This window comes from Pigmentiphaga sp. NML080357 (assembly GCF_002188465.1).
Classification (GTDB): Bacteria; Pseudomonadota; Gammaproteobacteria; order Burkholderiales; family Burkholderiaceae_B; genus Pigmentiphaga.
Genome location: NZ_NINW01000049.1, coordinates 446,621 through 666,732, shown reverse-complemented (window position 1 = coordinate 666,732; position 220,112 = coordinate 446,621). Strand labels below are relative to the sequence as shown.

Genomic DNA, 220,112 nt, shown 5'->3' with positions numbered 1-220,112 from the left:
GACGACGGTAGGTCAGCGTGACAGGCGGAGGAGGGCGTGATGTGAGGTGGGGGCTAACTAGCACGACTGGACATGGACCAGAGGTGATCTTAAGAACAGTGAAAAACATGCGTGACGGTGTGACGACGCAGGGGGGGGCAAATAGAGCGTCATCTTATGCGACTACCCTTACGCCCGGCCCGCGCATCGGACAAGACCTTCACCGTTTGGCACGCAGGTCAATGAACTCCAAGACAGTCGTCTTATTGAATTGGATATAGAACCTCGCGTTTCTCCGCCAGCGATCGTCACTGATCACCGCCGGAGTCCTTGGTCGGTGGGGCGGGGCGAGCCCCTATCGGGGCGCATTCGGAGCCGCCGGCGAGGGCGGGCTGGGCGGGGAAGCAAGGGCGCAGCTGTTTGAGCGCGGCAGTAGGGACAGTCCTGTGGACTGTCCCCGCGCGAGTTCTGCGCCCGCCCCGCCCAGCCCGCCCTCGCCGGGAAGTCCCGCGCAGCGGGACCGGCTCCGCTGCGCCCCGATAGGGGCTCGCCCCGCCCCACCGACCAAGGACGGGTTAAGAACTGCCCGCACCCACCCGAGATCGCTAACGTCTGCGCCCTTCCAGCCAGGCCAGCGTCTCCTCGGTACGACGCGACGGCACGTACTCGGCGCCGACGAACCCGTCGTAAGGCAATCGCTCGATCTCCGCGAACACATTCGCGAAATGGATCTCGCCGGTTCCAGGCTCATGGCGCCCCGGGTTATCGGCAAACTGAATGTGCCCGATGCGCGCCCAATGCGTGCGCAAGCTGCGGATCAGATCACCCTCCATGATCTGCATGTGATAAAGGTCATACTGGATGCGCAGATTCGCATGCCCGGCGCGATCGATCACGTCGAGCGCGGACTGCGTGCCGTCGATCAGATAGCCGGGCCGGTCCACCGTATTGACCGCCTCGGTGACCACGCCCACGCCGGCGTCGGCCATGACCTCGGCGGCGTAGGCCAGGTTGGCCGCCAGCGTGTCCAGGCAGCGCTCGCGCCCGTGCCCGGCCGCCGGACATCCCGCGAGCACATTGACGTGGCGGGGCCGCAGCACCCGCGCCACCGCCGCCGCCTCGTCCACCGCATCGCGAAAAGCCGCCTCCCGGCCCGGCACGCCCGCCAGTCCCTGGCCGCCCCCCATCAAGTCTCCGGCCGGGACATTGAACAGGACCAGTTCGACGCCCGCCTCGCGCAGCGCATCGTGCCAGCGTTCGGCAGGATGGCCATAGGGAAACTGGATCTCGACGGCGTCGAATCCGGCGCGCCGGGCGGCCGCCGGCCGCTCGAGTTCAGGCACTTCGAGAAACAGCATGGACAGGTTGGCCGAGAATCGGATCATGGGCGAAGCGGCGTCCGGACGAGAACGTGGAAAGGGAACAGGCGGTCAGGACTCCTCCGGAAAACCGCGCAGGAAGAATTTGCGCGCGCGGCCCAGGAGGAAATTCAGCACCAGCCCCAGCAACGATATCGCAATCAGCGCGACGAACATGTCGACGGTGATGAAGCTGCGCGAGGCGATGACGAGCTGGTGGCCGAGTCCGTCGGTGGAGGTGATCATTTCCGCCAGGAACACCACCACGCAGGAAATGACCAGACCGATGCGGCAACCGGTCAGGATGGAGGGCATGGCGGCGGGCAGCACGATGGAGGTCACGATGCGCGAGCGCGGCGTCCCCGCGGCCAGGGCCGACCAGACCAGCTTGGGCTCGACGGTGCTGGCGCCATGCAGCGTCGCCAGCAGGATGGGAAACGTGGCGTCGGCCACGACCAGGGCCACCTTGGAAGCATGATCGAAGCCCAGCAGCAGGATGAACGCCGGATACAGCGCGACCTTGGGCAAGGGGCCCAGCACGCGGACCAGCGGCACGATGACCGCGGCGCCGAACCGCGACCGCGCGGCGGCGAGCCCGAGCCCGATGCCGAGCACCAGCGCGATGAAAAAACCCACGAACAGCCGGAACAGGGTCACGCCGGCGTCGGCAAGGAACGCGGGCGAGGCCATCTGCTCGAGGAAGCGCAGCGCGACGGCGTACAGGCTGGGAAGCTGGCTTTCCGAGACCCGTCCCGACATGGCCAGACCCTGCCAGGCCGCCAGGATGAGGACGATGGGAATGGCGCCGATGATCGCGGGAATGCGGCGGGACTTGTTCATAGGGCGGCCACCGTGGCGTCGGCGTCTTTATCGGCCCATTTCGTCAGGCGCGCGCGTACCGCCTCGAAGCACACGTCGAGCAGGATGCCCAGCGCGCCGATGACGATGATCATGGCGTAGACGGTCTCGTACTGCGCCATGTCCATGGCGTTGAAGAGGATGTTGCCGGCGCCCGTCTGGCGCGAGATCATTTCGCTGGTGATCATGGTGATCAGGCCCATGACGATGCCGGTGCGGCAGCCGGTCAGTATCTCGGGCAAGGCCGCCGGCAGCACGATCCTGAACATGCGCTGCGCGCCGTTCATGCCCATGGCGGCGGCCGACCACAGCATTTTTTCTTCCACCGCGCGGGCGCCCTGGTAGCTGTGGTACAGCAGGGGCAGGCTCACGCCGAGGAACACCACCAGGATCTTGGACGCATCGCCCACGCCCAGCCACAGCATAATCAGCGGCATCAGCGCGGCCTTGGGGATGGGATAGACCACCATCAGCAGCGGATTCATCAGCGCTTCGGCCACCGGCGAGCGGCCCATCAGCAGTCCGATGGGCGCCGCCACGACAAGCGCCAGCGCGAACCCGATCACCATGCGCCGCAGCGAATCCAGGATGTCGAATGCCGCCTGCGGATCGGCGAAGATGCGCGGCAACTCGCACAGCGCGGCGAAGGCCGTGGGCAGTCCGGGATTGCCGTACAGCCGCGCGGCGATTTCCCAGACCGCCAGCAGCGCGGCGCACACCAGCAGCGCCGACATGCCGGGGGCGCGCAGCAGCGGCCTCACGACGCGGCCTCCGGCTCGGGCTGCGTGTCTATCATGGCTTCGATGTCGATGACGTACTGCTGGTACTTGGGATTGAGCAGCAATTCGGAGCGGATGCGAGGCCTCGGCAGGTCGATCTCGATGATTTCCTTGATCCGCCCTGGCGACTTGGTCAGCACGACGACGCGGTCGGACAGGTAGACGGCCTCTTCCACGCTGTGCGTGACGAACAGCACGCTTTTCCTGTCGCGCTCCCAGATCCTGAGCAGGTCGTTCTGCAGCCGGTTGCGGGTATGCGCGTCGAGCGCGCCGAACGGCTCGTCCATCAGCAGCACCGCCGGATCGTAGGCCAGCGTGCGCGCGATGGCCACGCGCTGCTTCATGCCGCCCGAAAGCTGCTTGGCGTAGAAATCCTCGTAGCCGGACAGGCCCACCATGGACAGCAGTTCGCGGGCGCGCGCCTCCGCCGCGGGGCGGGCCACGCCCTGCTGGCGCAGGCCGTAGCTGACGTTGCCCAGCACCGTCTTCCACGGATAGAGCGCGAACTCCTGGAACACCGGTCCGCGGTCCGGCCCCGGCCCGGCTACCGGCCGGCCGTCGATCTCGACCGTGCCCGAGCTCTGCCTGACGAAGCCGCCGACGATATACAACAGCGTGGATTTGCCGCAGCCCGAGGGCCCGAGGATGGAGATGAACTCGCCGTCGCCGAGATCGAGCGAGACATCGGACAGCGCGACGTGCCGCTCGCCCTTGCCAACGGCGAAGACCTGGGAGACCTGCTTGATGGAAATCATGGAACCCTTCCGGAGCGAGCCCCGCCCGGCGGGGCTCCTGCATCGACCGCTACTTGATGGGAGCGTGGATGTCGCCGTTCTTGAACGCGGCCACGTCCACTTTCTTCGACATCAGTCCCGCCGCCGTGAAGCTGTCGAGCAGGCTCTGGATGGCGGGGAAATTGGGCGCCATGCCGGGATCGCGCGCGAAATCGTTGGCCTTGAGCAAGTAGGTGTCGAGCACGGGAACCGGCGCCTTGGTCACTTCCGAGACGATCTTCAGCGTCTCGGCGCGGTTGGCCAATACCTTGCCCATCGCCGTCGTCAGGTCACGCACGTAGGCTTTCACCACTTCGGGATGCTGATCGACGAAATCCTTGCGGCAGGCTTCCAGGATATGCACGAAGTTGGGCTGCTGGTCGGCCACCGAGAACAGCTTGCGCAATCCGCCCTTGGCCTCGGCGCGCGCGGCGAACGGCTGGTTCAGCACACCCACGTCCACCCGGCCCGAGCGGATGGCGTCCTCCGACGGCGCGAATCCGGTCTCGATCAGCTTGACGTCGGTCTTGGGATCGATGCCGTTCTTCTCCAGCATCTGCACCAGCGGTGCATAAACGCCCGCGCCGATTACCGACACGCCGATGCGCTTGCCTTTGAGGTCCTTGACACTCTTGATCGGCGAATCTTCCTTGACCGCCCAGTACACCGAGAAACTGTTTGGCGTCTCGAAGACGTGCTGAGCAACGACGGAGGTCTGCACCTTCGCCTCGATCAGCCCCTGGCCGATGGACAGGGGCGTTTGCGTGCCGCAATCCACCGCCTTGGCGGCGAACCCTTGCATGACCGGCGAAGTGCCCTGGAACTGCACCCATTCGATCTTGTACTTGGAGCCGATCTGCGGGAACTCGGCCGGCCGCTTCATCATCCAGTACTTGGCTTCCTCGGCGGGAATCAACCAGCCCACGCGGATCACCTGCTGGGCGGCGGCGGGAATGGACCATGCGGCAATGACGCCAGCCAAGGCCAGCGCGGCGGTTTTCTTCATGACGAACTCCCAGGCGGGTTGACGATAGGGTTTCAGGCAGACGCCTTTTCGCTCAGCTTGTAGATTTCCAGCGCTTCTGACTCGGGCCCGCGGGTAGCGGTGACCAGGCGGAACATCTGCGAGGCCACGGCGGTCATCGGCACCGGCGTGCCGGTCTGGCGCGCCAGTTCGACGACGCTGTCCAGGTCCTTGAGCATGGTGTAGGTGTGGCCGATGGGCGGATGGTGGATGCCCTGCGCCATGCGCGGCAGGAACAACTGCAGCGGCTTGGAATCGGCGAAGCCCCCGGCCAGGGCCTGGGGCAACAGCAGCGGATCGATGCCGGAATTGGCCGCGAGGCGCGTGGCTTCGGCCAGGATGGCCATGGTGCCGCCGACGATGATCTGGTTGCACAGCTTGGTGGTCTGGCCGGCGCCCAGCGGGCCCATGAGCGTGAAACGCTGCGCCATCTGCAGCACGTACGGCCGGACGCGTTCGAAATCGTCCTGGCTGCCCCCGGCCATGATGGCCAGCGAGCCTTCCTCCGCCCCCTTGGTGCCGCCGGAAACCGGGGCGTCCATCCAGCGCATGCCGTTGGCAGCGGCCAGCCGGGCGGCGATGTCGCGCGTGGCCTCGGGCGTGATCGAAGAGAAGTCCACCACGATCCGGCCCTCGCCGGGCGCCGACGCGAGGCCGCCCTCGCCGAACACCACTTCTTCCACCGCCGCGGCATCGGTCAGGCACATGAAAACGATGTCCGCGCCGCGCGCGACCTCGGCCGGGCTCGCCGCCACGCTGGCGCCTGCCGCGCGCGCCGGCGCGGTCTTGGCCGGCGATCGGTTCCAGACGCAGAGCGCATGGCCCGCGGCCCGCAGCCGCAACGACATGGGCAGTCCCATCAGCCCCATGCCCAGATATCCCAGTCTTGCCGTGCTCATCTCGCTTCCTCTTTACGTTGATGCCGCAGTCCGCCCATCGTCAAACCCGGGCGATGGACCGCGCGTACACATGCTTCGCCTTGCGGCACCCCTTCATTCCGCAAACCTGGCGGGCTCCGGCCATTGCGCTCCGCCGGCGTGCGTGACCGCGCCGGTGTCGGCCTGTCCGACCGTCTTGGCGTACTTGGAGAGCAGTCCCGCCTTGTGATTGGGCGGTGGCGGCTGCCAGGCGGCGCGCCGGCGAGCGAGCTCGGCCTCGTCCACGAGCAGCTCCAGCGTGCGGGCGTCGCCGTCGATGCGGATGCGGTCGCCGTCGCGCACCAGTGCGAGCGGTCCGCCGGCGGCCGCCTCGGGCGCGATGTGGCCCACGCAGATGCCGCGGGTGGCGCCGGAGAAACGGCCGTCAGTCAGCAGCGCGACCTTCTCGCCCATCTGCTGGCCGTAGATCATCGCCGTCACCCCGAGCATCTCGCGCATGCCGGGACCGCCCACCGGACCCTCGTAGCGGATGATGAGCACGTCGCCCTCGGCGTAGCGGCGCTGGCTGACGGCCTGGGCACAGGCGTCCTCGCCGTCGAATACCCGCGCCGGGCCTTCATGCACACGCTTGGCCAGGCCCGCGACCTTCAGCAGCGCGCCGCTGGGCGCGAGATTGCCCTTGAGCACGGCCAGGCCGCCGTCGACCAGGATGGGCCGGTCGGCGCTGCGCACGACCCTGTCGTCGGGATCGGGCGCCGCGCCGTGCTCTTCGGCCAGCGTACGGCCGGTCACGGTGATGCACGAGCCGTCGATATGGCCGCTGCGCACCAGCTCGCGTATGAGTACCGACACGCCGCCGATGTCGTAGACATCCTTGGCCACGTACTTGCCCCCTGGCCGCAGGTCGCCGATGAGCGGCGTGCGGGCGAAGACCTCGGCCACGTCGTCCACGGTAAAGGGGATGCCGGCTTCGTTGGCGATGGCGGGAATGTGCAGCGCGGCGTTGGTCGACCCGCCGGTGGCCGCCACCAGCGCGCAGGCGTTTTCCAGCGCCTTGCGCGTGACGATGTCGCGCGGCAGGGGGCCGCCCTTCTCGATGATGTCCATCACGATCTGCCCGGCGCGGCGCGCGATGTCGAGCCGCTCGGAATAGACGCCCGGTACCATGGCCGAGTTGGGCACGGTCAGCCCCAGCGCCTCGGCCACCATGGCCATGGTGTTGGCGGTGAACTGGCCGGCGCAAGCGCCGATGGTCGGCTTGCAGGCGCGCTCGAGCAGCATGACCTTTTCTTCGCTCATCTTGCCGGTCTGCGCGGCGCCCACGGCCTCGTAGGCGTCGAGCACCGTCACGTCGCGCCCTTCGAAGCGGCCGGGCAAGGCGCTGCCGCCGTAGACGAACACGCCGGGAACGTTGCAGCGGACCAGCCCCATCATCGCGCCGGGCAAGGTTTTGTCGCAGCCGCCGAAGGCGATCAGGCCGTCGTGCGCATGGCCGTGCACCACCGCCTCGATGGAGTCGGCGATGAGCTCGCGGCTGACGAGCGAGAACTTCATCCCCTCGTGGTTCATGCCGATGCCGTCGGACACCGAGATGGTGGCGAACTCGCGCGGCGTGCCGCCGGCGGCCACCACGCCGAGGCGGGCGGCATCGACCTGCGGGGCATGCGTCATGTTGCACGGACTCAGGTCGCCCCGCATGCTGACGATGCCGACCATGGGCTTGGCGATATCTGCGTCGTCCAGCCCGGTGGCGCGCATGAAGGCGCGATGTGGCGTCCGGTCCAACCCATCGCGGGTGATGTCGGATCGCAGGCGCTTGGTACTCATGGTCGTGGACTCCCGGTTCGGCGGCACGGCCGGCGGCGGCCGCGCAAGGGTGGGGCGGGCCGGCGCATTACCGGCTCATGGCGTCGGGCACGGCGCTGAGCCGGTCGAACACCCAGCTCACGTCCGTTTCGATGTACTTGCGAGCCTGTGCATAGTCCCCCGCCCGCAACGCGGCGACGGCGGATTCGTGCAGATGGTCCGCGGCGATGGTGTCGGTATGCAGGAACTCCCGCGTGGCGCGCAGGTATGCCCCCGATTGCAGCCACAGGCTGTCGATCATGGCGAGCATCACCGGCGACTGGGCCGCCTGGTAGATGGTGTAGTGGAAGATGCGGTTCTTCTCGAGGCTGTCGGCCAGCCCTTCGCGCGAGCGGCGCGCCACCGTGATCTCGGCCGCGAGGCGTTCGAGTTCGTCGAGCTGCGCCGGCGTCAGGCGCGGCCCCGCCCATTCGGTCACGGTGCCCTCGATCAGCACGCGGGCGCGCCGGATGTCCTCCAGGCGCCCCGGCGTGATCAGGGGCACGCGCACGGTGCCGCTGCGCATGGGCTCCAGCCCCTGCTGCGCCACCAGTTGGCGCAGCGCCTCGCGCACCGGCATGGTGCTCGTTTCCAGCGCATTGGCGAGATCCTGGATGCCCAGGAGCTGGCCGGCCGGATATTCGCCGTGCATCAGCTTGTTGCGCAGGGCCTGGTAGACCGCGTCGGACACCGAGGACCGCACGACGGGTTTGATTTCGCCCAGGGCAGGGAGCATGGCGGCCATCCTAGACGCAGTAGAAATCGATCATGGTGGGAATGACGTCGTTCATCAGCACGATCTTCTTGGCGGCGATGCGCCAGCCCTCGCCTTTCGGCCGCAGCAGGTGCTCGTAGCGGCCGAAGAAGGTGTGCTGGTCGCGGTGCTTGACGTTGTAGACATGGCAGGTCCAGGCCGACTCGACCCGCACCCGTCCTTCGCCGGCCGCCGTCGCCACGCATCCCGTCACGGCGTGACAGGTACGGGGCAAGGGAGTGGACGCGACCGACAGCCCGGACCGCACCCGCCAGACCCGGTCTTCCAGGCCCGCGCGCGCGGCGCAATACATCAACGACAACTCGCTGTCCGGCGATACCGACAGGCGATGTTCGTCGGTCCAGGCCGGCAGCCAGAAACTCGCGTCCTCGGCATACAGCGCCAGCCAGTCGTCCCAGCGCTGCGCGTCCAGGTGGGCGGCCTCCTGGAACACGACGGCCTGCGCGTCGGCCTGCACTTCCAGCGCCAGCCGGCTCATGCGAGTTTCCTCGACCAGTTGCGATAGAGCGCGTGGAACACGGTTTCGTCGCTCATTTCGAACGGCCCCGAGATCGACGTGTCGGGCGCGATGTCCAGTTCCGCCGCATGGGTGTCGGCCCCCTTCACCACCCGCCCCATGCCGCGCGCATAGCCTTGCTGCCATTCGATCTCGCCACTTTCGAAGCCGCGCTGGCAGTCCTCGAAGGTGACCGTGTCGTCGGGCGTTGCCAGGCCGCTGGGATTGAAGAAATCCTCGTACTGGCGCAGGCGCTGGCGCCGCTGCTCGGCATCCTCGCCGACCGGGGCCAGGCAATAAGAGGTGATCTCGGTCAGGTCCACCGCCAGCGGGCGGATCACGCGCATCTGCAGGGCCGCGTTGGAGGCCAGCTGCAGGTTGGGGAAGACGTTGCACTGGCGCGTGCGCAGCATCCATTCGGCGCGCGTATCGCCCACGCGCGCGCGCAGTTCGGGCAGGCGGGCATACAGGGGATGGTTCTCCACCGGCGAGGTGGTCCACACCAGCGCGTGTCCATTGGGAAAGCCGAAGGACCCCATCATTTCCTCGCGCTTCTTGCCGCCTGCCTGCCAGATCGCCGCCTCGACGTCGGTGCGCCCGGCCATGCCGGAGCGCCGGTCCAGCAGCCGCAGGTAGGACGGATGCGTGGACGTGAAGTGATAGGCGTCGGTGGAATTCTCCAGTTGCAGCTTCCAGTTGGCGCGATAGGTATAGGTGACCGCTCCCGGCACGATCTCCAGGCCGGCTTCGCTCTGGTCGACCGCCATGTCGATGAAGCGCCGGATGTCGCCCAGATGTTCGTCGAGCGGCGGCACCTCGGCCGTCAGGCTGGCGAACAGGAAACCGCGATATTCCGCGAAACGGGCGACCGGCTGGAGGTCGTGGCTGTCGTCGTCGAAGGCGGCGGGATAGTCGCCCTGCGCCTTGCCCTTGACGCCCAGGTTGCGCCCGTCGCTGCCGTAGGCCCAGCCGTGGTAGTGGCAGACATGGGTGCGGCGATTGCCGCGCCGGTGGTGGCAGACCAGGGCGCCCTTGTGGCGACAGGAATTGTGGAAGCAGCGCAGCGCGCCGTCGTGGCCGCGCATGACGACCAGCGGCTGCCGGCCGATGCCGGTCGTCAGGTAATCCTGGGGTTCGGGCACCTGGGAGGCGTGGGCGACGAACACCCAGCCGCCGTGGAAGAAGCGGTCCATTTCCCGGGCGAAGACATCCTCGCGGCGGAAGACGTCGCGATGAACGCGGAATATGCCGTCGCCGGGCCGGTCGTCGATGAGGTGGGCGATGTCTGCCGGCATGGTTCCCCCGAGGTGCGCGCCAGATTCCAATATTAGATATTCGATATTTGATCAAATCCTAGCAAGCGAATGACCCTCGCGGCCAGGAGGGTTTACCCGCGAGGCCGGGATCCGGGCGGCGCCGGTCCGTGCTCGTCGTTCCCATCCGCCTCAAGCAAAGCGCAGCGCCAGGATGGGCGGCAGATGGGTCGAGATGCAGGTCCACTCGTCGCCGCCGTCCTCGGTCAGCCACAGGCCGCCGGTGGTGGAGCCCATCGCCAGGCGATTGCCGCTCGCATCCACGTCCAGGCCGTGGCGATAGACCAGGTCGTAGGCCGGCCCCTCCGGCAAGCCGCGGCTCAGGGCCTGGAAGGTCGCCCCGCCGTCGCGCGTGCGGGTGACGACGAAGCGGCCTTCCACCGGCACGCGGCAGGCATCCTTGATCGCCGGCACGAACCACGCGGTATGCGGGTCCGCCGGATGCACCGCGACCGCGAAGCCGAAGCTCGACGGTTGCGCCTCCCGGGCTTCCCAGGCCATGCCGCCGTCGACCGACCGGAAAATGCCGTTATGGTGCTGGACCCACAAGGCATCGGGCGCATCGCGGCACGACACCATGCGATGCGGATCCTGGATGACCGGGTCTTCGGCGCGCTCGGGCGGCATGTAGTCGGCCCGCATGCCGGCGGTGGTACAGGCCCAGTTGGCGCCGCCATCGCGCGTCTGCCAGACGCCGCCGCACGACACGGCCAGCGTCACGTGGCCGCTATCGCGCGGATCGACGCAGACCGAATGGATGCCGGCCGCGTCGTAGCCGCCACCGAACCATTCGGCGCGCTCGGGCCGGTCCCAGAGCGACCGCACCAGCGTCCAGCTATCGCCGCAGTCGTCCGACCGAAACAGCCCCCCGGGAATGGTGCCCGCCCACAGCGCGCCGGGCTGGTCGGCGCCGCCGGCCTCCAGGGCCCAGATCTGCTGCAAGGTCCACGCAACCGATGCCTTGTCTTCCGGCGCGCCGCCGCCGGCGTCCGGCTGCGGCGGATAGACGGGCACGGCGCACTCCTGCCAGTCCTGGCCCGGACGGCGACGGTGCAGCTTGACGCCGAAGTGCCCGAGGTTGAGCGCGGCATAGCAGTTGCCGTCGCGCGCATCGGCCAGTACGAGATTGACCGGCTCCCCCAGGAAGGCCGTCTCGTCATTCCGCCATCGGCCGCCCGCGCCGCGCCGAAATCCGAACAAGCCCTTGCGGGTCGCAACCAGCAGATGATCGCTCATGATGTCCTCTCCTCGCCCGCCGGGCCGGTCAGCCGCCGGACAGCGCCTGCACCACGTAGACCTCGCTGCCGGCAGGCACCATATCGGTCAAGCCGGCGCGGTCGCGCACGGCCACGCCGTCGACGAATATGGCCAGATGGGCGCGCAAACGCCGCTGGTCGTCGAGGATGTAGCCGCGCAGCCTGGGCTCGACCGCGAACGCCGCATCGAGCGCCTCGCGCACGGTGCCTGCGGCGATATCCTGCGCAGCCACGGCGACGTGGCGCTGTATGGCGGGAGCGAAGACAATACGCGGCATGGGCGCTTCCAGGCAGCCTTGCACCGGACGGTGCCATCCGCCACGATACCGCGGGCCCGGCGCCGCCCGGCTTCGCGCTTACCCGCAGAAACATTCAAGGACACCGCATGCCCCTCGCCCCGCCTCCCGGCTATCCGCGCTGTTTCATCGCCCTGGGGCCGGATGCCGCCACGCGCGCGGAATTGGCGGACCGCGCCGCGCGCCTGCCCGGCACGCCTCTGCGGCCCGCCGATCTGCATCTCACCCTGGCCTTCCTCGGCGGATTGGACGCCAGCCAGGCCGACCGGCTGGCCGAAGCGCTGCGCCCGCTCGCTGCCGCCGTGCCGCCGCTCGACAGTCTCGCGTTCGAGCTCTGGCCGCAGCCCGCGCACCCGCGCGTAGCGGTTCAGGCCTACGCGCTTTCCGACAGGCTTCGCGCCCTGGTGGCCCAGATCCAGGCCATCTTGCGAACCATGGATCTGCCGGTCGAAGCCCGGCCCTTCCGGCCGCACGTCACGCTGGCGCGTTTCGCGCACGATCGCGCGGTGCCGCCGATCCCGGCCATGCCGCAGGCGCCGCCGGCGGCGTTCGACAGCCTGGGCCTGTATTGTTCGGCAGCGCGGGAAACCGGGTTGCGCTACCGGGCCCTGTATCGCTGGAGCCTGCCACGGTGACGATGCGCCGCGATCCTCATGCAGGATCCCGCCTGGGCAGGCTCCACGCGAACCACCTGCGCTCGACCCGCTCGATCGCCTGGTAAAGCAGCAGGCTCAGCACGACGAGGATGGCCAACGCCACGAAAGACTGCGGCATTTTCATCATCGACGTGGAGAACAGAATCAGGTAGCCCAGGCCGCTCTCGGCGGTGACGAACTCGCCCACCACCGCGCCGATGACGGCCAGCGTGATGCAAACCTTGAGCGCGCTGAAAATGTAGGGCACCGCGAACGGCATGCGGATGAACCAGAGTTCGCGGTTGCGGCTGGCACGCAGCGAGCGCGAGAGCTCCAGGATTTCGGCTGGCGTCGACCGCAACCCCGCCACCAGCGAAATCACCAGCGGAAAGAAGGTGATCAGGCAGGTAATGACCACGCGCGGCAGCACGCCCGCCCCCAGCGCGACGACGATGATGGGCGCCACCGCGACGATGGGCGTCGAATGGATGACCACCAGTATCGGCACCAGCGTGCGCGACAGCAGCGGCGAATGGGTAATCATGACCGCGACCGGGAAGCTGACGGCAATGGCGGCGATGAAGCCGGCGATCACCACTTCCACCGTGCTGCGGAAATGGCCGAACAATTGCGGCACGGTAAACGTTCCGGCGGCACGCACGATCTCCGACGGCGCGGGAAACACATAGGCCGGCACCGCGAACAAGCGGCAGGCAAGCTCCCAGGCCACGAGCAGCCCGACGGCCGTCAACAGCGGGGCATGGCGATGGGCGTAGGCAAGCAGCGAGTGCATCGTCTAGGACTCCGTCCTGCGGGTGAACACCTGTTCCCGGATCTCATTGGCCATGCGGTTGAAGCGCGAGTCGGTCAGCGTGTCGAGCGAACGCGGCCGGGCGAAGGGCACGTCGATCACGTCTCGCACGCGCCCCGGCCGGGCCTGCATCACGACGATGCGATCGGCCAGAAGCAATGCCTCGGGGATCGAATGCGTCACGAACACGACCGTCTTGGGCGTATCGCGCAGGATGCGCAACAGTTCCAGGCTCATCTCGTCGCGCGTGAGCGCGTCGAGCGCCGAAAACGGCTCGTCCATCAAAAGGATGTCGGGGTCGTGCAGCAGCGAACGGGCAATGCCCACCCGTTGCTGCATGCCTCCCGACAGTTCATCGGGCCGCTTGTCGATGAAATCGGCCAGCCCCACCATGCCCACCAGCTCGCGGGCGCGCGCCAGCGTCGCCGGATCCACCCGGCCCGTCTTGAGCTTGACGGGAAACGCCACGTTGTCGAGCACGCTCATCCACGGCAATAGCGTCGGGCGCTGGAAAACGATGCCGATTTCGTCGCGCGGCTCGGTCACGGGCTGGCGATAGATGCGCACGCTGCCCGCGCTGGCGGGCAGCAGTCCGGCCATCAGCCGCAACAGCGTCGACTTGCCGCAGCCCGATGGCCCGATCAGCGCGACGAACTCGTGCCGGGCAATGCCGAGGTCTATGCCGCTCAAGGCCTCCGTACTGCTGCGATCGCTGGCGATGAACGTCTTGCCGACGCCGGCCAGTTCGATGACGGGCGGCTCCATGTTCAACGATCCGGGAGCGCGCCGCGATAAACCAGTTTCTCGGGATCCACCTTGTCGGCCGGGTAGTGCTCGGACGCCGCCACCCACTCCCAGCTTTTCTTCAGAAGGCCCGGCTCGAGCGCGCCGATGCCGTCGCGCCGGCTGACGGCATTGTCGATCAACGGCATGGAAGCCGTGAACTGGGCCGTGGCGATCGCCGGATCCACTTCGGCCGACGCCTTCTGCACCGCCTTGCCGGCCGCGGCCGGGTCCTTGAGCGAAAACAGCACGGCCTTGTGGAAGGCGCGCAGGAAGCGCTTGAGCACCTCGGGCCGCTGCTCGATCAGCTTGTTGGACGCGACCAGGACCGTCCCATAGGTTTGCAGGCCGAAGGACGACCACGGCAACACCTCGACCTCCTTGCCGCGCGGGCGCAGCAGGGAGTTGGCCAGCGGCGACTGGGTGCGGAAGCTGGAAATGGCCTCGACCTTGCCGGACGCCAGCATCGGCATGAGCACATTGGCGTCCACCAGTTGCAGCTTGATCTGGTCGATGGCGATGCCATTGCGTTCGAGCACGACGGGCATGAGCACGCGCGAAGCCGACAGCGCGGTGGCGGCTACCGGCTTTCCCTTCAGGTCCTGCAGCGTCTTGATGCCGCCGCCCTTGACGACGAAGAAGGAATCGGGCGCCTCGGTGTAGAGCGAGTACACGACGCGCATGGGCATGGCGTCCTTGGCGGCGGCGCTCAGCACCGCCGCCAATCCCGAACTGGCGATGTCGGCGGCGCCGGTGGCGACCTTGGTAAGCGCATCGGACGACCCGCGCCCGGACTGCACGGTCACCTCCAGCCCCTCGGCCGCGAAGAATCCTTCATGCACGCCGACGTAGAACGGCGCCTTGTCGCCCGAAGGCAGCCAGTCGATCTGCGCGACCACCTTGTCGGCCGCGGCGGCCGGTCCGGCCAGCATGACCGCCACCCCCCATGCCGACAGCCCCCGCAGCGTCAGCCGCGCCACGTGCGCACAAGCGCCCTTCCATCCTGCCGCGCGTCCCGCGCCGGCCGTTCCTGCCCGCATAGCCCTGCCCCTCGAAATGGTTGACTGCCGAAAAATCCTCGCCCGCTCGCCCATCCGCCCGGTCAAGGGCCCAGCGGACGTTCGCCGGTAATGCTGACCCGCCACATCAGCCGGCGATAGCGCTCCTTGTCGTAGGGCGTGGCGCGATGGAGCGTGCATCGGTTGTCCCAGATGACGAGGTCGCGCGGCTGCCAGGCATGGCGATAGAGGAAGCGCTCCGCCGTGCACCAGGCAAGCAATTCCTGTACCAACGACAGACCGTCCTCGCCGCCCAGGCCTTCTATGGATTTGACCGTCTGGCCGCCCGGATAGAGCGACAACGAGCCGTCGACCGGATGGCGGCGCACCAGCGGCTGCGATACGTCGGGCACCCGCGCCCGCTGCTCGTCGGTCGGAACCGGCACCTTGCCGGCGAACGCGGGGTTGCTGGCGCGATCGGTGATCATCTTCATGTACGAATGCTCGACACGCAGAGGCTTGAGCTCGCCGCGCCGCGCCTCGGAGAGGCTTTCGTAGGCCAGCCGGGTATTGGCGAACTCCGTCGCCGCGCCTTCGGGCGGCACCTCCAGGCCATACAGAAAGGTGTAAGCCGTCGGTTTGGCGAAATAGGCCTGGTCCGTATGCCAGCCGTAGCCATCGGTCGACGAACCGATCGGCCGGCCGTTTTCGACGATGTTCGAGAGGATGTAGATGAAGGGATTGCCCGGCATGCAGAACTGGTCCAACACGCTCGGCTCCAGGGGGCCGAGCCTGGCGGCGGCGGCCTGGATCGCCGCGGGCGATAGCTGCTGGTCGCGAAAAATGATTACGCCGTGGCGGGCCAGCTGCCGGGGTAGATCGGCATAGAACGCCTCGTCCGCGCTGGCCAGGTCCACCCCTTGCGCGACCGCTCCCAGCGGCGCGCCGGCAACCGGCTCGTAATGCCATGCAATGGTGTTCACTTCGCAAGCTCCCAGGATGGGCCGACGTATCGGCGAACCACCATCCTAGGAAGGCAAGCGCAATCTGAAAATCAGCAAATTCAGTGCGATGCGTTCGCTTTTTCAGCACACCCGGACGCATGCGCGCAAGGCCCGGCACCTCCAGTCGCCGCCCCTACGCGAGCGCGTGCATGTGCTCCGCCAGGTAGTGCACGAAACGCGAAGTCGGCACCGATAAGGTGCGGCCGCGACGCGCCAGCAACACCAGCCGGCCCTTGGCCAGGGGCGGGTCGGCCAGCGCGATGGCAACCAGTTCGCCGCGCTCCACCTCGGCCGCGACGCCAACCGCCAGCTGAAAAAAAACGCCGCCGGACTGGCGCGCGAACTGCCCCATCAACTCGAAGCTGTCCGTTTGCAGCGCGGGGTTGACCACGTGGCCCGATTGGCGCGCCAGGCTTTCGATCAGGTTGCGCCCGCCCGCCAGCGCGGAGTTGGTGAGCGCCAGCGGATGGGCCAGGCAATCGCTCAAGTGCAGCGTCTTGCGGCGCGCGAGCGGATGATCGGGCGCCATGACGGCATGCAGCGGCGTCCTGACCTCGACCAGCCGGGTCAGCAAGGCGTTGGGAGGCGGATTGAACAACAGGCCGAGTTCGACCGTATCGTCCTGCAGTTCGTCGAAGGTACGCGCCGTCGTCCCCATATTGACCGTGAACGATACGCCGGGATATTCATCGCGGAAGGCGGAGATGGCCCGCGACAGCAGCTCCCGGGTGGCGGTCTCGTGCGACGTGATGCGGATGTGGCCGCGCCGCAATCCACGCAGGTTGTCGAACTGGAAGCGCAACAATTCGAATTCGCGCTCCTGCTTGCGGATGTGGGCCAGCAGCAGCTCGCCCGCGGCCGTGGCCCGCATTCCGCGCGGCAGGCGCTCGAACAGCTCGACGCCCAGCTCCTGTTCCAGATCCAGCAATTGCCGGTTCAGCGCCGACGCGGCGACGTGGACCTGCTCGGCCGCCTTGCGCAGCGATCCGGCGCGCGCAATGGCATCGACATAGACAAAAACGCGGGGTAGCACGGCGAGCGTCCTTCGATCGGGGGCGGCGCGCAGTGCGCCGGGATGCCTCCGACTTTACCGTGGCGCGCCGCCCGCGGCGAGCCGTCAGGCCTGCGCGCTCGGCAGCGGCGAACTTTCCGACAATCGGATCATTTCCACCGCCAGCGCGGCGATCCGCTCGTCCCGGCGCGCCCGCGCGGACGGAACGTTCCAGAGGTCCTCGACTTCGTGCGGATCCGCTTCGAGATCGTAGAACTCGCAGACGGCCGGATCGTCGGACAGGGTGAGACGATAACGGCCGTCGAACAGGGTCCGGACCTTGAACCGCCGGGGACGGCCGAACGCGTACTGCAAGGGTTCGCTCTCGACCACGATGCCGGCGCGCGGCGGCGCGTCCGCTGCGCCCCGCAGCAGCGGCAACAGGTTGGCGCCCTGGATGCCGTTGAACGGCGCGACGCCGGCGCGCGCCAGCAGGGTCTGCGCCAGGTCGACGGTGCCGGCGACGGCATCGAGGCTGGCGCCCCGCCGCGATGCCGGCAATTGCGGATCGTGCCAGACGAACGGCACCTGCGTCACGCTGCGATAGTGCATCACGCCCTTGAGCGCGATGCCGTGGTCGCCCATCATCTCGCCGTGGTCGGAGGTGAACACCACTACGGTATCGTCGCGCATACCCAGCTCGTCCAGCTTGGCCAGGACCCGGCCCACCATGTCGTCGACCAGGCTGATCGAGCCATAGGTCAGCGCGGTCACCTCGCGGCATTCGCGCTCGTTCAGCGCGAAGGGGATATAGGCCTCGCGCGATGCGCCGCCGCGCGTGCGCTCGTGCACCGCGCGCAGCAGCGCGGGCATGTTCTGCTGGTGGAAGGACGGCGGCAGCGGAATGCCGGCCGGATCGTACATGTCCCAGTATTTGCCGGGGGGCGTGAACGGGTGGTGCGGATCGGGAAACGAGCACTGGACGAAGAAGGGCCGGTCGCCGCCCTCGCGCGCATGCCGCGCCAGCCACTCGCAGGTCTGTTCGGCAACGTAGGTGGACGGATACAGCTCCACCGGCATGCGGGTACGCCACGCCTGCGGCGAGTCGTAGCGGGCGTCGGGAATGGCGTTCTCGCGGCCGCGCAGGCTGTCGGGATCGGGATGGCGTTCGGCCAGCCAGCGCGCGTAGTCGCCCTGGACGCGGTCGCCGTGCAGCGTGCACAGGCGCACGTCGTCGAAGCCGTAGAACGGCGTTTGCACCCGGAACGACGGATCGGCCTTCCAATAAGGGGTCCACTCGTTGTCGTATTCGCGTCCGCGCCGATGGTGCTTGCGCGCGTCTTTCATCGCATCGGCGGGCGGCGCGCCGCCGTTCAGGTTTTCCCAGCTTCGTATGGGCGGATTGTTGTAGCCGAAGTTCTGCAGGTGCGACTTGCCGATCAGCGCGGTCGCATAGCCCGCGTCGCGCAGCAGCTCGACGAAAGTCGTATCCTCGCGCGAGAGCGGAATGCCGTTGTGCAGCACGCCATGCAGCGAGGGCATGCGCCCCGTCATCAGCGTGGCGCGGTTGGACATGCAAGTAGGGCTGGCCACGTAGAACTGGCTGGCGCGCACGCCCTGGCGCGCCAGGCCATCGATGTGCGGCGTGCGGAGAATGGGGTTGCCATAGCAACCCAGGTGATCGGCCCGCTGCTGATCGGTCATGATCAGCAAGATGTTCGGGCGCCTGGCGGCGGACTGGTTCATGCGGTCAATCGGCGGAGATGTTGAACTCTTTGACGATCTTGCCGTAATTGTCGTATTCGGCCTTGGCCATCCGGGCCAGGTCGTCCGGCGAACCGCCCAGCGGTACTTCCCACTGCTGCTTGAGCTTGGCGGCGGTATCCGGCAGGCGCAGCACGGCATTGAACTCGCGGTTCAGCTTTTCCACGACGGCCTGCGGCGTGCCCTTGGGCGCGAACACCCCGTACCAGGCCCCGGTGGCGGTATTCGGATAGCCCTGCTCGGCCAGCGTCGGCAGCTCGGGCATCAGCGGCGAGCGCTCTTTCTCGGCCATGCCCAGGGCCACCAGGCGTCCGGCGGCGATGTGCTGCGCCACGACGCCGATGCTGGCATAGGTGATCTTCACGTGGCCGCCCAGCACGTCGGCGATCGCCGGCGCCACGCCCTTGTACGGGACGTGCAGCATGTCTACGCCGGCCGATTTCTTGAACAGCTCGCCGGCGATGTGCATGGGCGAGCCGCTGCCCGGCGTGGCATAGGCAAGGCCCGGCTGCTTCTTGAGCAGCGCCACCAGCTCCTTGGCGTTGTGGACGCCCAGCGAGGGATGGGCCACCAGCATCATGGCGCCCTTGGACGGCGCGACGACGGGCACGAAGTCTTCCAGCACGTCGAGCTTGACGTTGGCGCTCTTGGGCAGCACGTGCGGCGCGATCAGGAACGTATTGGGCGCGAACAGCAGCGTATAGCCGTCGGCCGGCGCGCGCGCCACCGCGGAGGCGCCCATCATGCCGCTCACGCCGGGACGGTTCTCGACGATGATCGGCTGGCCCATGCGGGCAGCCAGCTTTTCCCCCAGCATGCGGGCGCCGATGTCCGGGCCACCGCCGGCCGGGTAGCCGACGATGATGGTGATGGGCTTGGCCGGGAAATCGTTCGCCTGCGCGTGCGCGGTGGGGGCAGCCAGCGGCAGACAGCCCAGGGCCAGGGCGAGAGTGCGAAGCAAAGCGGTCATGGAGGCACCTATGAAAATGCGATGCGGGGAAAACGCCGGCCGGGACGATCCGTCCCCGCCGGAAAACCGCGCCGTATGGCACCGCGGCGGATCCCAGGACGGGACCCGCGAGCGCGGGAAAGCGCAGATTCTTCCCTGAAAACCGGCTCGCCTCCACCCCAATAACGCCTTATTAGGCCGCAATTCGTCTCGCCAGCGGCCGATGCCGATAAAATCGGGTGGCGGGCGCGGCCGATGGGAGGAAAGACGTGGATGTGTTGAGCGAAGTCCTGTCGGGATGCCGGGCCGATAGCGCCACGACGGGCCGCTTCACGCTGCATGCGCCCTGGTCGCTGGAGTCCACCGGCCTGCGCGGCGCCATGTTCCGCATCGCCAGGGGCGCACCCTATTGGATACACCTGGAAGGCATGGCGCCGGTGCAGGTCGAGCCCGGCGACCTCGTGCTGCTTCCCCGCGGCGGCAGGCACACCATCTCGTCCTCTCCCGGCATTCCGCCGACGCCGTTCGCGGAAGTGCTGGCCGCGCACGGCATGCGCGAGCGGGGCGAGAAGCCCCTGGTCTTCACCCTTGGCGATGCCGGCGTGCCCACGGAACTGTTCACCACCATCGTCGACTACGGACCGGTGGGGCAGAATTCGGTCCTGCGCTTCCTGCCCGGCCTCATCCACCTGCGCGAGGACGACGTGCTTCTGGCGTCCTGCCTGGCGCCGACCATGGAATTGTTCATCGAGGAAAGCCTGAACCGGCAGCCGGGCTGGAAGCTCTCGGCCGCGCGCATGGGCGACCTACTAATGGTGCACGTGCTGCGGGCCTACCTGCTGCGGCACCGCGACACCGAGCCCAACTGGCTGCGCGGTTTGTCGGATCCCAAGATCGCCCACGCCATCATGCTGATGCACCGCTGGCCAGAAAGGCCGTGGACCGTGCCGGTGCTCGCCGACGAAGTCTGCATGTCGCGGTCCCGCTTCAGCGCGCGCTTTCGCGAACTGGTCGGCGTATCGCCCATCTCGTACCTCACGGCGCGGCGCATGGAGCGGGCCGCGGAACGGCTCAAGCTCGGCCCGGTGCGCCTGGCCGACGTCGCCGAATTGGTGGGTTACGGCTCGGAGAAGATCTTCGCCCGCGCCTTCCGCCGCTGGGCGGGCGTGCCGCCCAGCGAATACGGCCGGCGCGCGGGATAGGCGCGGCGCCTCAGGGTTCCTGCTGCCGCACGATCAGCACGTCGCAGGGCGTGTGCTGGATCAATTGCTCGGCCACGCTGCCGATGGCGGTCCGCAGGATGCCGGTGCGGCCATGCGTGCCCACCACCAGCAGTTCGGTGGGATGGCGGGCGACGTAATCGGGCAGCACGTCTTCCGGCAGGCCGTGCTCGATCTTCCACTCGATATCGGGCCGGTTCAGCAGCATGGCGTTCTGCTTCATGAACGCGGCGACTTCGTTCTCGGCCGCCTGCCGCGCCTGCTCGACAGCGGCCGCCTCGGGCCGGGTCTTGGACGTGGTGAAGGCGTGATAGAGCAACGGACGGGCTTCGGGAAACAGCGCCAGCGCCGTCGTCAAGGCCTGCCGCGACCCTTCGGAGAAATCCACCGCGGCCAGGAGGTCTCGATAGGAATGATGGGGCCGCTCGCGCACGACGAGTATGGGCAAGCTGACTTCGCGGGCGAGTTTTTCCACTGTCGTGCCAAGCAGGAGGCGCCCCAGCGTCTCGTCGCGCGCCACCCCCGTGACGATCAGGTCGCACAGGTGCGCGGCGGCGGTCTTCCGGATCACTTCGACCGCGTGCCCCGGTTCCAGCACCAGCTCCACCGGGATGTCGATGTCGCCCAGGCTGGCGCGGAAGCGGCGCTCGGCGGCCTTGCGGTCGACCACCTGGCTGCGCCGGGCGGTCAGCACGTCGCCCAGCGAGTTCTCGATGACGCATACCGCCACCAGTTTCGCGCCATGCTCCCTGGCCAGCCGTACGGCGCGGTCCTGGGCCCGGTCGCAGCGGGCGCTCAGGTCGGTGGCGAGCAGAATGCAGCGCAAGGTCTCGGTGGTTACACTTTCCATGCTGATCTCCCTGGTGTGGCGGATGCGTGGCGTGAAGCCGCCGGGTGGGCGGCGATGGTCTTCGAGGCGGTGCGGGGGAACGGCGGGTGGCGCGGCGCTCTCCCTGGCCTACGATACCAATGGACGGTGTCCCTGCCAATCACATAGGCAGGCGGGCCTTCTGTTGCTCGACCGTGGTGGCCAGGGGCGGATCGTCGAGCGCTACCGTACCGACTGGGAGCCAGGGCGGATGCCCCGGCTCCCGCGCCCAATATCGCGACGGCGCTGCTGCTCGGCGAGGCCGAATCACCAGGCGGAAGGAACCGACTCAAAACCGGTGGTTGATCCCGATCGCGAAAGCCCGGTTGCCGGCCAGCGCATTGCCCACATCGTTGGCGTTCCATACCTTGTAGAAGCCGGTGGGCGACGTATTGGGCGCCTTGTTGTCGATGTAGGTGTAGGACGTGTACAGGCTGGTGCGCTTGGACAGGTCGTATACGTAGCCGATGGCGTACAGGCGCGCGTCATGGTTGTCGGCGGTGCGGTCGTTCTTGTTGATGAACGAGACGATGACGCGGCCGCGGGCGCCGGCGGGAATGCGCGCGCCCAGCAACAGGTCCTCGGATTTGTAGTTGACCGTGCCGGGCACGATGGCTCCGCGGTTGATGACGTAGTTGACGAAGGCGGTGGCCACGCCGAAGTCATACTTGGCGCCGATGAAGGTCATCTTGGCGTCTTCGCCCGGGGCGACGGCGTCGTTGGCCTTCGCGTAGGCGATCTTCATGCCGAACGGGCCCTTGGTGTAGCCCACCGAGGCGCCCAGTTGCGAGTTCGTGCTGCTGGAACCGGCGACTTCGCCCGGGGCATATGACAGCTCGCCATTGAAACCCGAGGCGTGGCCCAGGTAGTACTTGGCGACATTGTTGGCGCGATTGCTGCCGCCCTGGCCGCCGGCCGAGATCAGGCTGGCCGAGGTGCCGGTCATGCCGGTCGAGAAGGGATCGAACTCGACCTGCGCCATGGCCACGGTCGTGTACTGGCGGCCCAGCGTGAGGCGGCCCAGGCTGCCTTCGAGCCCGACCCAGGCCTGGCGGCCGAACAGCGTGCCGCCCTGGGCCGAGCTGCCGTTGTCGACGTTGACGCCGCCTTCCAGCATGAAGATGGCCTTGTTGCCCCCGCCCAGGTCTTCGCTGCCCATCAGGCCGAAGCGCGAGCCGGACATGATGCCGGAGTTGAGCTTGTTGTTGGTGCCGGCGGCATTGCCGCTGTCGTGCAAGAAGCCCATGTCTACGATCCCGAACAAGGTGACGTTGGAGGTCTGGGCGAACAGGGGCGCGCTGGCGCAGGTCGCCAGGAGAGCAGGCAGAAGTCGGGTGCGAAGCTTCATGACATTTCCTTCTATGAGCACAGGGCTGGAAGAGAGGCGTTGCCGGCCAGGCGTGGGTGGCGGCCGGCAAACCGTGGGTGGCGAGCCGCGGAAGCCCGCGTCCCGCCGTGGATCACATGGCGCGGTCAGGCTCCGTAGCCGAACATCCTGGGCAGCCACAGCGACAGTCCCGGGAACAGCACCAGCAGCAGCAGGACGCCGACCAACAGGAAGCAGAACGGCCATATCGCGCGGTTGATCTGTCCGATGGGAACGCCCGATAGCGCCGACAGCACGAACAGGATCAATCCGTAGGGCGGCGAGATGATCGCGATCATGAAGTTCAGCGTCGCGACCACGCCGAAATGCACCAGGTCGATTCCCAAGGCATGGACCGCGGGCAGCAGCACCGGCACCAGCACCAGCAGCATGACGGCGCCGTCGAGCACCGTGCCCAGCACCAGGAACATGAGGTTGACCAGCAGCAGGAACATCACGGGCGACAGGTCCAGGCCCATGACGTAGCCCGCCAGCGACTGGCTCAGCCCTTCCGAGGTGAAGGCGTAGTTGACGATGAAGGAGCTGAAGATCAGCAGCATCACCGCCGCCGACTGGCGCATGGATTGCACGAATACGGCGGCCAGGCCGCGCAGGCCGACGTTGCGGTAGACCAGCACGCCCAGCACCATGGCCCAGAAGGCCGCGACCGTGGCGGACTCGGTGGGCGTGAAAATGCCGGTCCAGATGCCCCCCAGCAGGATGACCGGCAGCGTCATGGGCACCGCGGTGCGCGCCAGCACGCCGGGCAGTTCGGACAGCGGCACCGCGCGGCCGCGCGGCAGGTCGTGGCGGCGCGCCATCCACACGATCATGGCCATCAGCGCGACGGTCATGATCAGCGCCGGCACGATGCCCGCCATGAACAGCGCGCCGATCGAGGCGCCGCTGATCAGCGCATAGATCACCATCGGGATCGACGGCGGCACCATGGGGGCGAGGCAGGACGCGGCCGCGGTGATCGCCACCGACAGGCCGCCGGGATAATTCCCGACCTTGCGCATCATGCGCGTGGCGACCATCCCGGCGCCGGCGGCCTCGCTCACCGCGCTGCCCGACAGGCTGGACATGACCAGGTTCATCAGGATGGTGACGTGGCCCATGCCGCCGCGAAAGCGGCCCACCAGGGCGTCGGCCGCGCCCCAAAGCCGCTCGCTGATGGTGGCGGCGTTCATCACGTTGCCGGCCAGGATGAACATGGGCACAGCGATCAATACGGTCATCTCGAACGACGAATTCAGGGTCTGGTCGACGATGATGCCGAGGTCCTGCCCGCTCACCCACAGGTAGAGCACGCCGGAACAGAACATGATTAGCACGACCGGGAAGCGCAGCACGGCGCCCAGGACGACGACGGCGCACAGCGCCAGGAATGCGGTGCTCATGGAACGATCAGCCGAGGATGTTGGAGTTTTCTTCAGGCGCGTCGTCAGCAACGCGCTCGCGCCAGTCCGGCCGCAACAGCTGCCAGAACTGGATGACGGCACGCACGATGACGGCCACCCAATAGACGACGAAGCAGCTGAACACCGCATCGAGGCGCCAATCGAGCACCGAGGTACGCTCGCGCCACAGGAAGGCGACGTAGTCGTAGATGGTGGGCAGGGAGGCGAGGAAGGTCACGCCGATGGCCAGTGACGCCAGCAACCCTATGCCTCGCCGGCCGCGCGGTCCGCACAAGTCGTAGACCACGTCGAACCGCACCTGCTCGCGATCGGACAGCAGCAGGCCGTCGGTCAACAGCACGACCCACAGCAGCAGCACCATCGCCAGCTCGTCCGTCCAGACCAGCGGCATGGAGAACACGTAGCGCATCACGATGCCCAGGAGCGAAATCCCGAAGATCGCCACGAAGGCCAGCGTACACAGCGCTTCCATGCCTCGCTGCAGGCGAACGAACCCTTTCCGGTACATGGCTGCCTACCTCACCGCTTCGATTTTTTCCTTCAGTCCCTTGGGCCACTTGGCGGCAATGCCCGCCTGCGCGTACTCCTTGTCGACGCTCGCGCGGAAAGCAGCCAGGTCCGGCGTCTGTATCGTCAGGCCCTTGCTCTTGAAGAAATCCACGATCTCGGCTTCTTCCTTGATGCGGCCCTGATCGTTGTAGTCGGCGGCCTGGCGGGCGGCCTGGCGTACGGCCTGCTGGCCGGCGGCGTCGATCTGGTCCCACTTCTTCTTGGCCATGGTCAGGAACACCGGCTGCACCAGGTGGCTGGTCAGCACGATGGTCTTGGTGACTTCCTGGAAGTTGTTCGCCTTGGTGATGGGCAGCGGATTTTCCTGGCCATCGATGGCGCCGGTCTTCAAGGCCAGGTAGACCTCGGACACCGCCATGGGAGTGGGCGTGACGCCCAGGCCCTTGCCGAGCGCGACCCAGCCGGGGCCGCCCGGCACGCGCAGCTTGATGCCGGACAGGTCGGCCGGCGTCTTCACGGCGCGGCCGTCGCGCAGGTTGACCTGGCGCGTGCCCAGGTACATGGGCTCGATGATCTGCAGCTCCATCTTCCTGGCCACCTCGGCGAAGTAGGCCTTGCCGATGTCGCTGTCGAACACCTTGCGGGCATGCGCGTAGTCACGGAAGAGGTAGCCCGACGAGAACACCGAGAACTCGGGAATCTGCTGTTCGACCTCGAACGTGGTCATCGTGCTCATCTCGAGGTTGCCGCGCTGCAGGGCGGGTACCTCCGTTCCCTGGCGAAACAGCGAGCTGCCGGTGTAGACCTCGACCGCGAACTTGCCCGGGGCCAGTTTCTCGAGCTGTTCCTTGAACACGCGCAGGCCGCCCGAGAGCCAGTCGGTGTCGGCCGCCGCCGACGACACGCGCAGCTTGATGGGATCGGCGGCCAGCGCGAGCGCCGGCGCCAGCGCCGCCGCAAGGCCCAGCGCGCCGGCGATCTTGGTGAAGGTCCTCTTGTCCATGGTCATGATTCCTCTGGAGTTGGGTAAAAGGGGGCCTCGCCCCTTCGACGGGGCGCGGGACGCCTGAATGCGAGGTCGGCGCGGCCGACGGCAGCCGTACTAGGGCATGTGTTCGAAGAAGTGCCGCACGGAATCGGCCAGCGCATGGCTGGGTGCCCAACCCAGTTCGCGGCGCGCGGCGGAGATGTCCGAAGGCGTATGGCGTACGTGCGGAAAGCCAGCGAATCCGCCCTTGGGCGTGACCGCCAGGCGCACGCGCAGCCCGGGGTACGCCGCGCGGACCGCATCGACGAAGTCATCGAAGCGATGCAGCGCGCCGCTGCCTATGGTGTAGACGCCCTGTGCCGGCTCGCGCGCATCGAGCGCGGCGACGTTGGCCCGGGCGCAATCGCGGGCATCGACGAATTCATCGCCACCCTCCCAGACCAGCAACGGATCGTCGATCACCGCCTCGCGGCCGGCACGGGCCGCTTCGAGCAAGGTGGCCAGCAGCTTGCCGGGCACCGAGGTGCCCGGACCGGACCATCCGCCCAGCACGGCGGCATAGCGCAACGCGACCACGTCCAGCGCATAGAGATCGCGGTACAGCAGGCCGAAGTATTCGGCGGCGACCTTGGTGCCCGCATAGATCGACCCCGGCCGATGAGCGAGCATGCGCATGGGGTAGTCCTCGGGAAAGGCCGGACCGGCGAAATCGCCGAACGCCGGATAGTGGACGGTGGTGGAACTGGCCAGCACGACGCGCTTGAACGCCAGGCGACGGGCAAGCTCGAGGATGTTGGCGGTCCCCATCACGTTGACGCGGATACCGTCCAGCGGCGAACGACGGATGGCATTGGACAGCAGGGCGGCGGTATGCACGACGCGGTCGATGCCTTCCTGCTCGGCCACGCGCGCCAGATGATCCAGGTCGGTCACGTCGCCGGTTACGACCGAGGCCCGCGGGTCGTCCACGATGGAGGCAATCGCGCCGGGAATGGGGCAGGCGTCGTAGAGCACGACCCGTTCGCCCCGCTCCGTCAGCAGACGGGCGGTATGGCAGCCGATCAGTCCCGCGCCGGTAATCAGGATGGCCATGGAATTCGCCGTTGGATATTGCTTATGCGGCGAATTCTATCCATCGAATTTTTTGCAGTAAATATAAATTCCTTGTGAATTTACATTTCAAAGGGAAATCCCTTAAGATCCAGGGAGTATGACGAAGGCTTGATTCCTCGCGGTGTCCGCGTGTTTCGCTAGCGAATCGAACCACCGGACGCTGGCTCATGGATAAAAGAAATTTATAATTTCTGCCGTACCGATCGGCGCGACGAAGCGGCGCGCCCCTCTTCAGATAAGCTTGCAGGAACCATGGCTCAGGCACCCAAGCGTACGATCTCGGAAGTCGCCCACGAGCGCATGCGCGCGGACATCATTTCCGGCGAACTGGCTCCGGGAGAAAAACTCAAGCTGGCCGATCTCCAGAAGCGCTACGATCTGGGCCTGAGTCCCATCCGCGAGGCCTTGCTGCAGCTGTCGGGCGAAGGCCTGGTCAGCAACGAAGGCCAGCGCGGCTTCCGGGTGGCGCCGCTGTCACGGGCGGACCTGGACGACCTCATGTCGGCGCGCATCGCCATCGAAAGCATGCTGTTCGAGGACGCCATCGCCCATGGCGACGACAACTGGGGCGCCGCCGTCACCTCCGCCTGGTACAAGCTTTCCAAGGCGCCCTTGCCCAACAGTCCGTCCGAACACGACGGCGCCGACTACTGGGAAGCCACGCACCGCGAATTCCACCGGGCGCTGCTGTCGGCCGCCAAGTCCAAATGGCTGCTGCGGATCAATGAGCAACTGGTCAACCATTCCGAGCGCTATCGGCGCATCCGTCTGGTCCACCCATCGTCGCAGCGCCAATTGGCCCAGGACGTGATCAGCGAGCACGAGGCCATCATGAAGGCCGCGCTCTCGGGCCAGGCCTCCAAGGCCGTGGCGCTACTCAAGCTGCACCTGATGCGCACGACCGAGGTCCTGGCCGAGCGTTTCGCCTCCGATCATTGACCGCCGTGCGGGCGTGAAATCCGGGAACCACTCCCGTTCCTGATTTTCAACTCGGCGGCAACGCCGCTTCCTATGATGCCCTGACTAGAACAGCACATAGGAGGCAATCATGAAACTGCCGTCGACCAGCCGGCGCGACACGCTGCGCATGCTGGGCGTTGCCGCCGCATCCGGGGCGCTGCCCGGCACCGCCGCCCGGGCAGCCGGCGGCCAGGACTTTCCCGCCCGCGCGCTGCGCCTCGTCGTCCCCTTCACGCCGGGCGGCGGCACGGATGTCGTCGGACGCTCCCTGGCCGCCGCCATGGCCGAGGCGCTGGGCCAATCCATCGTGGTCGACAACCGGCCCGGAGGCGGCACCGTCATCGGCTCGAACATCGTGGCCAAGGCCAAGCCCGACGGCTACACGCTGCTGCTGACGACTACGGCCCTGGCCATCAACGACACGCTGGTCAAGGACCTGCCCTACGACACCGACCGCGACTTCACCGACGTCGGCCTGATCTGCGTCGGACCGAACGTGCTGGTCACGCATCCGAAGAGCCGGTTCAAGACCCTCGATGCCGTCATCCGCTACGCCAAGGCCAATCCGGGCAAGCTGACCTACGGCTCCTCCGGCAACGGTTCGGCCGTCCATCTGGCGGCGGAACTATTCAAGATGAAGGCCGGCGTCGACCTGACTCACATCCCCTACAAAGGCGCTGCCCAGGCCTACACCGACCTGGCCGGCGGCCGCCTGGACTTCGTCTTCGCCACCGCGGGAGGCGTCGCGAAGTACGTGGAAGAAGGAACGCTGCAGGCCGTCGCGCTCACCTCGCGCGAGCGCACGCCCGCCTATCCGGGCATCCCCGCTATCGCGGAACTCGTGCCCGGCTATTCGGCGGAAGTCTGGTACGCGATCCTTGCCCCCGCGGGCACTCCGCCCGACATCGTCGCCGTGCTGAACGCCGCCTTGAACAAGGCCGCCAACGACCCCGGCTACAAGGCGCGGGTCGCCGCCGACGGCATGAAGGTCGCGGCCGGCTCGCCACAGGAAATGCGTGCCTTCCGCCAAGCCGAGCAGGCACGCTGGCGCCAGGTTATCCATGACGGCGGGATCACCACCACTTGATGCAAGGACAGCATATGACGACGAACGGCCAACGGTTGGCTGGCAAGACGGCCATCATCGTGGGCGCGGGCCAGCGCCCGGGCACGACGAGGGGCAACGGACGCGCCACCGCGGAGCGCTTCGCACAGGAAGGCGCGACGCTCCTGCTGGTGGACATCAACGGGGAATGGGCCGAGGACACGCTCGAAGCGGTCCGCCGGCTGGGCGCCACGGCGGAAGTGGCGATAGCCGACATCACCGACGAGAATGACTGCCGCCAGGTGGTGCGATCGTGCGTGGAAAGATGGGGACGCCTGGACATCCTGCACAACAACGTGGGCTTCTCCAAGGGCGACGCCAGGACCGCCGAGCTGTCGCTCGAATCCTGGCAGCGCATCATGGACGCCAACCTGACCGGCATGTTCCTGATGTGCAAGCACGCGCTGCCGCAGATGGTGGGCCAGCGGTCCGGCTGCATCATCAACGTGTCGTCGACGTCCTCGCTGTCCGGCCGGCCCACGGTCACCTACAAGACCAGCAAGGGCGCGGTCAACACGCTGACCCAGCACATCGCGTACGAAAACGCCAAGCACGGCGTGCGCGCCAACGCGATCCTGCCGGGCCTGATCGACACGCCCATGGCGATCGAACGGCGCGCCGAGGAAACCGGGGTGCCGCGCGACATGATCCGCCGCGAACGCGATGCGCTGGTGCCGATGGGCTACATGGGTGAAGCCGCCGACGTTGCGAACGCCGCGCTTTTCCTGGCGTCGGACGAAGCGCGATATGTGACGGGCGTCCTCCTTCCCGTCGATGGCGGCCTGCTGCTCAAGCGCGGCTGAAGCGCACCCGCTTGCGGCCGGGCGCTGGATCATCAGGCCGGCGCGTACTTGAAGAGCTCCCGCGCGCCTTCCGGCAAGGCCGCGGGATCACCGCACGCCATCCAGATCTGGCGGCCCGCCCATTCATCCTCGAGCGCGACGACCTCGACCCCCGTCCTCTCGGCATAGGCCCGCGCCAGACCCTCGGCCATCAGGGCCAGGCCCAGGCCCTCGCGTACGAGCATGCAGCGCGCCTCGGGATTGGAAACCTGCGCGCTGACATTGATGGGCTTGGGCAGGTTTTCCCCGATCAGCCGTTGAAAATTGGCAAGATCATGGCGCGGGAAGTAACCGACGTAATTGTGATCCAGTGTGTCGAAGAATCTTACCGGGCCGCGCCGTGCGAGCGGATGCCCCATCGGGACGACCAGGGCGACGCGTTCACGGCGGTACTCCACGCAGTGCAAGCCCGGCGGCGGAAACGGCGCGTGATAGATGCCGACTTCGGCTTCCCCCTGGGCGACCAGCGCGGGAATCACGACGCTGGACGCTTCCACGATGTCGACGCGATGATCCGGGCACGCGCGGCGCAGCATGCTGATGACGCGCGGCAGATACTGCAGCACGACCGACCGGCACGCGGCGATCCTGATATGCGACTCTCCGTCGTCGCGAAAGCTCGCCAGCGTACGCTCCAGTTGCCGGGCTGCCGCCAGCAGCGAGGTCGCATGGCGATACAGCGCCTCGCCCGCCGCCGTGGGCTCGACGCCCCGTCCGGTCCGGCGCAGCAGGGATACGCCATGCTCGCGCTCGAGTTCCGCTAGGCGTTTGCTCACCGCCGAAGCGACGACATTCAGCCTCTCGGCACAGCGGCTCAGGCTTTTCTCCTCGACGCAGGCGACGAAGGTTCTCAGGCTCTGCAGATCCATGTCCTATTCCTTTCCGGGTATGCCCTCGCGCCATCATGATCCGGAAGCCGCCGACCGCAGCCCCAGTCTTCCGGCCAGGCGCGCCAGGTTGGCCCGATCCACTCCCAGCTCGCGCGCGGCAGCCGACCAATTGTTCCCATGGCGGCGCAGTGCCGCAACGATCAGGCTGCGCTGGTAGTCGTCGACCGCCAGCTTCAACGGCTGAGCCGAAACGCCTGCGCTGTTGGCCGCCGTATGATCAAGCGCGGGAGCGGGCGGCCCCGCTTCGCGCTCCTCCAGCCCGAGGTCGGCTGCCGTCAGTGTCAGGATGGCGGGACGCTTGGCCTGCCGCGACAACGCCTTCAATGCGCTGCGGCCGATCAAGTGCTCCAGTTCCCGCACATTGCCCGGCCAGTCGTAGGCCAAGAGCGCCGCCTGCGCATCGGCGGCCAGGCGCAGGTTGCGCAAACCCAGGCGCGAGCGGTTTTCCTCCAGGAACGCGCCGCTGAGCAGCAGCACGTCCCGCCCGCGCTCGCGCAAGGGCGGCACGCGCAAGGGGTACACGCTCAGCCGGTGATAGAGATCGGCACGAAAGCGCCCCTTGCGGACTTCCTCGGCAAGGTCCCGGTTGGTGGCCGCGATCAGCCGCACGTCGACATGGTGCTCGCGATCGGAGCCGACGCGCTGCAGCTGGCCGCTTTGCAGGACGCGCAACAGCTTGGCCTGCACCGTCAACGGCAGTTCGCCCACCTCGTCCAGCAGCAGCGTGCCGCCGTCGGCCAGTTCGAACTTGCCTCGGCGATCTCCCACGGCGCCCGAGAACGCACCTTTGACGTGGCCGAACAACTCGCTTTCCACCAGGGCTTCGGGCAAGGCGGCGCAATTGAGGCTGACCAGCGGGCGCGCGGCGCGCGGCGAAGCCGCATGCAGGGCCTGCGCCACCAGTTCCTTTCCGACGCCGGTCTCGCCCGTCACCAGCACGGTCAGGTCGCTGGCACCCACGGTACGCACTTCGTCCAGGAGCCGGCGGATGACGGCGCTCTGTCCGAGCAGCGGGCGCGGCGAGGTTTCGGCGGCGGCACGGTAGATTTCCGCGCGCTGGTGTTCGTCGCTGGCGCGCGAGGCCAGTTGCTGCAGACGGTCGGCCACGCTGACCGTGGCCGCGGCCAGGCTGGCGAAAGTCTGCAGGATGTCCAGGTCATGTTCGGAGAACCGCCCGGCCTCCAGCGCGTCCAGCGTCAACAGTCCCCACGGATGCTCGCCCACCCGCAGCACGCAACCCAGGCAATCGTGCACTTCCAGCTGTTCGCCTTCCATGCCTTCGACGAGGCCGTCATAGGGGTCGGGCAGGCGGCTTCCGGCCGGAAAGCGAGTCGGGCCGCCAGACTGGAGCAGCAGCTGGAAACGAGGGTGCTCGTCCACCTTGAAGCGGCGGCCCAGCGTGTCGCCGCTCAGGCCATCCACGGCAAGCGGCACCAGCCATTCGCCATCGAGCCGCAACAGCGCTGTTGCATCGCAAGGCACCAGGGCGCGAACGGCCTTGAGCAAGCGCCGGTAGCGTTCCCCTTCGGCCAGGTCGCGCGCCAGGTCGTCGACCAGCGGAACGAGCGCGTGCAGCAAGGCGTTTGCAGTCATTTTGACTATATACGAGTCATAAAAACACATGTCCAGTATATGTCATTATGACTTACTTTCGCCGCATATGGCGCAGTGCCGCGAGATTGCGCCTGGCATGCATCTTGAAAGAGAGAAGACGAAGGCTGCTTCTTCCCATGCAGCCGCTCTCCCAGGAGATCCCATGCTGTCCGCTCAACACCGAGCCATCGTCAAGGCGACCGTCCCGCTGCTGGAAACCGGCGGCGAAGCGCTGACCACCCATTTCTACCGGCTCATGCTGGCCGAGTATCCCCAGGTGCGGCCGCTGTTCAACCAGGCGCACCAGGCCAGCGGCGACCAGCCCCGCGCGCTGGCCAACGGCGTGCTGGCCTATGCCCGCCACATCGACGACCTTACGCCGCTGGGCGGCCTGGTCGGCCGCATCGTGAACAAGCACGTCGGGCTGCAGATCCTGCCCGAACACTATCCCATCGTCGGTTCGTGCCTGTTGCGCGCCATCCGCGAAGTGCTGGGCCCCGAGGTCGCGACCGACGAAGTGCTGCAGGCCTGGGGCGCGGCCTACCAGCAACTGGCTTCGCTGCTGATCGAGGCCGAGGAGCAGTGCTACGCCACCCAGGAGAAGGCGCCGGGCGGCTGGCGCGGCGCGCGGACCTTCCGGGTGGCCCGCAAGGAACCCGAAAGCGCGGAGATCACGTCTTTCTATCTCGTACCCGCCGACGGCGGCCCGGTATTGGATTTCCAGCCCGGCCAGTACATCGGCCTGACGCTGCTCGTCGACGGCGCCGAGGTTCGCCGCAACTACTCGCTATCCGCTCCTCCCAACGGACGCGAGTACCGCATCAGCGTCAAGCGCCAAGGCGACGGCGTGGTCTCCAACCACCTGCACGACAAGGTCAACGAAGGCGACACCCTCGCGCTCTTCCCGCCCTCGGGCAATTTCACGCTGCAGGCAAGCAGCAAGCCGCTGGTGCTGATCAGCGGCGGCGTCGGCATCACGCCCACCCTGGCCATGCTGCAAGCGGCCCTGGGCACATCGCGCGCGATCCACTTCATCCACTGCGCGCGCAACCGCGCCGTGCATGCTTTCCGCGACTACGTGGACGCGGCGGCGGCCAAGTTCCCGCAGCTCAAGCGCTTCTACTGCTATGACGAACCTGGCGAGGCGGCGCAGCGGCCCGACGCGGTGGGATACCTGACCAAGGAGCAATTGGCGCAATGGCTGCCGCAGGACCGGGACGTGGACGTGTACTTCCTCGGCCCTCGGCCCTTCATGCGCAACGTGAAGCGCTACCTGAAGGAACTGGGCGTGCCCGAGGCGCAGACGCGGTATGAGTTCTTCGGGCCGGAGGCGGCGGTATAGCCGGATCCGGCGCCGGGATCAGGCAAAGAGGCGGGCCATGTCGAGTCCGCGGATGATGCGCGCCGTCGCCTCCACCAGGGGCGGCAGCGGGCCGCTCGTCAGCGTGGCCAGGGTCAGGTTGTTCATGATGGTGGGATCGACGATGGTCGAGAACGTCAGGTAGTCCTGGCCCTGCATGTCGCTGAGCGCCGAGCGCGGAATGATGGTGAACATGCTTTCCTCGGTCATGGTCTCGAGGATGGTATGGACCACGTCCACCTCCGCCACGACGTTCAGCGTCACGTTGAGCTCGCGGCAGGTCCGGTCCACCAGCGCGCGTATGGTGTTGGGCGCGCTGGGCAGCACCAGCGGATAGCTGCCGAGATCGCTGGCGCGTACGTGCGGCGGCGGCGCCGGCCGGCAGGCTTTGCCATACGCCAGGACGAGGTCCTCGCGATAGATGGACTCATACCGCAGCAGCGAGGAAGGAGGCGGATCGTACAGGATCGCCAGGTCGACCCTTTCCTTGACCAGCCATTCGTTCATTTCCGAGCTCAAGCCTTCGGCCAGCGTCAACGCCGCCTCGGGATGCTGACGGCGGAACGCCTGCACGATGTGCGGCGCCATCCGGCGCGCCACGCGGTGCGGCATCCCCAGCCGCACCTTGTCCTGCGAATGCGAGCGAAAGGCATGCATGTCCTTTCTCGCGCGCGCCGCCAGGGCGTCGATGGCCTTGGCGTGTTCCAGGAAGCGCAGGCCCGCCTCGGTCGGCTCCACGCCCCGGCCGGTCCGCCGGAGCAGATGATGGCGCAGCTCGGCTTCGAGCAGCTGGATCTGCCGGCTGAGCGAAGGCTGCGACACGCCCAGCACTTCTCCCGCCCGGGAGAAGCTGTGCATTTCGCAGACCACGATGAAATAGCGGATTTGCCGAAGGTCCATGAATGCAATGGTATACGTTTTTTCTATATCAGAAGTCAGCGCGGACGCATTGCTTGCCCGACAGGGCTTGCGCATGATGCCGGATTCCCGACAGTTCCGACTTCGCCATGCCCGATTGCGCACCTCCACTGGCCGAGATCACGCCCCCGGCCCAAGCCCTGCCGGCGAACGCCTGCGACACGCATTTCCACGTCTTCGGACCGGCTGCCGTATTTCCCTACGCCGACGACCGGCCCTATACGCCGCCCGATGCGCCGTTCGAGCAATTGCTCGGCTTGCACCGGACGCTGGGTTTCCAACGCGGCGTCATCGTGCATCCGGGTTGCCACGGCACCGACCTGTCGGTCACGCTGGACGCGCTGGATCGCGGCGCGGGCCAGTATCGCGCGGTGGCGCTGCTCGATCCCGATGCAGACGAAGCGCGCATCGCCGAACTCGATCGCCGCGGCGTGCGCGGGGTGCGTTTCAATTTCGTGTCCCACCTGGCCAACGCGGGATGGGATGAATTGGCGCGCACCGTGCCGCGCATCGCTCCCTTCGGCTGGCACGTATGCATCCATTCGGACCAGGCATCGCTGGCAGGCCTGCTGCCCAAGCTGAAGACCTTGCCCGTACCCTTCGTGATCGATCACATGGGACGCGTGGCGGCAGCCGAGGGCACAGGAGGCGCGGCATTCCAGTCGCTGCTGGCGCTGCGCGACCACCCAGGCGCGTGGATCAAGATTTCGGGGCTGGACCGCACGTCCAGCACCGGCGTGCGTCCCTTCGGCGATGCCGAACCGCTGATGGCCGCGCTGCTGGAAGCCATGCCCGGGCGCCTGCTGTGGGGCACGGACTGGCCGCACCCCAATGTGCACGGCGACATGCCCGACGACGGCGAACTGCTCAATACGTTCCTGCGGTTGTGTCCCGATCCCGGGTTGCGCCGGCAGGTCCTCGTGGACAATCCGCACCGGCTGTATCGATTCGCGGAGTAAGACGCCGCGCGTCCGCCCTTGCGACGAAGACCGAGCAAGACATGCAAACGCTGTTAATCCGATTCCCGGAAGAAACGCTGGACTACGCCCGGCTGCGCGAGCTGCCCGGTGCCCCGCATGCCGGGTTGTGCCTTTATCACGCGGCCGACCATGCGGAGAGCTACGCCCTGCTGCCGGCGCCGCAGGACCTGGCGAGCCTGGCCGCCGTGCTGCGCAGGCAGCATCCCCGCGCGCAGGCCGTCGCGATGACCCTCGCCGGCTGCCTGCCCGGGCAGGCAGCCGGCATGCCGGCCCCCTGGCTCTACATGGTGGAGACGGACGTCACCCCCCAAGCCGAGGAGGACTTCGACCGCTGGTACGACCAGGAACATCTGCCCGGCCTCGCCGCCGTTCCCGGCACCGTGCGCGCGCGGCGCTATGTCGCCGCCGACGCATCGCCGCGCTACATCGCCTGCTACGACCTCGCCAGCCGCGAGACCTTCGGCTCTCCCGCATGGCTGGCGGTGCGGGCGACGGCATGGAGCGACCGCGTACGCCCTCATTTCATCAATACCAAGCGGACCATGTTCCGCGCCGTCCCAGACAACCAGGAGACTTGAGCATGCCCAGACTGAATCCGCCCGACGTCGAGCAGATGAACGAACACCAGCGCCGCGTCTATGACGCCATCGCCTCGGGGCCGCGCGGCAAGGTGCGCGGGCCGCTGGCGATCTGGCTGCACCGGCCCGGCCTGGCCGAGCATGCGCAGGCCCTGGGCCAGTATTGCCGCTACGACTCCAGCCTGCCGCCCCGGCTCTCCGAGCTGGCCATCCTGACCATGGCCGCGCTGTGGCGCGCCCCCTTCGAGTGGTGGGCGCACCATCCCATCGCGCTGAAGGCCGGACTCGATGCCGCCGTGGCGGAGCAGATCCGTACCGGCGCCTCGCCCGACTTCAGCCGGCAGGACGAATCGGTGGTCTATCGCTTCGTGCGGGAGCTGGTGGAAACGCGCCAGGTCTCGGATGCGCTGTACCGGGAAGCCATGGAGGTGCTGGGCACCGACGGTGTCGTGGACCTGGTCGGCATGGCCGGCTACTACACGCTGATCTCGATGACGCTGAGCGTCTTCGAGATCCCGCCTCCCGACGGCAGCACCGTCGAGTTCGGGCGCTGATGCGATTTCCCCCATCAAGAGACACGAGAGACAAATCATGACAGGCCGATTGGAAGGCAAGGTAGCCATCGTCACGGGCGCGGGCAGCGTCGGCACCGGCTGGGGCAACGGACGCGCCATCGCCTACCGCTTCGCACAGGAAGGCGCGCGCGTGTTCGCGGTGGACCGCGACCCCGCGGCCATGGAAGAAACCGTCGCGCGCGTGCGTGAAATCGGGGGCGAGATCGCCATCTGGCGCGCCGACGTCACCTCGTCCGACGAGGTCCGCGACATGGTGCGCGCCTGCGTGGATACCTGGGGCGGCGTGGACATCCTGGTCAACAACGTGGGCGGCTCGCGCAAGGGCGGCCCGGTGGACCTGGACGAGGAAACCTGGGACGCGCAGATCGACTTCAACCTCAAGAGCGTCTACCTCTGCTGCCGCCACGTGCTGCCGCTGATGGAGGAACAGGGCGGCGGCGCCATCGTCAACATCGCCTCGACCTCGGGCATACGCTGGACCGGCTCGGCCCAGGTCGGCTACTCCAGCGCCAAGGCCGGCGTCATCCAGCTGTCGCGCGTCGTGGCGCTGGAATATGCGAAGAAGAATATCCGCTGCAACACCGTCATCCCCGGACAGATGCACACGCCCATGGTGGAGGTCCGCCTGGCAGGGCAGCGCACCGGCGGCGACGTCGAGAAACTGCTCGCGCAGCGCCAGTCGCGCATCCCTCTGCCCTTCATGGGCGATGGACTGGACACCGCCAACGCCGCGCTGTTCCTCGCCTCGAACGAGGCCCGGTTCATCACCGCCACGGAGATCGTGGTCGATGGAGGCATGAGTGCACGCTGCGACTGACACCCCTGTGCGCTACCCCGATCCGGCCGTCATCGCGCTGGACCCGCGCTTCGAGAAACTCGTGCTGCCGCTGGCGGCCGTCGAGCGCCTGGCCACGGGATGCCGCTGGGCCGAGGGGCCGGTATGGTTCGGCGATGGCCGCTACCTATTGTGGAGCGACGTGCCCAACGACCGCATCATGCGCTGGGACGAGATCACCGGCCAGGCGCACGTGTGGCGGCCGGTGTCCGGCCATGCGAACGGCAATACGCGCGACCGCCAGGGCCGCCTCGTCACCTGCGAACACCAGGGGCGGCGCGTGACCCGCACCGAACATGACGGCCGCATCACCGTGCTGGCCGACCGCTACCGGGGCAAGCGGCTGAACTCGCCCAACGACGTCGTGGTGAAGTCCGACGGTTCCATCTGGTTCACCGATCCGCCCTTCGGCATCATCGGCTACTACCAGGGGGAAAAAGCCGAGCAGGAACTGCCCGCCGCCATCTACCGCATCGACCCCCACAGCGGCGACGTCGCGCTCGTCTGCGATACGGTCGACGGCCCCAATGGCCTGGCCTTTTCTCCTGACGAGAAACGCCTGTACGTCATCGAATCGCGTTCGCGGCCGCGCAACGTCCTGGCGTTCGACCTCTCGGACGATGGCCGGAGCCTGGGCGCGCAACGCGTGCTGTTCGACGCCGCCGACGGCACGCCCGACGGCTTTCGCGTGGACGTCCACGGCAACCTCTGGTGCGGCTGGGGCATGGGCACGCCCGAGCTCGATGGCGTACGCGTATTTTCCCCCCAGGGAGAACTCCTGGGCCGCATCGCGCTGCCCGAGCGCTGCGCCAACCTGTGTTTTGGAGGCAAGCACCGCAATCGCCTGTTCATGGCGTCCTGCACTTCGCTTTACTCGCTATTCGTCAACACCCAGGGCGCACCCGGCGGTTGAACGCCCGCGCCTCGAATGTCCATAACGATTAAGGAGAACACCATGTTCCACCTGAACTCTCCCCGCATCCTCGGCCCGCTCGCAGCGGCCCTGCTCGGCATGGCCGCCTTCGGCGCCCACGCCCAATCCGTCACCAGCCTCGTCGTCGCCTTCCCGCCCGGCGGACCGGCCGATTCGCTGGCGCGCGTGGTCGCCACGCAACTGGAAAAGGAACTCAAGCAGACCGTCGTCGTCGAGAACAAGCCCGGCGGCAACGGCGCCATCGCTGCGAACCAGGTGGCGCGCTCGCGCCCCGACGGCCACACCCTCTTCCTCAGCTCGGTGGGCGCGATCTCGATCAACCCGGCGCTCTACCCCAAGCTGATCTACGATCCCGCCAAGGATTTCGCGCCGGTCTCGCTGCTGGTTTCCACGCCCGAAGTGCTGATCGTCGGTCCCGATCATCCCAGCAAGACCGCCAAGGATTTCGTTGCCCGAGCCAAAACGCAGAAAGGCGTCACGATGGCCTCATCCGGCGTGGGCAGCATGCCGCACATGGCGATCGTGCAGCTGAAGCTGTCGACCAAGGCCAACATCCTGCACGTGCCCTACAAGGGTGCCGCGCCGGCCATTACCGACACCATAGGCGGGCAGGTGGACGGCTTCATCGGCGACATCTCCGGCCTGATGTCCAACATCAAGGCGGGCAAGGCCAAGGCGCTCGCCATCGCCGCGCCCAAGCGCTCGCCCCTGCTGCCCGACGTGCCGACCTTCGACGAGCTGGGCGTGCCCAACGTCTATGCCAACAACTGGTACGGCCTGTTCGCGCCCAAGAACACGCCGGCGGACAAGGTCGAGGCGCTGAATGCGGCGGTGCGCAAGGCGCTGGCCTCGCCCGAGCTGAAGGCCTACGCGGAATCCAGCGGCGTGGAATTGTCGCCGACCACGCCCAAGGAATTCGAGGAACTGGCCCGCAAGGACACGAAGAAGTGGGGCGACCTGATCCGCTCGGAAGGGATCAAGGCGGACGAGTAAGGCAGGCGCTTGCAGGGAAACCCTGGCCCACGTATCGTTGCGCTGCATCGGGCAAGGAGACGTGGGATGGACATGCAGGCGACATGGCGCATGCTGATATGGGGCGGCTGCCTGGCGGCCGGCTGCGCGGCGGCCGCCGAACCGCAAGCCTTTGAAACGGAACTGGGGCCGGGCGCGCAGGCCGTGCGCGTCGTCGGCCAGCCCGGCGATTCCCCCGACGCGCTGCGCGCCCGCCTCGACCGCCGCCTGGAGGAAGTGTGCCGGGGGCGGATCTACGCCGTGGCCTACCAGGAAGGGCAGAGCGTGCGGCAATGGTACGCGGCCGGCGGGTCAACCATGATGGCCGCGCCCGACACCGTCGTTCCCTACGCCGACGCCCAGGTCGTGTGCGAAGAGCGGCACGATTGACCGGCTGACGAAGCGGCGCCCATGTCCAAGGACCGCCCTACCCCCTTCGCGCCTCCCAGGAAACAGATCGCGGCAGCCAGCAATTCGCTCCTGTGGATCTTCGAGCCGCTGGAACGGGATGCCGGCTATTCGAGCAAGCGCATGTTCGGCTGCATCGCCGCCTACCTGGACGACCTGCTTTGCCTCGTGGTGGCGGACCGGGGCGACCCCTGGAACGGCCTGCTGGTGTGCACCTCGAAAGACCGCCACGCCATGCTCGTGGAGGAGTCGCCGGCGCTGCGGCCCCATCCCGTGCTGGGAAAATGGCTGTACGTACCGCAGGACGACGGCGATTTCGAGACGGTCGCTGCCAGGATGGCGGAACTGGCGCTGCGGCGCGACCCGCGCCTGGGCGTCGCGCCGCAGCCGCGAGCCAGGCGGGGCGTACCGGGTTAACCGTTCTTGCAAGCGCGCGCTACCGCCCGCCGGCGTCGCTCGGGTCGCGCGGCAGGCAGGCGAGCACCAGCAGCGAGCATGCCCCGGCACAGACGAAGGCATAGCCGTAGCCCCCGCCGGCCGAGACGAACACCGCGAACAGCGTGGGCGCCACCATATTGGTCAGGTTGACCAGGATGCTGGATCCCGCTGCGGTTTCCGAGATCAGGTGGGGCGGCGACCGGCGCGCCACTTCCGCGATCTGCACGCCGTTCCAGCTCGCCGCCGAACATCCCGCGACGAACGCTAGCAAAAGGGCCGCCCAGAGCGGCCACTCGGGGCTGGTGAATCCCAGCAGCGCCGTCGTCGCCGCCGAAAGAAGGGCCGCGATCGACAGCACCGCCGTGGCTGACCGCAGATAGTCGGACAACCACCCCAGCGCTACGCGGCCGATCACGCCGCCTGCCTGCATCACGGCAAACACCATCCCGGCCCGCCCGAGGGAATAACCCAGGCCGTCGACCAGGTAGACCACGGTGAACGTGAACCAGCAGCTCTGGGATACCGCGAACAGGCTGCCCACGATGGAGATCTTCAGCAGGCCGCGGTTGTGCATCAGCGATGCCAAGGGCACGCCCAGCGTACGCAGCGACCGCCAGGTCGGCACCGGGAAGGCGCGGCCCGTTTTCGCGGGTATCTCGTCCAGGCCGGCGCTGAGCCGCCAAGTCAGCGCGATGGGCAACAGCACGATCGCCGCGCACGCCAGGAGGGCCATGCGCCAGCCCCCCAGCGCGACCATCGCCGGCACCAGCAATCCCGCCATCACGCCGCCCAAGGGAACCCCGGCCTGCTTGATCGAGAACATCAGGTTGCGCTTGCCGGGCGGGGAAAATCGCTGCAGCACCTCGCTGCCGGCCGGATTGGCGGCGCCGTTGCTCAAGCCCATGGCAAAACATGCGGCCAGCGCGACGCCGAGGCTGGGATACAGCAACAACGCCAGGCAAACGGCCCCCAGCGACAGCGTCAGCTGCAAGGTCCTCATCCCGCCTATTTGCTTGAGCAACGCAGAGCCCGCGATCAGTATGGCCAGCCCCCCCATCGAATTGCTGGCGGTCAGGTAGCCGATGGAGCTGCCGCTCCAGCCGAACTCCGCGGACATGGCCGGCGCGACGATGGGAATGAGCCGGGTCAGGAATGACGAATTGGTCTGCAGAATGCAAATGGCCACTACGGGCATCAGCCAGGCCGGCGGGGTGCGTGTCATCGGGTCTCGTGCGGCGGTCTTGTGGATCGGCGGCAGGAAGGGCCGGCCGCGTCTCGTTTTCCCGCATGATACCCCCCGGGCTACCACGGCAGCGCAGGAATGCCCAGCGGACGATTGGCGCCGGCATCGGCCAGACAGACGTCCGGCTCCAAGCTTTCCACGCTTAGGAAAGCTCCAAAAAAGCCGTGGCCCGATGCGGGCGCGCTCCTTATATTTGTCCACCCGTAGCGCTGCTCGAGGAGCGCCGGCTGCCCGGCGCTTCTCTCCCTTTCAGGCTTGCCCCGCGATGTTCCTCGACCTAGACACCGTCACCGACTATCGAAGAAGTTTGTTCAACGCCATCGTCGCTCCCCGCCCCATAGGCTGGATAAGCACGCTTGACGAGTCGGGCCATGCCAACCTGGCGCCTTTCTCGCACTTCAACCTGGTGTCCACCGCGCCCCCGGTCCTGATGTTCTCGTGCAATGCAGCGGGCGACCGTCCCGAGAAGGACACGTTGGCCAACGTTCGCGCCACCCGGGAATTCGTGGCCAATCTGGTCACTTGGGACCTGCGGGATGCCATGAACCAGACTTCGCTGAACCTGCCGGCGGGAGTCGACGAATTCGACGTTGCCGGGCTGGAGAAACTCCCGAGCGTCAAGGTCGCCCCTCCCCGCGTGGCAGCTTCGCCTGCCCACCTGGAATGCCGCCTGCTGCAGATCGTCGAGATCGAGCCGACCCGGAACGGAGAGACCCGGAGTTCCGTCGTGTTCGGCAGCGTTATCGGCGTTCATCTGCAGGACGAGTACGTCGATGCGCAAGGGCGTTTCGACGTCGCCCGGACGCTGCCGCTGACGCGCCTCGGGGGCTCGCAGTATGCGACGGTCGGCTCATTGACCGAATTGCCCCGCCCCAGCCCCCCCATCGCTTGATTTCCCTGATCGCATACCATGAACGCTACCCCACTCACGGCGCACCACGCGGAACTCATCGAGTTTCCCGAGGCCATGTCAGCCGGCGAACGCCATGTCGGCCGCGCACAGAACTTCAGCGTCGATTGGATCGGCCATACGCAGCCTCATGTCGCAGACAGCGCGCACGAATTACTGCTGCTGCTTCCGGGCGCCGGCGCGCGCATTGAACACGGCACAAGCACGACGGCGGCACCCGGGCGGTCATTCTGCATCATTCCGGCAGGCCGGTGCACGATTACGCTCGAGGCGCCGGCACTCGGGATACTGATCGCCAGCAGCCGCAACGACCTCGGTTCTTCGGATTACCTCAACGAACGGACCCGCGATTCCCGCATCGTCGCTTCGACGCCGGCGTTCCGCCGGCGCAGCGGCGAGGGCAAACCGCTGGTCACGGCCATCGACGACATCGCCGCGCCGGCCGATAACGCACGCCTCAAGATGTATCAAACCGACACGCTGAGCATCAACTGGGTCGAGTACGACGGGCCGCGCGACCGCGCAAAGCTGAGTCCGCACAGTCACGACGATTTCGAGCAAGGATCGCTGGCGATCGAAGGCCGCTTCATGCATCACTTGCGCACGCCATGGGGCAGCAATGCCGACCTGTGGCGGGACGATGAACACCTCGCGGCCGCACCCCGTTCATTGCTGGTCATTCCGCCAGGCCTCATCCACACGACCGAAGGGGTAGGCGCGGGCTATCACCTGTTGATCGACATATTCTCTCCGCCCCGACGCGATTTCATCGCCAAAGGCTGGATCGCCAACGCAGCGGATTATGAGGATCCCACCCGGCCGGCCGCTTCCTGAAGCCGGCCAGCGACAACCACAACAACCCGCGAGACAGTCATGACCCACCCCTTCCACGCTGGCACATTCATACGCCTGGCAGCCGCGCTCGGTACGCTGGCAGCGATGTCCGCAGCGCATGCCCAAGGCACATCATCGGCGCCTCCCCTCACGATGATCATCGGCTATCCGCCCGGCGCGATCGTCGACACGGTCGCGCGCCAGCTTGCCAGCGATCTCGGCCCCCTCCTCGGCCGCACCATCGTGCCTGAAAACAAAGGCGGAGCGGCCGGCGCCGTCGCCGCGGCACAGATTGCCAAGGCGCGGCCGGATGGACAGACCATCCTCTTCACGGCCTACACCTCTCTGCAGATTGCCGCGGCGCTCGACAGGAGCCTGTCGTTCGATCCAGTGAACGACCTGCTTCCCGTCGCCTCCGTCGGCCGACCCACGACGCTGCTGCTGGTGCCCCATGATTTCCCGGCCAAGTCTTTCGATGAATTCCTCGAGGTGGTGAGGAGCCAGCCGGGAAAGATCAACTTCGGAACCAGCGGCATCGGCTCGCCCAACCACTTCGCCCTGGAACATCTCAACGCCGCGTTCGGCCTCAGGATGACGGCCGTACCCTACAAGGGCGCCGCGCAGATGTTGACGGACATGCTCGGCGGCCGCGTTCAGGCTATCTTCAGCTCGACCTCGCTGGCTGCCGGCCATTTGCAAAGCGGCGCCGTACGCGCCCTGGCGATCGGATCGCCCGATCCCAGCCCCGACTTTCCCAATCTGCCGGTCATCGCGCAGCGGGGTGCGCCGGGATTCAATGCGGCGGGCGCACTCGGCGTGTTCGCGCCGCCAGGCACGCCGCCGGAGGTTGCGCAACGACTCAACACGGCAGTCCAAGCCGCGCTCAAGGGCGAAGCCACGCGGCAGAAGCTGCGCAAGGAGGGCATCGTGCTGGAACCCCTCGACGCCGCTGCGTTTGCCGCCAAGTATCGCCGGGAAGCGGAGAACATCGCCGCCTTCATCCGCGAGCGCGGACTCAAGATCAATTGATTCGAACGCGGGAGAACGCCAGCATGCCCCACTTGTGGATCGAGTATTCCGCCAACGTCGAATCAAGCCTGGACGTCGACGAGTTCGTCCGGCACATGCACCAGGAGGCGGCGGCGGATGGGGTGTTCCCTCTGGCGGGCCTGCGCACCCGCGCCGTCCCGGTCGCGAACTACGTCATCGCCGACGGCCACCCCGACAATGCCTTCGTCCACCTCACGCTTCGCGTCCTGCCGGGCCGGGACCCAGGCACGCAAAAAGCCTCGACAGACCGGATATTCGCGGCGGCCTTGGAGCGGCTCAAGCCCTTGAGCGACAGACTGCCCATGGCCGTCTCCATGCATGTCGAGACGATCGAACCGGACCTGGGTTACCGGCTGAGCACCTATCGGACCCATATGGCCGCCCGCGCGCGGGACCGCCTGGCAGGCGAGGCATAGCCAGGCACCGCCGGCACGGCCCGCGAACGGCGCACTTATACTGTTTCGCATGGTTTCCACACCCAGGACTATCGCGGCTACACCCGCCCCCGGACGTCCGGCCTCGCCCATCCGGACCGGCATCCGGAGCGTCGAACGCGCGATCGAGCTGCTCCAGGCGCTCAATCGTCAACCCGTGTCGACGATAGACGACCTCTACCGCCGCACCGCCATCCCCAAGGCCACGATCGCTCGCCTGCTTCGCACATTCGAGGCCAAGGGCCTGGTCGGACAATCCTCGCGCTTCGGCGCCTACTACCTTGCCGCGGGCGTCGCGTCGCTCAATTGCGGGTATGTTCACGGTCCGCGGGTCATCGAAGTCGCCGCGCCGTTCTGCGACGAGCTCACGCGTGAAATCAAATGGCCCACCACGCTGGCGCTGTTCGATGTCGACGCGATGGTGGTTCGCTACAGCACGATCCCGCAGTCCCCGCTGTCGCTCCTGCATTCGTCGATCAACCTCCGGCGCAGCATGGTGGGGCGCGCGCTGGGACGCGCCTACCTTGCGTTCTGCTCGGCCGAGGAGCAGGAGCTCATCCTGGGCGTCGTCCGCCAAAGCGGCCGCGATGAAGACCGCCTGGCGCACGACCCGGCAAACCTGAAGCGCATTCTCGAGACCACGCGCGCCCGCGGCTACGCCCTCAGAGACCTGGAATTCAGCAAGCAATCCTGCACCATGGCCATCCCTGTCCGGCAGGGCGACGCCACCGTGGCCACGCTGGGATTGACCTGGTTCTCGTCGGTACTGACTCCCGAGCAGGCCGTCGAGCGATATCTGGCCAAGCTGCAGGCAACAGCGGACCGGATTTCGGCGACACTGGGCGGCTCTGAATGCAAAACCCCCGTCAACACTGAGTTTCCGGGGGTTTCTGGATCCGTGTAGTCACAGACTGCCGCGGGTATTGGTGCCGGTGAAAGGAATCGAACCCTCGACCTTCTCATTACAAGTGAGCTGCTCTACCAACTGAGCTACACCGGCAGAAGGCCGGATTGTAATGGAAATCGACGACCGCTACGCCGGCGCCGTGGCCGCCAAACGTGCCGGATCGCTGGACCAGGCGCTCCATGAGCCTGCGTACAACGATACCTTGACTCCCAGGTCCTGCACGGCGGCGATCCAGTACGAGGCCGCCACGCCCGATCCGCAGTAGGCCACTACCGGCCGCTCGTCATCGTCGAAGAGGCCGAGCTTGCGCGCAAGAGCCTGGCGCTGGTCGAGAGGCAACAGCCGGCCGTTCGCGTCCTGCCAGATTCCGGCGGGGCTGCTGACCGCCCCCGGCAAATGAGAAGGCTGCCCGCCGTCCCCGGTATAGGCCGAGACGGCCCGCGCGTCGAACAGGCGATAGGCCTGCGGATTCCCCGCGATGGCCTCGGTATCGATCGCGGTCAACCGGGGCGCGGTGGCTTGCGGGCCCGGCGCTGCAGCTTCGCCACCCCGGGCGATCCACGCGTTGAGGCCCCCGTCGAGAATGCGCACGCCCGGCAGCCCGGCCCAGGTCAATACCCACCAGGCCCTCGCCGCTGCGGAGCCCGTACCGGCGTCATAAACGACGATGCAGCCTCCACGATCCAACGCGGCCGCCGACGACCAACGCCGAACCACCTCGCGCGCGGGGAGCGGTAGACGTCCGCGAGCGGGATCGCCGGGTTCGGCGTAGTGCGTTGGCAACGCGGTTTCGATGGACCCGGGAATCAATGCTGGCGGAGGCGGGCCGGCGTCCAGGGCCACGTACACCGGCGACACTCCGCCCTCGGCCAAGCCTGCCGCCAGCGTTTCGGCCGAGATGAACGGCGTAGCCGTGTCGGAACCAGAGTGGACGATGCTCATGGATGACTCTCCTTGCAAGGGAGAGCCAGCATAGCGATCGACGCACCGACGGCTAACGAATGTTTTCGAGGTTCTTTATGCGCCGATGGATGGGAACGGAAAGAAGCACGGCGAAGCGACAGCTCCGCCGGCTCGTGAAAGGACTTACTTGATGACCGTGAGCTTCGGCCGGCCGCGGTCCGGGCCGCCCGAAGGAGCGGGATCGGTATCGTCGGGGCCCCCTTCCGGATCCGAGGACGGCGCTTCGCTCGCCGGCACCGCGGAAAGCTGCGGGCGGCTGGCGGAGGCGTTTTCCTGCGTCTCGGCCTCCGGAGCATCCTCGACCACCGGGCTGTCGGGTTGCGCGCCGCTTCCCGCGGAGGCGGGAGGCCCGGCTTCGAAGGCCATGCCATGCCCGGTTTCGCGCGCATAGATGGCCGTTACCGCATCGACGGGCACGGAAATCTGCCGCGCCACGCCGCTGAAGCGCGCCTGGAATTCGATGAACTCGTTGCCCAGCTGCAGCTTGTGCGTGGCCAGGCGGCCGACGTTCAGCACGATCTCGCCGTTCTTGACATGCTCGCGCGGCACGACGACCCGTTCGTCGACGGTGACCGCGATGTGGGGCGTGTAGCCGTTGTCGGTGCACCACTCGTGCAGCGCACGGATCAGGTAAGGCTTGGTGGAGATTTCGCTCATGGTTACACCCCTGGCACGGCGCGGCGCGGCCTCCGCGCGGCAGCGGCGGCAAGCCGGTCCGCCGCGGGTTGCCGCCTGATGGTCCGGCCGCCTCGCATCAGCGACGCATGACCTTTTCGGACGGCGTCAGCGCTTCGATATAGGCCGGACGCGAGAAAATACGCTCGGCGTACTTCTGCAGCGGCGCGGCATTCTTCGGCAACTCGATGCCATAGTGGTCGAGTCTCCACAGCAGCGGCGCGATGGCCACGTCGAGCATCGAGAACTCTTCACCAAGCATAAACTTGTTTTTCAGGAATATCGGCGCCAGCTGCGAGAGCCGGTCACGGATCTGCTGGCGGGCCTGCTCGAGGCCTTTCTCGTCGGCGCGGCTCTCGCGGGCCTCCAGCGTGCTGACGTGGACGAAGAGTTCCTTCTCGAAATTGAACAGGAACAGGCGGGCCCGGGCGCGCATCACCGGATCGGCCGGCATCAGCTGCGGATGCGGGAAGCGCTCGTCGATGTACTCGTTGATGATGTTCGACTCGTACAGCACCAGATCGCGCTCGACCAGGATGGGAACCTGGCCGTAGGGATTCATGACGGCGATGTCCTCGGGCTTGTTGTAGAGGTCGACGTCGCGGATTTCGAAATCCATGCCCTTTTCGAACAGCACGAACCGGCAGCGTTGGGAGAACGGACACGTGGTTCCGGAGTAAAGCACCATCATGGCGGGGTCTCCAGAGAGAGATGTAAAAACGTTAAAGGGCCAGCCATCCAAACGGATGCTGGCCCCGGGAAGGTAGTTCGAGAACTACTTGACGTCCTTCCAGTACACGGCGTTCAAACGCCAGGCGATGACCGTGAAGAAAGCCAGGAAAATCAGCACCCACACCCCCAGACGCACGCGATGCTGCTTCACGGGCTCGGCCATCCACGACATGAACGCCACCAGGTCGGCCACGTCGTTGTCGTAGGCCGCCGCCCTGGCGGGGTCCTTGGCCGTGAAACGTGTTTCCATCGTTTCGTGGCCATGGTAGTTCTCCACCGGCTCGTGCTTGACGGTGGCGACGCCGTTCACGTCGTAGGTAGTCGTCACGCGCTCCCAGCCGTGCTCGCCCTCGCCCTTGTGCATGGCAACGGTGGTGAGCTCGCGCGGGCCCTGGCGCTCCCAGAGGACGTGGGGCATGCCCACGTTCGGAAACACCAGGTTGTTCCAGCCGGTAGGCCGGGAGTCGTCGCGGTAGAACGTACGCAGGTAGGTGTAGAGGTAATCGGCGCCGGACGGACCCGCGTTGACGGATTTCGCCCTGGCTATGACCGACAGATCGGGGGGTGCGGCGCCGAACCATTCCTTCGCCTCTTTGGCGCTCATGGCAACGGTCATCATGTCGCCGACTTTACCGCCCGTAAACAGCAGGTTGTCCTTGATCTGTTCGTCGGTCAGGCCGATGTCCCGGAGGCGATTGTACCGCATGGACGAGGCGGAATGACAGTTGAGGCAATAGTTGACGAACAGTTTGGCCCCGTTTTGCAGGGAAGGCAGGTCGTTCAGGCGCACGGGCGCCGTCTCCAGGTGGTACCCGCCTTCGGCGGCCTGCACCCCCGTGCAGGCCAGCATCAACATCAGTACACCGAGCAGCTTCTTCATCTTGATATCCGTTAGTCTGTCGGGCCGGCGGAGCACCGCCGGCGCCGTTGGGCATCCTCAGTGGGCAGAAAAGGTGACTCGTTCAGGCACCGGCTTGAACGTGCCAAGCCGGCTCCAGAACGGCATCAGCAGGAAGAAGCCGAGGTAGAGGATCGTGCCGATCTGCGAAATGATGTTGAAGACTTCGCTGGGCGGCTGCGTGCCCAGGTAGCCCAGCACCAGGAAATTGACGATGAATACGCCATAGATCCACTTGTGCCAGCCCGGACGGTAGCGGATGGACTTGACCGGGGAGTGGTCCAGCCAGGGCAGGAAGAACAGGATGACGACCGCGCCGCCCATGGTGAGCACGCCCCAGAACTTGGCGTCCCAGACCCGCAGCAGCACGGCGATGGCCACCAGCACCACGGCCACGGCGACCTTGGCGGTCGTGCCCAGGCGGCTCTTGAACAGGAACCAGAGCGCGGCCACCACGGCGAAGAACGCCAGGACCCAGGTGAAGTCGTCGGTGCAGGCACGCAGCATCGAATAGAACGGCGTGAAGTACCAGACGGGCGCGATGTGCGGCGGGGTCTTGAGCGGATCGGCCGGGATGAAGTTGTTGTACTCGAGGAAGTACCCGCCCATTTCCGGCGCGAAGAAGACGATCGCGCTGAAGATCATCAGGAAGATGGCCACGCCGAACAGGTCGTGCACGGAGTAGTAGGGGTGGAACGGGATGCCGTCGAGCGGAATGCCGTTGGCGTCCTTTTTCTCCTTGATCTCGACGCCGTCGGGATTGTTGGAGCCCACTTCGTGCAGCGCGATGATGTGCGCGACCACCAGGCCCAGCAGTACCAGCGGCACGGCGATGACGTGGAACGAGAAGAAGCGGTTCAGCGTGGCGTCGGACACGACGTAGTCGCCGCGGATCAGGATCGCCAGGTCGGGGCCGATGAAGGGAATGGCCGAGAACAGGTTGACGATCACCTGGGCGCCCCAGTAGGACATCTGCCCCCACGGCAGCAGGTAGCCCATGAAGGCCTCGGCCATCAGGCACAGGAAGATGGCGACGCCGAAGATCCAGACCAGCTCGCGGGGCTTGCGGTAGGAGCCGTAGAACAGCCCGCGCAGCATGTGCAGGTAGACCACCACGAAGAACATGGAGGCGCCGGTGGAGTGCATGTAGCGGACCAGCCAGCCCCACGGCACTTCGCGCATGATGTATTCGACCGACTGGAACGCGCGTTCGGCGTCGGGCTTGTAGTGCATGACCAGGAAAATCCCGGTCACGATCTGGATGACCAGCACCAGGAGCGCCAGCGAACCGAAGAAATACCAGAAGTTGAAGTTCTTCGGCGCGTAGTACTCGGACAGGTGCGCTTTCCAGGTCGAGGTGAGCGGAAAGCGGGCGTCGATCCAGCCCAGGAGGCCGGTAGTCTCGACATTCTTCTCGCCAGCCATGGCTGCTGCTCCTTTTGCTCGGCGGGTTCGACGCTGCGTGTCCCGCAACGCCGACGTGTTTCGATGGCTTCGTTTAACTGGACGCGGCGTATCGCCTGCGTCGCTGCGATGACTGACGCTCAGGCCTTGTTGTTCTTGTCGACACCGACCATGATCTTGGTGTCCGACACGAACTCGTAGGGAGGTATCGTCAGGTTGTCCGGCGACGGCTTGTTCTTGTACACCCGGCCGGCCATGTCGAAGGTCGAGCCGTGGCAGGGGCACAGAAAGCCGCCGTGCCAATCGGCCGGCAGGTTGGGCTGGGCGCCGGTGGCGAACCGGGCGGTGGGCGAGCAGCCGAGATGCGGACAGATGCCGACGGCGACGAAGTACTCGGGCTTGATCGAGCGGTACTCGTTACGCGCGTACTCGGGCGTGATTTCGTTGGGATTGCGCTCGGAGTTGGGATCGGCGAGCTGGCCGTCGACTTCCTTCAGCGTGGCGAGCTGCTCGGGCGTGCGACGTATGATCCATACCGGCTTGCCCCGCCATTCGACGGTGCGCATTTCGCCCGGCTGCATGTCTCCTACCTCGACCTCCACCGGGGCTCCCGCCGCCTTCGCCCGTTCAGACGGGGCGAACGTGCTGACGAAAGGGACGGCCACGCCTACAGCCGCGACTCCCCCTACGGCACAGGTGGTTCCGACCCAAAATCGGCGGTCGGCGTCTACCACTTTGTCCTGACTCATTGATTGACCCTCAAGATTACTTCTTCTCTTTTAAGCACTTGAAAGCAGATTGGCGCTCTTGGCGTACCGGCGCCTTATAGTAACCTTCGAGTATAACGCAATGCCTACGGGGCCTGACAGACTTCGTAGCACATTCGGGGCCGCGCGCCACGGCCGAGTTCCCGTGGAAGAAAAAAATAAGAGATACTTGCCCGCGAGAATAACCAGGCAGGGAGGTACCCAATGAGCGTCATGAAAGAATTTCGCGAATTCGCGATGCGGGGCAATGTCATCGATCTGGCCGTCGGCGTGATCATCGGCGGCGCGTTCGGCAAGATCGTCGATTCCGTGGTGAAAGACATCATCATGCCGCTGGTCAATTTCATCCTTGGCGGCAGCGTCGACTTCAGCAACAAGTTCATCGTCCTGCGGGCGCCGGCCGACTACACCGGCCCGCAGACCTACGACGCGCTCAGCAAGGCCGGCGCCACCCTGCTCGGCTGGGGCAATTTCCTGACCATTCTGATCAACTTCATCCTGCTGGCCTTCGTCATTTTCTGGATGATCAAGCTCATGAACCGCGCCAAGGCAAGGTTCGAGCGCGAAGCCCCGCCCCCCGCCCCCGCCGCGCCGCCGGAAGAAGTGGCGCTGCTGCGGGAAATCCGCGACCTGTTGAAGCGGTAGATCCGGGGAAGCCCACCCCCTACACCGGGTTGTCGATGTCGACAAAATCGACCCGGATGCCGAAGCGGTCGGCGATGGCTTGGCCCAGGGCCTGGACGCCGTAGCGTTCGGTGGCATGGTGGCCGGCGGCGAGGAAGGCGGTGCCGGTTTCGCGGGCGAGGTGGACGGTCGGTTCGGAGATCTCGCCGGTGATGTAGGTCTGGGCGCCGGCGTCGATGGCGTCCTGCAGCATGCCCTGGGCGGCTCCGGTGCACCAGGCCACGCGGCCCGCCGGGCGGGAGGGGTCGCCGATCAGCAGGGGTTCGCGTTGCAGCCGCTCGGCGATCCGGGCGGCAAGTTCGCCCACGGTGGCCAGGCCAGGCGCCTGGCCGAGCCATATCAGGCTATCGTGGCCGGCGGTCTGGACCGTGCCCTCCACCAGGTGGGGCGCCAGGCCCAGCACCTCGGCCAGTTGCGCGTTGTTGCCCCACCGGGGATGGGCGTCCAAGGGAAGATGGTAGGCGAACAGATTGAGATCGTGCCCCAGCACCAGCGACAGCCGGGTACGCCGGGTGCCGCGCACGCGAGGGTCCTCGTTCTTCCAGAACCAGCCGTGATGGACCAGCAGGCCGTCCGCCCCCACCGCGATGGCGTGGCGGATGGCGGCCTCGGAGGCGGTCACGGCGGCGATAATATGTCGCACCACCGGGCGGCCCTCGACCTGCAAGCCGTTCGGACAGTAGTCGCGGAACCTGTCGACCTGCAGCTCAGCCGCCAGCCACGATGCAAGCTCCTCGGCGGCCACGCCGCCGGCGCCCTGGTTTGGTGCACCGGTTTGCCTTGAGGCCTGCCCGCCTGCGATCATTGTCAACCTCCTACGCTAGGGAAAAGTATTTTGCACATGCGCCGACTATGGCTGATCTTTGCCCAGACCACCACTGTCTGTCTGGCCATTTTATTCATCGTCGCGACCTTGCGCCCCGAGTGGCTGCCCCGCCGCGGCGGTCCGGGCAGCAATAACGCCATCGTCGTGCCGTTCTTCGAGGCCACGCCCAGCCCCGCCGGCGAAGGCGGCGCGGTCGCGTCCTATGCCGCCGCCACCCACAAGGCCGCTCCCGCGGTGGTGAACATCTTCACCAGCAAGGATACGCCCCAGCAGCCGGCCTACCCCTTCTCCGACGATCCGGTGTTCCGCCACTTCTTCGGCGAACCCGACATGAACCCGGAGCCGGTCTCCAGCCTCGGATCGGGCGTCATCGTCAGCCCCGAGGGCTACATCCTGACCAACAACCACGTGATCGAGGCCGCCGACGAGATCGAGGTCGCGCTGGCCGACGGCCGCAAGGGCAAGGCGACGCTGGTTGGCGCCGATCCCGAGACCGACCTCGCCGTGCTCAAGCTGGCGATGCCCAACCTGCCCTCGGTGACCTTCGGCCGCGCCGAAGACCTCCAGGTCGGCGACGTGGTGCTCGCCATCGGCAACCCGTTCGGCGTGGGCCAGACCACCACCATGGGGATCGTCTCGGCCCTGGGGCGCACGCACCTGGGCATCAACACCTTCGAGAACTTCATCCAGACCGACGCCGCCATCAACCCCGGCAATTCCGGCGGCGCGCTGATCGACGCCCAGGGCAACCTGGTCGGCATCAATACCGCCATCTATTCCCGCTCGGGCGGCTCGCTCGGCATCGGTTTCGCCATACCGGTGAGCACCGCGCGGCAGGTCATGGAGCAGCTCATCACCACCGGCACCGTCACCCGCGGCTATATCGGCGTGGAGCCCCAGGACCTCACGGCCGAACTGGCCGACGCCTTCAAGCTCTCGCGCAAGGAAGGCGTCATCATCGCCGGCGTGGTGCGGGGCGGGCCGGCGGCCAAGGCGGGCATACGCACGGGCGACATCGTGATCTCGGTGGACGACAAGCCCATCACGGACACGACCACCATGCTGAATGCCATCGCACAGTTGCCTCCCGGGGACAAGGTGAACATCAAGATCGTGCGCGGGGGCCAGGAGATGGATACCTCGGTCACCGTGGGGACCCGCCCCCGGCCGCGGCGCGAGGCGCAGCAGCCGTAGGCCTACCGCTTCCCCAGCCCCAGGTAGCTTTCCACCACCCGCGGGTCGTCCGCCAGCTCGTGGGCCGGCCCGGACAAGATTACCTGCCCGGTCTCCAGGACGTAGGCATAGTCGGCGGTCTGCAGAGCGGCCCGCGCGTTCTGCTCGACCAGCAGGATTGCCACGCCGCGCCGCCGCAGCTCGGCGATGATGAGGAAGATTTCCTTGACGATGCGCGGGGCCAGGCCCAGCGACGGCTCGTCCAGCAGCAGCAGCCGCGGCTTGGCCATGAGGGCCCGCCCCAGCGCCAGCATCTGCCGCTCGCCGCCCGAGAGCGTGGCGGCCAGCTGGCGGCGGCGTTCCTTCAACCGCGGGAACAGCGCGTAGACCTCTTCCATGGAAGCGGCCTGGTCGCGGTGGCCGGTGCGATAGCGCTGGAAGGCGCCGAGCAGCAGGTTGTCCTCGACGCTCATCTCGCCGAACAGCTCGCGCTTTTCGGGCACGAGGTTCAGGCCGGCGGCGACCATGTGCTCGATGTCGACCCGCCGCTGGAGCCGGCCGTCCACGCTGACGGTGCCGCGCGCGGGCAGCAGGCCCATGATGGCCGACAGCAAGGTGGTCTTGCCGGCGCCGTTGGGTCCGATCACCGTCACGATGGTGCCTGCCGGCACCGTCAAGTCTATGCCATGGAGCGCCTCGACCTTGCCGTAGGAGACGGACAGGCCCGAGACCTCGAGCAATGGCGCGGCCGCTGCCGCCGGACCCGTCATTCCACACCTCCCAGATAGGCTTCGAGCACGCGCGGGTCGCGCTGCACTTCCTCGGGCAAGCCCTCGGCGATTTTTTCGCCGAATTCCATCACGACCACGCGGTCGGCCAGGCCCATGACGAAATCCATGTCGTGTTCGACCAGCAGGATGGCCATGCCCTCGGCGCGCAGGGCGCGCAGGGTTTCGGACAAGGCCTGCTTCTCGAGATAGCGCAGGCCGGCGGCCGGCTCGTCCAGCAGCAGCAGGCAGGGATCGGCACAGAGCGCGCGGGCGATCTCCAGCATGCGCTGCTTGCCCAGCGGCAGCGAACCCGCCGGCAGGTGCAGCGCGTCGCCCAGGCCCACGCGGCGCGCCTGGCGGGCCGCCTCGGCCAGCAGCCGGGACTCCTCCCGGCGCTCCAGGTGCAGGCTGCCGAGCACCAGGCCGGACAACAGGCCCTTGCGCTCGCGCAAATGAGCCCCGAGGGCGATGTTCTCGAGCACGGTCATCTGCGGCAACAGCCGCACGTGCTGGAAGGTACGGCCCAGGCCGAGCGCCGCGATCGTCCGGGAGGGTCGGCCGGTGACGTCCTGGCCACGGAAGATCACCCGTCCCGAGGTGGGATCGTCCACGCCGGACAAGAGGTTGAACATCGTGCTCTTGCCGGCGCCGTTGGGGCCGATCAGGGCCAGCACCTCGCCCGCCGGCACGGAAAAACTGATGTTGTTGTTGGCCACCAGGCCGCCGAACTGCTTGGTCAGGCCCTGGGCCTCGAGCACGATTTCGCCGTGCGCCGGCTGCACGCGGCGCGCCAGCGGCGGCGCCTCATCATCGATGGCGCGCTCGGCATGCGCCAGCGGCAGGAACCGCCGGGCCAGCCGCACGATGACGGGCCAGAGGCCGTCCGGAGCGCGCTGCAGCGCCACTACGAGCAGGATGCCGAAGACGATGCTTTCGAAATTGCCCGAGGCTCCCACCAGGGCGGGCAGCAGGTCCTGCAGCCATTGCTTGAGCATGGTGACCAGGCCCGCACCGACCAGCGCGCCCCAGACCTGCCCCGCGCCGCCGATGACCGCCATGAACAGATACTCGATGCCGATATGCAGCCCGAACGGCGTGGGGTTCACGAAGCGTTGCATATGGGCGTAGAGCCAGCCCGAGACGCAGGCCAGCAGGGCGGCGATCATGAAGATGGCGATGCGCGAGCGCGCGGTGTCCACCCCCATCGATTCGGCCATCACCATGCCCCCCTTGAGGGCCCGGATGGCGCGCCCTTCGCGCGAATCGAGCAGGTTGCTGACCACCAGCATGGCCAGCAGCAGCACGGCCCAGATCAGCCAGAACAGGTGCCGGCCCTTGGACAGGTCGAGCCCGAATATCGAGATCGGCGGCAGGCCCGACAGCCCGGTGTGGCCGCCGAGGAAGTCCAGCGTCCCGAAAAGAAAATACAGGCTCAGGCCCCAGGCGATGGTGCCCAGCGGCAGGTAGTGCCCCGACAGGCGCAGCGCGATGGCGCCCAATACCCAGGCGGCGACGCCCGTCACGACGAGGCCTGCGGCCAGGCCGAGCCAGGGCGAGCCCCCCAGCCAGGCGAAGGCGGGCGGCAGCGTGGCAATGGACAGCCAGGCGCTGGTGTAGGCGCCCAGCCCCACGAAAGCCGCCTGGCCGAACGAAGTCAGGCCGCCCACCCCGGTGAGCAGGACCAGCCCCAGGGCGACCAGGGCGTACAAGCCTATGTAGTTGAGCAGCGTGACGGTGAATTCCGACATGCCGAACACGGCCGCGACCAGCAGGACGATGCCGGCGCCGACGAACCAGATGGGACGCAGCCGCATCATTCTTCCTCCACGTGACGGGAGGCAAGCGAACGCCAGATCAGCACGGGGATGATCAGCGTGAACACGATGACCTCCTTGTACGCGCTGGCGGCGAACGACGAGAAGGCTTCGAGCAGGCCGACCAGGACGGCGCCCGCCGCCGCAAGGGGATAGCTCGCCAGGCCGGCGATGATGGCGGCCACGAACCCCTTCAGGCCGATCAGGAAGCCGGTGTCATAGTAGATGGTGGTGATGGGCGCGATGAGGATGCCTGAGAACGCGCCGATCAGCGCGCACAGCGTAAAGCTCAGCTTGCCGGCCAGGCTGGTCGGTATGCCCATCAGCCGGGCGCCTACCCGGTTGACGGCGGTGGCGCGCAGGGCCTTGCCGTACAGGGTGCGGCCGAACACCACGGTCAGCGCGAAGATGAGCACGATGGAGCAGCCCACCACCCACAGGGTCTGGGCCGAAATGGGTATGCCGCCCAGTTCGAAGCTGCCCTCGGAGAAAGGGGGCGTGCGCGACCCTTCGGCGCCGAAGAACAGCAAACCCAGGCCCACCATGGCGACGTGCACCGCGACCGAGACGATCAGCAGCACCAGTACGCTGCTCTCGGCCACCGGCTGGAAAGCCAGGCGCCATACCATCGGCCCCATGGGCACCACGGCCAGCAGCGCGAAGACGATCTGGACCGCCAGCGGGAAGTCCTGGAAGTCGACGAACCGTGCCACCGCGAAGATGACGGCCGGATAGAGCAGATTCCAGCCCGCCGCCCGCGGAATGTGGCGCCAGTCCCCTTGGCGCCAGGCGCTCCAGAGCTCCACCACCATGACCGCGCAACCGCCGATGACCAGCAGCCATACCGTGCCCGGCAGCTTGCCGGCCTGCAGCGCGGCCAGCGTCAGCGCCCCCCAGGCGACGAATTCGCCCTGGGGGATGAAGACCACGCGCGTGACCGTGAAGGCCAGGACCAGCGCCATGCCCAGCAGGGCATAGATGGCGCCGTTGACGACGCCGTCCTGGATGAGGAAAAGGGCGATCTGCAAATCCATGTCGACTCCGGCAGGGCCGGAGGTCCGCCCTGTTCCGTCTGGAGATTATTTAATGAGCTTCCAGGCACCGTTTTCGACGGTCACCATCACGCGCGACCGGTTGTCCAGGCCGACGTGGTCCGTGGCGCTCATGTTGAACACCCCATGCGCGCCGGCCACATTCTTGACGTTTTCCAGCGCGTCGCGCAAGGCTGCGCGGAACTCCGGCGTGCCCGGCTGCGCCTTCTTGAGCGCGACCGGCACCGCGGCCTCGATCAGCTTGCCGGCGTCCCAGGCATGAGCGCCGAAAGTGGACACCGAGCCCTTGCCGTAGGCGGCCTCGTACTTCTGGACGTACTCCGTGGCCGAAGCCTTGACCGGGTTGTCCGCAGGCAGCTGGGCGGATACCAGCACCGGGCCGGCCGGCAGGAAAGTGCCTTCGATGTCCTTGCCGCCCACGCGCAGGAAATCGTTGTTGGCCACGCCGTGGGTCTGGTAGTACTTGCCGCGGTAGCCGCGTTCCTTCAGCGTTTTCTGGGGCAGTGCGGCGGGCGTGCCGGCGGCGCCGATCAGCACGGCATCGGGCTTGGCCGCGATCATCTTCAGCACCTGGCCGGTGACGGAGGTGTCGGTGCGGTTGTAGCGCTCGTTGGTCAGCACCTTGATGCCCGCGGCCTGCGCCACCTTGGAGAACTCCTGGTACCAGCCCTCGCCATAGGCGTCGGCAAACCCGATAAAGGCGACCGTCTTGACCTTCTGGCCCTGCATGTGCTCGACGATGGCTTTGGCCATCTCGGCGTCGTTCTGCGGGGTCTTGAACGCCCAGCGCTTCTTGGCGTCCTGCGGCTCCACGATGATGGCCGAGGCCGCCATGGAAATGACCGGCGTGCCGGTCTCGGCGGCGACATCGACCATGGCCAGCGAGTTGGGCGTGATGGTGGATCCGACCATCACGTCGACCTTGTCCTCGGTCACGAAGCGGCGCGCGTTCTTGACAGCGGTCGTGGTGTCGCTGGCATCGTCCAGAACGATGTAGTTGACCTTCTGGCCCGCGATGGTCTTGGGCATCAGGGCGAACGTGTTCTTCTCGGGTATGCCCAGCGACGCGGCCGGGCCGGTGGCCGACACGTTGACGCCCACGGTGATGTCGGCCTGAGCGGCCACGGCGAAGACGGCAAGGCCCATGGCCACGCCCAGTTTGCTCAAGGAAAACATGAAGGTCCCCACTTGTTGTTCGTTCTGGAATGGAATCCCCTGCCCCCGGCCGGGTGCGGCACAAGGGGCGGCCGGGCTCAGACTTTCTCGATGGCGGTCGAATCCGATTCGCGCTTCTTGATGAACCGGGCCGCCAGCAGGCCCAGCTCGTAGAGCACGCATAAAGGTACCGCCAACAGGAACTGGCTGACAACATCCGGCGGCGTGACCACCGCGGCCAGCACGAAAGCCCCCACCACCACGTACCCGCGCGCCGCCGACAGCTTGGCGACGGTGGTCACGCCGGTCTTGACCAGCAGCACCACGGCCACCGGCACCTCGAACGTCAGCCCGAACGCCAGGAACATCGTCATGACGAAGTTCAGGTAGGCCTCGATGTCCGGGGCGGGCGTGATGGATTGCGGCGCGAAGGTGGCGATGAAATGGAAGACGGTCTTGAAGACAACGAAATAGCAGAAAGCCATGCCCGCCAGGAACAGCACGGTGCTGGACACGATGAGCGGCAGCGCCAGCCGCTTCTCGTGCTGGTAGAGGCCCGGCGCGACGAAGGCCCAGGCCTGGTACAGCACGAAAGGCAGCGCGATCACGAAGGACGCCAGCAGCGTCACCTTGACCGGCACCATGAACGGCGTGATGACGCCGGTGGCGATCATGCGGGTGCCGGGGGGCAGCGTGGCCAGCATGGGCTGTGCCAGCACGTCGTAGATGGCCGAGGCGCCAGGATAGAGGAACAGCACGATGAACACGGCGACCACGGCGATGATGGCCCTGAGCAGCCGGTCGCGCAGCTCCACCAGGTGCGAGATGAAGCTGTCCTCTTGCGATGCGTCTTTTTCAGTCACGTTCTTTCGCGTACCGTCGATGCCTCGGCCGGCTGGCCGGCGGCAGGTTGATTGACAGCCGGCGGCAGCAGGTCGGCCGGGAACAGCGAACCCTGGGCCGGGTCATGATCGGGCAAGGCGTCTTGCGCGGGTGCCGGCTCGCCGGCGGCCGCGCCAGGCTCGGCCGGCGGGGTGGCCGCGGCAGTCGCTGCAGCCGCCGGGCCGGCTGCTGTCGGGGCCGGGCGCGGCGCCTGCGGCTCGGGCGCGGGCTGGCCGTGGCCGGCATCGGTACCGATCGCGGCCGTATCCGCGGCAGCATCCGCCGAAGGCTCCGGCAGCGACTCCGACGCGGCGGCCTTGACTTCGCGCGCGGCTTCCTCGACGGTTTGCTGGACTTCGTTGAACCCTTTGTTCAGGTCGTCGACGTTGGTCCTGACGGTGGTCTCGAGCGAGCGCGCGGCGTCTTCCATTTCCTTGCGCAGGTTGCGCAATTCCTCGAGCTCCATTTCGCGCCGGATGTCGCTCTTGACGTCGCTGACGTAGCGCTGGGCCCGGCCCAGCAGGTGGCCGACGGTACGGGCCACCTTGGGCAGCCGCTCGGGGCCGATGACGATCAGCGCCACCACCCCGATGGTGAGAAGTTCGGTAAAACTGACGTCGAACATTCAGCGCCTGTGGGGGGAAGCCCACCCCGGGCGGTCTTCGACCGCGCCCCTCGAGGGGCGGCACTGGCGGACCGGCAAAGCCGGATCCGCAGTGCCCTCGGATGGGCAGGTTGTTGTCATGGCGCGGAGCGCCTTCGTGTTAGTCATGGATCTGGAGGGAGGCCCTATCAGGTCCGTTCTTTTTCTTTGGCTTCCACGTCGATCGTGTCGGCGGAAACGCGCTTGGGATCGGCGGAGGTGCTTTCCGAGTTCGAAGCCGCGGCGTCGCCGCCTTCCTTCATGCCTTCCTTGAATCCCTTCACGGCGCCGCCGAGATCCTGCCCGAGATTCTTCAGCTTCTTGGTGCCGAAGATCAGGACCACGATCACGAGAACAACCAGCCAGTGCCAAATGCTAAAGCTACCCATTACATGCTCCACGCCTTGCGGCGGATAATCGTCCAGTCAAATACGGGCGGAAACCGCCGGCTCAGTTGCGCTTCCAGGGGCGAGGGCCGCCTATCACGTGATAGTGCAGGTGCGGCACCTCCTGCCCGCCGTCCGCGCCGTTGTTGGCGACCAGACGGAACCCCCCTTCGGGCCCGGGGCGGCAGCCCTGTTCGAGCGCCAGGCGGGGGATCAGAACTTGCATTCTACCCAACAGCGGTACGTCGCTTGCGGCCACCTCCTGCAGCGAGGCGACGTGCCGCTTGGGAATGACCAGAAAGTGCACGGGCGCGATGGGGTTGATGTCGTGGAAGGCGAAGATCTCGTCGTCTTCGTAGACCTTGCGCGAGGGGATCTCCCCCCGCGCGATCTTGCAGAAAATACAGTTGTCGCTCATCTCATTGGTTCGTGGCGTTGCCGCTTCTCGCGGCCTTTTCATCCAAACCCGACAAGCCCTCGCGCCGCGCGAGCTCGGCGACGACCTGTTCGGGACGCAAACCGTAATACTCCAGCATGACGAGGCAATGAAACCAGAGATCGGCGGTCTCGTAAATGATCTTTTCGGGCACGCCATCCTTGGCCGCCATCACCGTCTCGGTGGCCTCCTCGCCGATCTTCTTCAGGATGCCGTCAGGTCCCTTGCTGAGCAGGCGGGCCACATAGGACGAATCGGGCGAACCGCCCCGGTCGGGCCGGCGGCTGGCGATCGTGTCGGCCAGCCGCGCCAGGAAATCGTTCATTTGTAGATGCTCTCCGGATCCTTGAGGACCGGGTCGGTCTCGACCCACCGCGCGCCGCCCTCGCCTTCGGTTTCCAGGCGGCGGTAGAAACAGCGCTCGCGCCCGGTATGGCAGGCGATGCCGCCGACCTGCTCGACCCGCAGCAAGACCACGTCGCCATCGCAATCGAGCCGGATCTCGCGCACACGCTGCACGTGTCCGGACTCCTCGCCCTTGCGCCACAGGCGGTTGCGCGAACGCGACCAATAGGTGGCATTGCCGGTGCGCAGGGTCTCGCGCAGCGACTCGCGGTTCAGGAACGCGAACATGATGACCTTGTCGGTCGTCACGTCCTGCGCAATGCCGGGCACCAGGCCATGTTCGTCGTAGACGATGGCGTCGAGCCAGGCTTCCTGGTCCGCGGAAAGGGTATCGGTCGTGGCCGCCATCAGTCGTCCAGCCTCATGCGTATGCCGCGCCCGGCCATGAAGCGCTTGGCCTCCTGCACCGTGTGCTGCCCATAGTGGAAGATGCTGGCGGCCAGCACCGCGTCGGCATGGCCTTCGGTGATGCCGTCCGCGAGGTCCTGGAGCGAACCGACGCCGCCGGAGGCGATCACGGGAATCGACACCGCGTCGGAGACCGCGCGCGTCAACGCAAGGTCGAAGCCCGACCGCGTCCCGTCCCGATCCATGCTGGTGAGCAGGATCTCGCCGGCGCCGTACTCGGCCATCTTGCGTGCCCATTGCACGGCATCCAGCCCGGTGGCGTTGCGCCCGCCATGGGTGAACACCTCCCAGCGCGGCGCCTCGCCCTCGGCCGAGACGCGCTTGGCGTCGATGGCGACGACGATGCATTGCGCCCCATAGCGCCCGGACGCCTCGCGCACCAGCTCGGGATTGGTCACCGCCGAGGTATTGATGCCCACCTTGTCGGCTCCGGCGTTCAGGAGCCGGCGCACGTCCGCCACCTGCCGCACCCCGCCGCCCACGGTGAGCGGAATGAACACCTGCGACGCCACCTGCTCGATCACCGAAAGAATGATGTCGCGCTGGTCGCTCGAAGCGGTAATGTCCAGGAACGTGATCTCGTCCGCGCCCTGCTCGTCATAGCGGCGCGCAATCTCCACCGGATCCCCGGCATCGACCAGATTCACGAAATTGATCCCCTTGACGACCCGCCCGGCGGTCACGTCCAAGCAAGGAATGATACGTCGCGTCAACATCACAGAATTCCAAAAATACTCGTCACCTGGAGCGAAAAACACCCCAGGTCAGCCCTATACGATACGCCGATTCCCCCCACGCCGCCGAGAAGCAACGCCCCACAAAATCGCCGCTCCCCCGCCAGCCCAGTGGTACCCCAGGGCACCGCGGATCCGGCTTTGCCGGTCCGCCAGTGCCGCCCCCCTGGGGGGGCGCCCGTCAGGGCGCAGGGGGGGGGCTCAATTCATCTGCCCGGGCCTGCGCCGCCTGGAAATCCAGCGTGCCCTCGTAGATGCTGCGGCCCAGGATGGCGCCTTCCACGCCTTCGTCCTCCACCGCGCAGAGCTTCTCGATGTCGGTCAGGTTGGCGATGCCTCCCGAGGCAATGACGGGAATGCGGACGTGCTGGGCCAGCTTGACCGTGGCCTCGACGTTGACGCCCGACAGCATGCCGTCGCGGCCGATGTCGGTGTAGATGATGGACGAGCAGCCGTAGTCCTCGAATTTCTTGGCCAGGTCGGTCACGTCGTGGCCGGTCAGCTTGCTCCAGCCATCGGTGGCCACCTTGCCGTCCTTGGCGTCGAGCCCGACGATGATCTGTCCGGGAAAGGCACTGCAGGCGTCGTGCAGGAATCCCGGGTTCTTGACCGCGGCGGTACCGATGATGACGTAGGAAATGCCGTTGTCCAGGTAGCGCTCGATGGTGTCGAGGTCGCGGATGCCGCCGCCGATCTGGACGGGGATTTCGTCGCCCAGGGCCTCGACGATGGCCTTGATGGACGCCTCGTTCTTGGGCTTGCCGGCCACGGCGCCGTTCAGATCGACCAGGTGCAGCCGGCGCGCTCCCTGGTCCAGCCAATGGGTGGCCATGGCGGCGGGTTCTTCGGAGAACACGGTGGCATCGTCGAGATCGCCCTGGCGCAGGCGGACACAACGACCGTCTTTGAGATCAATCGCGGGAATGAGAAGCATGGCGAATCAGGGTGTCGTTCGTATCGGGAAGCACTGACTGGGCGACTAGGCGAAAAAGAGCAGCCGTACCTCGGCGGGCGGGGTTCATGGGTTCCATCCCACGAAATTCTGGTAAATGCGCAAGCCCGCGCCGGCGCTTTTCTCGGGGTGGAACTGGGTTGCAAAGATGTTATCTCTCGCTACCGCGCAGGTAAAGGCGAGGCCGTAATCGGATTGCCCGGCAATTACCCCTAGATCGGCAGGCGCCACGTAGTAGCTGTGGACGAAGTAGAAATAGGTCCCGTCGGCCACGCCGTCCCAGAGGGGATGGGATAGCGTCTGGCGCACGCGGTTCCAGCCCATGTGCGGCACCTTCAGGCGTTCCGGCCCCTCGAAGGGAGGGCCGGCGAAGCGGACCACCTCGCCCTCGAATATGCCCAGGCCGTCCGCAGGGCCCTCTTCGCTGCGCTGGAACAGCATTTGCTCGCCCACGCACACGCCCAGCAGCGGCTTGGTCCGGGAGGCTTCGACCACGGCCTCTCGCAGGCCGGTTTCCTCCAGGTACCGCATGCAATCGGGCATCGCGCCCTGGCCCGGAAACACCACCCGGTCGGCGGCCCGCACCCCGGCCGCATCGCTGCAGATGCGCACCTCGGCCTCGGGAGCGACGTGTTCGAGCGCCCGGGCAACCGAGCGCAGGTTGCCCATGCCGTAGTCGACGACGGCAATGCGGGTCATAGCACCCCCTTGGTCGACGGCACGGCGCCGCCGGCGCGCGGATCGACCTCGAGCGCCATGCGCAGGGCCCGGCCGAAGGCCTTGAACACCGTCTCGCACTGGTGATGGGCATTGACGCCGCGCAGGTTGTCGACGTGCAAGGTCACCAGGGCGTGGTTGACGAAACCCTGGAAGAATTCGCGCGTCAGGTCGACGTCGAACTGGCCGATCATCGCGCGCGTGAACGGCACGTGGAACTCCAGGCCGGGGCGGCCCGAGAAATCCACCACCACGCGCGAAAGCGCCTCGTCCAGCGGCACGTAGGCGTGGCCATAGCGGCGGATGCCGGCCTTGTTGCCGACCGCCTTGGCCACCGCCTGGCCGAGCGTAATACCGACGTCCTCCACCGTATGGTGGGCGTCGATGTGCAGGTCGCCCTCGGCCACGATGTCGATGTCGATCAGGCCGTGGCGCACGATCTGGTCGAGCATGTGGTCCAGGAACGGCACGCCGGTCTGCAGGTTCTGCTTGCCGGTGCCGTCGAGGTTGACGACCGCGCGGATGCGCGTTTCGTTGGTATTGCGGGTGATCTCGGCGGTGCGCATGATCGTTTCCGGGTAGTCTCGTTGAAGGGGCGGCGTCGGTTTCATGGCGAGCCGGCAGGCTGCCCTTGGGCGGCCGGACCATCGTCCAGGCGGTATTCGGCGCTGCGCGCATGCGCCTGCAGCCCCTCGCCGTAGGCCAGGGTGGCGGCAACGCGTCCCAGGGTCTGCGCGCCGGCGCCCGATACCTTGATCAGGCTGGACCGTTTCTGGAAATCGTACACGCCCAGCGGCGAAGAGAACCGCGCGGTGCGCGAGGTCGGCAGCACGTGGTTGGGTCCCGCGCAATAGTCGCCCAGCGATTCGGAACTGTGCGGCCCCATGAAGATGGCGCCGGCGTGCCGGATCAGGTCGGCCCAGCGCTCGGGCTCGGCGGTCGAGATCTCCAGGTGTTCCGGGGCGATGTCGTTGGCGATGGCGCACGCCTCGGCCAGGTCCCGCACGAGGATCAGCGCGCCGCGGTTGGCCAGGCTGGTGCGGATGATGTCGGCGCGCGGCATGGTCGGCAGCAGCCGGGCGATGGCGGCCTCCACGGCGTCGACATAGGCAGCGTCGGGACACAGCAGGATGGCCTGGGCCAGTTCGTCGTGCTCGGCCTGGGAGAACAGGTCCATGGCGATCCAGTCGGCCGGCGTCTTGCCGTCGCAGATGACGAGAATCTCGCTGGGACCCGCGATCATGTCGATGCCCACGGTGCCGTACACGCGCCGCTTGGCGGCCGCGACGTAGGCATTGCCCGGGCCGACTATCTTGTCCACCGGCGCGATGGACGGCGTGCCGTAGGCCAGCGCGCCCACGGCCTGGGCGCCGCCGATGGCGATCGCGCGGTCCACGCCGGCGATGGCGGCGGCCGCGAGCACCATGGGATTGCGCACGCCGTCGGGCGTGGGCGTGACCATGACGACTTCCCCGACGCCGGCCACCTTGGCCGGGATGGCGTTCATCAGCAGCGACGACGGATAGGCCGCCTTGCCGCCGGGCACGTAGAGCCCCACGCGGTCCAGCGGCGTGACCTTCTGCCCCAGTACGGTGCCGTCGGCCTCGGTGTAGGTCCAGGTCTCGGCGCGCTGGCGCTCGTGGTAGGCGCGGATGCGGTCGGCGGCCGCCTCCAGCGCCAGGCGCTGGTCGCGCGGCAGCGCGTCGAGGGCCGCGGCCCAGTCGGCGCGCGGGATGTCCAGCTCCTGGATGGACGAGGCCTGCACCCGATCGAAGCGATGGGTATATTCGAGCACGGCGCCGTCGCCGCGCGTGCGCACGTCCAGCAGGATATCGGCCACCGCCCGTTCGATGGAAGCGTCTTCGGACGCTTCGAAGGCCAGCAGCGATTGCAGGCGGGCTCGGAAGTCGTCGCTACGGGTGTCGAGTCGGTTGATGAGGGACATAACTAGCTCTGCAAAGTCGGTTTCCGGAGGGCAGCCCGGCCCCGCGCCGGGAGGCGCGGCGGCAATGGACAACGCAGCCTCTGCATGGCGCGGGGGGGCAGGCCGCGCTTCGAGCGTCTCGCGCGGCGCTTGGTCAGGCCGGCATGGCCAGGCTGGCGCGCGCGAAGGCGTCGATCAGAGGCTGCAACCGGTGTCGCCGCGTTTTCAGGGCCGCCTGGTTCACCACCAGGCGCGACGATATGTCCATGATATCTTCGACCGCGACCAGGTTGTTGGCGCGCAGCGTGCCGCCGGTGGACACCAGGTCGACGATCACGTCGGCCAGCCCGACCAGCGGCGCGAGCTCCATCGAGCCGTAGAGCTTGATGAGATCCACGTGCACGCCCTTGGCGGCGAAATGCTCGCGCGCGGCCTGCACGTATTTGGTAGCCACGCGCAGGCGGGCGCCCTGGCGCACGGCGCTCGCGTAGTCGAACCCGTCGGGCACCGCCACGCACAGCCGGCACTTGCCGATGCGCAGGTCCACGGGCTGGTACAGCACGCCAGGATGCTGGGCGGTGTGCTCGATCAGCACGTCCTTGCCGGCCACACCCAGGTCGGCGGCCCCATACTGGACATAGGTCGGCACGTCCGAGGCGCGCACGATGATGATGCGTACGCCCGGATCGCTGGTGGGCAGGATGAGCTTGCGCGACTTCTCCGGATCCTCGGCCACCGTGATGCCGGCCTCGGCCAGCAGCGGCATGGTCTCGGTGAAGATGCGGCCCTTGGACAGCGCCAGCGTGATCGGCGCACCGGGGTCGGCCGGGGCGAAGGCGCTCATCGCGCTACCTCCTGATACGAGGCCGGGGCTCGGCGTACCGTCATGCCTGCCCTCCACCGCCGCTCACGCGGCGGATGTCGGCGCCCAGGCGCAGGAGCTTGCGCTCCATGTGCTCGTAGCCGCGATCCAGGTGGTAGATGCGGTCGATGACGGTCTGGCCGTCGGCGACCAGGCCTGCGATGACCAGGCTGGCCGAGGCCCGCAGATCGGTCGCCATGACGATGGCCCCGGACAGGCGAGCCACGCCCTTGACCACGGCCGTGTGGCCGTCGATCTCGATGTCCGCGCCCAGGCGCCGCAGCTCCTGGACGTGCATGTAGCGGTTCTCGAAGATCGTCTCGGTAATGACCGCCGTCCCTTCGGCGATGGCGTTCAAGGCCATCAGCTGGGCCTGCATGTCGGTGGCGAAACCGGGATACTCGAGCGTGCGAAAGCCCACGGCGCGCGGGCGGCCGCGCATGCCGGCCTGGACCCAGTCGGTACCGCATTCGATGGCCACGCCGGCCTCCGCAAGCTTGTCGAGCGTGGCGCCCATGCTGGCCGGATCGGCGTTGCGCAGCACGATTTCACCGCCCACCGCCCCCACCGCGCACAGGAAGGTGCCGGCCTCGATGCGATCGGGCATGACGCGGTGGGTCGTGCCGTGCAGCCGGGCGACGCCCTCGACCACGATGCGGTCCGTGCCGTGGCCGCTGATGCGCGCGCCCATCTTGATGAGCATTTCCGCCAGATCGACGATCTCGGGCTCGCGCGCCGCGTTCTCCAGCACCGTCAGCCCTTCGGCCAGCACCGCGGCCATGAGCAGGTTCTCGGTCCCGGTCACGGTAACCATGTCGGTGCGTATGGCGGCGCCTTTCAGGCGCTTCGCGCGCGCAACCACGAAACCGTGCTCGATGCTGATGTCGGCGCCCATGGCCGCCAGCCCCTTGATGTGCTGGTCGATGGGCCGCTGGCCGATGGCGCAGCCCCCGGGCAAGCTGACCCGCGCCTCGCCGAATCGGGCCAGCAGCGGTCCCAGCACCAGGATGGAGGCCCGCATGGTCTTGACCAGCTCGTACGGCGCTTCCAACGAATCGACCTGACTCGCCTCGAGCGTGACGCGATCGCCCGGTTCGTCCTCGCTGCCGTGGCGTTCGGCCTTGACGCCAAGGCGGCGCAAGAGGCGCAGCGTGGTGCCGATGTCGTTGAGCTGCGGCACGTTCTCGAGCGTCACCGCATCGGCGGTCAGCAGCGAAGCGCACAGGCAGGGCAGCGCGGCGTTCTTCGCCCCCGACACCTCGACTTCCCCACGCAGGGGACGACCGCCGGTGATCTGCAGCTTATCCATCAATTGCCCGCCTTGAATTCTTGTGGAGTGAGAGTGCGCATCGACAATGCGTGGATTTCCTCGCGCATGCGCTCGCCCAATGCGGCATAGACCAATTGGTGCCGCGCGATGGGACGCTTGCCGGCGAATTCGGAACTGACGATGAGCGCCTCGAAATGCTGGCCGTCGCCCTGCACATCGACATGCTCGCAAGACAGTCCGTCGAGAATGTACTGCCGGACCTGCTCGGGAGTGGGAAGCATGGTACTCATCTTAGTTGTCCGAAACACTGCGCGCGACGCGCAGCCGATGAAAGTACACGGCCCGAGTCAGCGCGTAGGGGGATACTCTCATCTCAATAGCGAAGTTTGTAGCCGGTGGACAACAGCCGCAGCGCGAACGAAGCCACCAGCACGAAAGTCCCGGCGACAACCGCCAGGCTATGCCAGGGGGAAACGTCCGCGACGCCGAAAAACCCATAACGGAAGCCGTCTATGGTGTAGAAGATGGGGTTCCAGTGCGACACGGCCTGCCAGAACGGCGGCAGCGAATGCACGGAATAGAATACCCCGGACAAGAAGGTGGCAGGCACGATCAGGAAATTCTGGAAGGCCGCCATCTGGTCGAACTTCTCGGCCCAGATGCCCGCGATCAGCCCGAGCACCCCCATGATGCCGCTGCCGAGCACGGCGAACACCAGCATCCACAGCGGTTCGGCAAAGCGCGGCTCGGCGAAGAACAGCGATACGGCGTAGATGCCCAGGCCGACGAACAGCGCCCGCACGATCGCGGCCAGCACGTAGGCCCAGAAGAATTCCCAATGGGTCAACGGCGGCAGCAGCATGAACACCAGGTTGCCGGTGACGCGGCTCTGCATCAGCGACGACGACGAATTGGCGAAGGCGTTCTGCAGCATGCTCATCATCATGAGCCCGGGGATCAGGAACGCCGTATATGGCACCGTTTCGTACACCGTGACCCGCCCTTCCAGCACGTGGGCAAAGATCAGCAGGTACAGCACGGCCGTGACCACAGGCGCGGCGACGGTCTGGAAACCGACTTTCCAGAACCGGAGCATTTCCTTGTAGAACAGGGTCAGGAAACCGGATCCCGCATTCAGGTTGGGCTGCAGGCCAATGAAGCCGGCAGGCCTGGCGCCCTGCTCGGCCTCGGTCCGACGATCGGTAGGCTGGACCGCGCTCATCGCATCGCCCTCATGCCGCCTTCTCCAGCGCCGCGGGCGCCGAGGCGCCGTGCATGATGTCGAGGAAGGCGTCTTCCAGATCGGCGGGCAGGACCTCGATGCCCTCGATCACGCCACCGGCCGTGCGCACCTGGGCCAGCAGCGTCTCCAGCTCGGTGCTGTTGTCCAGGCGGAGCACGGCGCGATTGCCCTGGCGCTGGACCAGGCGTTCGTCCAGCGCCCGGTTCTTGCCCTCGGGCCACCCCGAAGCGCCCATGTGCAGCACCAGGCGCGAACCGCCGACCTTGGCCAGCAGCGCCCGGGTGGTGTCCAGCGCCACGATGCGCCCGGCCTTGAGCATGGCGATGCGGCCGCACAGCTCCTCGGCTTCTTCGAGGTAATGCGTAGTCAGCAATATGGTGTGCCCCATCCGGTTCAGCCGCGAGATGAACTGCCACAGCGTACGCCGCAAGTCGACGTCCACCCCCGCGGTGGGTTCGTCCAGCACGATCACCGGCGGCCGATGCACCAGGGCCTGGGCGACCAGCACCCGCCGCTTCATGCCGCCCGACAGCGCGCGCATGTTCTCGTCGGCCTTGGAGGTCAGGCCCAGGTTCTCGAGGATCTCGTCGATCCAGTCATCGTTGTTGCGCAGCCCGAAATAGCCGGACTGGATGCGCAGCGTCTCGCGCACGGTGAAGAACGGATCGAACACCAGTTCCTGCGGCACCACGCCCAGCGCGCGGCGCGCGGCCCGGAACTGCGTGGCGACGTCGTAGCCGCAGATCGACACCTGCCCGGTCGTGGCCTTGGACAGGCCCGCCAGGATGGCGATCAGCGACGTCTTGCCGGCCCCGTTGGGCCCTAGCAGGCCGAAGAACTCGCCAGGTGCGATCTCGAGGCTGACGTCGTTCAGCGCCTGAAACCCTTCCCCGGCCGCGCCAGCACCCACGCGCCGCCACAAGCTCGTCTGCTTGGGATAGACCTTGGAAACATGTTCGATACGAACGGCGGATGACATGGCTTGAATAGAAAAACGCTTCCGCGCCCACAAAACGGCCTGCAACCGGCTCGCACGCGCAGGGGAGGCTCAAAAAGCGCAATCCCGGCAGATGCCGGGCGAATCCCCCATTATAAGCCAATGGGAGGGAAGCCTACCCCTTGCGGCCTTCGGCCGCTCCCCTCAAGGGGAAGGAAAGCCCCCCACGAGACCCGGCGCAGGGCCGCCCCAAGGCGGGTCCCGACCCCCTCGGGGGGCTGCCGCTTAGCGGCTGGGGTCTATACCATTCGGGGCGCGCGTCAGCGCGTAGGGGGGACTTCTACCGCTCGAACTGGCGGTTGCGCTCCGCCAGCGACTTGATCAGGCCGTCGATGCCGTTCTGGCTGATCTGCTGCGAAAACTGGTTGCGGTAGTTCTCGATCAGCCAGACGCCCAGCACGTTGACGTCATAGATCTTCCAGCCCTGGCTTTCCTTTTCCATCCGGTAGTCCACGGGGATGGGATCGCCGGCCGGCTGCTTGATGACGGTCTTCACGACCACGTCGGTGGCATCGGCCGGGTAGTGCGAGGGGCGCAACTCCACGGCCGTCTGCTGTTTCACCGACGATACCGCTCCGCTGTAGGTCCGCACCAGCGTGGTGCGGAACTCCTTGACCAACGCCTTTTGCTGGTCGGGCGTGGCCTGGCGCCAGTAGCGGCCGGCAGCCAGGCGCGTCGTCTTTTCGAAATCGACGTACGGAAGGATCTTTTCATCCACCAGCTGCAGCAGCCGCTGGGGATTGCCGGACTGCACCGACGGATCGGACTTGATCGCGGCCAGGACCTCGCCCGTTACTTTCTGGACCAGCGCCTCCGGCGAACCGGGGTTCTGCGCATGGGCGCGGGCGCCCGCCAGGGCGAGCGCCAGGCCCAGGAACAGCGCGGCCAGCCACGCAAACCCCCGCGGCGCGGCCGCGGTCATCGTCACATGCTTGAAAACCATGGGAAATCCTTGTCCTTATTGTTGCGGCTTGCCCGATGCGGGAGCGGGCGCCGCAGGCTCGTCATCATCGTCGTAATTGGGCAGCGAATAATCCGGCAGATCGCCATCCTCCGATTTTACGCCGCGGATCAGGCTTGCCCGGCGCTGCAGGTAGGCGTCGCGCGTGAAGCTATAGGGATCGAGCGCAACCTGGTCGAGCAGGTTGCCCACTTCCAGCAGGTTGGCGCGCGCATTGACGACCCGCAGCCCGTACACCGTGTTGCGCACCGGGATGTTGTCGATGTTGCGGACGGCCACCGGATCGGCGACGAAATCGACCGCCGTGCCGCCGGCGTCGCGGACGGTGCTGGGGCCCAGGAACGGCAGCACCAGGTACGGCCCCGAGCCGACGCCCCAGACGCCCAGGGTCTGGCCGAAATCGGCCTTGTTGCGCGGCAGCCCGTTCTGCGTGGCGAGGTCGAAGCAGCCGAACACGCCCATGGTGGTGTTCAGCAATACCCGGAAGGTGGTGTTGATGCCATCGGGTGCGCGATTCTGCAGGAAGCTGTTGATAGCGGACATCACGTCGCCCACGTTGGCGAACATGTTGCGCACGCAGCTGCGAACCGGCGACGGCACCACGTCCACATAGCCCTGCGCCACCGGCTTGAGCACGGCCCGGTCGACCGTGTCGTTGAACTTGTACACGCTGCGGTTGAACCCTTCCAGCGGGTCCCGCGGATCGGCCGGCCGGCCTTCGGGTGCGGTGGCACAGCCGGCGAGGCCGGCCGCCAGCACGATTGCCAGGAATTTCTTATTCATATTCATTCGCTTGTCGTCATTTCGGGGCGGACTCGCCACCCGATCCGGAGTTGCTCCCCTCGGCCGCCTTGCTGTAGAGGAACTGGCTGATCAGATTCTCGAGCACGACCGCACTCTGGGTATAACGGATCTTGTCGCCGGCGACGAAGTTCTTGTCGTCGCCGCCGGGCTCGATGCCGATGTACTGCTCGCCCAACAGCCCCGAGGTCAGGATCTTGGCGGACGAATCGGTGGGAAACACGTAGCGGGCATCCAGGTCCAGGGTCACCACGCCCTGGAACATCTTGTCGTCGAACGTAATGCTCGAGACGCGGCCCACGACGACGCCGGCGCTCTTGACCGGCGCCCGCGGCTTGAGCCCTCCGATGTTGTCGAAGTTGGCCGTCACCGAATAGGTCTTGCCGACCGCCAGCACGTTCAGCAGGTTGCCTGCCTTGAGCGCCAGGAACACCAAGGCGAGCGCGCCCAGCAGCACGAAGATTCCCACCCAGAGATCGACTTTCTCTCGCGACATTTCGTATTCCTCCGGACTCCCCGCCCGCGCGGCGCGTCCTTGCCAGTTCTTCACCGCGGGCGCCCACGAGCGGGCGCCGCGTCATTCAATTGCCGAACATCCAGGCCGTGAGCAGGAAGTCCAGGCCCAGCACGGCCAGCGACCCCGCCACGACGGTGCGCGTGGTCGCGCGCGATACGCCTTCCGGCGTCGCCGTGGCGTGGTAGCCCTGGTAGAGCGCGATCAGCGTCACCGCCACGCCGAAGACGAGGCTCTTGAGCACGCCGTTGCCCACGTCTTCCCAGACGTCGACTCCGTTCTGCATCTGCGACCAGAAGGCCCCTTCGTCCACGCCGATGAGCTGCACGCCCACGCCCCAGCCGCCCAGTATGCCGACTGCCGAGAATACGGCGGCCAGCAGCGGCATGGCGATGATGCCGCCCCAGAAGCGCGGAACCAGGACTCGCCGAACCGGATCGACGGCCATGACTTCCATGGCCGACAGCTGCTCGCCGGCCTTCATCAGCCCGATCTCCGCGGTCAGCGACGTGCCGGCGCGCCCCGCGAACAGGAGCGCGGTCACGACCGGGCCGAGCTCTCGCACCAGGCTGAGCGCGACCAGCAGGCCCAGCGCCTGCTCCGAGCCGTAGCGATTGAGCGTGTAGTACCCCTGGAGCCCCAGCACGAAGCCGACGAACAGCCCCGATACGGCGATAATCACCAGCGAATAATTGCCGATGAAGTGGACTTGCTGCACCACCAGCCGCGGCCGCCGCAACGCCGTGCCGCTCTTGAGCAGGAGCTGCGCGAAGAACCGGGCAAAGGCGCCCAGGCCGGCGATCGAGGTGCGCGTGCCGGCGCCCAGGCCGATCAGGAAACGGGTGAGCGCGGCCATCAGCGTGCCCTCCGCTGGCGTTCGAGCCAGGCGCGATAGGCCGGCGTTTCGGGATACTCGAAGGCCACCGGGCCGTCGGGCTCGCCATGGAGGAATTGATGCACGAACGGATCCTTGGAGGCGGACAGTTCGGCCGGCGTCCCGCTGGCCACGAGCGACCCCCGCCCCAGCAGGTAGACCTGATCGGTAATGTGGAACGACTCCTGCACGTCGTGCGTGATCAGGACCGAGGCGCATCCCAGCCGATCGGTCATGGTGCGTATCAATTGCGCCGTCACCCCCATGGAAATGGGATCCAGGCCGGCAAAGGGCTCGTCATAGAGGATGAGTTCGGGTTCCAGCACCACGGCGCGGGCCAGCGCGACACGCCGCGCCATGCCCCCGGAGATCTCGGACGTACGCAGGAACGCGGCGGCCTTCAGCCCGACCGCGTCCAGCTTGGACAGCACGCGCTCGAGGATCTCCGGCTCGGTCATCGACGTGTGCTCGCGCAGCGGAAAGGCCACGTTCTCGTAGACGTCCAGGTCGGTGAACAGCGCGCCCTGCTGGAACAACACGCCCATGCGCTTGCGCAGCGCGAACAGACGATCGCCCGACAGCGCGGAGAGATCCTCGCCCAGCGTCACCACTCGTCCCGCCTGGGGGGAAAGCTGCCCCGTCGCGGCACGCAGCAGGGTAGTCTTTCCCGACCCCGAGCCGCCCATGATCGCGACCACCTGCCCGCGCCGGACCTGCATGTCGATGTTCTGCAGGATCGTACGGTCGCCATAGCCTACCGACAGACGGTCGAAGGCCAGTGCGACGTCGGAGGATTGAGAAGATCGTGCCGAATCGGGCATGTAAGCGGAAGAATTGAAAAGATGGGCGTTGCTTGACGAAAGTATCAGCGAATTCGAGGGAAATCAGCGGGGGATTCTAACAGCAGCCCGTCTCGATACCGGGGTTACCCTAGCCTGGCAACGGGTATTGTCGGGGAAACGTAGCACTGCCCTTCCAGGGAAAGGACGCTCGCGCGTGCCGGCAGCCGGCCCGGACGGCCGTCGGCGCAGCCCTCGCGCGGGAGTGCAGATTATGAACCACGGCGTCCCGCGCGGGTTTACGTTTTTACAACAGTCCGGCCGCTCCTTGTATCGGCTGGAAACCAGCGCCGGACACAGGCGTGGCGCGCGGGAGAAGTCTGCCGGAGCGCTGTTAAGAAGTTTTTAAGCGACGCTTGCGCCCCACGGGCGCCTCGGCGCGCGTCCGGCCCGGGGGCGGCGGACCGGACGCGGCGCCCTCCGCTCAGCGCGGCAGCTCGGTCGAGCCCATCAGGAAACTGTCCACGGAAGCGGCGCACTGCCGGCCTTCGCGGATCGCCCACACCACCAGCGACTGCCCGCGCCGCATGTCGCCGGCGGCGAAGACCTTGTCCACGCTGGTACGGTAGTCCTCGGTATTGGCCCGGGCGTTGCCGCGCGCGTCGCGCTCGACGCCGAACGCATCCAGGACTTGTTGCACGGGCGACACGAACCCCATTGCAAACAGCACCAGGTCGGCCGGGATCTCGAACTCGGAGCCCTCGACCTCGGCCATCTTCATCTGGCCGTTGTCACCGCGCACCCATTCGACCCGGCACGCCACCAGCGAGGTCACCTTGCCGTTCTTGCCCTTGAAGGTCTTGGTGGACACCGCCCAGTCGCGCTCCACTCCTTCCTCGTGCGAGGACGACGTACGCAGCTTGAGCGGCCAGTACGGCCAGGTCAGCTCCTTGTTCTCGGTGGCGGGGGGCTGCGGCATCACCTCGAACTGGGTCACCGACGCGGCGCCATGGCGATTGCTCGTGCCGACGCAGTCCGAGCCGGTGTCGCCGCCGCCGATCACGACCACGTGCTTGCCCGTGGCGACGATCTGGTCCTTGACCTTGTCGCCGGCCACCACCTTGTTCTGCTGGCGCAGGAAATCCATCGCGAAATGCACGCCTTGCAGCTCGCGGCCCGGCACCGGCAGGTCGCGCGGGGTTTCCGCCCCGCCGGAGATGACGATGGCGTCGAACTCGGCCTGCAATTCCTCGGGCGTCTTGACGGTGGCGGAGATGCCCAGCGCCTTGGCGTCCTCGGCGCGGCCGACGAAGGTCGACGGACGGAACACCACGCCCTCCTGCTCCATCTGGGCCATGCGGCGGTCGATCTGCCACTTCTCCAGCTTGAAATCGGGAATGCCGTAGCGCAGCAGCCCGCCGACGCGGTCGCTCTTCTCGAACACCGTCACGTCGTGGCCGGCGCGCGCCAGCTGCTGGGCGCAAGCCAGGCCGGCGGGGCCGGAACCGACCACGGCCACCTTCTTGCCGGTCTTGGCCTTGGGCGGCAGGGGCGTGACCCAGCCGTGCTCCCAGCCATGATCGATGATGGCATGCTCGATCGACTTGATGCCGACGGCGTCATTATTGATGTTGAGCGTGCACGCGGCTTCGCAGGGCGCGGGGCAGATGCGGCCCGTGAACTCGGGGAAGTTGTTGGTGGAGTGCAGCACCGCCAGGGCCTGCTTCCAGTTCTGGCGATAGACCAGGTCGTTCCAGTCCGGAATGATGTTGTTGACCGGACAGCCGTTGGTGCAGAACGGAATGCCGCAGTCCATGCAGCGCGCGCCCTGCTGCTTCGCCTGCTCGGTGTTCAGGTGGAGGACGAACTCCTTCCAGTGCTTGACGCGCACCTCCGGCGCTTCGGCCGCTTCCTGCAGACGCTGGTATTCCAGAAATCCGGTGACCTTACCCATGACTCTTTCCTGACAATTCTGTTTGATGCCGGGCACGGCATCGACGCCTTGCGCCCGGCTTCCGATTCGTTACTGTTCGCCTTGCCGCCGCGAGGCCGGACCGCACGCGCCCTCGCGCCCGGTCCGCCACGGCCGCGATGCGGCCTTACGCAGCCAGCTTCTCCGGATTCTGGGCGTCCCACAGTTCGCCCAGCGCGCGCCGGTATTCGGTCGGCATGACCTTGACGAACTTGGCGCGGGAAGCCTCCCAGCTGTCCATGATGTCGCGCGCGCGAAAGCTGCCGGTATAGCGGAAGTGGTTTTCCACGAGGCGGCGCAGGATGGCTTCGTCGGTGTCGCGCTCGCCGCCGCGCATCATGCTGTGCCACAGGCGGCGCGAACCTTCCTTCTCCTGCAGGGCGGCGGGCACCACGGATTCCAGCTCCACCATGGCGAGGTTGGCCCGCTGGCGGAACGTGCCGTCCGGATCGTAGACATAGGCCACGCCGCCCGACATGCCCGCGGCGAAGTTGCGGCCGGTCTCGCCCAGCACGACGACGGTGCCGCCGGTCATGTATTCGCAGCCGTGGTCGCCCACGCCTTCCACCACCGCCGCGGCGCCCGAGTTGCGCACCGCGAAGCGCTCGCCGGCCACGCCGTTGAAGTAGGCCTCGCCCGAAAGCGCGCCGTACAGCACCGTGTTGCCGACGATGATGTGCTCGGGGCCATGCCCGCGGAAGTCGTTGGGCGAACGGACGATGATGCGACCGCCGGAGAGCCCCTTGCCGACGTAGTCGTTGCCGTCGCCCACGAGGTCCAGCGTGACGCCGTGCGCGAGGAAGGCGCCGAAGCTCTGGCCCGCCGTGCCGTTGCACTGGATGTGGATGGTGTCGTCGGGCAGCCCTTCGTAGCCGTACTTGCGGGCCACCATGCCCGACAGCATCGCGCCTATGGTGCGATTGACGTTGCGCACGGTCGTGATGAACGACACTTTCTCGCCGCGGTCCAGGGCGGGCCTGGCGCGTTCGATCAGCTGGTGGTCGAGCGCCTTGGCCAAGCCATGGTCCTGGTCTTCCACGTGGCGGCGCGCCACGTCGGCGGCCGCCGCCGGCTGGTAGAACACGCGGCTGAAGTCCAGCCCGCGCGCCTTCCAGTGCTCGATGCCGGCGCGCATGTCGAGCAGGTCGGACCGGCCGATGAGGTCGTCGAACTTGCGGATGCCCAGCTGGGCCATGAGTTCGCGCACTTCCTCGGCGATGAAGAAGAAGAAGTTCACAACGTGCTCGGGCTTGCCCTGGAACTTGGCGCGCAGCACCGGATCCTGCGTGGCCACGCCCACCGGGCAGGTGTTCAGGTGGCACTTGCGCATCATGATGCAGCCTTCGACCACCAGCGGGGCCGTGGCGAAGCCGAACTCGTCGGCGCCGAGCAACGCGCCGATCACGACGTCGCGGCCCGTCTTCATCTGGCCGTCGGCCTGCACGCGGATGCGGCCGCGCAGGTGATTCAGCACCAGCGTCTGCTGCGTTTCGGCCAGGCCCAGCTCCCACGGCGTGCCGGCGTGCTTGATGGACGACACGGGCGAGGCGCCGGTGCCGCCGTCATGGCCGGCGATCACCACGTGATCGGATTTGGCCTTGGCCACGCCCGCCGCCACCGTGCCCACGCCGACTTCGGACACCAGCTTGACCGAGATCGAAGCCTGCGGGTTGACGTTCTTCAGGTCATGGATGAGCTGGGCCAGGTCCTCGATGGAATAGATGTCGTGGTGCGGCGGGGGCGAGATCAGGCCGACGCCCGGCACCGAGAAACGCAGCTTGGCGATGTACTCGGACACCTTGTGGCCCGGCAGCTGGCCGCCTTCGCCCGGTTTGGCGCCCTGCGCCATCTTGATCTGGATCTGGTCGGCGCTCGCCAGGTATTCGGCCGAGACGCCGAAGCGGCCCGAGGCAACCTGCTTGATGCGCGAGCGCAGCGAATCGCCGGCCTTGAGCGGCACGTCGGCCACCACGCGGTCGGCGCCCAGGACCGAAGCGAGCGTATCGCCGTCCTTGATGCCGGCCTTGCCGTGCTGCAGCTCGGCGCGATAGCGCAGTTCGTCCTCGCCGCCCTCGCCCGTGTTGGACTTGCCGCCGATGCGGTTCATCGCGATCGCCAGCACCGAATGGGCCTCGGTCGAGATCGAGCCCAGCGACATGGCGCCGGTGGCGAAGCGCTTGACGATCTCCTTGGCCGGCTCGACTTCGTCCAGCGGGATGGCGTTGGCCGGATCGAACTTGAACTCGAACAGCCCTCGCAGCGTCATGTGGCGCTTGCTCTGGTCGTTGATGATCTGCGCGTATTCCTTGTAGGTGCGGTAGTTGTCCGCACGGGTGGAATGCTGCAGCTTGGCGATCGCGTCCGGCGTCCACATGTGCTCTTCGCCGCGGATGCGGAAGGCGTACTCGCCGCCCTCGTCCAGCGCGTTCTCGAGCAGCGGGTCGTCGCCGAAGGCGGCCTTGTGCATGCGCAGGGATTCCTCGGCCACCTCGAAGATGCCGATGCCCTCGATATTGCTGGCCGTGCCGGGGAAGTACTGCTCCACCAGGGCGCGGTTCAGGCCGACTGCCTCGAAGATCTGCGCGCCGGTGTAGGACATGTAGGTCGAGATGCCCATCTTGGACATGACCTTCTGCAAGCCCTTGCCGATGGCCTTCACGTAGTTGTAGATGGCCTTGTCGGCCGGCACCTTGGCGTCGTGCTCGTGTTCGTGCACCAGGGCTTCCATGGCCAGGTAGGGATGCACGGCCTCGGCGCCGTAGCCGCCGAGCAGGGCGAAGTGGTGCACTTCGCGCGCCGAGCCGGTTTCCACCACCAGGCCGGTGCTGGTGCGCAGGCCGGCGCGGATCAGGTGCTGGTGCACGGCCGAGGTCGCCAGCAACGCGGGAATGGGCACGCGCGTGGCGTCGACCAGGCGGTCGGACACGATCAGAATGTTGTAGCCGCTCTTGACGGCGTCCACGGCCTGGGCGCACAGCGCCGCCACCCGCGCCTGGATGCCTTCCTTGCCCCAGCCGGCCGGGTACGTGATGTCGAGCTCGAAACTCTTGAACTTGCCGTTGGTGACGCGCTCGATGTGGCGGATCTGCGCCATGTCGGCGAAATCCAGCACCGGCTGCGCCACTTCCAGCCGCAGCGGCGGGTTGACGTTGTTGATGTCGAGCACGTTGGGCTTGGGCCCGATGAACGACACCAGCGACATCACCAGGTTTTCGCGGATGGGGTCGATGGGCGGGTTGGTGACCTGCGCGAACAATTGCCGGAAATAGTTATAGAGGCTCTTGTTCTTGTTCGACAGCACCGCCAGCGGCGCATCGTTGCCCATGGAACCGGTGGTTTCCTCGCCCAGCACGGCCATGGGGCGCAGGATGAACTTGTAGTCTTCCTGGGTCCAGCCGAAGGCCTGCTGGCGGTCGAGCATGGGCACCGACGAGCGCCCTTCCTCGATCTCTTCCTTGATGGGTTCGGCCAGCGTGTCCAGCTTGATGCGGATGCGCTCGATCCACTGGCGGTAGGGCTTGCTGTTGGCGAGCTGGTCCTTGAGCTCCTTGTCGTCGATGATGCGGCCCTGCTCCAGGTCGATCAGGAACATCTTGCCCGGCTGCAGGCGCCACTTCTTGACGATCTTGCTCTGCGGGACGGGCAGCACGCCCGACTCCGAGGCCATGATGACGAGGTCGTCGTCGGTGACGATGTAGCGCGCCGGACGCAGGCCGTTGCGGTCGAGCGTGGCGCCGATCTGGCGGCCGTCGGTGAAGGCGATCGCGGCCGGGCCGTCCCACGGCTCCATCATGGCGGCGTGGTATTCGTAGAAGGCGCGGCGCGCCTCGTCCATTTCGGCGTGCTGTTCCCAGGCCTCGGGAATCATCATCATCATCGCGTGCGAGATGGAATAGCCCGACATCACCAGCAGCTCGAGGCAGTTGTCGAACGTGGCGGTATCGGACTGCCCTTCGTAGACGATGGGATAGAGCTTCTTGAGGTCGTCGCCCAGGACGGGCGACTGCATCACGCCTTCGCGCGCACGCAGCCAGTTGAAATTGCCCTTGACCGTGTTGATCTCGCCGTTGTGGGCGATCAGGCGGTACGGGTGGGCCAGCGGCCAGGCCGGAAAGGTATTGGTGGAGAAGCGCTGGTGCACCAGCGCCAGCGCGGTCACGGCCCGCGAGTCGGCCAGGTCGCGGTAGTAGCGGCCCACCTGGTCGGCCAGCAGCAGGCCCTTGTAGACCACGGTGCGGCTGGAAATGGACGGCACGAAATATTCCTTGCCGTGCTTGAGGTGCATCTTCTGGATGGCGTGCGAAGCCATCTTGCGGATCACGTACAGCTTGCGCTCGAGCGCATCGGGCACCATGACGTCGCCGCCGCGGCCGATGAAGAGCTGGCGGATGACCGGCTCGACCTGCTTGACGTTGGGCGACATCGGCATGTCCTTGTCGATGGGCACGTCGCGCCAGCCCAGCACCACCTGCCCCTCGGCGCGCACGGCGCGCTCGAGCTCGGCCTCACAGGCGAGGCGGGAGGCGATTTCCTGCGGCAGGAACACCATGGCGACGCCGTACTCGCCCGGGGCGGGCAGTTCGACGCCTTGAGCGGCCATTTCCTCGCGGTACAGCGCATCGGGAATCTGGATCAGGATGCCGGCCCCGTCGCCCATCAGCGGATCGGCCCCTACCGCGCCGCGGTGGTCGATGTTCTCGAGGATCTTCAGGCCCTGCTGGATGATCGAGTGGCTCTTCTTGCCCTTGATGTGCGCAACGAAGCCCACGCCACAGGCGTCGTGTTCATTGGCCGGGTCGTACAGCCCCTGGGCCTGGGGCGCCTTGCGCGGCGTCGGCAGCCCGATGCGGGAAGCGTCGATGACGGCGGTCTGCGGCGCCGGGGCCGAAAGGTGTTCCTGACTGGATTGAGGCATGGTGCGCTCCGCTGGGGGATTCGTTCGGCGAGGACGAACCCGGGTACTGGGACATCGAGGGCGGGCAGCGCAGTCATGCGCGCCACCGGCCGACACTCGCACCGCGGCGCACGCACGCATGGCGCGCCGCGGGAAAGCGACGATACTGCGGCGCATCAGGCGGCGCAAGAAAAATAAAACGGGGAACGTCCCCAATTATTATTCGGGGCTGAAAACCTGGAAATTAAATAAGGGACGCACCATTGTCGTGCATTTTGGCGGCTATTCGGCCGCGGCCGGCGTCTTGCGCGGCCGGCCGCGCTTGGCGGCGGCAGGTCGGCGGCTGCTGGTCGCTTCCAGGCCCTGCACGAAAGCCGGCCCGCCCAGCGCCCATTGGCCATGCAATGCCTGTTCGATGCGTGCCGACGTGGCCGCGGGCAGCCCTTCCAGCACCATCGCGCGATAATTGGCCTGGCGATCGAACGGCGTATTGCCGCAAGCCCAGTAGTCGGCGTGGTCCTGCAGCGAGCCGCCCGGCGCCGCACCCATGTGGGCGGCGGCCGACGACCAGCGCCAGAGTTCGGCATCCGCCGCCAACCCCTGGCGCAGCGGCGCCGTCTCCAGCCAGATCAGGCTGGGCAGGACCCATGCGCCGGGCTCCACCAGCGTGGAGCGGAACCTGCCCGCGAACACCCGGCCGATATGCAGACGCGCGGCCAGCCGGCGGCCCAGCGACTGGACCAGGCTGGAAATGCCATTGGGCCCCGCCGGGGTAGCCAGCAGCAGCAACTGGTCGAAAGTAAGCGTCCATCCGTGGACGGCGACTCCGTACTGCTTTGCGTCGGCTACCGCCCAGGATGCGACCTGGTCCAGCATGGCGCCGCCCTCGCCGCCCGCCGACAAGGGAACGGTGAACCGGGCCTGGGCGAGATGCGGAAGGTCCGGGGCGTACAAGCGGGGAAGACGAGCCATGATTAATTAGGGACGCACCAATGCCGAAGGTACGGAAGTTGCTGATTTCCGCGAACGATACGCCGATTTCATGGTCTATGCAGCATGAGACCCTGATTGCGTCGCTCCGCCCCGCCCGCCGGCACGATAGAAGTATTTGCGGACGCGGGTGCGCTTCCTTGCTGCACTGCACAGCCATCAGCTTGTTCTATCGACGTCATCAAAAAGACCGATTAGCACTCTTTGCCCCGGAGTGCTAACCTTCTTGCATGGAGGTAAGCCGTTTATGAAACGTTCGTCGAATCAGTCCAACGCCCTAGTTCCCGCCACAAGCGGCCCCGGCGCGCTGGCACTTGCCATTGCCAACCCTGGCGCGCTTGGCACGATCGAAGCCTATATCGGCGCCGTCAACCGCCTGCCCGTGCTCACCGCCGAGCAGGAACACGAGCTGGCCCAGCGCTATCAAGAAAAGCAGGACCTGAACGCCGCCCGCGAGCTGGTGTTGTCGCACCTGCGCCTGGTGGTCGCCATCGCCCGGCAGTACCTGGGCTACGGCCTGCCGCATGCGGACCTGATCCAGGAAGGCAACGTCGGCCTGATGAAGGCCGTCAAGCGCTTCGACCCCAACCGCGGCGTAAGGCTGGTTTCGTTCGCCATCCACTGGGTGAAGGCCGAAATCCACGAATACATCCTGAAGAACTGGCGCCTGGTCAAGGTGGCCACCACCAAGGCCCAGCGCAAGCTGTTCTTCAACCTGCGCAGCCTCAAACCGGACAGCCATGCGCTCACGCCCGAGCAGGTGGAGGAAATCGCCGCCAGCCTGAACGTGCGTCCGCAAGACGTGACGGAAATGGAAGTCCGGCTCTCGGGCCAGGACATGGCCCTCGAAGGACGCACCGACGACGGCGAGACCGAGTTTGCGCCCATCGCCTATCTATCGGACGAAGGCCAGCACGAGCCGAGCTCCATCCTGGAAGAACGCCGTCGCGACGAACTCCATGGCCACGGGCTGCAACACGCCCTGGAAAGCCTGGACGACCGCTCGCGCCGCATCATCGAGGCGCGCTGGCTGAAGGACGAAGGTGGCGCCACGCTGCAGGAACTGGCCGACGAATTCGGCGTCTCCGCGGAACGCATCCGCCAGATCGAGGCGCGCGCCATGACCAAGATGCGTGGCGCACTGGCCGAGTACGCCTGATCCCCAGCGTTGCGCTCTACCGTCGCAGGGCGGTTTCCGGGAAAATCTCCCGGAAACCGCCTTTTGTTTTCGGGCACCTGGCAATCGTCACGTTTCGTTACGCATCTGGCGGAAATTTACGTGAAACCACGGGTAGCGCGTGAACTTCTGGAGCTTAATGGAACCTAACCATCAGGTGGGACGCGCGTGGGTGCAACGCCTTGCGCGTCGGAACGTCGGGCTTCCCCCCGCTTCGACGTTTCTTCCGGCGCAGTTTGCCGGTACCAGCCGATACGTCCGCCTCTGCTTTTCTCCTCCCTCCCCCCCACTTGAGGCGGATATGTTGACGGGACACCTCACGGTGTCCCGTTTTTTTATGGGAGAAAGCCCACCCCCTCCGCGCTTCGCGCGTCCCCCTCAAGGGGGCGGCACTGGCGGACCGGCAAAGCCGGATCCGCTGTGCCCTGGGGTACAACCAGGCTGGCGAGGGGCGGCGTCTTTTTGCCACATTGGCAGCAAGCCGAAGGGACCGGCGGAGTCGGATGCCCCTTGAGGGGCGGGGCCACAGGCCCCGTGGGGTGGACTTCCCTTCCGGTCCGCTAGGGCCGCCCCCTTGAGGGGGAGCGGCCGAAGGCCGCAAGGGGGTGGACTTCCCCCCCTACAGCAGCTGCCGGATGTCGCTGGTCAGGGCTTCGGCGCCGGTGTTGTGGCGGGCGAAGAGGCGCAGGTGGCCTTCGGGGTCGTAGATGTAGACGCCGGCGGTATGGTCCACGGTGTAGGAACCGGGTTCCTTGCCGGGCACCTTGGCATAGAACACCTTGAACGACTTGGCCACGCGGGCGGTCGCGTCGGCATCGCCGCGCAAGCCGAGGAAGCTGGGATCGAACTGGGTGACGTACTCACGCAGGATTTCCGGCGTATCCCGCTCGGGGTCGACCGTGACGAACACCACCTGCAGCCGCTCGCCGTCCTGGCCGAGCTGGTTCTTCACCTGCTTGAACTCGGCCAGGGCCGTCGGGCAAACGTCGGGGCACTGCACGAAGCCGAAGAACACCACCAGCACCTTGCCCTTGAAGTCCTGCAGGGTCCGGGGGTTGCCGTTGAAGTCGGTCAACGACAGATCCGTTCCGAGATCCGATCCGCTCACGTCGGTGCTGTTGAACGACGGCTTCTTTCCGCAGGCGGCGAGCAAGGCCGCTGCGATCGCGGCGGCCCCGCTGCGCAGGACGAAACGGCGGGAAACGCGAAAATCGGCAGTCATGAATATCCTCGGCAGGCAGATAAAGCGACGGTTACTGGCGTACTGCTGGGGAGCGGTGCCCTATAGCCAATGGTCGACCAGCAGCGCGGCAAACAAGAGCGCCAGGTACAAAATCGAGAACCGGAACAGCCGGCGGGCCAGGTCGTCTCTGTACTGGCGGTAGAGCTTCCAGGCATAGCCCACGAACACCGCGCCCAGCGCCACGGCGCTCACCAGGTAGACCAGGCCGCTCATGCGGATGACGTACGGCAGCACCGAGGTGGCGAACAGCGCCACCGAATACAGCAGGATATGCAGGCGCGTGATCTTCTGCCCATGCGTGACCGGCAGCATGGGCAATCCGGCGTTCTCGTAGTCCTTGGTGCGGTACAGCGCCAGCGCCCAGAAATGCGGCGGAGTCCAGATGAAGATGATCAACACCAGCAGCCAGGCTTCGGCCGGTACGCTGTTGGCCACCGCCGCCCACCCCAGCGCGGGCGGCATCGCGCCGGACAGCCCGCCAATGACGATGTTCTGCGGCGTGCGCGGCTTGAGGATCACGGTGTAGATGACGGCATAGCCGACGAACGTGGCGAAGGTCAGCCACATGGTGAGCGGATTGACCAGGGTGTAGAGCACCAGCATGCCGAGCCCGCCGACCACGCCCGACATCGCGATGATCTGCAGGGCGCCGATGTCGCCCCGCGCGCTGGGCCGATGGGCGGTGCGCGCCATGCGGGCGTCGATCTGTTCTTCGATCAGGCAGTTGATGGCGAAAGCCGCGGCCGCGAGCAGCCAGATGCCGATCGTCGCCGCCACCACGGTGCGCCACGGCGGCACCGCGGGCGTGGCGAGGAACATGCCGATCACCGCACAGAATACGGCCAGCTGGCTTACCCGGGGCTTGGTGAGCACCCAATATTGCCGAAGACGCAAACCGACGGTAGACACGCTAATGCTATCCATGAGGAACCCGGAACATCAAAAAGCGCGCGCACGGTAATCGGGCGCGCGTCGGACCCGCGACAGCCTGACCAGCAGCGTCACGCACAGAACGGTCAGGACGGCGGCTCCGCCGTTATGCAGCACGGCAATCACTATAGGCCATTGCAGGAAAATGCTGGTCAACCCCGTAAGAAGCTGCACGCCCAGCATGGCCAGCAGCGCGTGCGACGGCCCCCTGAGGCCATCGTAGCGGCGCAGCTTGAGCGCCAGCCAACCCAGATAGACCAGCACCACGAACGCGAAGTTGCGATGCGTCCAGTGGATCGCGGTCAGCGCGCTCTGCGAGATGATCTCGCCCGAAGGCAGCTCGCCCAGCGCACGCAGGATCGAGTAGCCGCCGTGGAAATCCATCTCCGGCACCCACTGCCCGTGGCAGGTCGGAAAATCCATGCAGGCCAGGGCCGCGTAATTGGTGCTGACCCAGCCGCCCAGCGCCAGCTGGGTATAGAGCAGCGCCAGGCCGAAGGCGGCGTACCCCCACCATCTGCCGGCTTCCCCCGGAATGTCGGGCAGCACCGTCTGCCTGGCCGATAGCCAGGTCAGCAGCGCCAGCAGGCTGATGCCTCCCAGCAGATGCGCCGTGACGACGGCCGGCATGAGCAAGTGGGTGACCGTCCATGCCCCGAAGGCGCCTTGCAGGCAGACGGCGGGCAGGATCACCGTTGCCAGCCAGGGCGACTGCGCGAGCGCCTTGCGATGGCGCCATGCCATCACCACGATCGCGATGATCAGGATGCCCAGCAAGGTGCCCGCGTAGCGGTGGACCATTTCTATCCAGGCCTTCGATAGTGTAACCGGTCCCTCGGGCATGGCCGCCGCGGCGGCGTGGATGTCATGCAGGGCGCCGATGGGCGAGGCCTTGCCGTAGCAGCCCGGCCAGTCGGGGCAGCCGAGCCCCGAATCGGTGAGCCGCACGAAGGCGCCGAACATGATGAGGTCGAAGGTCAGGAACATGGTGACCGCTACGAGCTTGGCATAGCGGGCCCGTATGCGGGCGGTCCGGTCCGCGGACGGCTGTACCGTTTCCATCTCGCCTACCCTATGCGCGACGCATGCAGCAGCTTGCCGATGTCCTGGCGCAATTGCGTGGGATCGGGATTCTCGGGAAAGCGCAGCATCTGGTTGTTGCGCGGATCGATCAGCCAGATGTGCTGCCGCAGCGCCTGCGCGGTGGGGGTCACTCCTTCGGGCAGGGCCAGAAAACGCGCCACCTGCTCGGCATTCGCCCGCACCATGTGCGTGCCTTCATAGGCACGGATCACGATCGTGGGTACCGGCTCGTCGTCGAGGATCAGCCACACGCGTTCGATGCGCGTCACGTTCTTGCCCGTGCTGGCGTGGGTCTGGCGCATGATGTAGAGCTTCTTGGCGCAGTCTTCGCCGCAGTCGCCGCCATCGGCGGCAAGCATCACCCATTTGCCGGTCAGGCTGCGCAGGTCGAACGGCGTACCGTCCAGGTCGGTCAATTGCAGCTGCGAGGCTTCCGGAACCGGGCGCTGGGGCTCGACGAGGTCGCCGTAGTTGGTGCCGGCTCCCTCGGGGCGCCAGTCGAGGAAATAGACGAGGGCCGCCGCGACGACGGGTGCCGCGCATACCGCCAGCACCGCGTACAGCGAGAACAGGGAGCGCTTCGGAGGAGCGGACCGCCGGGCGTCAGCGTGTCGAGCGGAGGGTTCGGACAAGGAGGACTCCAAATGCGATGGCGGCGATGGCCGCGAAGGAAAACCACTGCAGCGCGTATCCGCGATGCGTATCGATATTCGTGGGCGGGCCCGCCCAATCACGGACCAGCCCGTCCCCGGCCGCTTCGGTCTGCTCGAGCACGGCCGGCAACAGCGCGAGCCCTGCCGCTTGTGCGTAAGGCTCCAGCTCCAGGTTCTGCACACGAGGCGGCTCGCCGGCCTCGCCCGGCCATTCCGGCGACAGGCGCTCCGGATGGCCACCCAATGCGCCCAGGTCGAGCAGGCGCGGAATGTGCGGAACCAGCACGCCGCGCACCGTAACCGGCCCGGACGGCGTCTCGACGGCTACCGGCCCGTCCGGCATGGGGCGAGGCAGCCAGCCGCGCAAGACCGCGACCGCCCCGGCCGGACCGCCCTGGTCGAGTGCCAGCGGCGTCACCACCCAGAACCCCGGGCGACCGCCGGACATGCGGTTCTCCAGCAATACCGTGCGATCGGCCAGCCAATGTCCCGAAGCCTGCGCCGGCCGCCACGGCACCAGTTCGTCCCCCGTCAGCGACGGTGCCAGCCTTAGCGGCGGCAGCTGGCGCCCCGCCTCGACCTGTGCCAGGACCGCGCGCTTTTCCGCCGCCCGGTCCAACTGCCAGCGGCCGAGCGACACGGTCGCCGCGACCGTCGCCGCCAGCAGCACCAGCGCCAGCCAGGACTTGCGGCGGCCGAGCCGGCGCGCCACCGCGGGAGATGCACCCAAGGCCGCCTCCGTCAATTCCCCGCGCCTGCGATAATGCCAGGCAGGAGGAGAAATACGATGCGCTTCGTGGTCGCCATAGCCTTCATCGGCATTCTTTACAGTCTGGGTTCGGCACTCGTTTTCCTGATGAAGGACACCGGCAAGAGCAAACGCATGGTCTATGCGCTTACCGCGCGCATCGGCCTGTCCGTCCTGCTGTTCCTGTTCGTGCTGTTCGCCCACTGGATGGGCTGGATACAGGCCAGCGGCTTCAAGTGACCGGCGCGCCCCGGCGCGTGCCCTGGGAAACCCCGCCGCGACGGACCGGCCGGGCCGGATCCGCCTGCCTACCCCGGAAATCGGGCGAGCTGGCGGGTTTCGTGGGGTTGCACCGGAACACGGCTAGATCGGAACGGGCAGCCTGCCAGCCGAGAAGGGGTCCGCGGCCACTGCGCCACCCCTTATTTTGCCCCACCCCCTCGGGCCGCGGGTACGGCAAAACGTCGCACCCCGCGCCGACCACGGGCGGGGGCGACGCGAGGAAACGCCTGTCAGAACCAGTAGACGAACAGGTACAGGCCCAGCCACACCACGTCGACGAAGTGCCAGTACCAGGCGGCGCCTTCGAAACCGAAATGATGGGTAGGCGTGAAGTCGCCCCGGAGCAGGCGGCGCAGCATCACGGCCAGCATGATGGCGCCCATCGTGACGTGGAAACCGTGGAAACCCGTCAGCATGTAGAAAGTCGAGCCGAAGGCGCCCGAGGTGAGCTTCAGGTTCAGCTCGGTGTACGCGTGGAAATATTCATAGGCCTGACAGCCCATGAAGATCGCGCCCAGCAGGATGGTGATGAAGAGCCAGAGCGCGGCGCGGGCACGGTTGTTGGCCAGCAGCGCGTGGTGCGAGATGGTGAGCGTCACGCCCGAGGTCAGCAGCAGGGCCGTGTTGATGGTGGGGATCCAGAAGGGTCCCATCGCCGTGAAGGGCTCGATGGTGCCGGCCGGACCCGTGTTCGGCCAGACGCCGGTGAAGTCGGGCCACAGCACCATCCTGTTGTCGAGATCGGACAGCCACGGCGTGGTGTACACGCGGGCATAGAACAGGGCGCCGAAGAACGCCGCGAAGAACATGACCTCGGAGAAGATGAACCAGCTCATGCTCCAGCGGTACGAGACATCGACGCGCTTGCTGTAGAGCCCGCCGGTGGACTCGGCAATGGCATCGCCGAACCAGCGGTAGAGCACGAACAGGAAGCCGAGCACGCCCGCCAGCACGAACCATGGCCCGACGCCCACGCCGTTGACCCACAGGGCCATGCCCAGGAGGAAGAACAGCAACGCCAGGCTTGCCGTGGCGGGATGCATGGACGGGGCCGGCACGAAATAGTACGGCGCCTCCTTGCCGGGAACCGAGTGACTTGCACTCATCTCAACTCTCCTTCGCGAATTCCACAAAACCGCACATGATTTGGAAAACGGCCTCCCGGCCATCCTTGTTCTTCTAGCTGACGACCGCCCTGACGATCAGCAGCAGCACCACCACGAACACCACCGCCATCAGGATGCCGGCGATGATGACATAGATAGGATTGAGCTTGGCGGCATCGTTGCGGTAGTCCGCACCGCGCCTCAAGCCCGTGAACGACCACAGCACCGCGCCCAGGGTCTGGAAGAAGTTGAGCTTGCGGCCGGCCGCCGACTTCAGGTCGTCGCTCAACTCTTGTCCTCCGGCCGCGCGCCTGCCGCGGGCTGCGCGCCGGCCGACCGGCCGCCCACCTCGAAGAAGGTGTAGGACAGCGTGATCGTATGCACGTCCTTCGGCAGCTTGGGGTCCACCACGAAAACCACGGGAAACTGGCGCGTCTCGCGCGCCTTCAGGTCCTGCTGCGAAAAGCAGAAGCACTCGAGCTTCTTGAAGTACTGGCCGGCCAGCATGGGGGCGTAGCTCGGGATGGCCTGCCCGGCCATCTCGCGATCCTGCTGGTTGGCGATTTCGTAGACGATGGTGGCCAGTTCGCCCGGATTGACGTCCATCGAACCCTGCACGGGGCGGAACCGCCACGGCCCATGGATGTTCGCGTCGAACACGATCCTGACCGTCCGGCTGGTATCCACTTGCGTACTGCGCGCGAAGCGGGCCGCGTCCTCGTCCACCTTCGTCAGCACGTTGATGCCCGTGATCTCGCAGATGGCGCGATACATCGGCACCAGCGCGTACCCGAAGCCGAACATCAGCGCGATGATGACGGCCAGCTTGCCGAGCATCCGGCGGTTGTCCACTCCCTGATCCGACTTTTCCATAAGCACCTGCTCTCTACCTAGCGCCCTCCACGCCTCCATGCATGTCGCCGCAGGCGCGTGGGAGGTGACCTACCCCATCCAGACCTTGCGCAGGATCACCGCCAGGAAGAAAACGGCAACCAGAAGTGCCAGCGCAAGGCCCGTGCGCCGGTTGCGCCGGCGCTGCTCGGGAGTCACCATTTACTTGACCATGGGCGGCGTTTCGAACGAGTGGTACGGAGCCGGCGAAGGCAGCGTCCATTCCAGGCCGCCGTCCTCGGCACCCCACGGATTGGCGGGCGCCGGCTCGCCGTGGCCGCGATACGCCTTCAACACCACGTACAGGAACAACAGCTGCGACAGGCCGAACCAGAAGGCGCCGATGGTGGCGATCTGGTGGAAGTCGGTGAATTGCGCGGCATAGTCGGCATAGCGGCGGGGCATGCCGGCCAGGCCCAGGAAGTGCATCGGGAAGAAGGTGACGTTGAACGAGATCAGCGACGACCAGAAATGGATCTTGCCCAGCTTTTCGTCGTACATGACGCCCGTCCACTTGGGCAGCCAGTAGTAGGTGCCACCGAACAGCGCGAACAGCGAACCCGCCACCAGCACGTAATGGAAGTGCGCCACCACGTAGTAGGTATCCTGCACCTGGATGTCGATCGGCGCCACGGCGAGGATCAGGCCGGTGAAACCACCCATGGTGAACACGAAGATGAAGCCGATGGCGAACAGCATCGGGGTTTCGAAGGTCATCGCGCCGCGCCACATGGTCGCCAGCCAGTTGAAGATCTTCACGCCGGTGGGCACGGCGATCAGCATGGTGGCGTACATGAAGAACAGCTGGCCGGTGACGGGCATGCCGGTCGTGAACATGTGGTGGGCCCACACGATGAACGACAGGATGGCGATCGACGCGGTGGCATACACCATCGAGGCATAGCCGAACAGGCGCTTGCGGGCGAACACCGGCACGATCGACGACACGATGCCGAAGGCCGGCAGGATCATGATGTAGACCTCGGGATGCCCGAAGAACCAGAAGATGTGCTGGTACATGACGGGATCGCCGCCGCCGGCCGCGTTGAAGAACGAGGTGCCGAAGTGGCGGTCGGTCAGCACCATGGTGATGGCGCCGGCCAGCACGGGCATCACGGCGATCAGCAGGTAGGCGGTGATGAGCCAGGTCCAGCAGAACAGCGGCATCTTCATCAGCGTCATGCCGGGCGCGCGCATGTTCAGGATCGTGACGATGATGTTGATCGCGCCCATGATGGACGAAGCGCCCATGATGTGGACCGCGAAGATCGCGAAGTCCATGCCGGGGCCCATCTGGACCGACAGCGGCGCATAGAGCGTCCAGCCTGCGGCGGTGGCGCCGCCCGGCACGAAGAACGACACGGTCAGCAGGATGGCGGCGACGGGCAGCAGCCAGAAGCTGAAGTTGTTCATCCGCGCGAAGGCCATGTCGGAGGCGCCGATCTGCAGCGGGATCATCCAGTTCGCGAAGCCGACGAAGGCCGGCATGATCGCGCCGAACACCATGATCAGGCCGTGCATGGTGGTGAACTGGTTGAACAGCTCGGGCCGGAAGAACTGGATGCCCGGCTCGAACAGCTCGGTACGCAGCAGCAGCGCGAGCAGCCCCCCCTCCAGCAGCATCGTGAAGGAGAAGATCAGGTACATCGTACCGATGTCTTTGTGGTTCGTGGCGAACAGCCAGCGCCGCCAGCCAGTCGGATGGCCGTGGGCGTGGTCGTCATGATCGTGCCCGTGGGCGTGATCGATCGCGGTGCTGCTCATGATGGCTCCTTGCTGCTCCGTACTGCCGTCTTCGCTATCGTGACGAAGGCATCAATATGTGAAAACTGAACCGGTACTGCATGGCCGACCCAAGCGGCCGCTCGGCCCTAGCGGGCGGATTTCACGTCGGCCGGCTGCACGACGGGATCCTGGCCCTTGCCCGCATTGCTCCAGGCATGGCGGGTGTAGGTGATGACAGCGGCGATCTCCACGTCGGACAGGTGCGCGAACGAGGCCATGGCGGTGCCTGGGCGGCCCTTGAGCACGGTCTCGATCTGCTTGTCCTTGGGGCCCAGTACGGTCGGGTCGGCGTCCAGCGCGGGGAAGGTGCCCGGCACGCCCTTGCCGTTGGCCTGATGACAGGCCACGCAATTGGACGCGAACACCTTTTCGCCGCGGGTCTTGAGCTCGTCGGCCGTCCAGGTCTTGTTGGGATCGTCGGCGAGCGCGGCCATCTTGGCCTTCTGTTCTTCGACCCACTTACTATAGTCTTCTTCGGACACCACCTTCACCACGATGGGCATGAAGGCGTGGTCCTTGCCACAAAGCTCGGCGCACTGGCCGCGGAATTCGCCGATTTTCTCGGCCCGGAACCAGGTATCGCGCACGAAACCGGGGATGGCGTCCTGCTTCACGCCGAAGGCCGGCACCATCCAGGCATGGATGACGTCATTGGCGGTAGTGATGACGCGGACCTTCTTGTTGACCGGCACGACCAGGGGATTGTCGACCTCGATCAGGTAGTTGTCGCCCTTGGGCTCGGCGCCGGTGCGCTGGGCCATGGGGGTGGACAGGTTGGACAGGAAGGAAATGCCCTCGCCCTCGCCGTTGAGGTAGTCGTAACCCCATTTCCACTGGTAGCCGGTTGCCTTGACGGTGAGGTCGGCGTTGGAGGTGTCCTTCATCGCGACCACGGTCTTGGTGGCCGGCAGCGCCATGCCGATGACGATCAGGAACGGGATGACGGTCCAGGCGACTTCGACGCCTATGCTCTCGTGGAAGGAGGCGGGTTTGACGCCCCGGGACTTGCGGTGTGCCCAGATGGAATAGAACATCACCGCGAACACGCCGATGAAGATGACCAGGCAAATGCCCAGCATCATCCAGTGCAGCCATTCGATCTGCGCCGCGATGCTGGTGACCGGCTCGTGCAGATTGAGCTGATTGACTTTCGGGCCGCCGACACTGTCATTGACGGCAAGTGCAGCGCTGCTGGCCAACATGTTGACCACCATCGCCCCCAACGACCCACCCAACCACTTCTTCATGTCCGACCTCGAAGAACAGCGTTTAGTGTTATTCAGGCGGCCGAAACCGTGCGCAGCTTGCGCGGGCCCCCTCCGCCACAAAACTCCTCAACCATGCGCATTGGAAAATAATTATGTTGCGAGCGCATAGAATCGCAGGATTATACGGGTTGCCAGACGACCCCAGCAACCCGAGGTGCTTTGAGCAGGCTCAACGCATGCCGCCGCGGCCGATCGAGGAGACCGGAATGCGCGTCTCGCCGGGCGCGGCGCGGTACGACGCGGCGCGCCATGCATGGCCGTACGCGACCTCGGCGGTAAGCCGGATCAGGCCGTCCGGGCCGCGCCCGGCCTCGAGCGCGTCGGCGAGCCTGCGCCGCCACGCGGGCGTGGCGAGCCCTCGCCTGCGGCCGCGCGCGGGATTGCCGCCCAGCCGGCGCACGTCGTCGAGCAGGCTGTCCACGTGCCGATAGGTGAACGTGAGCGTCTCCTGGTCCATGACCGGGTCGGCGAATCCGCTTTCGATCAGCAGATCGCCGAAATCGTGCATGTCCACGAAGCTCGGCGTGGCCGTATCCAACCCGGCCCGCGCCACCGCGTCGCGCAATTCGCGGAACGTCCCCGGCCCGAGGCAGCTGAACATCGCCAGGCCTCCCGTGCGCAGGACGCGGCGCCATTCGGCCAGCACCGCATGAGGCTCGGGATGCCAGTGCAGCGCCATGTTGGACCAGACGAGATCCTGCGATTCCGGCGCCAGGCCGGTCGCGCCCATGTCGGCCTCGATGAACGCCGGCAGCCCCGATGCGGCGCGCCCCGCCAGCTTCAGCGCCGATTGCCGCAGGCGCGCGCCCAGGGACGGCAGGTGGCGCCGGCGAGCATGCTCCAGCACCGCCCCGCTCAGGTCCAGGCCGGTATAGGCCGCCCCGGGATAGCGCTCGTGCAGGCGGGCGTATGCCGCCCCGGCCCCGCAGCCCGCGTCCAGGATGGCCTTGGGAGCCAGGCGTATGTAGTCGAGCCGCTCGAACATGCGGACGCCGATCTCGCCGTAGAGGAACTGCCCCGCCTCCAGGTCGCCGCGGCGCCCGAACTGGCGCGCCACGTGTTCGCGCACCAGCGGCAGCGACGGCAGGCGTTCCGGATGGGAGTTTTCTGTCATTGGGTACCGCGCAAATATCCGAAGAATCCTTAAACTGCCACACGGCCGCCCCGCCGCGGCACGGCGGAAACGGCCCGCGGACCCACCCCGGCGCCGGGCCGCCGCCCCGGCCCGATGGCGCCCACGGGCGCGCAGCCAGCCTCCATGATGCCACTGCCAGGTTTTTCATGCCCACGCTCCCCCGCCTGCCCTTGCCGCGGTGGCGCTTCGCCGCCGCCATGCTTCGGGCGCTCGTTCCGTCCGATTGCCCGCTGTGCGCCGCCCGCAGCCGCGGCGGCCTGCTCTGCGCGGCGTGCGAAGAGTCCGTCTGCTGGGCTGCGCGCACGCCGGCCTCGCTCGGCCTGCCCTGGCGCTGCGGCCGCTGCGCCCTGCCGCTGCCGGAACACGACACGGCGTGCCCCGATTGCGCGGAGCGCGCGACCGCCTTCGAACGGACCATCATCGCCTTCGACTACGCCCCGCCGGCCGACGCCTTGATCCTGCAATTGAAGAACGGCCTGCGCTATGGACGGGCGGACCTGCTCGGGAACCTGCTGGCCGAAGCCGTGCGCCACCACGTCCTGCCCCTGGCTCCGGCGACCGTATTGGTTCCCATTCCGGCCTCCACCGCGTCGCTGCGGCGCCGCGGCTTCAATCCTGCGGCGGAAATCGCCCGGGCGCTGGGCAGGGACCTGGAACTGCCAGTACGGCGCGACCTCCTGCGGCGCGACCGGGAACAGGCCAAGCAAAGCAGCCTGGGGCGGCTGGGCAGGCGCCAGGCCGCGCAAAACCTGTATGCTTCTTCTCCCCGCGCGCGCGGGTTGCACATCGGCCTGGTCGACGACGTCATGACCACCGGCAGCACCATGCACGCGGCGGCAGCCGCGCTCCGCGCCGCCGGGGCGGCATCGGTCGTGGCGCTGGCTGCCGCGCGCACCCCCGGGCAATTCCCAGCCGCCCCGCCGCGGCGGCCACGGGCAGAATGGCGCGGCTGACGCGAACAAACGATTTCGATCGATTTCAAACCCCGGGTCCTTGTCAACACTTTGAGGTGCAACTGGAATACCTTAGAGGGCGCCGCGATGCGGGCTTTTTTCCGCGCGGCGAGATTCAGCAAGCCTTTTCCGGAACTCCATGGCCGACATCCCCCCCCAGCCCGAGCGGGCACCTTCTTCCTCCATGTCGAACGGCAAGAAAAAACGGCGCTGGCTCTGGCTGGCGATCGCCGTGATCCTGGCCGGTGCCGGATACTGGTGGTGGCACGCGAGCCATCGGCCCGCGCCGGCCGCAGGCGGCGGTCCGGGCGCACGGGGCCCGGCCGGACCCGGCGCCGCCGCCTTCCAGATGCCGACGCCGGTCCGGGTCGTGGCGGCGCGCGCCGAGGACATGAAGGTCTACATCAAGGCGCTCGGCACGGTCACTTCCTATAACACGGTCACCGTGCGCAGCAAGGTCGACGGCGAACTGCTGAAAGTGCTCTTCCAGGAAGGCCAGCTCGTCAAGGCCGGCGACCTGCTGGTGCAGATCGATCCCCGCCCCTACCAGGTGGCGCTGGCGCAGGCCCAGGGCACCCTGGAGCAGAACCGCGCCCAACTGGACAACGCCCGCCGCGACCTCGAACGCTACCAGACGCTCTACGCGCAGGACTCCATCGCGCGCCAGCAGGTCGACACCCAGACGGCCCTGGTGCGCCAGTACGAAGGGACGCTCAAGACCAACCAGGCGGCGGTGGACAACGCCCGGCTGCAGCTCGACTACACTCGCGTCACCGCGCCCATTTCGGGCCGGCTGGGCCTGCGCCAGGTCGATCAGGGCAACCTGGTCCGCAGCAGCGACACCAACGGACTGGTGATCATCACCCAGACCCAGCCCATTTCCGTGCTGTTCACCATCGCCGAGGGCGACCTGCCCGACGTCCTGACACCGTTGCGGGCCGGCAAGACCTTGACCGTGCAGGCCTACGACCGGGCCGACATCCGTCACATCGCCGACGGCGTGCTGACCACGGTCGACAACCAGATCGACACCACCACCGGCACCGTCAAGCTCAAGGCCCGCTTCGACAACAAGGACGAAAGCCTCTTTCCCAACCAGTTCGTCAACGTGCGGCTGCACGTGCGCACGCTGGCCGGCGCCACCGTCATTCCTACCGGCGCCGTGCAGCGCGGCACGCCCGGCACGTTCGTTTATGTGGTCAAGGAAGACAACACGGTCGCGCTGCGCGTGCTCAAGCTCGGTCCGGCGGATGGCGAACGGGTCGCCGTGCTCGATGGCCTCAAGCCCGGTGACCGGGTCGTGGTGGAAGGCGTCGACCGCCTGCGCGACGGCGCCCAGGTGCAGGTCGTGACCGGCACGGAAACGGTGCCCGAGGCCGCCGGCGGCCAGTTGCAACGCGGCGCCAACCAGGGCGCCCGCCGCCGCGCGACGGGACGCGCCGCGCCATGAATCCGTCGCGGATATTCATCCTGCGGCCCATCGCCACCTCGCTGGCGATGTTGGCGATCCTGCTGTCGGGTCTGATCGCCTACAGGATGCTGCCGGTGTCGGCGCTGCCCGAGGTGGACTACCCGACGATCCAGGTGGTCACGCAATATCCCGGCGCCAGTCCCGACGTCATGACTTCGCTGGTGACCGCGCCGCTCGAGCGCCAGTTCGGGCAGATGCCGGGACTCAACCAGATGTCGTCCATCAGCTCCGGCGGCGCCTCGGTCATCACGCTCAAGTTCAACCTCGACCTGCCGCTGGACGTGGCCGAACAGGAAGTGCAGGCGGCGATCAATGCCGGGTCGAACCTGCTGCCCGGCGACCTGCCCACCCCGCCCATCTACAACAAGGTCAACCCGGCTGACACGCCGGTCCTGACGCTTGCCATCAGTTCCCCCACCCTGCCGCTCTACCAGGTGCGCGACCTGATCGATACGCGCATGGCGCAGAAGATTTCGCAGGTCTCGGGCGTGGGCCTGGTAAGCATCGCCGGCGGCCAGCGGCCGGCCGTGCGCATCCGCGCCAATCCGCAGGCCCTGGCGGCCTACGGGCTTAACCTGAGCAATATCCGCACCGCCATCACCGGCGCCAACGTCAACCAGCCCAAGGGCAACTTCGACGGACCCACGCGGGCGACCACGCTCGACGCCAACGACCAGCTCAAGACCGTCGAGCAATACCGCGACCTCATCATCGCCTATACCAACAACGCGCCGGTGCGCCTGTCGGACGTGGCCGAGACCGTGCAGGACGCCGAGAACATCCGCCAGGCGGCCTGGGCCAACGGCAAGCCCGCGATCCTGCTCAACGTGCAGCGCCAGCCGGGCGCCAACGTGATCCAGGTGGTGGACAACATCCGCCGGCTGCTGCCCGACCTGCAGGCAGCACTGCCCAGCACGCTGGACGTCACGGTGCTCTCCGACCGGACCGAATCCATACGTTCCTCGGTCAAGGACGTGCAGTTCGAACTGATGCTGGCGGTCGCGCTGGTGGTGATGGTGACCTTCGTCTTCCTGCGCAACCTCACGGCCACCATCATTCCCAGCGTGGTCGTGCCGCTGTCGCTGATCGGCACCTTCGGCATCATGTACCTGGCCGGGTTCAGCATCAACAACCTGACGCTGATGGCGCTGACCATCGCCACCGGCTTCGTGGTGGACGACGCCATCGTCATGATCGAGAACATCGCCCGCTACCTCGAGCAGGGCGAGACGCCTGCGCAGGCGGCGCTCAAGGGCGCCGCGCAGATCGGCTTCACCCTGATTTCGCTCACCTTCTCGCTGATCGCCGTGCTCATCCCGCTGCTGTTCATGGGCGACGTGATCGGCCGGCTGTTCCGCGAATTCGCGATCACGCTGGCGGTGGCCATCCTGATCTCGCTGGTGGTGTCGCTGAGCCTGACGCCCATGATGTGTTCGAAATACCTGCGCCACATCCCGGACGAGGAACAAGGATGGTTCTACCGCAAGAGCGGCCAATGGTTCGACCGCATCATCGCCGGCTATGACCGCATGCTGCAGCGGGTGCTTGCCCACCAGCCGCTGACCCTGCTGGTGGCGCTGGGCACCCTGCTGCTGACCGTGCTGCTGTACGTGGCGATTCCCAAGGGCTTCTTTCCGCAGCAAGACACCGGCGTCATCCAGGCCATCAGCGAAAGCTCGCCGTCGGTGTCCTTTGCCGCCATGGCACGGCGCCAGCAGGCCGCGGCCGACATCATCCTGCGTGACCCGGACGTCGCCAGCCTGTCTTCCTTCATCGGCGTGGACGGCACCAACGCCACCCTCAACAGCGGGCGGCTGCAGATCAACCTGAAGCCCCACGGCGAACGCGGCGCCTCGGCGGCGCAGGTCATCGCCCGCCTGCAGCCCGAGCTCGACAAGCTCGAGGACATTCGGCTCTACATGCAGCCGGTACAAGACCTGACCATCGAGGACAGCGTCAGCCGCACCCAGTACCAATTCACGCTGCAGGACCCCGACCTGGAGAACCTGGGCATATGGACGCGCAAGCTGGTCGAGCGGCTGCAGTCGCTGCCGCAGCTGGCCGACGTGAACCACGACCTGCAGGACCGCGGACTGCAGACCTACGTCGAGATCGACCGCAACGCCGCCTCCCGGCTCGGCGTGACCGCGGCCGACATCAACAACGCCCTGTACGACGCGCTGGGCCAGCGGCTGATATCGACCATCTTCACCCAGGCCAACCAGTACCGGGTCGTGCTGGAAGTGGCCCCGCAGTTCCGGCAGAGCCCGGCCTCGCTGTCGCAGATCTACGTCCGCACCACCGACGGCAAGCAGGTGCCGCTGACCAACATCGTGCGCGTGTCCGAACGGACGACGCCCCTGTCCATCAGCCATCTGGGTCAGTTCCCGTCCGCCACGGTATCGTTCAACCTGGCGCCCGGCGCCTCGCTCAGCAGCGCCGTGGACGCGATCCTGCAGGCCGAGCGCGACATCGGCATGCCGCTGGGCATACAGACCAGCTTCCAGGGCGCGGCCCAGGCCTTCCAGGCCTCGCTCAACAGCACGCTGCTGCTGATCCTGGCCGCCATCGCGACGATGTATATCGTGCTGGGCGTGCTCTACGAGAGCTACATCCATCCCATCACCATCCTGTCCACGCTGCCCTCGGCCGGCGTGGGCGCGCTGCTGGCGCTGATGCTCGCCGGCAGCGACCTCGACATGATCGGGATCATCGGCATCATCCTCCTGATCGGCATCGTCAAGAAGAATGCCATCATGATGATCGACTTCGCGCTCGAAGCCGAGCGCAAGCAGGGCATGGCGCCGCGCGACGCCATCCACCAGGCGGCGCTGCTGCGCTTCCGGCCCATCCTGATGACCACCTGCGCCGCCCTGTTCGGCGCCGTGCCGCTGATGCTCAGCACGGGTAGCGGCGCCGAGCTGCGCCAGCCGCTCGGCATCGTCATGGTGGGCGGGCTGCTGGTCAGCCAGCTGCTCACGCTGTTCACCACCCCGGTCATCTACCTGATGTTCGACCGCCTGGGGCACGCGATGAATCGAAGGCGCGGCCGCCGCGCGGTCTCGGCAGGCCAGGCGGGCGGTGCGCCATGAATATTTCGGCGCCGTTCATCATGCGGCCGGTGGCCACCGTGCTGCTGTCGATCGCGGTGGTGCTTGCCGGCGCGCTGGCCTTCGTCAAGCTGCCGGTGGCGCCGCTGCCGCAGGTCGATTTCCCCACCATATCGGTGCGGGCCAGCCTGCCGGGGGCGAGCCCCGAAACCATGGCCTCGAGCGTCGCCACGCCGCTGGAGCGCTCGCTGGGCAGCATCGCCGGCATCAGCGAGATGACCTCGCGCAGCACGCAGGGCTCGACCAGCATCACGCTGCAGTTCGACCTGAGCCGCGACATCGACGGCGCCGCGCGCGACGTGCAGGGGGCCATCAATGCCGCCCGCAACATGCTGCCTTCTTCCCTGCGCAGCAACCCGACCTACACCAAGCGCAACCCGGCGTCGGCGCCGATCATGGTGCTGGCGCTCACCTCCGCGACGCTAGACCAGGGACAGCTCTACGACGTCGGCTCCACCATCCTCGCCCAGCGCATCGCGCAGATCAAGGGTGTTAGCGACGTGCAGGTGGGCGGCAGTTCGCTGCCGGCGGTGCGGGTGGAACTGAACCCCACGGCTCTCAACCAGTACGGCATCGCGCTCGACGAGGTGCGCACCGCGCTGAACAACGCCAACGCGCGCGGCCCCAAGGGCATGCTGGAGAACGACGAGACCAGCTGGCTGGTCGCCACCAACGACCAGCTGCGCAAGGCCCGGGAATACCGCGGGCTGGTCGTGGCCTACCGCAACGGCTCGCCCGTGCTGTTGAGCGACGTGGCGCGGGTCGAGGACTCGGTGGAAGACCTGTTCAACATGGGGTTCCTCAACAACAGCCCGGCCATCCTGCTGGTGGTGGGACGGCAGGCCGACGCCAACATCATCGAGACGGTGGACCGCATCCACGAGGCCCTGCCGCAGATGCGCGCCCTGCTGCCCGGCGACGTCGCCCTGACCGTGGCCCAGGACCGCACGCCCAGCATCCGCGCCTCGCTAGCCGAGGCCGAGCACACGCTCATCATCGCGGTCATCCTGGTCATCCTGGTCGTGCTGCTGTTCCTGCGCAACGTGCGCGCCGCGCTGATACCCAGCGTGGCGGTGCCGGTCTCGCTCATCGCCACCTTCGCCGTCATGTACCTGTGCGGCTACTCGCTCAATACCATGTCGCTGATGGCGCTGATCGTGGCCACCGGCTTCGTCGTCGACGACGCGATCGTGGTGCTGGAGAACATCGCCCGTCACCTGGAGACCGGCATGTCGCCGCTGCGCGCGGCGCTGCTCGGCTCGCGCGAGGTGGGCTTCACCGTGTTGTCGATGAGCCTGTCGCTGGTGGCGGTCTTCATTCCCATCCTGCTGATGGGCGACATCGTGGGCCGCCTGTTCCGCGAATTCTCGGTCACCCTGTCGGCGGCCATCCTGATCTCGCTGATCGTGTCGGTCACGCTCACGCCCATGATGTGCGCGCGCATGCTGCGGCCCGCGCGCGAAGAGCGGCCCCCGGGCCGGGTGGCGCGCGCGCTGGAATCGCTCCTGTCCGGCATGACGCGCGGCTACGGCAAGGCGCTGCAGTGGGTACTGCGGCATTCGCTGCTGACGCTGGTCGTGCTGCTGGTGGTCATCGGGCTGAACGTGTACCTGTACGTGAAGGTCCCGAAGGGCTTCTTCCCGCAGCAGGACACCGGGCAATTGATGGGTTTCATCCGCGCCGACCAGGGCACCTCGTTCCAGGCCATGCGGCCCAAGCTGGAATATTTCCGCAAGGTGGTGCTGGCCGACCCGGCGGTCGAGAGCATGGTGGGCTACAGCGGCGGACGCGGCGGCAGCAACACCAGTTTCATGATGATCCAGCTCAAGCCGCTGGCCGAACGCAAGGTTTCGGTGGACGAGGTCATGAACCGCCTGCGCGGCAAGCTGGGCAACGTGCCGGGCGCACGCATGTTCCTGATGCCCAACCAGGACATCCGCATCGGCGCGCGCATGTCAAATTCCGGCTACCAATATTCCTTGATGGCGTCCGAGCTGTCGGTGCTGCGGACCTGGATGCCGCGCGTCACGCGCGCGCTGGCGGCGCTGCCCGAGCTGACCGACATCGACGTCGACGTCGAGGACAAGGGGCGGCAGATCTCGCTGGAGATCGACCGCGAGACGGCCACGCGCCTGGGTGTGAACATGTCCATGATCGCGGCGGTGCTGAACAACTCCTTCAGCCAGCGGCAGGTCTCGGTCATCTACAACCCGCTCAACCAGTACCGGGTGGTGATGGAGGTCGACCAGCGCTTCGCCCAGGATGCCGGGGCGCTGGAAAAGGTCAACGTCATCACCGCGGACGGCAGCCGGGTGCCGCTGTCGGCCTTCGCGAAGTGGCGCATGACCAATGCGCCGCTGAGCGTCTCGCACGAGAGCCAGTTCGCCGCCGACACCATTTCGTTCAACCTCGCGCCCGGCGTGTCGCTGGAACAGGCCACGCGCGCGATCAACGACGCGGTGGCGCGCATCAGCCTGCCCACCACCGAGATCCAGGCCGGCTTCGCGGGCAGCGCCAAGGCGCTGCAGTCGGCGCTCAGCGCGCAGCCATGGCTGATCCTGGCGGCGCTCGTCACCATGTATCTGGTGCTGGGCATGCTCTACGAGAGCTACATCCATCCGCTCACCATCCTCTCGACCCTGCCGTCGGCGGGGCTGGGAGCGCTGCTGGCGCTGATGATGCTCGGGCGCGAGTTCACGCTCATCGCGCTGATCGGCGTCTTCCTGCTGATCGGCATCGTCAAGAAAAACGCGATCATGATGGTGGACTTCGCGCTCGATGCCGAGCGGCGGCGCGGGCTGAGCTCGCGCGAGGCCATCCACGAGGCCTGCCTGATGCGGTTCCGCCCCATCCTGATGACCACGATGGCCGCCATCCTGGGCGCCGTGCCGCTGGTCATCAGCACCGGCGCCGGCGCCGAGCTGCGCCAGCCGCTGGGCATCACCATCGTCGGCGGGCTCGTCGTCAGCCAGTTGCTGACGCTGTTCACCACGCCCGTGGTCTATCTGTACCTCGACCGCCTGCACCTGCGGGCGCAACGGCGCTGGGGCCGTCCGCGATCCGCGGGCCTGGCGCTACCCGGAGACAATCTATGAGCAAGACGTGGCCCGCGCGGGCGGGCACGCCCTCCAAACCCCTGCCGTCCCGCCGCCGTACGTTCGCCGCCGGCGCGCGCGTGGCGGCCGGCATCGCCCTGATCACCATGCTGGGGGCTTGCGCCATGGGGCCCGACTACGTGCGGCCGACCGTCGCCAGCGGCGTCCAGTTCAAGGAAGCGGCCGGCTGGAAAGCCGCCGAGCCGCGCGACGACGCGCACCGCGGACCATGGTGGGAGGTCTTCGGCGACCCCGAGCTGTCGCGCCTCATGGTCCAGGTGGCGACCGCCAACCAGACCGTCGCCCAGGCCGAGGCCCAATACCGGCAAGCCATGGCGGTGCTGCAGGCCACGCGCGCCGGCCAGTTCCCCAGTGTCAGCGCCAACGCCTCGGCCACCCGCAGCGGCACCGGCACGAGCAGCAGCACCACCACCAACAGCAGCGGCGTCGTGATCAGCCAGGGCGGCTCGCAAAGCATACGCAACCAGTTCAGCATGAATGCCACCGCCAGCTGGGAGGCCGATCTTTGGGGGCGGATCCGGCGCAGCGTCGAGGCCGACACCGCCAGCGCGCAGGCCAGCGCGGCCAACCTGGCCAATGCCCACCTGAGCGCGCAGGCCGAACTGGCGCGCAGCTATTTTCAATTGCGCATCATGGACGAGCAGCAACGGCTGCTCGAGGCCACGATCAAAGTCTATGAACGTTCGCTGCGCCTGAACGAGAACCGCTATGCGGTAGGCGTCGCGGCCAAGGCCGAGATCGCCCAGGCCCGCACGCAGCTGGAATCCACGCGCGCCCAGGCCGTCGACCTGCGCTGGCAGCGCGCCCAGCTGGAGCACGCCATTGCGATCCTGGTGGGGCAGCCGCCCTCCGCGTTCAGCCTCGCCCCGGCCGACTTCCGCGCCGTGCTGCCCGCCATTCCGGTGGGCTTGCCGTCGGAACTGCTGGAACGCCGGCCCGACATCGCCGCCGCGGAGCGCCAGGTACAGGCGGCCAATGCCCGCATCGGCGTCGCCCAGGCGGCCTATTTCCCCTCGCTGACCCTGTCCGCCTCGCTCGGCTATCGCAGTTCGCAATTCTCCGACTGGCTGACCGCGCCGGCCCGCTTCTGGTCGCTCGGCCCCGCGCTCGCCGCCCCCCTGTTCGATGCCGGCCTGCGGCGCGCACAGACCCGGCAAGCCGAAGCCACCTACGACCAGCAGGTCGCGGCCTACCGGCAGACCGTGCTGTCGGCGCTGGCTGAAGTGGAGAACTACCTGTCCCAGTTGCGCGTCATGGAGGAAGAGCAGGTCGTGCAACAGCGCGCCCTCGACGCGGCGCGCGAGTCGCTGCGGCTGACCACCAACCAGTTCGAATCCGGCCTGATCGACTACCTGAGCGTGGTGTCGGTGCAGACGGCGGCGCTCAGCAACGAGCGCACCGCGTTGTCGCTGCTGGGCAACCGGCTCGCGGCGAGCGTAAACCTCATCGCCGCGCTGGGAGGAGGCTGGCATGCGGACGCGCTTGCCTCGTCGCGCAACGAAACGTCCACGGGATCGACCACGCAATGAAAAACGACGCCTGCTCCATCGAACGCTGCGGTCCCGCCGACATCGACGAATGGGCGCGGATGCGCGACGCCCTGTGGCCAGGGGACACGCTTGCGTCGCATCGGGAAGAGCTCGAGGCGATGCTGGCCGGGGCGGGCACGGAAGTGGCGTGGATCGCCCGCGATGACCAGGGCCGCGCCGTGGGTTTTGCCGAAGCCTCGCTGCGGCACGACTACGTGAACGGTTGCACGTCTACGCCCGTCGGCTTTCTCGAAGGCATCTACGTGGTCCCTGACCGGCGGCGCCAAGGCATAGCGCGGCGGCTATGCGGGGCGGCCGAGGACTGGGCGCGGTCCATGGGTTGCATGGAATTCGCTTCCGATGCGGCGGCCGACGCGATCGCCTCGCACCGCATGCACCAGGCCCTGGGGTTCGAGGAAACCGAGCGGGTGGTGTATTTCCGCAAGCCGCTGGAAAGCCAGGCATAGCCCGCGCCCCGGACTCCTAGCCTCCCCGCGCCGCCGCCTCCAGGCCCGCAACGTCCAGCTTCACCATCTTGAGCATGGCCTCGGACACTCGCTTGGCCGCGGCCGGATCGCCGCTCTGCATCAGCTCGCCCAGGCGCTTGGGCACGATCTGCCAGCACAGTCCCCATCAATCGCGCAGCCAGCCGCACCGCTCGATCGAACCGCCTTCCTTCAGCGCATCCCAAAGGCGGTCGACCTCGGCCTGGTCCTCGCACTCGACGTGGATCGAGAAAGAGTGATTGAACGGATCCAGCGGCCCGGCCTCGATCGCCATGTAGCGCTGGTCACCCAGCTTGAACGAGGCAAGGTGCACGCTGCCGGCCGGCCCGCTCGGGGTATCCGCGGGAATCGGCGTCGTCCACTCGATCGACGAGCCGGGGATCAGCGATGTATAGAAGCGGATCGCCGCGTCCATGTCGGCGGCGAACCAGAGGTGCTGAGTAACCTTGGCCATCGGCTTCCCCTATACGTCCAGGAGGGGAACGAAGCCGCCGATGATCATCCGCTTGCCGTCGAAGGGCATGGTCTCGCCCATGGCCTGCATGCGCGGATCGGTCATCATTTTCTGCACGGCGGCGTCGCGCACCTCTTTCGACGGGTACTCGAACCAGCTGAACACCACGACCTCGTCGTCCTTGGCCTGGACGGCGCGGCGAAAATCGGTGAGCTTGCCCTCCGGCACGTCGTCCCCCCAGCATTCGACCATGCGCGTGACGCCGAACTCCTTGAACAGCGGCGCCGCGTCGGCGGCGTGCTTGCGGTAGAGCTCCTTGTTGGCGGCGGGCACGGCTGCGACAAACCCTTCTACGTACTTCATCGTCGGTCTCCTTGCGGACTGAATGGGCGGGATGAACGCCATCCCTGGTAGCGATCATGCATCGCCAATTTGACATTTACGTTGATATCAACATAATAAACGGACCATGTCAAAGAAAATTCCGTTCGCCGCCACGCTCGAGGTACGCGATGCCTGCCTGTGCCTTCACGTGCAGCGCGCCGCACGGGCGCTGGGCAAGCGCTTCGACGAGGCCCTGCGGCCCGTGGGCTTGACCAATGGGCAGTTTTCGCTGCTGATGTCGCTCAATCGTCCGGAGCCGCCGCCCATGGCGCCCGTGGCCCGGTTGCTGGCCATGGACAGGACGACGCTCACCGCGGCCTTGAAGCCGCTCGAGCGCGAAGGGCTGGTGCGCGTGGAAGTGGATCCCGCGGACCGGCGCAGCCGTCTGCTGGTCCTGACCGACAAGGGGCACGCGGCGCTGGCTCGGGCGCTGCCGATCTGGCGCGCCACCCACAGGGCGATCGAATCCGCGCTGGACGGGCTCTCGGCGGACGAATTGCGCGCAGGGCTGGCCGCGCTGTCCTGAAAGACCTGCGGCGTGCGGGGCCAGACGGCGCCGCTGAACCGTACGCCTCCCCCGGTACAAACCCGTCTACAGGAAGCCGATCCACCGGCCCGCCAGGATGGCCGACAGCCAGACCAGCATGGACCCGGCGGCCTGGGCGCGGACGGTCAGGGGCACCCGCGGCTCTCCGAGGGCCCGGCGCCACGCGCGGCTCCGGTGCAGGACCGCGGCATTCAGGATGCCGAGCGCAAGCAGACCGAGCTTGGCCAGAAACGCGGGGTTGGCCGCATATTCGGCCGGCCGCACCGAGAACAGCCAGAATCCCGTGAGCATCGCCAGGACCAGCCCGGCGGCGGCCATGCGGGACAGGAACGGCCCGGCCGACGCCAGCGGCAGGGCCGGGAACACCCCCAGCAAGCGCAAGTCGAGGGCCACGATGGCGCCCAGCAGCACGCCTATGGAGGCAATATGCGCGGCGTTGACGAACAGGTAGGCCGTGCCTGAGTGCCGCAGCACGGCGGCGTGAGGCAGGCTCTCCAGCCATTCGAGCATGCGGGTCAGCGCCGGATGCGTTCGGGATAGATGTCGTAGGTCTTGCCGCCCACCGAGATCTGCACCGCCTTCATGCGCTTCTCGGCGCGGTCTTGCGAACGGTTGCCGGTGGCGACGACGGCGTCGCCGGGCTTGGCCGACCCTTCCACGAAGCCCGCGCGCTGCGTTTGGGACGGGTTGCCCAGCTCGACCCGCCAAAGGCCGTCATCGGCGGTCTGCACGTCCAGCCAGGGATGCGGCGGAGCGATCTGCACCTGCTTGACGACCCCGCGCAGCTGCATTTGCTCGGCCTCGGCCCAGGACCAGCCGTGATGGGCCCAGGCGGTGGCTGTGCCTGCCGCGATGGCCAGCGCGGCGACGAGGATTGCCGTTGATCGTAGGGACATGCGCGCCTCCTGCGGGAGATGAGACGACCACTATAGCGGCAAGCCATGACGCGAGATAGCGTCCACCTTTGCGTAACATATCGCTCGTTGCGCAACCCCAGGCCCTTTCATGGCAAGCAAGCCCTCCCCCGCCTCGACGACCGGCACGCCGGCAACCAAGACCGCATCCCGCCGCAGCAAGGTGCAGTCGGCCGGCACCGGCATGACGGTGCTCAAGACCCTGGCCGCCATGGGCGGGGCCGCCTCGCTCACCGCGCTGGCGGGACGGCTGGGCGAGAGTCCCGCCAAGGTCCACCGCTACCTCGCCAGCCTGGTGGAGGCCGACTTCGTCATCCAGGACCCGGTCACCTCGCGGTATCTGCTCGGCCCCGAATCGCTGGCCATCGGCCTGGCCGCCATGCGCCAATCGGATGCGCTGACCCTGGCTTCGACCGAACTGGCGCGGCTGAACGAGTCGCACAACCTGTCGTGCTTCGTCTCCGTACTGGGCAATTGCGGCCCGACCATCGTGCGCTGGAGCGAACCGGCGCAGCCGGTCGCCGTCAACGTGCGCGTGGGATCGGTCATGCCGGTGCTGTGGTCGGCCACCGGCCGCGCCTTCGGCGCCTTCTGCCGCTCGGCCGTGCTGGACGCGCTGATCGCGAGGGAGCTGGACGGCGCGACGGCGGACCAGCGCCGCCAGGTGGCGGACCGGCCGGCGGCGGACCGCCTGTTCGAGCAGATCCGGAACCAGGGCTGCGCACCCGTGCGCGACCTGATGCTCAACGGCATCAGTGCCGTCGCGGCGCCCGTTTTCAACGCCGACGGCAGCGTCACCGTGGTCATGACCGCGCTCGGGCCTTCCGGCGCCTTCGACCCCGCGCCCGAAGGCGAGATCGCCGGGGCCGTGCGTGGGGCGGCAGGAGCCGTCAGCAGGCGCCTGGGCTACGGCCTCTAGCGTCTGCCCCCCGGCGGCGGGGAACGCTGCCCGCGACGGTACCTCGACGAACGACGAGGCTAGGTGTTATCGTCAGTTCTGTTTTTACGCATTGCGTACAATAATTACGCAAATGATTCCATCCTCGGGATCCGGCAACAGGAGACGACCATGGCTGCGACCCCGCCCCGCGCCGCAGGCTGCCCCATCCACCAGTCCGCGCCAGCCGGCACAGGCCCGACCGGCTGCCCCATCAGCGCGCGCGCCGCCGAGTTCGATCCCTTCGGCGACGGTTATCAGCAAGACCCGCCCGAATACGTCCGCTGGGCGCGCGAGCAGGAACCGATTTTCTACAGTCCGAAGCTGGGGTACTGGGTGGTCACGCGCTATGACGCGATCAAGGCCATCTTCCGCGACAACCTCACCTTCAGCCCCTCGATCGCGCTGGAGAAGATCACCCCCACCGGCCCCGAGGCCAACGCCGTGCTCGAGCAGTACGGCTATGCGATGAACCGCACGCTGGTCAACGAGGACGAGCCCGCGCACATGCCGCGCCGGCGCATCCTCATGGAGCCCTTCACGCCCGAGCATCTCAGGCACCACGAACCCATGGTGCGGCGGCTGGCGCGCGAATACGTGGACCGCTTCATCGACGACGGCCGCGCCGACCTGGTCGACCAGATGCTGTGGGAAGTGCCGCTGACCGTGGCGCTGCATTTCCTCGGCGTGCCCGAGGAAGACATGGACACGCTGCGGCGCTACTCGATCGCCCATACGGTGAACACCTGGGGCCGCCCCAAGCCGGAGGAACAAGTGGCCGTGGCCCATGCCGTGGGCAACTTCTGGCAATATGCCGGCAAAGTGCTGGAAAAGATGCGCCAGGATCCGGACCAGCCCGGCTGGATGCGCTACGGCATACGCAAGCAGAAAGAGCACCCGGAGGTCGTGACCGACTCCTACCTGCATTCGATGATGATGGCCGGCATCGTCGCCGCTCACGAAACCACGGCCAACGCGACCGCCAACGCGATCAAGCTGCTGCTGCAGCATCCGGACGCCTGGCGCGAGATCTGCGAGGACCCCAGTCTCATCCCCAATGCGGTCGAGGAATGCCTGCGCCACAACGGCTCGGTGGCCGCCTGGCGCCGGCTGGTCACCCGCGATACGCAGATCGAGGGCGTGGACGTTCCCGCAGGCTCCAAGCTGCTCATCGTCACCTCGTCGGCCAACCATGACGACCGCCACTTCGCCGACGCCGATTTCTTCGACATCCGGCGCGAGAACTCCAGTGACCACCTGACCTTCGGCTACGGTTCGCACCAGTGCATGGGCAAGAACCTGGCGCGGATGGAAATGCAGATCTTCCTGGAAGAGCTCACGCGCCGACTGCCCCACATGCGCCTGGCCGAACAGCGCTTCACCTACGTGCCCAATACCTCGTTCCGGGGGCCGGAGCACCTGTGGGTGGAATGGGATCCGGCGCAGAACCCCGAGCGCCGCAATCCCGCCCTCCTGCGGACGCAGGTTCCGGTGCGCATCGGCGAGCCCTCGCGCCATGCCATCGCCCGCCCCGTCGTGGTGGAAAGCGTCACCCGCGTGGCCGACGGCATCCTGAAGCTGCGCCTGGTCTCGCCCGACGGCCGCGCGCTGCCGCGGTGGACGCCCGGCTCGCACATCGACGTGGAATGCGGCGACCCGGACCGGTCGCGCCAGTACTCGCTGTGCGGAGACCCGGCCGACACGGGAGCGCTGGAAATCGCCGTCCTGCACGAGCCCGAGGGACGCGGCGGCTCTTCCTGGATCCACGGCCAAGTGCGAGCCGGCGACAGGCTGCGGATACGCGGGCCGCGCAACCACTTCCGCATGGACGAAGCGGCGAAGAAGCTCATCTTCATCGCCGGCGGCATCGGCATCACGCCCATCAGCGCCATGGCCCGCCGGGCCCGGGAGCTGGGCCTGGACTACGAGCTGCACTACAGCGGCCGCCGGCGCGCCGGCATGGCCTTCCTGGACGAACTGGCCGCGCTGCATGGCGAGCGGCTGCACGTGTATGTCTCCGAGGAGGGCCGGCGCAACGACCTGGCCGCCTTGCTCGGCCAGCCGCGCGAAGGCTGGCAGGTCTGCGCCTGCGGCCCCAAGCGCATGCTGGAGGCGCTCGAGGCGCACTGCGCCGCCTGGCCCGACGATGCGCTGCGCATCGAACACTTCGAATCGAACCTGGCCCAGCTCGACCCGGCCCGGGAACACGCATTCGAAGTGGAACTGAAGGATTCCGGCATCACCGTGGCGGTGCCGGCGGACCGCACTGTGCTGGCATCGCTGCGCGCCGCCAACATCGACGTGCCCAGCGACTGCGAGGAAGGGCTGTGCGGCTCGTGCGAAGTGCGCGTGCTGGCCGGCGAGATCGATCACCGTGACATGGTGCTCACCAAGGCGGAGCGGGAAGCGAACGACCGGATGATGACGTGCTGTTCGCGCGCCTGCGGAGGGAAGCTGGTGTTGGAACTGTAGCGGCGGACCTGCCGCAGAAACTCGTCATTGCGGGATGCGGTACCATCGCCCCATTGTTTCGGTTACATCCCGCACCGTGTTCCACGTCGTCCTCGTCCATCCGGAAATCCCTCCCAATACCGGCAACGCCATCCGGCTCGCCGCCAATACCGGCGTGCAGTTGCACCTGGTGCGCCCGCTGGGATTCGAGCTCGAGGATGCCAAGCTGCGGCGGGCGGGCCTGGACTACCACGAATGGGCGTCGGTCAAGGTGCACGACGACCTCGGCGCCGCGATCGCGGCAACCGGCGCGGCGGCGGACCGGGTGTTCGCCTTCACCACGCGGGGATCCAGGTTGTTCGGAACGGCGACGTTCCAGGCGGGCGACGTATTCGTGTTCGGCAGCGAGACCGCGGGATTGCCGCCCGCGATCCGGGACGCGTTCCCGCCGGACCAGCGGCTGCGGCTGCCCATGCGGCCGGGGCAGCGCAGCCTGAATCTGTCCAACTCCGTCGCGGTAGTCGTGTTCGAGGCCTGGCGCCAGGCGGGATATGCGGGCGGACTCTAGGCGCTGTTCGCGACTAAGATACGAACGACCGGGCGCGCTCGCCCGCATCGCTTTTCAGGCGGCCACGCCGCCTCATGAAAAAGAGGAATGTAATGGCTATTCTGACCACCCATGTCGGCAGTCTTCCCCGCGGCGATGAACTGGCGCAACTGCTGCTCGCGCGCGACCACGGCCAGGAGGTCGATGCCGATCGCTTCGAGCAGACCGTGCAGGCCGCGATCGACGACGCGGTACGCAGGCAAGTGGAAGCCGGCGTCGACATCATGAGCGACGGCGAGCTCGGCAAGGTGGGCTATGCCACCTACATCACCGAGCGGCTGGAAGGCTTCGGCGGCCACATCGACCGCATGCCCGCCAAGGACCTGGCCGACTTTCCCGAGCTCAGGAAGAAGCTGGCCGCGATCATGGGCGCGCAGGAATTCGTGCGGGCCGCCTGCATCGGCCCGGTAAAGCTGCGGACGATGGAGCCCTGCCATGCCGACATCCGCCGCTTCAAGTCGGCCGTCGAACGGTACGGCCAAGGCCGCCGCGGATTCATGAATGCGGCGTCTCCCGGCCTGGTGACGGCATTCCAGCCGAACAAGCACTACCCCACGCACGAGGCCTACCTGGCCGACCTGGTCGAGGCGATGCGGCCCGAGTACGAAGCCATCGTCGCCGCGGGCTTCGACCTCCAGCTCGACTGCCCGGACCTCGCCATGGCGGCCCACACCGGCTACCAGAACCTGAGCGAGGCGGAGTTCCTCGAGCGCGCCAGGCAGAATGTCGAAGCCCTCAATGCGGCGACCCGCGGCATTCCCGCCGAAAAGCTGCGCATGCACATCTGCTGGGGCAATTACGAAGGGCCGCATCATTGCGACATCGCGCTCGAGAAGGTCATCGACATCGTCCTGGCCGCCCGGCCGGCGACCATCCTGTTCGAGGCCGCCAATCCGCGCCACGAGCATGAATGGGAAATCTGGCGCGCCGCCAAGCCAAAGGACAAGATCCTGGCCCCGGGGCTGATCGACAGTTGCTCCAACTACGTCGAGCATCCCGAGCTGATCCGGCAGCGGATCGAACGCTACGTGGACTTCATGGGCGAAGACCGCGTGCTGGCGAGCACCGACTGCGGCTTCGGGACCTTCGCCAACTACGGCAAGATCGATCCGGCAGTGACCTGGATGAAGCTCTCGGCGCTGCGGGAAGGCGCCGATCGGGCCGCCCGGCGGCCGCAGGCCTGAGGCGCAACAGGGGACGCGGGGCGGACACGTTTGGTGGACCGCCCGCTTCTGCTACCACTCCACGGCGACGTACTTCGTCTCCATGTATTCCTGCATCCCCTCCCGGCTTCCTTCCCTGCCCAGCCCGCTCTGCTTCACCCCGCCGAACGGCGCGGCGGGATCCGATACCAGCCCGCGGTTGAGCGCCACCATGCCGAACTCCAGCCGCTCCGCCAGCTTCAGGCCCTTGGCGAGATCCCGGGTGTAGAGATACGCCGCCAGCCCGTACTCCGTGCCGTTGGCAAGCGCCACCATCTCGTCCTCGGACGCGACGCGCACGATGGGCGCGACCGGGCCGAAGATTTCCTCGCGCAGGACGCGGCTGTCGACCGGGACTTCTCCCAACACCGTGGGCGGGTAGAAATAACCGGGACCGGGGATCTTCTCTCCTCCGCACAGGATGCAGGCGCCGCGCGCCACGGCATCGCGGACCAGCTCGTCGACCTTGTCTCGCGTGGCGGCGTCGACCAGACTGCCGACCTGGCTGGCCTCGTCCAGGCCGTGGCCGATCGTCAGGGCCCGCATGCGCTCGACGAAGGCCCGCACGAACGCATCGTAGATCCCGGCGCCGACATAGAAGCGATTGGCGGCGGTGCACGCTTCGCCCATGTTGCGCATCTTGGCGACCATGGCGCCTTCGACGGCAGCGTCCACGTCGGCATCGTCCAGGACCAGGAAAGGCGCATTGCCGCCGAGCTCCATCGGCGTCTTCAGAACCTGGTCGGCGGCCGATTTGAGCAGGACCCGGCCGACTTCGGTGGAACCGGTGAAGGATACGAGCCGTACCCGGGGATCGTGCAGCCAATGATCGACCAGCGGCCCCGAGCGCGATGAAGGCACGATGTTGACCGCGCCGCCGGGCACGCCAGCCTCGGTCAGGATGTCGGCCAAGGCCAGCATGCTGAGCGGGGTCAGCGAAGCCGGCTTGACCAGGACCGTGCATCCGGCCGCGAGCGCGGGCGCGATCTTGCGAGCTCCCATGGCGCAGGGGAAGTTCCACGGCGTCACCAGCACGACCACGCCTATGGGCTGGTGCTGGACCAGAATGCGATAGCCGCCGCCCGGCGCATGGCTGACCGATCCCAGGTTGCGGCAGGCTTCCTCGGAATACCAGCGGAAGAACTCCGCGGCGTACCGGACTTCGGCCCGGCTGTCGGTCAGCGGCTTGCCGTTCTCCAGCGTGATGATGCGCGCCAGGGGCTCGAGGCGTTCGATCATCAGGGCATGGACCTTCCTCAGCACTTCGGCCCGGGTGCGGGGCGGCGTGGCGCTCCACGCCGGCAAGGCCGCGGCGGCGGCGTCGGCGGCCGCCCGCGCATCAGGCAGATCGCCATCGGCGACATGGGCAACCAGCTCTCCGGTAGCCGGATCGGAGACGGGAAACGAGCGGGGATGGGCCGGCTGCGACCAGCGTCCGGCGATGTACAGATCGGCGGCCAATGGGGAAGATGTCATCGGACGTTCTCCGGCTATGCGGGGTGGCGGCCGACGAAGAAATCGCCGTTGGGCGCATCGGTAGGCGTGATGCCGGACTTGACCAGCGCCTGCCGCAGGCTGTTCATGGTGTTCTCGTTGATGCGCATGGTCGGCTGGCGCACGGGACCGCCGTTGAAGCCGTTGAGCCACCCCTCGAACTTCCACAGCATGCGGTTCAGGAACTGGGTCTGCGAGGAATACGCGTTGGCCGCGGCGCGAGCCTTGCGGGCCGGAGTCAGTTGCCAGTAGAGCCGTGTGGCCTCGTCGTAGTTCTTTTCCAGGATCAGGTTGAAGATGCGCGGGATCATGCCGCCGTAGTATTCCGTGTCGCTGGTACCGATGAACTGGATGGGCACCAGCTGGGCCAGCGCCAGCGCGTACTGCTCGAGCGGCATGGTGACGACCACCTCCTTGCTGAACAGGCGGTAGGCCTCGACCCATCCCATGATGCTGGGCATGCCGCCCTCGGCCTTCAGCGCCGCGAGGGCCCGCGCGGCGGCAGCGATCAGCACGTCCATCCGAATCCCGCCACACTTGTTGCTCCCGCCGTCCGGCGTCCCGAGCCTAATCTAGCACACGCCTATCAACCGCACGCCGCGCTCGGAATTCAACGAACGCCGGCGGACTTCATGGAGAAACGACGATGCGACACGCGACAGCAACCCGGGAAGAATGGCTGGCCGCGCGGCTCGAGCTGCTCGAGGCGGAGAAAGCGTTGACACGGCGCAGCGACGAGGTGGCGCGGCAGCGCCAGGCGCTGCCCTGGGTCCGGGTCGGCAAGGACTACCGCTTCGAGACCGACGCCGGCGCCGCCAGCCTGGCGGACCTGTTCGAGGGACGCTCCCAGCTTCTGGTCTATCACTTCATGTTCGGACCCGACTATACGGCGGGGTGCCCCTCCTGCTCGGCGATCGCCGATGGCTTCGACGGCGCCGCCGTTCACCTGGCCAACCATGACGTCACGCTCGCGGCGGTCTCTCGCGCCCCGCTGGCCAAGCTGCAGGCCTACAAGCAACGCATGGGCTGGCGCTTTCCCTGGGCCTCGTCCCAGGGCGGCGACTTCAACTTCGATTTCAACGTGTCCTATACCGAAGCCCAGCAACAGGAACATGGCATCGAGTACAACTATCAGCGCGAACCCGTGTTCGCCTGGCGTCCGGAACAGGACGAGGGCGGCGACAAGGCGGAAGCCCGGTTCGCGGCCATGTGCGGCACCGATACGGCCACGTACCATCGCGACCGCCCCGGCATGAGCGCTTTCGTGATAGAGGACGGCGTCATCTACCACACCTACTCCACGTATGCGCGCGGACTGGATGGCCTCTGGCCCATGTACCAATGGCTGGATCGTGCGCCCAAGGGCCGCAACGAGACCGGCGTCTGGTGGCGCCGCCACGATGAATACGGCCGGCGCTGACCGGTTCTCCTCCAAGGTCGCGCTGCGAGGATCCGGCGTGCTCGAGGAACGCGCCGCCCGACGGCTCTTCTACGGCGTCTCGGTCCTTCTCGCGACGGGCGGGGCAGCCGCCGGCGGCGCGATGTCGCCGGCGGCTGCCATGAATATTTTCTGCGGCGGAGCGGGACCGATGGCGTGGCTCCCCATGCCGGGCCGCACCTGGGCCGGCACGACGGCCGCATTCCTTGGCATGTGGATGGCCATGATGATGGCGATGATGCTGCCTTCGCTGGCTCCGGCGCTGTGGCGGTACCGGTTGGCGGCAGGCGCGTCGGGCGCCGGGGCCCCGGGCCGCTTGGCCGTGGCGGCCGAGCTGGGCTACTTTTCCGTCTGGACGGTCGCCGGCGCAGCGGTGTTCGCGTCCGGCGCCGCGCTGGCTTCGGGCGGCATGTGGCTGGCCGGCACGAGTGCCGCATCGATAGCGACCGGCGCGGTCGTCCTCGCCGCCGGCCTGTTCCAGCTCACGCCGGTCAAGGCACGCCACCTCGCGGGTTGCCGCGATACGCCGGCATGCGGCCACGGCGTTCCGCCGGATGCCCGGGACGCATGGCGCTTCGGCCTTCGCCTCGGCCTGCATTGTTGCGTCTCGTGCGCCGGGCTGACCGCCTGCCTGCTCGCCGCCGGAATGATGGATCCGGCCGCCATGGCCATCGTGACGGCGGCCATTGCCGCGGAGCGCCTCGCCCCGCACGGCGAACGCGTCGCACGCGCCATCGGCATCCTGGCCATGCTCCTCGGACTCGCCCTGCTCGCCCACGCCCAGGGATCGTAGACCCGGCCCCGGAGCGCCGCGGAGCCGGCGCGGCCAGAGGCCGCTCGGGGTGCCCTCCCTAGTCCAGCGTCAGGTTCAACCGCTTGATCACGGCACCCAGTGTCTGCTGTTCCTTCTTGATCAGCGCGGTCAGCTCGGCCGGCGTGGATGGCGCGGCCGTGAAGTACTGGACGTTCAGCTGCTTCTGCACTTCATCGCTCTTGATGATCTGCACCAGTTCCTTGTTCAGCCGGTCGATGATGGGCTGCGGCGTGCCGGCGGGCATCAGGATGGCTTGCCAGGAAATCACCTCGAAGTCCGGCACGCCCTGCTCGGCCATGGTCGGCAGGTCGGGCAGCGCGGGGCTGCGCCTGGCGCTGGTCACGGCCAGGGCCTTGAGCTTGCCGTCGCGCACCTGGGGCATGGCGATGGCGGGCACCATGAAGCCGGCCTGCAGCTGGCCGCCCAGCATCGCGGTCACCACTTGCGGGAAGCCGGCGTAGGGCACGTGCAGGATGTCGAGCCCCTCCTTGCCCTTGAGCAGCTCCATCGCCAGGTGGCCCGAGCTGCCGGCGCCGACGGAACCGTAGTTGAGCTTGCCGGGCTCTTTCTTGACCAGCGCGTTGAAGGCGCCGACCGAGTCCACGTTCAGCGACGGCGGCACGACCAGCACGTTGGGACTGGTGGCCACCAGCGTGACGGGCGCGAGGTCCTTGAGCGGATCGTAGTTGAGCTTGGTGTAGAGCGCGGGCGCCGTCGCCAGGGGCCCGTTGATGGTGAACAGCATGGTATAGCCGTCGGGTGCCGAATGGGCTACGGTGCCGGTGCCGATGTTGCCGCCCGCGCCAGGCTTGTTGTCGATGACGATGGCCTGGCCCAGCTGCTTGCTCAAGGGCTGCGAGATCACCCGCGCGATGATGTCGGGCGAGGAGCCGGCCGGGAACGGCACGACGAGCTTGATGGGACGGCTGGGCCAGTCGCCGTGCTGGGCGGCGGCAGGCGTGGCGGCGGCGAGGCCGGCGGCCGCGGCCACGGCGGTGCCGAGCAGGCGGCGGCGCAGGGCCGACGCGGGGGATGCGGAAAAGCGCATGGATATCTCCGTTATTGGTGTTGGTCCGGCGGGCGGCACTGCTTCAGACCGCCTCGCTGTTCTTGACCCATCGGTCCACGTTTACCGGCTGCGCGCTGGCGAGGCGATCCAGCAGGCGGCCGATATCGGTATCGACGATCAGCGCCTCGAGATGCACGGCGCGCACGAAACCCTGCTCGTGGGCGTGGCGCGCGAAGGCAAGCAAGGCGTCGTAGTAGCCGTTGGCGTTGAGCAACCCCACCGGCTTGGTGTGATAGCCGATCTGTTGCCAGGTCAGCACCTCGAAAAGCTCGTCCAGTGTGCCGAAGCCGCCCGGCAAGGCGACGAAGGCGTCCGAAAGCTCGACCATGCGCGCCTTGCGAGCGTGCATGGTGGGCACGACGAACATATCGGTCAGGCCCTTGTGCCCGACCTCTTTTTCCCACAGGCGCTCGGGAATGACGCCCGTCACGAGGCCGCCCGCTTCGAGCGCGGCATTGGCCACGTGGCCCATCAGGCCGACGCTGCCGCCGCCGTACACCAGGCGCATCCCGCGCTCGGCCACCGCGCGCCCGAAATCGCGCGCCAGCTCGGCGTAGAAGGGATCGTTCCCCGGACTCGCGCCGCAATACACACAAACCGCATCCATCTAGACTCCTTAAGAACCCCCGCCGCCCCCGGAACCGGACGCTCCCGACCCAGGATGCCGCGGATCCGGCTCCGCCGGTCCGCCAGCATCGCCCCCCGGGGGGCGCGCGGCAGCGCGTAGGGGGGGGCTCACCCCGGGGGCTTCAACCTTCGGGTCCCGGGCGAGCAGGCGCGACACGGCGTCCGCCGGCGGCACGCGCTCGAACAGCACCGCGCATACGGCCTCGGTAATGGGCATCTCGATGCCGCAGCGGCGCGCGAGATCGCGCACGGCCGGCGCGCAGCGCACGCCTTCGGCCACCTGCGTCATGTCGCCGAGGATCTCGTCCAGGGCCCGGCCTCGCCCGATCTCCAGGCCGACGTGGCGGTTGCGGGAGAGGTCGCCGGTAGCGGTCAGGATCAGGTCGCCCAGGCCGGTCAAGCCGGAGAAGGTATCGGCCTGCGCGCCCAGAGCCACGCCCAGGCGCGTCATTTCCGCCAGGCCGCGGGTGATGAGCGCGGCGCGGGCGTTGGCACCCATGCCCAGGCCGTCGCCGATGCCGCAGGCGATGGCCATGATGTTCTTGACCGCGCCGCCCACTTCCACGCCGATCACGTCCTCGCTGCCGTAGACCCGGATGGCGCCGCCGTGGAGCGCTTCGGTCACCCGGTCGCGCAACTCCGCGCTGGCGCTGGCAATGGTCAACGCCACCGGCAGGCCGCGTGCGACTTCGCGGGCGAAGGAAGGACCGGACAGGACGCCGGTCGAAATGGCGGCTGCGCCGGCGAAGGCGTCGTCGGCGATGGCGTGCGGCAGGCGGCCGGTCCGGGCGTCCAGCCCCTTGCAGGTCCAGACCACGGCGAGGTCTCGCATGCCGTGGCGGGCCACGCCGACCGCGACCTCGCGGCACGCCTGTTCCATGCCCGCCACGGGCACGCCGAGAATCAGCAAAGGCCGGACGGCGCCCTGGAGATGGCCGAATACCTCGGCGATGTCGGCCGCGGTGCGCAAGTCCGCCGGCAGCGCGATCCCGGGCAGGTAGTCGGCATTCTCATGGGTATCGGCGATGCGGCGCGCCAGTTCGCTCCGGCGCGCCCACAGCATGGTGGGATGGCTGCGGGCGCAGGCGGCGGCCAGCGCCGTCCCCCAGCTGCCCGCCCCCAGGACGGCGACCCGCAATCCCGGAGCCGTCGTATCCGCCATGATCGAGCCGGCCGGTCAGTGCTTGGTGCCGACGCCGGGCGGCAGGATCAGGCCGCTGTCCTTGCCGGCCTCGGCCACTTGCTGCTCGGCGGCCGCCTGGGCGACGCGCTGTTCGTAGATCGCCTGGAAGTTGACTTCGGCCAGGTGCAGCGGCGCCATCGAGGCGCGGGTGATGGCATCGGCGATGTTGCTGCGCAGGTAGGGATAGATGATGCCCGGGCAAGCGATGCCGAGGATGGGATCGAGCTGTTCCAGCGGGATGTTGGCCAGCTCGAAGATGCCGGCCTGCTTGCCTTCGACCAGGTACAGGACCTTGTCGCCGATCTTGGTGGTGACGGTGGCGGTGACGGTCACCTCGAACACGGTCTCGGCCAGCGCCTGGGCGCCGACGTCGATGGCCACTTCCACGCCCGGCTGCTCGGTTTCCAGGAAGATCTGCGGCGCGTTCGGCAGCTCCAGCGAGAGGTCCTTCAGGTAGACGCGCTGGATGTTGAAAACGGGGGCTTGCTGCTCTTGATTGTCGGACATGGGGAAGGAATTCAGAAAACGAAAAGCCTGCTGGCTGGACCCGGCTCCCGGTGCGCGCGGAGCCGAAACGTGTACACCAATGAAAACACGCCGGGGCGTTCCCGGCCACTACGAAATCAATGCCCCGGCGCGGCCTCGCCGTTGAGCAGGGGCACCAGGCCGCCCGCGCGGTCGAGCGCGGCCAGGTCGTCGAAGCCGCCCACGTGGGTGTCGCCGATGTAGATCTGCGGCACGGTGCGCCGCCCGGTCCGTTCGATCATCTCGCCGCGGCGCTCGGGCTCGGCGTCGATTCGCACCTTCTCGATCTGCTCCACGCCGCGCTGCTTGAGCAGCATTTCGGCGCGCATGCAGTAGGGGCAATACCCCGTCGAATACATCAATACCTTTTGCATGACGCTATCCTTTGGCGACCGGCATCCCGGCCTGGACCCAGCCGGTCAGTCCGCCGGCCAGGCTGCTCACGTCGGCGAACCCCTGGGCCTTGAACTGGGCCACGGCCTTGGCCGCGTCGCGGCCGTTGGCACCCACCAGGATGAGCGGTTTGTTCTTGGGCAGGCTCCCGGCCTTCTGCGGGAGCTCGGCGATGGGCACGCTGCGCGATTGCGCGATGTGCCCGGCCGCGAACTCGGCTGCCGGACGGACGTCGACGAACACGGCGTGCCGCTGATTGACCGCGGCGGTGGCCTCGGCCGCGCTGATCGATCCGCCGGTCTTGCCGCCCCGGACGGATTGCCACAGCAGCATGCCGCCCGAAACGAGCGCCAATGCGATCAAGAGAATGTTGTCGACGATGAATTTCACGAACGGATCCTGGAAAGAAGGCGGGCGTTACGCACGCTTACGAAATCGCAAACGGCGGGAAAAGCTGCATGGCCCGCCGGATTTTCGCCGCCGGAGCGGGCCGAATCCGGGCCTGCGGCCAAGATAATGCCGCAGGATTATAAAATGTCGGGATAGGCTGGCGTTTTTCAAGCCGGGCGGTGCCCACCCCACCGGTTTTCGGCGGGCAGCCGAATTGTATTCAACCTTTACGCGCAGCGCGCCTGCGCCCTCCAAACATGGTCAAACTCGTACTGATGCGTCATGGCGAAAGCCAATGGAACCTGGAAAACCGCTTCACCGGCTGGACCGACGTCGATCTGACGGAAAAGGGCCGCGAAGAAGCCCGCAAGGCCGGCGAACTGCTCAAGCAGGAAGGGTACGACTTCGACCTGGCCTACACCTCGGTGCTGCGCCGCGCCATCCGCACGCTCTGGATCGCCCTGGACGCCCTCGACCGCATGTACCTGCCCATCGAGCACAGCTGGCGCCTGAACGAACGCCACTACGGCGCGCTGCAGGGGTTGAACAAGGCCGAGACCGCGGCCAAGTTCGGCGAAGAACAGGTGCTGATATGGCGCCGGGCCTACGCCATCGCGCCGGACCCCCTGTCGCCGGACGACGAGCGCCACGCCCGCTTCGACGCCCGCTACAGCCAGCTCGACCCGTCCGAGCTGCCGGCCACGGAATGCCTGAAGGACACCGTCGCGCGGGTCGTTCCCTATTGGAACGAAACCATCGCTCCCTCGCTCAAAGCCGGCAAGCGCGTGCTGATCGCGGCCCATGGCAATAGCCTGCGCGCGCTGATCAAGCACCTGGACAACATTTCCGACGACGACATCGTGGGCCTGAACATCCCCACCGCCCAACCGCTGGTCTACGAACTGGACGACGACCTGAAGCCGATCCGGCACTACTACCTGGGCAACGCGGAGGAAATCGCCGCCGCCATGGCCGCCGTGGCGGCCCAAGGAAAGGCCCAGGCCAAGTGAAGCGACTCGCGGCGGCCCTGCTGATCGCCCTGCCCGTGGCTTCGGGCTGGCCGCCCGCCGCGGTCGCCGCGGACGCGGGCAAGACGGCCGATCCGGCCGCGGTTGCGCGCGAGCGCGAGGCCCTGCGCAAGCGCCTGGAGGCGCTCAAGAAGGACATCGCCGAGGGCGAGGAAGAGCACGCCGACGCCGCCGACGCGCTGAAAGAATCCGAACAGACCATCTCCAAGGTCAACCGCCGCCTGGTCGAGCTGGGCAACGCGCAGCGCCGGGCCAACGCCGAGCTCGAGCGCCAGAAACAGGCCATTGCCGAAAAGGAAAAGCACCTGTCGCAGCGGCAGGCGCACCTGGCCGACCTGCTGCGCCGCCAGTACGCGGTAGGCGGGCTCACGCCGTGGGGCGCCCTGCTGTCGGGCGACGACCCCCAGCGCCTGAACCGCAATCTCGCCTATCTGGGCTACATCGCCCAGGCGCGCGCCAAGACCGTGACCGAACTGCAGGCCGAGCTGGAAGAGCTGGCCCGGTTGCGGGCCCAGGCGGACGCCAAGCGCGGCGAACTCGAACAGCTGGCCGCCGAGGAAAACAACCAGCGACAGGAACTGCTCAAGCAGTCCGAGGAACGCCGCAAGGTGCTGGCCGACATATCCTCCAAGCTCAAGACCCAGCGCCGCCAGGCCGCCAACCTGGAGCGCGACGAAAAGCGCCTGTCCCGCGTCATCGACAACCTGACGCGCATGCTGGCCCGGCAGGCCGAGGAAGCCCGGCGCAAGGCCGAACAGGCGCGCCGCGCGGAACAGGCCCGCCGCGCCGCCGAACAGGCCGCCCGCGAGGCCGGCAAGCCTCCCCCGCCGCGTACCGAGCCGCCGCCGGAACAGGCGGTGGCGCGCAACAGCCTGGTACCCGATCCCTCCCTCACCGGCCAGTTCGAGAAACTGCGCGGTCGCCTGCGCCTGCCGGTGCCGGGCGACGTGGTGGGCCGCTTCGGCGCCTCGCGCGGCGAAGGCGGGACCTGGAAAGGCGTCTTCATCCGCGCCCCCGAAGGCACCGACGTACGCGCGGTGGCGGCCGGCAAGGTAGTCTTCGCCGACTGGCTGCGCGGATTCGGCAACCTGCTCATCATCGACCACGGCAGCCAGTACCTGTCGATATACGGCAACAACCAGGCGGTGCTGCGCCACGTCGGAGACGACGTCAAGAGCGGCGACATCGTCGCCAACGTAGGCGCCACGGGGGGCCAGTCCGAATCGGGCCTATACTTTGAGTTGCGGCACCGAGGCGCGCCGTTCGACCCGCTCAAATGGGCCTCGTTGCGCTGATCCACCCGACCCGGATATCCTGATCGCCAAGCGCGCACGCACCACATTCACCATTTCGACAATCGACGAGAACCCGAGAGGCCCCCTGGGTGTCAAACCTTTCACATCCCAGCCCCGGGCCCGGAGGAATACATGGGCAGCAAGAGTAAAGTTCGCAGTATCGGCCTGGTCAGCCTCGGCGTCGTTGCCGGCGTGCTGGTCAGCCTGGGCATCACGGCGGTCGCGCAGCGGGAAACCCGCGGCCCCTTGCCGCTCGAAGAGATCCGCCAGTTCTCGAATGTCTTCGCCACCATCAAGAACAACTACGTCGAGCCGGTCGAGGACAAGAAGCTGATCGACGGCGCCATCGCCGGCATGCTGTCCGACCTGGATCCGCACTCGGCCTACCTGGATGCCGACGCCTACCGCGAAATGCAGACGGCCACCCAGGGCGAGTTCGGCGGCCTGGGCATCGAGGTCGGCACCGAGGACGGCTTCGTCAAGGTCATCTCGCCCATCGAGGACACCCCCGCGGCGCGCGCCGGCGTCAAGGCCGGCGACTTGATCGTCAAGATCGACGACAAGTCCACCAAGGGCCTGCTGCTGAACGACGCCGTCAAGCTGATGCGCGGCAAGCCCAAGACCTCGATCACGCTGACCCTGGTGCGCAAGAACGAGGCCCAACCCATCGTCGTCACCATCCAGCGCGACATCATCAAGGTCCAGAGCGTACGCAGCAAGATGCTGGACGGCAATACGGCCTACGTCCGCATCGCCCAGTTCCAGGAACAGACCGGCGCCGATCTCGCCACGCACCTGGAGCGCCTGGGCAAGAACGGCGCGCCCAAGTCGCTGGTGCTGGACCTGCGCAACGATCCGGGCGGCCTGCTGCACAGCGCGATCGCGGTCTCGGCCGCCTTCCTGCCGCAGAACACCCTAGTGGTATCCACCGACGGCCGCACGCCGGACGCCAAGCGCAAGTACCAGACCATTCCGGCCGACTACCTGCGCAGCAGCGACGACTACGTCAAGCGCCTGCCGGGCTGGACCAAGACCGTGCCCATGGTGGTGCTGGTCAACGCCGGCTCGGCCTCGGCCTCGGAAATCGTGGCCGGCGCCCTGCAGGACCAGAAGCGGGCCAAGGTGCTGGGCGCCCAGACCTTCGGCAAGGGCTCGGTGCAGGTCATCCTGCCGATCTCGCGCGATTCGGCCATCAAGCTGACCACCTCGCGCTACTACACGCCGAGCGGACGCTCGATCCAGGCCAAGGGCATCGTGCCGGACTTCCCCGTCACGGATACGCCCGAAGGCGATCTGTTCGAGCGGCCCCGCGAGGCCGACCTGGCCAAGCACCTGCTCAATGACAAGGATCCGAACGGCGAGATCAAGTCCGGCCCGCAGGATCCGGCCAAGGCCGCCGAACGCAAGACGATCAAGCCCATCGAGTTCGGCAGCGCGGACGACTTCCAGCTGACCCAGGCGCTGAACCTGCTGGCCGGCAAGCCGGTGCAGCTGGCCAAGGCCGAAGAAGTGGCCAAGGATGCCGCCGAACTGGCCGAGCGCAACAAGACGCCCGCCGAGAAAGCCAAGGAAGCGACCAAGGACGAAAAGCCGGCCGCCCCCCTGCCGGCACCGCCCGAGAAACCCGTTCCCGCGCCGGCCAAGTGAACGACGAGCAGTTACTGCGCTATTCGCGGCATGTGCTGCTCGACGAAATCGGCATCGAAGGGCAGCAGCGCCTCCTCGAGGCGCGTGCCCTGATCGTGGGCGCGGGCGGCCTGGGGTCGCCCGCGGCGTTCTATCTGGCTTCGGCCGGCCTGGGCAGCCTGGTGCTGGCCGACGACGACACGGTGGACCTCACCAACCTGCAGCGGCAGATCCTGCACACCACCGAACGGGTGGGCCGCTACAAGGCGGAATCCGGCAAGGAAACCCTGAATGCCATCAACCCCGAGGTTGCCGTCCACGCCTTGACGCAGCGGCTGGCGGACGACGGGCTCGATGCCCAGGTCGCGGCGGCCGACATCGTGCTCGACTGCACCGACAACTTCGCTACCCGCCACGCCATCAACCGCGCCTGCGTCCGGCACCGCAAGCCGCTGGTATCCGGCGCCGCCATCCGCTTCGACGGGCAGGTCGGCGTGTTCGACCTGCGGCGGCACGACGCCCCGTGCTACCACTGCCTGTTCCCGGACGGCGAGGACGTGGAAGAGGTCAATTGCGCGACGATGGGCGTCTTCGCGCCGCTGGTGGGCATCATCGGCGCCACCCAGGCCGCCGAAGCCATCAAGGTAGTGACCGGCGTGGGCACCAGCCTGTCGGGGCGCCTGCTGATGCTGGATGCCCTGTCGATGAAGTGGCACGAGGTACGGGTGGGCCGGGATCCGGGGTGCCCGGTGTGCGGCGGCTAAGGCGCGCGAAAAAGGGCGGCTACGCCGGCGACTGCGCCACGCCCGGCACCCCGCGCCGGATGTTCCGCGAAAACGACTCCGCGTCGGACGTCTCGAGCGCCCGTTCCGTATAGCGGCCGCCGCGGCGATACGCGGCCACGTCGGGCGCCCCTTGCAACGCGCCCAGCTCGAACAGGTACTCCGGCAGATAGCCCGACATGAGCAGCCGGTAGTCCAACGGCAGGCCGGGCACGATCCGCTGCGCCATCTGGAACACCAGCGTGGTGCAGTTGGCGGTCAAGGTGTTGTAGAAGCGCGGCCGGCGCACCAGCCCGTTGGCGGTGTCCACGTAGGCCAGGAACAGCGAGCACGCCGCTTCGCGAGGCATGTGGATACGGTACAGGTAGCCGTCCTCGCCCCGCACATTGGTGCGCACGCGCAGGCTGTCCTCTTCGGCGGAAGCGATCACGCTCAATTCATAGTTCCGGAAGAACCCGCCGATCTCGGAGAACGCATCCCCCTGCTTGCGCCGGATTTCCACCGAGAAAACGACATACTGCCCGTCGGTGAACCCGAACGACACCATGGCGTGCGCGATCGCCGGCCGCCCCCAATAGGACAGGACGAGATCGACCGAACACAGCCGGGAAAGATAGTAGGTGCGGGTTTCCCACCGGGCGTCGAAGTCGGTGGCGCTCCGCCAATCGAAGTTGCGCACGTTGTGCAACGTGACCCGGTCGCCCTCCACGTTGCCATGGGTCTGCCTGGCAACCTCGGGTATCCATGGCCGGTCGTTCGAGGGACGGATGCGTGACCACCATGCGAGCAAGGCCAGCGCCGCCGCGCCGAATATCGCCGGGCCGACGAAAGAACCGAACGCCATGCTGGCCAGGGCGGCCGCGGTCACGGCGAGCCAGGCCGCCAGCGCAGCAACGCGCACCCTCCCCTGCACCGCCGTGCAATAACCGAGGGCCAGGGCACCCCACGCGCCGAACAGGATCACGGCGGCGGCCAGAAGCATCATGCCCATGGACGGATCACCGACGCGTCATTTGGAAGGAACGGGACAGCTCAGATCGCCCTCTTTGCACTTCAGGTATCCATGCAAGGCCTCGGTGCGGGCCCGGGTCTGCTGGTCGAGGCACATGGCCTGCACCATCGGGTAGGCGGACCCGCCCTCGGCCATGGAACTCGAGAACGCGCATTCCGCATCGCGATAGGCCACCCATGCCCGCTGTGCGGCGACGAGACGCTGCGTGAGCTCCTTGTCGTCCTTCAACCGGCCGAGAATGGTCTTGTAGGCCTTGTTCAGTTCCGCGTCGGATTTCTTGTAGGCGCGGCTGGCGCATTCGCTCATCCCCGCCTGGCTGGTTTGGCCGTCGCAATCGGATTGCGCGCCGACCGGCGCTGCAAGCGCCATCAACAGCGCGAATGATGCCCATCTACGCATCGGTGTTTTCTCCCTGAAAATGGTACGGATACGCGTCGGTTTTCCCGGACGCTGCTGCCGCACGGCACAGCGGATCCGGCTCCGGCAAAAAGGAAAGGAAAAAGAACGCCGTTCCTCGCCAGCCGGGTGGTACCCCAGGGCACAGCGGATCCGGCTCCGCCGGTCCGTAAGTAGAGCCCCCTGGGGGGCGCGCGTAAGCGCGTAGGGGGGGTCACCATACGTGGCGCGCGTAAGCGCGTAGGGGGCATTTCAAGACCGCGCACGCTGTGAAGCAGCCTCCCTGTCCTGGCGACGCCAACCTTCACGCAGCTTGGCGATCTGGCGCACGGCGGCCTGCGACATCTTCCACCAGCCGAAGGGCCGGGGATCGGCGAGCATGCTCATCGCCCGCGCGTAGTCGAGCGTCAGGCCGGGCGTCCACGCCATGGTCACCGCGCGCTTGCGGATCTGCGCCGCGACCCATAGCTCCGGCGTCAGCAGCAGCCGTACCAGGACCTTCCACCCCGCCCCGGGGCCATGCAGGCGTCCGACCACGCCGTCCAACGCCGCCTCCAGCGCATTGGAAACCGTGCTCGAACAGTTGCGATAAGTCAGGTTGTACGTAGTGTTCTTGCGGTACTCGTCCCAGAACGCGGCCAGCTTCGCCGCATCGTAATTGCGGATGCGGACCTGGACGTTGGACGGCCGCCAGGCCTTGGACTCGGTCCCGTAGTCGGGCTGGAACAGGCCGGGAACGTTGTTTTCCGCCGTGGCCCGCAGCATGGTGCCGAACTCGTCCGGCGAATGATCGATCTCCACGCCCGGATACAGGCTGATGTAGATGCCCTCGGGCGATTCGAGCGCGGCATGGCCGGTCGACACCACGCCATTGACGTCCACCGCAGCGATGTACCGGTTGACGACGGGGTAGTTCCGGGTTTCGGCCTTGGCGGATCCCGAAGGCGTCCAGACGTGGATGGTGAGCGCCCGTTCGGACTCCGTGGGCGGGCCATCCCATACGGTCCGGCCGCCGGCGACCTCGGGGCCGGTGGGCATGAAGCTGAGGTGCTGCTCGGACTGGAAGGCGGGATTGGTTGCCAGGTGCTTGACCCGCAGCGCCAGCGTCAGCAGCTTCAACCCGGCAAAGGCCAGGAAGAGTCCGAGGCAATACGGCAAGGTCCCCACGTAATTGGTCGGATAGGGCTGGAAGAAGAAAATCGCAAGCAGGATCTCCACGATGCCCCACGCGAAAACGTACTTCCACCGCTCGTAGCGGACGACGTAGCCGGCGATGCACTGCATGAGCCCGTCGATCAGGAAGAGCGCCCCGAATATCATCGACAGGACGAAATTGCCGTGATGATGGCCCGCCAGGATCAACGCTCCGGCAACCAGCACGAAGATCCCTTTCGCATAGCGCAGCACTTTCTGCCCGCCAACGCCGGTCTTCGCCGTCGCCAGCGTGGCCAGCCCCTCGAGGATGAAAAGCACGGCGAAGAAATTGAGCGGGAAATAGTGGGCGCCGTCCAGCGCATCGATGAACACCACCACGCCCGCGATCAGGAAGACTGCCCCGGCAATCGCCAGCGCCCGCCAGCGCTTGCGCAGATAGTCGACGCCGAGCAGGATCAGGATCAGTTGAGCCATGGCGCGGCCCCCTCGCCGAGTGTGCGCAGCTTTCCGCAGTTCATCTTGCCCCCCATGCTCGCATGCAAACGCTGTCTTAGCGCAACGGGAGGAATTACTCCAGTTTTTGGCCCTTCACGCAATATGCCGTTACATTATGTCAACGCCCACGGCGTTCCCATTCACGCGGAGTCCTCCATGAAGATCAAGCACATCGCGCTGGTCGTTCCCGATCTCGAAGCCGCCGCCACGTTCTACGAGACTGCCTTCGACATGAAGCGCGTGGGCCGCGACGACCTCGAGATGGGCTCCGGCATCTATTTGTCGGACGGCAGCACCAACCTGGCGCTGCTGCAGTACAAGGAAGGCCATCCCCTTGCGCCATCCAGCGGCCACGCGGGCGTGCACCATTTCGGATTCCAGGTCGATGACCTCGACGAAGCGGAGCGCCGGATCGAAGCCGCGGGCGGCAAGTTCTTTTTCTCGCTTGGCAACGACCCCGAGAAAAAGAACTTCGAGAAGAAATTCAAGGATCCGTTCGGCGTGGTGTTCGATATCTCGAAGAACGGATGGGAAGGCACGAACGGCGATTGATCCGGGATGTTCAGGCCAGCATGATCTGTATCTGCACGTCGATGAACTCCGACGGCGATTTCTTCCACCCGCTCTTGGCGTAGCGCTGCCACCGTCCCAGGATGAAATGCAGGATCAGGCTGGCGCGCGCATGGATGTCGTCGGTGGGAGGCAGCTCGTTCAATGCCAGCGCGTTGCGCAGGCATTGCCGCAACGAGGCTTCGATGCGGTCCAGGAACTGGTTCATGCGCTCCTGCAGCCGTTCGTCCTCGGACACCAGGGCATCGCCGATCAGGACCCGCGTCATGCCCTTGTTGCGCTCGGCGAAGGTGAGCAGCATCAGGATGGCCTTGCGCGCCTGGATGAGGCCGCTGGTCTCCGATTCCGAGATGACGTTGAACAAGCCGAACACCGAGTTCTCGATGAACTCGATGAGGCCCTCGAACATCTGGGCCTTGCTGGCGAAATGCCGGTAAAGCGCCGCTTCGGAAACCTGCAAGCGCGCGGCCAATGCCGCGGTGGTGATGCGTTCGCCTTTGGGATGCTCGAGCATCTCGGCCAGCATCTGGAGGATCTGAGTCTTGCGCTCGCCCGACTTGCTAGAGGCCATGTCGCGGTGGGTTTCCGTGCAAAGAAGGAGAAAAGATCGCCCGCTTTGCAGGACCGCCTTCGGCGGAAGGCGGCTAACTGCGCCGCAGGGCGCGACGCTGTAACAACAAGTGACTGACCGAGTTTACTTGAAGGTCGATAAAAAGCGGGCGTCCGCGATGTGTCTTTGCGAAGGGCGTGCCCGGGTGCCGGACGTAGACGGTGCGCATGCCTGCTTTCCGCGCCCCGCGCAGGTTGGCGGACGTGTCCTCCACCAACACCGAGTTGTGAGCGCTTACTCCCTCCATTGCCATGACATGACGGAGCAAGGCCGGCGAAGGCTTGACCCGGAATTCGCCGTGGAAGTACATGTCCTCCACCGCCCAGAGGCTGTCGAAACAGTGCAGAATGCCCAGATGGGTCAGGATCGTCCGCGCATAGTTGTGTGGCGCATTCGTCAACAGGATCTTGCGCCCCGGCAGGCGTGACAAACGGTTACGCAAATCCTTGTCGGCCCGCACCAGCGGGCGGATGTCGAAACTGTGGCTGCGATGCAGGAAATCCGCCGCCGATACCCCGTGGTGCTTGACCATCCCGATCAGCGTCGCCCCATAGCGCTGCCAGTAACGCTTGCGCAGCGTGTGGGCTTCTTCCAGCGACACGTTCAGCGTCTCCATGACCGCCTGGGTCATGGACAGATCGATATGCGAGAAGATGGCGTGGGATGCGTCGTGGAGGGTATTGTCCAGGTCGAAAAACCAGACCGGCTCGCCCCGTCCCGCCGCCCTCAACGGCCGCCGCGTCGCCCGCACCCGGCTGAGCGGCCTGCGGATCTGCCGCCGCGCCGTGGCCAGCGACGGCACCCCTGTCACCGCCGCCGCAATCTCGCTGACGACCAGCTCCCCCTTACGCCCTTCCGGGCGCCCCCCACGGGACGGCGCGAGCGGACTGGCGGAGCCGGAGCCGCCGCGTCCTGGATCGAAAGGCGGCGTCTCGGGCTGGGAATTGTCGTGACTCATGTAAAAAGTATTCTTTGCAAATATCGCGCGTGGCTGTGGCGAACGGCACTTCACCTTGCGACAGGCCGCGGGCTTGATCCCCGGGGCACAGTGGCTCCGGCTTTGCCGGTCCGGCTGTGCCGCCCCTGGGTGCGCGCGAAGCGCGCAGGGGTATATCAGTGCGATTTGATCATCGTGCCCACGCCTTGCGCGGTCAGGATTTCCAGCAGCAGGCAGTGCTCGACGCGGCCGTCGACGATGTGCACGGAATTGACGCCGCTCTTGGCGGCCTCCAGCGCCGAGGAGATCTTGGGCAGCATCCCCCCCGAAATGGTGCCGTCGGCGAACAGTTCGTCGATCTTGGCCGCGGTCAGTCCCGTCAGCAGGTTGCCGTTCTTGTCCAGCACGCCCGGCGTGTTGGTCATCATGATCAGCTTTTCGGCGTGCATGACCTCGGCGACCTTTCCGGCCACGAGGTCGGCGTTGATGTTGTAGGCCATGCCGTCCTCGCCGAAGCCGATGGGCGAGATGACCGGGATGAACTGATCGTCCTGCAAGGCCTTCACCACCGACGGATCGATGGAGGCGATCTCGCCCACGAAGCCCAGGTCCAGCTGCGCGCCGGGATTGTTCTTGTCCGGCATCAGCATCTTGCGAGCGCGGATCAGCCCGCCGTCCTTGCCGGTCAGGCCCACGGCCTTGCCGCCGAACTCATTGATCATCATGACGATGTCCTGCTGGACCTGGCCGCCCAGCACCCACTCCACCACTTCCATGGTCTCGGCGTCGGTCACGCGCATGCCCTGGACGAAGGTGCCCTGCTTGCCCACGCGCTTGAGCGCATCGTCGATCTGCGGACCGCCGCCATGGACCACGATGGGATTCAGGCCCACCAGCTTGAGCAGCACCACGTCGTGGGCGAAGCTGCGTTGCAGGCGCTCCTCGGTCATGGCGTTGCCGCCGTACTTGACCACGATGGTCTTGCCATGGAAGCGGCGGATATAAGGCAGGGCTTCGGCCAGCACGCTGGCCTTGACGCGCGGCGTGAGGGTGGCCAGGGGCCCCTGTTCGGAAGACGAGGAATCGGCTTGGTTGATGTCGGTCATGGCGGCGCGCCCGGGCGAAGGATGGACAAACAGCCCCAATTGTAGCCACTGCGCGCGCAGGGATTCCGTCCACAGGATATCCCACCCTTATCCCGCGCTTATCCCGGCCTTGTCCCCAGGCTTGCCCACCGGTCATGCACCGCTTCTTCACAGGGTTCCGCACCGCTTTTCCACAGGCGCGAGGGCGGTTGTCCACCCACTGTCCCCTGGCAGTGCACAGCTTTCCCACAGCCTGCCCACAGCCATCTCCACAGCTTTTCCACATGGCTGTCCACGGGCTTTCCACCGGATTTCCACACACTTTCCCACAAGGTTTTCCACCGGCTTGACTTGAACCTGTGCGCGGCACCCCCATTTACTTTGCCATGATGTCAAGGTTTAGAATCTTGCCAGGCCATCCGCGAACTGAACCGGGGGCCGGCGCCGCGCACCCATGCCGGCGCGCGCGACACACACCGATGGACGAGCAGGCACGAAGACCGTCATGCAAACGCTGAATATTGGACAAGCCGCCGAGGCATCCGGCGTATCGGCCAAAATGATCCGCCACTACGAGGCCATCGGCCTGATCCCGGCGGCGCACCGCACCGAGGCCGGCTATCGCCTGTACGGCGAGAGCGACATCCATACGCTGCAGTTCATTCGCAATGCGCGGGATCTCGGTTTCTCGATCCCGCAGATCGGTACGCTCCTGGAACTGTGGAACGACCGCGGCCGGCCGAGCTCGGAAGTCAAGCAACTGGCCTGCGAGCATATCGCCGAACTCGAAGACAAGATCCGTGGTCTACAAGCCATGAAGGCCACGCTCGAGCAATTGGCTTCGCACTGCCATGGCGATCACCGGCCCGACTGCCCCATCCTGACGGGCCTGGCGACGCCGGGCATGGGCAACCGCGGATCGGCCGCTCCCAACCACTCCCACGCCCGCAAACCATGAAACCAATCCTTGCACCCGACCTGCGCCGCCGCCGAACCCTGTTAGCATTGACCGGACTGGCGCTGCCCGCGCTGGCCACGGCGAGCCCGGCGACGCTGCCGCGCATTGTCGTGTACAAGACCCAATACTGCGGCTGCTGCAAAGCCTGGATCAGCCATCTCGAACAGGCCGGGTTTCCGGTCGAGGCCCACGACGTGGCCGACACCGCTGCCTGGCGCGCCAAGCTGCGCATGCCGGACGCCTACGGCTCATGCCATACGGCGGCCGTCGAAGGCTACGCGCTCGAAGGCCACGTGCCCGCCGCCGACATCAAGCGCCTGCTCGCCGAAAGGCCCCGCGCCGTCGGCCTGGCAGTCCCTGGCATGCCGGTCGGTTCGCCCGGCATGGAAGCGGGCGGCCGCAGCGATCCCTACGACGTGCTGCTGGTCACGGCCGATGGCCGCTCGCGCGTCTACCGCGCTTATCGCTAGAAGGAGAATGCAGTGAAACGTCTACTCGCCCTGATCGCCACGGTTGCCGGACTCGGGCTGACCGTGGGCGCCGCGCTCGCGCAGGCGCTCAACGCCGAAGGCGAGGTGCGCCGCATCGATGCCGCCCACGGCAAGATCACGCTCAAGCACGGCCCCATTCCCAACCTGCAGCTGCCCGCCATGACGCTGGTCTTCAAGGTGGCCGACCCGGCCATGCTGAGCCAGGTCAAGCCGGGCGACACGGTGCGCTTCGCGGCCGACAAGGTCGAGGGCCAATACACCATCACGGCGATCCAGCCAAAATAACCGGGGCAAGGGCGGTTCTGTCCGTCAGCGGAAGAGCCGCCCGATGATCCGCCCTACAGCACGTAGCGCGCCAGGTCCTGGTGCGCCGCGGCCTCTTCCAGCTGCTTGTTCACATAGTCCGCATCGATGCGCACCACCTCCCCGCTCTTGCGGGAGGCGTCGAACGACAGTTCCTCGAGCAGCTTTTCCATGACGGTATAGAGCCGGCGCGCGCCGATGTTCTCGGTCTTCTCGTTCACCGCGAAGGCGAGCTCCGCGAGACGCTCGATGCCTTCGTCGGTGAACTCGAGCTTCACGCCTTCGGTCTCCAGCAGCGCGGTGTATTGCTTGACCAGCGAGGCGTCGGTTTCCGAAAGGATGCGCACGAAGTCCTTGGCCGAGAGCGAATCGAGCTCGACCCGGATCGGAAAGCGCCCTTGCAGCTCGGGAATCAGGTCGGACGGCCGCGACAGGTGGAACGCCCCCGAGGCGATGAACAGGATGTGGTCGGTGCGCACCATGCCGTACTTGGTGTTGACGGTCGTGCCTTCGACCAGCGGCAGCAGGTCGCGCTGCACGCCCTGGCGCGACACGTCCGAACCGCCGACTTCCTGGCGCGTGGCGATCTTGTCGATCTCGTCCAGGAACACGATGCCGTTCTGCTCGACGCTGGCCAGCGCCTTGGTGCGCAGCTCTTCCTCGTTCACCCGGCGGCCGGCTTCTTCGTCCACCAGCAACTTGAAGGCTTCCTTGATGCGCAGCTTGCGCGTCTTCTTCTTGCCCTGCGCCAGTCCGGCGAACATGCCGCGGATCTGCTCGGTCATCTCTTCCATGCCGGGAGGAGACATGATTTCCATCTGCGGCACCGGCTGGGCCACCTCGATTTCGATTTCCTTGTCGTCCAGCTGTCCTTCGCGCAAACGCTTGCGGAAGGTCTGGCGCGCGGAATTGTCCTCGCGCTGCGGATTGCCGAGCGCATCGCGCGCCGGCGGCACCAGCACGTCGAGGATGCGGTCCTCGGCGGCGTCCTCCGCCTGGGTGCGCACACGCCGCATCTCGGCTTCGCGAACCTGCTTGACCGCCACCTCCGCCAGGTCGCGGATGATGGTATCCACGTCGCGGCCCACGTAGCCCACCTCGGTGAACTTGGTGGCCTCGATCTTGACGAACGGCGCATCGGCCAGCCTGGCGAGGCGGCGAGCGATCTCGGTCTTGCCCACGCCCGTGGGACCGATCATCAGGATGTTCTTGGGATGGATCTCGTGGCGCAGGGGCTCGGGCACCTGCTGGCGCCGCCACCGGTTGCGCAGCGCGATCGCCACCGAACGCTTGGCCCTGTCCTGGCCGACGATGTACTTGTCCAGTTCGGAGACGATTTCACCGGGTGTCATCATGTTCATTCCAACACCTCGACGGTGTGATGCTGGTTGGTGTAAATGCAAAGATCGCCGGCGATGGCCAGCGATTTCCTGACGATGTCTTCAGGCGCCATGTCGGTGTTCTGCAGCAGCGCCAGGCCGGCCGATTGCGCATAGGCGCCGCCGGAGCCGATCGCGGCCAGCCCGTGCTCGGGCTCGAGCACGTCGCCGTTGCCGGTCAGCACCAGGGTCGATTCGCGGTCGGCCACGATCAGCATGGCTTCCAGCCTGCGCAGCACGCGATCGGTGCGCCAGTCCCGCGTCAGGTCGACAGCCGCCCGCAGCAGGTGGCCCTGATGCTTTTCCAGCTTGCCTTCGAAACGTTCGATCAAGGTGAACGCATCGGCCGTGGCGCCGGCAAAACCCGCCAGCACCGAATCCTTGTACAAGCGCCGCACCTTGCGGGCGCTTCCCTTCATGACGATGTTTCCCAGGGTGACCTGCCCGTCGCCGCCGAGGGCAACCCGGTTGCCGCGACGCACGCTGATGATGGTCGTGCCGTGGAATTGTTCCATTTGCTTTTCCTGATGGGCCTGCCCCTCCGGGGGCAGCGCGAGCGGACCGGCGGGCCGGATCCGCGACACCCCGTGCGGGGTGGATACGATTTTTACGATAGTGAGGCCGGGGTAGCCTTTCTTCAAGAGCGTCGAAAAAAAACGGCGCCCCGGGGCGCCGTCGTGCGAGCCCTCGGCTTGGGATCAGTCGCCGTAGAGCTTCTGCCGCAGTTCGCGGCGCTGCTGCGCCTCCAGCGACAGCGTGGCCGTGGGCCGAGCGAGCAAGCGGGCGATCCCGATGGGCTCGCCGGTTTCCTCGCACCAGCCGTATTCGCCCGACTCGATACGGGCAAGGGCCTGCTGCACCTTCTTGAGCAGCTTGCGCTCGCGATCGCGCGTGCGCAATTCCAGCGCATGCTCTTCCTCGATCGTGGCGCGGTCGGCGGGATCGGGCACGAAAGGCGTCTCGCGCAGATGCTCGGTGGTTTCGCCGGCATTCTGCAGCAGTTCGCGTTCGATTTCCTGCAGCCTGCTCTTGAAGAAGGCAAGCTGGGCTTCGTTCATGTAGTCGGCCTCGGGCATGGCCAACAACTCTTTTTCAGAGAGCACGGCAGCAGCCGGCTTGGTCATCACGTTTTCCAACGCGTCCTCCTGAGTGACTCTTAACGTTTTGCTTGACGCTTTCGTTGCCATGAAAATGCTCCGCGCGTATCAATAAAGAAGCCGTCCAATTCCACAGCATCCCCCAACCCAGGATGCGGTGGATCCGGCTCCGCCGGTCCACCCGCATCGCCCCCCGGGGGGCGCGCGTAAGCGCGTAGGGGGGGGGCTAATTCACCAAGCACTGCTCCAAACCGTGCATGAATACGTCGCGGGGCAGGTTGCGGCCGATGAAGACCAGCTTGCTGCCGCGTTTTTCCCCCGGCGCCCATGCCCGGCCGGCATCGGCCCCCATCAGCATGTGCACGCCCTGGAACAACATCCGGCGGTTGACGCCACTCATGTACAAGATACCCTTGTACCGCAATAAATCGGTTCCGTACACCTGCACCACGCCGCCCAGGAATTCCTCCAGCCGCATGGGGTCGAAGGGCTTGTCCGACTTGAACACGAACGCCCCGATGGCGTCGTCGTGATGGTGGTGATGATGGCCGTGGCCATGGTGGTGGCTCGGGTCGTTGCAGCCCTCGACCGCGCAATGTTCGTCGTGCTCATGGCCGTGGTCGTGGCCGTGCTCGTGACCGTGGTCATGGTCATGCGCCGCGGCGTCGGGATGCTCCTCGGCCAGGAACTCCGGATCGATGTCCAGGATGGCGTTCAGGTTGAAGCCATTGATGTCAAGGATTTCCTTGAGGTCGACCTGCCCGAAGTTGACCGGCGTGATCGTGGCGCGCGGATTGATGTGGACCAGGCGCGAACGCAGGGCCTGGTAATCGGCATCGCTGACCAGGTCCACCTTGGAGACCAGCAGGCGGTCGGCGAAGCCCACCTGGTTGAGCGCCTCGGGCTGCTCGTCCAGGGTCTGCATGCCGTGCTTGGCGTCCACCACGGTAATGACCGCGTCGAGCCTGAAGTAGCTGGCGACCTCGTCTTCCATGAAGAAGGTCTGGCACACCGGGCCGGGGTTGGCCATGCCCGTGGTCTCGATGATGACCCGCTCGAAATTGAGCGCGCCGGCGCGCCGCTTGTCCTTCAGGTCGATCAGGATGCGCACCAGGTCGCCGCGTACGGTGCAGCATACGCAGCCGTTGTTCATCTCGACGATCTGCTCGTCGCGATCCTGGATCAAGAGGTCGTTGTCCACGCCTTCCGGCCCGAACTCGTTCTCGATCACCGCGATCCGGCGGCCGTGGTGTTCGTTGAGAATACGGTTGAGCAGCGTCGTCTTGCCCGCTCCCAGGAACCCTGTCAGGACAGTGACCGGAATCTGCTTCGGTGTTTTGTCCGCAGCCTTCATCTATACAGCTCCTTGCACATGCGTCCTCCTGGACGCGTCAATGCGTTTTGCGCCCATCGCCGGCCTCCCGGCCGGCCCGCACGCAGGCGGGACAACGCCCGCGCACGACCATTTCGACATCGCGCCCTTCGAACCCGTCGGGCAGGCGATCGAGATTCTGCTGGATACCAACCGGCGCATCGATACAGAACATGCGGCGGCAGACATCGCACTGAAAATGCCCATGCGGCTCGCCATGGTGGTGATGCGCATGGTCGGAACCCGCCTCGTCTCCGGGCCGCGCGACGCTGAAGCGCCAGACGCGGTCTTCGCCCGCGATGCGGTGCGCCAGGCCGGTCTGCACCAGCCACTCCAGCACCCGGTACACGGTGACCCGGTCCACGGAAACCGACGATCCGATGCGGTCGAACAGCTCCTGGTGCGACAGGGCGCTGGCCGCTTCCATCAGGGTCGCCAAGACGTGCACCCGGGTCGCGGTGACTCGCGCTCCCTGGGCACGTATCGCCTCGCGGGCCAAATCCTCCACGCGTCACTCCTTCTCGCGTTCGGCCCAACGAGCGGGGCCGGATTACAGCACAAGCCGCTTCCCTAGGGCAAACCCGGGCTAACCCCCGGTTGCCGCGAAGTCGGCAAAACACCGGACGGTGTAACACGAATTGCCCTCGGCAAACGGGAGATATGGGGTCGGTTTGGGGGATTTCAAGCCCGACCATGGGTTTTGGTAACGGATTGCGACGGCGGCAAGCGCCTTTCTACACCCGCTGCAGCAGCAGGCCCTTCAGATACTCGCCCTCGGGGTGAGTCATGCGCATGGGATGGTCGATGCCGGCGGCCAACCGCTCCAACAGCACGAAATCCTCGCGGGAATCGATGGCTGCGCCCGCGACGATCTTCTGGAACAGGTCCACGCCGATGGCACCCGAACACGAAAACGTCAGCAGGTAGCCGCCGGGCTTGACCAGCTTCATGCCCTTCAGGTTCACGTCCTTGTAGGCACGCGCCGCCTTGTCCACGTGATGGGCCGAAGGCGCGAACTTGGGCGGGTCGAGCACCACGATATCGAACTGCCGTCCTTCCGCGGCCAACGCCTTCTGCGCATCGGCCACCTTGGAGACGCGGCACTCGAAAGCCGCTTCCGGCAGGCCGTTGCGGGCGGCATTGCGCGCGGCCATCGCCAGCGCGTCCGCCGAGGAATCCACCGAGACGGCATGGGCCGCGCCGGCGCGCATGGCGGCCAGCGAAAAACCGCCGGTATAGGAAAAGCAGTTCAACACCGTGGCGGACGGGCCGGCCAGCGCGGCCAGCTCCGCCACCCGCCTGCGGCTTTCGCGCTGGTCCAGGTAAAAGCCGGTCTTGTGGCCGTTGACGACATCCACGCCATAGCGCACGCCGTCCTCCACGATCTCCACCTCGGCGGGAGGATGCTCCCCGCGCAGGACGCCGGTACGAACCGCCAGCCCCTCGCGCTCGCGCGCCGCGGCGTCGGAGCGTTCGTACACGTTGCGGCACCCGGTGACACAGACCAGGGCATCCACCAGCGCGTCGCGCCAACGCTCGACCCCGGCGGCGAGGAACTGCACCACGAGCTGGTCCGCGTAGCGGTCGGCGACGAATCCAGGCAAGGCGTCGGCTTCGCCGAATACCAGCCGGACCGCGTCGGTGCGCGCCGCCAGGCTGGCGCGACGGGCCACCGCCTCGGATACGCGCGCGGCCATCCAGCCGGCATCGATCCGCTCGTCTTCCCGGAAGCCCCAGCAGCGCACGCGTATCTGCGACTCGGGGCTGTAGGCCCCCCAGGCGAGGAAATTGCCGCGGCTGTCGATCACGCGCACGGTATCGCCAGCCAGCGGCCGGCCGACGGCCTGCGCCACGGCGGTGGCGTAGACCCAGGGATGGCGCCGCAGCAGGGACTTTTCCTTGCCGGGCTTGAGAACGACGTCATTCATGGGGAATCTTCGAAGCGGAATGAAGCCGGGGCAGCGGAACGCGCCACCGGCATGATCACGGACCGCCATCGTACTTCGGCCGGCACGGCATCCCAAATCCGGAAGCCGGCCCTCCCCCTTACTTCTCGTCCTTGCGTGTCCGCCCCGCCCGCGGATGCGCCTTGTCGTACACCTTCGCCAGATGTTGGAAATCCAGCCGGGTATAGATCTGCGTCGTGGAGATGCTGGCGTGGCCCAGCATCTCCTGCACCGCGCGCAAGTCCTCGGCCGATTGCAGCACGTGGCTGGCAAAGCTGTGGCGCAGCACGTGGGGATGCACATGGGTCGGCACGCCGGCGGCCTGGCCGCGCTTGGCAAGCTGCGCCTGCACCACCCGGGTCGAGATGCGGCGGCCGCGCAGGCCCACGAAAAGCGCATGAGCATCGCCGCCGCGCGCGCCCGCGGCGAGCACCTGCCGCGCCGCGAGCCAGGCCCGAATCGCCTCGCAGGCCTGGCTGCCCACCGGCACGATGCGGCGCTTGCTGCCCTTGCCCAGCACGCTGACCTCGGCCTCGGCAAGGTCCAGCCAGCTGGAAGATTCGTAGCCGCCCTCGCGGGCATAGGCGACATCCAGGCCGACCAGTTCGGACAGGCGCAATCCGCTGGAGTAGAAAAGCTCGAACATGGCGGTGTCGCGCAGCGCGATGGCGCGCCGCTGCTCGGCGCTCTGCCCTGCCGTTTCGGGGACGACGGCCGGCGCATGATCGAGCAGGGCCTGGGCCTGGTCCACGGACAACGCCTTGGGCAGGCCGCGAGGCGCCTTCGGGCCGCGCACGCCTGCCGCCGGATTGCCCGGCATGCCCGCGCGCGGCGCCCACCATTGATAGAAGCCGCGCCAACTCGCAAGCAGGCGAGCCAGGCTGCGCGGGCTCATGCCCCGCGCATGCAGCAACCCCAGGTAACGCCGTACGTGGCCCTGCGAGATGCGCTCCAGCGGCAGGCCATCGGCCAGTTCGACCAGGTGGGCGAGATCGCGGCGGTACGCCGCCAGGGTATGGGGAGAATAGCGACGGCCCGAGCTCAGGTGTTCGAGCCATTCAAGCATGGGTCGGCCGAGTGCCGGCCCCGTATCGCCGGGCGAAGGGGGCGCGGCGTCGGCCACGGCGCGGCGCGTCAGGCAGCCGGGCCCTCGGCCAGCAGCCGCGACAGCGATGCGCTGGCCAGCTCGCCGATGCGCGACAGGAAGGCCGTCCCCATGGAAGGCGTGAAGCGCTCGGCATCGGGGGAAGCCAGGACCAGAAGACCGAAGGCTTCGGGCGCGATGCCCACGCGCAGCGGGATCAGCGCCAGCGAACGGACCTCCCGTTCCAGCCACGCGGCGGCCTCGAATCCCGAGTTGGGGCCGCAGTACGGCGACATCAGGCCGTTGGCGAAAGTCCGGGCGTCGGCCGAGACCTCGCCGCGCCAGGGCGCCTGGGCATCGCCCGGCGCGGTGTCCGCCCAGATCCGCAGCGCCACGTCGGGCACGCTGAAGATCTCGGCCAGGCCCTGGGTGACGGCCGCCGGCAGCGCCTGGGGGTCGCGTTCCTTGAGCAGGCTGCGGCTCCAGAGCAGCAGGCGGTCGGAAATGTGTTCGTTCTCGGACGCGGCGCGCACCAGTTCCGCCACCCGCAGCTCCATGCCCCGCACGCGATCACGCAACGCCAGCACCTGCCGCTCGGCCAGGGATACGGCCTTGCCCTCGTGGGGATGCGGCACCTTCATGGAAACGAACAGCTCGGCGTGCCGTTCGAAGAAATCGGTGTTGTCCCTCAAGTATTGTGCGACTTCGTTGGCGTCCATGTGCTTTCCGGAATTCCTCGTTGATGTAGGGTGCGGCGCGTCGGCCATTCAGCCCAGCAGGCGGTCGACGTCGACGGTGCCTTCGAACACGGTGACGGCCGGGCCGGTCATCAGCAACTGCTCGCCGTCCCAGGCGATGGTCAGGACGCCTCCGCGCGTCTGCACCCGCACCGGCGATTCGAGCAGGCCGCGGCGGATCCCCGCCGCCACCGCCGCGCACGCGCCCGTGCCGCAGGCCAGGGTTTCCCCCGCACCGCGCTCGTAGACGCGCAGCCGGATGTTGTGGCGATCGACGATCTGCATGAAACCGGCGTTGACCCGGCGGGGAAAACGCGGATGGCTCTCGATGCGAGGACCGATGCTGGCGACCGGCGCGGCATCGACGTCGTCGACCACCTGCACGGCGTGCGGATTGGAAATGCCCAGTGCCGAGACCCAGACGATGCGTTCCGGCTCGCCGGGCGCCGATACGTCGATCGGCCAGAGGGTGTCCTCGCCTTCCTTCCTGGGCGTCAGGCCGGCGGAATCGAACGGCACCGCGGCCGGCTCGAAGCTGGTGCGGCCCATGTCGACGCTGACCTCGCCGTCGTCCTGCTCGTTCAGGACGATGATGCCGGTGCAGATCTCGGCGCGCACCGGGTTGCGATCGGTCAGGCCCTGCTCGTGCACGAAGCGCACGAAGCAGCGGGCGCCATTGCCGCAGTGCTCGACCTCTCCGCCGTCGGCATTGAAGATGCGATAGCGGAAATCGGCATCGGATCGCGTGGGCCGCTCGACTAGCAGGATCTGGTCGGCGCCGACGCCGAACTGGCGATGGGCGAGCTTGCGCGCCCGCTCGGGAGTGAGCCGGATATCTTGGCGCACGCCGTCCAGGACGACGAAATCATTGCCCGCGCCGTGCATTTTGGTGAAGTGCCAGGTCATTGAAGGATTATATAGTCGGCGTGGGTTCGTCACCTTTCCCCGAAGCGAGCGGCCCGCCACCGCCAAACCGGGTCTACTCCCGCGCTTCCCTGTATCCTATGACCATGTCCACGAGATCGCACATTATCTTGGTGTTCCACGATACTTCCCACGCCGGCCTCCGCCCCCTCCCGGGCACCGCGGAGCCGGCTTTGCCGGTCCGCCAGTGCCGCCCCCCGGGGGGCGCGCGAAGCGCGTAGGGGGGACACCAGATGGCACGCATCGTCCCCGACGGCTGGCGGGAAATCAGCGCCACTGGCGCGGCCCGCCGGGAAATCGAAACCCTGGCCACGCTCGAACGCGGCCTGCCCGATTCCTACACGGTCTACCATGCCGTCCACTGGACGAACGTGGAACATGGCTTTTCCGTCTACGGCGACATCGACTTCGCCATCGTCAACGCCGCGGGCGACCTGCTGCTGATCGAGCAGTTGAGCGGTTTCCTGGAAGAAACGCCCGAGGGGCTGTGCAAGAAATACCCCAGCCACAGCACCAACGTACCCGTGCAGATCGCGCGCCAGCTCGCGGTGCTGCGCACCCGGCTGGCGCGCCGCCCGCACCTGGACGCCATCCGGGTCGAGTACCTGCTCTACTGCCCCGACTACACGGTGCGCCACCCCGAGACCGCCGGACTGTCGTCGGAGCGCATCGTCGATGCGACGGAGCGGGACCGCCTGTGCTCGGTCATCCAGCTCTCGCTGCCGCAGGCGCCGGCCACGCCCGCCGCGCCGGCCGTGCGGCGCTTCCTGGACGACATCATCCAACTCGAGCCCGACGCCAATGCGCTCGTGGGCCAGGCGCGGGCGCTGGTCACCCGCATTTCGGGCGGCCTCGCCCATTGGGCGCGCAGGCTGGAGTTCGAGCCATTCCGGCTGCGCGTCGTCGGCACCGCGGGGTCGGGCAAGACCCAGCTCGCCCATGCCGAGTACCGCGCGGCGCTCGACGCCGGCCGCCGTCCGCTTTACGTCTGCTTCAACCGCCCGCTGGCGGACCACTTCAACGGCATCGCGCCCGAAGGCGGCCTGGCCTGCACCTTCCATACGTTGTGCGACAAGGTGCTCCATGCGGCCGGCCAGCCGGTCGACTTCTCGGGCCCCAACGCATTCGACAACCTGGTCGGGCGTGCCGCGCGCGAAGCCGTGCCCGACCACCTGCGCTTCGACACCATCATCGTCGACGAGGGCCAGGATTTCTCGGACGACTGGCGCGACCAGATCCTGCGCCACGCCCGCGAAGACGCGCGCATGATCTGGCTCGAAGACCCGATGCAGAACCTCTACGGGAAACCGGCCGTGCAGCTGCCCGGCTGGGTCACGCTGCGAGCCCAGAGCAATTACCGCAGCCCGCGCAGCATCGTGAAGCTGCTCGACCGGCTCGTGCCCGACGACCTGCACATCGAGCCGCGCGGCCCCATCGCCGCGGGCGGGCTGGACGTGCTGGTCTACGAGAACGAGGCCGAACTGCTGGCCCATACCAAGAAGGCCATTTCGCAATGCCTGGCCGCCGGTTTCAAGCGCGCCGACATCGCCGTCGTCAGTTTCCGCGGCCGCGACAGTTCCGCCCTGCTGGGGCAGGCGCAGCTCGGACCTCACTCCATGCGCACTTTCACCGGCCGGTACGACCTTTTCGGCAAGCCCGAATTCTCCGCGGGCGAAGTACTGATGGAATCGGTCTACCGATTCAAGGGCCAGGCAGCTCCCGCGGTCGTCTTTACCGAGATCGATTTCGACCAGCTCGACGAAAGAGCCGCCCGCAAGCTGTTCGTCGGGGCGACGCGGGCCATGCTGCGGCTGGAGCTGGTGGTGTCGCGGCACGCCATGGAGCACGGGCTCCAGGCCGTACTGGAAGACGGTCGGTAGACGCCCGCGGGGAAAGCGCGCCGCCGTTCATTCGGCCGGCGCCTTGACCCCCGCCCGCTCGATCACCTTGCCCCATTTCTTTGTGTCGGCCGCGATGAGGGTGGCGAACTCCTCGGGGGTATTCGCCACGGCCTCCCCGCCCACCGCGGTCATGATCTGCGTCTTCACGTCCGGTTGCGCCAGTATGCGCGCAAGGGCCGCATGCAGCGTCCGCACGGCCGCCTCGGGCGTGCCGCGCGGCGCCACGAGCCCGTACCAGACGCTGGCCTCGAATCCCGGCACGCCGCTCTCGGCCACGGTGGGTATCGCCGGATAGCCGCCGAGGCGCGTCGCCGAGGTCACGCCGAGCACGCGCGCCTTGCCGCCGTTGACGATGGGCATCACGTCATTGCCGAAGGTCATCTGGATCACGCCCGCCGCCAACTCGTTGTTGCGCGTGGCCGTGGCCTTGTACGGAACGTGCACGGTCTGCACCCCGGCCATGTCATTGAACAGTTCGGCGGCAAGATGCGACGACGTGCCGTTGCCGGACGACCCGACATTCAAGGTACGCGGATGCCCCTTTGCCAGGTCGATCAGCTCGCGTACGGTCCGCGCCGGCACGGACGCGTTGACCGCCAGGAAGAAGGGGGTCGATGCGACCACCGTGACGGGCGCGAAATCGCGGACGGGATCGTATCGCAAGTGACCGTAGAGCGAGGGATTGATCGACAGCGTCGTCACCGTCGCCATCAGCAATGTATAGCCGTCGCCGGGCGACCGCGCGACGTGCTCGGCCGCCAGCATGGTGCTGGCGCCCGGACGGTTTTCGACGATGACGGTCTGGCCCAGCGCCTGCCCGAGCTTCTCGGCGACGATGCGCGACAACTGGTCCGCCGCGCCGCCCGGCGCGTGGGCGCAGACGATGCGCACGGGCTTGTCGGGATAATCCGCCCGGGCGGGTCCGGCCGCGACCAGCGCCAGGCATAGCGACAGCGGGAAGAGATGCGATGCGGGGGGAGTGCGGCCCTTCATGATCATGTCTCCGGTCGTTGCTGTTATAGTCGGATCGTCCCGGCGCATCGCCGGGACCGCTCGGCTTGCCGGCACAGCTGCACTGGCTTCGAGGGACAGCACAGCGCCGACGCGGCAAGGCCTACTGTGTAAAAGAAGCAGCTCGCGCACAATCCATTTAATCTCATGAGGGTGTGAGTTTTCTTCATACGATGCGACGGCTTCCCCCTCTCAATGCCATCCGCGCCTTCGAAGCGGCCGCGCGGCATCTGAGCTTCACCAAGGCCGCCCACGAGCTTTGCGTCACCCACGGCGCCGTCAGCCGCCAGGTGGCTGCCCTGGAGAACCATCTCGGGCTCGCGCTGTTCCATCGGCTCAACCACCAGATCCAGCTGACCGACGAAGGCCGCGCCCTGCTGTCGGAAGTCGGACCGGCGCTGGACCGCATCGCGCTGTCCACCTACTCGCTCACGCGCAAGGCCGGCCGGGTGGTGCTGGCCATCAATGCCCCGCCCACCTTCACCATGAAGTGGCTCATCCCGCGGCTGTCGGGATTCCAGCGCCAGCACCCCGAGGTCGAGCTGCGCTTGACGACCGGCGTCGCGGCGGTCGAATCCATGGCGCTGCCGGAACTCGACGCGGTCATACGCCGGCTGTCCGCCCCGCTGCCCAGGTTCGATTGCCACGAGTTCCTCCGCACCAATCTCGTCGCCGTATGCGCGCCCGAAATCCTGGAACTCGCGCCGGTGCGCGGGCCGCAGGACCTCAAGCAGCACACGCTCATCAACGCCTCGACGCACCCCCATGCCTGGGAACAGTGGTTTGCCGCCGCCGGACTGGAAGCGGTCGCGCCGGGCGGCACGCTGATGTTCGAAGAAATGTACTTTGCGCACCAGGCCGCCGTGGACGGGCTGGGCATCGCGCTCGTGCCCGAACCGCTGGCGATCGACGACCTTGCCGCCGGGCGCCTCTCGGCCCCGCTGGGTGCGCCCAGGGTGTATGACCCCAGTTACTTCCTGATCGCGTCTCCCCACACTCGCCATCGCGCCTTGCTGGAAGATTTCCTGGCCTGGCTGCAAGACCAAGGGGAAGAGTCGGACAGGCTCTGTGACGAGGTGCTGGGCGCGATGCGGGGCGGTCAACCGGGATCGCGGTAAGGCACGGCACGCTTGCTCGCCTGCCATATCGCGCGGGCGGAATGGGTGGCCTGTTCCTCGAGCAGGTGGCCGACCAGGCCTGCCGCCCGCGAGACGACCGAATAGCAGCGCATGGCCTGCAAAGGTATGCCGATCTCCAGGAAGAGCGCCCCCATCGCGCCGGTCGCATTGATCGTGAGGTGCCGGCCATGGATACGATCCACTTCGGCGCCGACCCGCTGCAACAGGCCCACATACCGCCCCGCGTAGCCGGCCTGGGCGGCGATCTCGAACAGGCGCGGCGTACGAGGGTCGTCGGGCTTGTGCGTGGCATGCCCGAAGCCGGGAACCGGCCGCCGGCCATCGTGCAAGGCTTGCACGCGACCGGCGATGGCCTCATCGATACCCGTCCGTTGCGATGCGCGCTCGATGTCGAGCAGCATGCGGGCGCAGTCCTCGGTCGTCCCCGCGAACACGCTGCCTATCGCCAGCAGCCCGCCGGCGACCGCCACCTGCGGTTCTTCCGGCACGCTGTCCGCCATCAGGCGGGCGATCACGGCGCTGGGAGTCAGCCCGTGTTCCGCCAAAGTCACGAGGCAGGCATCCAGGACGCGCGCCTGCCCTGGATCAGGCTTGCGCCCGCAGGTGAGGAAGTACAGCATCTCGGTAAAGGTGCAATGCCCGACCAGCTCGCCGAGCAGGTCCTTGCCGCGGACCCGGACCGACCTTGCGTCGGAGAAGCCGGTGTGGGTGCATAGCGATGGCGAATCGGGCATTGCGTCCTCCGGGACATCAGGTCAGGCGCGCGTAGCCGACCAAGGTCTTGCCGAACTGGGACTCGCACTGGGCCTGTCCATCGTCGTCGAGCGACACCTTCAGTTCGTCGCCCGGGCAGACCGGCGCGATGAACTTGACCGACAGCTCGCCGCGATAGTGCCACTCCTTGCCGTATTGGCGCGCCGCCAGGTCGGCCACATAGCCCAGGTACATCAGGCCGTGGCCCAGCGTTCCGCGGAATCCGCGCTGGCGGGCATATTCGTCGTCGTAGTGGAGGATGTCGTTGTCGCCATTGAGCCGGCCGTAGGCGTCGAACATTTCCTGGGTCTGGGGGATGACTCGTTCCATGGTTTTCCTCATTCCGGGAAAGCGGAGGTATGGAGAATGCGGGTCAGCTTCTGGCCGTCGGCGCGGGTGAAGTCGACCGAGTAGCAGATGTATTTCCTGCCCTTCTTCTCGTATTTGTCCTCCAGTTTTCCGGTGCCGATGACCTCGGTGTCCTCGTCGGCCCAGATCGGATGGTGGAACGAGAAGGTGTTGCCGATCATGATGCCGCCTTGCTGGGGCGGGTACTTGCGGTACATCACCGCCATCAGGTAGACGGCCACGACGTTGGGCGGCGCGGCGCGGCGGCCGTCGATCACGTAGGCCTCGGGGGTGGCGTTCACCACCGACATGTACTCGTCGATGACGTCCGGCGTGATGGTGAAGCGCAGCTCGGGAAACTCCGCGCCCACCTGCCAGTCCTTGTACAGGGCCGCGGGCAGGTCGCCTTCCCGGGGCTTGACTTCGCTAGGTCGCGTCATGCTCGTCCTCCTTCGGAAATGACACGTTGTTGAACCAGGGTATCGATCGCGGCATCGCCGTAGCCGCACAGGCGCCGCAACAGATCGCGGGTGTCCCCGCCCAGGCTGGGCGGATAGGGGAGCGGTCGGGCGGCCTCGTACTTGAATGGGTTGCCGAGGAACTTCATGGCCTGGCCGGAGCGGGGATGGGGCAACTCTTCCACCATGGCGCGCATCCGGGCCAACGGCTGCCCGACGGCGTCCGCCACGCTGTTGACCGGCGCCGCCGGCACGCGCGACGCAAACAGGTGCTCGCTCCATTGGGCCGAGGTCCGGGAAGCGAATACGTCGTTCAGGATCTCCGTGAGCGCCTCGACGTTGTCGATGCGGTCCTTAGCCTCCTTGAACCGTGGATCGGCGGCGAGGTCCTCGCGCCCGATCGCATCGCAAAAAGTCCGCCAGAACTGCTGGCCGGTCGGCGAGACGGCGATGTAGCGGCCGTCCAGGCAAGGATAGATGTCGCTGGGCGCGATGACGGGATGGCGGGCGCCGTTCGCCGAGGGCACTTCGCCCGACAGGAAATAGTTCTGCGCCTGCCAGGTCAACAGCGCCAGCTGGCAGTCGAGCAGGGAAACCTGCACCAGTTCGCCACGGCCGTCGCGCAGCGCCTTGAGCATGCCGCCCATGCATGCCAGCGCCAGGTACAGACCGCCCGCCAGGTCGGCGATCTGGTAGCCGACCCGCACGGGCTTGCCGCCGTTCTCGCCGGTAATGCTCATGACACCGCTGAGCGCTTGCACGATCAGGTCGAACGCGGGTGCGTTGGCGTAGGGAGGTTGATCGTGCAGGCCGATCAATTGGGCAATGCAAAGCCGGGGGTTCACGGCCAGCAGCGAGTCCTTGTCCAGCCCGAGCCGCGCCGGCACGTCCGGCGCGAAGCCATAGAGCACGGCATGGCTTTGCCTGACGAGGTCGTACAGGACTTCGCGGCCCCGGGGGTGCTTGAGGTCCAGGGCGATGCTCTTCTTGCCGCGATTGACCGAAAGGAAGAACCCGGGGTCGCCCTCGAACTCCATCGCATGCCGCGAAACCTGGCGCGCCAGGTCGCCTTCGAGCGGCTCGACCTTGATGACTTCCGCGCCCAATTGAGCGAGCAACTGGCCGGCGAAAGGGCCTCCCAGTACCCAGGTCAGGTCCAGGACGATGAACGATGAAAGCATGGTCTCCTCGCGCTTGCATGATCGAAGGCCGGCATCGGTCTGTGCCGGCCAGACAGATCATGCGCAGCGCCAGGCATGCGCTCAATCGAAATAGTGAGGGAGGGACGTGAGAGAAACTCACACGGGAATCGGCCCCCTCAATCCACGGTCGCCCCCGACTCCCGGACCACCGCGCCCAGCTTGTCGATCTCGCTGCGGATGAACCGGCCGAACGACTCCGGCGTATCCCCCACCGGCTGCATGACCTGGGCCAGCAGCTTTTCCTTGACGTCCTTGTCCTGCAGCGCGGCCGCGGTCTTGCGATGCAAGATCTCGATGACCGCTTTGGGCGTGCCCGCCGGCGCCAGCAGGCCGAGCCAGCCAGTGAACGCGTAGCCGGGCAGCGTTTCGGCCACGGTGGGTATGTCGGGCATGGATTCGAAGCGCTTGGCGCTGGTCACGGCCAGCGCACGCAGCTTGCCCGACTCCACGTGCGGCATCGCCACCGGGATGCTCTCGAAATCCACGTCGATCTGGCCCGCCAGCAGCGCGGCCACCGCCGGCGCGCTGCCGCGGTAAGGAACGTGGGTCATGCGCGTGCCGGCCAGGCTGTTGAACAGTTCTCCGGCGATGTGCATGGAAGTGCCGTTGCCGGCCGAGCCGCGGTTCACCTTGCCGGGATGCTTGCGCACGTAGCTCAGGAACTCGGCCATGTTGGTGGCCGGGACGGTGGCCGGATTGACGATCAGCACCAGCGGATAGGACACCACCTGCGTGATCGGCTCGAAGTCGGCCAGCGCGTCGTAGTTGAGCTTGCGATAGAGCGCGGGGTTGATGCCGTGGGTGCTGACGGATCCCATCAGGATGGTGTAGCCGTCCGGCTCGGCGCGCGCCACGGTTTCCGACGCGATGACGCCTCCGCCGCCGCCGCGGTTCTCGACGATGAAGGGTACGCCCGTGCTTTGCGAGAGTTTTTCGCCCAGCAGCCGGGCCACCAGGTCGGTCGGCCCGCCGGGCGCCGCGCCGACGATGATGCGCACCGGCTTGGAGGGATAGCTGTTCTGCGCCAGAGCGGGCCCGGCCGCGGCGATTCCCAGCGCCAGCAAGATCGGACAGAGCAAAGTACGCATGGTGGTCTCCTCGTTGTCAGGGTTGCGGCAAGCAGGGGGCCTCGCGATACGCGGCCCGTCCGGGAAACGGGTGCGCGCCGGGCGATGCATGCCGATACGGCCCCGATGGCGGGGCCGGCAAGACCCGCGGTACTGGTGCGGCTAGGCCGCGGGCGTCACCACGCGGCCGTGCGTGATGTGGCGATTGAATATCCAGGCGTCATAGCGCTTGCGGGTGTCGCCCAGCGCGGAGTGCTTCAGGTGCCAGTCGAGGGCGGCCTGGTCTTTCCATTCCTCGAACAGGAACACCCGATCGTCCATGGGCGCGGACGGCGTGATGATCTTGAACTGCAGGCAGCCCTCCTCTTTCAGCGAATTGGCGGCATGTGCCTGCATGACCGCGAGGAATTCCTCGCGGTGTTCGGGCTTGATGGAGAATTCGACGATCAGCGAAATGGCTTGCATGGATCTGTCCCGTAGGTTCGGTTGTCGGAATGAGTGACCGGTCATGCCGTGGAAGCCGTCCACAGCTTCCGGCAGCGATCGACGGCAATGCGCACCACTTCGTCGGGGGCGCACGCCCACCAGTCGGTGGAGAAGATCTCGACTTCGTAGGGCCCGCGATAGCCGTTGCGTTCGAGGCGCCGCACCAGCCCCGGGAGGTCCGCGGCGCCGTCGCCCATCATCGCGCGGTCGTTGACGGGATGGCGGGTCGGCACGCGCCAGTCGCACAGCTGCACGGTCGCGACATGCGGCAGATGGCGCGAGTCGAGACTGGCATGCAGGTCCGGATCCCACCAGGTGTGGAAGACGTCGACCACCACGCCGCACCCCGCGCCGGCCTCCTCGCACAGCCGCAATGCCTGCGCGAGCGTGTTGACGCAGCCGCGCTCGGCCGCGTGCATGGGATGGAACGGTTCGATGCCGAGCCGCACGCCGGCCCGCGCGGCCAGCGGCGCCGCTTCGCACAGCAGCTCCAGCACCTCGGCGCGGGCTCGTTCGAGCCCTGCCGCCGCGCCGCCGCCGCATACGAATACGATTGCCCCCGCCCCGATCTCGGCGGCTTCGTCGATGGCGCGCCGGCAATCGTCCCAGGCGGCGCGGGGACCCGCCTCGCGCCATTGCGCGAGATCCCCGGCCTTGCACAGCGAGGGCACCCAGGCCCCGGCACCGCGCAGCAACCGCCGCGCCCTGCCCACGCCGCATTCGGCCAGCTTGTCGCGCCAGACGCCTATGCCGTGCACGCCATGCCGCGCATAACCGGCAACGGCCTGCTCCAGCGACCAGGCCGGCGTGGTGATCTGGTTGATGGCGAGCCGCTCCAGCATCACGCGCCTCCCCCGCTTGCGCCCAGCAGCTTCATCGCGCCCGCAAGGCGTCGATGTTGCGCACTTCCGCCACCTTGCGCACATACTCCTCGGGCGGAGCCTGGTACAGCAGCTTGCGGCTCACGTGTACGCCGGTCATCTGCTTCATGGCGACCACCATCTCCGTGGCCTTGACCAGCAGGCGGTAGCAATCGAGCAGCGGCACGCCGTCGACCTCGAATATGCCGCGCTGCGCCAGCAACGTGGAGGAAGGCCCGGCGGGAATCACCACTTCGGCGCCGCGCTCGATGGAGCGGCGCGCGGCGGCCAGAATCTGCTCCACGCAATCGTCGCCGACGCCCTGGTCGGTGAACACGGTGTCGAATCCGCGAATGTTCGAGAACTCGATGTACTCGACCGATGCCAGCCGGTCGCGCAATCCGTACCCGATGGGGATCTCGCGATAGCGCGGAACCATTTTCTCGTTCGGCACCACCAGGCCGAAGCATTCCCCCATGGTGCAGGCATGGAAGCAGCAGACCTCCATGAACGAGACGACGGGAATGTCGAGGATCTCGCGCAGTTCGACCAGCGCGGGATCCAGCGAGTTGGCCAGCACGAACGCGTCGTAGCCTCCCTGCTGGCGGATGGCCAATGCGTTGTCGATGATCTCGCGCACGTCGTAGTTCCAGAAGAGCCGGAACTGGTCGCCCAGCGCGCCCTGCTTCGTGCCTCGCACCTCGACCTTGGTGCCGGGCAAGGCGGCGCCGTCGCACAGGGCCTGCGTGGCGCGCAGGAAGTTCGCCATGCCAGTTTCCGACGAGACGAGCTGATACCAGATTCGCATTACTGCCTCCTTGAGTGAGTCGTGAAGGACATGGCCGCGCTATGCCCCGAGCAAAACGTACTGTTCGCGGTCGAGCCGCAGTCCGGTACCCAGGTCGCGGCTGAGGTCCGCGACCTTCTCCATCAACCGCCGGGCCTCGGGGCCCTCCGCCAGTCTCGGCAAGCCATCCGGTTCGGCTGCGCCGCTCCACAGCACGAGCGGCCGGACCGTGAACGCGGGCGGCTCGCCGCGCCGGCACGATAGCCGCACCAGCAGAGCCTCCCAAGGCGAGCGATGGCGATAGAACCCCGCGCTCTCGCGCCGGGCGCGATAGACCTCGCCCAGTTCCGCGTCGCCCATGGCATAAGCCTCGAAGAAATCGGCAGGCTGCGTCGGGAACAGATAGGGCTGGAACACGAAAGCCCCGATGCCGTGGAAAATGGGACGGCCCTGGTGCACCTGCACGCCCCGCACACCGTGGGCGCCGTGCGCGATGACCGCATCGGCCCCCGCCTCTACGGCGCGACAGGCCAGCTCCACGGCGAACGCGGCGGGCACTTCGGGCCGGCTGTCGTATTCATGCGTGTGCAGGCTCAGCAGCACCCATTCGGCATCGCGGCGCGCCGCGCGCACGGCCGCCTCGATGTCCGCCGCATCGTCGGGAGCGGCCCACGACTCCACACCGAACGCGTCGCCGCGCACGAATTGCGTACCGAACAGGGACAGCGTTTCTCCGCGCTCCTTGTCGTAGTTCCGCGCGAGCGGGTGTTCGCGGTGCTTGGCGTGTCCGTCGCGCGGCAGGTTCCGGGCGATGCGTTCGAGCGCCGCATACGCCTGGGCATCGACGCGGTACCGCGTGCCGAAACGGAGCGGCGAAACGCCCGGGCGCCCCGGCGCATCCGGGCGCCGGCGGCCTGCCCGCGCGTGGTCCGGGTGACTGGACGAGACGGCCAGCACCGCGACGCGCCCTCCCGGCGTGTCGATTACCGTGTGGCGGCGCGCCTGGGCAAGATCGGCGCCGGTGCCGGCATACCGGATGCCGAGTCGGCACAGCGTCTCTTCCGTCTGCCGCAAGCCGTCGGCGCCGTAATCGCCCGCATGGTTGTTGGCGGTGGACACCACGTTGATCCCCAGCCAGGCAAGCTCGTCACCCAGCGCCGCGGGCGCCCCGGCCCATGCGCCAGGGGCCTGGGCCGCCGCGGCGGTGGGTCGCTGCAGCAACTGGACTTCGAGATTGGCAAAGCGCACGTCGCACGCGCGCAGCGCCCGGACCGCCGCGGCGAACCCGGGATCGGCCTGCGCGCGCAACGCCTTGCCGATGTAGATATCGCCAACCGCGCCCACGGTGACCGCGCCGCCTTCCGGGAAGTCCGGATCGATGCGAGCCATGGCGTCTACTCGGCCCGGATGTTGGCGGCCTTCACCACCTTGGCGACGCGGGCGCGTTCGCGCGCGATGAAGTCGGCGAACTGCTGGCGCGTGCCGGGCGCCGGCGTGGCCCCCAAGTCCGTGAGCCGTTGCGATATCGCGGACTCGGCCACGACCTCGCGCAGAACGGCATTCAGGCGATCGAGCACGGCGGGCGGCGTGGCGGCAGGCGCGGCCAGGCCATACCACACCGACTCCTCGTAACCGGGCAGCCCGGCCTCGGCCGCGGTCGGCACGTCGGGCAGCAGGTCCATGCGCTGCGGCCGGGCGATCGCCAGCGCCCGCAACTTGCCCGCCTTGATGTGCGACATCGATTCCACCGTATTGAGCGGCATGAACGAGATGCGTCCGCCCAGCATGTCAGCCAGTGCCGGCGCCGCCCCCTTGTAGGGAACGTGCAGCACGTCGATGGAAGCGGCCTGCTTGAGCGATTCGCCCGCGAGGTGGGCCGAGCTGCCCACGCCGGGCGAAGCGTAGGTCAGCGCGCCCGGCTTGCTCCGCGCCTGTGCCAGCAACTGGCCCAGGGTCTTGAACGGCGAAGCCGCGGGCACGGCCACCACCAGCGGCGCGGAGGCGATCATGCCTATGGGCGCGAAGTCGCGCTGGCCGTCGAACGGCAGGTCTGGAAACAGGCTGTTGTTGGTCGCGATGGAGTTGGCCACCAGCAGGATGGTGTAGCCGTCCGCCGGCGCACGGGCAACGGCCTGCATGCCGATGTTGGAGCTGCCGCCGGGCTTGTTCTCGACGATGAAGGGCTGTCCCAGCCGGTCCGCCATCCGCTGCCCCACCAGACGCGCGACCGCGTCCGTGGCGCCTCCCGGCGCATAAGGCACGACGATGGTGACCGGGTGCGTAGGCCAGGCCTCCGCGGCCGTTGCCGCCATGGGCAACAGGAGCGCAAAGCTCGCCAGGACGCGTCGAATCATGGCCGTCTCCTCATTTATTAAACCAACGTTTGAATTATTATTGGCGATTATAGGACGTGATCGACGCCTCGCCACGAGGGTTAACCCGCGGAACGCGCCTGGCCCGGAGCAACACCGCGCGCTCCCGGATGCGCGGCATCCAGCATGCGCCCGTCCAGGACATGCACGCCACCGCGCCGCATCCCGCAGGGCGGGAGCGGCGCAAAAGGAACGGGAAAGGAGAAGGCCGCGGGCGGGCGTCAGTCCGCCAGCAGGCCGGCCACGAAGAAGCGCACCATGCGGTCGACCATCTCGTCGGGCCGGTGGGCGATGGGCAGCGGCGCCGACGCGAAGGCCGCGGGCGGCCGCTCCATGCGCTCGGAACCGCCCATGGCGTAGATGATGCCGCCCACCATCAGGTTGTAGCGCCAGATGACCTCTTCCAGCGGCAAGCGGGGAAGCAGGTGCTTGAGCGCCAGGATGAACCGGCTGCGCACGGGCTCGTAGTACGTCTGCAGGAACTCGTTCTCGCCCGGCGAGGCGAAGGCGCGCGACAGGAACTGCATGACGACCAGCGCCGAATTGCTGCTGCGGGTGCTGATGGCCGCCGTCAGCTTCATGGGCGGTTCGACGAAGGCCCGCACCACGGCCTCCACGGTGGGCGCCCCGCTCGCCAGCGCCGCGTCCAGCAGGGCCAGCCGCTCGTCGTTCAGGGGTACGACCCTGCGCTTGAACATTTCCTCGAACAGCTGGGCCTTGCCGCCGAAGTGGTACGTGATGGCGGCCAGGTTCACGCCCGCCGCCTCGCTGATGGCGCGCACCGACAAGGCCTCGAACCCCTCCGCGGCGCAGATGCGCTCGGCCACGTCCAGGATAGTGGCCCGCGTTTCCTCGCCGGCGGCGTTCTGCGTACCACGCGACCGCCCGCGCGGCGCGGACGGAACGGACAGGGCGGAAGCGGATTTACGGGCCATGGATCGACGGGAAGGACGCTGACGAGAACGGATTGTACGTCGTTAGCATTGACCTGGGCAGGCGGCCTTTCTTATAATTTAAACAAACGTATGTATTTAACAGAGGAGAGGGACGTGGCTACTGTCATCCTGACCTGCGCCATCACGGGCGGCGACGACACCGCGGGTCGTTTTCCCGCGGTACCGGTGACACCGCGCCAGATCGCCGAATCGGCCGTGCAAGCATGCCGGGCGGGCGCGGCCATTGCCCATATCCACGTCCGCGATCCGGCCACCGGCAAACCGTCGCTGGATCCGGCGCTCTACCGCGAAGTGGTGGAACGGGTGCGGGACAGCGGCTCGCCGGTCATCCTGAACCTGACGACGGGCGCCGGCGCGCGCTTCCTGCCGGACGATGCGGCGGCCAACACCGCCGCCGCAGGCTCCAACCTGCACCCGCCGGCGCAGCGGTGCGCGCACATCGCGGAACTGCGGCCGGAAATCTGCACGCTGGACATGGGCTCGCTCAACTTCGGCAAGGGCGCCCTCATCAACGTGCCCAGCCACATCGAGGCCATTGCCGCGACGATACGCGCGGCCGGTTCCAAGGCCGAACTGGAAATCTTCGACACCGGTCACATCGCGCTCGCCAGGCACTTGATCGACCGCGGCGTGATCGAGCCCGACCCGCTGTGGCAACTGGTGCTCGGCGTTCCGTGGGGCGCGCCGGCCAATCCCGAGACCATGCTGCACATGCGAAACCAGTTGCCCGCCGGCGCCCGCTGGGCCGCGTTCGGAATCGGCCGCGCGGAATTCCCCATGCTGGCGCAGGCCGCGCTGCTGGGCGGCCATGTGCGGGTCGGCCTGGAGGACAACCTGTACCTCTCGCACGGCGTCCCGGCGCAAAGCAACGCGCAGCTCGTCGACCGCGCGGTGGAGATCCTGCGCGCCCTCGACATCGAACCGGCCCCGCCGGACGCCGCGCGCCGCATGATCGGGCTGCCGCAGCGATGATGCCGGAGACCGGCCTGCGCGTAGCGCTCGCCCAGTTGCGGCCCGATGCGGACCTGGGCCGCAATCTCGACGACATCGCCGCGGCGGCCATCCGGGCACGCCGCGCGGGCGCGCACTGGCTGCTGCTTCCCGAATATGCCGCCATGCTGCATGGCAGCCGGCGCGAAATGCGCGCGGCCGCCGAGCGCGCCGGCGAGGTCGAGGCTGCGGTCGCCGGCCTGGCCCGCGACCTCGGCATGTGGATACTGCTCGGCTCCCTGGTCGTGCCGGACGGCCCCGAACGCATGTTCAACCGCAGCCTGCTGTTCGACGCCGAAGGGCGTCTCGCGGCGCGTTACGACAAGCTGCACATGTTCGACGTCGCGCTGCCGGATGGCCGTGAAATACGCGAATCCTCGGCTTATACGGCCGGCGCCGAGGGCGTGGCGGCCGACACGCCGTGGGGCCGGGTGGGCTTGTCCATCTGCTACGACCTGCGATTTCCCGGGCTTTATCGGACCCTGGCGCGGGCCGGCGCCACGGTCTTCGCCGTGCCCGCGGCATTCGTCCGCGCAACCGGCGAAGCCCACTGGCACGCGCTGCTGCGGGCGCGCGCCATCGAGAACGGCGCTTTCGTGCTGGCGCCCGCCACCTGCGGCGACAGCCCGGGCGGGCGCGCCAGCTACGGCCACAGCCTGGTCTTCGATCCCTGGGGCAAGCTGCTCGGGGAGCTCGGCACCGAGCCCGATTGCCTGGTGGTAACGATCGATCCGGCCGAAGCGGCGCGGGTACGCAGCCGCCTGCCCAGCCTCGCCCACGAACGCGAGTTCCGCGTACGCGTGGCCGGGTGCCCCTCTCTTTCCTCCTCTGACGGTATCCGCCATGAAGCAAGCCTATGACCAGCGCCCCCCCGCCCGGGCGACCCAGCCGGCCGACCTGCAGTCCCGCTACGTCGATGCGGCCGCCATGCCCTGGCAGCCCACCGAATTCCCGGGCATCGACATGAAGATCCTTTACGCCGACGCTGATACCGGCATGTCCACCATCCTGTTCCGGATGGCCCCCGGCGCCGTCGTGCCACTGCACGAACACACGGCCGTCGAGCAGACCTATGTGCTGTCCGGGCGCCTGGTCGACGACGAAGGCGAAGCGGGCGAAGGCGGATTCGTCTGGCGGCCGGGCGGCAACGTCCATATTGCCCGTGCGCCGGAGGGGGCGGTGTTCCTGTCGGTTTTCATGAAACCCAACCGCTTCTTCGGCGGGGCGAAATTCTTCACCGAGTGACGCGCCCGCCGCGTCAGGCCGCGGGCGGCGCCTCGCCCCGCGGCGCCTTGTAGCGGTTGTAGCCCCACAGGTATTGCTCGGGACAGCGCCGTATCATCGCTTCCATGCCGGCATTGACCCACGCCGCCTGCGCCTCCGGGGTCTCGGGCACCGGGCCGGGCAACCGCACGAAATGGATCTTCCAGCCGCGCGCATCGGGCAGGCGTTCGCCGGCTGCCAGCACCACGGCCGCACCGGTCTGCGCGGCCAGCCGGCCGGGCAGCACCATGGAAAAAGCGGGCCGGCCGAAGAACGGGGCCCAGATACCCTCGCCGTTGCCCGGCACCTGGTCCGGCAGGATGCCGATCGCTTCCCCCTTGCGCAGGGCCCGCACCAATTGGCGCACGCCCTGCAGGTTGGCCGGCGCCGTATCCAGATTGGGGCCGCGCCGCCCGCCTTCGACCAGCTGCGACACCCAGGCCTTGCGCGGCGGCCGGTACAACACGGTGATCGGGCCGCCCCGATGGGCGTAGTAGCGGGCCGCCACCTCGAAGCAGCCCAGGTGCGGCGTCAGGAACAGAATGCCCTTGCCGTCGTCCAGCGCACCTTGCACGGCGTCCCAGTCGTCGGTGCGGCACTCGGCCAGCGCCTCGTCGGGCCTGAACCAGACGCGCGGAATCTCCAGCGCCCCTTCGCCCGCGGCGGCGGCCGAACGGCGGGCGAAGGCTTCGCCCTCGTAGCCCGCGAGCGCGGCGTTGGCGCGCAGGCGCGCGGCATAGTCCGCCGAACTGCGGTACACCAGGAGTCCCAGCCAGCGGCCCAGGCGATGCAGCCACCCCAGGGGCAGCCGCGCGAGCAAACGATAGAAAGTCAGAAGCATCGGAAGATTCGAAAATGACAGGGGTGGGCTCCCCCCGGATTTTCCCCTAAAATAGCCGGGATCGCCGAGTTAACAGACAACTTGCGGGGCGATCGCGGCGCCGGCTTCCGGCGCCCGCATAAATGCCGCTAAAGCGTCGCTGCTCGAAACAGGTCCAAGACCCAACGTGCAACACGCCGCGGAACCGATAGCCGGCATGCTCGCACGCCGGTCAGCTTTTAAAGGACTATCGAGTGGCCAATTCCTACCTCTTCACTTCGGAATCCGTCTCCGAAGGACACCCCGACAAAGTCGCCGACCAGGTCTCCGACGCCATCCTCGACGCCATCCTGGCGCAGGACCCGACCTCGCGCGTCGCCGCGGAAACGCTGTGCAACACGGGGCTGGTCGTGCTCGCGGGCGAGATCACCACGCGCGCCAACGTCGACTACATCCAGGTCGCGCGCGACACGATCAAGCGCATCGGGTACGACAACACCGACTACGGCATCGACTACAAGGGCTGCGCGGTGCTGGTTGCCTACGACAAACAGTCGCCGGACATCGCCCAGGGCGTGGACCGCGCCTCGGACGACTACCTGAACCAGGGCGCCGGCGACCAGGGCCTGATGTTCGGCTACGCCTGCGACGAAACGCCCGACCTGATGCCCGCCCCCATCTGGTACTCGCACCGCCTGGTCCAGCGCCAGAGCGAACTGCGCAAGGACGGCCGCCTTCCCTGGCTGCGTCCCGATGCGAAGTCCCAGGTCACCTTCCGCTACGTGGACGGCAAGCCGGTGGAGGTGGACACCGTGGTGCTCTCCACCCAGCATGCGCCCGAAGTCAGCCAGGAAACGATCCGCGAAGCGGTCATCGAAGAGATCATCAAGAAGACCTTCCCTGAAGGCCTCATCACCGACAAGACCCGCTACCTGGTCAACCCCACCGGCCGCTTCGTCATCGGCGGCCCGCAAGGCGACTGCGGCCTGACCGGCCGCAAGATCATCGTCGACACCTACGGCGGCGCATGCCCGCACGGCGGCGGCGCGTTCTCGGGCAAGGATCCCTCGAAGGTGGACCGCTCGGCGGCCTACGCCGCGCGCTACGTGGCCAAGAACATCGTCGCCGCCGGCCTGGCCACCCGCGCGCAGATCCAGGTCAGCTACGCCATCGGCGTGGCCGAGCCCATCAACATCACGGTCCACACCTTCGGCACCGGCGTGCTGCCCGACGAACAGATCGCCAAGCTCGTGCGCGAGCACTTCGACCTGCGTCCCAAGGGCATCATCAACATGCTGGACCTGCTGCGCCCGATCTACCAGAAGTCGGCGGCCTACGGCCACTTCGGCCGCTCCGAGCCCGAGTTCAGCTGGGAAGCGACCGACAAGGCGGCCGTGCTGCGGTCGGCGCGGTAATCGCCGCCCTCTTCCGAGGGCAAGCACGCGCAACGAAGGCGAAGCGGCTCCTGCCGCTTCGCTTTTCTAGTTCTTGGACAGCTTCAACACGTTCGGATGGAACAGTTCCTCGGGCGCCACCTTGCGCGGCGACAGGCCTTGCTCGTGGTGATAGCGGGTGAAGGCGTCCAGCACGTGGCGGTTGGCCTCGAGGCCGTAGCTCCAGAAATCGTCGCCCATCAGTTCGCGCGATGCGTGATATTCGGCCACGCCCCACGGCAGTGACGCATACAGGTGGCCGATCTGCGCCAGCTCCTCCATGGCGAGTCGCTTGGCCTCGACGAATGCCTTGTAGACGCTGACGGGCAACCAGGGGTGCCGATCCACGAGCGCGCGGCGGATGCCCACCACGTGCATGATCGGAAAGATCCGCGTGCGTTCGAAGTAGGCGCGCTCCACTTCCCTGAACCGCGGGAACAGCAGGCCGACGTGGGGCGCACCCCGGGTGACGCACGACGGCGCCTTGGCGCTGAAGACGGCATCCAGTTCGCCCGACTCGAGCTGGCCGGACAAGGTGTCGGTATCCGGAATCTGCCGCAAGTCGATATCCGGCGGCAACTGGAGCGGCGCCCGCTCCTCGCGCCCGGGCTGCTCGACGCCGCCTCGCCGCCAGCGCACTTCGTTCGGCCTGACGCCGTAGTCGTCCTGGAGCATGCCGCGTATCCATACGTTGGCGGTGATCTGGTACTCGGGAACGCCGATCGTCCGGCCCTTGAGATCTTCCGGGCGCTCGATGCCGCGATCCGTCCGGATATAGATGCCGGAGTGGCGGAACACGCGCGAGACGAACGCGGGAATGGCGACATAGTCCGCCTGCCCTCTGGCCGTCATGACGGTGTGGCTGCTCAACGAGAGCTCGCAAATGTCGAACTCCTGGCCGTTGAAGGCGCGGTGGAATATCTCCTCGGGGTGGAGGGCGAGCGGGACCAGGTCGCATCCTTCGATGGCGACGCGGCCATCGAACAGCGCGCGGGTGCGGTCGTAGTCGCAGCAACCTAGGCTGAGCTGCAGTCTGGACATCATGAATCCTCGAATGAATGGAAGAAATGCCGCTTACTCGGCCTGGATATTGGCTTCCTTGGCGACCCTGGCGTATTTCTCATAGTCGGCGCGCACCAGCTTCATCATGTCCGCGGGATTCATCACCAGCATGTCCAGGCCAGCATCGCGCAGCTTCTTCTGCACATCGGGCATCATCGCCACGCGGTGCACGTCGGCCTCTATCTTTTTCTGCACAGCCGCAGGCGTTCCCGGCGGTGCCATGAAACCGTAGTAGTTGTCGAGCGAGAAATCCTTCAGCTCCGGAATGCCCGACTCCCGTATCGTCGGCACGCCGGGCGCCGATTCCCCGCGTTCGCTCGAGAACAGGCCGAGCGCATTGAGGCGGCCGTTCTTCGTGAAGGCGATGGCGGCCGGCGCGGATACGGCGGCAGCATGGACATGTCCCGCGAGAACGTCGGCGACAGCCGGGGTGCAGCCGCGATAAGGAACGTGCAGCGCCTGGATGCCCACCGCGCGCTTGTACATCTCGAGGCCGAAATGATGGGGACTGGCCACATTGCAGCTGGCGATCTCGTACTTGCCGGGATTGGCCTTGAGCAAGTCGGTGAACGCCTTCACCGTTTTTACGGGCAGCGAGGGATGGGTCACCAGCATCATGGGCGACGAGGTCACCAGTCCCAGCGGCGCGAAATCCTTGGTGAAATCGAAGGTCAGGTTGGGGTAGACCACCTGGTTGATGATGTGCGTGTTGGTCGCCAGCAGCAGCGTATAGCCGTCCGCCGGCGAGCGCAGCACCGCCTCGGCGCCGATCGAGCCGCCCGCGCCGGGGCGGTTTTCCACCACCACGCCCTGTTTCCACAGCTCGGCCAGTTTTTCGGCGAACACCCGGGCGGTAACGTCGGCCGCGCCTCCGGGCGTGAACGTCACCACGACCTTCACCGGCCGCACGGGGTAGTCCTGGGCGGCGGCAAGGCCGGGAAATACGATCGCGGCAAGCGCGAGACAAAGGTATCGAATGGAACGGCTCATGGCGACCTCGAGTCGAAAACAGATATTGAAGAAAGCAGCCCGATCTCTTTTTTGAGACAGAACGATTCAAAAAAACCGCCCTACCTTGGCGCGTCGTGCGACTCGGTGGGCAGCCCGGCATCCCGAAAAGGTGCAAACGGCATGCCGACACGAACGAAAATCCCGCACCCTTCCCCAAGCAAACAACGGACCAGGTGCGCGGGGACTACCTGGACCGCGAGCGAACACCGCTAGGCCTGTTCCGTCTCCTTGCCGAACACGCCATAGATCTCGCGCGGGTTGTGCACGAGGATGCGTTCGAGCACGGCCCGGTCTTCCACCCAATCATCCAGCAGGTCGAACAGATCGCCGTCGTTGGGCATGCGCCTGCCTTGCATGTTGGTATGCGGCCAGTCGCTGCCCCACAGCAGCCGGTCGGGAGCATGGCGCACCAGGGCACGAGCCATGGGCGTGACCTCGGCATAGGGATAATCGCCGGGCGTGCAGCGCATGGAGCCGGAGATCTTCACCCAGACCCGGCCGGTGTCGAGCAACTCCAGCAAGCGCCGGAAAGCCGGCTGGTCCACGCCGCCGGCCGCGGGGATGCAGGCGAAATGATCCAGCACGATGCGATTGGGCAGCCGAAGCAGCGCTTCGGCATGCTCGAGCAGGTCGGTGCCGTGCGGATAGAACTGCACGTGCCAGCCGAACTCGGCCACCAATTCCGGAATGCGCGGCGACGAGAGCCTGGGCAGCGCCCCGCGATGCCCATGGCTGACGAACCGGGCGCCGCGTACGCCGAGCGCGTCGAGCTCGGCCACCTTCGCGCGATCGACATCGTCGGGCAGCAACGCGACGCCCCGGAAACGATGCGGAAAGCGCGCCAGAACATCGGCCAGGTGGTCGGCGTTCTGCCCATAGCCGGCGCCGCTGACCACGACGGCCCCGCTCAGCCCCAGCGTATCCTGCAAAGCGATGTTGGTTTCAGGCAGCGCATCCGCCGAACGGTACTTGCTGCCGGGATGGAACGGGTAACGGGTGGCGGGACCGAACAGGTGCACGTGGCAATCGATGGCGCCCGCCGGCGCGGCCAGGCGGGGCTTGCGCGGATGGGGATCGGGCGGCGGAGTCAGGGGCGGCAGCGCGGAGTCGGACATGGACGTCGATCAGTTGGCTGTGATGCGGGCGCGCCGCACCACGTCTTTCCATTGCGCGATCTCACCTGCGATCATCCTGGCGAAGGCTTCGGGCGTATTGGTCCTGGGCTCCACGCCGGCGGCCTGCAACTGGGCCGTCCACGCCGGGTCCCGGCCGATTGCAGCGATCGTCCGGTGCAGCACGTCGATCGTCGCGGGCGGCGTTCCCGCGGGCGCCAGCACGCCCAGCCACAGGATCCCTTCATAGCCCGGCACGCCCGACTCGGCGATGGTCGGCACGTCGGGCAGCAACTTAGAGCGCGATGCGCTGGCGATGGCCAGCGGCTTGATCCGCCCGCTGGCGAAATGCGGCTGGGAAGTGGTGACGGTATCCATCTTGACCGCGATCTGGCCGCCCAGCAGGTCGTTGAGCGCGGGCGCCGCGCCCTTGTATGGCACGTGCACGACGGCTATACCCAGCTTGAGCAGCAACAGCTCCATCGTGACGTGAGGCAGCGTGCCATTGCCCGCCGACCCGTAGGTCAGCTTGCCGGGATGATTGCGGGCATAGTCGACGAACCCCTTGAAATCGTCGAACGGCTGGTTGCCGCTCGCCACCAGCAGCTCGGGAATCTGCGCCACCAGGCCGACGGGAGCGAAGTCCTTTTCCGTATCGAAGGCCAGGCGGTTCATGATCGCCGGGTTGATGGTGTGGTTCGGCGTGGTGAACAACAGCGTGTACCCGTCGGGCGCGGCGCGCGCGACGCGCTGGGTGGAAATTACGCCGCCCGCCCCCGGCACGTTCTCCACCACCACCTGGGTCTGCAACCGCTTGCCGAGCTGCGCCGCCAGCATGCGCGCCACCGCATCCACCGACCCGCCGGCCGGGAACGGCAACACCATCGTGATCGGCTTGGCCGGATAGCCGGCGGCGGCGGCCGACGCGGCCAGCAGGAGCCCGGCCGCCATGCCCGGCACGGCACGCAGCCGCAACACCCGGGCAGCGAATTGAAACAGCATCGTGTATCGCCCTCCACGCACACATGCTTGCGGGACGGTGAGCTTAGAGGCGCGCGAATGTTGCCTCAAATGATTGTTTTGCACCCGTCCATGAATTCCTTGCATGTAGGCGGGCCAGTGATGATGATGTCGGCTGTCCGGTTTTACCTGGCGAGGCGACCATGCAAATCGATTTCCTCGGCATGCAGGCATTTCTCTGCATCGTCGAGCAAGGCGGCTTCCTGCCCGCCGCCGCCCACCTGAATCTTTCCCAGACCGCGATCAGCCACCGGTTGCGCAAGCTGGAAGACGGCCTGGGCATGAAACTGCTGACTCGCACCACGCGCGCCATCACGCTGACCGACGCCGGCCGCGCTCTGCTGCCGCGGGTGCGCAAGGCCATGCAGGAACTGGAGCTGTCCTACGATACCGTGCGGCAACATGCCAAGACCGCCCCGCGCTGGCTGGTGTTCGGCTGCCTGCCGACCCTGGCGGTCACGCAGCTTTCGACTGCGCTGCAACGCTTTGCGGCGCAGTACCCGGACATCGCGGTGCGGGTGCTGGACGATTCCATCGGCGAAATCGCCGAGCACGTCCACAACGGCGCCGCGGCCTTCGGCGTATCGCTCGCCAGTTCGAACCGCTTCGGCCTGGACATGGAGGTCTTCGCCGAGGAGCCCTTCGCGCTGGTGTGCCCGCCACGCCACCGCCTGGCGCGGGCCAAAGAGGTGGACTGGGAACGATTGCGCGGCGAGCCGCTGATCCGCATCAGCCTGCCCGCCGGCAACGCGGCCACCATCGACGACGCGCTGGGCGATCGCCGCCTGCAGTTCCGCTGGGCGTACGAGGCGCAGCATACGGCGGTCGCGCTGGACTTCGTCGCCAACGGGCTGGGGCTCACGATCGTGCCCGCGCTTTCGGCCATCAAGGCGCCGGGAGTGGCGGTACGCCGGCTGGCGGGCCCCCGGGTGGCCCGCCACCTGGCGGTCGTCACCCGCCACGGCGCCACGCTGGCCCCGGCCGCCCAGGCCATGCGCGACCTGCTGGTCGGCGAAATCCGCCAAAGGCTCGCGGCCATCGATGAACGGCGCGAATAAATCCGCCAAACAATTCATTTGTCGGCGATACGCCTCGTGCATAGACTGGCTGCGCATCGACGGCCCTCCCGCAATGCCTCGCCTCGGATCCGGGCCGCGCACGAGGAGACCACCATGTTCCAACGCGCCGCCCTGCAGCGCCTGGCTACCGGCCGGTGGCGACAGCGCCTGGCATTCGCCGCCGCACTGTCGCTCCCCGCGACCGGCCCTGTCCATGCCCGGGAAGACAACTATCCCGACCAGCCCATCCGGGTGGTCGTGCCGTTCGGCGTGGGCGGGCTGGCCGACATCTCGCTGCGCCTGGTCACGCAACGGCTCTCGGAACGGCTGGGGCAGCAGGTCATCGTCGAGAACAAGCCCGGGGCGGGCGGCGTCGTGGCCGCCAACGCCGTACTGGCCGCGCCGCGCGATGGCTACACGCTGGCGGTCTTCGCCAACGGCACGGCGATCAGCAAGACCCTATTCAAGCTGCCGTACGATCCCGTCGCCGATTTCGAGCCTATCTCCACCGTCGCCTATTTCGATCTCGTCCTGCTGGCCAACGCCAAGGGCAAGCTGCGCTCCCTGCCCGACCTGCTCGCCGAGGGCAAGAAACGCCAGTTGGTGCTTGGCACCATCAATCCGGGCAGCACGCAGAACCTGTCGGCCGAACTCTTCAAGTCCATGGCTGGCATCAACGCCATGGTCGTGCCGTTCAAGAGCACCCCGGAGGTACTGACGGCGCTGCTGCGCGGCGACATCGACGTCATGTTCGAATCCTATGCCGCGCTCAAAGGCGCGATCTCTTCCGGGCAGGCCAGGGTGATCGCAGCCACCGGCAAAAGCCGCTCGAGCTGGCTTCCCGACGCGCCCACGGTCGCCGAAAGCGGCGTGCCCCGCTACGAAGTCACGGGTTGGAACGCCGTGTTCGCGCCCGCCGGCACGCCGCCCCGGCGCCTGGCCCGCCTGAACGCGGCCTTGAACGACGTCCTGCGCGAACCGGCCATCCAGCAGCGCCTGGAAGAGCTCGGCACACAGGCCAAGGGCAGCAGCCGCGAGGAGCTGGCCGCCGTGTTCAAGCGCGACATCGCCAAATGGGCGGACGTCATCCGCAAGGCAGGCCTCCCCACTCAGCAGAACTAGCAGGAGCCTTTCGTGACCTTTGCCACCTCCCCGGCCGACGCGGTGCTGGTCGATGCCCACGTCCATGTCTTCAAGCGCGACATGCCGCTCGTTCCCAATCCGCGGCACAGCCCCGACTACAGCTTCACCGTGGAGCAGCTGCTGGCCACCATGGACGGGAATGGGGTGCACTACGCGGTCATTGCCGCCGCCAGTCCATGGGGCGACTACAACGACTACGTCATCGAGTCGCTGCGCAAGTCGCCGCGCTTGCGCGGCACCGTCATCACGGCCCCGGCCGTGGAGAAGGTCGTGCTGGACGACATGCACGCCGCCGGCATACGCGGCGTGCGGCTGCCCTTCATCGGATCGGAACGGCTGCCCGACCTGCAATCGTGGGACTACCGCAAATTCCTGCGCCGCCTGGTTGACCTCGACTGGCACGCGCACGTGCACATCGAAGGGCCGCGCCTCCCGGCGGTGCTGCCCGCGCTCGAACAGTCGGGCGTGAAGATCGTCATCGACCACATCGGCCGCCCCGATCCCGTCGCGGGAACGGAAAGCGAAGGTTTCCGGGCCATGCTGCAGTCGGTCCGCAAGGGCCGCACGTGGGTGAAACTGTCGGGCGCCTACCGCCTTGGCGCCAACGCCCGCGCATGCGCGCAGGCGCTGTACCGGGAGGTGGGCGTGGACCGGCTCATGTGGGCCAGCGACTGCCCCTTCGTGGGCGCGGAATCGACCATGACCTACGAGGCCGCGATCGCCTGGCTCGAGGAAACGATCCCGGATGCGGCCGACCGCCGGCGGATATTCGGCGGCAACGCGCTGCGCTTTTATTTCTCCTGAAGCGGGCGCCTGCGATCAACGCACCGAATCGCCCCAGCGATAGACGTGCGTCAGGTCGTCGAGCCGCTGCTTCAACCCGGCGTCGAGCGCGTAGTCGGCGGCCGCCAGCGTGTCGGTCAATTGCTCGGGCCGGCTGGCCCCCAGCAGCGGCGCGGTGACGGCCGGATTGGCGAGCACCCAGGCGACGGACAGCGTCGTCAGCGACACACCGGCCTCCTGCGCCAACGCCTGCAACTGGTCCACCGTATCGAAATACCGGTCGGCCCAGTAGCGCTCCTGGTAGCGCTCGGCCGCATTGCCCAGCGTGAAGCGGGTGCCTTCGGTGGGCGCACCGCGGCGATGCTTGCCGGTCAAGAGGCCGCCGGCCAGCGGGTTGTATGGAATCACGCCCAGGCCCTCTTCCTGCGCCAGCGGCAGCAGCTCGCGCTCGATCTCGCGGAACAGCAGGCTGTAGCGCGGCTGCACCGAGACGAAGGTGGTCAATCCGCGTAGCTCGGCCCGCCCGAGCGCCCGGGCCAGCCGGTACGCAAGGAAATTGGAGACACCGACGTACCGGGCGCGTCCGGACCGCACGATCGTATTCAGCGCCTCCAGGGTCTCGTCGAGCGGCGTGCTCGCGTCGTCGCCGTGAAGCTGGTAGAGATCGACATAGTCGGTCTGCAGGCGCTTGAGCGAGGCGTCGATCGCATCCAGCAGGTGCTTGCGCGACGAGCCCTGGTCCCAGGGATGCGGCCCCATTCTCCCGAACGCCTTGGTGGCCACGATGAAACCGGCGCGCCTGCCGGGCGCGGCGCGCAGCCAGCGGCCGAGGATCTCCTCGGTCGCGCCGGCCGTCTCCAGCCCGCCTCCCAGCGGATAGACGTCGGCCGTGTCGAGGAAATTGATGCCGCCCTCGGCGGCCTTGTCGAGAATCTGGTGCGCGACCGGTTCTTCGGTCTGCAGGCCGAAAGTCATGGTGCCGAGCGCGAGGCGGCTTACGGTCAGGCCGGTACGGCCGAGGCGGGTGGTGGCCAGCGTCATGGTAGGGGCAGTAGCACGGAATGGAAGGAACTGCCTATGCTAGATCAGCTTGGCGGTTCCTGGAACCAATCGGCGGGATTAAGGATATGCCGCAAGCAGCGCCTGGAAAGTCGAAGAGGACGTCCGAAAGGTACGGGCGGATGGCGCTACACTCCCCCCTATATGACCGCCAAGCCCCCTGTTCCCGACTCCCCTCCTCGCGCCTCCTCCACCGCCGACTCGCCTTGCGTGGCGGTATGTTCCACCCTGTTCGACGACATCTGCCGCGGGTGCGGCCGCACGGCCATGGAAGTGGCCAACTGGGTCATGCTGAGCGACGAGGAAAAGCAGGCGGTATGGCAGCGCATCCGGGCGCAGGGATATCCGCGGCGCAAGGGCTGATGGTGGAAAACGCATGAGTCGCGGCCCCGGCCGCGTCATGACAGTCTTCGGCCTGTCACATGCGGCAGGCTAAATAGCGCCATCGCACCGACTCCTCCAGGCCCATGCGCATCGTCCTCGTCACGGATGCCTGGCATCCGCAAATCAACGGCGTCGTCCACACCTGGACGTACATGCAGAAAACGCTGACCTCCTGGGGCCACGAGCTCATCGTCGTCAGCCCGGTCGGCAGCCGCACCATTCCCACCCCCACCGAACCCGACGTGCGCCTGTGCGTGGAGCCGCGCCGCCACCTGCTGCGCACGCTCGCCGGCCGCGAACCCGATACCCTGCACATCGCCACCGAGGGACCGCTGGGCCTGGCGGCGCGCCGGCTGGCGCGGCAACGGGGCTGGCGCTACACCACCTCCTTCCACACGATGTTCCCGGACTATCTGCGGGCCCGGCTCGGCATACCGGCCTCCTGGACGTGGCGCTTCATGCGCTGGTTCCACCGGCCTTCGCAGCGGGTCCTCGTGCCCACCCCCACGGTGCGCGACACCCTGGCCGCGCGCGGCCTGCGCAACCTGCATATCTGGGCGCGCGGGGTGGATACCGAGCGGTTCCGCCCCGAGGCCGGCGACGCCCTGCCCTATCCCGGTCCCATCTTCCTGAGCGTGGGCCGCCTGGCCAAGGAAAAAAACCTCGACGCCTTCCTGTCCCTCGACCTGCCCGGCACCAAGGTGGTGGTGGGCGGCGGTCCCGACGAGGCCAGGCTGCGGCGCAAGTTTCCGCAGGCGGTGTTCCTCGGCATGAAGGCGCATGGCGAACTGGCGCGCTACTACGCCGGCGCCGACGTTTTCGTCTTTCCCAGCCAGACCGACACCTTCGGCCTGGTCATGCTGGAAGCGATCGCCTGCGGCACGCCCGTGGCCGCCTACCGCTGCGAAGCGCCGATGGCGGTCGTGAGCGAAGGCCGCACCGGCGTCCTGCACGACGACCTGCGCGCGGCCTGCATGGGCGCGCTGGAGCTGTCTGGCACCGACATTCGCCAGCATGCGCTCGAGCACAGCTGGTCCGCCATCGCTTATCGGCTGCTGGAATTGCAGGTGCCAGCCGATCCGAGAAGGGAGAAGGCCGATCTGGACTGGTATCCGCAAGGGGCAACATAAGACGATCCCCACATTGTCCGTCGCCAGCGGGAACCGGCTACAATGCCAGGCACCTGAGGAGCGTTGCGACGACCGGCACCCCGTGCCTGGCCGCCAGGCTCAGGTTTCCGATCGGCAGGCCAGCCATGGCGCCGGTCCCGGCAACGGCGCTCGCCCCTGAACCTGCCCTCTGCAGGCCACGCGGCGAGCCTTCCCGGTTCACGCCGCGGCGTCAGAGGGCAAGCACTTTGGAGTCCCCATGAACGCTGTACCCAACGCCAAGACCACCGACTACCGCATCGCCGACATCGCGCTGGCCGACTGGGGCCGCCGCGAGATCAGCATTGCCGAGACCGAAATGCCCGGGCTGATGGCGATCCGCGAGGAGTTCGCCGCCTCCCAGCCGCTCAAGGGCGCCCGCATTGCCGGCAGCCTGCACATGACCATCCAGACCGCGGTGCTGATCGAGACGCTCAAGGCGCTCGGCGCCGACGTGCGCTGGGCCTCGTGCAACATCTTCTCGACCCAGGACCACGCCGCCGCGGCCATCGCCGCCTCGGGCACGCCGGTGTTCGCGATCAAGGGCGAGTCGCTGGCCGACTACTGGGAATACACCCACCAGATCTTCGAATGGCCGGCCGGCGCCCACGCCAACATGATCCTGGACGACGGCGGCGACGCCACGCTGCTGCTGCACCTGGGCACCAAGGCCGAGCAGGATCCCTCGGTGCTGTCCAAGCCCGGCAGCGAAGAGGAAGTCGCGCTGTTCGACTCGATCCGCGCCACGCTCAAGCGCGATCCGCAGTGGTACTCCACCCGCCTCGCCCAGATCAAGGGCGTGACCGAGGAAACCACGACCGGCGTGCATCGCCTCTACCAGATGTCCAAGAAGGGTGAACTGGCCTTTGCCGCCATCAACGTCAACGACTCGGTCACCAAGTCCAAGTTCGACAACCTGTACGGCTGCCGCGAGTCGCTGGTGGACGGCATCAAGCGCGCCACCGACGTGATGGTCGCGGGCAAGGTCGCGGTGGTGTGCGGCTACGGCGACGTGGGCAAGGGCTGCGCGCAGGCGCTGGCCGCGCTGCGCGCGCAAGTATGGGTGACGGAAGTCGATCCCATCTGCGCGCTGCAGGCCGCGATGGAAGGCTACAAGGTCGTGACGATGGACTACGCGGCCGACAAGGCCGACATCTTCGTCACCGCGACCGGCAACTACCACGTCATCACGCACGAGCACCTGGTCGCCATGAAGGACGAGGCCATCGTCTGCAACATCGGCCACTTCGACAACGAGATCGACGTCGCCTCGTTGCGGCAATACAAGTGGGAAGAGATCAAGCCCCAGGTCGACCACATCGTCCTGCCGTCGGGCAAGCGCATCATCCTGCTGGCGCAGGGCCGCCTGGTGAACCTGGGCTGCGCGACCGGCCACCCGTCGTTCGTGATGTCCTCGTCGTTCGCCAACCAGACGATCGCGCAGATCGAGCTCTGGACGCAGAACGAGAAGTACACGAAGGGCCAGGTCTACGTGCTGCCCAAGCACCTCGACGAAAAGGTGGCGCGCCTGCACCTGAAGAAGCTGGGCGCCCAGCTCACGCAGCTGCGCCCGGACCAGGCGGCGTACATCAACGTACCGGTGGAAGGCCCGTACAAACCCGAGCACTACCGCTACTGATCGTTCCATCCAGCGCTCCCGGGGCGGTCCCGCCCCGGTGCGTCCGCCCCCCCACTTGGCAAGGAGTTCGCGATGACCCTGTTACTCGTCTGGTTGCTCAACGCCGTAGCGCTTCTGGTCGTGGCCTATCTGCTGCCCGGCATCACCGTGGCCAGCTTCGGCTCGGCGCTGATCGCGGCGCTGGTGCTGGGCCTCCTGAACTCGCTGGTCAAGCCGGTCCTGGTGCTGCTCACGCTGCCGATCACCATCGTCACGCTGGGCCTGTTCCTGATCGTGCTGAACGCGCTGCTGTTCTGGTTCGCAGGGTCCATCCTCAAGGGCTTCCAGGTCAACGGCTTCTGGTGGGCGGTCATCGGGGCGCTGCTCTACAGTCTGATTTCGGGTCTGCTGTCGGCCATCGTGCCGAGCTGATCCGCTCTACCTACAGGTTGCTCCCAAGTGAGTTCGTCCGTCCCTTCCGACACGGCGCCGGCCGACGCCGCGCCGGTCTTCAGCCTGGAATTCTTCCCGCCGCGCGACATCGCGGCGCAGGAAAGGCTGGTTCGCACGGCCAAGCAGCTGCATGGCCTGCATCCCCATTTCGCCAGCGTGACGTTCGGCGCCGGCGGTTCCACCCGCGACGGCACGATGCTGGCGGTGACCATGCTGCAGAAGCTGGGCTACGAGGTCGCGCCCCACCTGTCCTGCATCGGCTCCACGCCCGATAGCCTGCGCGACATCCTCTATGCCTACCGCCAGGCCGGCATCAGGCGGCTGGTTGCCTTGCGGGGCGACATGCCTTCGGGCATGGGCGACATGGGCGAGCTCCGGTATGCGCGGGACCTGGTGCGGTTCGTGCGCGAGGAAACGGGCGACTGGTTCCATATCGAGGTGGCGGCCTATCCCGAAATGCATCCGCAGGCCCATGATCCGGAGGCGGATCTGGATCATTTCGTGGAGAAGATGCGGGCCGGCGCCGACAGCGCGATTACGCAGTATTTTTTCAATGCGGACGCGTATTTCGATTTCGTCGACCGCGCGACGGCCAAGGGGGTGCTGGCGCCTATCGTGCCGGGCATCATGCCGATCACGAACTACACGCAGCTGGCGCGTTTTTCGGACATGTGCGGGGCGGAGATCCCCCGCTGGATCCGGCTGAGGTTGGCGTCGTACGGGGATGACAAGGCCTCGATCCGGGCCTTCGGGCACGACGTGGTGACCGAGCTTTGCCAGACATTGCTGGATGGGGGCGCGCCTGGATTGCATTTCTATACGATGAACCAGGCGGACTCTGTCCAGGCCATCTGGAAAGAGCTGGAGCGGTAACGCTCGTTCTTCAGGCGGTTCGTGCGGCCCCTTATCGCGCAGCGTGGGGGCCGGCCATCCATCCTTCCTCACTGATGATCTCGTCCAGCCGCATGTCGTGCGGTTCGGGCACGTGCACGTCCGGGGCCAGGCGGCCGCAGGCATAGGCGATGCCCAGGGCCAGGGTCTCGCGGCCGCCTTGGCGCAGGGCGGCCAGGGTGCGGTCGTAATAGCCGCCTCCATAGCCGATGCGATCGCCGTCGACGGTGTATCCGAGCGTGGGGACCAGGACGATGTCCGGCACGCGCGCGGGCGTGCCTTGGGGTTCGGGAATCCGGTAGGCGCCCGGGGCCATGGCGGTGCCGGGGGTCCAGGCACGGAACTCGAGGGGCGCCGCGGGGGTCAGGACGACGGGCAGGGCCAATTCGAGCCGGTCGTCCTGCGCCCAGGCATGGAGCGCCGGACGCAGGTCCGGCTCGTCGCCGATGGGCCAGAAGGCGGACAGCACGACGCGCCTGCCGCCCCAGCGGCCGCTGGCGAGGTAGTCGTGTATCCTGCCCTGCAGGAAACCGGCGATGCGGGCGTCGGCCTCGGCGCGCTCGGCGGCCGGCATGGCCGCGCGCAAGGCGCGCAGGCGCGGGCGCAGGGCGGCCGCGGTGGGTGCGCCGGCCGGATCCGCCTCTTTTCGCGGCGTAGCGCCGGCTCGGCCGGACGCGCGGTCTTCCCTGGGTTTTCCCGATGCTATTCTTGCTGCCATGGCCTATACCGCTTTCCTGAACAGAATCCGCATTACAGCACTTGCCGCCGTCCTGGCAAGCGCCGCCATGGGCAGCGCCTGCGCGCAGGTCTCCGCATCCTCGTCGGACGACGCGCTGCTGGCGGCACGCACGGCGGTGCAGACCGGTAACTGGGACATCCTCCGTTCGCTGGTTCCGCGCGTCCAAGGCCATGTGCTGGCGGCCTATCCGCAGTACTGGTGGCTGCGCCAGCAATTGAACGATCCGCGCAAGCCGCTGCCGGAAACCGAGCTCAACGAGTTCGTCAGCACGCACCGCGGCACTTATCTTGCCGAGCGGCTGCGCGGCGAATGGCTGCTGGCTGCGGCCAAGCAGGCCGACTACGCCACCGTGCGGTCGCTGGCCGACACGTCGGTCAATACCCCGCAAATCGACTGTGCGGTGCTGCTGGCCATGCATGCCCGCGGCGAACGGGTGACGGCCCTGCAGGCCATGGGCAAGTTCGAACCGGGCGACAGCTGCTGGACGCTGTACGACCGGCTGCAGGCCGACGGCGTCATGCAGTGGGAAGATTTCTCCGCGCAGATGCGCAACCTGCTGGAAACCAATTCGCTGGCCAACGCCAGGCGCATGGCCCGCTATGTGTTCGAAGCCGGGCAATTGAAGACGCTCAACGCCGTGATGGACCAGCCCATGGCGTGGCTCGTGCGGCAGAACGCGCTCCCGCGCGACCGCGCCAGCCGCGAGCTCGTGGTGGTGGCCCTCAGCCGCCTCGCGCGCAACGACATGCAGGTGGGCTACGACTATTTCGAGCGCAGCTGGGCGCGGCAGTTGCCGGCCGACGACGCCAACTGGGTGCGCAACCAGCTCGCCCTGCAGGCCTCGTTCAAGCTCGACCCGATCGCGGTGGCCTGGTATCGCGCGGGCGAAGGCGGCAAGCTCACGGAATACAACCAGGCCTGGCGCGCGCGCATGGTGCTGCGCCAGCAGCCGGTCGACTGGCGGACGCTGAACCGCTATATCGAACAAATGCCGTCCTCCATGCGCGAGGACCCCACCTGGATCTATTGGCACTCGCGCGGACTGGTCGCGCTCGGCGCGATACAGGAAGGGCAGGCGGGATTCCGCAGCATCGCCGGCCAGTTCAATTTCTATGGCCAGCTGGCCGCCGAAGAGCTCGGCATCGCCACGACCATTCCCACGTCGGGCGCGCCCATCACGCCCGACGAACTGGCCAGGGCGCAGTACAACCCGGGCCTGCAGCGCGCCATCGCGCTGTTCCGACTGGGCTGGCGCACCGAGGCGGTCCGCGAGTGGAACTATGCGCTGCGAGGCATGGACGACAGGCAGTTGCTGGCGGCCGCCCAGCTCGCGCACCGCGAGAACCTCTACGATCGCGCGGTCAACACGGCCGAGCGCACGCGCGACCAGCACGACTTCAACCTGCGGTTCCTCACCCCTTTCCGCGACCAGCTGGTGGACAAGGCGCGCGAGATCGGCGTGGACGCGACCTGGGTCTACGGCCTCATCCGCCAGGAGTCCCGGTTCGTCATGGATGCCCGTTCCAGCGTCGGCGCGTCGGGGCTGATGCAGCTGATGCCGGCAACCGCCAAATGGGTGGCGCGCCGCATAGGCATGTCCGACTACGCGCAGCACCGCGTCAACGACATGGACACCAACCTCACGCTCGGTACGAGCTATCTGCGCATCGTCCTGGACGACCTGGGCGGTTCGCCGCTGCTGGCTTCGGCCGGCTACAATGCCGGCCCGCGCCGGCCGCACGCCTGGCGCTCGACGCTGCCAGGCCCGGTGGAAGGCGCGATCTTCGCCGAGACCATTCCCTTCACCGAGACCCGCGACTACGTCAAGAAGGTCCTGTCCAATGCCACGTACTACGCGGCCTTGTTCACGGGCCAGCCGCAATCGCTCAAGGCCAGGCTGGGAACGGTCGTACCGCAGGCGGTGGAGACCACCGCCATTCCCTGAGGAAGTACAACGCCATGACCATGATCTACCCGCGCATACTCGTGCTAGGCGGTTCGGGCTTCATAGGCAGCCACCTGGTGGCGCGTCTTGCAGCCCAGGGCCGCAAGCTGCTGGTTCCCACCCGCCGCTACATGAACGCCCGCCACCTGCTGCCGCTGCCCACGGTGGACATCGTCCTGGCCGACCTGTTCGACGATGCCGCGCTCGCGCGCCTGGTAAGGGGACAGGATGCGGTCATCAACCTTATCGGCGTGCTGCACGGGGACCGGGGCACCCCGTATGGAAAGACTTTCCGCAAGCTGCACGTCGATCTCCCCGAGCGCATCGCGCGCGCCTGCGTGGCCCAGGGCGTCACGCGGCTCATCCACATGAGCGCGCTGGGCGCCGACTCGCACGGCGCCAGCATGTACCAGCGCTCCAAGGGCGACGGCGAAGCCGCCGTCCGGCGTGTATTCGATGCCTGGCCCGACGGTGCGCTGACGGTTTTCCGGCCATCGGTGGTGTTCGGTCCGGACGATCGCTTCCTCAATACCTTCGCGTCGCTGGCCCGCTGCTTCCCGGTGCTGCCGGTGGCGGGCAGCTCCTCGCGCCTGCAACCCATCTACGTCGGTGACGTCACGGAGGCCATGGCCAACGCGCTCGACGACCACCGGACCTACGGCAAGACCTATCCCATAGCCGGTCCGCAGGCCTATACGCTGCGCGAGCTGATCGAAAAAGCCGCCGCCTGGAGCGGCCATCCCCGCCGCGTGCTGCCGCTCCCCATGGGGCTGGGCAAGCTGCAGGCGGCCGGCATGGAAATGCTGCCGGGCGAACCGTTGATCTCGCGCGACAACCTCGACTCGCTGCAGCGGGACAACGTGCTCGAGACGCCGCTGGCGCCCGAGCTGGGCGTCCATCCCGCGTCGCTGGAAGCGCTTGCGCCCGACTACCTGGGGCGGAAAGAACACACCCGCTTCGACCTCTTCCGCATGCGCCATGGCCGGCGCTGACCGCGCGCCTGCGCTTCCCGGCGGGCCGCGGCCCGCGGGCGAGGCGGACCCCGCCACCGAGGGCCTCGCGGTCTTCGTCGTGGGCGGCGCCGTGCGCGATGCGCTGCTCGGACTGCCAGCGGGCGATCGCGACTGGGTGGTGGTCGGCGCCACGCCTGAACAGATGTCGGAACGTGGTTTCGTGCCCGTCGGCGGCGACTTCCCCGTATTCCTGCATCCCGTCACCCGCGAGGAATACGCGCTCGCCCGCACCGAGCGCAAGTCGGGCCGCGGCTACAAAGGGTTTACCTTCCATACCGGCCCCGACGTGACGCTCGAGGACGACCTCGGTCGGCGCGACCTCACCATCAACGCCATCGCCCAGGCGCCCGACGGTCGCCTGATCGATCCCTACGGAGGCGAGGCCGATCTGCGCGCCCGGCGCTTCCGGCACGTCGGGCCGGCCTTTGCCGAGGATCCCGTCCGCATCCTGCGGCTGGCGCGCTTCGCGGCGCGTTTCCATGACTTCGAGGTGGCGCCGGAGACCCTGGAACTGTGCCGCCGCATGGTCGCGGAAGGCGAGGTCGACGCCCTGGTGCCCGAACGCGTCTGGCGCGAGCTGTCGCGGGGATTGATGCAGGAGCGGCCTTCCCGCATGCTGCGGGTCCTGGCCGATACCGAGGCGCTGCCGCGCGTCGCGCCGGGACTGGCGATGGACGACGGCCTGCTTGCCGTGCTGGACCAGGCTGCGGACGCAGGCCTGCCGCTGGCCTCGCGCTACGCGCTGCTGTGCTCGGACAGCGCCGACCCGGCGGCGCTGGGCAAGCGCCTGCGGGCCTCGAACGACTGCAACGACATGGCGCGCCTGCTGCAGCGGGTCCTGGCCGACCTGCCGGGCGTTGGCCGGGATCCTGTGCGCGTGCTGGCCCTGCTGGAACATACGGATGCCCTGCGCAAGCCGGAGCGCTTCGACCAGCTGCTGGAAGCCGCGCGGCAGCGGATGCCGGTGGATGCGGCGCGGTGGGCGGCATGGCGCGACACGGTCAAGGCGGTGGACGCCGGCGCCGTCGCCGCCCGGTACGCCGGCCAGCCTTCGGGCATACGCGAAGCGGTTCGGGCGGCCCGGCTGGCCGCCCTGGCGCCGGCGGTAAAGACGGACGGGGCCTGACGCCCGGCCTAGGCGCCGCCGTCCTTGGCCCTGGCCGCCACCTGCTCGAACACCGCCCTCAACACGCCCAGCGCCGGCTTGTCGACGTCCGCGCGGCGGCAGACGAAGGCGATCTGGCGCCGCGGCCCGTTCCGCCCCAATGGCAGTTCGCGGAAGCGATAGGCCTTGCGCAACGGATCGTAGGGCTGCGGAATGATGGAGACCCCCAGCCCCGCCGAGACCATCGCGATGATGGCGTGGCTGGACAGCAGATCGATGCGGCTTTTCATGCGCGGATGCAGGCGGCGCACGTATTGCGCGGCTATACGGCCGCCGGTGGAGGTCTTGTCGAAGCGTATCCAGTCGTGGCCGCGCAGCAACTGCTCGACCGTGTCGCCCCGCGCGTCCGGCGGCGCTACCAGCACCATGGTCTCGTGCATCAGCGTCTGCCAGTAGAGCCGGCTCGATCCGCCCGACTGCGGCTTGACCAGCACCGCGGCGTCGATCGCGCCATCCCGCAATTCGCCCAGCAGGCGCTCGGACCGGCCCCGGGCCAGGTGCACGTCCAGTTCGGGATAGTCCGATTGCAGCGCCTTCATCGCCATGGGCAGCAGCGTGGCCTGGATCGAGTCGATGGTGCCCAGCGTCACCTTGCCCGACACGCGGGTCTGGCGCCGCGCGCGCAGCGCTTCGAGCGATTCGAGCGTCCCCTGGACCAGCGCCGCCAGCTCGTGGGCGAACGGCGTGGGCCGGGCCTGGCGCGCCGCCCTGTCGAACAGGGGCTGGCCGAAATGCTGCTCAAGGTACTTGATGTGCTGGCTGACCGCGCCCGGGGTCAGGCTCACCTCCTCGGCCGCGGCCGCGAAAGTGCCCCGCCGCAGGACGGCGCAAAGGGTTTGCAGGAATTCCAGTTTCATTAGATTTCCTAAACTCTCGTATCACGAAAAATCGCTTTTCGTAGTTTATCGAGTGTCTAGAATCCGTCGGATAACCATGACAGGAGACATTCGTGAATACCTTGCCGCCCGCCCCTGCCTTGCCGCTCTTCCGTCCCGGCCGCCGCGCCGTCTGCGTGGCCGCGATACTGGCCTGCGCCGGACCGGCGCAAGTCCTGGCCCTGGAAGCCTTTCCCTCCCGCCCGGTCACGCTGATCGTGCCCAACCCGCCCGGCGGCTCCAACGACGTGTTCGCCCGAGCGATCGGCAAGCGCCTGGGCGACGCGCTGGGCCAGCCCGTGGTGGTGGACAACAAGGCCGGCGCGGGCGGCAGCGTGGGCGCGGGGCTGGCGGCGCGCGCCCAGCCGGACGGCTACACGCTGCTGTTCGTGTCGTCCACCTACACCACCAACGCGGCCATCCACACCAACCTGCCGTTCGATTCGGTGCATGCGTTCGCACCGGTCGCCATGGTCGCCAAGGGTCCGATGATCCTGACGGTGAACAACGACCTGCCCGTCAAGACGCCTCAGGATCTGCTCGCGCTGGCGAAAAGCCAGCCGGACAAGCTGAACTACGCCAGTTCGGGCGTGGGCAGCATCAATCACTTCGCCACTCACCAGTACGCGCAGGTCGCGGGCGTACAGATGGCGCATGTACCGTACAAGGGCATGGCGCCGGCCATCAACGACTTGATCGGCGGACACATCCAGGTGCTGATCGCCAGCGGCCCGTCCATCCTGCCCACCGTCAAGGCAGGCAAAGTGCGCGCGCTGGGCGTGACCAGCGCCACGCCCTCCGCTGTCGCGCCGGGGCTGGCGCCGCTGGCGGCCAACGGCGCGCCCGGCTACGAGTCGGGCCTGTGGTGGGGCATCCTGGCGCCCGCCGGCACGCCCGCGCCCGTCGTGGCTCGCCTGAACACCGAGATCAACCGTATCCTGGGACAGGACGAGATCAAGGACCTGCTGCTGCGCGAAGGCGCGGAACCCGACCCCAAGACCCCGGACGCATTCGGCGCCCAGTTGCGGGGCGACATCGAGCAATGGCGGCGCATCGCCCGGCAGGCGAACATCAAGGCGGACTGATGGCATCGTTGAAGCAACGCGGTTACGAATCGGGCGCGGGCGGCCCGCTGGCGGGCGTCCGCATCCTGGACCTGTCGCGGCTGGTGGCGGGCAATACGCTCACCCAGGTGCTGGCGGACTTCGGCGCCGACGTGGTCAAGGTGGAAAGCCCGGACGGCGACACGCTGCGCGCCTGGCGCACCCAGGACGTGGACACCAACTGGAAGCTGTACGCGCGCAACAAGAAAAGCCTGGGCCTGGACCTGCGCCAGCCGGCGGCGCGCGAGCTGCTGCTGGAGCTGGCGGCGTCGGCCGCGGTGCTGGTCGAGAGCTTCAAGCCGGGCGTACTGGAGGCCATGGGGCTCGCGCCCGACGTGCTGCTGGCACGCAATCCGCGCCTGGTCGTGGTGCGCATCTCGGGCTGGGGCCAGACCGGGCCGTATCGCGGCCGGCCCGGCTTCGGCACGCTGGTCGAAGGCATCTCGGGGTTCGCGGCGATGAACGGCTTCGCCGACCGCGAACCGGTGCTGCCGCCCATGTACCTGGCCGACACGGTGGCCGGGCTGTACGGCGCGGCGGGACTGCTGATCGCGTTGCGCGAGGTCGAGGTCAACGGCGGGCGCGGACAAGTGATCGACCTGCCCCTGCTCGATCCCCTGTTCGCGGTCCTGGGTCCGCAGGCGGCCAATTACCGCCTGACGGGACGCGTCAAGCCGCGTACCGGCAGCCGCTCCACCAACTCGGGGCCGCGCAACGCGTATCGCTGCAAGGACGGTCTCTATGTGGGCCTGTCGGCCTCCACGCAGAAGATGGCAGAGCGCCTGTTCGTGTCCATCGGCCGGCCCGACCTCGTCGAAGATCCCCGCTACCGCACCAATGCCGGCCGCGTGCGCCACGCCGAAGAGCTCGACGCCATCATCGGCGCCTTCATCGCGCAGCGCACGCAGGCCGAGAACGTCCGCTTCTTCGAAGAAGCGCAGGTCACCATCGGCCCCATCTACGACATCTCGCAGATCGTGGACGATCCACACTTCATCGACCGCGAGATCCTCGCCGACTACCCCGACCCGGACATGGGGTCGTTTCCCATGCATCACGTGGTGCCGCGCATGAGCGGCACGCCCGGCGCGATCCGCGCTCCCGCGCCGGCCATCGGCCAGCACAACCGCGAAGTGCTCGCCGCGCTGGGCGTGGACGACCAGCGCTATCGTGCGCTGCTGCAGGAAGGCGCCGTGCACCAGGCAGGGGCAGGCCCCCGGCCCGGCCCATCCGCCAAGGAATGACGCATGCGCAGCAAGCTTTTCGTACCGGGCTCCCGGCCCGAGCTATTCGCCAAGGCGCTGGCCAGCGACGCCGACGCGCTCTCGTTCGACCTGGAAGACGCCGTGCCGCAGGCGCGCAAGCACGAAGCGCGCGACGCCGTCGCCGGATTCCTCGCATCGCGGGCAGGCGGCGACGGCAAGCTCATGGTCGTGCGCGTCAACGCCTGGGAGACGCCGCATTTCGGCGCCGACCTGGATGCGGTGGCGCAGCCCGCCCTGGATCTGCTCAACCTGCCCAAGGCCGAATCGCCCCGCGCCATTCAGGCCGCCGCCCGGCAGTTGGATAGACTCGAGCGGGAGCGGGGCATCGTCCGGCCGATAGGCATTCTGGTCAATATCGAAACGCCCGAGGCGCTGGCGTGCGCCGCGGAACTGGCCGGCGCCCATCCGCGCGTGGCCGGCCTTCAGGTCGGGCTGGGCGATCTTTTCGAGGACCTGGGCGTGGACCGCCGCGATGCCGCCGCCGTCCACCACGTCCTCCTGTCCATACGGCTGGCCGCCGGCCGCGCGGGCGTGTGGGCGTGCGACGGCGCCTATGCCGACCTCGCGGATCGCGAGGGTTTCCTGGCCGAAGCGCGAATGGCCAGGCGGCTCGGCTACGTGGGCAAGAGCTGCATCCATCCCAGCCAGGTGGCCGCGGCCAACGACACGTTTCGCCCCACCGACGACGAGATCCGGCACGCGGCACGGGTGCTGCAGGCGGAACGGGAAGCAGCACGAGCCGGCCGGGGCGCCTTCACCGTGGACGACCGCATGGTGGACGCGCCCTTCATCCGCCGCGCCGGCGCCGTCATGGAGACGGCCCGCCGCCTGGGCCTGGCCGACGATGATGACCCTACAGCGAGTGGCTCCGGTCCCCGCGGCTGAATCCGGTCAGCGGCTGCGCGATGCCGCGGCCGACGGCCAGCACCTTGAACAGCTCGCCCATCTCGGCCGGCGACAGCAGTTTCTGTACCGGCGCCACCGCGCGCGCGTAGGCCGGCGCATCGGCGGGGTCGAACCCGGCCAGCAGGTCCATCAGGCCGGCGTTCATCAGGAATCCGGCCTGGGAGGTGTAGCCGAGCACGTCCAGCCCGCCATCGACCGCGGCCTCCGCCATCGCGGTGAAGTCCACGTGCGCGGTGATGTCCTGCACACCCACGGCAATCAGCGGATCGGCGTGGGCGACGTGCCGCAGGTGGCACATCAGCGTGCCTTCCACGCGCTGCGGATGGTAGTACTCCCCGCGCACGAAGCCGTAGTCCACCAGTAGCGCCGCGCCGGCCTTCAGCCAACTTCCCATGCCGCGCATGAAGGCCTCGGCCTGCAGGTTGATTTCCGAGACGTAACCCGGCAGCGCCGGCATGCGGGCCGACACCGCGTCGGCCAGGTCCGGCGGGGCGGGCCGGTCTTCCCAGGCGAAGCCGCCTTCGCCCGCGAGCGCGACGCCGCGCTCCTGCAAGCCGGTCTCGGCCCAGCGGAACAGGCGCACCGGCATCGCGTCGAGCACTTCGTTGCCCACCACGCAGCCGGTGAACGACTCGGGCAGCGCATCGAGCCAGCGGACCCGGTCGCCATGGGCGGCCAGACGGCGGCGCTGTCGCTCGCGCAAGTCGGCCGAGACCTCGACGATGCGATAGGAAGCCCGCACGCCCGCCTCGTCGAGCGCCGCCAGCAGCCCTTCGGCCAGCGCGCCGGTGCCGGCGCCGAACTCCAGGATCTCGGTCCCGCCGCAGGCCTCCAGCACCTGCGCCACCTGGCGCGCGAGGGTGCGCGCGAAAAGGGGGGTCAGTTCAGGAGCGGTGACGAAATCGCCCGCGGGCGCGGCCCCGCCCGCCGCCAGCTTCTGGCTGCCGGCGGCGTAGTAGCCCAGGCCGGGGGCATACAGGGCCAGCGACATCCAGCGGTCGAACGGCAGCCAGCCGCCCGCCGCGCGGATTTCGTCGGCAATGTAACGGGCGACGCGCCGGGAATGCGCCTCGGAAACGGGATCCAGTTCGGGAAGATTCGTCATGAAACGGATTTTCCCACGTTCCGGGGCGCCGTCCGGGCTTGCGGCGGCCGGGCCTTGCTAAACTTGTGGTCTTTGCCGTTCGACCCGGATTTCGTGCCGCCATGAGCGAAACGAGCCCCAGCTCCTCCCGTCCCGTCGCGCTCGTCACCGGCGCCGCCCGGCGCATCGGCCGCGAGATCGCGCTCGCCCTGGCGCGCGCCGGCTGGAACGTGGCGGTGCACTATGCCACCTCGCGCGACGCCGCGCAGGAAACCTGCGCCATGCTGCACGGGCTGGGCGCCGAGGCCGAAAGCTTCGCCTGCGACCTCTCCGACCAGACCGCGCTGGCGGCCCTGGTGCCGGCCGTGACGGCCCGCTTCGGCCGCATCGACGCCGTGGTGAACAACGCCTCGACCTTCGAGTACGACGATGCGCGCACGTTCGACGCCGGCATGCTGCAGGCCCACATGCTGCCCAACCTCGTGGCGCCCGTGGTGCTGGCGCGCGAACTGGCCACGGCGGTCGCCGCCCGCGATCCGCAGGCGCGCGGGGTGGTGGTCAACCTGCTGGATCAGAAGCTCTGGAACTACAATCCCGACTTCTTTTCCTACACCCTGAGCAAGGCCGCGCTGGAAGCGGCCACGACCATGCTGGCGCAGGCGCTGGCGCCGGCCGTGCGGGTGGTGGGCGTGGCGCCGGGGTTGACGATGATCAGCCACCTGCAGACGCCGCAGCAATTCGCCCGCACCCACGCCATGGCGCCGCTGGGCCATGCCAGCCATCCCGAAGACGTTGCGCACGCGGTCCTGTTCGCGGTGCAGAACCGCTCGATCACCGGCACCACGGTGCTGGTGGACGGCGGCCAGCACCTGGTGGGATTCACGCGCGATTTCAGCATGATGAACCCGCCGGCGGACACCGCTCCCGCCGGCAATCCTTGAGCACAACCATGGGCACACGCCGCATTTTCTTCAACCGCCTGGCCGTCGATGCGCAGATAGGCATACTGGACCACGAGCGCGGCGCGACCCAGCCCCTGCACGTGGACGCCGAGATCGACCTCGAGGGCGTGGAAAAGCCGCAGCACGACGGCATCCAGGAGGTGCTCGACTACCGTCGGCTGCGCGAGTGCATCATCGACGAATGCACGCGCACCCACGTCAACCTGCTCGAAACCCTGTGCGACCGCCTGGCGGCCCGGCTGCTGGCGCAGTTCGCCGAGATCCGCGACGTGCGCCTGCGCGTGTCCAAGCCGCAGGCCTTCGCCGATTGCGCCGCCGTGGGCATCGAGGTCACGGCAAGCCGCGGCCATTGATGGAAGCATGACATGAACGCCATCGTATCCGCCGTCGCCAACGCCCCCGACGCGGGGCGGGCGCGGCTCAAGCTCGAGCGCGAGCGCAACAAGCTGGAAAAGCGCCTGATGCGCGAAGCCGGCCGGGCCATTGCCGATTTCAACATGATCGAGGCGGGCGACCGCGTGATGGTCTGCCTGTCGGGCGGCAAGGACTCCTACGGGATGCTGGACATCCTGCTCAAGCTGCGCGAGCGCGCGCCCATCGATTTCGACATCGTCGCCGTCAACCTCGACCAGAAGCAGCCGGGCTTTCCCGACGACGTGCTGCCGCGCTACCTGAGCGAGCTCGGCGTGCCATTCCACATCGAGACCCAGGACACCTATTCCATCGTCACCCGCGTCATCCCCGAAGGCAAGACGATGTGCTCGCTCTGCTCGCGGCTGCGGCGCGGCATCCTGTACCGCGTCGCCGACGAGCTGAAGGCCACCAAGATCGCGCTCGGCCATCATCGGGACGACATCCTCGCCACTTTCTTCCTCAACATGTTCTATGGCGGGCAGTTGAAGAGCATGCCGCCCAAGCTGGTGTCGGACGACGGCCGCCATACCGTCATCCGGCCGCTCGCCTACGTCAAGGAAGACGATCTCGTCGCCTATGCCGAGTGGAAGGCTTTCCCTATCATCCCGTGCAACCTGTGCGGATCGCAGGAAAACCTCAAGCGCAAGGAAGCCGGCCGCCTGATCGACGAGTGGGAGCGCGCCTTCCCCGGGCGGATCGAGAACATCTTCAACGCCCTGTCGCGCGTCACGCCCTCGCACCTGCTCGATCGCGAACTGTTCGATTTCGCGAACCTCAAGCCCACGGGCGTGCCCGACCCCGGTGGCGACGTCGCGTTCGACCACGTCGATCCGCAGCCTTCTTCCTCCGGCTGCAACGACGACGCGGATGGGGACCTCTCGGAACAGACGGTGCGCTTCTTCCGCGCCGGCCCGGGCCGTTGAACGGCCCGCCCGTCCTGGAGGCGCAAGGCATCGCCCGCCGTTTTCCCAACGGCGTGGAAGCCCTGTCGCCGCTCGACCTCGCCGTGCGTCCCGGGGAATTCGTCACCCTGCTGGGCCCATCCGGCTGCGGCAAGACGACCTTGCTGCGCATCTTCGCCGGGCTGGATGCTCCCACGTCGGGCACCCTGCGGCGGCATGCGGACGTGGACGAGCTGTCCTACGTGTTCCAGGACGCCACGCTGATGCCATGGGCCTCCGTGGCCACGAACGTGCGGCTGCCGCTGGACCTCGAGCGCGGGGATCGCAGGCAAGGCATGGAGGCGCGCCGGGACAAGGTCCGGCGCGCGCTCGAGCGCGTGGGCCTGGCCGATTTCGCGCACGCTCTTCCGCGCGAGCTCTCGGGCGGCATGCGCATGCGCGTGTCCATCGCGCGGGCGCTGGTGACCGAGCCCAGGCTGCTGCTGATGGACGAGCCGTTCGGCGCGCTCGACGACATCACCCGCCAGCACCTGGACGATGAACTGCTGGGCCTGGCGGCGACGCAGGACCTGACGGTGGTCTTCGTGACCCACAGCATCTTCGAGGCGGTATATCTATCGGACCGCGTCATCGTCATGTCCCGCCGGCCCGGCCGCATCGTCGCCGACATCCCGATCGAAGCCCCCAGCCGCGATGCCGCCTTCCGCGTCTCGCCCGGGTTCGCGATGCAGGCCGCACGGTTGCAGGCCGCGCTGCTGGAGGGCCAGCGATGAGGCCCGCACCGCTCCTGGCGCCTCCTGGAGGCTGGGCATGAACGCCGGACTGCGCCTGGGCGCACCCGTGCTGGTCGCGCTCGTCGTGATCGCGCTCTGGCACGGATTGGTGCGCGCCTTCGACGTCCCTGTCTACCTGGTGCCCTCGCCCCTGGACGTGGCCCATACCCTGGTCCAGGACTGGGACCTGCTGGCCGGATCGCTGTGGATCACGCTCAAGATCACCGGCCTGGCCCTGCTCGCGGCCACCGTGCTGGGCGTGCTGCTGGCCTTTCTCTTCGTGCAGAGCCGCGTCATCGAGGCCAGCCTCTTCCCCTACGCGGTGCTGCTGCAGGTGACCCCCATCGTCGCCATCGCGCCGCTCATCATCATCTGGGTCAAGAACACCCTGGCGGCCCTGACCCTCTGCGCCACCATCGTCGCCATCTTCCCCATCATCAGCAACACGGTGCTGGGCCTGCGCAGCATCGACCCGGGCCTGCTGGACTTCTTCCGCCTCAAGCGCGCCAGCCGCTGGCAGATCCTCTGGCGCCTGCGCCTGCCCTCCGCCCTGCCCGCCTTCTTCGGCGGCCTGCGGATCGCCTGCGGCCTGGCCCTCATCGGCGCCGTCGTGGCCGAATTCGTCGCCGGCACCGGCGGCTCGCAAACCGGCCTCGCCTACCAGATTCTGCAGGCGGGCTACCAGATCAACATCCCGCGCCTGTTCGCGGCGCTGCTGCTGATCACCATCGCCGGGGTCATCCTATTCGCGGCAATGACGCTGCTCTCGCGCCTGGTACTTGCCCGCTGGCACGAGGTGAATTGACCCACCGCTCGCCCGAGCAGTGGCATGACGGCGCACCGTATGGCGAGATACCGCCGCCGTCGGTACCATGGCACCCATTGCCGTTTCTTTCCCCGGAGCACGCACGATGCGTAACGCCCCTTCACTGACCCGGTCGCTGCTGGCCGGCGCCGCCCTGGCGCTGGGCCTGGCCGGACACGCTCACGCACAAACCCCAGGCGCCCCGACCAAACTCGTCTTCGGCTCCAACTGGTACGCCCAGGCCGAACACGGCGGCTTCTACCAGGCCGTGGCGGAAGGCATCTACAAGAAGCACGGACTGGACGTCACCATCAAGATGGGCGGCCCCCAGATCAACGTCCTGCAGCTGCTGCTGGCCGGCCAATACGACATCGCCATGGGCGACGACCTGCAAACCTACAAGGGCGTCGAACAGGGCCTGCCGCTCGTCACAGTGGCCACCACCTTCCAGCAGTCCCCCACCGTCCTCGTCTCCCACCCCGGCCCCAAGACCCTGGCGGACCTCAAGGGCAAGACCCTCTACATCGGCCAGGCCAGCGAAACCACCTACTGGCCCTGGCTCAAGACCAAGTACGGCTTCACCGAGGCCCAGAAAAAGCCCTACACCTTCTCGGTGCAGCCCTTCCTGGTGGACAAGAATTCCGCCGTCCAGGGCTACCTGGCTTCCGAGCCCTACACCATCGAGACCCAGGGTGGCTTCAAGCCCACGGTCTTCCTGCTGGGCGCCTACGGCTATCCGCCCTACGCGCAGACCATCGTCGCCACCAAGTCCGGACTGGCCGCAAAGAAAGACGCCATCCGGCGCTTCGTCGAGGCCAGCGCCGAAGGCTGGAAGAGCTACCTGAAAAATCCCGCGCCAGGCAACGCGCTCATCCTCAAGGACAATCCGCAGATGACCCGTGCGCTGCTGAACTACGGTGTCGAGGCCCTGCGCGACGCCAGGCTGGTCGACGGCGGCGACGCGCGCACGCGAGGCCTGCTGACCATGACGGACTCGCGCTGGAAGAAGACCTACGACTTCATGGTGCGGGAAAAGCTGCTCAGCCCCAAGGTCGATTACCGCTCGGCATTTACCACCGAGATCGTCGACCAGGTCCGCGTGCTGCCCTGACCCGGCGCGGTCTTGCGAGGCGGATCCGCCATGCATAGCGACGAGCTCGACTGCTTCTACCAGGTCGCCCAGTGCGGCGGCATACGCAAGGCTTCGGAGCGGCTGGACCTCGCGCCGTCGGTCGTGAGCCGGCAGATCGGGCGCCTGGAGGCGGAGCTGCAGATCAAGCTGTTCGACCGCAACAGCCGCAACATGACGCTGACGCCCGCGGGCAAGGTCTACCTGAACTACGTCGAGAGCCTGCGCCAGAGCCGCAAGCTGGTGCTCGAGGAACTGGATGCGCTCAAGGGTCTGCGCACCGGTCACGTGAAACTGCGCACGATAGAGGGCTATGCGGCCGAACTGGCGGCCTCCAGCATCGCGACCTTCCGGCGGCAATACCCGGGCATCACCTTCGAGCTCGCCATGGACGGCAGCGACCAGATCATGGCGGCCATCGAGGCGGGGCGCGCGGACATCGGCATCGCGCTGTCGCCGCGCGCGGCCAGCGCGGTCGAATGCGCCGTCCGCCTGCCGGCGCCGCTATGCGCCGTGGTATGGCCAGGCCATCCCCTGGCCGGACGGACCTCGGTATCGCTGGCCGAGCTGCTGGCGTATCCGCTGGCGCTGCCGCCGCCGGACACGGGCATCCGCCACCTGCTGGACGCGGTCGCCCGCATCGACAAGCTGGAACTGGCGCCGGCCCTGGTTACGAGTTCGATCGCTGCGATGCAGGCGTTCGTGCGCGACGAAGGGGGCGTCGCGATCCTCCTGGGCGTGTCCCTGCACCGGCAAGGTCCGGGCGCCCAGGTGGTGGGCGTGCCCCTGTCCGACCCGCTGCTGGGCAGGACCGCGCTCGAGATCTGCGTGCTGGGCAGACGCCGCCTGACACCGGCGGTCAACGCCTTTCTGCGCCATCTGCGCGGCCAGGTCGGCGATCCCGTGCGCTGAAGGCGTCTTTTCCGCGGCGCTAGTCCAGCGTCACGCCAGCCCGCTTGATGAACCCTCGCCACTTCTCGGTGTCCTTGCGCACGAACTCCGCCAGCTCTTCCGGCGAGCTCGTGGCCAGCTCGGCGCCCTGCTCCGACAACCGGCGCATCACCTCCGGCGACTGCAGGCTGGCCACCACCGTGTCGTGCAAGACCTTGACCACGGGTTGCGGGATGCCGGCGGGGCCCATGACCGCATACCACAGCGAAGCGTCGAAGCCGGTCAGTCCCGCCTCGGCCAGTGTCGGCAGCTCGGGCAGCACCGCCGAGCGCCGGGGCGTGGTCACGCCTATGGCCCGCAAGGCGCCGCTGCGTATGTGCGGCAGCATGGTGGGCAGGCTCTCGAACGCCATCTGCACGCGCCCCGCGAGCAGGTCGACGACGGCGGGCGCCGTTCCCTTGTAGGGCACGTGCGCCGTCTGCACGCCCGCCAGCTGGTTGAACATCACGCCGGAGAGGTGCTGGATGGAACCGGCGCCCACCGACGAATAGTTCAGCTTGTTCGGATTGGCCTTGGCGTAGGCGATCAATGCCTTCAGGTCGGCCGCCGGCACGCTGGGATGCACCACCAGCACGTTGGCCACGGTCGCCACCAGCGTGATGGGCGTGAAGTCCTTGACCGGGTCGTAGGGCAGCTTGCTGTAGATGGCCGGAGCGGTGGCATGGGTGGCGGCGCTGGCCAGCGTCAGGGTGTAGCCGTCGGGCGCGGCGCGCGCCACCTGGGCAGTGCCTATGGTGCCGGTGGCGCCGGGGCGGTTCTCCACGACTACCGGCTGCCCGAGCCGGCTGGCCAATTGCTCGCCCAGCGCGCGCGACAGGATGTCGTTGCCGCCGCCGGCGGTCCAGGGCGAGATCCACTGTATGGGCCTGGCCGGATAGTTCTGGGCGCCCGCGCCTTGCCAGCCGAGCAGGCCCGCCGCGAGCAGGATGACGGCAGGCAGTTTCCTTGCATGGTTCATGATGCGTTCCTCAGTCAGCAACAAGCGCCCGCCGCACGAAATCCAGGCGATCCTGTCCGAAGAACAGTTCGCCGTCGATGACGAAACTCGGCACGCCGAATACGCCCTGCGCCAGGGCTTCCTGGGTATGGGCCTCGAAAAGATCGCGACAGGGCGCGGTGCCGCCCTCGGCGACCAGCGCGCGCCCCGGATAGCCGGCCTCGTCGGCGATGCAGGCCAGCGTGCCCGCATCGGATATGTCCAGGTCCCGCACCCATACGCCAGCCAGGATGGCCTGCGCCAGGGGCCACACGGCCAGGCCGGCGCGCTCGGCGGCGAGTACGGCGCAGGCGGCGCGCGTTTCGTCCACGGGATGATGGCGCGGCTGCTCCTTGATCGGCATGTCCAGGTACCGCGCCCAGCGCCGCCGCTCCACGGCGCGGTAGGCGCGGCGCGACGGATGCAGGCCCGCCAGCGGCGCGCCGCCGGTCTCGCGGAACACGCGCAGCAGGTCGATGGGCCGGTAGACGATGCGGGTGCCGGTTTCGGCGGCCAGTTCGTGCAGCCTGGGGCCTGCCATGTAGACCCAGGGCGACAGCAGCGAAAAATAGAAGGTTAGGGTCTTCATGCGCGTCTCTCCTCTTCCGGATCGCGGGTGAGCAGCACCGCATCGAGCGCGGCGGCGCCCCGGCCGGCGTCGAACACCCGGAAAGGATTGATGTCGATGGACGCGATGCGGTCGGCGTGCTGGTACGCGAACACCGACAGCCGCACGATGGCGCGGACCAGGGCGTCCAGGTCGGCGCGGGGCCTGCCCCGCGCGCCGTACAGCAACGGAAAGGCCTTGAGCTCGCACACCATCCGCAACGCGCCATCGGCATCCACCGGGGCAATGCGCAGCGATATGTCGTCCAGGAGTTCGGCGTAGATGCCTCCCATCCCTACCATCACCACCGGACCGAAAACGGGGTCGCGCTGCACGCCGAGGATCATTTCCACGCCGGCCGGCGCCATGGGCGCCACCAGCATGCCCTCGATGCGCGCCTGCGGCACGGCCTGCGCGACGCGTTCGCGCATGGCGGCCCAGGCCTGGCGCAACCCTTCCTCGTCGGCGATGTCCAGCGCCACGCCGCCCGCCTCGCTCTTGTGCACGATATCGGGCGACAGCACCTTGAGCGCCACGGGATAGCCCAGCTCCCGCGCGGCCGCGCAGGCGTCGTCGATGCCCGCGGTCGCCCGCTCCGGCAGCACGGGGATCCCCACACGGGCCAGGACTTCCTTGGCCGCGTATTCGTTGGCCGCCTCCAGTACCGGGAAGTGCGGCACGCGCGGCAGGGTGGCCAGGTCGACCGGCCCGGGACTGGGCTGCGACAGGGCGCGCAGCGCGGACAGCGCCCGGATCGCACGCGAGGCATCCTCGATCAGCAGGTATCCCTGGTCGGCCAGTTCGTCCTGCAGCGCCTGCGGCGCCAGCATGGACAGCACCAGGACCGGCTCGGGAAACTCGCGCCGCAGGTCCGCGAAGATCTCGGCCAGCGGCTGCTGCAGCGGCGGCGAATACGGCATCGCCGTCAGGAAGAACACCACCGCCTCGTAGCGCCCCTCGCGCAGCATGGTGCGCAAAAAGCGCCGGAACAACGCCATGTCGCTCCAGATCTGCGCCGTGCCGTCCACGGGATTGCGCACGGCGGCCAGCGGCAGCATGGCGCGCAATGCGTCCTGGGCCGGCTGCGGCAGCGGCGCCATGTCCAGGCCCTCGTGCTCGGCCACGTCGGCCATCAGCACGCCCACGCCGCCCGACACGGTGAACACGCCCACCCGCCCTTCGGCGATGCGCTTGCCGCTGCCCGCCGCGTACGCGGCATCGAAGAAGGATTCGATGGAATCGGCGCGATGCACGCCGTACTGCCGGAACAGGCTGTCGAAGACGCGGTCGTTGCCGGCCAGCGCGCCCGTGTGCGACTGCGCCGCCGCCCGTCCCACGTCCGAGCTGCCCGCCTTGACCATGACCACGCGCTTGCCGCGCTCGCGCGCCAGCGCCAGCGCGTGCACGAGCCGGTCGGGGCTGCGGCAGCCTTCCATGTAGCCCATGATGACGTCGGTCTCGTCGTCGCGCGCGAAGTGGGCCAGGCAGTCGGCCATTTCGACGTCGCACTCGTTGCCGGTGGTCACCCACGCGCCCAGGGGCAGGCCCCGGCGGCGGGCCATCACCAGCGCCTGACCGCCGAACGCGCCGCTCTGGCTGACCAGCGCGGTGCGGCCCAGGCGCGGCAGTCCCAGGTCCACCATGAAGGCGAAGCTGGCGATCATGCCGATGCGGAAGTTCATCACACCCATGCAGTTCGGCCCGATGATGCGCATGCCGCTCTCGCGCGCCAGCGCCGACAGCCGGGCCTGCATGGCGGCGCCTTCCGGTCCGACTTCCGCGAAGCCGGCGCTGAACACGGTCAGTGCTTTGACGCCACGGTCGGCGCAGGCCTGCGCGGCGTCCAGCACCGCCGCGGCCGGCAGCGCCACGACCGCATGGTCCACGCCCCACGGCAGCTCGGCGACGCTGCGCAGCGCCGGCAGCCCCTGCACGTCGCCCCCCCGGGGGTTCACCGGCAGGATGGTCCCGCCATAGCCGTGCGCCTTCAGGAACTTGATGGGACGTCCGCCTATCTTCAGCGGATCGGCCGAGGCCCCCAGCACGGCGATCGAGGCCGGCGAGAACAACGGATCCAGGGAGCCGGTCGCGTGCTCGCAAACGGGGGATTCAATGCTGTCCAGCATGATGCAGGGGTCCTCCGGACAGGGCCGGGAAGCCGCAGTCCTTGACGGCGATGACATCGATGAATTCGGCGCGTTGCGCCAGGCCCTCGGCCAGGCAGGCGCGTGCGGCCTGCACCCAGGCCGCGTAGGGCGGCACGGCCTCGCCCGCGGCGCGCAGGCGGCCGGCGATCCGGGCGCGCGTGGCCGCATCGGGCGCATCGGCGGCCTTGGCCAGCGCGCGCTCGGCGAAGAAGAGATGCAGCAGGGCCCGGGCCTGCGGCCCCTCGGCCAGTTGCGCGAAACGATCGCGCTCGGCCTCACAGCCCTGCTCGAAGGGCAGGGCCGCGGCGGCCAGGATCAGGTCGATGGCCTGCGGGCCGGCATCGCGGCCGGGGAAAGCCTGCGCGGCCACGTCCAGATAGCGCGCACGCAACGCATCGGCCGACGCGCCGTCCGGAACGGGCAGCTCGGCGGTGCGTCGCCACGGCAGGCGGCCCGAGGCGATGTCGTTGGCACGGCGCACGGCGGCTGCAACCGGATCGTCGGCCACCTCATCCAACAGCCCCAGCGCCAGCGCGGTCGCGGCATCCACGCCGCGGGCCCGCACCACCATGTCCAGTGCGGCTTCCAGCCCCACCAGGCGCGGCAGCCGCTGCGTCCCGCCGGCGCCGGGCACCAGGCCCAGGTTCAGTTCGGGCAGCATCAGCAACGCGTCGCCGGCGCCGACTCGCGCATGGCAGGCCAGGGACAGCAGCGTGCCGCCGCCTATGCACTTGCCGCGCACCGCGGCCACGACGGGCTTGGGAAAGGTCTCGATGCGCCAGGCCAGATCGGCCATGCGGACCGTGCCGGGCGCATCGGGCCGGCCGATCTCGCGCAGGTCGCCGCCGCCCGAGAACATGCGGCCCGTGCCGGCCACGACCACGCCGCGCAGGGCCGCGTCATGCTCGACGCCGGTTAGCGCCTGATCGAGGGCGGCGCGCACCTCCGATCCGATGGCGTTGACCGGCGGGTGATCGATCCACAGGATGGCAATGCCGTCCCGCGGCACGGATGAAACGAAGGAGGAAGACACGAGACCGTCCGGGAAATGCCAGGCGCCCATTCTCGCGGGCGCTACCCGCGCGGACAATCACCGTGGGCGGAACATTGCGTTGCTGGACGAGCAACGCAGGCGAAGGCATCGGACGGGTTCGCCGGACGCGAGGGACTACGGCCGCTCGATCTTCTGCACGACCTGGTCCAGGAAATCGCCATTGGCCTCGTTCGACAGCACGCGCACGGGCAGCCAGTCGTGCGCGGGCGCCAGCCACACCTCGATCTTCTGGCCGTCGTCATGGTCGCGCTCGCGCACCAGGTGCACCGCCTCGATGCTGCCCATGGGCGTGGACAGCTTATCTCGGCCCGCCACCCGGAAACGCCAGTTGTCCGATTGGCTGGAACCCGCCACGCGGAAGGGCACGACCTTGCCGTCGGCGAAGGCGCCGCTGTCGGCCCGGCCGATCGACGCCAGTTGCAGCAGCACCGACATGCGGTCCTGCGTTCCCGGCTTGAGCGGCTCCTCGTTGCCGCTGGGCAGGCGCAGGCGTCCGGCGGCGGCATCGAACTCGGCCACCTTGACGCGCTTGTTGCGGGTCTCCTGGTAGCGCACCGGCTGCAGGCCCGCATCGCTCACCTTGCCGGTGCTTTCCCAGACGAAGCTGAAGAAAAGGAAGCTGCCGCGGTTCACCAGCCGGTAGTCGCCGCCACTACGCCGCCATTCCAGCGTGCTGTCCACGTTGATCTTGAAGCCCTTGGCCGAGGCATTGAGCTTGTAGGTCAGCACGGCCGAGGCGGGTGGCTCGTAACGCTCGGCGGCATGCAGCGCAGGCGCCGCGGCGACCAGCGCCAGGGCCGCGCAGGCGCGGGCGAAATGTCGACGGGAGGAACGGAAGGAGAAGTACATGGCGGTCCCGGGCCACGGTCGCGCGGCCCTCGATACGGTGATGTCCTCTATCGTACTGGACGGGCGGGGCCGGGCTGTTAGCGACTGCTACGGGGCTCCAGTCCGCGCCGTGTTACTGTTCGGCTTCTTGTCTCCCCACCGCATTTCTTCCACGCAGCCATGAAACTCGCTTCCTACCGTGACGGTTCGCGCGACGGCCAGCTGATCGTCGTCTCGCGCGACCTGCGCAGTGCCCATTTCGCCACCGAGATCGCGCCCACGCTGCAGCGCGCGCTGGACGACTGGAACTTCATCGCGCCGCAGTTGCAGGACCTGTACGACGCGCTCAATGCAGGCCGCGCGCCCCGGCCCTTCGAGTTTTCGGCGGAACAATGCGCCGCGCCGCTGCCGCGCGCCTTCCAATGGGCCGACGGTTCGGCCTACGTCAATCACGTCGAACTGGTGCGCAAGGCACGCAATGCCGAGATGCCGGAGACGTTCTGGACCGATCCGCTCATGTACCAGGGCGGCAGCGATGACTTCCTCGGCCCTACGGACGACATCGTCTGCGGCGCGGAAGCCTTCGGCATCGACTTCGAAGGCGAAGTGGCGGTCATCACCGGCGACGTCGCCATGGGCGCCACGCCGGCCGAGGCGGCCGACGCGATCCGTCTCGTCATGCTGGCCAACGACGTTTCGCTGCGCAACCTGATTCCGAACGAACTGGCCAAGGGCTTCGGCTTTTTCCAGAGCAAGCCCGCCACGGCATTCTCGCCGGTCGCCATCACGCCCGACGAACTGGGCCACGCATGGCGCGACGGCATGGTGCACCTGCCGCTCACCGTCACCTGGAACGGCAAGGTCGTCGGCCGCCCGCATGCCGGCACCGACATGGTGTTCAATTTCCCGCGGCTGATCTCCCACATCTGCAAGACCCGCAACTGCCGCGCGGGCAGCATCGTCGGCTCGGGTACTATTTCCAACAAGGACCCGCAGGTGGGCTATGCCTGCATCGCCGAGAAGCGCTGCCTGGAAATCATCGCCAACGGGTCGGCCAGCACCGAGTTCATGAAATTCGGCGACACTATCCGCATGGAAATGTTCGACGAGACCGGCGCCAGCCTGTTCGGCGCCATCGACCAGGTCGTTGCCGCGCCCAAATAGCGCCTTGCGACCGAGGAAACCGCCATGGCCTCTCAATCCTCCAACTCCGCCGGCGCAGCTCATCCGTTCGGCATACCGGGCCTGCAGTTGCCGGGCGCCGATGGCAACGTCGCCAATCCGGTGCTGCAAAGCATGGAGATGATGCGGCAGGTGTGGAGCACCCTGGGCACGCTGTCGCAGACCACGCCGGTCTCCCCGGCCATGGGACTGGACGAGCTCGACCGGCGCATTACCGATTTGCGCGCCGTCGAGAACTGGCTGAACCTGAACCTCACCATGCTGCGCGGGACCATCCAGGGCCTGGAAGTGCAGCGCGCCACCATCTCGACCCTGCGCTCGTTCGCGCAGACGGCAAGCGAAGCTTATGGCACCGGCGCCCAGGACGCGCCGCCCTCTCCGCTGGAAGTCGCGCTGGGGCTGCGGCGCCCGCCCGAGGCCGCCAAGCCGAAGGCGCCTGACGGGCCCGGCGCCGGTCCCGAAGGAGTCGAGACCGCTCCCCCCGGGGCGGCAGGCGCATCCGACCGGCCGTCCTCCGCGAAACCGGCCGAACCCCCGGCCGCCGCGGGCCTCTGGTGGAACATGCTGCAGGAGCAATTCGGCCGCATGGCGGCAGCGGCCGCATCGATGCCCGGCGCGCCGGCGCCCGCACCCAAGGCGAATGCCAAGGCCGCCTCCAAGCCGGCAAGTCCACGCAAGGCGACCGCAAAACCTGCCGGCACGGCGACGCGGCGCACTCGTCCATCCAAGGCCTAGGCCCCAGCCATGAGCTCGCAGTTCCCCTGGGCCCATGCCACGCATCCCGACTGGCGCATGTCGGCTTCGCTGTGCCTCGCGCAGATCGAACGGGCCAGCCGGGTCGGCGCCGGCGCAGCCGCGACGCTGGGCTTTCTCTACCTGACCGATCACCACGCCGGCGAAGCCGCCGAGATCCTCGCTTTCCTGCGCGAACGCACGGGCGTGACGCACTGGACCGGCGCCATCGGCGTGGGCATTGCCGCCGGCATGGCCGAATACATCGACGAACCGGCCATGGCCCTGATGCTGGCGGATTTCGCGCCGGACGATTTCCAGGTGTTCTCCGGCGCCACGCGGCCGCCCGGACGGCTGGCGCGAACGCCGGACGGCCGCCGGGCCGCATGGACCGCGCTGGTTCACGCCGACGCCGCCACGCCCGACCTGCCGGACCTGATCCAGGACATGCGCGGCAAACTCGCGGGCGCCGCCGTGTTCGGCGGCGTCTCGAGCAGCCGCCATCCGCAGACCATGATCGCCGACAGCGTGCTGTCCGGCGGATTGTCGGGCGTGGTGCTGTCCGAGAACATCACCGTGGCCAGCCGGGTCAGCCAGAGCTGCCAGCCCATCGGCCCGGTCCATCGCATCACCGAATCCGCCGGGCACCGGCTCAATCGGCTGGACGGCGCGCCGGCGCTGGACGTCCTGATGCACGACATGGGCATGCCGGCCGACGCCGGATCGCGGCCCGGCGCCTCTGCATCGGCCGGCCAGATTCCCGCCGCGGTGCAGATGTTGCAGGGGACGTTCGTCGGCATGGGCACCGGCGACGCCTTCATGCACGGCGACTACCAGGTGCGGCCGCTGATCGGCATCGACCCGCACGAAGGCGCGCTGGCCGTCGGCACCGACCTGGAAGCCGCCGACCACGTGGTGTTCTGCCGGCGCGACCGCGCCTCGGCGCAAGCCGACCTGATCCGCGCCTGCACCGCGCTGCGCGAACACATCGAATCCGAGCACGGCGGCATGGACAAGGTCCGCGGCGCCCTCTACATCTCGTGTCTCGGCCGTACCGGCACCCTGTTCGGCGGGCCGTCGGCCGAGATGCAGCTCGTGCAGCAGCAGCTGGGCGACCTGCCCTTGATCGGCCTCTACGCCAACGGCGAGATCTTCAAAGACCGGCTATATTGGTATGCGGGTGTGCTGGCCGTCTTCCTCTGACGGCGCGCATCCGCCGGGAGCCGCATCATGAAGCCGTCCCATTCCGCACGCCTTGCCGCCGCGTCGCCCGCTTTGCGCCGGCGCCTGCTCTGGCTGGGCGCCGCCTTGCTCGCCGCCGCGGCGCTGCTGTCCATGCCACAGATCGCCCGTGCCGCCGACCCCGCAGCCGCGCCGTCCAGCTGCCCTGCCCTGCTCGACGTGAGCTTCCCCCGGCTGCAGGACGAATCGCCGCAGAACCTCTGCCAATACCGGGGCAAGGTGCTGCTGGTGGTCAACACCGCCAGCTATTGCGGCTACACGCGCCAGTACGAAGGGCTGGAGCGCATCTACGCCAAGTACCGCGACCGGGGACTGGTCGTGCTGGCCTTTCCTTCCAATGATTTCGGCCAGCAGGAACCGGGCTCCAAGGAACAGATCGCCGACCTGTGCTTCAACACCTATGGCGTCAAGTTCCCCATCTTCTCCAAATCGGTGGTGACCGGCAGGGACGCCAATCCGCTGTTCTCCGCGCTGGCCAAGTCGACCGGGCAACCGCCCAAGTGGAATTTCCACAAGTACCTCGTCGGCCGCGACGGCAAGCCGGTTACCGCTTTCCCGAGCGCGGTCGAGCCGACCGACGCGCGGGTGACGCGGGAAATCGAGAGGCTGCTGGCAGGCTGAGCGGCGGCAAGGGACCGCTGGCGGGTCTTCCCCTAGCGCCCGGCGCCCTGGCCCGACAGGGCCAGGAAATCGTCCGACAGCTTGCGCAGGCGCTCTCGTGCCCTTTCGCGCTGGGCGGGCGTGGCCATGTTGAACAAGTCGGCCGTCAATTGCGCTCGCGCGCGCGCTCCCTCCTCGTGGCGGGCGCGCACGTCCGCGGCCACGGGGGTTTCCAGGTCGGCAAAGAAGGCCCGCAGCCTGGCCGAGGTCCGCGGCGGGGATTGGCGTTGCATCGCATCGTCCACGATGCCGACGAAGGCTTGCTGCCTCGCCTCGCGCAGGCCCAGGCGCCACGGCGCATCCGACGGGTGCGCCCCGACCCACTGCTCGATGTGGGCGCGCTGGGCCGGCGCAAGGCGCCCCAGCCACAGCTCGTAGCGGTCCACCAGTTGGTCGATGCGCCGCTTGCGCACGGCGGCCTCGCCGGCGTGCAGGTAGTCTTCGCGGAACTCCTCGTTGCTTTCCGCCAGTCGGGCCAACAGGCGCCGGCGCTGGGGCGGGCCGAACTGCGTCAGTACGTCGGCGAACTCGTCGGCCGTCCGGCTGCCGAGCTCCAGCAAGCGGCCTGTCACTTGTTGTTGCAGAGTCAGCAGTTCGGATACGGACAAGGGCGCCGGATCCTCCAGCCGCCGTTCCGCCGCGCGCAGGATGTGGACGTAGCGGGGCAACTCCTCGCGCCGGTGCCACGCCAGCACCCGGTGCAGGCGCTCCCGCGCGGGCTCGCGCATGGCCTCGGAAAGGCCGAACCAGTCGTCCATGCGGTAGGCCAGCACCTTCTCGGCGCTGTTGTAGCCCAGCTTGACGCCGCTGCAGGCGGCCAGCAGGCCCAGGATGACAACGATCAATACACTTCGGATCATCTGCTTGTCTCGAAGCTGCCTTAAACTGCCACGCTTTGACCAATCTCCAACCGGAGTAGTGCCGCAAAATGCTCAACATCGTGATCCTTGCCGCCGGCATGGGCAAGCGCATGAAGTCCGACCTGCCCAAAGTCCTGCACGGACTGGCAGGCCGCCCCATGCTGACCCACGTGCTCGGTGCCGCGCGGGCGCTGGACCCCGCCCGCATCGTGCTGGTGGTCGGCCACGGCGCCGAGACGGTCAAGCGCCACTATGAGCGCGACACGGATCTCAGCTTCGTTTTACAACAACCGCAGCTCGGCACGGGGCACGCGGTGCAACAGGCCGTCCCCGAACTCGCCGGCGGCGAGACGGGCGACGACGTCACGCTGGTCCTCTACGGCGACGTGCCCCTGGTGGGCAGCGCCACCTTGAGACGCCTGCTCGATACCCAGGCCTCGCAGCCGGGCGCCGTCGCGGTGCTGACGGTCGAACTCGCCGACGCCACCGGCTACGGCCGCATCGTGCGCAACGCTTCCGGCTCCATAGACCGGGTGGTCGAGCACAAGGACGCCTCCGCCGAAGAGCTGGCCATCCGCGAGGTCAACACCGGCATCCTGGCCGTGCCGACCGCCGCGCTCAAGCGCTGGCTGGGCGCGCTCAAGAACGACAACGCGCAGGGCGAGTACTACCTGACCGACATCATCGCCATGGCCGTCGCCGACGGCGCGCCGGTCCTGGCCGCCGCACCCGACCACGAGTGGGAAACCCTGGGCGTGAACAGCCGCGTGCAGCAGGCCGAGCTGGAGCGCATCTACCAGCGCACCCAGGCCGAGCGCCAGCTGGAAGCGGGCGTCACGCTGGCCGATCCGTCGCGGTTCGACCTGCGCGGCACGCTGACCTGCGGCCGCGACGTCTTCATCGACGTCGGCTGCGTGTTCGAAGGAACGGTGGAACTGGCCGACGGCGTTGCCGTCGGCCCGCACTGCGTGCTGCGCGACGTGCGCATCGGCGCCGGCACGCGGGTGGCCGCATTCAGTCACCTGGACGGCGCCAGCGTGGGCGCCGACGCCCGGATCGGCCCGTACGCCCGGCTGCGGCCCGGCACCGAGCTCGCCGACCAGACCCACGTCGGCAATTTCGTCGAGATCAAGAACAGCAGTTTCGACACCGGCTCCAAGGCCAACCACCTCAGCTACGTCGGCGATGCGACCGTGGGCGCGCGAGTGAACATCGGCGCCGGCACCATCACCTGCAACTACGATGGCGTCAACAAGGCGCGCACGGTCATCGAGGACGACGCCTTCATCGGGTCGGACACGCAACTCGTCGCACCGGTGACCGTGGGCAAGGGCGCGACCCTGGGCGCCGGCACCACCTTGACCAAGGATGCGCCGGCGGGCCAGCTCACGCTTTCGCGCACGCGGCAAAGCACGGTGCCGGGCTGGCAGCGTCCCACGAAAAACAAGTAGCCATCCGGCGTGCGGCCGCCCGGCGGCCGTGCGCTTCCCCTCACAACGCCACGCGCGTATCGAACTTGCTCCGGTGCACGGAAAAGAACGTGCGCACGTTGCGCACGTTGCCCTGTCCGGTGAACGCCCTGTGCACGAGGGCGTGATAGGCCGCCATGTCGGGCACCTGCACCACCAGCACGAAGTCGGGACCGGTCGACACCCGGTAGCACTGCGTCACCGCCGCCTCCCCCGCCATCGCCGCCTCGAACTCGGCCAGCCGTTCGGCCGCCTGCACGTCCAGCGTGATCTCGACGATGCCGGTCAACCCCGCGCCCACCTTCTCCGGCGACACGATGGCGACCTGCTTTTCGATCACGCCTTGTTCCACCAGCCGCCGGACCCGGCGCAGGCAGGTCGGGGCCGAAACGTGGACGCGGGCGGCCAGTTCCTGGTTGGTCAGGGTCGCGTCGTTCTGCAAGACCGAAAGAATGCGGCGGTCCAGGTCGTCGAGCGGGAAAGTCATCGTATTGCCATAGTCATGAAATTGAAGAAAAACTCTTCTTGATTATTTTTCAAATAATTCCCGCGATCAAAATAGTGAAATTTTCAAAAAATTATACGAAAAAATAGCAATTACATTTCTCCCCAAAAGCACCAGAATTCGCCGGACCCGTATACCAAGGACAAGGCATCATGTGTGGCATCGTCGGCGCCGTCGCCCAGCGCGACATCGTTCCCGTTCTGATCGAAGGCCTGAAGCGCCTCGAATACCGCGGCTATGACTCGTGCGGCGTCGCCGTCCACCTCGAGGGCGAACTGCGGCGCACCCGCAGCACCTCGCGCGTGGCCGAGCTCGAATCGCTGATCGCGGCCGAAACGCTGACCGGCTTCACCGGCATCGCCCATACCCGTTGGGCCACGCACGGCGCGCCGGCCACCAACAACGCCCATCCCCATTTCTCGGCCGACCGCAATGGCCGCAGCCGCGTCGCGCTGGTGCACAACGGCATCATCGAGAACTACGAGGAACTGCGCGCCGAGCTGCAAGGCTACGGCTACGAGTTCGAGAGCCAGACCGACACCGAGGTCATCGCCCACCTGCTCAACCACCTTTACGACGGCGACCTGTTCGCCGCCGTACAGCAGACCGTCAAACGCTTGCAGGGCGCCTACGCCATCGCCGCGTTCTGCCGCGACGAGCCGCATCGCGTGGTCGGCGCCCGCCACGGTTCGCCGCTCATCGTCGGCCTGGGCGAAGGCGAGAACTTCCTGGCGTCCGACGCGCTGGCGCTGACCGGCACCACCAACAACATCATCTATCTGGAAGACGGCGACGTCGTCGACCTGCAGCTCGCGCGTGTCTGGATCGTCGACGTCGACGGCCAGCCGGTGGAGCGCCCGGTGCGCACGGTGGTCGCCCACACGGCGGCGGCGGACCTCGGTCCCTACCGGCACTACATGCAGAAGGAAATCTTCGAGCAGCCGCGCGCCATCGGCGACACCCTGCAGGACATCGAGACCGTCACGCCCGACCTGTTCGGCGAATCCGCGGACGGCATTTTCCGCAACATCGACTCGGTACTGATCCTGGCCTGCGGCACCAGCTACTACGCCGGTCTCACCGCCAAGTACTGGATCGAGGCCATCGCCAAGGTGCCGGTCGCCGTCGAAATCGCCAGCGAATACCGCTACCGCACCAGCGTGCCCAACCCGCGCGCCCTCGTCGTCACCATCTCGCAATCGGGCGAGACGGCCGATACCCTGGCCGCGCTCAAGCACGCGCAGCAACAGGGCATGACCAACACGCTCACCATCTGCAACGTCGCCACCAGCGCCATGGTGCGCGAATGCAAGCTCAACTTCCTGACGCGCGCGGGCGTCGAGATCGGCGTGGCCTCCACCAAGGCCTTCACCACCCAGCTCGTGGGCCTGTTCCTGCTGACGCTGTCGCTGGCGAAGATCAAGGGCCGCCTCACCGACGAGCAGGAAGCCGACCACATCCGCTCGCTGCGCCACCTGCCGGTCGCCATCCAGGCCGTGCTGGCCCTCGAGCCGCAGATCATCTCGTGGGCCGAGGAGTTCGTGCGCAAGGAAAACGCCCTCTTCCTGGGCCGCGGCATGCACTACCCGATCGCGCTCGAGGGCGCGCTCAAGCTCAAGGAAATCAGCTACATCCACGCCGAGGCCTATCCGGCCGGCGAACTCAAGCACGGCCCGCTGGCCCTGGTCACCGACCAGATGCCCGTGATCACCGTGGCGCCGCAGGATGCCCTGCTCAAGAAGCTGCAATCCAACATGCAGGAAGTGCGCGCGCGGGGCGGCCACCTGTATGTGTTCGCCGACGCCGGCAGCAACATCCGCACCGAGACCGGCGTGCACGTGATCCGCATGCCCGAGCACTACGGCTGGCTCTCGCCCATCCTGCACGTGGTGCCGATGCAGTTGCTCGCCTATCACACGGCGTGCGCGCGCGGGACGGACGTGGACAAGCCCAGGAACCTGGCCAAGAGCGTGACGGTGGAGTGAGCTAGTCCGGCCTCATGCCATAAGGGTCGCTAGCCAGCCGGCCGCTGACCCGCGCCAGGACCGCATGCGCCTGGCCGTCGTCCGCGCCCCGCCAGGCGACGATCTGGTCGGGCCGGATGAGAACCAGCGGCGCCTCGTACAACGCCCGCAGCGCCGGGGACGCAAGCCGGACGGCCTCCAGGTCGATGCCCAGTTCGCGCGCGGCGGCCTCGAAGCCTGCGTGCGGCGCCTCGTCCTCACCCAGCACCAGCAGCGTCCATTCGCGGTGGAACAGGTCGAACAGCGAGCGGCCGTCGTCCAGCCACATGTGGGGCGGACGGCCGCCGGGACTGGCGGTATGGACATAGCGGTTGGGCTCGTCGGGCGGCAGCGGGGCGCCGTCGCCTACGATGATGGGCGAACCGTCGTAGCGGCCGCCGAAGGTGACGCCCGGGATGTTGAATTCCAGCCTTGCATGCTCGTCCAGGTGCCGCGCGGCCGCCTCGCGCTCGGCCTCGCCCTGCGGCGAGTCCTCTTCCAGCACGGCCCTGGCCTGGAACAGGCCCACCGAGTCCGCGAAGCGCCGGGCGAATCCGGTATTGCGTTCGGCCAGCGGCCGACGCTCGGCCTCGTAGCTGTCCAAGAGGGACATCGGCGCTTGCCCTTTGAGCACACTCGCGAGCTTCCAGGCCAGGTTCACGGCATCCTCGACCGCCGTGTTGTAGCCCAGGCCACCGGTGGGCGTGAACAGATGCGCCGCGTCGCCGGCGATGAACACGCGGCCGTGGCGGAAGCGCCGGGCGACGAGCGCGTGCCCGGCCAGCCAGGTGCCCATGGACAGGATTTCCATCGGCACGTCCGTCCCCACCGCTTCCGCGAAGATGCGGCGGGCGTCCGCCTCGGTCCAGCTTTCCGGGTTCTCCCCGGGATGAACCGCCGCATGGAAAGCGAATTCGGCAACGCCGTCCACGGACGCCATGAAGGCGCGCCGTTGATGATTGACCGCGACGTACATCCAGGCCTTCGGATGAGGCAGCCTGGACAGGAACTCGGGCGAGCGCAGGTAGATGGCGAACATCTTGCCTCCCATGAACTCTCGCTGGATGCCGGTGACGCCGCCCCACTCGATGCCCAGCCGGCCCCTGACGAAGCTGCGCGCGCCGTCGGCGCCCACCAGGAACCGGGCCTTCACTTCCAGGGGCTCGCCGCCATCGACGGCCTGCACCGTGGCGACGACGCCATCATCCTCTTCTCGGAATGCCTGCAGGACCCATCCATACCGCAGGTCGATCGAAGGCCAGGACTGAGCGTGGCGCCGCAGCGCGGCCTCGACGAATTTCTGCGACACGCGGTGCGGCAGCTCGGCCGCGCTCCAGGAACCCGTCATCGTCCTGATCCGCACCGTGGCCTCGGCGGCGGTCGGCAGCTTGATGCGCGCGAGCTCATGTCCGGTGTAGCGCGTGAAATAGGCGATGTCGGTAGGATGATCGGCCGGCAGCCCCAGCGCGCGGATCTCGTGCGCGAAACCCAGCCGGCGGAAATGTTCCATGGTGCGGGCCTGGGTGGCGTTGGCCTGCGGGTTGAACGCGGTGCCGGGCTTGGCATCCACGATCAGGCAGCGCACGCCGCGCGGTCCCAATTCGTTCGCGAGCATCAACCCGCATGGCCCGCCCCCCGCGACCAGCACGTCGACCTCGAGCCGGATCGGCTCGCTCACAGTAGACTGCGCGTCGTCAAGCATCGTATGTTCCCTTTTTCGGATAGCCCGGCCCGATATTTATTTAGGTTACCAAAGCAAATAGCTGCGCACAATTCGAATCGATCCCGTGAAAACCCTCGATAGCAACGCCTACCAATGGCGCACCCACAACCCCGGCCGCGTGCTCAACAGCGCACTGCGCCGTTTCGAGCAGCGCGTCATGGACCTCATGGCCGAGGCCGGGCATGCCGAAACCCGCCGGTGGCACGTGAACCTGACCCGTCATCTGGACCTGGAGGGCACCCGCATCACCGACCTCGCCAGGCGCTCGGCGATGACCAACGCGGCCATGAACGAACTGGTCGGGCAGTGCGAAGAGCTGGGGCTGGTGGAGCGCGTGGCGGATCCGGCGGACAAGCGGGCGCGCATCGTGCGCTTCACGCCCGCGGGACTGGCGTGGCTGGATGACTTCGGCCGGGCCGTGGCGGTGGCCGAGGAAGAGATGATGAAAGAAGTGGGCAGCCGCAATCTGTCGATCCTGCTGAAGAACCTGGCCGCTTATGCGGCAGCGGCCGATTGAAGCGTCAGCCCAGAGGAGGCTTGGCCGGCGCAGGCTGCGCCGAGGCCGGCAAGCCGAACAGGCTATCGAAAACCAGATTGAAGACGAAGGTATAGACCAGGAAGAAAACGATGAGGCCGAGATCCAGCAGGAAGGCATGCCATAGCGAGACCTCCAGCCACCAGGCAAACAGCGGCACCAGCATGAAGACCAGGCCCGCCTCGAAGCCGACGGCATGCGCCACCCTGCGCCAGAACCCGCGCCCGCGCTTGGCCTGGCGGGCTTCCCACCATTCGAAGGCGGTGTTGTAGGCGAGGTTCCAGAGCACCGCGATGGCCGACGAAGCGACGGCGGCGACGCTCGCATGCCCCACGCCCTGGTCGGAAAAAAGCGAAAAGCCGATGGTGGTGACGGCGACGGCAATGAGTTCGAAGAACGTGACGTAGACGATTTTTCTTTTGAAGCCCTGCATGGCCGGCAATTCCGTTTGTGTTGCTGCGTAGCAGGGGCATTCTACTTGTGGCTGCCCCTGCTCGCGCCGGGATTGCACGGCGCCCGCTCAAACGCGGGCGCACATCACCTCCAGCCCGCCCCCGGCGGTCTGGAGTCCGTCCTTGCGGCGCGCGAAGTAGCGCCCGTTCAGGTCTGCCGAACCCAGGCTGACGGCGTGGGCGTAGCCCATTTCATGCAGGCGCGCCCGCAAGGCTTCGGGTTCGAATGCCGACAGCCATGGTTCGCCCATCGCTGCGAACATGGCCGCGACATGTTCTTCCATGACGCGCTCTATCGCGTTCAGGCGCTGCGGCGCCACGCGGTAGTCGAACGTGACCGCGCTACCCGGCGGCAGGCGGGCGATGAAATCCAGCACGGCCCATATCGCTTCATCGTCCAGGTACGGAGTGACGCCCAGCCAGGAGAAAAACGCCGGCTGATCGCGGCGCAAGCCCGCTCGCTCCAGCGCATGGGCCAGCGATCCCTGCCGCAGATCCACCGGCACCATGACTGCAGAACCGTGCAGCGCGATGCCGGCTTGCGCCATCAGTTCGCGCTTGAACTGCTGCGCCCGCGGATGATCGACCTCGAACATCCGCAGCCCCATCGCCGCATGAGGCGCGCGCAGGGCCAGGGTGTCCAGCCCTGCGCCGAGGATCACGCACTGGCGAACGCCTGCTTCCGTGGCCATGCGCAGCTCGTCTTCGGCGCACAAGGTGCGCGCGACGATGGCGGCGCGCATGCTGCGGGCCATGGGATCGTTGAGCGTGAACGGGTCTTCGCGCAGCCGGTGCTCGAGCTCGGGCCCCAGTATGGGCAACGCATAGGGATCGGCAAATACGAGCGGCTCGTCCAGCAACTGGTGCACCGCCCGCGCCATGGCCACGCGCAGCGCCGACCCGCCGGCTTCCTGCCGGCCGGCGGCCGTTTTCTGGTGATTAGTCATGAGACCTCCTGTGCAAACGGCGCAGGATAGGGCCTCACGTCCACGTGAGGGTCAAGGGGTCCGGCGGCGCTGCCTCGCGGGAGCCTTGGCGGACTTGGCCCGATCCGCGGCCTCGACACGCTCGCGAGCAGCCCGCGCCCGATCGATGAACGCCCGCATTGCCGGCTCGATCACATGGCCGATCCGCAGGATCGGTTCTTCGCGGTAGGCCCGCTCGAATTTCTCCCGCAATACCGGGTCGTGGCCGGTAGTATCGTCCAGCAGATCGTCCCATTCCCGAAGGAGCGCCTGCGCCGGGCCGCCTGCGGGAGACGCGCCGCGCTCCATCGACTGGCCGATACGGCGGGCCAGGTCCGCCCAGCGCGGTCCCTGGCGCTTGTCGATGCGTTCCAGCTCCTCGTCCGACAGGTGACGCCGGAACGCGGCCATGCGCAGGCTGACAGCTTGCTCCATGTACTGGATGACCGCCGCATCGAGGCCCGTCTTCCCGCTGGCCGCCGCCGTCTGCCCGACCATGCGTCCCCAGCGGACGGCGAGTTCCATGTCGCCCCCCATCCAGCGCATCGACACATCCATCCAGCGCGCCGCCAGCCGCTGCGCTTCGTCGCTTTCCGGGGCAATACGCCGATCCCGGGCATTCCTCACCGCGCCGAGGAGGTCTTCCCATTCCGCGCGCGTCCCACGCCACCGCTCGAAGATGCGCCGCAGCTGCGCCGGCGTGAGGAACTTGCGATACGCCTCGACCTGCTCGAGCGTTGCAAGCCATTGCCCCGGGTCTGGCGCCCGGTCCGCGGCGAGCGTGGCCTGCAACAGCGCCAGGCGCGTACGCAACTCGCGGGCGCGCGCCATCTCCTCGTCCAGCGCCCGGATCTGCCCGGCCACGATATCGGCCAGCGGCACGGTTCCGCCCTGCAGCAGCCCGCCGATGGCCGACAGCGAGAACCCCAGCTGCCGCAGTCCCTGTATCGCGTGCAGCCGCGTGATGTCATCGGCGCCATACAGCCGATAGCCCGATGACGAACGGGCGGATGGCTTGAGCAGGCCGATCTCGTCGTAGTGATGCAGCGTGCGCACCGTCAGTCCGGTCTTGCGCGCGAGCTCTCCGACTTTGAGCAACATGGAGGCTGCCTCAGGCGGAATGCAGCGCTTCGAAGCGCATCAGCGTCCGGGTCCGCGCCCGCGCATGATCCACCACGGGCAGCGGATAGTCCCGGCCCGGCCGCACGCCGCACGCATCGGCGTCCGCCGGCCGCATGGCCGCCGGAAAGTGGATGAACCGGTCGGGCACGCGCGCCAGCTCGGGCAGGTAGCGGCGAATGAAGGCGCCGCCGGGATCGAACTTCTGCGACTGCGTGACCGGGTTGAAAATGCGGAACCACGGCTGCGCGTCGCAGCCGGTGGACGCCGCCCACTGCCAGCCGCCGTTGTTGGCCGCGAGATCGTAGTCGTTCAGGTGATCGGCGAAATGCCGCTCGCCCCGGCGCCAGTCTATGCCCAGGTCCTTGGTCAGGAACGAGGCCGCCACCATGCGCAGGCGATTGTGCATATATCCGGTCTGGTGCAGCTGGCGCATGGCGGCATCCACGAGCGGATAACCCGTCCGCGCCTCGCACCAGGCCTGCCAGAGCTCGGGCGCGTCGTCCCAGGACAGGCGGTCGAAATCGGGCTTGAAGCAGCCTTGCACCACATGTGGGTGGTGCCATAGGATCATCTGGTAGAACTCGCGCCAGATCAGCTCCGACAGCCAGGTCTGCGCCCCTTCGCCGCCGTCGCGCTGCGTCAGGTCCACCAGCTGTCGGATGGATACCGTGCCAAAGCGCAGGTGCACCGACAGATATGACACGCCCCTGCGTGCGGGGTAGTCTCGCGTTTCATGATAGCGCTCGATGCGCCCCGCGAACTCTCGCAGCAGTTCCTTCCCGCCCCGCATGCCAGGCGGCAGCGCCAAGTTCGACAGGTTCGTCCGCTCGAACCCCAGCTCCTCCAGGCTTGGCGGATGCTCTCCGCGCGGCTTGGGCGCCAGGTGCGCGGCATGGCGTTCGACGGGATGGGATGAGAGCCGCGAGCCGTCCACCCGTTGCAGCCAGGCGCGCTTGTAGGGCGTGAACACGCTGTAGGGCTGGCCCTGCTGCGTCAATAGCTCGCCGCGCTCCAGCACCACCTGGTCCTTGTAGTCGCTGAAGGCGATGCCGCATGCCTCGAGCTCCTGCGCCACGCGTCGGTCGCGCGCGATGGCGCCGGGTTCGTAGTCGCGGTTGGCCAGCACCTCGCGCACGCCCAGTTCCCGCGCCAACCGGACGATGCACTCGGGGGCGCTGCCATGGCGGACGATGAGGCCGCCCCCCGCCGCGCCGGCCTGGCGGCCGAGACGGTCCAGCGCCTCGTCCAGCTCCAGCACGCAAGCATGGATGAACTCCACGCGTCGGTCGGAACGCGAGGGCAAGGCATCCAATATGTCGGTGTCGAAAACGAAGACGCAATGCACGCGCTCGTAGCGGCGCAGCGCCTGGCAAAGCGCGGCATGATCGAAACTGCGCAGATCGCGCCGGAACCAGACCAGGGCCGAATCAGCCATGCGCCCTCGCAATGCCGACGCTGGCGCGCATGGAGACTTGCGCGGCCGACCCGGCCGGGCCCTCACTCGTCATAGCTGGCCACCTTCTTCCTGGCGGCACGCGGGGCGGCGGCCTGCGCGGGCGAGCGCTCGGCCGCCGTACGCATGGCGGGCCGGCCGCGCTGCGGCTGAGATCGCTCCGACACCCGCCGCGACAGTTCCCGCGTGGAGGGAATGCGCATGCTGCGCTCGTCGGCTTTCGCCTCGTCCTCGGCCAGGTTGGTGATGATGCCGAGCAATACCTTCCGCGCGACCGCGACCTCCGCGGCGGTCAGGCCCTTGACGCCGATGCGGTTCACCTCCTCCGCCAGCGGGATGAGAACGCTCTCGAGTTCGCGGCCCTTCTCGGTCAGATAGACGTGCACGTTCTTCTTGTTTCCCGGCAGGTGCTTGCGCTCCACATAGCCGCGCGCTTCCATCGCCTTCAGCGCACTGTAGGTGGTGGGTTCCATGACCCCCGCCTCTTCGCTCAGTTCGCGTTGCGTCAATCCATCCTGCACCCAGAGGATGCGCAGGAACGCCCAATGGCCGAACGACACGTGGTGCTGGTTCAGCCGCATCTGCAGCCCCCGGACGAGCGCCCGGGTAGCGTCTTTGACGAGGTGGGCGAGGCGGTCGTTGGGCGCGGCGCTTTGCCAGTGCTCGAGGATCTTGCGGGTGTCTTCTGGGGAACTCATGCTTGTCCGTGGGCCTGTGCTCGTGCAAATCATACTCGGCCCCTCGGGGAAGCCCGGGGGTTGAAAAATACTTAGAGCTTTAATATTATTATCTTAGAGCTCTAATTAAAAGCCTCCGTCCAGATGGTCTGGATGCGGCCCGAGCACCGGAGCGCCAGGGAAAAGGCGCGTAGCCACCAAGGAGACCCCCATGAATCTTCATACTCGCCACCTCGCCCGCGCCCTGCCGGCGCGCCTGGTCCGTGCCGGTCTTGCGGCCCTGCTGGCCTGTGCGCCGGCGCTGGCCAGCGCCGATGACCTGGCCGACTACCCTTCGCGTCCCGTGCGCTTTATCGTTCCCTATGCCACCGGCGGCCTGCCCGATACGGTGGCCCGCATCATCGGGCAGCGATTGACCGAGAACCTGGGCAAGTCGTTCGTGGTGGAGAACAAGCCTGGCGCCAACGGCGTGGTGGCCGCCCAGACGCTGATGGGCAGCCCGCACGACGGCTACACCTTCCTGGTGACAGACGGCTCGATGATGTCGATCAACCCGTCGCTGTACAAAGACCTCGCCTACGACCCCAAGCGGGATTTCATGCCGGTGGCGCTGGTGGCGACCTCGCCCCTGTTCATCGCCGCGCGCCCGGATTTCCCGGCCAATACGCTGAAGGAGTTCGTGGACCTGGCCAAGAAAAGCACCACCGGCATCACCTACGGTTCGTCCGGGGTCGGCAGCAGCCACCACCTGACCATGGAGGCCATGAAAAGCGCGTTGAACCTGCGGCTGGACCACGTGCCGTTCCGGGGCTCGGGCCAGGCCGTGCCGGCGCTGGTGGGCAAGCAGGTGGACATCGTGGTGGCCGCGCTGCCGTCCTTGTCGGGCTTCGCGCAAAAGGGGCAGGCCAAGATCCTCGCCACCAACTCGCTCAAGCGCTCGACGCTGGCGCCCGACATCCCGGCGGTGTCCGAGATCATCCCCGATTTCAATTTCGCGGTGACGGTAGGCGTACTGGCGCCCACCGGCACGCCCAAGGCGATCGTGAAAAAGCTCAGCGACGAAGTCGCCAAGGTGGTCAGACAGCCCGAGGTCATCAAGCAGTTGCAGGGCCTGGGCATCGAGCCGGTGGGCGGCTCGCCCGAGGAATACGCGAAGGCCATCGACGAGGAAGCGCGGCGCTATGCCGGCCCCATCAAGGCCGCGGGGATCAAGCCCGAAAATTGAAGGAGAAGCAGGATGTTGACGCGTGAAAAGAACGAGCGGCTGTGCCGGGTGGAAGGCGACGCGCCCATGGGCGCGCTGATGCGCCGGTTCTGGCTGCCTTTGTGCCTGATCGAAGAAGTGGCCGAACCGGACGGAGCGCCCGTGCACGCCCGCGTGCTGGGCCAGGACCTGGTCGTCTTCCGCGACAGCGAAGGACGCATCGGCGCGCTGGACGAGAAGTGTCCGCACCGCCGTGTGTCGCTGGTCTACGGCCGCAACGAGGAGGGCGGCCTGCGCTGCCTCTACCACGGCTGGAAGATGGACGTACATGGGCAAGTGCTGGAGATGGCGTCCGAACCGGAGACCAGCCCCATTGCCTCGAAGGTGCGGACGACGGCTTACCCCACCCGCGAATGGGGCGGCATGGTCTGGGTGTTCCTCGGCAAGGAGGAAGACGCGCCCGGGTTCGTTCCGCCGCCCTGGGCGCCCACCAAAGACGCCAAGGTCAGCATCGCCAAGATCCTGCTGCCGTGCAATTGGGCGCAGATCCTGGAAGGCGCGATCGATTCGGCCCACAGCTCCAGCCTGCACTCCTCGGATTTCGTGCCGGCCAAGGTCAGCGGGGCCGAAGCCACCGACAAGAACTGGCTGCGCCCTTCCACCGACAAGGCGCCGCGGATGCAGGTGGAACGCACGCCCTATGGCTTCCGCTATGCGGCCATCCGGCGTCCGATCTTCGATCCGGACACGCAGGACTACGTGCGCTCCACGGTGTTCGTCGCCCCCTTCACGGTTCTTGTTCCGCCCAACAACCTGTACAACGTCGCCAACGTCAACGTCCCCATGGACGATACGCATACGGCGTTCTACTTCCTGGCCTGGGGCCATCCCGCCAAGACGCCGGATACCGAAACATGGCGCAAGTTCCTGCGCGCGCAGGTCGGCCCGGACCTCGACGAGCGCTACCGGCCGCACCGCAACCACGACAACCGCTTCTGGCAGGACCGCCAGGCCATGAAGGCCGGCAACTTCACGGGCATCACCGGCTTTCCCAACCAGGACATCGCCATGTGGGTGACCATGGGTCCCATCGCCGATCGCTCCGAGGAACGGCTGGGCACCAGCGACCTCGCCATCGTCGAATTCCGCCGCCGCATGCTGGCCGCTCTGGACGAGTTCGCGGGAGGCGCGGAACCGGTGGGCCTGGGCGCCAACGCCATCCCCAAGGAAATCTGTTCGTTCCAGGCCATCGTGCCCAAGTCGGTCGACTGGCGCGAGTACCGGGTTTCCTATGTATGGGACGATGTTCCGGCGGGCCGGAAGCTGGAATCCAACTATGAGGTGGGGTAGGCTCCCCCCTACGCGCTGACGCGCGCCCCCCAGGGGGCGATGCGGGTGGACCGGCGGAGCCGGATCCACCGCATCCTGGGGTACCACCAGGCTGACCGCGCACGGCGTTCTTTTGGTACCTCGGTGGAAAGCCTAGGCAAGGACGCCGTCCTCGGTCAGCCTGGTGGTACCCCAGTGCCCTGGCCTGACTACGTACATGGAGGAGTTCTGATGTCGTTTTCTCCGCTGCGGCTGGGTGTCGCGGGACTGGGCCGGGCCTTTTCGCTGATGCTGCCGACCTTTCTGCGCGATCCGCGTATCGTGCTGGCGGCGGCCTGTGATCCGCGGTCCGCTGCGAGGGAGCAGTTCGCGCGTGATTTCGGCGCGGCGGTGCATGCGGACATCGAGGCCCTGGCGGCCGATCCGTCGCTGGACGCGATATACGTCGCCAGCCCTCACCAGTTTCACGCGCGCCATACGGAGATCGCGGCCGCGCATGGCAAGCACGTGCTGGTGGAAAAGCCCATGGCGCTCGCGCTGGAAGAATGCGACCGCATGATCGCCGCCTGCGACCGCGCCGGCGTTCATCTCATCGTCGGGCACTGCCACAGCTTCGACATGCCGTACCTGAAGACGCGCGAGCTGATCGACAGCGGCGAGTTCGGCGGCGTGCGGATGATCCATGCGCTCAACTACACCGACTATCTCTATCGGCCACGCAGGCCGGAGGAGCTCGTCACCGCCGAGGGCGGGGGCGCCGTCTTCAGCCAGGCCGCGCACCAGGTCGACATCGTCCGCCTGCTGGCGGGATCGCGCCCGGTCCGCCTGCGGGCCGCATTGGGCAACTGGGACCCCCGGCGCGCGACGGAAGGCGCCTACTCGGCGATGCTGTGGTTCGAATCGGGAGCCTACGCGTCCTTGTCCTACAACGGCTATGCCCACTTCGACTCCGACGAGTGGACGAACTGGTTGGGCGAGATGGGCAACCGCAAATCGCCCGACGACTATGGCGCCGCGCGCAGAAAACTCGCGGCGGTGGACTCGCCCGATGCGGAGGCCCGCGCCAAGGCCGACGGGACCTACGGGGGCGCTTCTTACAAGCCGCCCGAAAGCGGGGAAGCGCGGTCATACCAGCACTTCGGTCCCATCATCGTCTCGTGCGATCATGCCGACCTGCGGCCGCTACCGGACGGGATCGCGGTCTATGGGGACGATGCCAAGCGATGGATCCCCCTCGACAAACCGGCCGTGCCCCGCCACGAAGTGATCGACGAACTGGCGTCCGCCGTCCGCGGCGGCACGCCGCCGCGCCACGACGGGCGCTGGGCCAGGGCGACGCTGGAGATATGCCTTGCGATGCTGCGATCGGCGGCGTCTCAGCAGGATATTGGGTTGACAGAGGGTCCCTCCCCTTCGCGCTGACGAGCGCCACCCAGGGGGCGATGCGGATGGAACGGCGGAGCCGGGCGTTATTGGTAGTCGCCTCGCGGATGCGCCAGGAAATCGCCGACGTAGACGAGGTGCTCGAACGGAAGCTCGCGGCGGCTCGCCACTTCCACCAGCGTATCCAGCGTGGCGCGCAGGACCTCCTGCTTGGCGGCGTTGCCCGCATGGCAGACGATGGCCACCGGCGTATCGCCGGGATAGCCGGCGCGCAATTCCTCCACGACCCGGCCAAGGTCCGTCTTCATCGTGAACAGCACGAGCGCGCTGCGGCTCTGGGCGAGCACCGAAAGGCGGTCGCTGCCGGCATAGCCGGCGTTCGCATTCTTGCCCAGGCTCAGGATCACGGACTGGCTCGTGCTCCCGCCGGTAAGGGCGCAGGCCAGCGCGGCATTGGCCGCCGCGAAGCTCGAAATCCCCGGGACGACCTCCGGCTGCAGGTCGCGGAAGGCGTCGAGATAACCGACTTGCGGGCCGTAGAGCGTCGGATCGCCGAAACTGAGCACCGCCACCGTGCCTCCGGCGGCGATGCAGTCGCGTATGGCCGTCCGGCGCCGGCCCTCCTCCGCATCGACCGCCTCGGGTGTGTCGCGGCGGCGCGCCATGGGTGTGAACAAACCGTGCCCGGCCTCCATGAAAGGCTTGCCGGCCAGTTGGCCGGCGTAGCGCACCGGCGCATCGCCGGGGCCGAGCACCAGGTCGGCGGCGCGCATGATGCGATCGGCGCGCAGGGTCAACTGGTCCGGATCGCCGGTGCCCAGGCTCACGAGATAAAGCTTGCCGGTGTCGGTCGGCATCGGCGCCTCCTGCGTTGTCGATAAGGGTGGGTGCACAGAATGGCCGACGTTCAGCGGCTCGTCCGCCACATTCCGTCGCGCGCCATTCTCTCGACGATCTCGCCGATCAGCGCGGCGATGGCGGACACCGCCTTGCCGGGGCCCTTGGTCTTGGCGAAGACCAGCGCCACGGTGCGCTGGAACGGCGGATCCACGATGCGGGCGGCCTGCACGTCGCCGTTGGCGACCTCGGTCCATACGGCGTGCAGCGGCAGCACGGTATAGAGCCGCTCGCGCGCAACCAGCGAGGCCTGCAGCGGCAGCGAATCGGCTTCGATCACGGGCGCCAGCGTGATGTGCTCCTGCCGCGCCATGGAATCGAGCGCGGTGCGCAGCCCGTTGGGCGCGCTGGGCAGGATGAAGGGAAGCTCGTGCAGGCTCCGGAACGGCACCTCTTCCTGCGCAGTGAGGCGGTCGCCCGCGGGCCCGATCAGGTAACTGTCGACAGTGGCCAGGCACTGCTCGTGCTCGGGCAGTGTGCCGCCGTACCGGTACAGGATGCCGATGTCGACCCGGGCATCGGCCAGCCATTCCTCGACCTGGCCGCTGGAACCCTCCAGTACCTTGAGGCTGACGCCGGGGTAGCGCGCCCGGACCTCGGTGAACAGCTGCCCCACGAGATGGTGGCCGATGGACGGCAGCGTGCCCAGCGTGACGCGCCCGCTGGCGTCGCGCGCCTGCTCCCGGATCTCGTTCTCGAGCTGCTCGGCATCGGCCAGCAAGGCCCGCACCTGCGGGAAGATGCGCTGGCCCACGTCCGACAGCTCCACCCCCCGGCCGGTGCGCACGAACAGCCGCGTGCCGCACTCGCGTTCGAGCGCGTTCAGTTGCCGGCTCAATAACGACTGGTTGCTGTTCAGGAACAGGGCGGCGCGGGTAAGGCTGCCCAGTTCGCCGATGGCGAGGAATGCCCGCCATTTCTGCAAGCTGGCGGTCACGTCCAGCTGGATACTGGTGGCTTTCGGATGCTGCATCGCAAACGGCGCTCGTCCGGGAAAAGAAGACGAGTTTATACCCGCCCGCTCCCGGCGGGACGCCCTGGAGAGCCGTGCGCTACCGGCCCTTGAACACCGGCGCGCGCTTTTCGCGGAACGCGGCCTGCGCCTCGGCGGCATCCTCGGTGGTGGCGATGATCGCCGTCATGTCCTGCTCGTAGCGATAGCCGTCGCGCAGGCTCATGTCCTCGATGGTGTTCAGCGTGTGCTTGCCCATGCGCGTGGAGACCGGGCTCTTGGAAGCGATGACGCCCGCCATCTCCATGGCGGCGGGCAGCAGGTCCTCCGGCGCCGTGCAGGCCTCGACGATGCCCAGCCGGTAGAGTTCGGCCGCCGGCACCCGATGCCCCGTCAACATCATGCGCCGCAGCAGCGAATGGGGGAACAAACGCATCGCATGGCGGCATCCGCCCAAGAGGCCCACGTCCACTTCGGGCAGGCCCAGGGTGGCGCGCTCGGAAGCGATCAGCACGTCGGCCGAGGCGACCATCGCCAGCCCGGATCCCAGCGCCGGTCCGTTGATCGCCGCCACCACCGGCTTGGCGCATTCGCGGATGGCGTGGAAGCACTCGCGGGTGCGGCGCAGGTGCGCGGGCAGGTCGCCGGGCCCCTTGATTACATCGGCCCGGCCTTTCAGGTCGGCGCCGGCGCAGAACACCTTCCCCGCGCCCGTCAGCACGACCACGCGGACGTCGGGCGTCTCGGAGATCCAGTCCAGCGCGGCGGTCAGTTCGTCGTTCAGGACGCGGGTCAGCGCGTTGACCGGCGGGCTGTCCAGAGTCACCAGCGCGATGTGGCCGTCTATCCGCAGTTGCAGTTGCTTGTATTCGTTCATGGGAAGGTCGTGGTCGAAGCGACGAGGCAGGATACGCAGCGAGTCTAGGCGCGCGCGGCGCCCGCGCAAAGGCGGGCCGGGTCAAGGCTGCTATGCGCCCCGCGCCATAGCGCCGCCGCGCGTGGCGTCCGATAATGCGCCCAGAAGAGAGGAGCCCATGCCGAGAATCGACCTGCCCACGCCCGAAACCATGAGCCCGGAACAACGCCGGGTGCACGATAAAGTCGTCGCCGGCAAGCGCGGCCGGCTGCGGGGGCCGCTGCGCGCCGCGCTGTACAACCCCGAACTGGCCGAGCGCTGGTCGGCGCTGGGCGAACTGCTGCGCTACGACACCACGCTGCCGCCCCGGCTGTCGGAGCTGGCCATCCTGGTCACGGCCCGGGCCTGCCATTCCCCCTTCGAATGGGCGGCCCACCGGACCGAGGCCGAGAAGGCAGGCGTGGAAGCCTGGATCATCGAGGCCCTGTGCGAACGCCGCATCCCCGACGAACTGGCGCCCGACGACGCGCTGGTGGTGCGCTACGCCAGCGAGCTGAATGCCCACCGGTCGGTGTCCAACGCGACCTACGCCGCCGCGCTGGCGCGTTTCGGCGCGCGCACGGTGGTGGAGCTGACCGCGCTGGTCGGCTACTACACGCTGGTGGCGATGACCCTGAACGCGCACGAGATTCCGCTGGAGCCCGGCGTGGTCGCCGCCTTCCCGCTGCCCCAGGACGACGCGGCGGCATGGGGCCAGGCGCGATGAGCGGCGATGCGCGACAGGCTCCCACCCCGATCACGGGCTGGGACTGCCATAACCACCTGCTGGGCCCCTATGATCGCTTCCCGCTGGCGGCCGAACGCAGCTACACGCCGCCCGAGGCGCTGGTCGCGGACCATTCGGCCATGCTGGCCGGCCAGGGGCTGTCGCATGCGGTGCTGGTGCATCCCAGCGCGTACGGGGAAGACTACTCGCTGCTGTTCCACGCGCTCTCGACGCACGACCACTTGCGCGGCGTCATCGTCGCGCGACCGGGCACGCCCCTGGATCTGGCCACGCTGCGCGGGCGCGGCGTACGCGCGCTGCGCTACAGCCATCGCAGCGGCGCGGCGGGGAATTTCGCCGGCAGCGCCTCGATCGACGACCTGCGGCAGATGGCCTCCGCCGTCGCCGACGCCGGGCTGCACGTCGAGCTCTGGACCGACTGCGAGGCGCTGCCCGGCATCGCGCCGCTGCTGGCCAGCCTGCCCTGCCCGGTCGTGATCGACCACATGGGAAGTTTCGACGTACGGGCCGGCACGGAGGATCCCGGCTTCCAGCAATTGCTGCGCCTGCTGGCAGACGGCAAGGCATGGGTCAAGCTGTCGGCCTATCGCAGCCTGCTGAAAACGCCGGACATGGAGCCCGGACGCCCCTTTCACCGCAAGCTGCTGGAAGCCAATCCCGACCAGCTCGTCTGGGGCAGCGACTGGCCCCACATCCGCATCGATCCGTTGCCCGACACGCGCAAGCTGTTCGACACCTTCCGCGCATGGACCGGCAGCGAGTCGCTGGTGCGCAGGATCCTGGTCGACAACCCGACCCGGCTCTACGGCTGAAGCGTCTCATCCCTCCAGCACGGGCTCGGTGCTCCGGAACGATGGCCGGGCTGCGATCCGGGCATGCCACGCGGCCAGTTGCGGTGCGCGCTCGCGCCATTGCAGGAATGCAAAGCGGAAATCCATGTAGCCCAGCGCGCAGCCGAGGCCGATGTGACCGATGCCGAACGGCGCGGACTCCAGCGCCCGGGCTTCGCTTTCCAGCTGGCGCAGCGCCGCCTCGGTCTTGATCCGGAACGCGTCGATGAGCGCATCCGACCGCTGGCCATCGCCGCGGTCGGCCTCGTTGCGCCACAGGATGAGGACGTCCAGCAGGCCGTCGGCGAAGGCATGCCAGCGCAGGGCCCGCCACTTCTCCTCGCCCCGCGCCGGGAACAGCCCGCCGCCGGCCAGCGCGTCGAGGTATTCGCAGATGACGGCCGAATCGAACAGCGCCGATCCGTCGTCCAGCACCAGCGTCGGGATCTTGCTCAGGGGATTGTCCCGCATGATCTGCGGATTGGGCCGGAGCATGGCCGCGACCGAGCGCACCCGCTCCACGCGGTCGTCCAGCCCGAGTTCCTGCAGGCAGACCATGACCTTGCGCACGTAAGGCGACTTGGGAGACCAATGCAATTTCATGCGCGTCCCCCTCAGATCGCGCCCGCGGCGCGCAGCGCCTCGATGCCGGCGGCGTCGTAGCCCAATTCGGCCAGGATCTCGGCGCTGTGCTGGCCGAGCGTGGGCGGGGCGGCGAGGTCGGGCAACGCGGCATCGGCGAACCGCATGGGGCTGGCGACCTGAGGCACCTGGCCGCCGCTGGGATGGTCGATATGGCGCAGCATCCCGCGCGCGATCGTCTGCGGCTCCTCGAACACTTCCGCCACCGTGTTGATCGGCCCGCACGGCACGCCGGCGCGATCCAGCAGCGCGAGCAGGCCGGCGCGGTCGCGGCGCGCCAGCACTTCGCGCAGCATCGCCGACAGCCGGTCGATGTTCCGCACGCGCTGCGCGTTGGTGGCGAAGCGCTCGTCCGCGGCCCACTCCGCATGTCCCAGCGCTTCGCACAGCTTGCGGAACTGGCCGTCGTTGCCGACGACCAGGATGATGTCGCCGTCGGCGCACCGATAGACGTCCTGCGGCTGGATGTTGGGGTGGGCGTTGCCGTTGCGCCGCGGCGGCTTGCCGGACACCAGGTAGTTCATGGCCTGGTTGGCCAGGGTCGCCACCTGCACGTCGAACATGCCGATGTCGATGTACTCGCCTTCGCCCGTTTCGTTGCGGCGGGCCAGCGCAGCCAGTACCGCCACGGCGGTGTACATGCCGGTCATCAGGTCGACGATGGGCACGCCCACCTTCTGCGGACCGCCGCCGGGCCGGTCGTCGCGTTCTCCGGTCACGCTCATCAGGCCGCCCATGGCCTGTATCAGGAAGTCGTAGGCGGGCTGATCGCGGCGCGGCCCCGTCTGGCCGAATCCGGTGACCGAGCAATAGATCAGCCTCGGGTTGAGCGCCCGCAGCGATGCCTGGTCGAGCCCGTAGCGGGCCAGCGTGCCGACCTTGTAGTTCTCCAGCAGGATGTCGGCGCGCATGGCCAGCTCCCGCACGATGCGCTGGCCCTCGGGCGTGTCGAGCCCGATCGTGATCGAGCGCTTGCCGCGGTTGACCGCGAGGTAGTAGCCGGCCTCCTCGGTATCCTGCCCCTGCCCGTCCTTCAGGAAAGGCGGCCCCCAGGCGCGGGTGTCGTCGCCGCTGCCGGGACGCTCCACCTTGATGACGTCGGCGCCGAGATCGGCCAGGGTCTGGCTGGCCCACGGCGCCGCCAGGATGCGGCTCAGGTCCAGGACTTTGACGTGCGACAGCGGGCCCGTCGTTCGATGCATACATTCCTCCGCGTGCGCGCCGACGGCCGGACGAGCCTCATCCGTCCGCGCCTGTCGCCGCTGTGCGGACTCTAGGGGCCCGACGCCCGCTTGCCTACTGCCTGGG

At 67.5% G+C, this 220,112-nt stretch carries 225 protein-coding genes, 1 tRNA gene, 1 pseudogene and 1 riboswitch; of the genes and pseudogenes, 83 read left to right on the top strand and 144 right to left on the bottom strand.

Annotated elements, in window-relative coordinates; genetic code table 11:
- Positions 1-584: 584 nt before the first annotated feature.
- The 12 genes from CDO44_RS25740 to CDO44_RS25685 all read right to left on the bottom strand — a co-directional run bounded on the left by CDO44_RS25740 (position 585) and on the right by CDO44_RS25685 (position 11,612).
- Positions 585-1,364 carry a hydroxypyruvate isomerase family protein gene (locus tag CDO44_RS25740; RefSeq protein ID WP_087783063.1) on the bottom strand — a complete coding sequence of 260 codons (780 nt, stop codon included), beginning with the start codon at positions 1,362-1,364 and terminating at the stop codon, positions 585-587.
- A 45-nt stretch (positions 1,365-1,409) separates the two neighbouring features.
- Positions 1,410-2,177: an ABC transporter permease gene (locus CDO44_RS25735; protein ID WP_087783062.1), complete on the bottom strand. Its 768-nt coding sequence runs from the start codon at positions 2,175-2,177 to the stop codon at positions 1,410-1,412.
- A complete protein-coding gene (locus CDO44_RS25730) occupies positions 2,174-2,956 on the bottom strand; it encodes an ABC transporter permease (RefSeq protein ID WP_233146351.1) in 783 nt (260 codons plus the stop codon). The genes CDO44_RS25735 and CDO44_RS25730 overlap by 4 nt, the downstream gene beginning before the upstream one ends.
- Positions 2,953-3,729 (bottom strand): ABC transporter ATP-binding protein, encoded by a 777-nt coding sequence (locus tag CDO44_RS25725; protein ID WP_087783061.1) that lies wholly within the window; start codon positions 3,727-3,729, stop codon positions 2,953-2,955. Before CDO44_RS25725 ends, CDO44_RS25730 begins: the two co-directional genes overlap by 4 nt.
- A 49-nt stretch (positions 3,730-3,778) precedes the next feature.
- Entirely contained in the window at positions 3,779-4,753 is a 975-nt protein-coding gene (locus CDO44_RS25720) for an ABC transporter substrate-binding protein (protein WP_087783060.1), read from the bottom strand.
- Positions 4,754-4,785: 32 nt separating this feature from the next.
- Complete coding sequence (locus CDO44_RS25715) at positions 4,786-5,670, bottom strand: NAD(P)-dependent oxidoreductase (RefSeq protein ID WP_087783059.1); 885 nt, start codon at positions 5,668-5,670, stop codon at positions 4,786-4,788.
- 93 nt (positions 5,671-5,763) lie between these two features.
- Positions 5,764-7,476, bottom strand: a complete 1,713-nt coding sequence (gene ilvD, locus CDO44_RS25710) for a dihydroxy-acid dehydratase (RefSeq protein ID WP_087783058.1) — start codon at positions 7,474-7,476, stop codon at positions 5,764-5,766.
- Between the two features lie 67 nt (positions 7,477-7,543).
- Positions 7,544-8,230, bottom strand: coding sequence for a GntR family transcriptional regulator (locus CDO44_RS25705; RefSeq protein WP_198951443.1), 687 nt, complete (start codon positions 8,228-8,230; stop codon positions 7,544-7,546).
- A 10-nt stretch (positions 8,231-8,240) separates the two neighbouring features.
- On the bottom strand, positions 8,241-8,747 hold the full coding sequence (locus CDO44_RS25700) for an aromatic-ring-hydroxylating dioxygenase subunit beta (RefSeq protein ID WP_087783056.1): 507 nt from the start codon (positions 8,745-8,747) through the stop codon (positions 8,241-8,243).
- Complete coding sequence (locus CDO44_RS25695; protein ID WP_087783055.1) at positions 8,744-10,060, bottom strand: SRPBCC family protein; 1,317 nt, start codon at positions 10,058-10,060, stop codon at positions 8,744-8,746. The genes CDO44_RS25700 and CDO44_RS25695 overlap by 4 nt, the downstream gene beginning before the upstream one ends.
- Positions 10,061-10,210: 150 nt before the next feature.
- Complete coding sequence (locus CDO44_RS25690) at positions 10,211-11,314, bottom strand: sialidase (RefSeq protein WP_087783054.1); 1,104 nt, start codon at positions 11,312-11,314, stop codon at positions 10,211-10,213.
- Positions 11,315-11,342: 28 nt separating this feature from the next.
- On the bottom strand, positions 11,343-11,612 hold the full coding sequence (locus CDO44_RS25685) for a MoaD/ThiS family protein (RefSeq protein WP_087783053.1): 270 nt from the start codon (positions 11,610-11,612) through the stop codon (positions 11,343-11,345).
- A 107-nt stretch (positions 11,613-11,719) separates the two neighbouring features.
- Here CDO44_RS25685 and thpR point away from each other — a divergent pair, with 107 nt between their 5' ends.
- The gene (gene thpR / locus CDO44_RS25680; RefSeq protein WP_087783052.1) at positions 11,720-12,265 is read left to right on the top strand and encodes an RNA 2',3'-cyclic phosphodiesterase; all 546 of its coding nucleotides are present in this window, start codon (positions 11,720-11,722) and stop codon (positions 12,263-12,265) included.
- Positions 12,266-12,281: 16 nt separating this feature from the next.
- On the opposite strand, the gene CDO44_RS25675 is transcribed toward thpR, so the two are convergent.
- From CDO44_RS25675 to CDO44_RS25645, 7 genes are all read right to left on the bottom strand, one after another.
- Complete coding sequence (locus tag CDO44_RS25675; RefSeq protein WP_087783051.1) at positions 12,282-13,058, bottom strand: ABC transporter permease; 777 nt, start codon at positions 13,056-13,058, stop codon at positions 12,282-12,284.
- Positions 13,059-13,061: 3 nt separating this feature from the next.
- Positions 13,062-13,841: an ABC transporter ATP-binding protein gene (locus CDO44_RS25670; RefSeq protein WP_087783050.1), complete on the bottom strand. Its 780-nt coding sequence runs from the start codon at positions 13,839-13,841 to the stop codon at positions 13,062-13,064.
- A 2-nt stretch (positions 13,842-13,843) separates the two neighbouring features.
- Positions 13,844-14,899 (bottom strand): ABC transporter substrate-binding protein, encoded by a 1,056-nt coding sequence (locus tag CDO44_RS25665; protein ID WP_158213441.1) that lies wholly within the window; start codon positions 14,897-14,899, stop codon positions 13,844-13,846.
- Positions 14,900-14,961: 62 nt separating this feature from the next.
- The gene (locus CDO44_RS25660; protein WP_158213440.1) at positions 14,962-15,840 is read right to left on the bottom strand and encodes a TauD/TfdA family dioxygenase; all 879 of its coding nucleotides are present in this window, start codon (positions 15,838-15,840) and stop codon (positions 14,962-14,964) included.
- A 154-nt stretch (positions 15,841-15,994) separates the two neighbouring features.
- A complete protein-coding gene (locus tag CDO44_RS25655) occupies positions 15,995-16,894 on the bottom strand; it encodes a LysR family transcriptional regulator (protein ID WP_087783047.1) in 900 nt (299 codons plus the stop codon).
- A gap of 84 nt (positions 16,895-16,978) precedes the next feature.
- Complete coding sequence (locus CDO44_RS25650; protein ID WP_087783046.1) at positions 16,979-18,598, bottom strand: sulfatase; 1,620 nt, start codon at positions 18,596-18,598, stop codon at positions 16,979-16,981.
- Between the two features lie 4 nt (positions 18,599-18,602).
- Complete coding sequence (locus CDO44_RS25645) at positions 18,603-19,586, bottom strand: tripartite tricarboxylate transporter substrate binding protein (RefSeq protein ID WP_087783045.1); 984 nt, start codon at positions 19,584-19,586, stop codon at positions 18,603-18,605.
- 248 nt (positions 19,587-19,834) lie between these two features.
- On the opposite strand from CDO44_RS25645, the gene CDO44_RS25640 reads away from it, so the two are divergent.
- Positions 19,835-20,767 carry an AraC family transcriptional regulator gene (locus CDO44_RS25640; RefSeq protein ID WP_158213439.1) on the top strand — a complete coding sequence of 311 codons (933 nt, stop codon included), beginning with the start codon at positions 19,835-19,837 and terminating at the stop codon, positions 20,765-20,767.
- A gap of 10 nt (positions 20,768-20,777) precedes the next feature.
- Here the strand turns inward: CDO44_RS25640 and CDO44_RS25635 are convergent, their stop codons facing one another.
- The 6 genes from CDO44_RS25635 to CDO44_RS25610 form a co-directional block, all read right to left on the bottom strand.
- Positions 20,778-21,635, bottom strand: a complete 858-nt coding sequence (locus CDO44_RS25635) for a universal stress protein (protein ID WP_087783043.1) — start codon at positions 21,633-21,635, stop codon at positions 20,778-20,780.
- Positions 21,636-21,942: 307 nt separating this feature from the next.
- Entirely contained in the window at positions 21,943-23,001 is a 1,059-nt protein-coding gene (locus tag CDO44_RS25630; protein ID WP_158213438.1) for a porin, read from the bottom strand.
- Between the two features lie 125 nt (positions 23,002-23,126).
- On the bottom strand, positions 23,127-24,422 hold the full coding sequence (locus tag CDO44_RS25625; protein ID WP_087783041.1) for a TRAP transporter large permease: 1,296 nt from the start codon (positions 24,420-24,422) through the stop codon (positions 23,127-23,129).
- A 7-nt stretch (positions 24,423-24,429) separates the two neighbouring features.
- Positions 24,430-24,915, bottom strand: coding sequence for a TRAP transporter small permease (locus tag CDO44_RS25620; RefSeq protein ID WP_158213437.1), 486 nt, complete (start codon positions 24,913-24,915; stop codon positions 24,430-24,432).
- Positions 24,916-24,957: 42 nt separating this feature from the next.
- Positions 24,958-25,956: a TRAP transporter substrate-binding protein DctP gene (gene dctP / locus CDO44_RS25615; RefSeq protein ID WP_158213436.1), complete on the bottom strand. Its 999-nt coding sequence runs from the start codon at positions 25,954-25,956 to the stop codon at positions 24,958-24,960.
- A 99-nt stretch (positions 25,957-26,055) separates the two neighbouring features.
- Entirely contained in the window at positions 26,056-27,033 is a 978-nt protein-coding gene (locus tag CDO44_RS25610; protein WP_087783038.1) for an NAD(P)-dependent oxidoreductase, read from the bottom strand.
- Positions 27,034-27,306: 273 nt separating this feature from the next.
- Here CDO44_RS25610 and CDO44_RS25605 point away from each other — a divergent pair, with 273 nt between their 5' ends.
- The 3 genes from CDO44_RS25605 to CDO44_RS25595 all read left to right on the top strand — a co-directional run bounded on the left by CDO44_RS25605 (position 27,307) and on the right by CDO44_RS25595 (position 29,922).
- The gene (locus CDO44_RS25605; protein WP_087783037.1) at positions 27,307-27,993 is read left to right on the top strand and encodes a GntR family transcriptional regulator; all 687 of its coding nucleotides are present in this window, start codon (positions 27,307-27,309) and stop codon (positions 27,991-27,993) included.
- Between the two features lie 109 nt (positions 27,994-28,102).
- Positions 28,103-29,101, top strand: a complete 999-nt coding sequence (locus CDO44_RS25600; protein ID WP_087783036.1) for a tripartite tricarboxylate transporter substrate binding protein — start codon at positions 28,103-28,105, stop codon at positions 29,099-29,101.
- 14 nt (positions 29,102-29,115) lie between these two features.
- Positions 29,116-29,922, top strand: coding sequence for an SDR family NAD(P)-dependent oxidoreductase (locus CDO44_RS25595; protein ID WP_087783035.1), 807 nt, complete (start codon positions 29,116-29,118; stop codon positions 29,920-29,922).
- A gap of 32 nt (positions 29,923-29,954) precedes the next feature.
- Here CDO44_RS25595 and CDO44_RS25590 read toward each other — a convergent pair whose 3' ends face one another.
- On the bottom strand, positions 29,955-30,830 hold the full coding sequence (locus CDO44_RS25590; protein WP_087783034.1) for a LysR family transcriptional regulator: 876 nt from the start codon (positions 30,828-30,830) through the stop codon (positions 29,955-29,957).
- A gap of 33 nt (positions 30,831-30,863) precedes the next feature.
- Positions 30,864-32,444 carry a nitric oxide reductase transcriptional regulator NorR gene (norR, locus tag CDO44_RS25585; protein WP_087783033.1) on the bottom strand — a complete coding sequence of 527 codons (1,581 nt, stop codon included), beginning with the start codon at positions 32,442-32,444 and terminating at the stop codon, positions 30,864-30,866.
- A gap of 163 nt (positions 32,445-32,607) precedes the next feature.
- Between norR and hmpA the strand changes: the two genes are divergently transcribed.
- The gene (hmpA, locus tag CDO44_RS25580) at positions 32,608-33,786 is read left to right on the top strand and encodes an NO-inducible flavohemoprotein (RefSeq protein WP_087783032.1); all 1,179 of its coding nucleotides are present in this window, start codon (positions 32,608-32,610) and stop codon (positions 33,784-33,786) included.
- An 18-nt stretch (positions 33,787-33,804) separates the two neighbouring features.
- Here hmpA and CDO44_RS25575 read toward each other — a convergent pair whose 3' ends face one another.
- Positions 33,805-34,704: a LysR family transcriptional regulator gene (locus CDO44_RS25575; RefSeq protein ID WP_087783031.1), complete on the bottom strand. Its 900-nt coding sequence runs from the start codon at positions 34,702-34,704 to the stop codon at positions 33,805-33,807.
- A gap of 107 nt (positions 34,705-34,811) precedes the next feature.
- Here CDO44_RS25575 and CDO44_RS25570 point away from each other — a divergent pair, with 107 nt between their 5' ends.
- From CDO44_RS25570 to CDO44_RS25535, 8 genes are all read left to right on the top strand, one after another.
- Complete coding sequence (locus CDO44_RS25570; RefSeq protein WP_087783030.1) at positions 34,812-35,681, top strand: amidohydrolase; 870 nt, start codon at positions 34,812-34,814, stop codon at positions 35,679-35,681.
- 41 nt (positions 35,682-35,722) lie between these two features.
- A complete protein-coding gene (locus CDO44_RS25565) occupies positions 35,723-36,280 on the top strand; it encodes a DUF4286 family protein (protein ID WP_087783029.1) in 558 nt (185 codons plus the stop codon).
- A gap of 2 nt (positions 36,281-36,282) precedes the next feature.
- On the top strand, positions 36,283-36,834 hold the full coding sequence (locus CDO44_RS25560) for a carboxymuconolactone decarboxylase family protein (RefSeq protein WP_087783028.1): 552 nt from the start codon (positions 36,283-36,285) through the stop codon (positions 36,832-36,834).
- Between the two features lie 37 nt (positions 36,835-36,871).
- On the top strand, positions 36,872-37,672 hold the full coding sequence (locus CDO44_RS25555; protein ID WP_087783027.1) for an SDR family NAD(P)-dependent oxidoreductase: 801 nt from the start codon (positions 36,872-36,874) through the stop codon (positions 37,670-37,672).
- On the top strand, positions 37,656-38,603 hold the full coding sequence (locus tag CDO44_RS25550) for an SMP-30/gluconolactonase/LRE family protein (protein WP_087783026.1): 948 nt from the start codon (positions 37,656-37,658) through the stop codon (positions 38,601-38,603). Before CDO44_RS25555 ends, CDO44_RS25550 begins: the two co-directional genes overlap by 17 nt.
- Before the next feature lie 42 nt (positions 38,604-38,645).
- A complete protein-coding gene (locus tag CDO44_RS25545; RefSeq protein ID WP_087783025.1) occupies positions 38,646-39,617 on the top strand; it encodes a tripartite tricarboxylate transporter substrate binding protein in 972 nt (323 codons plus the stop codon).
- Positions 39,618-39,689: 72 nt separating this feature from the next.
- Positions 39,690-40,025, top strand: coding sequence for a hypothetical protein (locus tag CDO44_RS25540; RefSeq protein ID WP_144389595.1), 336 nt, complete (start codon positions 39,690-39,692; stop codon positions 40,023-40,025).
- Between the two features lie 21 nt (positions 40,026-40,046).
- Positions 40,047-40,460 (top strand): hypothetical protein, encoded by a 414-nt coding sequence (locus CDO44_RS25535; RefSeq protein WP_087783023.1) that lies wholly within the window; start codon positions 40,047-40,049, stop codon positions 40,458-40,460.
- A 19-nt stretch (positions 40,461-40,479) separates the two neighbouring features.
- Here CDO44_RS25535 and CDO44_RS25530 read toward each other — a convergent pair whose 3' ends face one another.
- Entirely contained in the window at positions 40,480-41,703 is a 1,224-nt protein-coding gene (locus tag CDO44_RS25530) for an MFS transporter (protein ID WP_087783022.1), read from the bottom strand.
- 286 nt (positions 41,704-41,989) lie between these two features.
- Between CDO44_RS25530 and CDO44_RS25525 the strand changes: the two genes are divergently transcribed.
- The 5 genes from CDO44_RS25525 to CDO44_RS25505 all read left to right on the top strand — a co-directional run bounded on the left by CDO44_RS25525 (position 41,990) and on the right by CDO44_RS25505 (position 45,856).
- Positions 41,990-42,616 (top strand): flavin reductase family protein, encoded by a 627-nt coding sequence (locus tag CDO44_RS25525; protein WP_087783021.1) that lies wholly within the window; start codon positions 41,990-41,992, stop codon positions 42,614-42,616.
- Between the two features lie 18 nt (positions 42,617-42,634).
- A complete protein-coding gene (locus CDO44_RS25520; RefSeq protein ID WP_087783020.1) occupies positions 42,635-43,468 on the top strand; it encodes a hypothetical protein in 834 nt (277 codons plus the stop codon).
- A gap of 153 nt (positions 43,469-43,621) precedes the next feature.
- Positions 43,622-44,497, top strand: a complete 876-nt coding sequence (locus tag CDO44_RS25515) for a tripartite tricarboxylate transporter substrate binding protein (protein WP_158213435.1) — start codon at positions 43,622-43,624, stop codon at positions 44,495-44,497.
- A gap of 23 nt (positions 44,498-44,520) precedes the next feature.
- Positions 44,521-44,934 (top strand): 5-carboxymethyl-2-hydroxymuconate Delta-isomerase, encoded by a 414-nt coding sequence (locus CDO44_RS25510; protein WP_087783018.1) that lies wholly within the window; start codon positions 44,521-44,523, stop codon positions 44,932-44,934.
- 49 nt (positions 44,935-44,983) lie between these two features.
- Positions 44,984-45,856 (top strand): DNA-binding transcriptional regulator, encoded by an 873-nt coding sequence (locus CDO44_RS25505; protein WP_087783017.1) that lies wholly within the window; start codon positions 44,984-44,986, stop codon positions 45,854-45,856.
- A 20-nt stretch (positions 45,857-45,876) separates the two neighbouring features.
- Here CDO44_RS25505 and CDO44_RS25500 read toward each other — a convergent pair.
- The 7 genes from CDO44_RS25500 to petA form a co-directional block, all read right to left on the bottom strand.
- A tRNA-Thr gene (locus tag CDO44_RS25500) sits at positions 45,877-45,952 on the bottom strand.
- Between the two features lie 33 nt (positions 45,953-45,985).
- The gene (locus tag CDO44_RS25495) at positions 45,986-46,801 is read right to left on the bottom strand and encodes a sulfurtransferase (RefSeq protein ID WP_087783016.1); all 816 of its coding nucleotides are present in this window, start codon (positions 46,799-46,801) and stop codon (positions 45,986-45,988) included.
- Between the two features lie 144 nt (positions 46,802-46,945).
- A complete protein-coding gene (locus tag CDO44_RS25490) occupies positions 46,946-47,479 on the bottom strand; it encodes a ClpXP protease specificity-enhancing factor (protein WP_087783015.1) in 534 nt (177 codons plus the stop codon).
- A 97-nt stretch (positions 47,480-47,576) separates the two neighbouring features.
- Positions 47,577-48,188 (bottom strand): glutathione S-transferase N-terminal domain-containing protein, encoded by a 612-nt coding sequence (locus CDO44_RS25485; RefSeq protein WP_087783014.1) that lies wholly within the window; start codon positions 48,186-48,188, stop codon positions 47,577-47,579.
- Positions 48,189-48,272: 84 nt separating this feature from the next.
- Positions 48,273-49,109 carry a cytochrome c1 gene (locus tag CDO44_RS25480; RefSeq protein WP_087783013.1) on the bottom strand — a complete coding sequence of 279 codons (837 nt, stop codon included), beginning with the start codon at positions 49,107-49,109 and terminating at the stop codon, positions 48,273-48,275.
- 57 nt (positions 49,110-49,166) lie between these two features.
- Entirely contained in the window at positions 49,167-50,552 is a 1,386-nt protein-coding gene (locus CDO44_RS25475) for a cytochrome bc complex cytochrome b subunit (protein WP_087783012.1), read from the bottom strand.
- Between the two features lie 119 nt (positions 50,553-50,671).
- Positions 50,672-51,280 (bottom strand): ubiquinol-cytochrome c reductase iron-sulfur subunit, encoded by a 609-nt coding sequence (gene petA / locus CDO44_RS25470; RefSeq protein ID WP_087783011.1) that lies wholly within the window; start codon positions 51,278-51,280, stop codon positions 50,672-50,674.
- A 222-nt stretch (positions 51,281-51,502) separates the two neighbouring features.
- On the opposite strand from petA, the gene mscL reads away from it, so the two are divergent.
- The gene (gene mscL, locus CDO44_RS25465) at positions 51,503-51,943 is read left to right on the top strand and encodes a large conductance mechanosensitive channel protein MscL (protein ID WP_087783010.1); all 441 of its coding nucleotides are present in this window, start codon (positions 51,503-51,505) and stop codon (positions 51,941-51,943) included.
- Positions 51,944-51,962: 19 nt separating this feature from the next.
- On the opposite strand, the gene CDO44_RS25460 is transcribed toward mscL, so the two are convergent.
- Positions 51,963-52,787 carry a Nif3-like dinuclear metal center hexameric protein gene (locus CDO44_RS25460; protein WP_087783009.1) on the bottom strand — a complete coding sequence of 275 codons (825 nt, stop codon included), beginning with the start codon at positions 52,785-52,787 and terminating at the stop codon, positions 51,963-51,965.
- 36 nt (positions 52,788-52,823) lie between these two features.
- Between CDO44_RS25460 and CDO44_RS25455 the strand changes: the two genes are divergently transcribed.
- Positions 52,824-54,002, top strand: coding sequence for a S1C family serine protease (locus CDO44_RS25455; protein WP_087783008.1), 1,179 nt, complete (start codon positions 52,824-52,826; stop codon positions 54,000-54,002).
- 2 nt (positions 54,003-54,004) lie between these two features.
- Here CDO44_RS25455 and CDO44_RS25450 read toward each other — a convergent pair whose 3' ends face one another.
- The 28 genes and pseudogenes from CDO44_RS25450 to CDO44_RS25315 all read right to left on the bottom strand — a co-directional run bounded on the left by CDO44_RS25450 (position 54,005) and on the right by CDO44_RS25315 (position 82,398).
- The gene (locus CDO44_RS25450) at positions 54,005-54,751 is read right to left on the bottom strand and encodes an ABC transporter ATP-binding protein (RefSeq protein ID WP_087783007.1); all 747 of its coding nucleotides are present in this window, start codon (positions 54,749-54,751) and stop codon (positions 54,005-54,007) included.
- Positions 54,748-56,568, bottom strand: coding sequence for an ATP-binding cassette domain-containing protein (locus tag CDO44_RS25445; protein ID WP_087783006.1), 1,821 nt, complete (start codon positions 56,566-56,568; stop codon positions 54,748-54,750). The genes CDO44_RS25450 and CDO44_RS25445 overlap by 4 nt, the downstream gene beginning before the upstream one ends.
- Positions 56,565-57,599: a branched-chain amino acid ABC transporter permease gene (locus CDO44_RS25440; RefSeq protein WP_087783005.1), complete on the bottom strand. Its 1,035-nt coding sequence runs from the start codon at positions 57,597-57,599 to the stop codon at positions 56,565-56,567. The genes CDO44_RS25445 and CDO44_RS25440 overlap by 4 nt, the downstream gene beginning before the upstream one ends.
- Before the next feature lie 45 nt (positions 57,600-57,644).
- The gene (locus tag CDO44_RS25435; protein ID WP_087783135.1) at positions 57,645-58,793 is read right to left on the bottom strand and encodes an ABC transporter substrate-binding protein; all 1,149 of its coding nucleotides are present in this window, start codon (positions 58,791-58,793) and stop codon (positions 57,645-57,647) included.
- Positions 58,794-58,870: 77 nt separating this feature from the next.
- Complete coding sequence (tatC, locus tag CDO44_RS25430; RefSeq protein ID WP_233146350.1) at positions 58,871-59,635, bottom strand: twin-arginine translocase subunit TatC; 765 nt, start codon at positions 59,633-59,635, stop codon at positions 58,871-58,873.
- A 454-nt stretch (positions 59,636-60,089) separates the two neighbouring features.
- Positions 60,090-60,279 (bottom strand): annotated as a pseudogene (gene tatB, locus CDO44_RS28435) (Sec-independent protein translocase protein TatB); the annotation flags it as partial.
- A gap of 167 nt (positions 60,280-60,446) precedes the next feature.
- On the bottom strand, positions 60,447-60,686 hold the full coding sequence (gene tatA / locus CDO44_RS25420) for a Sec-independent protein translocase subunit TatA (protein ID WP_087783002.1): 240 nt from the start codon (positions 60,684-60,686) through the stop codon (positions 60,447-60,449).
- 61 nt (positions 60,687-60,747) lie between these two features.
- Positions 60,748-61,101, bottom strand: coding sequence for a histidine triad nucleotide-binding protein (locus CDO44_RS25415; protein WP_087783001.1), 354 nt, complete (start codon positions 61,099-61,101; stop codon positions 60,748-60,750).
- A 1-nt stretch (position 61,102) separates the two neighbouring features.
- On the bottom strand, positions 61,103-61,444 hold the full coding sequence (locus CDO44_RS25410; protein WP_087783000.1) for a phosphoribosyl-ATP diphosphatase: 342 nt from the start codon (positions 61,442-61,444) through the stop codon (positions 61,103-61,105).
- Positions 61,441-61,872: a phosphoribosyl-AMP cyclohydrolase gene (hisI, locus tag CDO44_RS25405; RefSeq protein WP_087782999.1), complete on the bottom strand. Its 432-nt coding sequence runs from the start codon at positions 61,870-61,872 to the stop codon at positions 61,441-61,443. Before hisI ends, CDO44_RS25410 begins: the two co-directional genes overlap by 4 nt.
- On the bottom strand, positions 61,872-62,651 hold the full coding sequence (gene hisF / locus CDO44_RS25400) for an imidazole glycerol phosphate synthase subunit HisF (protein ID WP_087782998.1): 780 nt from the start codon (positions 62,649-62,651) through the stop codon (positions 61,872-61,874). Before hisF ends, hisI begins: the two co-directional genes overlap by 1 nt.
- Positions 62,652-62,847: 196 nt before the next feature.
- Complete coding sequence (hisA, locus tag CDO44_RS25395; RefSeq protein ID WP_087782997.1) at positions 62,848-63,600, bottom strand: 1-(5-phosphoribosyl)-5-[(5-phosphoribosylamino)methylideneamino]imidazole-4-carboxamide isomerase; 753 nt, start codon at positions 63,598-63,600, stop codon at positions 62,848-62,850.
- Between the two features lie 84 nt (positions 63,601-63,684).
- On the bottom strand, positions 63,685-64,317 hold the full coding sequence (gene hisH, locus CDO44_RS25390; RefSeq protein ID WP_087782996.1) for an imidazole glycerol phosphate synthase subunit HisH: 633 nt from the start codon (positions 64,315-64,317) through the stop codon (positions 63,685-63,687).
- Positions 64,314-64,901, bottom strand: a complete 588-nt coding sequence (gene hisB / locus CDO44_RS25385; RefSeq protein ID WP_087782995.1) for an imidazoleglycerol-phosphate dehydratase HisB — start codon at positions 64,899-64,901, stop codon at positions 64,314-64,316. The genes hisH and hisB overlap by 4 nt, the downstream gene beginning before the upstream one ends.
- A 41-nt stretch (positions 64,902-64,942) precedes the next feature.
- Positions 64,943-66,280 (bottom strand): histidinol dehydrogenase, encoded by a 1,338-nt coding sequence (hisD, locus tag CDO44_RS25380; protein WP_087782994.1) that lies wholly within the window; start codon positions 66,278-66,280, stop codon positions 64,943-64,945.
- Positions 66,281-66,413: 133 nt separating this feature from the next.
- Complete coding sequence (gene hisG, locus CDO44_RS25375) at positions 66,414-67,103, bottom strand: ATP phosphoribosyltransferase (protein WP_087782993.1); 690 nt, start codon at positions 67,101-67,103, stop codon at positions 66,414-66,416.
- Between the two features lie 40 nt (positions 67,104-67,143).
- Complete coding sequence (murA, locus tag CDO44_RS25370) at positions 67,144-68,430, bottom strand: UDP-N-acetylglucosamine 1-carboxyvinyltransferase (RefSeq protein ID WP_087782992.1); 1,287 nt, start codon at positions 68,428-68,430, stop codon at positions 67,144-67,146.
- Complete coding sequence (locus CDO44_RS25365) at positions 68,430-68,672, bottom strand: BolA family protein (protein WP_087783134.1); 243 nt, start codon at positions 68,670-68,672, stop codon at positions 68,430-68,432. The genes murA and CDO44_RS25365 overlap by 1 nt, the downstream gene beginning before the upstream one ends.
- A 92-nt stretch (positions 68,673-68,764) precedes the next feature.
- Positions 68,765-69,613, bottom strand: coding sequence for an ABC transporter permease (locus tag CDO44_RS25360; protein WP_087782991.1), 849 nt, complete (start codon positions 69,611-69,613; stop codon positions 68,765-68,767).
- 10 nt (positions 69,614-69,623) lie between these two features.
- Positions 69,624-70,613, bottom strand: coding sequence for an ABC transporter ATP-binding protein (locus tag CDO44_RS25355; RefSeq protein WP_087782990.1), 990 nt, complete (start codon positions 70,611-70,613; stop codon positions 69,624-69,626).
- Between the two features lie 298 nt (positions 70,614-70,911).
- Positions 70,912-71,553, bottom strand: coding sequence for a phospholipid-binding protein MlaC (locus CDO44_RS25350; RefSeq protein ID WP_087783133.1), 642 nt, complete (start codon positions 71,551-71,553; stop codon positions 70,912-70,914).
- A gap of 36 nt (positions 71,554-71,589) precedes the next feature.
- Positions 71,590-72,375: a VacJ family lipoprotein gene (locus tag CDO44_RS25345; RefSeq protein ID WP_087783132.1), complete on the bottom strand. Its 786-nt coding sequence runs from the start codon at positions 72,373-72,375 to the stop codon at positions 71,590-71,592.
- 16 nt (positions 72,376-72,391) lie between these two features.
- The gene (mlaD, locus tag CDO44_RS25340; RefSeq protein ID WP_087782989.1) at positions 72,392-72,889 is read right to left on the bottom strand and encodes an outer membrane lipid asymmetry maintenance protein MlaD; all 498 of its coding nucleotides are present in this window, start codon (positions 72,887-72,889) and stop codon (positions 72,392-72,394) included.
- Between the two features lie 85 nt (positions 72,890-72,974).
- Positions 72,975-73,763 (bottom strand): lipid asymmetry maintenance ABC transporter permease subunit MlaE, encoded by a 789-nt coding sequence (mlaE, locus tag CDO44_RS25335; RefSeq protein ID WP_087782988.1) that lies wholly within the window; start codon positions 73,761-73,763, stop codon positions 72,975-72,977.
- Positions 73,763-74,602, bottom strand: coding sequence for an ABC transporter ATP-binding protein (locus CDO44_RS25330; RefSeq protein WP_087782987.1), 840 nt, complete (start codon positions 74,600-74,602; stop codon positions 73,763-73,765). The genes mlaE and CDO44_RS25330 overlap by 1 nt, the downstream gene beginning before the upstream one ends.
- 442 nt (positions 74,603-75,044) lie before the next feature.
- Positions 75,045-76,514 (bottom strand): glutamate synthase subunit beta, encoded by a 1,470-nt coding sequence (locus tag CDO44_RS25325; protein ID WP_087782986.1) that lies wholly within the window; start codon positions 76,512-76,514, stop codon positions 75,045-75,047.
- A gap of 145 nt (positions 76,515-76,659) precedes the next feature.
- On the bottom strand, positions 76,660-81,447 hold the full coding sequence (locus tag CDO44_RS25320; RefSeq protein ID WP_087782985.1) for a glutamate synthase-related protein: 4,788 nt from the start codon (positions 81,445-81,447) through the stop codon (positions 76,660-76,662).
- 261 nt (positions 81,448-81,708) lie between these two features.
- A complete protein-coding gene (locus CDO44_RS25315) occupies positions 81,709-82,398 on the bottom strand; it encodes a hypothetical protein (RefSeq protein ID WP_087782984.1) in 690 nt (229 codons plus the stop codon).
- Positions 82,399-82,663: 265 nt separating this feature from the next.
- On the opposite strand from CDO44_RS25315, the gene rpoH reads away from it, so the two are divergent.
- A complete protein-coding gene (gene rpoH, locus CDO44_RS25310) occupies positions 82,664-83,575 on the top strand; it encodes an RNA polymerase sigma factor RpoH (protein WP_087782983.1) in 912 nt (303 codons plus the stop codon).
- A 637-nt stretch (positions 83,576-84,212) separates the two neighbouring features.
- On the opposite strand, the gene CDO44_RS25305 is transcribed toward rpoH, so the two are convergent.
- Genes CDO44_RS25305 through CDO44_RS25285 form a run of 5 tightly spaced genes read right to left on the bottom strand, consistent with a single transcriptional unit; the run spans position 84,213 to position 88,232 of the window.
- Positions 84,213-84,815, bottom strand: a complete 603-nt coding sequence (locus CDO44_RS25305; RefSeq protein WP_087782982.1) for an SCO family protein — start codon at positions 84,813-84,815, stop codon at positions 84,213-84,215.
- A gap of 60 nt (positions 84,816-84,875) precedes the next feature.
- A complete protein-coding gene (gene cyoE, locus CDO44_RS25300) occupies positions 84,876-85,760 on the bottom strand; it encodes a heme o synthase (RefSeq protein WP_087782981.1) in 885 nt (294 codons plus the stop codon).
- Between the two features lie 15 nt (positions 85,761-85,775).
- Positions 85,776-86,828 carry a heme A synthase gene (locus CDO44_RS25295; RefSeq protein WP_087782980.1) on the bottom strand — a complete coding sequence of 351 codons (1,053 nt, stop codon included), beginning with the start codon at positions 86,826-86,828 and terminating at the stop codon, positions 85,776-85,778.
- Positions 86,829-86,833: 5 nt separating this feature from the next.
- Entirely contained in the window at positions 86,834-87,481 is a 648-nt protein-coding gene (locus CDO44_RS25290) for a hypothetical protein (RefSeq protein ID WP_233146349.1), read from the bottom strand.
- On the bottom strand, positions 87,453-88,232 hold the full coding sequence (locus tag CDO44_RS25285) for an SURF1 family protein (RefSeq protein WP_304528383.1): 780 nt from the start codon (positions 88,230-88,232) through the stop codon (positions 87,453-87,455). Before CDO44_RS25285 ends, CDO44_RS25290 begins: the two co-directional genes overlap by 29 nt.
- 57 nt (positions 88,233-88,289) lie before the next feature.
- On the opposite strand from CDO44_RS25285, the gene CDO44_RS25280 reads away from it, so the two are divergent.
- On the top strand, positions 88,290-88,490 hold the full coding sequence (locus CDO44_RS25280; protein ID WP_087782979.1) for a twin transmembrane helix small protein: 201 nt from the start codon (positions 88,290-88,292) through the stop codon (positions 88,488-88,490).
- A gap of 272 nt (positions 88,491-88,762) precedes the next feature.
- Here CDO44_RS25280 and CDO44_RS25275 read toward each other — a convergent pair whose 3' ends face one another.
- The 7 genes from CDO44_RS25275 to CDO44_RS25250 all read right to left on the bottom strand — a co-directional run bounded on the left by CDO44_RS25275 (position 88,763) and on the right by CDO44_RS25250 (position 94,696).
- Complete coding sequence (locus CDO44_RS25275) at positions 88,763-89,638, bottom strand: cytochrome c oxidase subunit 3 (RefSeq protein ID WP_087782978.1); 876 nt, start codon at positions 89,636-89,638, stop codon at positions 88,763-88,765.
- 73 nt (positions 89,639-89,711) lie between these two features.
- Positions 89,712-89,927 (bottom strand): DUF2970 domain-containing protein, encoded by a 216-nt coding sequence (locus tag CDO44_RS25270; RefSeq protein ID WP_087782977.1) that lies wholly within the window; start codon positions 89,925-89,927, stop codon positions 89,712-89,714.
- The gene (locus CDO44_RS25265; protein WP_087782976.1) at positions 89,924-90,511 is read right to left on the bottom strand and encodes a cytochrome c oxidase assembly protein; all 588 of its coding nucleotides are present in this window, start codon (positions 90,509-90,511) and stop codon (positions 89,924-89,926) included. Before CDO44_RS25265 ends, CDO44_RS25270 begins: the two co-directional genes overlap by 4 nt.
- A 69-nt stretch (positions 90,512-90,580) precedes the next feature.
- A complete protein-coding gene (locus tag CDO44_RS28205; RefSeq protein ID WP_233146348.1) occupies positions 90,581-90,691 on the bottom strand; it encodes a cytochrome oxidase small assembly protein in 111 nt (36 codons plus the stop codon).
- Entirely contained in the window at positions 90,692-92,293 is a 1,602-nt protein-coding gene (gene ctaD / locus CDO44_RS25260) for a cytochrome c oxidase subunit I (RefSeq protein ID WP_087782975.1), read from the bottom strand.
- A 107-nt stretch (positions 92,294-92,400) separates the two neighbouring features.
- Positions 92,401-93,561: a cytochrome c oxidase subunit II gene (gene coxB / locus CDO44_RS25255; RefSeq protein ID WP_087782974.1), complete on the bottom strand. Its 1,161-nt coding sequence runs from the start codon at positions 93,559-93,561 to the stop codon at positions 92,401-92,403.
- 190 nt (positions 93,562-93,751) lie between these two features.
- On the bottom strand, positions 93,752-94,696 hold the full coding sequence (locus CDO44_RS25250; protein ID WP_087782973.1) for a methyltransferase domain-containing protein: 945 nt from the start codon (positions 94,694-94,696) through the stop codon (positions 93,752-93,754).
- Between the two features lie 167 nt (positions 94,697-94,863).
- Here CDO44_RS25250 and CDO44_RS25245 point away from each other — a divergent pair, with 167 nt between their 5' ends.
- The 6 genes from CDO44_RS25245 (at position 94,864) to aac(6') (ending at position 105,363) form a co-directional block, all read left to right on the top strand.
- A complete protein-coding gene (locus CDO44_RS25245) occupies positions 94,864-95,670 on the top strand; it encodes a ComF family protein (protein ID WP_233146347.1) in 807 nt (268 codons plus the stop codon).
- Between the two features lie 184 nt (positions 95,671-95,854).
- Positions 95,855-97,120: an MdtA/MuxA family multidrug efflux RND transporter periplasmic adaptor subunit gene (locus CDO44_RS25240; RefSeq protein ID WP_087783128.1), complete on the top strand. Its 1,266-nt coding sequence runs from the start codon at positions 95,855-95,857 to the stop codon at positions 97,118-97,120.
- The gene (locus tag CDO44_RS25235; RefSeq protein WP_087782972.1) at positions 97,117-100,233 is read left to right on the top strand and encodes an MdtB/MuxB family multidrug efflux RND transporter permease subunit; all 3,117 of its coding nucleotides are present in this window, start codon (positions 97,117-97,119) and stop codon (positions 100,231-100,233) included. The genes CDO44_RS25240 and CDO44_RS25235 overlap by 4 nt, the downstream gene beginning before the upstream one ends.
- The gene (locus tag CDO44_RS25230; protein ID WP_087782971.1) at positions 100,230-103,346 is read left to right on the top strand and encodes a multidrug efflux RND transporter permease subunit; all 3,117 of its coding nucleotides are present in this window, start codon (positions 100,230-100,232) and stop codon (positions 103,344-103,346) included. Before CDO44_RS25235 ends, CDO44_RS25230 begins: the two co-directional genes overlap by 4 nt.
- Complete coding sequence (locus tag CDO44_RS25225) at positions 103,343-104,896, top strand: efflux transporter outer membrane subunit (RefSeq protein ID WP_233146345.1); 1,554 nt, start codon at positions 103,343-103,345, stop codon at positions 104,894-104,896. The genes CDO44_RS25230 and CDO44_RS25225 overlap by 4 nt, the downstream gene beginning before the upstream one ends.
- A complete protein-coding gene (gene aac(6'), locus CDO44_RS25220) occupies positions 104,893-105,363 on the top strand; it encodes an aminoglycoside 6'-N-acetyltransferase (RefSeq protein WP_087782970.1) in 471 nt (156 codons plus the stop codon). The genes CDO44_RS25225 and aac(6') overlap by 4 nt, the downstream gene beginning before the upstream one ends.
- Positions 105,364-105,379: 16 nt before the next feature.
- Here the strand turns inward: aac(6') and CDO44_RS28280 are convergent, their stop codons facing one another.
- Genes CDO44_RS28280 through CDO44_RS25210 form a run of 3 tightly spaced genes read right to left on the bottom strand, consistent with a single transcriptional unit; the run spans position 105,380 to position 106,219 of the window.
- Positions 105,380-105,508: a hypothetical protein gene (locus CDO44_RS28280; RefSeq protein WP_255407820.1), complete on the bottom strand. Its 129-nt coding sequence runs from the start codon at positions 105,506-105,508 to the stop codon at positions 105,380-105,382.
- A gap of 21 nt (positions 105,509-105,529) precedes the next feature.
- Entirely contained in the window at positions 105,530-105,856 is a 327-nt protein-coding gene (locus CDO44_RS25215) for a VOC family protein (protein WP_198951441.1), read from the bottom strand.
- Between the two features lie 9 nt (positions 105,857-105,865).
- The gene (locus tag CDO44_RS25210) at positions 105,866-106,219 is read right to left on the bottom strand and encodes a DUF1428 domain-containing protein (RefSeq protein ID WP_087782969.1); all 354 of its coding nucleotides are present in this window, start codon (positions 106,217-106,219) and stop codon (positions 105,866-105,868) included.
- Positions 106,220-106,325: 106 nt separating this feature from the next.
- Between CDO44_RS25210 and CDO44_RS25205 the strand changes: the two genes are divergently transcribed.
- On the top strand, positions 106,326-106,766 hold the full coding sequence (locus tag CDO44_RS25205) for a MarR family winged helix-turn-helix transcriptional regulator (RefSeq protein ID WP_087782968.1): 441 nt from the start codon (positions 106,326-106,328) through the stop codon (positions 106,764-106,766).
- Positions 106,767-106,832: 66 nt separating this feature from the next.
- Here the strand turns inward: CDO44_RS25205 and CDO44_RS25200 are convergent, their stop codons facing one another.
- Together CDO44_RS25200 and CDO44_RS25195 are read right to left on the bottom strand one after the other, a co-directional pair.
- Positions 106,833-107,297 (bottom strand): DUF6644 family protein, encoded by a 465-nt coding sequence (locus CDO44_RS25200; protein WP_087782967.1) that lies wholly within the window; start codon positions 107,295-107,297, stop codon positions 106,833-106,835.
- Between the two features lie 5 nt (positions 107,298-107,302).
- A complete protein-coding gene (locus CDO44_RS25195; protein WP_087782966.1) occupies positions 107,303-107,683 on the bottom strand; it encodes a DUF6152 family protein in 381 nt (126 codons plus the stop codon).
- A 109-nt stretch (positions 107,684-107,792) separates the two neighbouring features.
- On the opposite strand from CDO44_RS25195, the gene CDO44_RS25190 reads away from it, so the two are divergent.
- The 4 genes from CDO44_RS25190 (at position 107,793) to CDO44_RS25175 (ending at position 112,880) form a co-directional block, all read left to right on the top strand.
- A complete protein-coding gene (locus CDO44_RS25190; protein ID WP_087782965.1) occupies positions 107,793-108,620 on the top strand; it encodes an IclR family transcriptional regulator in 828 nt (275 codons plus the stop codon).
- A 150-nt stretch (positions 108,621-108,770) separates the two neighbouring features.
- On the top strand, positions 108,771-111,110 hold the full coding sequence (locus CDO44_RS25185; protein WP_087782964.1) for a cytochrome P450/oxidoreductase: 2,340 nt from the start codon (positions 108,771-108,773) through the stop codon (positions 111,108-111,110).
- A 76-nt stretch (positions 111,111-111,186) separates the two neighbouring features.
- On the top strand, positions 111,187-111,657 hold the full coding sequence (locus tag CDO44_RS25180) for a tRNA (cytidine(34)-2'-O)-methyltransferase (protein ID WP_087783126.1): 471 nt from the start codon (positions 111,187-111,189) through the stop codon (positions 111,655-111,657).
- A 92-nt stretch (positions 111,658-111,749) separates the two neighbouring features.
- Entirely contained in the window at positions 111,750-112,880 is a 1,131-nt protein-coding gene (locus CDO44_RS25175; protein ID WP_087782963.1) for a cobalamin-independent methionine synthase II family protein, read from the top strand.
- Positions 112,881-112,931: 51 nt separating this feature from the next.
- On the opposite strand, the gene CDO44_RS25170 is transcribed toward CDO44_RS25175, so the two are convergent.
- Positions 112,932-114,374 carry an NAD-dependent succinate-semialdehyde dehydrogenase gene (locus CDO44_RS25170; RefSeq protein ID WP_087782962.1) on the bottom strand — a complete coding sequence of 481 codons (1,443 nt, stop codon included), beginning with the start codon at positions 114,372-114,374 and terminating at the stop codon, positions 112,932-112,934.
- A 14-nt stretch (positions 114,375-114,388) separates the two neighbouring features.
- Positions 114,389-114,913 carry a hypothetical protein gene (locus tag CDO44_RS25165; protein ID WP_087782961.1) on the bottom strand — a complete coding sequence of 175 codons (525 nt, stop codon included), beginning with the start codon at positions 114,911-114,913 and terminating at the stop codon, positions 114,389-114,391.
- A gap of 125 nt (positions 114,914-115,038) precedes the next feature.
- Between CDO44_RS25165 and CDO44_RS25160 the strand changes: the two genes are divergently transcribed.
- Complete coding sequence (locus tag CDO44_RS25160) at positions 115,039-115,812, top strand: DUF899 domain-containing protein (protein WP_087782960.1); 774 nt, start codon at positions 115,039-115,041, stop codon at positions 115,810-115,812.
- The gene (locus CDO44_RS25155) at positions 115,793-116,623 is read left to right on the top strand and encodes a DUF2182 domain-containing protein (RefSeq protein ID WP_087782959.1); all 831 of its coding nucleotides are present in this window, start codon (positions 115,793-115,795) and stop codon (positions 116,621-116,623) included. Before CDO44_RS25160 ends, CDO44_RS25155 begins: the two co-directional genes overlap by 20 nt.
- Before the next feature lie 58 nt (positions 116,624-116,681).
- Here CDO44_RS25155 and CDO44_RS25150 read toward each other — a convergent pair whose 3' ends face one another.
- The 6 genes from CDO44_RS25150 to CDO44_RS25125 all read right to left on the bottom strand — a co-directional run bounded on the left by CDO44_RS25150 (position 116,682) and on the right by CDO44_RS25125 (position 120,831).
- A complete protein-coding gene (locus tag CDO44_RS25150; protein ID WP_087782958.1) occupies positions 116,682-117,692 on the bottom strand; it encodes a tripartite tricarboxylate transporter substrate binding protein in 1,011 nt (336 codons plus the stop codon).
- A gap of 43 nt (positions 117,693-117,735) precedes the next feature.
- A complete protein-coding gene (locus CDO44_RS25145; protein ID WP_087782957.1) occupies positions 117,736-118,320 on the bottom strand; it encodes a TIGR00730 family Rossman fold protein in 585 nt (194 codons plus the stop codon).
- A gap of 9 nt (positions 118,321-118,329) precedes the next feature.
- On the bottom strand, positions 118,330-119,502 hold the full coding sequence (locus CDO44_RS25140) for an NAD(P)H-dependent glycerol-3-phosphate dehydrogenase (protein WP_087782956.1): 1,173 nt from the start codon (positions 119,500-119,502) through the stop codon (positions 118,330-118,332).
- 15 nt (positions 119,503-119,517) lie between these two features.
- Positions 119,518-120,030 carry a protein-export chaperone SecB gene (gene secB, locus CDO44_RS25135; protein WP_087782955.1) on the bottom strand — a complete coding sequence of 171 codons (513 nt, stop codon included), beginning with the start codon at positions 120,028-120,030 and terminating at the stop codon, positions 119,518-119,520.
- Positions 120,031-120,146: 116 nt separating this feature from the next.
- Positions 120,147-120,422 carry a glutaredoxin 3 gene (gene grxC, locus CDO44_RS25130; RefSeq protein ID WP_087782954.1) on the bottom strand — a complete coding sequence of 92 codons (276 nt, stop codon included), beginning with the start codon at positions 120,420-120,422 and terminating at the stop codon, positions 120,147-120,149.
- 4 nt (positions 120,423-120,426) lie between these two features.
- Complete coding sequence (locus tag CDO44_RS25125) at positions 120,427-120,831, bottom strand: rhodanese-like domain-containing protein (protein WP_369824710.1); 405 nt, start codon at positions 120,829-120,831, stop codon at positions 120,427-120,429.
- 257 nt (positions 120,832-121,088) lie between these two features.
- On the opposite strand from CDO44_RS25125, the gene gpmA reads away from it, so the two are divergent.
- The 4 genes from gpmA (at position 121,089) to CDO44_RS25105 (ending at position 125,544) form a co-directional block, all read left to right on the top strand.
- Positions 121,089-121,841: a 2,3-diphosphoglycerate-dependent phosphoglycerate mutase gene (gene gpmA / locus CDO44_RS25120; protein WP_087782953.1), complete on the top strand. Its 753-nt coding sequence runs from the start codon at positions 121,089-121,091 to the stop codon at positions 121,839-121,841.
- Complete coding sequence (locus CDO44_RS25115; RefSeq protein ID WP_087782952.1) at positions 121,838-123,154, top strand: murein hydrolase activator EnvC; 1,317 nt, start codon at positions 121,838-121,840, stop codon at positions 123,152-123,154. Before gpmA ends, CDO44_RS25115 begins: the two co-directional genes overlap by 4 nt.
- A 132-nt stretch (positions 123,155-123,286) precedes the next feature.
- Positions 123,287-124,801, top strand: a complete 1,515-nt coding sequence (locus tag CDO44_RS25110) for a S41 family peptidase (RefSeq protein WP_087782951.1) — start codon at positions 123,287-123,289, stop codon at positions 124,799-124,801.
- A complete protein-coding gene (locus tag CDO44_RS25105) occupies positions 124,798-125,544 on the top strand; it encodes a molybdopterin-synthase adenylyltransferase MoeB (protein ID WP_087782950.1) in 747 nt (248 codons plus the stop codon). The genes CDO44_RS25110 and CDO44_RS25105 overlap by 4 nt, the downstream gene beginning before the upstream one ends.
- 19 nt (positions 125,545-125,563) lie before the next feature.
- On the opposite strand, the gene CDO44_RS25100 is transcribed toward CDO44_RS25105, so the two are convergent.
- The 3 genes from CDO44_RS25100 to CDO44_RS25090 all read right to left on the bottom strand — a co-directional run bounded on the left by CDO44_RS25100 (position 125,564) and on the right by CDO44_RS25090 (position 128,599).
- Positions 125,564-126,553: a DUF4105 domain-containing protein gene (locus CDO44_RS25100; RefSeq protein ID WP_087782949.1), complete on the bottom strand. Its 990-nt coding sequence runs from the start codon at positions 126,551-126,553 to the stop codon at positions 125,564-125,566.
- Positions 126,554-126,571: 18 nt separating this feature from the next.
- Positions 126,572-126,973 (bottom strand): lysozyme inhibitor LprI family protein, encoded by a 402-nt coding sequence (locus tag CDO44_RS25095; protein WP_087782948.1) that lies wholly within the window; start codon positions 126,971-126,973, stop codon positions 126,572-126,574.
- A 249-nt stretch (positions 126,974-127,222) separates the two neighbouring features.
- On the bottom strand, positions 127,223-128,599 hold the full coding sequence (locus tag CDO44_RS25090; protein WP_087782947.1) for an HdeD family acid-resistance protein: 1,377 nt from the start codon (positions 128,597-128,599) through the stop codon (positions 127,223-127,225).
- 177 nt (positions 128,600-128,776) lie between these two features.
- Here CDO44_RS25090 and CDO44_RS25085 point away from each other — a divergent pair, with 177 nt between their 5' ends.
- Positions 128,777-129,172, top strand: a complete 396-nt coding sequence (locus CDO44_RS25085) for a VOC family protein (RefSeq protein ID WP_158213434.1) — start codon at positions 128,777-128,779, stop codon at positions 129,170-129,172.
- Between the two features lie 10 nt (positions 129,173-129,182).
- On the opposite strand, the gene slmA is transcribed toward CDO44_RS25085, so the two are convergent.
- The 3 genes from slmA to argB form a co-directional block, all read right to left on the bottom strand.
- Positions 129,183-129,761 carry a nucleoid occlusion factor SlmA gene (gene slmA / locus CDO44_RS25080; RefSeq protein ID WP_087782945.1) on the bottom strand — a complete coding sequence of 193 codons (579 nt, stop codon included), beginning with the start codon at positions 129,759-129,761 and terminating at the stop codon, positions 129,183-129,185.
- Between the two features lie 73 nt (positions 129,762-129,834).
- Entirely contained in the window at positions 129,835-130,758 is a 924-nt protein-coding gene (locus tag CDO44_RS25075; protein WP_087782944.1) for a pyrimidine 5'-nucleotidase, read from the bottom strand.
- Between the two features lie 155 nt (positions 130,759-130,913).
- Entirely contained in the window at positions 130,914-131,843 is a 930-nt protein-coding gene (gene argB, locus CDO44_RS25070) for an acetylglutamate kinase (protein WP_087783124.1), read from the bottom strand.
- Positions 131,844-132,336: 493 nt separating this feature from the next.
- Between argB and cueR the strand changes: the two genes are divergently transcribed.
- Genes cueR through CDO44_RS25055 form a run of 3 tightly spaced genes read left to right on the top strand, consistent with a single transcriptional unit; the run spans position 132,337 to position 133,556 of the window.
- Entirely contained in the window at positions 132,337-132,780 is a 444-nt protein-coding gene (gene cueR / locus CDO44_RS25065) for a Cu(I)-responsive transcriptional regulator (protein ID WP_087783123.1), read from the top strand.
- Positions 132,777-133,250, top strand: a complete 474-nt coding sequence (locus CDO44_RS25060) for a DUF411 domain-containing protein (protein ID WP_087782943.1) — start codon at positions 132,777-132,779, stop codon at positions 133,248-133,250. The genes cueR and CDO44_RS25060 overlap by 4 nt, the downstream gene beginning before the upstream one ends.
- A 12-nt stretch (positions 133,251-133,262) precedes the next feature.
- Positions 133,263-133,556: a copper-binding protein gene (locus tag CDO44_RS25055; protein ID WP_233146344.1), complete on the top strand. Its 294-nt coding sequence runs from the start codon at positions 133,263-133,265 to the stop codon at positions 133,554-133,556.
- A gap of 53 nt (positions 133,557-133,609) precedes the next feature.
- On the opposite strand, the gene hslU is transcribed toward CDO44_RS25055, so the two are convergent.
- The 9 genes from hslU to dapF form a co-directional block, all read right to left on the bottom strand.
- Positions 133,610-134,926: an ATP-dependent protease ATPase subunit HslU gene (gene hslU / locus CDO44_RS25050; protein WP_087783121.1), complete on the bottom strand. Its 1,317-nt coding sequence runs from the start codon at positions 134,924-134,926 to the stop codon at positions 133,610-133,612.
- Positions 134,927-134,931: 5 nt separating this feature from the next.
- Positions 134,932-135,468: an ATP-dependent protease subunit HslV gene (gene hslV, locus CDO44_RS25045; protein WP_087782942.1), complete on the bottom strand. Its 537-nt coding sequence runs from the start codon at positions 135,466-135,468 to the stop codon at positions 134,932-134,934.
- 183 nt (positions 135,469-135,651) lie between these two features.
- Positions 135,652-136,077 carry an RNA polymerase-binding protein DksA gene (gene dksA / locus CDO44_RS25040; RefSeq protein WP_087782941.1) on the bottom strand — a complete coding sequence of 142 codons (426 nt, stop codon included), beginning with the start codon at positions 136,075-136,077 and terminating at the stop codon, positions 135,652-135,654.
- Between the two features lie 199 nt (positions 136,078-136,276).
- A complete protein-coding gene (locus tag CDO44_RS25035; RefSeq protein WP_087782940.1) occupies positions 136,277-137,404 on the bottom strand; it encodes a GTP-binding protein in 1,128 nt (375 codons plus the stop codon).
- A 37-nt stretch (positions 137,405-137,441) separates the two neighbouring features.
- The gene (locus CDO44_RS25030; RefSeq protein WP_087782939.1) at positions 137,442-137,930 is read right to left on the bottom strand and encodes a Fur family transcriptional regulator; all 489 of its coding nucleotides are present in this window, start codon (positions 137,928-137,930) and stop codon (positions 137,442-137,444) included.
- Positions 137,931-138,156: 226 nt separating this feature from the next.
- Positions 138,157-139,350 (bottom strand): class I SAM-dependent rRNA methyltransferase, encoded by a 1,194-nt coding sequence (locus CDO44_RS25025; RefSeq protein ID WP_087782938.1) that lies wholly within the window; start codon positions 139,348-139,350, stop codon positions 138,157-138,159.
- Positions 139,351-139,468: 118 nt separating this feature from the next.
- On the bottom strand, positions 139,469-140,434 hold the full coding sequence (gene xerC / locus CDO44_RS25020) for a tyrosine recombinase XerC (RefSeq protein ID WP_087782937.1): 966 nt from the start codon (positions 140,432-140,434) through the stop codon (positions 139,469-139,471).
- Positions 140,435-140,502: 68 nt separating this feature from the next.
- The gene (locus CDO44_RS25015; protein ID WP_087782936.1) at positions 140,503-141,171 is read right to left on the bottom strand and encodes a DUF484 family protein; all 669 of its coding nucleotides are present in this window, start codon (positions 141,169-141,171) and stop codon (positions 140,503-140,505) included.
- Positions 141,172-141,219: 48 nt separating this feature from the next.
- Positions 141,220-142,095 carry a diaminopimelate epimerase gene (gene dapF / locus CDO44_RS25010; protein WP_087782935.1) on the bottom strand — a complete coding sequence of 292 codons (876 nt, stop codon included), beginning with the start codon at positions 142,093-142,095 and terminating at the stop codon, positions 141,220-141,222.
- Positions 142,096-142,346: 251 nt separating this feature from the next.
- Between dapF and CDO44_RS25005 the strand changes: the two genes are divergently transcribed.
- Entirely contained in the window at positions 142,347-143,993 is a 1,647-nt protein-coding gene (locus CDO44_RS25005; RefSeq protein WP_087782934.1) for a DEAD/DEAH box helicase, read from the top strand.
- Between the two features lie 27 nt (positions 143,994-144,020).
- Here the strand turns inward: CDO44_RS25005 and CDO44_RS25000 are convergent, their stop codons facing one another.
- Positions 144,021-145,007 carry a tripartite tricarboxylate transporter substrate binding protein gene (locus CDO44_RS25000; protein ID WP_087783120.1) on the bottom strand — a complete coding sequence of 329 codons (987 nt, stop codon included), beginning with the start codon at positions 145,005-145,007 and terminating at the stop codon, positions 144,021-144,023.
- A gap of 191 nt (positions 145,008-145,198) precedes the next feature.
- On the opposite strand from CDO44_RS25000, the gene gcvA reads away from it, so the two are divergent.
- A complete protein-coding gene (gcvA, locus tag CDO44_RS24995) occupies positions 145,199-146,143 on the top strand; it encodes a transcriptional regulator GcvA (RefSeq protein WP_087782933.1) in 945 nt (314 codons plus the stop codon).
- On the opposite strand, the gene CDO44_RS24990 is transcribed toward gcvA, so the two are convergent.
- The 11 genes from CDO44_RS24990 to CDO44_RS24940 all read right to left on the bottom strand — a co-directional run bounded on the left by CDO44_RS24990 (position 146,125) and on the right by CDO44_RS24940 (position 155,432).
- Positions 146,125-146,898 (bottom strand): citryl-CoA lyase, encoded by a 774-nt coding sequence (locus tag CDO44_RS24990; RefSeq protein WP_087782932.1) that lies wholly within the window; start codon positions 146,896-146,898, stop codon positions 146,125-146,127. The genes gcvA and CDO44_RS24990 overlap by 19 nt on opposite strands.
- 16 nt (positions 146,899-146,914) lie before the next feature.
- Positions 146,915-147,247, bottom strand: a complete 333-nt coding sequence (locus CDO44_RS24985; protein ID WP_087782931.1) for a MaoC family dehydratase — start codon at positions 147,245-147,247, stop codon at positions 146,915-146,917.
- An 8-nt stretch (positions 147,248-147,255) separates the two neighbouring features.
- The gene (locus CDO44_RS24980; RefSeq protein WP_087782930.1) at positions 147,256-147,705 is read right to left on the bottom strand and encodes a MaoC family dehydratase N-terminal domain-containing protein; all 450 of its coding nucleotides are present in this window, start codon (positions 147,703-147,705) and stop codon (positions 147,256-147,258) included.
- Positions 147,702-148,904, bottom strand: coding sequence for a CaiB/BaiF CoA-transferase family protein (locus tag CDO44_RS24975; RefSeq protein WP_087782929.1), 1,203 nt, complete (start codon positions 148,902-148,904; stop codon positions 147,702-147,704). Before CDO44_RS24975 ends, CDO44_RS24980 begins: the two co-directional genes overlap by 4 nt.
- Before the next feature lie 137 nt (positions 148,905-149,041).
- A complete protein-coding gene (locus CDO44_RS24970) occupies positions 149,042-150,013 on the bottom strand; it encodes a tripartite tricarboxylate transporter substrate binding protein (protein WP_087782928.1) in 972 nt (323 codons plus the stop codon).
- Between the two features lie 141 nt (positions 150,014-150,154).
- Entirely contained in the window at positions 150,155-150,457 is a 303-nt protein-coding gene (locus tag CDO44_RS24965) for a putative quinol monooxygenase (protein ID WP_158213433.1), read from the bottom strand.
- Between the two features lie 41 nt (positions 150,458-150,498).
- On the bottom strand, positions 150,499-151,320 hold the full coding sequence (locus CDO44_RS24960; RefSeq protein ID WP_158213432.1) for a sugar phosphate isomerase/epimerase: 822 nt from the start codon (positions 151,318-151,320) through the stop codon (positions 150,499-150,501).
- Between the two features lie 31 nt (positions 151,321-151,351).
- Positions 151,352-152,146, bottom strand: coding sequence for an aspartate/glutamate racemase family protein (locus CDO44_RS24955; RefSeq protein ID WP_144389592.1), 795 nt, complete (start codon positions 152,144-152,146; stop codon positions 151,352-151,354).
- A 39-nt stretch (positions 152,147-152,185) separates the two neighbouring features.
- Complete coding sequence (locus tag CDO44_RS24950) at positions 152,186-153,514, bottom strand: CapA family protein (RefSeq protein ID WP_087782924.1); 1,329 nt, start codon at positions 153,512-153,514, stop codon at positions 152,186-152,188.
- Positions 153,515-153,519: 5 nt separating this feature from the next.
- Entirely contained in the window at positions 153,520-154,479 is a 960-nt protein-coding gene (locus tag CDO44_RS24945; RefSeq protein ID WP_087782923.1) for a tripartite tricarboxylate transporter substrate binding protein, read from the bottom strand.
- Positions 154,480-154,718: 239 nt separating this feature from the next.
- Positions 154,719-155,432 carry a TetR/AcrR family transcriptional regulator gene (locus CDO44_RS24940; protein ID WP_087782922.1) on the bottom strand — a complete coding sequence of 238 codons (714 nt, stop codon included), beginning with the start codon at positions 155,430-155,432 and terminating at the stop codon, positions 154,719-154,721.
- Positions 155,433-155,546: 114 nt separating this feature from the next.
- Here CDO44_RS24940 and CDO44_RS24935 point away from each other — a divergent pair, with 114 nt between their 5' ends.
- The 3 genes from CDO44_RS24935 to CDO44_RS24925 are packed head-to-tail and all read left to right on the top strand — an operon-like array spanning position 155,547 to position 157,688.
- A complete protein-coding gene (locus tag CDO44_RS24935; RefSeq protein ID WP_233146343.1) occupies positions 155,547-156,425 on the top strand; it encodes a 3-keto-5-aminohexanoate cleavage protein in 879 nt (292 codons plus the stop codon).
- A complete protein-coding gene (locus tag CDO44_RS24930; RefSeq protein ID WP_198951440.1) occupies positions 156,422-157,303 on the top strand; it encodes a carbon-nitrogen hydrolase family protein in 882 nt (293 codons plus the stop codon). Before CDO44_RS24935 ends, CDO44_RS24930 begins: the two co-directional genes overlap by 4 nt.
- Positions 157,287-157,688 carry a cupin domain-containing protein gene (locus CDO44_RS24925; RefSeq protein ID WP_087782920.1) on the top strand — a complete coding sequence of 134 codons (402 nt, stop codon included), beginning with the start codon at positions 157,287-157,289 and terminating at the stop codon, positions 157,686-157,688. Before CDO44_RS24930 ends, CDO44_RS24925 begins: the two co-directional genes overlap by 17 nt.
- A gap of 13 nt (positions 157,689-157,701) precedes the next feature.
- Here the strand turns inward: CDO44_RS24925 and CDO44_RS24920 are convergent, their stop codons facing one another.
- Positions 157,702-158,547: a lysophospholipid acyltransferase family protein gene (locus tag CDO44_RS24920; RefSeq protein WP_087782919.1), complete on the bottom strand. Its 846-nt coding sequence runs from the start codon at positions 158,545-158,547 to the stop codon at positions 157,702-157,704.
- Positions 158,548-158,780: 233 nt separating this feature from the next.
- Between CDO44_RS24920 and metK the strand changes: the two genes are divergently transcribed.
- Entirely contained in the window at positions 158,781-159,941 is a 1,161-nt protein-coding gene (gene metK, locus CDO44_RS24915) for a methionine adenosyltransferase (RefSeq protein WP_087782918.1), read from the top strand.
- 66 nt (positions 159,942-160,007) lie between these two features.
- Here the strand turns inward: metK and CDO44_RS24910 are convergent, their stop codons facing one another.
- The 4 genes from CDO44_RS24910 to CDO44_RS24895 all read right to left on the bottom strand — a co-directional run bounded on the left by CDO44_RS24910 (position 160,008) and on the right by CDO44_RS24895 (position 164,146).
- Positions 160,008-161,003: an ABC transporter substrate-binding protein gene (locus CDO44_RS24910; RefSeq protein WP_087782917.1), complete on the bottom strand. Its 996-nt coding sequence runs from the start codon at positions 161,001-161,003 to the stop codon at positions 160,008-160,010.
- 30 nt (positions 161,004-161,033) lie between these two features.
- Positions 161,034-162,011: a tripartite tricarboxylate transporter substrate binding protein gene (locus CDO44_RS24905; RefSeq protein WP_087782916.1), complete on the bottom strand. Its 978-nt coding sequence runs from the start codon at positions 162,009-162,011 to the stop codon at positions 161,034-161,036.
- Between the two features lie 230 nt (positions 162,012-162,241).
- Positions 162,242-163,147, bottom strand: coding sequence for an amidohydrolase (locus CDO44_RS24900; RefSeq protein ID WP_233146342.1), 906 nt, complete (start codon positions 163,145-163,147; stop codon positions 162,242-162,244).
- A 9-nt stretch (positions 163,148-163,156) separates the two neighbouring features.
- Positions 163,157-164,146 carry a tripartite tricarboxylate transporter substrate binding protein gene (locus CDO44_RS24895; RefSeq protein ID WP_233146341.1) on the bottom strand — a complete coding sequence of 330 codons (990 nt, stop codon included), beginning with the start codon at positions 164,144-164,146 and terminating at the stop codon, positions 163,157-163,159.
- Positions 164,147-164,307: 161 nt separating this feature from the next.
- Between CDO44_RS24895 and CDO44_RS24890 the strand changes: the two genes are divergently transcribed.
- The 3 genes from CDO44_RS24890 (at position 164,308) to CDO44_RS24880 (ending at position 167,169) form a co-directional block, all read left to right on the top strand.
- The gene (locus CDO44_RS24890; protein ID WP_087782915.1) at positions 164,308-165,222 is read left to right on the top strand and encodes a LysR family transcriptional regulator; all 915 of its coding nucleotides are present in this window, start codon (positions 164,308-164,310) and stop codon (positions 165,220-165,222) included.
- 114 nt (positions 165,223-165,336) lie between these two features.
- Entirely contained in the window at positions 165,337-166,344 is a 1,008-nt protein-coding gene (locus tag CDO44_RS24885) for a tripartite tricarboxylate transporter substrate binding protein (RefSeq protein ID WP_087782914.1), read from the top strand.
- 12 nt (positions 166,345-166,356) lie between these two features.
- On the top strand, positions 166,357-167,169 hold the full coding sequence (locus CDO44_RS24880; protein ID WP_233146340.1) for an amidohydrolase: 813 nt from the start codon (positions 166,357-166,359) through the stop codon (positions 167,167-167,169).
- Positions 167,170-167,184: 15 nt separating this feature from the next.
- Here CDO44_RS24880 and CDO44_RS24875 read toward each other — a convergent pair whose 3' ends face one another.
- Entirely contained in the window at positions 167,185-168,189 is a 1,005-nt protein-coding gene (locus tag CDO44_RS24875) for an aldo/keto reductase (RefSeq protein WP_087782913.1), read from the bottom strand.
- Between the two features lie 162 nt (positions 168,190-168,351).
- Here CDO44_RS24875 and CDO44_RS24870 point away from each other — a divergent pair, with 162 nt between their 5' ends.
- From CDO44_RS24870 to metF, 5 genes are all read left to right on the top strand, one after another.
- On the top strand, positions 168,352-168,570 hold the full coding sequence (locus tag CDO44_RS24870; RefSeq protein WP_087782912.1) for a DUF1289 domain-containing protein: 219 nt from the start codon (positions 168,352-168,354) through the stop codon (positions 168,568-168,570).
- 104 nt (positions 168,571-168,674) lie between these two features.
- Positions 168,675-169,721: a glycosyltransferase family 1 protein gene (locus CDO44_RS24865; RefSeq protein ID WP_087782911.1), complete on the top strand. Its 1,047-nt coding sequence runs from the start codon at positions 168,675-168,677 to the stop codon at positions 169,719-169,721.
- Between the two features lie 49 nt (positions 169,722-169,770).
- Positions 169,771-169,880: riboswitch (S-adenosyl-L-homocysteine riboswitch) on the top strand.
- Between the two features lie 79 nt (positions 169,881-169,959).
- Positions 169,960-171,378, top strand: coding sequence for an adenosylhomocysteinase (gene ahcY / locus CDO44_RS24860; protein WP_087782910.1), 1,419 nt, complete (start codon positions 169,960-169,962; stop codon positions 171,376-171,378).
- A gap of 72 nt (positions 171,379-171,450) precedes the next feature.
- On the top strand, positions 171,451-171,789 hold the full coding sequence (locus CDO44_RS24855; protein ID WP_087782909.1) for a phage holin family protein: 339 nt from the start codon (positions 171,451-171,453) through the stop codon (positions 171,787-171,789).
- Positions 171,790-171,816: 27 nt separating this feature from the next.
- A complete protein-coding gene (metF, locus tag CDO44_RS24850; protein WP_087782908.1) occupies positions 171,817-172,683 on the top strand; it encodes a methylenetetrahydrofolate reductase [NAD(P)H] in 867 nt (288 codons plus the stop codon).
- Between the two features lie 31 nt (positions 172,684-172,714).
- Here the strand turns inward: metF and CDO44_RS24845 are convergent, their stop codons facing one another.
- Complete coding sequence (locus CDO44_RS24845) at positions 172,715-173,419, bottom strand: 5-formyltetrahydrofolate cyclo-ligase (RefSeq protein WP_087782907.1); 705 nt, start codon at positions 173,417-173,419, stop codon at positions 172,715-172,717.
- Here CDO44_RS24845 and CDO44_RS24840 point away from each other — a divergent pair.
- The 3 genes from CDO44_RS24840 to CDO44_RS24830 are packed head-to-tail and all read left to right on the top strand — an operon-like array spanning position 173,418 to position 177,524.
- Positions 173,418-175,385, top strand: a complete 1,968-nt coding sequence (locus tag CDO44_RS24840) for a lytic transglycosylase domain-containing protein (protein WP_233146339.1) — start codon at positions 173,418-173,420, stop codon at positions 175,383-175,385. The two genes, CDO44_RS24845 and CDO44_RS24840, sit on opposite strands and share 2 nt — an antisense overlap.
- A 14-nt stretch (positions 175,386-175,399) precedes the next feature.
- Positions 175,400-176,377 carry a complex I NDUFA9 subunit family protein gene (locus tag CDO44_RS24835; protein WP_198951439.1) on the top strand — a complete coding sequence of 326 codons (978 nt, stop codon included), beginning with the start codon at positions 175,400-175,402 and terminating at the stop codon, positions 176,375-176,377.
- On the top strand, positions 176,364-177,524 hold the full coding sequence (locus CDO44_RS24830) for a CCA tRNA nucleotidyltransferase (RefSeq protein WP_087782906.1): 1,161 nt from the start codon (positions 176,364-176,366) through the stop codon (positions 177,522-177,524). Before CDO44_RS24835 ends, CDO44_RS24830 begins: the two co-directional genes overlap by 14 nt.
- A gap of 8 nt (positions 177,525-177,532) precedes the next feature.
- Here the strand turns inward: CDO44_RS24830 and CDO44_RS24825 are convergent, their stop codons facing one another.
- On the bottom strand, positions 177,533-178,420 hold the full coding sequence (locus tag CDO44_RS24825) for a LysR family transcriptional regulator (protein WP_087782905.1): 888 nt from the start codon (positions 178,418-178,420) through the stop codon (positions 177,533-177,535).
- 101 nt (positions 178,421-178,521) lie between these two features.
- Here CDO44_RS24825 and CDO44_RS24820 point away from each other — a divergent pair, with 101 nt between their 5' ends.
- Genes CDO44_RS24820 through CDO44_RS24810 form a run of 3 tightly spaced genes read left to right on the top strand, consistent with a single transcriptional unit; the run spans position 178,522 to position 181,691 of the window.
- Positions 178,522-179,523: a Bug family tripartite tricarboxylate transporter substrate binding protein gene (locus tag CDO44_RS24820; RefSeq protein ID WP_369824714.1), complete on the top strand. Its 1,002-nt coding sequence runs from the start codon at positions 178,522-178,524 to the stop codon at positions 179,521-179,523.
- Positions 179,523-180,785 (top strand): CaiB/BaiF CoA-transferase family protein, encoded by a 1,263-nt coding sequence (locus CDO44_RS24815; protein WP_233146337.1) that lies wholly within the window; start codon positions 179,523-179,525, stop codon positions 180,783-180,785. The genes CDO44_RS24820 and CDO44_RS24815 overlap by 1 nt, the downstream gene beginning before the upstream one ends.
- Positions 180,786-180,788: 3 nt before the next feature.
- Positions 180,789-181,691 (top strand): CoA ester lyase, encoded by a 903-nt coding sequence (locus CDO44_RS24810; RefSeq protein WP_087782903.1) that lies wholly within the window; start codon positions 180,789-180,791, stop codon positions 181,689-181,691.
- On the opposite strand, the gene CDO44_RS24805 is transcribed toward CDO44_RS24810, so the two are convergent.
- The gene (locus CDO44_RS24805; RefSeq protein ID WP_087782902.1) at positions 181,660-182,817 is read right to left on the bottom strand and encodes a class I SAM-dependent methyltransferase; all 1,158 of its coding nucleotides are present in this window, start codon (positions 182,815-182,817) and stop codon (positions 181,660-181,662) included. The two genes, CDO44_RS24810 and CDO44_RS24805, sit on opposite strands and share 32 nt — an antisense overlap.
- 101 nt (positions 182,818-182,918) lie before the next feature.
- Here CDO44_RS24805 and CDO44_RS24800 point away from each other — a divergent pair, with 101 nt between their 5' ends.
- The 7 genes from CDO44_RS24800 to CDO44_RS24770 all read left to right on the top strand — a co-directional run bounded on the left by CDO44_RS24800 (position 182,919) and on the right by CDO44_RS24770 (position 188,693).
- Positions 182,919-183,737, top strand: coding sequence for an SDR family oxidoreductase (locus CDO44_RS24800; RefSeq protein ID WP_087782901.1), 819 nt, complete (start codon positions 182,919-182,921; stop codon positions 183,735-183,737).
- A gap of 8 nt (positions 183,738-183,745) precedes the next feature.
- The gene (gene folB, locus CDO44_RS24795) at positions 183,746-184,111 is read left to right on the top strand and encodes a dihydroneopterin aldolase (protein WP_087782900.1); all 366 of its coding nucleotides are present in this window, start codon (positions 183,746-183,748) and stop codon (positions 184,109-184,111) included.
- 12 nt (positions 184,112-184,123) lie between these two features.
- Positions 184,124-185,095 (top strand): tRNA 2-thiocytidine(32) synthetase TtcA, encoded by a 972-nt coding sequence (gene ttcA, locus CDO44_RS24790; protein ID WP_087782899.1) that lies wholly within the window; start codon positions 184,124-184,126, stop codon positions 185,093-185,095.
- Positions 185,092-185,847 (top strand): ABC transporter ATP-binding protein, encoded by a 756-nt coding sequence (locus CDO44_RS24785; RefSeq protein ID WP_087782898.1) that lies wholly within the window; start codon positions 185,092-185,094, stop codon positions 185,845-185,847. The genes ttcA and CDO44_RS24785 overlap by 4 nt, the downstream gene beginning before the upstream one ends.
- A 37-nt stretch (positions 185,848-185,884) precedes the next feature.
- Positions 185,885-186,652 carry an ABC transporter permease gene (locus CDO44_RS24780; protein ID WP_233146336.1) on the top strand — a complete coding sequence of 256 codons (768 nt, stop codon included), beginning with the start codon at positions 185,885-185,887 and terminating at the stop codon, positions 186,650-186,652.
- Positions 186,653-186,758: 106 nt separating this feature from the next.
- Complete coding sequence (locus CDO44_RS24775; RefSeq protein ID WP_087782896.1) at positions 186,759-187,763, top strand: ABC transporter substrate-binding protein; 1,005 nt, start codon at positions 186,759-186,761, stop codon at positions 187,761-187,763.
- A 30-nt stretch (positions 187,764-187,793) separates the two neighbouring features.
- Complete coding sequence (locus CDO44_RS24770) at positions 187,794-188,693, top strand: LysR family transcriptional regulator (RefSeq protein WP_087782895.1); 900 nt, start codon at positions 187,794-187,796, stop codon at positions 188,691-188,693.
- A gap of 19 nt (positions 188,694-188,712) precedes the next feature.
- Here CDO44_RS24770 and CDO44_RS24765 read toward each other — a convergent pair whose 3' ends face one another.
- The 5 genes from CDO44_RS24765 to CDO44_RS24745 form a co-directional block, all read right to left on the bottom strand.
- A complete protein-coding gene (locus CDO44_RS24765; RefSeq protein WP_087782894.1) occupies positions 188,713-189,690 on the bottom strand; it encodes a tripartite tricarboxylate transporter substrate binding protein in 978 nt (325 codons plus the stop codon).
- Between the two features lie 10 nt (positions 189,691-189,700).
- Positions 189,701-190,297: a 2-hydroxychromene-2-carboxylate isomerase gene (locus tag CDO44_RS24760; protein WP_087782893.1), complete on the bottom strand. Its 597-nt coding sequence runs from the start codon at positions 190,295-190,297 to the stop codon at positions 189,701-189,703.
- Complete coding sequence (locus CDO44_RS24755; RefSeq protein ID WP_158213431.1) at positions 190,294-192,441, bottom strand: acetate--CoA ligase family protein; 2,148 nt, start codon at positions 192,439-192,441, stop codon at positions 190,294-190,296. The genes CDO44_RS24760 and CDO44_RS24755 overlap by 4 nt, the downstream gene beginning before the upstream one ends.
- The gene (locus CDO44_RS24750; protein ID WP_158213430.1) at positions 192,425-193,495 is read right to left on the bottom strand and encodes an enoyl-CoA hydratase-related protein; all 1,071 of its coding nucleotides are present in this window, start codon (positions 193,493-193,495) and stop codon (positions 192,425-192,427) included. Before CDO44_RS24750 ends, CDO44_RS24755 begins: the two co-directional genes overlap by 17 nt.
- 135 nt (positions 193,496-193,630) lie before the next feature.
- Positions 193,631-194,365 carry a DUF3108 domain-containing protein gene (locus tag CDO44_RS24745; RefSeq protein WP_087782890.1) on the bottom strand — a complete coding sequence of 245 codons (735 nt, stop codon included), beginning with the start codon at positions 194,363-194,365 and terminating at the stop codon, positions 193,631-193,633.
- 159 nt (positions 194,366-194,524) lie between these two features.
- Between CDO44_RS24745 and CDO44_RS24740 the strand changes: the two genes are divergently transcribed.
- The 4 genes from CDO44_RS24740 to CDO44_RS24725 are packed head-to-tail and all read left to right on the top strand — an operon-like array spanning position 194,525 to position 198,121.
- Entirely contained in the window at positions 194,525-195,508 is a 984-nt protein-coding gene (locus tag CDO44_RS24740; RefSeq protein ID WP_087782889.1) for a fumarylacetoacetate hydrolase family protein, read from the top strand.
- A 24-nt stretch (positions 195,509-195,532) separates the two neighbouring features.
- Complete coding sequence (locus tag CDO44_RS24735; RefSeq protein ID WP_087782888.1) at positions 195,533-196,261, top strand: PhaM family polyhydroxyalkanoate granule multifunctional regulatory protein; 729 nt, start codon at positions 195,533-195,535, stop codon at positions 196,259-196,261.
- 9 nt (positions 196,262-196,270) lie between these two features.
- Positions 196,271-197,461: an FIST N-terminal domain-containing protein gene (locus CDO44_RS24730; RefSeq protein WP_087782887.1), complete on the top strand. Its 1,191-nt coding sequence runs from the start codon at positions 196,271-196,273 to the stop codon at positions 197,459-197,461.
- A 27-nt stretch (positions 197,462-197,488) separates the two neighbouring features.
- Positions 197,489-198,121: a glutathione peroxidase gene (locus CDO44_RS24725; RefSeq protein ID WP_087782886.1), complete on the top strand. Its 633-nt coding sequence runs from the start codon at positions 197,489-197,491 to the stop codon at positions 198,119-198,121.
- Between the two features lie 32 nt (positions 198,122-198,153).
- Here the strand turns inward: CDO44_RS24725 and CDO44_RS24720 are convergent, their stop codons facing one another.
- Positions 198,154-199,020 (bottom strand): DUF6279 family lipoprotein, encoded by an 867-nt coding sequence (locus CDO44_RS24720; protein WP_087782885.1) that lies wholly within the window; start codon positions 199,018-199,020, stop codon positions 198,154-198,156.
- Positions 199,021-199,088: 68 nt separating this feature from the next.
- Here CDO44_RS24720 and glmU point away from each other — a divergent pair, with 68 nt between their 5' ends.
- Positions 199,089-200,471: a bifunctional UDP-N-acetylglucosamine diphosphorylase/glucosamine-1-phosphate N-acetyltransferase GlmU gene (gene glmU / locus CDO44_RS24715; RefSeq protein ID WP_087782884.1), complete on the top strand. Its 1,383-nt coding sequence runs from the start codon at positions 199,089-199,091 to the stop codon at positions 200,469-200,471.
- A 40-nt stretch (positions 200,472-200,511) separates the two neighbouring features.
- Here the strand turns inward: glmU and CDO44_RS24710 are convergent, their stop codons facing one another.
- Entirely contained in the window at positions 200,512-200,976 is a 465-nt protein-coding gene (locus tag CDO44_RS24710; RefSeq protein WP_087782883.1) for an Lrp/AsnC family transcriptional regulator, read from the bottom strand.
- A gap of 170 nt (positions 200,977-201,146) precedes the next feature.
- Between CDO44_RS24710 and glmS the strand changes: the two genes are divergently transcribed.
- Complete coding sequence (glmS, locus tag CDO44_RS24705) at positions 201,147-202,979, top strand: glutamine--fructose-6-phosphate transaminase (isomerizing) (RefSeq protein WP_087782882.1); 1,833 nt, start codon at positions 201,147-201,149, stop codon at positions 202,977-202,979.
- 1 nt (position 202,980) lies between these two features.
- On the opposite strand, the gene CDO44_RS24700 is transcribed toward glmS, so the two are convergent.
- A complete protein-coding gene (locus CDO44_RS24700; protein WP_087782881.1) occupies positions 202,981-204,699 on the bottom strand; it encodes an FAD-dependent oxidoreductase in 1,719 nt (572 codons plus the stop codon).
- 85 nt (positions 204,700-204,784) lie between these two features.
- Between CDO44_RS24700 and CDO44_RS24695 the strand changes: the two genes are divergently transcribed.
- The gene (locus tag CDO44_RS24695) at positions 204,785-205,237 is read left to right on the top strand and encodes a MarR family winged helix-turn-helix transcriptional regulator (RefSeq protein WP_233146335.1); all 453 of its coding nucleotides are present in this window, start codon (positions 204,785-204,787) and stop codon (positions 205,235-205,237) included.
- A gap of 4 nt (positions 205,238-205,241) precedes the next feature.
- On the opposite strand, the gene CDO44_RS24690 is transcribed toward CDO44_RS24695, so the two are convergent.
- From CDO44_RS24690 to CDO44_RS24670, 5 genes are all read right to left on the bottom strand, one after another.
- Positions 205,242-205,688, bottom strand: a complete 447-nt coding sequence (locus tag CDO44_RS24690; protein ID WP_087782880.1) for a PACE efflux transporter — start codon at positions 205,686-205,688, stop codon at positions 205,242-205,244.
- Positions 205,689-205,775: 87 nt separating this feature from the next.
- Positions 205,776-206,654, bottom strand: a complete 879-nt coding sequence (locus CDO44_RS24685; protein ID WP_087782879.1) for a class I SAM-dependent methyltransferase — start codon at positions 206,652-206,654, stop codon at positions 205,776-205,778.
- A 51-nt stretch (positions 206,655-206,705) separates the two neighbouring features.
- Positions 206,706-207,773, bottom strand: a complete 1,068-nt coding sequence (locus CDO44_RS24680) for a MerR family transcriptional regulator (RefSeq protein ID WP_087782878.1) — start codon at positions 207,771-207,773, stop codon at positions 206,706-206,708.
- A gap of 10 nt (positions 207,774-207,783) precedes the next feature.
- Positions 207,784-209,229: a deoxyribodipyrimidine photo-lyase gene (locus tag CDO44_RS24675; RefSeq protein WP_087782877.1), complete on the bottom strand. Its 1,446-nt coding sequence runs from the start codon at positions 209,227-209,229 to the stop codon at positions 207,784-207,786.
- Positions 209,230-209,291: 62 nt separating this feature from the next.
- Positions 209,292-209,945, bottom strand: coding sequence for a MarR family winged helix-turn-helix transcriptional regulator (locus CDO44_RS24670; protein WP_233146334.1), 654 nt, complete (start codon positions 209,943-209,945; stop codon positions 209,292-209,294).
- A 190-nt stretch (positions 209,946-210,135) separates the two neighbouring features.
- Between CDO44_RS24670 and CDO44_RS24665 the strand changes: the two genes are divergently transcribed.
- The 3 genes from CDO44_RS24665 (at position 210,136) to CDO44_RS24655 (ending at position 213,879) form a co-directional block, all read left to right on the top strand.
- Positions 210,136-211,149, top strand: coding sequence for a tripartite tricarboxylate transporter substrate binding protein (locus CDO44_RS24665; RefSeq protein ID WP_087782875.1), 1,014 nt, complete (start codon positions 210,136-210,138; stop codon positions 211,147-211,149).
- 12 nt (positions 211,150-211,161) lie between these two features.
- Complete coding sequence (locus CDO44_RS24660) at positions 211,162-212,478, top strand: Rieske 2Fe-2S domain-containing protein (RefSeq protein ID WP_087782874.1); 1,317 nt, start codon at positions 211,162-211,164, stop codon at positions 212,476-212,478.
- Positions 212,479-212,688: 210 nt separating this feature from the next.
- Positions 212,689-213,879, top strand: coding sequence for a Gfo/Idh/MocA family protein (locus CDO44_RS24655; RefSeq protein ID WP_087782873.1), 1,191 nt, complete (start codon positions 212,689-212,691; stop codon positions 213,877-213,879).
- A 47-nt stretch (positions 213,880-213,926) separates the two neighbouring features.
- Here the strand turns inward: CDO44_RS24655 and CDO44_RS24650 are convergent, their stop codons facing one another.
- From CDO44_RS24650 to CDO44_RS24640, 3 genes are all read right to left on the bottom strand, one after another.
- The gene (locus CDO44_RS24650; protein ID WP_087782872.1) at positions 213,927-214,697 is read right to left on the bottom strand and encodes an SAM-dependent methyltransferase; all 771 of its coding nucleotides are present in this window, start codon (positions 214,695-214,697) and stop codon (positions 213,927-213,929) included.
- A 50-nt stretch (positions 214,698-214,747) separates the two neighbouring features.
- Complete coding sequence (locus CDO44_RS24645) at positions 214,748-215,710, bottom strand: LysR family transcriptional regulator (RefSeq protein WP_087782871.1); 963 nt, start codon at positions 215,708-215,710, stop codon at positions 214,748-214,750.
- A gap of 79 nt (positions 215,711-215,789) precedes the next feature.
- Entirely contained in the window at positions 215,790-216,566 is a 777-nt protein-coding gene (locus CDO44_RS24640) for an enoyl-CoA hydratase/isomerase family protein (RefSeq protein WP_087782870.1), read from the bottom strand.
- 157 nt (positions 216,567-216,723) lie between these two features.
- On the opposite strand from CDO44_RS24640, the gene CDO44_RS24635 reads away from it, so the two are divergent.
- Positions 216,724-217,311 (top strand): carboxymuconolactone decarboxylase family protein, encoded by a 588-nt coding sequence (locus tag CDO44_RS24635; RefSeq protein ID WP_087782869.1) that lies wholly within the window; start codon positions 216,724-216,726, stop codon positions 217,309-217,311.
- Positions 217,293-218,144 (top strand): amidohydrolase, encoded by an 852-nt coding sequence (locus tag CDO44_RS24630; protein WP_233146333.1) that lies wholly within the window; start codon positions 217,293-217,295, stop codon positions 218,142-218,144. Before CDO44_RS24635 ends, CDO44_RS24630 begins: the two co-directional genes overlap by 19 nt.
- Before the next feature lie 6 nt (positions 218,145-218,150).
- Here the strand turns inward: CDO44_RS24630 and CDO44_RS24625 are convergent, their stop codons facing one another.
- Both CDO44_RS24625 and CDO44_RS24620 read right to left on the bottom strand, forming a co-directional pair.
- On the bottom strand, positions 218,151-218,765 hold the full coding sequence (locus CDO44_RS24625) for a glutathione S-transferase family protein (RefSeq protein ID WP_087782867.1): 615 nt from the start codon (positions 218,763-218,765) through the stop codon (positions 218,151-218,153).
- Between the two features lie 11 nt (positions 218,766-218,776).
- Complete coding sequence (locus CDO44_RS24620; RefSeq protein WP_087782866.1) at positions 218,777-220,006, bottom strand: CaiB/BaiF CoA-transferase family protein; 1,230 nt, start codon at positions 220,004-220,006, stop codon at positions 218,777-218,779.
- Positions 220,007-220,112 lie beyond the last annotated feature (106 nt).

Bases quoted from the DNA above. Each gene is read 5' to 3' on its own strand.
- CDO44_RS25675 (WP_087783051.1), bottom strand. From the start codon at position 13,058: ATGCACTCGCTGCTTGCCTACGCCCATCGCCATGCCCCGCTGTTGACG.
- CDO44_RS25475 (WP_087783012.1), bottom strand. From the start codon at position 50,552: ATGGCTGGCGAGAAGAATGTCGAGACTACCGGCCTCCTGGGCTGGATC.
- CDO44_RS25225 (WP_233146345.1), top strand. From the start codon at position 103,343: ATGAGCAAGACGTGGCCCGCGCGGGCGGGCACGCCCTCCAAACCCCTG.
- CDO44_RS25170 (WP_087782962.1), bottom strand. From the start codon at position 114,374: ATGACATCTTCCCCATTGGCCGCCGATCTGTACATCGCCGGACGCTGG.
- CDO44_RS25455 (WP_087783008.1), top strand. From the start codon at position 52,824: ATGCGCCGACTATGGCTGATCTTTGCCCAGACCACCACTGTCTGTCTG.
- CDO44_RS25205 (WP_087782968.1), top strand. From the start codon at position 106,326: ATGTCAAAGAAAATTCCGTTCGCCGCCACGCTCGAGGTACGCGATGCC.
- CDO44_RS24760 (WP_087782893.1), bottom strand. From the start codon at position 190,297: ATGAAGACCCTAACCTTCTATTTTTCGCTGCTGTCGCCCTGGGTCTAC.
- CDO44_RS25495 (WP_087783016.1), bottom strand. From the start codon at position 46,801: ATGAGCATCGTCCACTCTGGTTCCGACACGGCTACGCCGTTCATCTCG.
- dapF (WP_087782935.1), bottom strand. From the start codon at position 142,095: ATGACCTGGCACTTCACCAAAATGCACGGCGCGGGCAATGATTTCGTC.
- CDO44_RS25160 (WP_087782960.1), top strand. From the start codon at position 115,039: ATGCGACACGCGACAGCAACCCGGGAAGAATGGCTGGCCGCGCGGCTC.
- CDO44_RS25215 (WP_198951441.1), bottom strand. From the start codon at position 105,856: ATGGCCAAGGTTACTCAGCACCTCTGGTTCGCCGCCGACATGGACGCG.
- CDO44_RS25625 (WP_087783041.1), bottom strand. From the start codon at position 24,422: ATGAGCACCGCATTCCTGGCGCTGTGCGCCGTCGTCGTCCTGGGCGCC.
- CDO44_RS24670 (WP_233146334.1), bottom strand. From the start codon at position 209,945: ATGAGTTCCCCAGAAGACACCCGCAAGATCCTCGAGCACTGGCAAAGC.
- hslV (WP_087782942.1), bottom strand. From the start codon at position 135,468: ATGGAACAATTCCACGGCACGACCATCATCAGCGTGCGTCGCGGCAAC.
- CDO44_RS24630 (WP_233146333.1), top strand. From the start codon at position 217,293: ATGGGGCCAGGCGCGATGAGCGGCGATGCGCGACAGGCTCCCACCCCG.
- CDO44_RS24780 (WP_233146336.1), top strand. From the start codon at position 185,885: ATGAACGCCGGACTGCGCCTGGGCGCACCCGTGCTGGTCGCGCTCGTC.
- CDO44_RS25090 (WP_087782947.1), bottom strand. From the start codon at position 128,599: ATGGCTCAACTGATCCTGATCCTGCTCGGCGTCGACTATCTGCGCAAG.
- CDO44_RS25690 (WP_087783054.1), bottom strand. From the start codon at position 11,314: ATGAGCGATCATCTGCTGGTTGCGACCCGCAAGGGCTTGTTCGGATTT.
- CDO44_RS25620 (WP_158213437.1), bottom strand. From the start codon at position 24,915: ATGGAAGCGCTGTGTACGCTGGCCTTCGTGGCGATCTTCGGGATTTCG.
- CDO44_RS24650 (WP_087782872.1), bottom strand. From the start codon at position 214,697: ATGCCGACCGACACCGGCAAGCTTTATCTCGTGAGCCTGGGCACCGGC.
- hisI (WP_087782999.1), bottom strand. From the start codon at position 61,872: ATGGCGGCCACGACCGATACCCTTTCCGCGGACCAGGAAGCCTGGCTC.
- mscL (WP_087783010.1), top strand. From the start codon at position 51,503: ATGAGCGTCATGAAAGAATTTCGCGAATTCGCGATGCGGGGCAATGTC.
- CDO44_RS25530 (WP_087783022.1), bottom strand. From the start codon at position 41,703: ATGACACGCACCCCGCCGGCCTGGCTGATGCCCGTAGTGGCCATTTGC.
- CDO44_RS24805 (WP_087782902.1), bottom strand. From the start codon at position 182,817: ATGACGAATCTTCCCGAACTGGATCCCGTTTCCGAGGCGCATTCCCGG.
- CDO44_RS25200 (WP_087782967.1), bottom strand. From the start codon at position 107,297: ATGCTCGAATGGCTGGAGAGCCTGCCTCACGCCGCCGTGCTGCGGCAC.
- CDO44_RS25520 (WP_087783020.1), top strand. From the start codon at position 42,635: ATGAACGCTACCCCACTCACGGCGCACCACGCGGAACTCATCGAGTTT.
- CDO44_RS24830 (WP_087782906.1), top strand. From the start codon at position 176,364: ATGGCCGGCGCTGACCGCGCGCCTGCGCTTCCCGGCGGGCCGCGGCCC.
- hmpA (WP_087783032.1), top strand. From the start codon at position 32,608: ATGCTGTCCGCTCAACACCGAGCCATCGTCAAGGCGACCGTCCCGCTG.
- CDO44_RS24855 (WP_087782909.1), top strand. From the start codon at position 171,451: ATGACCCTGTTACTCGTCTGGTTGCTCAACGCCGTAGCGCTTCTGGTC.
- CDO44_RS24955 (WP_144389592.1), bottom strand. From the start codon at position 152,146: ATGCGAATCTGGTATCAGCTCGTCTCGTCGGAAACTGGCATGGCGAAC.
- hisA (WP_087782997.1), bottom strand. From the start codon at position 63,600: ATGCTTCTCATTCCCGCGATTGATCTCAAAGACGGTCGTTGTGTCCGC.
- CDO44_RS25525 (WP_087783021.1), top strand. From the start codon at position 41,990: ATGTTCCTCGACCTAGACACCGTCACCGACTATCGAAGAAGTTTGTTC.
- CDO44_RS25305 (WP_087782982.1), bottom strand. From the start codon at position 84,815: ATGACTGCCGATTTTCGCGTTTCCCGCCGTTTCGTCCTGCGCAGCGGG.
- CDO44_RS25195 (WP_087782966.1), bottom strand. From the start codon at position 107,683: ATGTCCCTACGATCAACGGCAATCCTCGTCGCCGCGCTGGCCATCGCG.
- CDO44_RS25645 (WP_087783045.1), bottom strand. From the start codon at position 19,586: ATGACCGCTTTGCTTCGCACTCTCGCCCTGGCCCTGGGCTGTCTGCCG.
- CDO44_RS25150 (WP_087782958.1), bottom strand. From the start codon at position 117,692: ATGCGCTTTTCCGCATCCCCCGCGTCGGCCCTGCGCCGCCGCCTGCTC.
- CDO44_RS25665 (WP_158213441.1), bottom strand. From the start codon at position 14,899: ATGCGGGCAGGAACGGCCGGCGCGGGACGCGCGGCAGGATGGAAGGGC.
- CDO44_RS25610 (WP_087783038.1), bottom strand. From the start codon at position 27,033: ATGGCCATCCTGATTACCGGCGCGGGACTGATCGGCTGCCATACCGCC.
- CDO44_RS25000 (WP_087783120.1), bottom strand. From the start codon at position 145,007: ATGAAGGGCCGCACTCCCCCCGCATCGCATCTCTTCCCGCTGTCGCTA.
- petA (WP_087783011.1), bottom strand. From the start codon at position 51,280: ATGAGTCAGGACAAAGTGGTAGACGCCGACCGCCGATTTTGGGTCGGA.
- CDO44_RS25490 (WP_087783015.1), bottom strand. From the start codon at position 47,479: ATGAGCGAAATCTCCACCAAGCCTTACCTGATCCGTGCGCTGCACGAG.
- CDO44_RS25505 (WP_087783017.1), top strand. From the start codon at position 44,984: ATGGTTTCCACACCCAGGACTATCGCGGCTACACCCGCCCCCGGACGT.
- xerC (WP_087782937.1), bottom strand. From the start codon at position 140,434: ATGCTTGAATGGCTCGAACACCTGAGCTCGGGCCGTCGCTATTCTCCC.
- CDO44_RS24845 (WP_087782907.1), bottom strand. From the start codon at position 173,419: ATGGCAGCAAGAATAGCATCGGGAAAACCCAGGGAAGACCGCGCGTCC.
- CDO44_RS24640 (WP_087782870.1), bottom strand. From the start codon at position 216,566: ATGAACGAATACAAGCAACTGCAACTGCGGATAGACGGCCACATCGCG.
- CDO44_RS25440 (WP_087783005.1), bottom strand. From the start codon at position 57,599: ATGGATTTGCAGATCGCCCTTTTCCTCATCCAGGACGGCGTCGTCAAC.
- CDO44_RS25695 (WP_087783055.1), bottom strand. From the start codon at position 10,060: ATGCCGGCAGACATCGCCCACCTCATCGACGACCGGCCCGGCGACGGC.
- CDO44_RS25510 (WP_087783018.1), top strand. From the start codon at position 44,521: ATGCCCCACTTGTGGATCGAGTATTCCGCCAACGTCGAATCAAGCCTG.
- CDO44_RS25700 (WP_087783056.1), bottom strand. From the start codon at position 8,747: ATGAGCCGGCTGGCGCTGGAAGTGCAGGCCGACGCGCAGGCCGTCGTG.
- CDO44_RS24810 (WP_087782903.1), top strand. From the start codon at position 180,789: ATGCGCAGCAAGCTTTTCGTACCGGGCTCCCGGCCCGAGCTATTCGCC.
- CDO44_RS24910 (WP_087782917.1), bottom strand. From the start codon at position 161,003: ATGATGTCCAGACTGCAGCTCAGCCTAGGTTGCTGCGACTACGACCGC.
- CDO44_RS25035 (WP_087782940.1), bottom strand. From the start codon at position 137,404: ATGAAGGCTGCGGACAAAACACCGAAGCAGATTCCGGTCACTGTCCTG.
- CDO44_RS24885 (WP_087782914.1), top strand. From the start codon at position 165,337: ATGTTCCAACGCGCCGCCCTGCAGCGCCTGGCTACCGGCCGGTGGCGA.
- CDO44_RS25535 (WP_087783023.1), top strand. From the start codon at position 40,047: ATGTCCAAGGACCGCCCTACCCCCTTCGCGCCTCCCAGGAAACAGATC.
- CDO44_RS24945 (WP_087782923.1), bottom strand. From the start codon at position 154,479: ATGATTCGACGCGTCCTGGCGAGCTTTGCGCTCCTGTTGCCCATGGCG.
- CDO44_RS24970 (WP_087782928.1), bottom strand. From the start codon at position 150,013: ATGCGTACTTTGCTCTGTCCGATCTTGCTGGCGCTGGGAATCGCCGCG.
- CDO44_RS24675 (WP_087782877.1), bottom strand. From the start codon at position 209,229: ATGGCTGATTCGGCCCTGGTCTGGTTCCGGCGCGATCTGCGCAGTTTC.
- CDO44_RS25545 (WP_087783025.1), top strand. From the start codon at position 38,646: ATGTTCCACCTGAACTCTCCCCGCATCCTCGGCCCGCTCGCAGCGGCC.
- CDO44_RS25540 (WP_144389595.1), top strand. From the start codon at position 39,690: ATGCAGGCGACATGGCGCATGCTGATATGGGGCGGCTGCCTGGCGGCC.
- CDO44_RS25315 (WP_087782984.1), bottom strand. From the start codon at position 82,398: ATGGCTCGTCTTCCCCGCTTGTACGCCCCGGACCTTCCGCATCTCGCC.
- CDO44_RS24980 (WP_087782930.1), bottom strand. From the start codon at position 147,705: ATGACGCGACCTAGCGAAGTCAAGCCCCGGGAAGGCGACCTGCCCGCG.
- CDO44_RS24815 (WP_233146337.1), top strand. From the start codon at position 179,523: ATGGCATCGTTGAAGCAACGCGGTTACGAATCGGGCGCGGGCGGCCCG.
- CDO44_RS25250 (WP_087782973.1), bottom strand. From the start codon at position 94,696: ATGACAGAAAACTCCCATCCGGAACGCCTGCCGTCGCTGCCGCTGGTG.
- CDO44_RS24840 (WP_233146339.1), top strand. From the start codon at position 173,418: ATGGCCTATACCGCTTTCCTGAACAGAATCCGCATTACAGCACTTGCC.
- hisB (WP_087782995.1), bottom strand. From the start codon at position 64,901: ATGCGCACCGCCGAGATCACCCGCAATACCAACGAAACGCGCATCCGC.
- CDO44_RS25190 (WP_087782965.1), top strand. From the start codon at position 107,793: ATGGCAAGCAAGCCCTCCCCCGCCTCGACGACCGGCACGCCGGCAACC.
- murA (WP_087782992.1), bottom strand. From the start codon at position 68,430: ATGGATAAGCTGCAGATCACCGGCGGTCGTCCCCTGCGTGGGGAAGTC.
- CDO44_RS25175 (WP_087782963.1), top strand. From the start codon at position 111,750: ATGGCTATTCTGACCACCCATGTCGGCAGTCTTCCCCGCGGCGATGAA.
- CDO44_RS24895 (WP_233146341.1), bottom strand. From the start codon at position 164,146: ATGCTGTTTCAATTCGCTGCCCGGGTGTTGCGGCTGCGTGCCGTGCCG.
- CDO44_RS25725 (WP_087783061.1), bottom strand. From the start codon at position 3,729: ATGATTTCCATCAAGCAGGTCTCCCAGGTCTTCGCCGTTGGCAAGGGC.
- CDO44_RS25415 (WP_087783001.1), bottom strand. From the start codon at position 61,101: ATGAGCGACAACTGTATTTTCTGCAAGATCGCGCGGGGGGAGATCCCC.
- CDO44_RS24875 (WP_087782913.1), bottom strand. From the start codon at position 168,189: ATGACGCTGGCCACCACCCGCCTCGGCCGTACCGGCCTGACCGTAAGC.
- CDO44_RS25435 (WP_087783135.1), bottom strand. From the start codon at position 58,793: ATGTTTTCCTTGAGCAAACTGGGCGTGGCCATGGGCCTTGCCGTCTTC.
- CDO44_RS24700 (WP_087782881.1), bottom strand. From the start codon at position 204,699: ATGCTTGACGACGCGCAGTCTACTGTGAGCGAGCCGATCCGGCTCGAG.
- CDO44_RS24725 (WP_087782886.1), top strand. From the start codon at position 197,489: ATGAAGCCGTCCCATTCCGCACGCCTTGCCGCCGCGTCGCCCGCTTTG.
- CDO44_RS25280 (WP_087782979.1), top strand. From the start codon at position 88,290: ATGCGCTTCGTGGTCGCCATAGCCTTCATCGGCATTCTTTACAGTCTG.
- CDO44_RS25100 (WP_087782949.1), bottom strand. From the start codon at position 126,553: ATGGGCATGATGCTTCTGGCCGCCGCCGTGATCCTGTTCGGCGCGTGG.
- CDO44_RS24835 (WP_198951439.1), top strand. From the start codon at position 175,400: ATGACCATGATCTACCCGCGCATACTCGTGCTAGGCGGTTCGGGCTTC.
- CDO44_RS24925 (WP_087782920.1), top strand. From the start codon at position 157,287: ATGAAGCAAGCCTATGACCAGCGCCCCCCCGCCCGGGCGACCCAGCCG.
- CDO44_RS24655 (WP_087782873.1), top strand. From the start codon at position 212,689: ATGTCGTTTTCTCCGCTGCGGCTGGGTGTCGCGGGACTGGGCCGGGCC.
- CDO44_RS24940 (WP_087782922.1), bottom strand. From the start codon at position 155,432: ATGGCCCGTAAATCCGCTTCCGCCCTGTCCGTTCCGTCCGCGCCGCGC.
- CDO44_RS25735 (WP_087783062.1), bottom strand. From the start codon at position 2,177: ATGAACAAGTCCCGCCGCATTCCCGCGATCATCGGCGCCATTCCCATC.
- CDO44_RS25165 (WP_087782961.1), bottom strand. From the start codon at position 114,913: ATGGACGTGCTGATCGCTGCCGCCGCGCGGGCCCTCGCGGCGCTGAAG.
- CDO44_RS25720 (WP_087783060.1), bottom strand. From the start codon at position 4,753: ATGAAGAAAACCGCCGCGCTGGCCTTGGCTGGCGTCATTGCCGCATGG.
- ctaD (WP_087782975.1), bottom strand. From the start codon at position 92,293: ATGAGCAGCACCGCGATCGATCACGCCCACGGGCACGATCATGACGAC.
- CDO44_RS25015 (WP_087782936.1), bottom strand. From the start codon at position 141,171: ATGGACGCCAACGAAGTCGCACAATACTTGAGGGACAACACCGATTTC.
- CDO44_RS24770 (WP_087782895.1), top strand. From the start codon at position 187,794: ATGCATAGCGACGAGCTCGACTGCTTCTACCAGGTCGCCCAGTGCGGC.
- CDO44_RS24735 (WP_087782888.1), top strand. From the start codon at position 195,533: ATGGCCTCTCAATCCTCCAACTCCGCCGGCGCAGCTCATCCGTTCGGC.
- CDO44_RS24950 (WP_087782924.1), bottom strand. From the start codon at position 153,514: ATGGCTCGCATCGATCCGGACTTCCCGGAAGGCGGCGCGGTCACCGTG.
- CDO44_RS24775 (WP_087782896.1), top strand. From the start codon at position 186,759: ATGCGTAACGCCCCTTCACTGACCCGGTCGCTGCTGGCCGGCGCCGCC.
- CDO44_RS24685 (WP_087782879.1), bottom strand. From the start codon at position 206,654: ATGACTAATCACCAGAAAACGGCCGCCGGCCGGCAGGAAGCCGGCGGG.
- CDO44_RS25345 (WP_087783132.1), bottom strand. From the start codon at position 72,375: ATGAATAAGAAATTCCTGGCAATCGTGCTGGCGGCCGGCCTCGCCGGC.
- CDO44_RS25265 (WP_087782976.1), bottom strand. From the start codon at position 90,511: ATGGAAAAGTCGGATCAGGGAGTGGACAACCGCCGGATGCTCGGCAAG.
- CDO44_RS24660 (WP_087782874.1), top strand. From the start codon at position 211,162: ATGTTGACGCGTGAAAAGAACGAGCGGCTGTGCCGGGTGGAAGGCGAC.
- CDO44_RS25185 (WP_087782964.1), top strand. From the start codon at position 108,771: ATGGCTGCGACCCCGCCCCGCGCCGCAGGCTGCCCCATCCACCAGTCC.
- CDO44_RS24800 (WP_087782901.1), top strand. From the start codon at position 182,919: ATGAGCGAAACGAGCCCCAGCTCCTCCCGTCCCGTCGCGCTCGTCACC.
- coxB (WP_087782974.1), bottom strand. From the start codon at position 93,561: ATGAAGAAGTGGTTGGGTGGGTCGTTGGGGGCGATGGTGGTCAACATG.
- CDO44_RS24690 (WP_087782880.1), bottom strand. From the start codon at position 205,688: ATGCAGGGCTTCAAAAGAAAAATCGTCTACGTCACGTTCTTCGAACTC.
- CDO44_RS25715 (WP_087783059.1), bottom strand. From the start codon at position 5,670: ATGAGCACGGCAAGACTGGGATATCTGGGCATGGGGCTGATGGGACTG.
- CDO44_RS24865 (WP_087782911.1), top strand. From the start codon at position 168,675: ATGCGCATCGTCCTCGTCACGGATGCCTGGCATCCGCAAATCAACGGC.
- CDO44_RS25230 (WP_087782971.1), top strand. From the start codon at position 100,230: ATGAATATTTCGGCGCCGTTCATCATGCGGCCGGTGGCCACCGTGCTG.
- CDO44_RS25145 (WP_087782957.1), bottom strand. From the start codon at position 118,320: ATGGATGCGGTTTGTGTGTATTGCGGCGCGAGTCCGGGGAACGATCCC.
- CDO44_RS25245 (WP_233146347.1), top strand. From the start codon at position 94,864: ATGCCCACGCTCCCCCGCCTGCCCTTGCCGCGGTGGCGCTTCGCCGCC.
- gpmA (WP_087782953.1), top strand. From the start codon at position 121,089: ATGGTCAAACTCGTACTGATGCGTCATGGCGAAAGCCAATGGAACCTG.
- CDO44_RS25590 (WP_087783034.1), bottom strand. From the start codon at position 30,830: ATGGATCTGCAGAGCCTGAGAACCTTCGTCGCCTGCGTCGAGGAGAAA.
- CDO44_RS24645 (WP_087782871.1), bottom strand. From the start codon at position 215,710: ATGCAGCATCCGAAAGCCACCAGTATCCAGCTGGACGTGACCGCCAGC.
- CDO44_RS25460 (WP_087783009.1), bottom strand. From the start codon at position 52,787: ATGATCGCAGGCGGGCAGGCCTCAAGGCAAACCGGTGCACCAAACCAG.
- CDO44_RS24890 (WP_087782915.1), top strand. From the start codon at position 164,308: ATGCAAATCGATTTCCTCGGCATGCAGGCATTTCTCTGCATCGTCGAG.
- CDO44_RS24870 (WP_087782912.1), top strand. From the start codon at position 168,352: ATGACCGCCAAGCCCCCTGTTCCCGACTCCCCTCCTCGCGCCTCCTCC.
- CDO44_RS25410 (WP_087783000.1), bottom strand. From the start codon at position 61,444: ATGAACGATTTCCTGGCGCGGCTGGCCGACACGATCGCCAGCCGCCGG.
- CDO44_RS25560 (WP_087783028.1), top strand. From the start codon at position 36,283: ATGCCCAGACTGAATCCGCCCGACGTCGAGCAGATGAACGAACACCAG.
- CDO44_RS25485 (WP_087783014.1), bottom strand. From the start codon at position 48,188: ATGATGGTGCTTTACTCCGGAACCACGTGTCCGTTCTCCCAACGCTGC.
- CDO44_RS25330 (WP_087782987.1), bottom strand. From the start codon at position 74,602: ATGCCCGATTCGGCACGATCTTCTCAATCCTCCGACGTCGCACTGGCC.
- CDO44_RS25240 (WP_087783128.1), top strand. From the start codon at position 95,855: ATGTCGAACGGCAAGAAAAAACGGCGCTGGCTCTGGCTGGCGATCGCC.
- CDO44_RS25075 (WP_087782944.1), bottom strand. From the start codon at position 130,758: ATGAGTCACGACAATTCCCAGCCCGAGACGCCGCCTTTCGATCCAGGA.
- mlaD (WP_087782989.1), bottom strand. From the start codon at position 72,889: ATGTCGCGAGAGAAAGTCGATCTCTGGGTGGGAATCTTCGTGCTGCTG.
- CDO44_RS24720 (WP_087782885.1), bottom strand. From the start codon at position 199,020: ATGATCCGAAGTGTATTGATCGTTGTCATCCTGGGCCTGCTGGCCGCC.
- CDO44_RS25600 (WP_087783036.1), top strand. From the start codon at position 28,103: ATGAAACTGCCGTCGACCAGCCGGCGCGACACGCTGCGCATGCTGGGC.
- folB (WP_087782900.1), top strand. From the start codon at position 183,746: ATGGGCACACGCCGCATTTTCTTCAACCGCCTGGCCGTCGATGCGCAG.
- CDO44_RS24965 (WP_158213433.1), bottom strand. From the start codon at position 150,457: ATGCAAGCCATTTCGCTGATCGTCGAATTCTCCATCAAGCCCGAACAC.
- CDO44_RS25445 (WP_087783006.1), bottom strand. From the start codon at position 56,568: ATGATGCGGCTGCGTCCCATCTGGTTCGTCGGCGCCGGCATCGTCCTG.
- CDO44_RS24765 (WP_087782894.1), bottom strand. From the start codon at position 189,690: ATGAACCATGCAAGGAAACTGCCTGCCGTCATCCTGCTCGCGGCGGGC.
- CDO44_RS25155 (WP_087782959.1), top strand. From the start codon at position 115,793: ATGAATACGGCCGGCGCTGACCGGTTCTCCTCCAAGGTCGCGCTGCGA.
- CDO44_RS25295 (WP_087782980.1), bottom strand. From the start codon at position 86,828: ATGGAAACGGTACAGCCGTCCGCGGACCGGACCGCCCGCATACGGGCC.
- CDO44_RS25515 (WP_158213435.1), top strand. From the start codon at position 43,622: ATGATCATCGGCTATCCGCCCGGCGCGATCGTCGACACGGTCGCGCGC.
- CDO44_RS25605 (WP_087783037.1), top strand. From the start codon at position 27,307: ATGGCTCAGGCACCCAAGCGTACGATCTCGGAAGTCGCCCACGAGCGC.
- CDO44_RS25705 (WP_198951443.1), bottom strand. From the start codon at position 8,230: ATGCTCCCTGCCCTGGGCGAAATCAAACCCGTCGTGCGGTCCTCGGTG.
- CDO44_RS25685 (WP_087783053.1), bottom strand. From the start codon at position 11,612: ATGCCGCGTATTGTCTTCGCTCCCGCCATACAGCGCCACGTCGCCGTG.
- hisH (WP_087782996.1), bottom strand. From the start codon at position 64,317: ATGACCCGCATTGCCGTCGTCGACTACGGCATGGGCAACCTGCGCTCG.
- CDO44_RS24825 (WP_087782905.1), bottom strand. From the start codon at position 178,420: ATGAAACTGGAATTCCTGCAAACCCTTTGCGCCGTCCTGCGGCGGGGC.
- CDO44_RS25650 (WP_087783046.1), bottom strand. From the start codon at position 18,598: ATGAACCAGTCCGCCGCCAGGCGCCCGAACATCTTGCTGATCATGACC.
- CDO44_RS25060 (WP_087782943.1), top strand. From the start codon at position 132,777: ATGAAACCAATCCTTGCACCCGACCTGCGCCGCCGCCGAACCCTGTTA.
- CDO44_RS24635 (WP_087782869.1), top strand. From the start codon at position 216,724: ATGCCGAGAATCGACCTGCCCACGCCCGAAACCATGAGCCCGGAACAA.
- CDO44_RS24920 (WP_087782919.1), bottom strand. From the start codon at position 158,547: ATGCTTCTGACTTTCTATCGTTTGCTCGCGCGGCTGCCCCTGGGGTGG.
- CDO44_RS25570 (WP_087783030.1), top strand. From the start codon at position 34,812: ATGCCCGATTGCGCACCTCCACTGGCCGAGATCACGCCCCCGGCCCAA.
- cyoE (WP_087782981.1), bottom strand. From the start codon at position 85,760: ATGGATAGCATTAGCGTGTCTACCGTCGGTTTGCGTCTTCGGCAATAT.
- CDO44_RS25670 (WP_087783050.1), bottom strand. From the start codon at position 13,841: ATGGAGCCGCCCGTCATCGAACTGGCCGGCGTCGGCAAGACGTTCATC.
- CDO44_RS25210 (WP_087782969.1), bottom strand. From the start codon at position 106,219: ATGAAGTACGTAGAAGGGTTTGTCGCAGCCGTGCCCGCCGCCAACAAG.
- hisD (WP_087782994.1), bottom strand. From the start codon at position 66,280: ATGTCCCTCATCAACCGACTCGACACCCGTAGCGACGACTTCCGAGCC.
- CDO44_RS25575 (WP_087783031.1), bottom strand. From the start codon at position 34,704: ATGGACCTTCGGCAAATCCGCTATTTCATCGTGGTCTGCGAAATGCAC.
- CDO44_RS25235 (WP_087782972.1), top strand. From the start codon at position 97,117: ATGAATCCGTCGCGGATATTCATCCTGCGGCCCATCGCCACCTCGCTG.
- CDO44_RS25360 (WP_087782991.1), bottom strand. From the start codon at position 69,613: ATGAGCGCGGTCCAGCCTACCGATCGTCGGACCGAGGCCGAGCAGGGC.
- CDO44_RS25450 (WP_087783007.1), bottom strand. From the start codon at position 54,751: ATGACGGGTCCGGCGGCAGCGGCCGCGCCATTGCTCGAGGTCTCGGGC.
- dksA (WP_087782941.1), bottom strand. From the start codon at position 136,077: ATGACCAAGCCGGCTGCTGCCGTGCTCTCTGAAAAAGAGTTGTTGGCC.
- CDO44_RS25025 (WP_087782938.1), bottom strand. From the start codon at position 139,350: ATGAATGACGTCGTTCTCAAGCCCGGCAAGGAAAAGTCCCTGCTGCGG.
- CDO44_RS24755 (WP_158213431.1), bottom strand. From the start codon at position 192,441: ATGCTGGACAGCATTGAATCCCCCGTTTGCGAGCACGCGACCGGCTCC.
- slmA (WP_087782945.1), bottom strand. From the start codon at position 129,761: ATGGCCTCTAGCAAGTCGGGCGAGCGCAAGACTCAGATCCTCCAGATG.
- ilvD (WP_087783058.1), bottom strand. From the start codon at position 7,476: ATGAGTACCAAGCGCCTGCGATCCGACATCACCCGCGATGGGTTGGAC.
- glmU (WP_087782884.1), top strand. From the start codon at position 199,089: ATGCTCAACATCGTGATCCTTGCCGCCGGCATGGGCAAGCGCATGAAG.
- argB (WP_087783124.1), bottom strand. From the start codon at position 131,843: ATGACCGACATCAACCAAGCCGATTCCTCGTCTTCCGAACAGGGGCCC.
- tatA (WP_087783002.1), bottom strand. From the start codon at position 60,686: ATGGGTAGCTTTAGCATTTGGCACTGGCTGGTTGTTCTCGTGATCGTG.
- hisG (WP_087782993.1), bottom strand. From the start codon at position 67,103: ATGAGCGCCTTCGCCCCGGCCGACCCCGGTGCGCCGATCACGCTGGCG.
- CDO44_RS24905 (WP_087782916.1), bottom strand. From the start codon at position 162,011: ATGAGCCGTTCCATTCGATACCTTTGTCTCGCGCTTGCCGCGATCGTA.
- grxC (WP_087782954.1), bottom strand. From the start codon at position 120,422: ATGCAAAAGGTATTGATGTATTCGACGGGGTATTGCCCCTACTGCATG.
- CDO44_RS25635 (WP_087783043.1), bottom strand. From the start codon at position 21,635: ATGGAAAGTGTAACCACCGAGACCTTGCGCTGCATTCTGCTCGCCACC.
- CDO44_RS24960 (WP_158213432.1), bottom strand. From the start codon at position 151,320: ATGCTGGAGCGGCTCGCCATCAACCAGATCACCACGCCGGCCTGGTCG.
- CDO44_RS25140 (WP_087782956.1), bottom strand. From the start codon at position 119,502: ATGGCGGATACGACGGCTCCGGGATTGCGGGTCGCCGTCCTGGGGGCG.
- CDO44_RS25095 (WP_087782948.1), bottom strand. From the start codon at position 126,973: ATGCGTAGATGGGCATCATTCGCGCTGTTGATGGCGCTTGCAGCGCCG.
- CDO44_RS25595 (WP_087783035.1), top strand. From the start codon at position 29,116: ATGACGACGAACGGCCAACGGTTGGCTGGCAAGACGGCCATCATCGTG.
- CDO44_RS24990 (WP_087782932.1), bottom strand. From the start codon at position 146,898: ATGCCCGATTCGCCATCGCTATGCACCCACACCGGCTTCTCCGACGCA.
- CDO44_RS28205 (WP_233146348.1), bottom strand. From the start codon at position 90,691: ATGGTGACTCCCGAGCAGCGCCGGCGCAACCGGCGCACGGGCCTTGCG.
- gcvA (WP_087782933.1), top strand. From the start codon at position 145,199: ATGCGACGGCTTCCCCCTCTCAATGCCATCCGCGCCTTCGAAGCGGCC.
- CDO44_RS24985 (WP_087782931.1), bottom strand. From the start codon at position 147,247: ATGGAACGAGTCATCCCCCAGACCCAGGAAATGTTCGACGCCTACGGC.
- CDO44_RS25350 (WP_087783133.1), bottom strand. From the start codon at position 71,553: ATGACCGCGGCCGCGCCGCGGGGGTTTGCGTGGCTGGCCGCGCTGTTC.
- CDO44_RS25325 (WP_087782986.1), bottom strand. From the start codon at position 76,514: ATGGGTAAGGTCACCGGATTTCTGGAATACCAGCGTCTGCAGGAAGCG.
- dctP (WP_158213436.1), bottom strand. From the start codon at position 25,956: ATGGACAAGAGGACCTTCACCAAGATCGCCGGCGCGCTGGGCCTTGCG.
- CDO44_RS24680 (WP_087782878.1), bottom strand. From the start codon at position 207,773: ATGTTGCTCAAAGTCGGAGAGCTCGCGCGCAAGACCGGACTGACGGTG.
- rpoH (WP_087782983.1), top strand. From the start codon at position 82,664: ATGAAACGTTCGTCGAATCAGTCCAACGCCCTAGTTCCCGCCACAAGC.
- CDO44_RS24730 (WP_087782887.1), top strand. From the start codon at position 196,271: ATGAGCTCGCAGTTCCCCTGGGCCCATGCCACGCATCCCGACTGGCGC.
- ttcA (WP_087782899.1), top strand. From the start codon at position 184,124: ATGAACGCCATCGTATCCGCCGTCGCCAACGCCCCCGACGCGGGGCGG.
- secB (WP_087782955.1), bottom strand. From the start codon at position 120,030: ATGTCCGACAATCAAGAGCAGCAAGCCCCCGTTTTCAACATCCAGCGC.
- thpR (WP_087783052.1), top strand. From the start codon at position 11,720: ATGCCCCTCGCCCCGCCTCCCGGCTATCCGCGCTGTTTCATCGCCCTG.
- CDO44_RS24740 (WP_087782889.1), top strand. From the start codon at position 194,525: ATGAAACTCGCTTCCTACCGTGACGGTTCGCGCGACGGCCAGCTGATC.
- CDO44_RS25320 (WP_087782985.1), bottom strand. From the start codon at position 81,447: ATGCCTCAATCCAGTCAGGAACACCTTTCGGCCCCGGCGCCGCAGACC.
- CDO44_RS25565 (WP_087783029.1), top strand. From the start codon at position 35,723: ATGCAAACGCTGTTAATCCGATTCCCGGAAGAAACGCTGGACTACGCC.
- CDO44_RS24975 (WP_087782929.1), bottom strand. From the start codon at position 148,904: ATGCTTTCATCGTTCATCGTCCTGGACCTGACCTGGGTACTGGGAGGC.
- CDO44_RS24625 (WP_087782867.1), bottom strand. From the start codon at position 218,765: ATGAAATTGCATTGGTCTCCCAAGTCGCCTTACGTGCGCAAGGTCATG.
- CDO44_RS24665 (WP_087782875.1), top strand. From the start codon at position 210,136: ATGAATCTTCATACTCGCCACCTCGCCCGCGCCCTGCCGGCGCGCCTG.
- CDO44_RS25085 (WP_158213434.1), top strand. From the start codon at position 128,777: ATGAAGATCAAGCACATCGCGCTGGTCGTTCCCGATCTCGAAGCCGCC.
- CDO44_RS24745 (WP_087782890.1), bottom strand. From the start codon at position 194,365: ATGTACTTCTCCTTCCGTTCCTCCCGTCGACATTTCGCCCGCGCCTGC.
- CDO44_RS25740 (WP_087783063.1), bottom strand. From the start codon at position 1,364: ATGATCCGATTCTCGGCCAACCTGTCCATGCTGTTTCTCGAAGTGCCT.
- CDO44_RS25355 (WP_087782990.1), bottom strand. From the start codon at position 70,613: ATGTCATCCGCCGTTCGTATCGAACATGTTTCCAAGGTCTATCCCAAG.
- CDO44_RS25555 (WP_087783027.1), top strand. From the start codon at position 36,872: ATGACAGGCCGATTGGAAGGCAAGGTAGCCATCGTCACGGGCGCGGGC.
- CDO44_RS24620 (WP_087782866.1), bottom strand. From the start codon at position 220,006: ATGCATCGAACGACGGGCCCGCTGTCGCACGTCAAAGTCCTGGACCTG.
- glmS (WP_087782882.1), top strand. From the start codon at position 201,147: ATGTGTGGCATCGTCGGCGCCGTCGCCCAGCGCGACATCGTTCCCGTT.
- CDO44_RS24930 (WP_198951440.1), top strand. From the start codon at position 156,422: ATGATGCCGGAGACCGGCCTGCGCGTAGCGCTCGCCCAGTTGCGGCCC.
- norR (WP_087783033.1), bottom strand. From the start codon at position 32,444: ATGACTGCAAACGCCTTGCTGCACGCGCTCGTTCCGCTGGTCGACGAC.
- CDO44_RS25365 (WP_087783134.1), bottom strand. From the start codon at position 68,672: ATGCTTCCCACTCCCGAGCAGGTCCGGCAGTACATTCTCGACGGACTG.
- mlaE (WP_087782988.1), bottom strand. From the start codon at position 73,763: ATGGCCGCGCTCACCCGTTTCCTGATCGGCCTGGGCGCCGGCACGCGC.
- CDO44_RS25275 (WP_087782978.1), bottom strand. From the start codon at position 89,638: ATGAGTGCAAGTCACTCGGTTCCCGGCAAGGAGGCGCCGTACTATTTC.
- CDO44_RS25630 (WP_158213438.1), bottom strand. From the start codon at position 23,001: ATGAAGCTTCGCACCCGACTTCTGCCTGCTCTCCTGGCGACCTGCGCC.
- hslU (WP_087783121.1), bottom strand. From the start codon at position 134,926: ATGACACCCGGTGAAATCGTCTCCGAACTGGACAAGTACATCGTCGGC.
- CDO44_RS25480 (WP_087783013.1), bottom strand. From the start codon at position 49,109: ATGAAGAAGCTGCTCGGTGTACTGATGTTGATGCTGGCCTGCACGGGG.
- CDO44_RS25005 (WP_087782934.1), top strand. From the start codon at position 142,347: ATGGCACGCATCGTCCCCGACGGCTGGCGGGAAATCAGCGCCACTGGC.
- CDO44_RS24710 (WP_087782883.1), bottom strand. From the start codon at position 200,976: ATGACTTTCCCGCTCGACGACCTGGACCGCCGCATTCTTTCGGTCTTG.
- CDO44_RS24900 (WP_233146342.1), bottom strand. From the start codon at position 163,147: ATGTCCGACTCCGCGCTGCCGCCCCTGACTCCGCCGCCCGATCCCCAT.
- ahcY (WP_087782910.1), top strand. From the start codon at position 169,960: ATGAACGCTGTACCCAACGCCAAGACCACCGACTACCGCATCGCCGAC.
- CDO44_RS25110 (WP_087782951.1), top strand. From the start codon at position 123,287: ATGGGCAGCAAGAGTAAAGTTCGCAGTATCGGCCTGGTCAGCCTCGGC.